Origin of the sequence: Escherichia sp. E4742, assembly GCF_005843885.1 — a bacterium.
In the GTDB taxonomy this organism is placed as follows: domain Bacteria; phylum Pseudomonadota; class Gammaproteobacteria; order Enterobacterales; family Enterobacteriaceae; genus Escherichia.
Map to the genome: position 1 here is coordinate 4,719,078 of NZ_CP040443.1, position 229,507 is coordinate 4,948,584.

Sequence of the window (229,507 nt, forward strand, 5' to 3'; positions counted from 1 at the left end):
TATTGCCATCTCCCTCGCCTTTCCGGTGTTTATCTGGATGCGTCCGCACTGGAAAGACATGTTAAAACTGGAAGCGGCGGCGCAACGATTCGGCGATGGGCATCTCAATGAACGTATTCACTTTGATGATGGTTCAAGCTTTGAGCGACTTGGCGTGGCGTTTAACCAGATGGCGGACAATATCAACGCGTTGATTGCCAGTAAAAAGCAGCTTATCGATGGCATTGCCCATGAACTGCGAACGCCATTAGTGCGTCTGCGTTATCGGCTGGAGATGAGCGACAACCTGAACGCCATAGAGTCCCAGGCCTTGAATCGCGATATCAGTCAACTGGAAGCCTTAATTGAAGAACTGCTGACTTATGCCCGGCTCGATCGCCCACAAAATGAATTGCATCTTAGCGAACCAGACCTGCCGTTGTGGCTGTCAACACATCTGCAAGATATTCAGGCACTAACTCCCGATAAAACGGTACGGATAAAAACCATCATGCAAGGTCATTACGCGGCGCTGGATATGCGCTTAATGGAGCGCGTGCTGGATAACTTACTCAACAACGCCCTGCGCTACTGCCATTCAACCGTTGAAACCAGCCTGCTACTGGCAGGAAACAGAGCAACATTGATTGTTGAAGATGATGGTCCGGGAATTGCGGCAGAAAATCGCGAGCATATCTTTGAACCCTTTGTTCGCCTCGATCCTAGTCGGGACCGCGCAACTGGCGGCTGTGGGCTGGGACTGGCGATAGTCCACTCTATCGCTCTGGCTATGGGCGGCACAGTCAATTGTGACACCAGTGACCTGGGGGGCGCCCGTTTCGCGTTCAGCTGGCCACTGTGGCACAACATCCCCCAATTTACTTCTGCCTGACGCCAAACGCACGGTGGTTAAGTTGTCGTCAATATGCTATAAATAAAGTATGTTGTAACTAAAGTGGTAATTTTATGGCCCCTTACGATCTTGTTGACCGACTCAATACGATCTTTCGCCAGATGGAACAAGAACTGGCAGCGTTTGCCGCTGAACTTGAACAGCACAAGTTGCTGGTTGCCCGCGTGTTCTCGTTACCGGAGGTCAAAAAGGAGGATGAGCATAATCCGCTTAATCGCATTGAGGTTAAGCAACATCTCGGGAAAGAAGCGCAGGCGCTGGCACTGCGTCATTTCCGCCATTTGTTTATTCAACAACAGTCCGAAAATCGCAGCAGCAAGGCGGCTGTTCGTCTGCCTGGAGTGTTGTGCTATCAGGTCGATAACCTTTCACAAACGGCGCTGGCAAGTCATATACAGCGCATCAACCAACTTAAAACCACTTTCGAGCATATCGTTACGGTTGAGTCAGAACTGCCTACGGCAGCGCGTTTTGAATGGGTACATCGTCATTTGCCGGGGCTGATTACCCTTAACGCTTATCGCACGCTCACCGTTCTGCACGACCCCGCTACTTTACGTTTTGGCTGGGCGAATAAACATATTATTAAAAATTTGCATCGTGATGAGGTGCTGGCGCAGTTGGAAAAGAGCCTGAAATCGCCACGTAGCGTTGCACCGTGGACGCGCGAGGAGTGGCAGGGAAAACTGGAACGCGAGTATCAGGATATTGCCGCCCTGCCACAGGACGCGAAGTTAAAAATCAAACGTCCGGTGAAGGTTCAGCCAATTGCCCGTGTCTGGTACAAGGGGGATCAAAAACAAGTTCAGCACGCCTGCCCGACACCGCTTATCGCGCTGATTAATCGGGATAACGGCGCAGGCATGCCGGACGTTGGCGAGCTGTTAAATTACGATGCCGACAATGTGCAACATCGTTTTAAACCCCAGCCGCAGCCGCTTCGTTTGATCATTCCCCGACTGCACCTGTATGTTGCAGATTAACGCCCTGCTTTCATACTGCCGACCATCTGTTCTGGTCGTACCCAGCTATCAAACTCAGCTTCGCTAAGATAGCCCAGCGCAAGGGCGGCAGCTTTTAAGGTCAGCCCTTCTTTGTGCGCTTTTTTGGCGATCTCCGCAGCTTTGTCATAGCCAATATGGGTGTTTAGCGCGGTCACCAGCATCAGCGATTCATTGAGTAATTGGTTGATACGCTCGCGATTTGGCTCTATTCCCACCGCGCAGTGTTTGTTAAAACTTTCCATGCCATCTGCCAGCAAGCGCACCGATTGCAGGAAATTGTGGATAACCATCGGACGGAAGACGTTCAGTTCGAAGTTACCAGAAGCGCCGCCGATGTTGATTGCCACGTCATTCCCCATCACCTGGCAGCAAAGCATGGTTAATGCTTCACACTGCGTTGGGTTCACTTTTCCCGGCATGATTGAACTGCCCGGCTCGTTTTCCGGGATTGAGATTTCACCAATTCCACAGCGAGGACCGGAGGCCAGCCAACGGACGTCATTGGCAATTTTCATCAGTGACGCAGCCAGCCCTTTCAATGCGCCGTGTGCCTGAACCAGCGCATCACAGGTCGCCAGAGCTTCAAATTTATTCGGTGCGGTAACAAACGGCGCACAGGTAATGACCGAAAGCTCGTCCGCCACGCGACGGGCATACTCCGGATGGGTGTTCAGCCCCGTCCCTACAGCAGTCCCCCCCAGCGCCAGTTCCGCCACGTGCGGCAGGCTGTATTCAATATGTTTGAGATTATGCTCCAGCATCGCTACCCAGCCAGAAATCTCCTGCCCCAGAGTCAGCGGCGTAGCATCCTGCAAATGGGTACGACCAATTTTGACAATATCGGCAAACGCACGGGATTTCTCATTCAGAGTTTGTGTCAGGGTTTTAAGTTGTGGAATGAGTTGCTTGCGTAGCGCCAGCAGCGCCGCAACGTGCATTGCCGTTGGAAAGACATCATTAGAACTCTGGCTCTTGTTCACGTCATCGTTAGGGTGAACTTTACGTTCCATCCCGCGCACACCACCGAGCAGTTCACTCGCCCGATTGGCCAGTACTTCGTTCATGTTCATGTTGCTTTGTGTGCCAGAACCGGTCTGCCAGATTGCCAGCGGGAATTCGTCGTCATGCTGTCCCGCCAACACTTCATCCGCCGCCTGACGAATGGCACTCGCTTTCTCTTCGGACAACAAGCCTAAATCTTCGTTAACTTTTGCCGCTGCACGCTTGGTCAGCGCCAGCGCATGAATCAGTGAGGTTGGCATTTTCTCCGTGGAAATGCGGAAATGCTCCAGCGAGCGTTGAGTTTGTGCGCCCCACAGCTTATCTGCCGGGACATCGATCGCACCCATCGAATCTTTTTCGCTGCGTACTGTATTCATGGCCTGCTCCTCACCTGATTAATTTTTTTCTTCTTTGCTTACGTTAAGCAACTTTTAGCTCACTCATTATTTACTATTTGATAACAAATGTTTGGTATTTCGTGCCATGTAAAAAAGCCGCCCCGAAGGGCGGCTCTGCTTATTTCACGCAGCGGCTACACTGCGTGAGTTGTATCTGCTGGAAGAAGTCATTTCCTTTATCATCCACCAGGATAAACGCCGGGAAATCTTCCACTTCGATTTTCCAGATGGCTTCCATTCCCAGTTCCGGATATTCAACACATTCCAGACTCTTAATACTCCCCTGCGCCAGCACTGCCGCAGGACCGCCGATACTGCCGAGATAGAAACCGCCATGTTTTTTACAGGCATCCGTCACCTGCTGGCTGCGGTTACCTTTCGCCAGCATGATCATGCTGCCGCCCTGCGCTTGCAGTTGATCGACGTAAGAATCCATACGTCCGGCAGTCGTTGGGCCAAGAGAACCGGAGGCATAACCTTCCGGCGTTTTGGCCGGACCCGCGTAGTAAATGGGATGATCTTTAATGTACTGCGGCAGCCCTTCACCGTTATCCATCCGCTCTTTCAGTTTGGCATGAGCGATATCACGACCGACGATGATAGTACCGTTAAGCGACAAACGAGTAGAAACAGGATATTGCGACAACTGTGCAAGGATCTCTTTCATTGGACGGTTAAGGTCAACGCGTACCGCTTCGCCTTCTCCCGCTTTACGCAGTTCTTCAGGGATGTATTTGCCAGGATTATGTTCCAGTTTTTCGATCCAGATCCCCTGACGGTTTATCTTCGCTTTGATATTACGGTCAGCAGAACAGGAGACGCCCATACCGATCGGGCAGGATGCGCCGTGGCGTGGCAGGCGAATCACGCGAATGTCATGGGCGAAATATTTCCCGCCAAACTGCGCACCCAGACCGAGATTTTGCGCTTCAATCAGCAATTCGTTTTCCAGTTCCACATCGCGGAACGCCTGACCGTGCTCGTTCCCTTCCGTTGGCAGTTCGTCATAGTATTTAGCGGAAGCCAGTTTCACCGTTTTAAGGTTAGTTTCCGCAGAAGTTCCGCCAATAACGAACGCAATATGATACGGAGGACACGCCGCCGTACCCAGTGTGCGCATTTTCTCAACCAGATAATTTTTCAGTTTCCCCGGCGTCAGTAACGCTTTGGTTTCCTGATAGAGATACGTCTTGTTTGCCGAACCGCCACCTTTGGCGATACAGAGGAATTTGTACTCGTCGCCATCAACGGCATAAAGATCGATCTGCGCTGGTAGGTTGGTGCCGGTATTCACCTCTTTATACATATCCAGCGGCGCGTTTTGCGAGTAGCGCAGGTTATCTTCGATGTAAGTGTTATAGACACCGCTCGCCAGCGCCGCTTCATCGCCACCACCGGTCCATACTCGCTGCCCTTTTTTACCAACGATAATCGCGGTGCCGGTGTCCTGGCAGGTTGGCAGAACGCCTTTTGCGGCGATATCGGAGTTTCGCAGGAATTGCAGTGCCACATACTTGTCGTTTTCGCTGGCTTCCGGGTCACGCAAAATATCGGCTACCTGTTGTTGGTGAGCGGGACGCAGCATAAATGACGCATCATGAAACGCCTGACGCGCCAACAAAGTTAACGCTTCGGGCGCGACTTTCAAAATCTCCTGCCCTTCAAATTCAGATACGCTAACGTGTTCGCTGGTTAGCAGGTAATACTCAGTATCATCTTTTTTGAGTGGAAAAGGAGCCTGATAATGAAAGGGTTTGTTTGACATTGTTCTCTCACTTACTGCCTGGTTTGGTTATGCTCTGGGCGGGTGTTCCATTGCCCTGTTAAAAGCGAGTAACAATATCCTACACACTTTTTTAACAAAAACTGAGACTAGTACGACTTTTTGCGGCTCCAGGTTACTTCCCGTAGGATTCTTGCTTTAATAGCGAGATTAATTTCCACATCTAAACAGGGATTGATCATGCAAAAACTCATTAACTCAGTGCAAAACTATGCCTGGGGCAGCAAAACGGCGTTGACTGAACTTTATGGCATGGAAAATCCGTCCAGCCAGCCGATGGCCGAGTTGTGGATGGGCGCGCATCCAAAGAGCAGTTCACGTGTGCAAGATGCCGCAGGAGATATCGTTTCACTGCGTGATGTGATTGAGAGTGATAAAGCGACTCTTTTGGGAGATGCCGTAGCCAAACGCTTTGGCGAGTTGCCTTTCCTGTTCAAAGTATTATGCGCAGCCCAGCCGCTCTCCATTCAGGTGCATCCGAACAAACGCAATTCTGAAATCGGTTTTGCCAAAGAAAATGCGGCCGGTATTCCGATGGATGCAGCCGAGCGTAACTATAAAGATCCTAACCACAAGCCGGAGCTGGTTTTTGCGCTGACACCATTCCTCGCAATGAACGCGTTTCGTGAGTTTTCCGACATTGTCTCCCTGCTTCAGCCAGTCGCTGGCGCACATCCGGCCATTGCTCACTTTTTGCAGCAGCCCAATGCCGAACGTTTAAGCGAACTGTTTGCCAGCCTGTTAAATATGCAGGGTGAAGAGAAATCCCGCGCGCTGGTGATTTTGAAATCGGCGCTCGACAGTCAGCAGGGCGAACCGTGGCAAACGATTCGTTTAATTTCTGAATTTTACCCGGATGACAGCGGTCTGTTCTCCCCGCTGTTGCTGAATGTCGTGAAATTGAATCCTGGCGAAGCGATGTTCCTGTTCGCTGAAACACCGCACGCTTACCTGCAAGGCGTGGCACTAGAAGTGATGGCGAACTCCGATAACGTGCTGCGTGCGGGTCTGACGCCTAAATACATTGATATTCCAGAGCTGGTTGCCAACGTGAAGTTTGAAGCCAAACCGGCCAACCAGTTGTTGACCCAGCCGGTGAAACAAGGCTCAGAGCTGGACTTCCCGATTCCGGTTGATGATTTTGCCTTCTCGCTGCATGACCTTAGCGATGAAGAAACCACCATCAGCCAGCAAAGTGCCGCGATTTTGTTCTGCGTCGAGGGTGATGCAACGTTGTGTAAAGGTTCTCAGCAGTTACAGCTTAAACCGGGTGAATCAGCGTTTATTGCCGCCAACGAGTCACCGGTGACGGTCAAAGGCCACGGCCGTTTAGCGCGGGTTTACAACAAGCTGTAATAGCTTACTGAAAAAATTAACATCTCTTGCTAAGCTTATTAAAGGCTTATAACACCTTCAGGCGGCCAGTCCGCCTGATTTTATTTTATGGATAATCATTATGAATAAATCGCTGGTAGCGGTAGGCGTCATTGTTGCGCTCGGCGTAGTCTGGACAGGCGGCGCATGGTACACAGGCAAGAAGATTGAAACCCATCTCGAAGACATGGTCGCGCAGGCGAACGCGCAACTCAAACTGACAGCTCCTGAATCCAACCTGGAAGTGAGTTATCAAAACTATCATCGCGGCGTATTCAGCAGCCAGTTGCAACTGGTGGTGAAACCCATTGCCGGGAAAGAAAATCCGTGGATTAAAAGCGGTCAGAGCGTCATCTTCAACGAATCGGTTGATCATGGTCCCTTCCCCCTTGCCCAGCTTAAAAAACTGAACCTGATTCCGTCGATGGCATCAATTCAAACCACGCTGGTCAATAACGAAGTAAGCAAACCACTGTTTGATATGGCAAAAGGTGAAACGCCTTTTGAGATTAACTCCCGCATTGGTTACAGCGGTGATTCCAGTTCCAATATTTCGCTCAAGCCACTGAATTACGAGCAAAAGGATGAAAAGGTCGCCTTTAGCGGCGGCGAGTTCCAGTTAAATGCTGACAGAGACGGCAAAGCCATCTCCCTGTCAGGGGAAGCACAAAGCGGTCGGGTGGACGCGGTTAATGAATATAACCAGAAAGTACAGTTGACCTTTAATAATCTGAAAACTGACGGTTCCAGCACGCTGGCAAGTTTTGGTGAGCGCGTAGGTAACCAAAAACTGTCGCTGGAAAAAATGACCATTTCAGTGGAAGGCAAAGAACTGGCACTGCTGGAAGGCATGGAGATCAGCGGTAAATCGGATCTGGTCAATGACGGTAAAACGATCAATAGCCAACTGGATTACTCGCTAAACAGCCTGAAGGTTCAGAATCAGGATCTGGGCAGTGGCAAGCTGACCTTAAAAGTCGGCCAGATCGACGGTGAAGCCTGGCATCAATTCAGCCAGCAATATAACGCGCAAACTCAGTCGCTGCTGGCACAGCCAGAGATTGCCAATAATCCCGAACTTTATCAGGAGAAAGTGACGGAAGCCTTCTTTAGCGCCCTGCCACTGATGTTGAAAGGCGATCCGGTGATAACTGTCGCTCCGTTAAGCTGGAAAAACAGTCAGGGTGAAAGTGCGCTGAATCTGTCGCTGTTCCTGAAAGATCCAGCAACGACTAAAGAAGCGCCGCAAACGCTGGCACAGGAAGTGGACCGCTCGGTCAAATCTCTGGAGGCGAAACTGACCATTCCGGTGGATATGGCAACTGAGCTGATGACTCAGGTAGCGAAGCTGGAGGGATATCAGGAAGATCAAGCGAAAAAACTGGCGAAACAGCAAGTTGAAGGTGCGTCAGCAATGGGGCAGATGTTCCGTCTGACCACCTTGCAGGACAACACCATCACCACCAGCCTGCAATATGCTAACGGTCAGATCACGTTAAATGGACAGAAAATGTCGTTAGAAGATTTTGTTGGCATGTTTGCGATGCCAGCTCTTAACGTTCCGGCTGTACCGGCAATTCCGCAGCAGTAATTCACAGCCAAAACGCCGGAGAATCTTCACTCCGGCGTATTCGTCTGATTACAAACCAGAGATTGCCTGATGCGCTACGCTTATCAGGCCTACCTTTTCCTGCAACATCCTGAATTTATGAGCTTTTGTAGGCTGGATAAGGCGTTTACGCCGCATCCGGCATAAAAAACGCGCACTTTGTCAACAATCTGAAACGCCGGAGAATTTTCACTCCGGCGTTTTTTCTCACTTCAGCATAAAGTCATACTGAATGCTCATTTTCACATCCCAGTAATTCAGGCGATCGCCCAACGCGCTGCCGTCACGCTTTTCCCGCCCTTTATCGGCGGCAAGAAAGAAATTCATCCCTTGTAGCGGCCCTTCACTAACCCGATAGTTCACGCCACCTAAGAGGCCCGCGCCTTCAATCCGCACGTCTCGTTTACTGGATTCATAGCCGCGGGTCACAATCGGTGCAAATGTCAGCGTAAATTGCGGGGTTAAACGATAATTGACGCCCAATTGCCAGGACTGCATTCCTTCGCGGTTACGATCAAGACTTAATGAAAAGGGATAGCCAATGTCGGTATCCACCACGGCACCATTCATTGCATGGCGCAAATAACCACCACTGCCAAATACGCTTCCCCACGGCGCGCTCCAGGTCAATTGTCCACTAACCAACGCCGTTTCATTGGGCTGGCTGGTATTACGACTTAGGCCTTCGAGTTGCGCATAAAAGCCGAGCAACTCCCCTTTCAACGTATAATTCGGGTCGAGCGGTATGCTTTTCTCGAGAATACTTTGTATCTGGTTGGAAACATCTTTCTGTACCGATGCTCCCAGAGAATAGCGACTGGTATCATCATGCCAACTGGCGGCTAAAAAAGAACGTGCGCGATGTTTATCGTATTTTCCCGTCTGGCTGTTATAAACCCCTTCATCACGAATACCGCTTGTTGAATCGGTCCATAAAAATACTCGTGAACGCCACATTCCCCACAATTCAATATTTGGCGTTAAAGCCCAATAACCTAATGCTCCTTCAGAAACAGTCGGTAATGTGCGTTGCGAACTGCCAGCAATTAACGGAATACGATAAGGTAAGCTGCCATAACTATAATCTGTTCCGAAGCGACCTAATTTAAGCAGGCTATTTTCACTGGGTTTTATTTTTACTGCCCCCAGGGCAAAGCCAAAACTTTTATCACCATCAAGATACCACCGGGTACTCATATCAGCACGAGCACCTAATTTATAAACATAATACGCGCCGCCTTCGACACCAATAATATTAGAATAATAGCCACTATTAAAATCGAGCAATCCTCCCTGAACCCATGCGTAAATGTCTCTTCCCGCGCCAGCACTAGGCTTGTCAGCCCTGCGTAATTCATTTTTCAGTCTGATGCGTAGTCCCGCTTCATCGTCAACCAGTTGTGCAGCGTAAGCGGTGGTAAGGCCAGAGGCAGCCGTCAGGGAAATAACGGCCATGGCCACTATTTTTCTCATAGTTGCACCTTTGATGTTCTGATTATTTTTATGGGATATTAATTAGTGATATCGCTGATTAATTGCTGCTGCATTTGTTTGCGATTATCAATTTCAACTACGATTTCTTTGAATTTTTTATCCGTGAGCGGATAAAACCAGATTATTATAAATGCCAGTAGCATAAACCCGCAGGGTACTAAGGCAATTGATGTGCGGATCCCCATAATAACTTCCGGTGTTTGCACCTGATTGGCAATATATCCGCTTAATCCCAAAATAAAGGCGGGAATTGACCCTCCTATTGCCTGGCCGCATTTGCGCGTAAATGAGAATAGCGAATAGGTAAGTCCTTCAATCCGCACACCGGTCAGGTATTCACCATATTCTACGGTATCGGCTTCCAGCGCCCACATCACCGTCATGGTAACGCCCTGACCAATTGAGGCAATGGCTAACGCAACCAGTGCCACCGGCAGAGACCAGACGGATACCCAGAAGAACAGCAGGTAACCACAAGTCCCCAGCAGCGCGCCAATCAGGAAGGTATTCTTTTTACCGATCCTGGCGACCATCCCCGGCACCATCGGTGCCGACGCCACTGTACCGACCAGGTTCTGTACCAGCACTAACACCGTGAACAATCCTGCATCATTCAGAACGTAGCGTACATAAAATAACGATGAGGCACTGACCGCGAAGGTCGAGATCAGCACACACAGCGCCCCAATGCACAGCATAAACAGCGGGCGATTTCGTTTCAGCGTTTGCAGACTGATCTTCAACGAAGGCTGCGCCACAATACGCACCACATTTTCACGCGTCGATTTGAAGCAGATGAAGTAAAGCAGCATTCCGGCAATCGCCAGCACAATCGTCCAGAAATGGTATACCGACACCATCTCCTCCGGGCTGGAGTTCTTAATGCTCGGTCCTATCAGAAATGCCAGGCAGACAAAGGTCAATGAAGCGGCAATCCCGCGAGCCGCGCCCAGACGGGCGCGGGATTGTGGTTGTTGGGTCATCGCGGTAGCAAGTGAACCATAAGGAATATTCACCAGGCTGTAGCAAAGCCCGAGGCCCATGTAGGTCAAATATGCATACACCACTTTGCTGCTATGGCTCCAGTCGGTAGGCACCCAGAATACCAGCACGCTGAAGATCATTAACGGCGCAGTACCGAAGAGTAAAAACGGGCGGAATTTTCCCCAGCGGGTATTCACACTGTCCACCACTCGTCCGGCGAGGACGTCGGCGAAGGCATCAAATACCCGCACCAGTAACAGCATGGTGCCCGCCGCAGCGGCACCGACGCCTGCGACGTCGGTGTAGTAACTCAACAAGAAGAGCGCCCCCATTGCGAAGGCGAAGTTATTGGCGACGTCACCGAGGCTGTAGCCGACGATGGTGCGCCAGGAGAGTTGTTGATTCATTGTTTGCCTCCCTGCTGCGGTTTTTCACCGAAATTCATGCCAGTCCAGCGTTTTTGCAGCAGGAAAGCCGCCGATTTCGGTTTGCGGTCGCGAGTGAAGATCCCTTTCTTGTTGCCACCAACGCGCATAATGCCCTGCGAGGTCGCAAAATCAGCGAAGTTCCATACCTGTTCACCGACGACGGCGCTGACGCGATCAAAGACGCGGTGATACATATCCAGCCAGGCGCACTGATACTCTTCACTCCACATGTCGGTGTACATCGAGTGCAGACCCGCTAACGTATCCACGCCGTATTCGGTGATGATAATCGGCTGATGCAGTTTCTCTTGCCAGGCCAGCAATTCTTTTTCCAGTACCTTCTCTGCCGTTTCCAAATCGCCGCTTTGGACATACCAACCGTAATAACGATTCAGGCACAGCACATCAAAGAGATCGCTGATGGTATCGGTGTGAGCGTCGCAGAACATTACATTGACGCAGGTGATCGGTCGCGTCGGGTCGAGTTTACGCGTTGCCTCCGCCAGTGGTGCGAAATATTCCCGTGCACCTTGTGGGCGAGTATCCGGTTCGTTGGCGATGCTCCACATCACCACGCTGGGGTGGTTTTTGTCACGCGCAATCAGCTCTTTAATCGCCTGTAAGTGCGCCTGCTGAGTTTCCCCGTTGACTGCCTCTTCGCTGTAGAGTTCTTTTGGCTTGTTACCCGCTTCAAATCCAATGCCTAAAGAGAGGTTAAAGCCGACGGCAGCAGTTTCATCAATCACCACAATGCCATTTTCATCAGCCCAGTCGAGCATCTCTTCAGCGTAAGGGTAATGCGAGGTACGGTAAGAGTTGGCCCCAATCCAGTCCATCAATGCGTGATCGTGCACCATCAGCACGTTATCGAATCCTTTGCCCCGCAAGTCCGCATCTTCATGACGACCAAAACCAGTGAAGTAGAACGGTTTGTGGTTGATCAGGAACTGTTCGCCCTTCACTGCCACTGACCGGATGCCGACGCGCAGCGGGTAGATATCACACTCTGTCTGGCTTTTGGCTGTGACGCACAGTTCATAGAGATAACCTTCACCCGGTTGCCAGAGGTGCGGATTCACCACTTGCAAAGTCCCGCTGTTGCCTTGTCCAGTCGCAACCACCTGTTGATCCGCATCACGCAGTTCAACGCTGACATCACCATTTGCCACCACCTGCCAGTCAATAGACGCGTGGTTACAGTCTTGCGCTACATGCGTCACCACTGTGATATCGCCCACCCAGGTGTTCGGTGTGCTGTAGAGCATTACGCTGCGATGGATCCCGGCGTAGTTAAAGAAATCATGGAAGTAAGACTGCTTTTTCTTGCCGTTTTCGTCGGTAATCACCATTCCCGGCGGGATAGTCTGCCAGTTCAGTTCGTTGTTCACACAAACGGTAATACGTACACTTTTCCCGGCAATAACATACGGCGTGACATCGGCTTCAAAGGGCGTATAGCCGCCCTGATGCTCCATCACTTCCTGATTATTTACCCACACTTTGCCGTAATGAGTGACCGCATCGAAACGCAGGACGATACGCTGGCCCGTCCAACCTTTAGGTATAAAGACTTCGCGTTGATACCAGACGTTGCCCACATAATTACGAATATCTGCATCGGCGAACTGATCGTTAAAACTGCCCGGCACAGCAATTGCCCGGCTTTCTTGTAACGCGCTTTCCCACCAACGCTGAGAGATTCCACAGTTATCCCGATCCAGGCTGAATGCCCACAGGCCGTCGAGTTTTTTGATTTCACGAGTTGGGGTTTCTACAGGACGTAACATAAGGGACTCCTCATTAAGATAAAAATACTGGTCAACCTTTAATCTGATTAGTTAACCAATTCTGTGTTGAACACAGTTATCTGTGAGAAACCCATGGAAGAGAAATGGAAATAAAAAGAACTGACACCGCGATCAAAAAACCAGAAACTGCAATACCCACAGCGTGATATGGATCGCATTAATCTTTAAAACAGCGTTGACAGAAGACATAAAATAAGCAATCGAGCGTTCGTTCGATTGCTTATAAAGCGATAAATTCCCATGAAATATGGTTTCGACGAATGTTTTAGTGGGATTTTTCGACCAGGGGAGAACGTTTTTTGTTCAGCAGTGTTGAGACATTGAACGCGGGCACTCTCTTCACCGGCCCGCGGAAAGTGAGGATCAGGATGCGGTCAAGATACCGCCAATCATCGCGCGCAGCCCCTGGGCAAATAACGCTTCTCGCGCCAGGTCTTCCGCTTCGATATCGGCCAGCACGCCATAGGTCAGATCCAGCAGTAAACGAGAGGTCATTGCCGTGTTAATGTCAGGGCTTATCTCGCCTTTTTGCTGGGCATCCCTCATGCGCTGGGCAATAAATTCCGTGATGGTCAGATGTTTATTCTTAAGCATGGTGGCAACCTGTGGATTGCGCATCCCTTCTGCCATAATTTCGACCACCAGCGCTCGTTGTCCAAAGGCTTCATGGGTGAGAGAGACTATCGACTCGACCATATAGTCAACGAAATGGATCCCTTCAATCGGTTCCCGGAAACGGGCCAACGCCCTCTCCTGGTCCTGGAGAATAATCGCCTGAATCAAGGCTTCTTTCGAAATGAAGTGGTGATAAAGCGTCCCGGGACTGATAGCGCAGGATTTACAGATGGCTTTCATTGAAGCACTGTGAAATCCATTTTCTGAAAAAATCTCTCTGGCAGCATTGAGGATCCGGGTCCGTGTCGGTTGTGCTTCAGTTTGCATGTTATCCATCGTTAAACCAATATAGTTAGCATGAATAACTAGTTTACCGCGTTGTCCGGTGAGCGCCTATCATTGCAGTTGAATTGTGCGAAGGTACACCCGTTTCGTTTACTATTTGCACGACAATTGGTCAACCAGCAAGCGGAATTTGGCTACCAGTTGTCTGGCAGAGGTTTTTCCCTACTCTACAAGCGGTGCCGGTAAACAACACTCACTCGGTTGTTTACCGGCCTGTTAGCGTATTAATTAAGTTCCTGTACCCCACCGCCGGAGACGGTGAGTATTTGCCCGCTTATCCAGCTGGCAGCTGGTGAACAGAGGAATAGCGCCGCGTTGGCAATATCTTGCGGTTGGCCCAGACGCCTGATTGGCGTGTGCTGCAACATTTTCTGTTCAATTTCTGGTGTAATAACGGATTTCAGGGCATCAGTTAATATTGCCCCAGGCGCGATGCCATTCACCCGAATATTTTTTTCCCCCAGGTCAAACGCCATATTCCTGACCAGATGGCTGGCCGCAGCTTTAGATGACGCATAGGAGGTCATGTTTTTATTTTTATTTTCTGCCGCCATAGATGTGATGGTCAAAATAACGCCTCCGCCATTTTTCTCCATTTCAGGCGCTATGAGTTGTGACAGATGAAAAAAAGAAAACACATTCAGTTCATATGCGCGGCGGAAATCCGCCATTGGCATATCAAACGGTTTAGGACCACCACCACCAGCATTGTTAACCAGAATATCAACTTTGCCCAGCTTACTGATGGCAAAGCCTGCCAGAGCAGATAACTCCTGTTCGGAAGTAATATCACAACGCCAGGCAAATGCCTGCCCACCCAGTTGTTGAATTTCATCTACAACATGATTAGCTGCATCGGCGTTAATATCACTGACCACCACAGATGCGCCAGCTGTCGCGAATGTAATGGCGATTTCTTTACCAATACCTGCACCCGCACCTGTGATGATGGCGCATTTTCCGTCGAGTCTCAGGTTGTCAGAATTAAACACATAAACCTCCTGTGAACTTCAGTAAAAATAAAAGGCACCGCCTGTGTGCCACATTTTTTATCATTAACTTTGAGTAAAGGACACTACCAGGTATAGCAGATAAAGAGAGGATTATTTCGCCACAATGAGCCGGGCAGGAATAATAAGATTGCGTGAATGCGTCTCTTCATGGGTGATTTTTTGCATCATGCGATCCGCAAGTGTCGTACCAAGTTCCCGCGCAGGCGTGCTGGCCCAGGTAACGGGTATATCATCAAGTACAGTTGGCGTCGCATCGGTAAATGCCGCCAGTGAAACCTGTTGTTCAAAGTAACGATCGACGCCACTTTCGCCACTTTGTCGTCCAGCTTTCAGCAAGCCAAACCATGCCCCCATTGCTATGGTTTCGTTGTAACAAACCACGGCGCTGATGGTCGGGTTATGGCGCAAAAGCGCCGTAATGGCTTCCGCAGCTTGCTTCTGACTCGAGGCACACTCCAGTACCCAATCACTGTGAAACGGCAGGCTGAATTTTAATAGTGTCGCGCAATAGCCACCCACTCGTTCCGCACGGGTTAAAGAGGAACTTTGCCCTCCCAGCCAGGCAATACGCTGGTGTCCATTGCGAATGAGATGCTCCGTCAATAACTGCGCTGCCTGCATGTTATCCGGGCGAACAGTATCAACATCATCAAGATAGCTGGCGCGGGAAGCGAAAATCACCGGGATACCTTTTTCTTCTGCCATGCGCCGCAGGTCATCACTGCTCCCTGCCGCACCGGCAATGACGACACCATCGACGCCCTGGTTCAGTAGCAGTGAAAAGCGCTGGGTCAGTTGCTCGCCGTCTTTACCGCCGTGGAGCAAAAAAACCATTCGCCCCTGCGCTTCCAGTGCCTCCGTCAGCCCGGCTGTTAATTCAGCGTAAAACGGCGCCGATAAGTCACGCACAATTAAGCCAACCACACCACTCTGCCCGCCGCGTAGTGCCGACGCCTGGCGATTGCGCACAAACCCCAGTTCTTCAATGGCGGCGTTAACACGTTCTCCTGTGGCGGTAGAGATTCGCCCTTTGCCACTAAGCACCAGCGAAACGGTACTGACCGACACGCCCGCAGCGAGCGCAACATCATGAATGGTGATTTTTTTGGCGGTAGCCATGCAGATGACCTACTCCCTGATTATGTGACAGATAAAACGTTTTACCTTTTATTTATCTTATACCCGCTATTATCGTTGCGTAATGTGATTTATGCCTCACTAAAATTTGATAAAACGTTTTATCTTCTCGCGCAATTTATTGAAACCAGATTGTTCTCTACGAGGAGTCGTTTTATGACGGCGAAAGCAGCACCGAAAGTCACGCTGTGGGAATTCTTCCAGCAGTTAGGCAAAACCTTTATGTTACCTGTCGCATTACTGTCGTTCTGCGGCATTATGTTGGGGATTGGCAGTTCCCTTAGTAGCCACGATGTCATCACACTGATCCCGGCATTGGGTAACCCTGTGCTGCAGGCCATCTTTACCTGGATGAGTAAGGTTGGTTCGTTCGCGTTTAGTTTCCTGCCAGTGATGTTCTGTATCGCCATCCCGCTGGGTCTGGCGCGCGAAAACAAAGGTGTCGCGGCGTTCGCTGGTTTTGTTGGTTACGCAGTGATGAACCTGGCGGTGAACTTCTGGTTGACCAATAAAGGCATTCTGCCGACCACCGATGCTGCCGTGCTGAAAGCCAATAACATTCAAAGCATTCTTGGGATCCAGTCGATCGACACCGGGATCCTCGGTGCGGTGATCGCCGGTATTATCGTCTGGATGCTACATGAACGTTTCCATAATATCCGCCTGCCAGATGCGCTGGCGTTTTTCGGCGGTACGCGCTTCGTACCAATAATCTCCTCGCTGGTGATGGGCCTTGTCGGTCTGGTGATTCCATTGGTCTGGCCGATCTTCGCTATGGGCATTAGTGGATTAGGCCATATGATTAACAGCGCGGGTGATTTCGGACCTATGCTGTTTGGCACGGGTGAGCGTCTGCTGTTACCATTTGGTCTGCATCACATTCTGGTGGCATTAATTCGCTTTACCGACGCAGGTGGCACGCAGGAAGTCTGCGGTCAAACCGTCAGCGGCGCACTAACCATCTTCCAGGCGCAATTGAGTTGCCCGACCACTCACGGTTTCTCTGAAAGCGCCACGCGTTTCCTCTCGCAGGGCAAAATGCCTGCATTCCTCGGCGGTCTGCCAGGTGCAGCGTTAGCTATGTATCACTGTGCGCGCCCGGAAAATCGCCATAAAATTAAAGGCCTGCTGATTTCTGGCCTGATCGCCTGTGTCGTTGGCGGCACTACCGAACCGCTGGAATTCCTGTTCCTGTTCGTAGCGCCAGTTCTGTACGTCATCCACGCGCTATTAACCGGCCTCGGCTTCACCGTCATGTCTGTGCTCGGTGTCACCATCGGTAATACCGACGGCAATATCATCGACTTTGTGGTGTTCGGTATTCTGCATGGCCTGTCAACCAAGTGGTACATGGTGCCAGTGGTGGCGGCAATCTGGTTTGTTGTTTACTACGTCATCTTCCGTTTCGCTATCACCCGCTTCAATTTGAAAACCCCTGGCCGCGATAGCGAAATTGCCAGCTCAATCGAAAAAGCCGTTGCCGGTACGCCGGGTAAATCAGGTTACAACGTTCCGGCAATCCTCGAAGCCTTAGGCGGTGCCGACAATATTGTCAGCCTCGATAACTGCATTACTCGTCTGCGTTTGTCAGTGAAAGATATGTCCCTTGTTAATGTGCAGGCACTGAAGGACAATCGGGCAATTGGCGTAGTACAACTTAATCAACATAACCTGCAGGTTGTTATCGGGCCGCAAGTTCAGTCAGTCAAAGATGAAATGGCCGGTCTGATGCGTACTGTTCAGGCATAAGGATAAGATATGTTCGATTTTTCGAAGGTCGTGGATCGTCATGGCACATGGTGCACACAGTGGGATTATGTCGCTGACCGTTTCGGCACTGCTGACCTGTTACCGTTCACGATTTCAGACATGGATTTTGCCACGGCTCCCTGCATTATCGAGGCGCTGAACCAGCGCCTGATGCACGGCGTGTTTGGATACAGTCGCTGGAAAAACGATGAATTTCTCGCGGCTATCGCCCACTGGTTTTCCACACAGCATTACACCGCCATTGAAACGCAGTCGGTGGTATATGGCCCTTCCGTTATCTATATGGTGTCGGAACTGATTCGTCAGTGGTCCGCTGTCGGTGAAGGTGTGGTGATCCATACCCCGGCCTACGACGCATTTTACAAAGCCATCGAAGGTAATCAGCGCACCGTGATGCCCGTTGCTTTAGAGAAGCGGGTTGATGGCTGGTTTTGTGATATGGGCAAACTGGAAGCCGTGTTGGCGAAACCGGAGTGTAAAATTATGCTCCTGTGTAGCCCTCAGAATCCTACCGGTAAAGTCTGGACTTGCGATGAACTGGAAACAATGGCTGACCTGTGCGAACGCTATGGTGTGCGCGTTATCTCCGATGAAATCCATATGGATATGGTATGGGGAGAGCAACCGCATATTCCCTGGAGCAATGTAGCTCGCGGCGACTGGGCGCTACTGACTTCTGGTTCGAAAAGTTTCAATATTCCGGCTCTGACCGGGGCTTACGGGATTATTGAAAATAACGACAGCCGTGAAGCGTATTTATCGGCCCTGAAAAGCCGTGATGGGCTTTCCTCCCCTGCGGTACTGGCGTTAACCGCCCATATCGCCGCCTATCAGCAAGGCGCGCCATGGCTTGATGCCTTACGCGTCTATCTGAAAGATAACCTGACGTATATCGCAGAGACGATGAACGCCGCGTTCCCTGAACTCAACTGGCAGATTCCCCAATCCACTTATCTCGCATGGCTTGATTTACGTCCGTTGAACATTGATGACAACGCGTTGCAAAAAGCCCTGATTGAACAAGAAAAAGTCGCAATTATGCCGGGATATACCTACGGTGAAGAAGGCCGTGGCTTTGTTCGGCTCAATGCCGGATGCCCACGTTCTAAACTGGAAAAAGGTGTCGCTGGATTAATTAACGCCATCCGAGCTGTACGCTAATTGTGATTGCGCAACGCAAATAATCGTTGCGCAATCGTAGATTTTTACCCTGCTTTGTTTTTATAATGGTGCGCACTTTTATATCCAGAAAAAGAGTGCGACCATGATTGATACCACCCTGCCATTAACTGATATCCATCGCCACCTTGATGGCAACATTCGTCCCCAGACCATCCTTGAACTTGGCCGCCAGTATAATATCTCGCTACCTGCACAATCCCTGGAAACGCTAATTCCACACGTTCAGGTCATTGCTAACGAACCCGATCTGGTGAGTTTTCTGACTAAACTTGACTGGGGCGTTAAAGTTCTCGCCTCGCTCGACGCATGCCGTCGCGTGGCGTTTGAAAATATTGAAGATGCTGCCCGAAACGGTCTGCACTATGTCGAACTGCGTTTTTCGCCAGGTTATATGGCAATGACGCATCAGTTGCCTGTTGCGGGCGTTGTCGAAGCCGTTATTGACGGCGTACGTGAAGGTTGCCGCACCTTTGGTGTGCAGGCGAAACTTATCGGCATTATGAGCCGGACCTTTGGTGAAGCAGCCTGCCAGCAAGAGCTGGAGGCATTTTTGGCCCACCGTGATCAGATTACCGCACTGGATTTAGCCGGTGATGAACTTGGTTTTCCGGGGAGTTTGTTCCTCTCTCACTTCAACCACGCGCGTGATGCAGGCTGGCATATTACCGTCCATGCAGGCGAAGCTGCCGGGGCAGAAAGTATCTGGCAAGCCATTCGTGAGCTGGGAGCTGAACGCATTGGGCATGGCGTAAAAGCCATTGAAGATCGGGCGCTGATGGATTTCCTCGCCGAGCAACAAATTGGCATAGAATCCTGCCTGACCTCCAATATTCAGACCAGTACCGTGGCATCTCTGGCGGCACATCCGCTGAAAACGTTCCTTGAACATGGTATCTGCGCCAGTATTAACACCGATGACCCGGGTGTTCAGGGCGTCGATATCATTCACGAATATACCGTTGCCGCGCCCGCTGCTGGTTTATCTCGCGAGCAAATCCGCCAGGCGCAGATTAATGGTCTGGAAATGGCTTTCCTCAGCGCAGAGGAAAAACGCGCACTGCGAGAAAAAGTCGCAGCGAAGTAACAAAAATGGATGGTGCTAATTGCACCATCCCCTTTTCAAGCAAGGCACAAAGTCGAGCGATGTTTGGCGGATTCGATACCCAGCTCAATCAACTCCATTACCTGAATGGCCTGACTTGCTGGCACCGGGTTTTCACCGTCGCCATTCAACGCATCACGAACGGCAGCATAGTAAGCCGGATAATTCCCCGGCACGGTCAACAGCGTTTCTTCAACACGTTCCTCGCCTTCAACGCGGGTTAGTACACCGTCACGCATATCGTAGCCCCAGTCTTCCTGCGGCAGACGCTCACCATTTTTCAACCGCTCTTCCTGCGGATCGAGGCCGTATTTAACATAGCTGCCACGGGAACCATGCACGATATAACGTGCTGACTCAGCTGCTGCCAACATGGTGCCATGTAAAATGACCCGCCGCTGTGGGTAGGACAAAATGGCGTGGAAATAATCAGTCGACTGCGCCCCCGGGCGCAACTGTGCTAAATCCACCGTCATACTGACGGGTAAGCCAAAAAGCGTAATAGCTTGATCGAGCAAATGCGGTGCCAAATCGTACCAGATACCGCTGCCAGGGCCGCCCTGTTCACGCCAGCGATCGCGCACCTGCGGCCGGAAGCGGTCAAAATGAGACTCAAAGTACGCAACTTCACCCAGCGAGCCTTCCGCGAGCAAACCTTTTAGTGTCAAAAAATCACTATCCCAGCGACGATTATGAAACACCGACAATACGCGACCCAGACTTTTTGCCAACGCATCCAGTTCTCGAGCTTGTGACAGTGTCACGGTAAAAGGCTTGTCGACGACCACATGTTTACCCGCTTCAAGCGCCGCTTTGGCTAACGGGAAATGGGTATCATTTGGTGTGGGAATGACAATCAAGTCTATGTTGGGATCATTAAAAAGATGCTTTGGTTCAGAGACAACCGTCACTGTTGGCCAGTCGGCTTTTACTTTTGTTTCGTCACTGCTGGAAATTACTGCCAGTTCTAGTCCGGGCGTGCCCGCTATCAGGGGCGCATGGAAGGTTTTGCTCGCATAACCATACCCAATCAACCCAACACGGATGTTGTCGCTCATGTCATTGCCTCTCAGAGAAGTACAATCGCTATTTGACACTATCCTTTACCCTCTCTCAACAGTTTAATAACCTGTCCGCAATAAGGGATGTTATTTAACTTAAGTCAAAGAAATGGCGAATTTTCTAATGATAAAAGCTAAATATCGCAAAAACCTCAGCAAAAATCTTGCTGGGGCAATTATTGCTAAGTAACATTTACCCCCTGAAGTTAATGGATCACTCAACATAGATGTGGGCAGTAATGAATCGTCTTATTGAATTAACAGGTTGGATCGTTCTTGTCGTTTCTGTCATTCTCCTTGGCGTGGCGAGTCACATTGACAACTACCAGCCGCCAGAACAGAGTACACCAGTACAACATAAGTAATACCTGCACTTGCAGACCAGCATGCAGCCCGTCCGGATGCATGTTTTAACTTGTCGGGTATTAAACCAGGAATTTATTATCTTGTGGTGTGTTGTCGGCGATTGGCAGGGATAGTAAAGCGCGTTACTCTTTTCATGACAGTATTTCATCCCTGAATATTTACCATCAGCACATTCTTATTATTGTTATTACATAAGCGTTCACTTTTGGTGAAGTTTTATCATTACATATAATACCTACCACTTTGGTATTAATTATTTTATGGGCCTTTTATGACTGTTCAGGACTACTTATTAAAATTTCGCAAAATCAGTTCACTCGAAAGCCTGGAAAAACTCTACGATCATCTTAATTACACACTGACGGACGATCAGGACCTTATCAACATGTATCGCGCCGCCGATCACCGCCGCGCAGAGCTGGTGTCTGGCGGGCGTTTGTTTGACCTAGGCCAGGTGCCGAAGTCCGTCTGGCATTATGTCCAATAAAGAAAGTAGCGATTGATAATAAAAACCTTATAATAACGCCCCTAAAATTAGATTTGCCTGTTTGCTGTCGCTATTCTGGAGAACCTATGACCACCACAACGCCACAACGTATTGGAGGCTGGTTGCTTGGCCCTTTGGCCTGGCTGTTAGTCGCTCTATTGAGTACGACGCTGACGCTGTTACTGTATACCGCAGCGTTATCTTCTCCTCAAACATATAAAACGATCGGCGAACAAGCACTGACAACGCAAATCTTATGGGGCGTTTCTTTTATTACCGCCATCGCCATGTGGTATTACACTTTGTGGTTGACCATCGCTTTCTTTAAACGTCGGCGTTGTGTTCCTAAACACTATATTATCTGGCTACTGATCTCCGTATTACTGGCTGTTAAAACCTTCGCTTTTTCGCCAGTTGCAGATGGCGTAGCCGTGCGCCAGTTGTTGTTCACTTTGCTGGCAACCGCATTGATAGTCCCCTATTTCAAACGCTCGTTGCGGGTCAAAGCGACGTTTGTGAATCCGTAATAACCTTACAGTTAACCTGTTGTCGCCTGCTCTGGATTAACGGATAATAGGCGGCTTTTTTATTTCAGGCCGAAAAATGACTGACTATCTGTTACTGTTTGTCGGAACTGTACTGGTCAATAACTTTGTACTGGTTAAGTTTCTGGGCCTCTGTCCGTTTATGGGCGTTTCCAAAAAGCTGGAAACTGCAATGGGGATGGGGCTGGCAACAACATTTGTGATGACGCTGGCGTCAATTTGCGCCTGGCTTATCGACACGTGGATCTTGATTCCACTCAATCTGATTTACCTGCGCACGCTAGCGTTTATTTTAGTGATCGCTGTTGTCGTGCAGTTCACCGAGATGGTCGTGCGTAAAACCAGCCCGGTGCTTTATCGTCTGCTGGGGATTTTTCTGCCGCTTATTACCACCAACTGTGCGGTGCTTGGTGTCGCGTTGCTGAATATTAATCTCGGTCATAATTTCTTGCAGTCGGCGCTGTACGGTTTTTCAGCAGCTGTCGGCTTCTCGTTGGTGATGGTGCTTTTCGCAGCCATCCGCGAGCGCCTGGCTGTGGCTGATGTCCCGGCACCTTTTCGTGGTAATGCCATTGCGCTGATTACCGCAGGTCTTATGTCTCTGGCCTTTATGGGCTTTAGTGGTTTGGTGAAGTTGTAATGAATGCTATCTGGATTGCCGTTGCCGCCATAAGCCTGCTGGGCCTGGCGTTTGGCGCCATTCTGGGTTATGCCTCCCGCCGTTTTGCGGTGGAAGACGATCCGGTCGTTGAGAAAATTGACGAAATTTTACCGCAGAGCCAGTGTGGTCAATGCGGTTATCCTGGCTGTCGCCCGTATGCGGAGGCTATCAGTTGCAACGGTGAAAAAATCAACCGCTGCGCCCCTGGTGGCGAAGCTGTAATGCTGAAAATTGCCGAGTTGCTCAACGTCGAACCACAGCCGCTGGATGGCGAAGCGCAGGAGTTGACGCCTGCGCGTATGGTAGCGGTTATCGATGAAAATAACTGTATTGGCTGCACTAAGTGTATTCAGGCGTGTCCGGTGGACGCCATTGTCGGCGCTACCCGAGCAATGCATACCGTCATGAGCGATCTGTGCACAGGTTGTAATCTGTGTGTAGACCCATGCCCAACGCATTGCATCTCCTTACAACCGGTTGCAGAAACGCCAGACAGCTGGAAATGGGATCTGAACACCATTCCCGTGCGCATCATTCCCGTGGAACACCATGCTTAAGTTATTCTCTGCTTTCAAAAAAAATAAAATCTGGGACTTCGATGGCGGCATTCATCCACCGGAGATGAAAACTCAGTCCAACGGTACTCCCCTGCGCCAGGTTCCGCTGGCGCAGCGATTTGTTATTCCACTGAAACAGCATATTGGTGCTGAAGGCGAGCTGTGCGTTAACGTTGGTGATAAGGTACTGCGCGGACAGCCACTCACCCGTGGACGCGGCAAAATGCTACCGGTTCACGCACCAACGTCTGGCACCGTTACGGCTATTGCGCCCCACTCTACTGCCCATCCATCAGCATTGGCTGAATTAAGCGTGATTATTGACGCCGATGGGGAAGATTGCTGGATCCCACGTGACGGTTGGACCGATTACCGCTCACGCACTCGGGAAGAATTAATCGAACGCATTCATCAATTTGGCGTCGCCGGACTGGGTGGTGCTGGCTTCCCTACTGGCGTTAAATTGCAGGGCGGCGGCGATAAAATCGAAACGTTGATCATTAATGCCGCAGAATGCGAGCCGTATATTACCGCCGATGACCGCCTGATGCAGGATTGCGCCGCCCAGGTCGTAGAAGGTATTCGCATTCTTGGGCATATTCTACAGCCACGCGAAATTCTGATCGGCATTGAAGATAACAAACCGCAGGCAATTTCCATGCTTCGTGCGGTGTTGGCGGATTCTCACGATATTTCTCTGCGAGTTATTCCGACCAAATATCCCTCTGGCGGCGCCAAACAGTTAACCTACATCCTGACGGGAAAGCAGGTTCCACACGGCGGTCGTTCATCAGATATCGGCGTGTTAATGCAAAACGTCGGCACGGCTTACGCTGTGAAACGAGCCGTTATTGATGGCGAGCCGATTACCGAGCGTGTCGTGACGCTGACTGGCGAAGCAATTGCACGCCCCGGCAACGTCTGGGCACGACTGGGTACGCCGGTCCGTCATTTATTGGACGATGCAGGATTCTGCCCTTCTGCCGATCAAATGGTGATTATGGGTGGCCCGCTAATGGGCTTTACCTTGCCGTGGCTGGATGTTCCGGTCGTAAAAATAACCAACTGTTTACTGGCACCATCTGCCAATGAACTTGGCGAACCACAGGAAGAACAAAGCTGCATCCGTTGTAGCGCCTGTGCTGATGCCTGCCCTGCAGATCTCCTGCCGCAACAGTTGTACTGGTTCAGCAAAGGCCAGCAGCACGATAAAGCCACTACACATAACATTGCCGATTGTATTGAATGCGGGGCCTGTGCGTGGGTTTGCCCAAGCAATATCCCTCTTGTGCAATATTTCCGTCAGGAAAAAGCCGAGATTGCCGCCATTCGTCAGGAAGAAAAACGCGCAGCCGAAGCAAAAGCACGCTTTGAAGCTCGTCAGGCACGTCTGGAACGTGAAAAAGCCGCTCGTCTTGAACGACACAAGAACGCGGCGGTTCAACCAGCGGCCAAAGACAAAGATGCGATTGCTGCCGCACTGGCTCGCGTAAAAGAAAAACAGGCCCAGGCCACACAACCTATTGTGATCAAAACTGGCGAACGCCCGGATAACAGCGCGATTATTGCGGCACGGGAAGCGCGTAAAGCGCAAGCCAGAGCGAAACAGGCTGAATTGCAACAGACTAACGAAGCCGCAACCGTTGCCGATCCGCGTAAAGCGGCAGTGGAAGCCGCAATTGCTCGCGCCAAAGCACGCAAGCAGGAGCAACAGCCTGCTAACGAAGAGCCGCAGGAACAGGTTGATCCGCGTAAAGCTGCCGTCGAAGCCGCTATCGCCCGTGCTAAAGCGCGCAAGCTGGAACAGCAGCCAGCTAACGAAGAACCGCAGGAACAGGTTGACCCGCATAAAGCTGCCGTCGAAGCCGCTATCGCCCGTGCTAAAGCGCGCAAGCTGGAACAGCAGCCAGCTAACGAAGAACCGCAGGAACAGGTTGACCCGCGTAAAGCTGCCGTCGAAGCCGCTATCGCCCGTGCTAAAGCGCGCAAGCTGGAACAGCAGCCAGCTAACGAAGAACCGCAGGAACAGGTTGACCCGCGTAAAGCTGCCGTCGAAGCCGCTATCGCCCGTGCTAAAGCGCGCAAGCAGGGACAGCAGCAGGCCAACGTAGAGCCAGAAGAACAGATTGACCCGCGTAAAGCTGCCGTTGAAGCCGCTATCGCCCGTGCTAAAGCGCGCAAGCTGGAGCAGCAGCAGGCCAACGTAGAGCAGGAAGAACAGGTTGATCCCCGCAAAGCTGCAGTTGCCGCGGCTATCGCCCGGGTTCAGGCAAAAAAAGCCGCTCAGCAAAAGGTTGTAAACGAGGACTAAATGGTATTCAGAATAGCTAGCTCCCCTTATACCCATAACCAGCGCCAGACATCGCGCATCATGCTGCTGGTGCTGGTCGCAACCGTCCCAGGTATCGCTGCGCAACTGTGGTTTTTTGGCTGGGGTACTCTCGTTCAAATCCTGTTGGCCTCGGTCAGTGCACTCTTAGCCGAAGCCCTCGTACTCAAACTGCGCAAGCAATCTGTAACTGCAACCTTAAAAGATAACTCAGCATTGCTAACGGGCTTATTACTGGCGGTAAGTATTCCGCCTCTTGCGCCGTGGTGGATGGTGGTACTCGGCACTGTGTTTGCCGTAATCATCGCTAAACAGTTGTATGGCGGTCTGGGGCAAAATCCGTTTAACCCGGCAATGATTGGTTATGTGGTATTACTGATCTCCTTCCCGGTACAGATGACCAGCTGGTTGCCGCCGCATGAGATTGCGGTCAACATCCCTGGATTCATTGACGCTGTACAGATTATCTTCAGCGGTCATACCGCCAGTGGTGGTGATATGAACACACTTCGCTTAGGTATCGATGGCATTAGCCAGGCGACACCGCTGGATACGTTCAAAACATCTGTACGCGCCGGTCATTCGGTTGAACAGATTATGCAGTATCCAATCTACAGCGGTGTTCTCGCGGGCGCTGGCTGGCAATGGGTAAACCTCGCCTGGCTGGTTGGTGGCGTGTGGCTGCTATGGCAGAAAGCGATTCGTTGGCATATTCCCGTCAGTTTCTTAGTGACACTGGCCCTGTGCGCAACGCTGGGTTGGTTGTTCGCCCCCGAAACACTAGCTTCACCGCAGATTCATTTGCTGTCTGGCGCGACCATGCTCGGTGCATTCTTTATTCTGACCGATCCAGTAACCGCGTCTACCACCAATCGTGGTCGTCTGATTTTCGGTGCGCTGGCGGGATTATTAGTCTGGCTGATCCGCAGTTTTGGTGGCTATCCTGACGGCGTTGCCTTTGCTGTCCTGCTGGCGAACATCACGGTTCCTCTGATCGATTACTACACGCGTCCACGCGTATACGGCCATCGCTAAGGATAAACCATGCTGAAGACTATCCGAAAACACGGTATTACGCTGGCGCTGTTCGCCGCAGGGTCAACAGGTTTAACGGCTGCCATCAACCAGATGACCAAAGCCACGATCGCTGAACAGGCTAGCCTGCAACAAAAAGCGTTATTTGATCAGGTGTTACCAGCCGATCGCTATAACAACGAGCTGGCCCAAAGTTGCTATATAGTGACTGCGCCAGCGTTAGGAAAAGGTGAACATCGGATTTACATCGCAAAACAGGATGATAAACCGGTAGCTGCCGTTCTGGAGGCCACCGCGCCGGATGGTTATTCCGGTGCGATTCAGTTGTTGGTTGGGGCCGATTTTAACGGCACGGTACTTGGCACCCGCGTGACAGAACATCACGAAACGCCGGGACTTGGCGACAAAATCGAACTGCGCCTTTCTGACTGGATCACCCATTTTGCGGGTAAACAAATCAGCGGCGCGGATGACGCTCACTGGGCGGTGAAGAAAGATGGTGGTGATTTCGACCAGTTCACCGGGGCGACCATTACGCCTCGCGCGGTGGTGAATGCGGTAAAACGCGCCGGATTGTATGCCCAAACGTTGCCAGCACAACTTTCTCAACTTCCGGCCTGTGGAGAATAAACCGTGAGCGAAATTAAAGACGTTATTGTTCAGGGGTTATGGAAGAACAACTCCGCGCTGGTCCAGTTACTTGGCCTCTGTCCGCTGCTGGCGGTCACTTCCACTGCCACCAACGCACTGGGTTTAGGGCTTGCGACAACGCTGGTGTTGACTCTCACCAACCTGACCATCTCGACGCTGCGTCACTGGACGCCAGCCGAAATCCGAATCCCGATTTACGTGATGATCATCGCCTCGGTGGTCAGCGCCGTACAAATGCTGATTAACGCATACGCCTTTGGCCTGTATCAATCGTTAGGGATTTTTATTCCTCTGATTGTCACTAACTGTATCGTTGTTGGCCGTGCGGAAGCCTTCGCCGCTAAAAAAGGTCCGGCGCTCTCCGCACTTGATGGTTTTTCGATAGGCATGGGCGCAACCTGCGCCATGTTCGTACTGGGTTCACTACGCGAAATCATCGGCAACGGAACATTGTTTGACGGTGCCGATGCGCTGTTGGGTAGCTGGGCCAAAGTACTGCGGGTAGAGATCTTCCATACCGATTCTCCCTTCCTGTTAGCAATGTTACCGCCAGGCGCATTCATTGGTCTGGGGCTGATGCTGGCGGGAAAATATCTGATTGATGAAAGAATGAAAAAGCGCCGTGCTGAAGCAGCTGCTACACGCGAGTTGCCAAACGGTGAAACAGGGAATGTCTGATGAACAAAGCAAAACGATTGGAGATCCTCACTCGCCTGCGTGAGAACAACCCTCATCCTACAACCGAACTTAATTTCAGTTCGCCTTTTGAATTGTTGATTGCTGTACTGCTTTCCGCCCAGGCGACCGATGTTAGCGTCAATAAGGCGACGGCAAAGCTTTACCCGGTGGCCAATACACCTGCCGCAATGCTCGAACTGGGCGTTGATGGGGTTAAAACGTATATCAAAACCATTGGGCTATATAACAGCAAAGCAGAAAATATCATCAAAACCTGCCGTATTTTGCTCGAACAGCATAATGGCGAAGTTCCGGAAGATCGCGCTGCGCTGGAAGCCCTGCCCGGTGTAGGGCGTAAAACAGCAAACGTGGTATTGAATACCGCCTTCGGTTGGCCGACCATTGCTGTAGATACGCACATTTTCCGCGTCTGTAATCGCACCCAATTTGCACCGGGGAAAAATGTCGAACAGGTTGAAGAAAAACTGCTTAAAGTGGTTCCAGCAGAATTCAAAGTCGATTGCCACCACTGGCTAATCCTCCACGGGCGTTACACCTGTATTGCCCGCAAGCCTCGCTGTGGCTCCTGCATTATTGAAGATCTTTGTGAATACAAAGAGAAAGTTGACATCTGACGAAAAGGTGTAACATCGTTATCCCATTCATAACTATTTCTCATCCTCTTACAAAACATCTTGTTAACGTCAATGATGCCGCCTCGCGGCATCATTATCAGGCAATCCGTTTGTGAATAACCAAAAATGCAGGTTAATTGTTTTTTTAATAGCGAAATTTTCTATCTATTCGTGATCAAGATCACATTGATGTCATAATGTAAAACTATTGCTCTGTTTAAGTTAAATTTGACAAGGCATTGATTCAACCAGGGCATAAACCTACAAAACATTACACTGTCTATTTTTCAGATAATGGACTATCTCACTACATAAAACACCTTACAGTAGAACATATCGCCAAATATCAGTATCCCCCCTCTTCTGGTAGTGAAAAAATCTGCCGTTACGTTTTTTGAAAAATTTAACGCTGGATAACATTTCAATGGGCCGATGATTTCTCCACACCAGTTATATGTAACAGATTATTACAAAGGACTTGTCTGAAAGTGCAAGATAGTGAACATTACCTGCCGTTTCCCCTCCCACTATAACAATTGCGCGTATGTTTATTAGACATCACGCGAGAAAGCACCCCCGTTAATATGGGATGTAAAAAAAGAGGTAAAAGTGTCCACTGCAAACCAAAAACCAACAGAAAGCGTTAGTTTAAACGCTTTCAAACAACCGAAGGCGTTCTATCTCATCTTCTCGATCGAGTTATGGGAACGTTTTGGTTATTACGGCCTACAAGGAATTATGGCTGTCTACCTGGTTAAACAACTGGGTATGTCTGAAGCGGATTCAATCACACTTTTCTCTTCCTTTAGCGCCCTGGTTTATGGTCTTGTCGCTATTGGTGGTTGGTTAGGCGATAAGGTACTGGGTACAAAACGCGTCATTATGCTTGGTGCTATTGTGCTGGCTATTGGTTATGCGCTGGTTGCCTGGTCTGGTCACGATGCCGGTATCGTCTATATGGGTATGGCGGCGATTGCGGTCGGTAACGGCCTGTTTAAAGCCAACCCGTCCTCACTGCTGTCAACTTGCTACGAGAAAAACGATCCACGTCTGGACGGTGCATTTACCATGTACTACATGTCCGTCAACATCGGTTCGTTCTTCTCTATGATTGCAACGCCGTGGTTAGCAGCCAAGTATGGCTGGAGCGTCGCGTTCGCCCTTAGCGTAGTCGGTCTGTTGATCACCATCGTTAACTTCGCCTTCTGCCAACGCTGGGTTAAGCAGTACGGTTCAAAACCTGACTTTGAACCAGTCAACTACCGTAATCTGCTGTTAACCATTATTGGTGTTGTCGCGCTGATTGCGATTGCCACCTGGCTGCTGCATAACCAGGAAGTAGCACGTATGGCGCTGGGCGTTGTTGCCTTGGGTATCGTGGTTATCTTCGGTAAAGAAGCCTTTGCAATGAAAGGTGCTGCACGTCGTAAAATGATCGTTGCTTTCATCCTGATGCTTGAAGCAATCATCTTCTTCGTGCTGTACAGCCAGATGCCGACGTCTCTGAACTTCTTTGCAATCCGTAACGTTGAGCACACCATTCTGGGTCTGGCTGTAGAACCTGAACAGTATCAGGCACTGAACCCGTTCTGGATCATCATTGGTAGCCCGATTCTCGCCGCTATCTATAACAAGATGGGCGATACCCTGCCGATGCCGACTAAGTTTGCAATCGGTATGGTGATGTGCTCTGGTGCGTTCCTGATCCTGCCGCTGGGTGCGAAATTCGCGTCCGACGCTGGTATCGTTTCTGTAAGCTGGCTGGTAGCAAGCTACGGCCTGCAGAGTATCGGTGAACTGATGATCTCTGGTCTGGGTCTGGCGATGGTTGCACAGCTCGTTCCGCAGCGCCTGATGGGCTTCATTATGGGTAGCTGGTTCCTGACCACTGCCGGTGCGAACCTGATTGGTGGTTATGTTGCGGGTATGATGGCAGTACCGGATAACGTAACCGATCCGCTGATGTCGCTGGAAGTGTATGGTCGCGTCTTCTTGCAGATTGGTGTCGCGACTGCCGTTATCGCAGTGCTGATGCTGCTGACCGCGCCGAAACTGCATCGTATGACTCAGGACGATGCTGCTGATAAAGCGGCGAAAGCTGCCGTAGCGTAAATTTCAGGGAAACTCTTTTACAAGCCGCTAACTTTTCGTTAGCGGCTTTTTTTTTGTTCAGCAACGCACTACCATACTTTAAACCACAGCCAAAAGGAGTTACCGATGAAACTGTTCTACAAACCGGGCGCCTGCTCTCTTGCTTCCCATATCATCCTGCGTGAGAGCGGAAAGGACTTTACGCTCACCAGTGTGGATTTAATGAAAAAACGTCTGGAAAACGGCGATGATTACTTTGCGATTAATCCTAAAGGGCAGGTTCCTGCTCTGCTGCTGGACGATGGCACTCTGCTCACGGAAGGCGTGGCCATTATGCAGTATCTTGCCGACAGCGTCCCCGACCGCCAGTTACTGGCTCCGGTAAACAGTATTTCTCGCTATAAAACCATCGAATGGCTGAACTATATCGCCACTGAGTTGCATAAAGGCTTTACTCCGCTGTTTCACCCGGCTACACCGGAAGAGTTCAAACCGACTGCACGCGCACAGCTGGAGAAAAAACTGCAGTACGTTAACGATGCGCTGAAAGAGGATCACTGGATTTGCGGGCAACGTTTTACTATTGCTGACGCCTATCTGTTTACTGTACTGCGCTGGGCATATGGGGTGAAATTGAATCTGGAAGGTTTAGAGCATATTGCCGCCTATATGCAGCGTATGGCTGAACGTCCGACGGTAAAAGCCGCGCTAACAGCAGAAGGCTTGCAGTAATGGTTTATCGGCCCGCAGGATACTGTGGGCCGACAAGACACTTTTCAGAGCTTCGTCGCACTGAAGTAGTGCTCTGGTTTAGCAATACGATCCTGGGCCGCTACAACTTGCAGCTCATATTCCTGCATTGCTTTGGTGGTTACCATAATTTCGTATACCGCCGCGGTCACATGCTCCAGCGCCTGCTGCAACGTTGCGCCCTGTAGTAGTTTCACCAGCAGTAATCCGCTCGTCACATCACCAACGCCTACTGGCTGACGCATGCCAAAATCAACCAGAGGCCGGTCGATATGCCATGCTTCATCGGCAGTGACCAGCAGCATTTCAAAACGATCTGTGCTGTAACCGGCACGCGCCAGATGTTTCACCAGTACGATTTCAGGCCCCTGAGCAATAAGTTCGCGCGCAGCTTTAACCGCATCTTCGACGTTATGTACCGGATGCTCGCAGAGGATTTCCAGCTCAACCAGATTTGGCGCGATGATATCGCTGGCAGGAAGACCGTGACGCACGTGGAACTCCGCCACACCTGGCGCAACGATACAGCCTTTTTCGGGGTGTCCCATTACCGGATCGCAAAAATATTTCGCCTGCGGATTCGCCGCTTTCACCTGACGGACAATACCGAGGATATGCTCGCCCTGCTCCGCCGACCCCAGATAGCCGCTTAATACGGCATCACAAGTGTGCAACTTATCGATGGCAGCAATGCCTTGCACAATTTCGGTTAAATGGCTGGGCGGCATAACACAGCCGGTCCATTTGCCGTATTGGGTGTGATTAGAAAATTGAACGGTGTTGAGCGGCCAGACATTCGCGCCCAGGCGGCGCATTGGAAACTCTGCCGCGCTGTTACCCGCATGACCATAGACAACGTGAGACTGGATAGCGAGAATATTTTTCATCGTGTTCCCTGTATAAAAATCAGGGGGAGTGATTTCTCACCCCCCCTTTCCACTTAATGCATTACTTCCAGCAAATCAGACAGTAATTCTTTTTGCCGCGACGAAGTAAGGTATAACGACCAAACAGACGATCTTCTTCTTTAAAGAAGTATTCTGGATCGGACTGTTTTTCACCATTAATAGTGATGGCATTAGAGGCGATAGTTTTACGTGCCTGACCACGGGAAGGTTGCAGTTCAGAATCAACCAACGCCTGCATCAGATCAGCGCCTTTTTCCATCTCAACCATCGGTACGCCGTCCTGCGCCAGTTGTTCGAAGTCCGCTTCACTCAGCGCACTCAGAGAACCGCTGAACAGGCACTCGGTAATACGTTTCGCAGCTTGCAAACCTTCTTCACCGTGAACCAGACGCGTCACCTGCTCCGCCAGCACATACTGAGCGCGTGGCGCTTTACCGCTGTTTTTGTCTTCTTCTTCGAGGGCATTGATCTCTTCAATGCTCATAAAGGTAAAGAACTTCAGGAAGCGGTAAACGTCAGCATCAGCAGTATTGATCCAGAACTGGTAGAACTTGTACGGACTGGTTTTCTTCGGATCCAGCCATACTGCGCCACCTTCAGTTTTACCGAACTTAGTGCCGTCTGCTTTGGTGATAAGAGGAACGGTCAGGCCAAACACCTGGTTCTGATGCAGACGGCGGGTCAGATCGATACCAGAGGTGATGTTACCCCACTGGTCAGAACCGCCGATTTGCAGCACCACACCGTACTGTTTGTTCAGGCAGGCAAAGTCATAGCCCTGCAACAGGTTGTAGGAAAACTCGGTAAACGAAATCCCCTGATCTTCACGGTTGAGACGCTGTTTAACCGCTTCTTTGTTGATCATCTGGTTAACGGAGAAATGTTTGCCGATATCACGCAGGAAGGTCAGCACATTCATATTGCCGAACCAGTCATAGTTGTTCGCTGCGATAGCAGAGTTTTCTCCGCAGTCGAAATCGAGGAACGGGGCAACCTGCTTGCGGATTTTGTCCACCCACTCCTGAACAGTTTCTTCAGTGTTCAGCTTACGCTCGGCAGCTTTGAAGCTCGGGTCGCCAATCAGACCCGTGGCGCCGCCTACCAGCGCAACCGGCTTGTGGCCCGCCTGCTGGAAGCGTTTCAGGCATAACAATGGAACAAGATGCCCCAAATGCAAGCTGTCAGCGGTAGGATCGAAGCCGCAATAGAGCGCGATCGGGCCTTGCGCCAGTCGCTCTGCTAACGCTTCTTCGTCCGTCACCTGGGCCACAAGCCCCCGCTCTTGCAATTGTTTAATCAAGTTACTGCTTGCCATCAAAATCTCCATGTATATAACGACTGCACCTTTGCCGGTACACGACTTTTCGCCAGATGCGAAAGAGACATAGAATAAAGTGCCGGAATCAGGAGTACCAGCGATTAAAGCAAGATTTTTGCATCTTTTCAGGGTGCGAGGCGATCGATTTTCCACGCCTCGTTTTCACGCTGGTACAAAAAGCGGTCATGCAGTCGATGCTCACCGCCCTGCCAGAACTCAACCTGTTCAAGGCTGACGCGAAAACCGCCCCAAAAACTCGGTAACGGCACTTCGCCCTGCTGAAACTTCTGCTTCAATTCCAGGAATTTGCTTTCAAGGATCCCACGCGCAGAAATACGGCTGGACTGCTTCGATACCCACGCGCCAATCTGGCTATCACGCGGGCGGCTATGAAAATATTTCATCACTTCGAGTGTCGAAAGACGTTCCGCTTTACCGGTAACCATCACCTGGCGTTCCAGGGTATGCCACGGAAAAAGCAGGCTAACGCGTGGGTTATTTTCGATTTGGTGTGCTTTACGGCTACCAAGGTTGGTGTAAAACACCATGCCTTTTTCATCGTAATGTTTAAGTAAAACAATGCGCTGATAGGGTTGGCCATGTTCATCAACGGTGGCGACGACCATCGCAGTAGGATCGGCCAGTTTGGCTTCACAGGCCTGAGAAAGCCAGCGTTCAAAGAGGGTTAAAGGATCGGCGGGAAGATCGCGGCGGCGTAAACCGCCTTTAGTGTATTCGCGGCGCAGATGCGCGATTTGCTGCAATTCGTCGTTATCAGCCATGGTTTTCTTTACAGATTGTCAGTGGGTGACGCTATTGTGCGCCGCCCCTGGAAAAATCTCAACGCTGTGGATTTTGTAACTGACAGTTATTCAAGACGATGCGGTCACGTTTATAGACCGTCGCCTCATCACCTTTTGACCAGAAAACGTAGATACCGTCGGTATAACGTGCGCCAGACGCTGAAATACCCTGTTTAAGGTGCAGCAGTTGATTATCGTAAACAAAATTAACTTCCTGACGCGGATTATTCAGTTTGACCGTCAACGGTTTTTCATCACACTGGTATTCCAGCGTATCAGTTTGCATGCGCTCAACCAGTTGATTAAACGCGCCACAGCCGGTAAGAAATACCGGCAGACAAAGTAGTAACAGTTTTTTCATAAACATATCCCGAAGACTTTCCTGGTCCGGAGGGCAAAACGCCCTCCTCAACTTCCAAGTGTAACGGCAGACGCAGTAAGAAAAATTCAGTTAACTCTGATATCGCGGGTTGGCAGGGAAAATAGCGCCCAGCACCGTCTCCTCGCTTGCGCCGGTAACGGAAGGTAGATTGCCGGGCAGCCCAGCCAGCGTTCGCCAGGCAAGCCATGCGAAGGCTAACGCTTCCATGTCATCACCGCTAATACCAACGGCATCGGTGGTGGTCACTTCAGTCCCTGGCAGTAATGCAGCCATACGCGCCATGAGCAGCGGATTGCGACTTCCTCCACCACATACCATCAATCGATCGCAGCCACCGCTCAACAAGACTTGTTCAGAAATAGTCACGGCGGTGAGTTCCGCCAGTGTTGCCTGAACATCTCGCGCATCCAGGCCAGGGAAATCGCGTAGATGACGCTCCAACCAGGCATAGTTAAAGTATTCGCGCCCGGTGCTTTTGGGTGCTGGCTGGGAAAAATAGGGATCGCTAAGCATTTTTTGCAGCAGCGGCAGAATAACCTTGCCCGCCCGCGCCCACTCAGCGTCTTTATCGTAAGGTTTACCGACCTGACGCCAGATCCATGCGTCCATTAGCATGTTGCCCGGTCCGGTATCGTAGCCACCTACCGGCATTCCTGGAATGAGTAGTGACAGATTGGCAATTCCACCAATATTAAGCACCATTCGCCGCTCAGTTGGATGGGCCAGCAATGCGTGATGAAAAGCAGGTACCAGCGGTGCGCCCTGGCCACCTAAGGCGATATCGCGACGGCGAAAATCCCCGACGACAGTAATTCCAGTCCGCGCAACAATTTGATTGTTATCACCTATCTGTAGCGTATGTGGCGCGACGCCCGTGGGTTCGTGCCAGACGGTCTGGCCATGACAACCGATAGCTACGATATCTTTCGGCTGTAAATTTTCTGCTTTTAATAGTGCATTAACGGCATCCGCAAACAAGCAGCCAAGTCGGGTATCCAGTTGACCAAACTGGGAGAGCGTAAGCTGTTGCCCCTGGCAAATATCCAGCACCGCCTGTTTGAGTGATGGAGGAATCGGCCAGCTCAAACTAGCCAGCTGCGCCACCCGGTGTTCATCGATCGTCGCCAACACAACATCGACACCATCCAGGCTAGTACCTGACATAACACCAATAAAGCGGCCTGATTTCATAGTTCATCCTTTTTCAACCTGATGTTTGCGTTCCACTCAAACACAAACCTTTCGCGAATTCCATGCATAAGGGCCGATTTTTATTGTTGGTAGTAAAAGATTATATTCACATCAATAACTAATATGAATGTTTTGTTTATACTTGGTTAACCCTACTCTAATTATGATTTAATCATGTTTTAGTGGAACATGTAATCATGGTTATACTAATGCGAATAACTTTGACCATTAGGGATGCTCGTGAGGCGTTTCATGGTAATCAGGAGATTTTTCAATGATTAAACGCGTACTGGTTGTATCAATGGTAGGTCTTTCTCTTGTTGGTTGTGTTAACAACGATACCCTATCTGGTGATGTTTATACTGCCTCTGAAGCGAAGCAAGTGCAGAATGTCAGCTACGGCACAATCGTTAACGTACGACAGGTACAAATTCAGGGCGGTGATGATTCCAACGTCATCGGCGCAATTGGCGGTGCAGTTCTCGGTGGTTTTCTTGGTAATACCGTTGGTGGTGGTACGGGACGCTCTTTGGCTACCGCAGCAGGTGCCGTCGCGGGTGGCGTAGCCGGTCAGGGCGTACAGAGCGCAATGAACAAAACACAGGGTGTGGAGCTGGAAATTCGTAAAGATGATGGCAACACCATCATGGTGGTACAGAAACAGGGCAATACCCATTTCTCTCCGGGACAACGTGTAGTTCTGGCCAGCAACGGCAGCCAGGTGACGGTTTCCCCGCGCTAAACAAGTTGACGTGTGGTCAGGTACCTGGCCACACGCCCCCTTTATTTCACCCTTTGGCCTGTAACTCAGTAATATTATGCTCAAGTTTTGCAATGAGCCTAATCAGTTGTTCCAGTTCCTCTGCTGAAATCCCATCCAAAATTTCCGCCCGGGTCTTGTTAATAACAGCTTCCATTTCGCTAATCAGCGGCTCCGCCTTTTCCGTCAGTTTAATACGTTTGGCCCGCCGATCGCTGGGACAAGTTTGACGCGAAATTAACCCTTTTTCTTCCAGTTGGTCCAACGTACGAACCAGTGATGGCTGCTCAATGCCGATCGCTTTTGCCAGTTGAATTTGCGACTGGTCTGGAGGTAACTGATGTATATTGTGCAACGTCACCCAATGGGTTTGCGTTAACTCCAGGGGTTTCAGGCGATGGTCTATCAGAGCACGCCATATGCGCACCAACCGTGCCAGATCAGAACCTAGTGGCGATTCCAATTTCATCTCCTTATAATTAGCTTGCTAAGATATTATACGGCTTTTAGAATAGTGTGCAGCAATTGTATTGCTAAAACAAATGGATTGCTGCATTTGCTTACCGTCAGACATGCTTTTCAGAAATAGCGAGTAATTTTCTCTCACATAAACAATATTTATTAATCTAAAGCAATAAACTCAGCCTCAAAGGAATCTATTTTGTGAAGTTTATGCATAGTGCAACAGGATTGCCCCTACAAGATCTGGTGTTCGGTGCATCCGTCTACTTTCCTCCGTTTTTCAAAGCCTTCGCGCTTGGATTCGTCGTCTGGCTTGTCCTGCACCGCCTGCTTCGCGACTGGATCTACGCGGGCGACATCTGGCATCCCTTGTTAATGGATTTGTCGCTGTTTGCGATCTGCGTATGCTCCGCCCTGGCAATATTGATTGCGTGGTAACTATGTCAATTAAAACCATTAAGTATTTCTCAACAATAATTGTAGCAGTAGTTGCCGTTCTCGCCGGATGGTGGCTCTGGAACTATTACATGCAGTCACCGTGGACGCGGGATGGCAAAATACGCGCGGAACAGGTCGCTATCACCCCACAAGTGTCCGGACGTATTGTTGAGATGAATATAAAAGACAACCAGTTGGTTAACGCTGGCGATATTCTGTTCACTATCGATAAAACCCCCTTCCAGATTGCCGAACTGAATGCCCAGGCCCAACTGGCGAAAGCGCAATCTGATCTTGCCAGAGCCAATAATGAGGCCAACCGCCGCCGTCATCTCTCGCAAAATTTTATCTCTGCCGAAGAACTGGATACGGCAAACCTCAATGTTAAAGCGATGCAGGCCAGTGTCGATGCCGCACAAGCAACGCTGAAACAGGCACAATGGCAACTGGCACAAACGGAAATTCGCGCCCCGGTCAGCGGATGGGTCACCAACCTCACTACCCGCATCGGCGACTACGCCGACACAGGAAAACCGCTGTTTGCCCTGGTGGACAGCCACTCGTTTTACGTCATTGGTTATTTTGAAGAAACCAAATTGCGGCATATCCGCGACGGTGCGCCAGCACACATTACGCTCTATAGCGACAACAAAACGTTACAGGGTCACGTCTCCAGTATCGGTCGGGCAATTTATGATCAGAGTGTGGAAAACGATTCCAGCCTGATTCCAGACGTTAAACCTAACGTTCCCTGGGTTCGTCTCGCCCAGCGCGTCCCGGTTCGCTTTGCCCTTGATAATGTTCCCAGCGATGTCACGCTGGTATCCGGCACAACCTGTAGTATCGCAGTAGGTCAGTAATGAACGCCTGGTCATGGTCTCTGCGCAATCTGCCCTGGTTTAAGGCCACGCTGGCACAATGGCGCTATGCGTTGCGCAATACCCTTGCCATGTGTCTGGCTCTGACTGTTGCTTATTATTTAAATCTGGACGAGCCCTATTGGGCGATGACGTCAGCCGCGGTAGTGAGCTTTCCGACAGTTGGCGGTGTCATCAGCAAAAGCCTGGGGCGCATCGCTGGCAGTTTGCTGGGGGCTATCGCGGCGCTAATCCTTGCCGGGCATACTCTCAACGAGCCGTGGTTCTTCCTGTTGAGCATGTCGGCATGGCTTGGTTTTTGTACCTGGGCCTGCGCGCATTTCTCGAATAACGTGGCCTATGCGTTTCAACTGGCGGGTTACACAGCAGCGATTATCGCCTTCCCGATGGTCAATATCACTGAAGCAAGCCAGTTGTGGGACATCGCCCAGGCGCGCGTTTGCGAAGTGATCGTCGGTATTCTCTGCGGTGGGATGATGATGATGATTCTGCCGAGCACTTCCGATGCCACTGCCCTTTTAACCGCATTGAAAAACATGCACGCCCGTTTACTGGAACATGCCAGTTTACTCTGGCAGCCTGAAACAACCGATGCCATTCGTACCGCACATGAAGGGGTGATTGGGCAGATACTGACCATGAATTTGCTGCGTATCCAGGCTTTCTGGAGCCACTATCGCTTCCGCCAGCAAAACGCGCGCCTCAATGCGTTACTCCACCAGCAATTACGCATGACCAGCGTAATTTCGAGCTTGCGGCGTATGTTGCTCAACTGGCCATCACCCCCTGGGGCTATACGGGAAATTCTTGAACAGTTGCTAACTGCCCTCGCCAGCGGGCAAACGGATTTTTACACCGTCGCACGCATTATTGCCCCGCTACGCCCGACGAACTCGGCTGACTACCGGCACGTCGCCTTCTGGCATCGACTACGTTATTTTTGCCGCCTTTATCTGCAAAGTAGTCAGGAATTACATCGTCTGCAAAGCGGCGTAGATGATCAAACCAGACTCCCTCGCGCGTCCGGGCTGGCACGTCATACCGATAATGCAGAAGCCATGTGGAGCGGGCTGCGGACATTTTGTACGTTGATGATGATTGGTGCGTGGAGTATTGCCTCGCAATGGGATGCCGGAGCCAATGCATTAACCCTGGCTGCGATTAGCTGCGTCCTTTACTCCGCCGTCGCAGCGCCGTTTAAGTCATTGTCGCTGCTGATGCGCACGCTGGTGTTACTTTCGTTCTTTAGCTTTGTGGTTAAATTTGGCCTGATGGTCCAAATTAGCGAGCTGTGGCAATTTTTGCTGTTTCTTTTCCCCCTGCTGGCAACGATGCAGCTACTCAAAATACAATTGCCAAAACAAGCTGCATTATGGGGGCAACTGATTGTTTTTATGGGCTCGTTTATCGCCGTCACCAACCCGCCGGTGTATGATTTTGCTGATTTTCTCAATGATAATCTGGCGAAAATCGTTGGCGTGGCGTTGGCGTGGTTAGCGTTTGCCATTCTGCGACCTGGGTCGGATGCCCGCAAAAGCCGTCGCCATATTCACGCCCTGCGCCGAGATTTTGTCGATCAACTAAGCCGCCATCCAACACTGAGTGAAAGCGAATTTGAATCGCTCACTTATCATCACGTCAGTCAGTTGAGCAACAGCCAGGATGCGCTGGCGCGCCGCTGGTTATTACGTTGGGGGGTGGTGCTACTGAACTGTTCGCATGTTGTCTGGCAATTACGCGAGTGGGAGTCGCGTTCTGATCCGTTATCACAAGTGCGGGATAACTGTATTTCGCTGTTGCGGGGAGTGATGAGTGAGCGTGGCGTTCAGCAAAAATCGCTGGCAGCCACACTTGAAGAATTACAGCGGATTTGCGACAGCCTTGCCCGGCATCATCAGCCTGCCGCCCGTGAGCTGGCAGCGATTGTCTGGCGACTATACTGCTCGCTTTCGCAACTTGAGCAAGCACCGCCGCAAGGTACGCTGGCCTCTTAACTACTTAATAACACCACAGGCATAGCGTTCACCGCCACCGCCCAGCGGTTTAGGTTGATCGGACATATTATCGCTGCCAACGTGGATCATCAGCGCCTTGTCTTTGATTTCATCGAGTGATTTCAGACGAGGCGCAATAACGGCATCGGTCGCCTTGCCGTCATTATTGACCACCAGCGCAGGCAGATCGCCTAAATGTCCCGCACCTTCCGGCCCTTCATGCTTGTTGGTTTTTTGTGGATCAAGATGTCCGCCTGCGGATTCTGCGGCGCTGGCTTTGCCATCTTTCGTTGCTGGCTGGCAGCTTCCTTTAGCATGAATATGGAAGCCATGCTCACCGGGTGGTAATGCTTTCAGATCGGGCGAAAACTCCAGACCTTTATCGGTTTCAGTAATAGTTACGCTACCTATTGACTGCCCAACCCCTTGCGACGTAACGAGGTTCATCTCGACTTTTTCACTGGCAGCTTGTGCGCCGGTCGCAACAACCAGCGCCAGAATGGCCAGACTAAAACGTTTCATAGGACCTCCGTTCAATGTGCATACCCGTTAAGTGTAAACCAGTGACACATATTTGAACGGCGGCTATTCCTAAAAGTGTTTATGGTACGTCGTAACCCAGTGCCGCTTTACGGATACGGAACCATTGTTGGCGGGTCATTTTCAATGCTTCCGCTTCGACAGCTGCCCGCACGCGCTCAATTTTACCGGAGCCGATAATCGGCAGCGGCTGCGATGGCAGACGCAATATCCAGGCATAAACCACCTGCTCGATAGAGCCCGCGTTTAATTCTTCCGCCACCACAGCAAGTTCATCTCGTAGCGGCCTGAAATAATCATCATTAAACAGACGACCACCGCCAAGACAAGACCAGGCCATCGGGCGAATACGCAGTTGTTGTAGCTGATCGAGCGTACCATCCAGCAGCAACGGCTGATGCACCGGGGATATTTCCACCTGGTTAGTGGCAAGGGTAAACGGCAGGCGTGATTGCAACAGGGCAAATTGCGCAGGCGTGAAGTTGGATACGCCAAAATGGCGCACTTTGCCGCTCTGATGCAGATGTTTAAACGCATCCGCCACTTCATCGGCATCCATCAACGGGTCGGGACGGTGGATTAACAGCAGATCCAGATGATCGGTCGCAAGATTAATCAGCGACTGTTCGGCGCTTTTAATAATATGGTCGCGGTCAGTGATGTAATGACCAATAACGTTTTCTTCACGTGCAGTTGTTGCGATGCCACATTTGCTGACGATTTCCATCCGTTCACGCAGATGAGGCGCCAGTTTCAACGCCTCGCCAAACGCTGCTTCGCACTGATAGCCGCCATAAATATCAGCATGGTCCACGGTGGTAATGCCGAGATCCAGATGCTCCTCAATAAAGCTAACCAACTGACGGGCAGACATATTCCAGTCCATCAGTCGCCAGTAGCCCATCACAAAACGGGAAAACTCCGGGCCTTGCGGCGCAATAGTAATACGCTGAACCATAATCGCTTCCTCTTATCAGATATGAGAGGAGTATACGCAAGATTATGCTCAAAAGAGTGATGGTTGCTCCGGTTCATCTGATGACGTTGGCTTATTCGCGCGTAATTTACGCATCAGCCGCTGGCGACAAAGGCGCAGCACCTCTTGTTTTTCGCCATCGCTCATATTATTCCAGTTAAAACGCTCATCCCGGCTACGAAAACAGCCGCGACAAAATCCGCGCTCATCAGACTGGCAAATTCCCCGGCACGGGCTCTGGACGGGAAAGAACTCTAGTTGCTCCGCCACTTCGCCCTCCTGAAATGAGATTATTACCACTATTGAAGCTCTTAATGCCCAAAGTAGCAACTTTGCTTGCACTAGACCGACTGGTCTACTACACTCGAGCGCATGAACAAACACACCGAACATGATACTCGCGAACATCTCCTGGCGACGGGTGAGCAACTTTGCCTGCAACGTGGATTCACCGGGATGGGATTAAGCGAATTACTGAAGACCGCTGAAGTGCCGAAAGGATCCTTCTATCACTACTTTCGTTCTAAAGAAGCGTTTGGCGTTGCCATGCTTGAACGTCATTACGCAGCATACCACCAGCGACTAACAGAGTTACTGCAATCCGGCGAAGGTAATTACCGCGATCGCATACTGGCTTATTACCAGCAGACGCTGAACCAGTTTTGCCAACACGGAACCATCAGTGGTTGCCTGACAGTAAAACTCTCTGCCGAAGTGTGCGATCTGTCAGAAGATATGCGCAGCGCGATGGATAAAGGCGCTAGTGGCGTGATCGCCCTGCTCTCGCAGGCACTGGAAAATGGTCGTGCCAGCCACTGTTTAACCTTTTGTGGCGAACCGCTGCAACAGGCGCAAGTGCTTTACGCACTATGGCTGGGTGCGAATCTGCAGGCCAAAATTTCGCGCAATTCCGAGCCACTGGAAAACGCGCTAGCACATGTAAAAACCATTATTGCGACGCCTGCCGTTTAGTAGGCTTTTTTATCACCAGACGACCGGGAGCCTTTATGTCATCTGAAAAACTGTATTCCCCACTGAAAGTGGGCGCGATCACGGCGGCAAACCGTATTTTTATGGCACCACTAACGCGTCTGCGCAGCATTGAACCGGGTGATATCCCTACTCCGTTGATGGCGGAATACTATCGCCAACGTGCCAGTGCCGGTTTGATTATTAGCGAAGCCACGCAAATTTCTGCCCAGGCAAAAGGATATGCAGGCGCGCCTGGCATCCATAGTCCGGAACAAATTGCCGCATGGAAAAAAATCACCGCTGGCGTTCATGCTGAAAATGGTCATATGGCCGTACAGCTGTGGCACACCGGACGCATTTCTCACGCCAGCCTGCAACCTGGCGGCCAGGCTCCGGTAGCGCCTTCGGCACTTAGTGCGGGAACGCGTACTTCTCTGCGCGATGAAAATGGTCAGGCGACCCGCGTCGAAACATCCATGCCGCGGGCACTGGAACTGGAAGAAATTCCGGGTATCGTCAACGATTTCCGTCAGGCCATCGCTAACGCCCGTGAAGCCGGGTTTGATCTGGTGGAGCTCCACTCTGCTCACGGTTATTTGCTGCATCAGTTCCTTTCCCCTTCTTCAAACCATCGTACCGATCAGTACGGCGGCAGCGTGGAAAATCGCGCACGTCTGGTGCTGGAAGTCGTTGATGCCGGGATTGAAGAATGGGGAGCCGATCGCATTGGCATTCGGGTTTCGCCAATCGGTACGTTCCAGAATACGGATAACGGCCCAAATGAAGAAGCCGATGCGCTGTATCTGATTGAACAACTGGGCAAACGCGGCATTGCTTACCTGCATATGTCAGAACCAGACTGGGCAGGCGGCAAACCATATACCGAGGCGTTTCGCGAAAAAGTACGCGCCCGTTTCCACGGCCCGATTATCGGGGCTGGCGCATATTCTGTAGAAAAAGCGGAGACGCTGATCGGCAAAGGGTTAATTGATGCTGTGGCGTTTGGCCGTGACTGGATTGCGAATCCAGATCTGGTCGCTCGCTTGCAGCGCAAAGCTGAGCTTAACCCACAGCGTGCTGAAAGTTTCTATGGTGGCGGTGCGGAAGGCTATACCGATTACCCGACGCTGTAATCCAACATTGCGAGCGGCGTAAAGCCGCCGCTATACTAAAACAACATTTTGAATCTGTTAGCCATTTTGAGGATATAAAGATGCGTCTTCTTCATACCATGCTGCGCGTTGGCGATCTGCAACGCTCCATCGATTTTTATACCAAAGTACTGGGCATGAAACTGCTGCGTACCAGCGAAAACCCGGAATACAAATACTCCCTGGCGTTTGTTGGCTACGGCCCGGAAACCGAAGAAGCGGTGATTGAACTGACCTACAACTGGGGCGTGGATAAATACGAACTCGGCACTGCTTATGGTCACATCGCGCTTAGCGTTGATAACGCCGCTGAAGCGTGCGAAAAAATCCGTCAGAACGGGGGTAACGTCACCCGTGAAGCGGGTCCGGTAAAAGGCGGTACTACGGTTATCGCGTTTGTGGAAGATCCGGACGGTTACAAAATTGAATTAATCGAAGAGAAAGACGCCGGTCGCGGTCTGGGCAACTAATCTCCTGCCGGGCGCGAACTCATCGCGCCCGCATCTTTACTGCATCGACAACTAATATTTGTCATAATGCGCGCTGCAATTTATCCGTATTAAGAGAATCAGATGTCCGATAACGCTCAACTTACCGGTCTGTGCGACCGTTTTCGTGGTTTTTATCCTGTTGTGATCGATGTTGAAACAGCCGGATTTAACGCCAATACCGATGCGCTGCTTGAGATTGCCGCCATCACCCTGAAAATGGATGAACAAGGCTGGCTGATGCCGGACACCACATTACATTTCCACGTCGAACCATTTGTCGGCGCAAATTTGCAGCCAGAGGCCCTCGCCTTCAACGGCATTGACCCGAATGATCCCGATCGCGGCGCGGTCAGCGAATACGAGGCGCTGCACGAAATTTTTAAAGTTGTACGTAAAGGCATTAAAGCGAGCGGCTGTAACCGCGCCATTATGGTGGCGCACAACGCCAATTTTGATCACAGCTTTATGATGGCCGCCGCAGAACGCGCCTCACTGAAACGTAACCCATTCCACCCTTTCGCCACTTTTGACACCGCGGCACTGGCCGGGCTGGCACTCGGACAAACCGTATTATCAAAAGCCTGCCAGACCGCGGGTATGGACTTCGACAGCACCCAGGCGCACTCCGCGCTGTACGACACCGAACGCACTGCTGTGCTGTTTTGTGAAATCGTCAATCGCTGGAAACGTCTGGGAGGCTGGCCGCTGCCTGCCGCCGAAGAGGTGTAATCGAGTCGGTGCCTGATGACATGCAATGATTCAGGCATCTATAGTGAGGCTATTCCACGCATTATGCATGATATTCACGGGGAATAGCGTTAATGGCAGATAACTCAAATCTTTCATCGTCGCTGCCGGACGTTTTTTCACCAGCGACCCGCGACTGGTTTCTCCGCGCCTTTAAACAGCCGACCGCTGTCCAGTCGCAAACCTGGAGCGTGACGGCACGCGGTGAACATGCGCTGGTGATTGCACCGACCGGTTCCGGGAAAACGCTGGCCGCTTTTCTCTATGCCCTCGATCAGCTCTTCCGCGAAGGCGGAGACAACGCCAGCGAGGCGCATAAGCGTAAAACCTCGCGCATCCTCTATATTTCACCGATTAAAGCCTTAGGCACCGACGTTCAGCGCAATTTGCAGATCCCGTTACAAGGCATTGCAGAGGAACGGCGTCGGCGCGGCGAAATGGAAGTCAACCTCCGCGTGGGCATCCGGACTGGCGATACGCCCGCGCAGGAACGCAGCAAACTGACCCGCAATCCGCCGGATATTCTGATAACCACGCCCGAATCACTCTATCTGATGCTGACCTCCCGCGCACGCGAGACGCTGCGCGGCGTCGAAACGGTGATTATTGATGAAGTCCACGCGGTCGCGGGAAGCAAACGCGGTGCGCATCTGGCGTTAAGCCTGGAACGGCTCGATGCGCTGCTACACACCTCAGCACAGCGAATTGGCCTTTCCGCGACTGTACGCTCAGCCAGCGATGTGGCAGCATTTCTTGGTGGCGATCGCCCGGTTACGGTGGTCAACCCGCCCGCAATGCGCCATCCGCAAATCCGTATTGTCGTTCCTGTCGCCAACATGGATGATGTATCATCGGTCGCCAGCGGCACCGGCGAAGACAGCCATGCGGGCAGAGAAGGCTCAATCTGGCCGTATATTGAAACGGGTATCCTTGATGAAGTGTTGCGCCATCGCTCGACCATTGTCTTCACCAATTCTCGCGGGCTGGCGGAAAAACTGACGGCACGGCTGAATGAGCTTTACGCCGCACGATTACAGCGCTCCCCGGCCATTGCCATAGACGCCGCTCATTTCGAGTCTACCTCCGGCGCAACCTCTAACCGCATACAAAGTAGCGACGTTTTCATTGCCCGCTCGCACCACGGTTCCGTATCTAAAGAACAACGGGCGATAACCGAACAAGCACTGAAATCAGGCGAATTGCGCTGTGTGGTCGCGACTTCCAGTCTCGAACTGGGGATTGATATGGGCTCGGTGGATCTGGTGATTCAGGTGGCGACGCCGCTTTCTGTCGCCAGCGGGCTACAGCGCATTGGTCGCGCCGGACATCAGGTTGGCGGTGTATCTAAAGGGCTGTTTTTCCCCCGTACCCGGCGTGATTTAGTCGATTCCGCCGTCATTGTCGAGTGTATGTTTGCAGGCAGGCTGGAAAACCTGACGCCACCGCATAATCCACTCGACGTCCTTGCGCAGCAAACCGTTGCCGCCGCGGCGATGGATGCATTACAAGTAGACGAATGGTACTCCCGCGTACGCCGTGCTGCACCGTGGAAAGATCTGCCAAGACGAGTTTTTGACGCCACGCTGGATATGCTTTCCGGGCGCTATCCCTCAGGCGATTTTTCTGCTTTTCGACCAAAACTGGTCTGGAACAGGGAGACGGGGATATTGACCGCCCGCCCTGGCGCTCAGCTGTTGGCTGTTACCAGCGGTGGCACCATTCCGGATCGTGGCATGTACAGTGTGCTATTACCCGAAGGTGAAGAACAGTCCAGTTCGCGGCGGGTGGGCGAACTTGATGAAGAGATGGTGTATGAATCGCGAGTGAATGACATCATCACTCTCGGCGCTACCTCATGGCGGATCCAACAAATCACCCGCGATCAGGTCATTGTGACACCTGCACCAGGTCGCTCTGCCCGACTTCCCTTCTGGCGTGGCGAAGGTAATGGACGCCCCGCTGAATTGGGGGAAATGATCGGCGATTTTCTCCATCTGCTGGCGGATGGCGCGTTCTTTTCCGGAAATATCCCGCCGTGGCTGGCAGAAGAAAATACACTCGCCAATATTCAGGGGCTGATTGACGAACAGCGTAACGCTACGGGCGTTGTCCCTGGAAGCCGCCACCTGGTTCTCGAACGCTGCCGTGATGAGATTGGCGACTGGCGCATTATTTTACACTCTCCCTATGGAAGACGAGTGCATGAACCGTGGGCGCTGGCGATTGCCGGACGACTGCATGCGCTATGGGGCGCTGATGCCTCGGTAGTCGCCAGCGATGACGGTATTGTTGCGCGCATTCCTGACACCGACGGCAAATTGCCTGACGCCGCGGTTTTTTTGTTTGAACCGGAAAAATTGCTACAAATTGTCCGCGAGGCAGTGGGCAACTCAGCACTTTTCGCCGCCCGTTTTCGCGAATGCGCCGCGCGGGCATTATTAATGCCGGGCCGCACGCCGGGCCATCGAACCCCGCTCTGGCAACAACGGCTGCGTGCCAGCCAGTTACTGGAAATCGCCCAGGGTTATCCGGATTTTCCAGTCATTCTCGAAACCCTACGCGAATGTCTGCAAGATGTTTATGATCTTCCCGCGCTGGAACGTTTGATGCGTCGCCTGAACAGTGGCGAAATTCAAGTTTCCGATGTCACCACCGCGACGCCCTCACCTTTTGCCGCCAGTTTATTGTTCGGTTATGTGGCGGAATTTATGTACCAGAGCGATGCCCCGCTGGCAGAACGCCGGGCATCCGTACTGTCGCTGGACAGCGAGTTACTGCGCAATCTACTCGGTCAGGTTGATCCGGGGGAATTACTCGACCCGCAGATCATTCGTCAGGTGGAAGAAGAGTTACAGCGGCTGGCCCCCGGCAGAAGAGCGAAAGGTGACGAAGGTCTTTTCGACCTACTGCGCGAACTGGGGCCAATGACCGTTGATGAGCTGGCGCAACGGCATACAGGCAGCAGTGAAGAGATTGCGTCGTATCTGGAAAATCTTCTCTCAGTAAAACGAATCTTCCCGACGATGATTAGCGGACAGGAGCGTCTGGCCTGTATGGATGATGCCGCCAGGCTGCGCGATGCTCTCGGAGTGCAACTGCCGGACTCGCTGCCTGATATTTACTTGCACCGTGTCAATTACCCGCTTCGCGATCTCTTTCTGCGCTATCTCCGGACACATGCTCTGGTCACGGCTGAACAACTAGCTCATGAGTTTAGCCTCGGTATTGCCATTGTCGAAGAGCAACTTCATCAATTGCGCGAACAGGGGCTGGTGATGAATTTGCAACAAGACATCTGGGTGAGCGATGAAGTTTTTCGTCGTTTGCGTTTACGTTCCCTGCAGGCTGCCAGAGAAGCTACGCGTCCGGTACCTGCCATTGCCTATGCACGATTGCTGCTGGAACGTCAGGGCGTGCTCCCCGCCACCGATGGTAGCCCGGCGCTCTTTGCCTCAACATCGCCTGGCGTTTATGAAGGCGTGGATGGCGTCATGCGGGTTATCGAACAGCTTGCTGGTGTCGGTTTACCCGCCTCGCTGTGGGAAAGCCAGATCCTGCCCGCCCGCGTACGCGATTACTCGCCAGAAATGCTCGATGAACTGCTGGCAACAGGTACGGTTATCTGGTCGGGGCAAAAAAAACTCGGCGAGGATGACGGGCTGGTGGCACTGCATTTACAGGAATATGCTGCCGAATCGTACATTCCTGCAGAAAATGATCACGCGAAACGTTCAGCGCTTCAGCAGGCAATTATCGAGGTTCTGACTGACGGGGGCGCCTGGTTTGCGCAACAAATCAGCCAGCGAACAGGCGAGAAAATCGGCGAGCCCGTAGATCCTTCAGCCCTGCAAGAGGCGCTTTGGGAACTGGTCTGGCAGGGCGTCATCACCTGTGATATTTGGGCACCGTTGCGCGCCCTTACCCGCAGTACTACCAGCGCACGCCCTTCAACTCGCCGCAGTAGTCGGGCTCGTCGTGGACGTCCGGTTTATGCACTGCCAGCTATGCCGTTGGTATCTTACAACACACCAAAGCTGGCTGGACGCTGGTCGTTATTGCAGGTGGAGCCACTAAACGATACCGAAAGGATGCTGGCGCTGGCGGAAAATATGCTCGACCGCTACGGAATCATCAGCCGTCAGGCGGTGATTGCTGAAAATATTCCTGGCGGATTTCCGTCGATGCAAACGCTTTGCCGCAGTATGGAAGATTCCGGGCGAATTATGCGGGGTCGATTTGTTGAAGGTTTGGGTGGTGCACAATTTGCTGATCGCCAGACCATTGACCGTCTGCGCGACCTGGCGCCCCATGCCACGCAGACGCGACAATATGTGCCCGTGGCCCTTAGTGCCAACGATCCGGCCAATTTGTGGGGGAATCTGTTACCCTGGCCTGCACATCCGGCGGCGCTGGTTCCGACTCGTCGGGCAGGCGCGCTGGTGGTCATTTCTGGCGGCAAATTATTGATTTATCTGGCGCAAGGTGGCAAAAAAATGCTGGTCTGGCAGGAAAAAGATGAATTATTACCACCGGAGGTTTTCCTGGCGCTAACTACCGCGTTGCGACGAGAACCACGGCTACGGTTTACGTTGACAGAAGTGAATGACCAACCGGTCCGGCAAACGCCGATGTTTACGCTGCTGCGTGAGGCGGGATTTTCAAGTTCACCACAAGGACTGGATTGGGGATAAAACGCACTGACGGATGCCGGTTAGCATCCGTCAGTATTGCGGGACGGATTATTCAGCATCCGGCTCTTCAGACTTGTATTTAGCAGCAGTTTCTTTGATCAGCTGCTGCAGTTCGCCACGCTGATACATTTCGATCACGATATCACAGCCGCCTACCAGTTCGCCGTCAACCCACAGTTGCGGGAAAGTCGGCCAGTTAGCGTATTTCGGCAGTTCCGCACGAATGTCCGGATTCTGCAGGATATCAACATAGGCAAAACGTTCGCCACATGCGGCAAGCGCCTGGACTGCCTGGGCAGAGAAACCGCAGCTCGGCAGTTTCGGTGAACCTTTCATGTACAGCAGGATCGGGTTTTCAGCAATCTGGCGTTGGATTTTTTCGATAGTGGTGCTCATTGTCTTGCTTCCTCAAACTTCTTTACGGCAGTAATCTGACATTGTAGCGGGTCAGTGCGGCATCGGAAAATAACATTTTCATCACGCTTTTGCTATTTTATCCCTTTGCTCTAAATGTTGCATTTCAAATATTCGTTTCTTCTCTATTGCGCTGCAAACTGGCGTATTTATGACCATTTTTAGTTTTCACTGCTGCATCTTTTTGCGCTCACCGACGAAATATATTTTTTAACAATAAAAGCTATTAACTTTCCCTTCTTCTATGCATTAGAATCATCAAGTTTTGTAAATCAGACGCAGGCATGATAGACCTGCCTTAACAGAGGGACGCTCAGTGGCGCGGATAAACCGTATTTCGATCACGCTCTGTGCTTTACTTTTTACCACCCTGCCTTTAATGCCTATGGCCTATGCTTCCAAGCAAGCCAGGGAGAGTTCTGCTACCACTCACATCACCAAAAAAGCAGATAAAAAGAAAAGCACGGCAACCACCAAAAAGACCAATAATAAAGCCAGTCTGAAAACCGCCAAAAAAGTCGCCAGTAAAAGTACGACCAAAAGTAAAACCGCTTCTTCCGTTAAAAAATCCTCCATTACCGCTTCTAAAAACGCTAAAACTCGCAGCAAAAATGTTGTCACTAAAACGGCGTCTGCCAGCTTTACGGAAAAGTGCACCAAACGAAAGGGCAATAAGTCGCATTGCGTGAAAGTCAAAAATGCCGCCCCTGGCACTATTGCCGACGCGCACAAAGCCAAAGTTCAGAAAGCCACTAAAGTGGCGATGAATAAACTGATGCAGCAAATTGGCAAGCCATATCGTTGGGGCGGCAGCTCACCGCGTACCGGTTTTGATTGCAGTGGGCTGGTTTATTACGCTTATAAAGACCTGGTTAAGATCCGTATTCCGCGCACGGCAAACGAAATGTATCACCTGCGCGATGCGGCACCCATCGATCGCAGTGAACTGAAAAACGGCGACCTGGTCTTTTTCCGCACGCAAGGACGTGGGACTGCCGATCACGTAGGCGTGTACGTTGGCAATGGTAAATTTATTCAGTCACCACGCAGTGGCCAGGAAATTCAAATCACGTCGTTAAGTGAAGATTACTGGCAACGTCACTATGTTGGCGCTCGTCGGGTAATGACCCCAAAAACACTTCGCTAAATCTTTTACCCTGTTGTTAAGGCAACAGGGTAAGTTCATCTTTTGTATCACCTTTTAATTTGCTACCCTATCCGTACTCACAATAAGGCTATTGTGCGTATACCAATGAATAATAAAGGAGAGTAGCAATGTCATTCGAATTACCTGCACTACCATATGCTAAAGACGCTCTGGTTCCACACATTTCTGCGGAAACCATTGAGTATCACTACGGCAAACATCATCAGACTTACGTCACTAACCTGAACAACCTGATTAAAGGCACCGAGTTTGAAGGTAAATCACTGGAAGAGATTATTCGCAGCTCTGAAGGTGGCGTATTCAACAACGCAGCTCAGGTCTGGAACCACACTTTCTACTGGAACTGCCTGGCACCGAACGCCGGTGGCGAACCGACTGGCGAAGTCGCTGAAGCTATCGCCGCATCTTTCGGTAGCTTTGCCGATTTCAAAGCACAATTTACTGACGCTGCAATCAAAAACTTTGGTTCTGGCTGGACCTGGCTGGTGAAAAACAGCGATGGCAAACTGGCTATCGTTTCTACCTCTAATGCTGGTACTCCGCTGACCACCGATGCGACCCCGCTGCTGACCGTTGATGTCTGGGAACACGCTTATTACATCGACTATCGCAATGCGCGTCCTGGCTATCTGGAGCACTTCTGGGCGCTGGTGAACTGGGAATTCGTAGCGAAAAATCTCGCTGCATAATAACTGATGGCAAATGCAACATTGCCTGACGCGCTACGCTTATCTGGCCTACGCGGATCACCAATGTAGGTCGGTTAAGGCGCTTGCGGCAAGATAAAACGTAATTTGCCTGCAAACTGTAACGCAGAAGGTATCCCCTTCTGCGTTTTGTTTTATTAGCTGTTGGCAACGCAAACTGCTTCAGGTTGTTTTCTGGCTGACATAAACACCAGCAACAATGCCAGTCCTGCGACAATCGCCCCCATCACCGGCACAAAACTGTACCCCAGACCACCCGAAATCACTGCGCCACCTGCCGCGGCACCCAGAGCATTGCCCAGGTTAAAGGCACCAATATTCACTGAGGAAGACAGCCCCGGCGCTTCGCTGGCAACTCGCATCACACGCATCTGTAACGGTGGTACAACCGCAAAAGTTGCTGCGCCCCACACCACCATGCTGATAGCCGCACCAAACTCATTACGCGCCAGGAACGGAATCGCCAGCATAATCACCATCAGCAGCAACAAAAAGCCTTTCAGCGTGCCGTTGACCGAACGATCTGCCAGTTTACCGCCTAAATAGTTACCGATAGAAAACCCGACGCCAATCAGCACCAGCATGGCTGTTACGAACACCGGCGTTGCGTGGGTGATACTTTGCAGTACTGGTGAAATATAGGTGTAGAGGGTAAACATTGCGCCAGCCCCCAGTACCGTCGTCAGCAAGGCTGATAACACCTGCGGACGCATCAATACAGCCAGCTCTTTTTTCACTTCCGGTCGAGCTCCTGCGCCGCCTTTCGGTAACGAGAAGAACAGGCTAATCATTGAAATTACGCCCAGCCCCGCCGTTGCCAGAAACGACATCCGCCAGCCAATAGTTTCGCCAAGCCAGGTCGCCGCAGGAACACCGCCAATATTTGCCAGAGTTAAGCCCATAAACATAGTGGCGACAGCGCTGGCCTGTTTGTGTTTAGGCACAACGCTTGCGGCCACGACTGAACCCAAACCAAAGAATGCCCCGTGATTCAGACTGGTCAGAATGCGTGAAAGCATCAGCGTCATATAATCCGGCGCGATGGCGGAAAGCACGTTGCCAAGAGTGAAAATGGCCATCAGGAAAATAAGCGCACTGCGCCTGGCGCGATGAGACAGCAGTAATGTCATCAGCGGCGCGCCAACCATCACGCCAACCGCATAGGCGCTGATTAACATGCCCGCAGCAGGAATCGAGACATCCACACCGCGCGCAATGACGGGTAAAAGGCCCATTGGCGAGAACTCCGTTGTCCCGATACCAAACGCGCCAACTGCCAGCGCCAACAACGGATAGTTAATTTTCATGTCTAATCTCCACCTCTTCGCGTCATTACACGATATTCATCAAAGTGGCGAAAGCATGACAGCAATCACAAAAAATTGAAAATAACAAAAAGAGAAAACACTTTTGCCATTTTGCTAACAAAAGGGAAGAGAGTGCGAGGGAGGATGCGCTCCCTCGAAGGGAAATCAGTGCAGCGCGGCAGTCAAACCTACGGCCACGATCAAACCGAGGACAATAATGGTTGTTACCAGTGAAAATTTAAGGTCGGTACTCATCAAGTTTTCTCCTTTTTTATTACCCTACAAAAAGTGATATTACGCATTTTTACACACTGTGAAGAAAAAATCTCCCGCCATTTATAATGATAAGTGTTTTTACCACTTCCCCTTTTCATCAAGATCGGCCAAAATTCCACGCTTACACTATTTGCGTACTGGCCATTGACCCCTTCCTGACGCTCTGTGTCGTTTTTCCGGCGTACCGCAACACTTTTGTTGCGCGTAAGGTGTGTAAAGGCAAACGTTTACCTTGCGATTTTGCAGGAGCTGAAGTTAGGGTCTGGAGTGAAATGGAATGGCAACAATAAAAGATGTAGCGAAGCGAGCAAACGTTTCCACTACAACTGTGTCACACGTTATAAACAAAACTCGTTTCGTCGCTGAAGAAACGCGCAACGCCGTGTGGGCAGCGATTAAAGAATTACACTACTCCCCTAGCGCGGTAGCGCGTAGCCTGAAGGTTAACCATACCAAGTCTATCGGCTTGCTGGCGACCAGCAGCGAAGCAGCCTATTTCGCGGAGATCATCGAAGCGGTTGAAAAAAATTGCTTCCAGAAAGGTTACACGCTGATCCTCGGCAACGCGTGGAACAATCTGGAGAAACAGAGAGCCTATCTGTCGATGATGGCGCAAAAACGCGTCGATGGCCTGCTGGTCATGTGTTCTGAGTATCCGGAACCGTTGCTGGCGATGCTGGAAGAGTATCGCCATATCCCGATGGTGGTAATGGACTGGGGCGAAGCAAAAGCCGACTTTACCGATGCGGTCATCGATAACGCGTTTGAAGGCGGCTACATGGCCGGACGCTATCTGATCGAACGCGGCCATCGCGAAATTGGTGTCATCCCTGGCCCTCTGGAACGTAATACCGGCGCGGGTCGTCTGGCAGGGTTTATGAAGGCGATGGAAGAAGCGATGATCAAGGTGCCAGAAAACTGGATTGTGCAGGGTGACTTTGAACCTGAATCGGGTTATCGCGCCATGCAACAAATCCTGTCGCAGCCACACCGCCCTACTGCGGTTTTCTGTGGTGGCGATATCATGGCAATGGGCGCACTTTGCGCTGCTGATGAAATGGGTCTGCGCGTACCACAGGATGTTTCGCTGATCGGTTATGATAACGTACGCAACGCCCGCTACTTTACCCCGGCGCTGACCACTATCCATCAGCCAAAAGATTCACTGGGCGAAACGGCGTTCAACATGCTGTTGGACCGTATCGTCAACAAACGCGAAGAACCGCAGTCTATCGAAGTTCATCCGCGGCTTATTGAACGCCGCTCCGTGGCTGACGGTCCGTTCCGCGACTATCGTCGTTAATCATCCGTTGCGGGAGTCTCTTCCGGCTCCCGCAGCCACTCCTTATTCAGCGTCTCACTATCGCCGAGATACTCCAGCAACCAGGTTAACGCTGGCGACATATCATTCTGCTGCCATGTCAGGCAACATGCCGAATCAGGGAATGGATTTTCCAGTTCTAACGCCACCCATTTTCCCTCATTAAGCCACGGTTTGGCGAAATGCGTAGGCACCATGCCAATGCATAAACCGGCCGAGATACAGGTTGCCGATGATTCCCAGTCAGGTACGACAAGCCTTTTTTGGTTATCCAGCAGCCAGGTAATTCGTTTGGGCAACGTCCGCGACGTGTCTTCGCGCACAAGCGACGGCCAGTTGCGCAACGTGTCATCGCTGAGCGGCCCATTCATCGACGCAAGCGGATGATGACTGGCAACAACGCAACTCCAGCTCAACATTCCCATATCCCGGAAGGCGTAACGGCCACCGACCGGAATCGCTCGTGTCGCGCCAATCGCCAGTTCCACGCGCCCGTCGGAAAGCGCATCCCAGACGCCGTTGAACACTTCCTGAAAAACCAGAAGTTCGACGTCATCAAAATGGCGATAGAAATCAACAATCATCTGCCGCGTGCGTTCTGGCCTGACAATATTATCTACCGCGATAGCTAATTGACCGCGCCAGCCGTTCGCTATCTGCTGACATTGTTGGCGGGTGATCTGCATTTTTTTGACAACAGAGCGCCCTTCTTTGAGAAACCACGCCCCGGCAGCGGTCAGTTCCACGTCACGATGACGCCGTTCAAACAGCGGCACCGCCAGCCACTCTTCCAGCTGACGCACGGTATAGCTGACCGCAGAAGGAACGCGATGCAACTCCTGGGCTGCAGCGCTAAAGCTGCCATTTCGCGCCACTGCATCAACCACTTCGAGAGAATATTCAGACCACATAGTTTGCCTGCAAAATTTTTGAAACCAGTCATCAAATATTACCGTTTCACAACAGGAATTTCACTCCCTACACTTTGCGACGGTGTTTAATTGAGGAATTTAGAGAATATACATGCAACCTGGGAAAAGATTTTTAGTCTGGCTGGCGGGTTTGAGCGTACTCGGTTTTCTGGCAACCGATATGTATCTGCCTGCTTTCGCCGCCATTCAGGCCGACCTGCAAACGCCTGCGTCTGCTGTCAGTGCCAGCCTTAGTCTGTTCCTTGCCGGTTTTGCCGCTGCCCAGCTCCTGTGGGGGCCGCTCTCCGATCGTTATGGTCGTAAACCTGTGTTATTGATCGGCCTGACAATTTTTGCGCTGGGTAGTCTGGGGATGTTATGGGTGGAAAACGCTGCCACGCTGCTGGTATTGCGTTTTGTACAGGCAGTGGGTGTCTGTGCCGCGGCCGTTATCTGGCAGGCATTGGTGACGGATTACTATCCTTCACAAAAAGTTAACCGTATTTTCGCGACCATTATGCCTTTAGTGGGGCTTTCTCCGGCGCTTGCTCCGCTGTTAGGTAGCTGGCTGCTGGTCCATTTTTCCTGGCAGGCGATTTTCGCCACTCTGTTTGCCATTGCCGTAGTGCTGATTCTGCCCATTTTCTGGCTTAAACCCACCACGAAAGCACGCAATAATAGTCAGGATGGACTGACCTTTACCGATCTGCTGCGTTCAAAAACCTATCGCGGGAATGTGCTGATTTATGCGGCCTGTTCAGCCAGTTTCTTTGCCTGGCTAACCGGTTCACCGTTTATCCTCAGCGAAATGGGCTACAGTCCGGCAGTAATCGGATTAAGTTATGTTCCGCAAACCATCGCGTTTCTTATTGGTGGTTACGGCTGTCGCGCCGCATTGCAGAAATGGCAGGGTAAGCAGTTGTTACCGTGGCTGCTGGCGCTGTTTGCCGTCAGCGTGGTAGCAACCTGGGCTGCGGGCTTCATTAGCCATGTGTCGCTGGCCGAAATTCTGATCCCATTCTGTGTGATGGCCATTGCCAACGGGGCAATCTACCCGATTGTGGTCGCCCAGGCGCTACGCCCCTTCCCGCATGCGACTGGCCGCGCTGCTGCATTGCAGAATACCCTGCAATTGGGTCTGTGCTTCCTCGCAAGCCTGGGGGTTTCCTGGCTCATCAGCGTCAGCACGCCGCTGTTCACCACCACCAGCGTAATGTTATCGACTGTGGTGCTGGTTGCCATCGGCTATAAGATGCAACATCAAACTGAATCTCACTGCCAGAATCATGGCGAGACGGAAGTCGCACATAGTGAATCACATTGATCTATAGCGATATCGTTATAATTAGGCTGCTAACAAAATTTTGTTGTATGATTGAGATTAGCAGCCTATACTGAGTTCCAGTTGTTAATATTACGATAAATATTATGTTTTTACGGGGACAGGAGCGTTCCCGGGTCACTATGGATGGTCATTTCGGCAAGGGTTCCTCCTTTCCTCTGTTCTACGTCGGATTATAGACTCGCGGTTTTCCTGCGAGATTTCTCACAAAGCCCAAAAAGCGTCTACGCTGTTTTAAGGTTCTGATCACCGACCAGTGATGGAGAAACTATGAGTTCATCGTGTATAGAAGAAGTCAGCGTACCGGATGACAACTGGTACCGTATCGCCAACGAATTACTTAGCCGTGCAGGCATCGCCATTAATGGCTCTGCCCCGGCAGATATTCGAGTTAAAAACCCCGATTTTTTTAAACGCGTTCTACAGGAAGGATCGTTGGGGTTAGGCGAAAGTTATATGGATGGCTGGTGGGAATGTGACCGACTGGATATGTTTTTTAGCAAAGTCTTACGCGCTGGGCTTGAAAACCAACTCCCCCATCATTTCAAAGACACACTACGCATTGCTGGAGCACGGCTCTTCAATCTGCAAAGTAAGAAGCGTGCCTGGATAGTAGGTAAAGAGCATTACGACCTTGGTAATGACCTTTTCAGCCGTATGCTGGATCCCTTCATGCAGTATTCCTGCGCTTACTGGAAAGATGCCTATAATCTGGAATCTGCCCAACAAGCGAAGCTCAAAATGATTTGTGAAAAATTGCAGTTAAAACCGGGCATGCGGGTTCTGGATATCGGCTGCGGTTGGGGCGGACTGGCGCATTACATGGCGTCTAATTATGACGTAAGTGTGGTTGGTGTCACGATTTCTGCAGAACAACAGAAAATGGCCCAGGAACGCTGCGCAGGTCTGGATGTCACCATTTTGCTACAGGATTACCGTGACCTGAACGACCAGTTTGACCGTATTGTTTCGGTTGGTATGTTCGAGCACGTCGGACCGAAAAATTACGATACCTATTTTGAGGTGGTGGATCGTAATCTGAAGCCAGAAGGCATTTTCCTGCTACATACTATCGGCTCGAAAAAAACCGATCTGAATGTTGACCCGTGGATTAACAAATATATTTTCCCGAATGGTTGCCTGCCTTCTGTACGCCAGATTGCGCAATCCAGTGAACGACACTTTGTGATGGAAGACTGGCATAACTTTGGCGCTGACTATGACACGACGTTGATGGCCTGGTATGAGCGATTCCTCGCCGCCTGGCCGGAAATTGCCGATAACTACAGTGAACGCTTTAAACGGATGTTTACGTATTATCTGAATGCTTGCGCTGGTGCCTTCCGCGCCCGTGATATCCAGCTCTGGCAAGTGGTGTTCTCACGTGGGGTCGAAAGCGGCCTTCGCGTTGCGCGTTAAGTGTTATTTCATCGCCCCCATTTTGGGGGCGATGTCATTTCAAATGCAGTCTTATTTCTTTTCCCGTGCCGCCAACACACGTTCTACAGTATCGACCACGGCCTGAGTTTGCGGATCGATTTCGATATTGACGCGTGCACCGAGTTTTTTCTTACCGAGAGTGGTACGTTCCAGCGTTTCCGGAATTAAATGCACACAAAAGCGGGTCGCTGTCACTTCACCAACCGTCAGGCTGATACCATCAATACCAATAAACCCTTTATACAGGATATATTTCATTAACTGCTCATCCTGTACTTTGAACCAGATCTGGTGGTTATTTTCTGATGTTATTATTTTCGATACTTCTGCGGTGGTCATAATATGACCTGACATTAAATGTCCGCCGATTTCATCGCTGAATTTAGCAGCTCGTTCTACGTTTACCCAATCCCCAACGTTTAAATCGCCAAGGTTTGTTATTCGTAACGTTTCTTTCATCAGATCAAAGCTGATACGGTTGCCGTTAATTTCCGTTACAGTCAGGCAGCAACCGTTATGCGCGACAGAAGCGCCTGTCTCCAGACCATCCAACATGTAATCAGGTAATTCCACTACATGGGTTCGAAAATTTGCTTTCTCGTCAATCGACACCAACTTCGCGGTGCCCTGCACTATCCCCGTAAACATACTTACAACTCCTGAAATCAGTTAGGACATTCTGTTCAGCACAATAGCAGGTGGGAAACGTCCTTACCAGTAAAGGGGGTTGAGTGGTTATTTTTTCACTGGAGAATTAATAAATCCTCGCTACAATAGACTGAATTTCCCCTGCTTCTTCTTTTTGCTGCCCATTCAGGCGGTTTTTTAGTCTCTCATATAACAACAATATAAAAGGTGTTCACGTGCAGAAATACATTAGTGAAGCGCGTCTGTTATTAGCATTAGCAATCCCGGTGATTCTCGCGCAAATCGCCCAAACAGCGATGGGTTTTGTCGATACCGTCATGGCGGGCGGCTATAGCGCCACCGACATGGCGGCAGTCGCCATTGGTACTTCTATCTGGCTCCCGGCGATTCTTTTCGGTCACGGACTGCTGCTGGCAATGACGCCAGTCATCGCGCAATTGAATGGTTCAGGTCGCCGTGAACGTATTGCGCATCAGGTGCGACAAGGTTTCTGGCTGGCCGGTTTCGTCTCCGTGCTTATTATGCTGGTGCTGTGGAATGCGGGTTATATCATCCGCTCCATGCAAAATATCGATCCGGCCCTCGCCGATAAAGCAGTGGGTTATCTGCGTGCACTATTGTGGGGGGCTCCGGGCTATCTGTTCTTCCAGGTCGCTCGTAACCAGTGTGAAGGTTTGGCAAAAACCAAGCCGGGCATGGTGATGGGCTTTATTGGCCTGCTGGTGAACATTCCGGTTAACTATATCTTTATTTATGGTCACTTCGGCATGCCTGAACTCGGTGGCGTCGGCTGTGGTGTGGCGACTGCGGCGGTGTACTGGGTAATGTTCTTTGCTATGGTTTCTTATATTAAACATGCCCGTTCTATGCGCGATATCCGCAACGAAAAAGGCACCGCGAAACCAGACCCGGCAGTAATGAAAAGACTTGTGCAACTTGGTTTACCTATCGCGCTGGCACTGTTCTTTGAAGTAACACTTTTTGCGGTGGTTGCGCTGTTGGTATCTCCGCTCGGTATTGTCGATGTGGCAGGCCACCAGATTGCCCTGAACTTTAGTTCGCTAATGTTCGTTCTTCCGATGTCACTGGCAGCGGCTGTGACTATCCGTGTGGGTTATCGTCTGGGTCAGGGTTCCACGCTGGATGCGCAAACTGCCGCACGAACCGGGCTTATGGTTGGCGTCTGTATGGCAACGATGACGGCAATTTTTACAATCTCACTGCGGGAGCAGATCGCTCTTCTGTATAACGATAATCCAGAAGTTGTGACACTGGCTGCACACCTGATGTTGCTGGCGGCGGTGTATCAGATTTCTGACTCGATACAGGTAATCGGTAGCGGGATTTTGCGTGGTTATAAAGATACGCGATCTATTTTTTATATTACCTTTATCGCGTATTGGGTGTTGGGTTTACCAAGTGGTTATATCCTGGCATTGACCAATCTGGTGGTTGAGCCGATGGGGCCGGCAGGTTTCTGGATAGGCTTTATTATCGGTCTGACTTCTGCTGCCATTATGATGATGCTACGTATGCGTTTCTTGCAACGTCTACCATCGGCTATCATTTTGCAACGTGCATCTCGATAAAAAAATGAGGCGCAATCCGCAAAGATTGCGCCTTAATTTTAGGCTGACTGGAGCGTTGCGCCAATGCCATCTTCGTCCGGCTGCAATTTAAGTGTGCTGCAAATAGGCTGCCGACTGGCATCCGTTATCTCAACGTGAATATCACCGCTGACTTCCCCTTTCACACTGATGAATTCTGGAGAAATTTCTTTCGCACTGGTTTGCAGGCAAATCGTTCCTTCTCCTCGCAGACGTTTCACCTTCAACTGCACAGACGTTGCTGTTGACGTTATCAGCCACACTTTTCCACCATCGAGATTCAGGTTGCCAACATAGAAAGTGACATCGTCACCTTTAACCGTGCTGCCATCGAGGATCAACACGCCTTCCTGCTGGACCGTAATCGTTGATTGTTTCAGATCAGCGCCATAGCCAACAATCATAGAAGCGCCGTCCTGTAAGGCAACGCTCCCCGTAAGTTCAACCGGAGCACAGTCTTCTTCTACGACGAATTTTTCATCCGCACTGGTGGGAGACATCACAATCACTGTCCCACTTTGTACCACTGCGTTTTCCAGCGTACCGGCATGCACTTCAGCCCGCCCACCGGTTTTAACTGTCAGGTTTTTAGTCTTACCAGAACTGTAGAGTTGCAGACCGTCTGTCCCCAGGCGATAAACGGCGCCATTCTCAACGATGGTATGAATGTCTTCGCCGCCGAGATTATTCATGGTGCCACCCGCAATCAGCGTATCACTGGCTTTACCTGCCAGCATAAAAACGCCGCCGTGGTTTATCTCACCATTGATGGCTTCTCCACCAGGGTAAACCAACAGTTCACCACCTTCATCTACAACAACTGCTGATGCGGTTCCGTTGACCAACAAACCACCATCCTGATCCAGAATGATTTTTTCCGCGCGATGGCCCTCGAGTACCCGCAGATTACCGCCATTCTCCAGCAATAAACCGCAGGCATAGCCCTGATCAACGCTAAATTCACCTTCGGGATGGCGGCCATTAACAGTCGCGAGCGTTGAAAGGCTAATCGCTCCACCGTCTGACTGAACAATGTCAGTGGCTATTGCGCCGTCACCGACTGATAACGTGCCATTGTTGCTGTACTGTGTACATTTGGCGATTCCACCAGTTTCAACTTTCAGCCAGCCAGCGTCTGTGACCACGGTATTTTCTGCTCTTCCGCCTGCCTCAACAATCAACTCGCCATCAGTAAGTTGAGTCGCGCCGATAACGTCTCCAGCATGAACAATTTGCACTTTCCCGTCGCTAATCAAGTTTTTTGCATCAGATCCCATGACTTATTCCTTTGCTGCATCTGTGTGCCTTTATCGCTACCTAAGTGTAAAGGCTACGAAGGATTTATCCACGATAGAATTGATATGGTGGCAAAGTCTCTGTTTTACATTGTGAGTCGAGGGATAATCGGCTGTATCAGATCTAAATATGATCTCTGGCCAAAAATCGCCCTTGCAAATCAACAAAATATCGCCAATTTGTTTAAAAGCTCTGCAAACGATAGAAATACCGCAGAAAATTACGATTTGCCTCTTGCCACCTTCACGCTCTGCCGCTAATATTCGTCCCCGTTGTCACCTACAACGTTGCGTTCATAGCTCAGTTGGTTAGAGCACCACCTTGACATGGTGGGGGTCGTTGGTTCGAGTCCAATTGAACGCACCATCCTGCGTCCGTAGCTCAGTTGGTTAGAGCACCACCTTGACATGGTGGGGGTCGGTGGTTCGAGTCCACTCGGACGCACCAGATTTTCTTAATCTGGTCTTCTCTTCCCTTTTGTTTCTCCTGCTTCTTCTCTGTATCCAATACGTTAAAAGATTTACACTATCCTCGTATGCGTTATCAGAAGGAGAATAGCTATGGCGACTTTATTACAACTTCATTTCGCTTTTAATGGCCCCTTTGGCGACGAAATGGCTGAGCAACTTAAACCGCTTGCCGAGTCGATTAATCAGGAACCCGGTTTTCTGTGGAAGGTGTGGACAGAAAGTGAAAAGAACCATGAAGCCGGTGGGATCTACCTTTTTATAGATGAAAAAAGCGCCCTGGATTATCTGGACAAACATACTGCCCGCCTGAAAAATCTTGGTGTCGCAGAAGTTATTGCCAAAGTTTTCGATGTCAATGAGTCACTGAGTCAAATCAATCAGGCAAAACTCGCCTGACAGAGATTAATGAAGGGCGATACGCGCCCTTTTCGTCCCTGTCTGAAATTTCTCCTTTTCTAAATATTTCCACCACACTTATCTGATAACACCAAATTCAAAAAAAAGCATACAGGTAAGTAACAATGAAAAAAATTGCCATTGTGGGTGCCGGACCAACAGGGATCTACACTTTCCGATCACTTTTGCAGCAGCAAACGCCACTCTCCATTTCTCTCTTCGAGCAAGCCGACGAGGCGGGTGTCGGTATGCCGTACAATGATGAAGAAAACTCTAAAATGATGCTGGCAAATATTGCCAGCATTGAAATACCGCCGATTTATTGTACTTATCTGGAATGGTTGCAAGAGCAAGAGGCCAGCCATCTGCAACGTTATGGCGTTAAAAAAGAAAGCTTGCACGATCGCCAGTTTTTGCCGAGGATTTTGTTAGGAGAATATTTCCGCGATCGCTTTTTACGGTTGGTAGAGCAAGCCCGGCAGCAGCAATTTGAAATCAACGTTTATGAATCTTGTCAGGTGACTGATCTGCAAGTCACAGACTCTGGCGTGCTTATCTTCACAGATCGGGATTTGCCAGTTGAGACGTTTGATTTAGCCTTAATAGCCACCGGTCACGTCTGGCCTGACGAAGAACAGGCAAGCCGAACATATTTCCCCAGCCCGTGGTCAGGGTTAATGGAAGCGAAAATTGAAGCCTGTAGCGTGGGCATTATGGGAACATCCTTGAGCGGACTGGATGCTGCAATGGCGGTTGCTATCCAGCATGGTTCCTTTATTGAAAAAGATAATCAACGCATTCTGTTTCAGCGCGATAGCGACAGTGAAAAACTCAGTATTACATTGATGTCACGCACAGGTATTTTGCCAGAAGCCGATTTCTATTGCCCAATTCCCTACGAACCTCTATGCATTGTCACTGAACAGACCCTGAACGCGGAAATTGAAAAAGGTGCACAGGGCCTTCTGGAACGGGTATTTAAACTTATAGTGCGAGAGATTATTTCGGCTGATCCTGACTGGAGCCGACATATTGCGATAGAGAGCCTGAATGTCGATACCTTCGCGCAAGCCTGGTTTGCTGACCGTAAACAGCATGATCCATTTGCCTGGGCAGAAAAAAACCTGGCAGAAGTCGAGCGAAATAAACGTGAAAAACATACCGTTCTCTGGCGTTATGTCATTCTTCGCCTGCATGAAGCCGTACAGGAAATTGTTCCGCATCTGAATGAGCACGACCATAAACGGTTCAGTAAAGGCCTTGCCAGAGTATTTATCGACAATTATGCAGCTATTCCTTCTGAATCTATAAAGCGATTACTGGCTTTGCGCGAGGCGGGAATTATCCATATTCTCGCTCTCGGTGAGGAATACGAGATGGAAATCGACAAAACGCACACAATGCTGAAAACAGCGGACAACAGCTACTCGTTTGACGTTTTTATTGATGCTCGTGGGCAACGCCCGCTCAAAGTGAAAGACATTCCTTTCCCTGGACTACGTGCACAGCTACAGAAAACAGGCGATGAAATCCCTGATGTCGGTGAAGATTATACGCTACAGCAACCGGAAGAGGTTCGTGGTCGCGTGGCGTTCGGCGCGTTGCCCTGGCTAATGCACGATCGGCCTTTCGTTCAGGGGCTTACGGCTTGTGCTGAAATTGGCGAGGCTATGGCGCAGGCCGTCGTGAAGCCAGCATCCCGCGCACGCCGACGTCTGTCGTTTGATTAAGGTAAAAGAGTCAGCATTCCACAAATTGATGCTGCTCATTCAGACGATAGCGAACTCCGGCGCGAATATTATTTTCACCTTCAACGGCTACGGCAAAGCGCACTCTTTCGCCGTCATGATAAGCCAGCGCGGCGCTGCCTCCTGGCCCGAGAATAATTGAATCCACCACGCCCGTACTCACTACCGTTGAATTTTCACCGCTGGCGATGATATGAACGTTATCGCCGCTGTTGGCAATCCTGGCGTTTGCGCCAAAGCTGGCGATTTGCACCAGATCGCCATTACTGGCGACATGACACCGTTCACCCAATGTACAAACGCGTACTCGCATTCCGGTATTCGCAATACGACTGCTGTCTCCGGCGCTGCTTATCCGCGAGGAATTACCGGTTACAGCAACACGAGCACGTTCACCTGAGCTACCGATATGGCTGTTAAAGCCGACACTGCCAATCCGCACGCTATAACCCATGCTGGCAATTTGCGCAGCATACCCCACGGTAGCGATTCTGGCGTTATCCTCACAACAGCCGACGCGTGCGTGATCGTCGGCCCGGGCGAACTGACTGCAAAAGGGTATCTCTACGGGGTCCCTGGCCAGTTTTTGCATTGAGGAAACTTCCTGACGGGCGAAATTTTCGTCTGCCAGCCATTTTTTCCAGGCGTACTCAACCAGACTTTCCGCCCAGTCAGTAAATCCTTCGCCAATCAGGGCGTGGTGAATATCGGCATAAATTCCACCTTGCGGAAAACGGCGCAGAAACCAGCGGTACATAACCGCTCCTACACGCCACTCTCGCAGGTCAGCTCGTGTAATGATCATTCGTTAATGCCGGTGATAGCCATCGACCATACATTTAAAGGTTTCGTGCGAAGTACGCCCCGTGGTGCAAAGATAGAGATGGCCGAAGATAAAAAAGAGGCTTATAGCTGCCAGAGCAAAATGCGCCTGCAATAACCAGTATCTTACGCCAGGGAACACGTCCCCCACGGTTTGCGGGTAAAGGCATAGCAGCCCCGTCAACAGTAACAGCGGCAGCAATCCATACATCACACCAACATAGGCTGCCTGCTGCAATGGATTGAATTTAGACTGTGTTGTTGCAGGAAATGGATGATCTTCCCCTTGCATAATTCCAAGCAGATAAAACCGCGTTTGTTTAGCCGCTCGCCCCAGCCAGCCCTGACGGCGGATAATGTAGTGATGACCATTACCCCCAACGGCATTAATGAGAATAAAGCCAAGCCAGCATGCCAGTAGCAGGAATCCACAAACTTCATGTAAGGCAACCAGACTTTTGACTGCAGCAACGCCCACCAGCGCAAAGTGATTGATTAGCCCACTTGCCAGCAACAAGACAAAGAGTAACGCATTCGACCAGTGCCATAATCTCACCGCCCTGCTGTAGAGATAAACCTTCTCGCCATGACCAGTGGAGGATTTCTTTTTACCACGAGCGCGAAGTAAGGCGTGAAGCCCCAACACTAACCACATCCCGACCAGCAGCAGCCCGGCAATGACCAACCACACAGGCCAAAATTCGGGAGAAAACTGCGGTACATAGTTTGCCAACTGGTTATGAAATTGTTCAGCATTTTGCGACGGGTTCATACATTTTCCTTTTTAATCAAATGTTGACCGAACCGGCGATACAGATGCGGTTTCCCGGCACCAGGCAGCTGATATTGATAGTATTTATTTTCCTGTAACCACGCCTGAATTTCTGGGCTATCTTCGCGACCAAAGATTAACGCATGTTCCGGACAGGCGCTAACGCAGATGGGCGGAAAACCTTTTGCCAGCCGAGACTCGGCACAGAAATCACATTTATCCGCCACTTTGGTCAGTGGATTAAGGTAACGAACCTGATACGGGCATGCGCCGATGCAGTAGCTACAGCCAATGCATTGTGGTTTTTCTACCCGCACGATCCCCTGTTCATCACGCCACGATGCCCCTGTGGGGCAAACGTCAATGCAAGGAGCATCTTCACAGTGCTGGCATGACTGGCGAAAAAAGTGATACAGCGTTTCGTTATTGTTATCGGTGACCGGGATATGCGCAATAGACAAACGACTTCCCTGTGCCGGTACATGGTTAGTTTTACGGCATGCTCTGGCGCAAATATTACAGCCATTGCACCGTGATTCATCGTGAATCATGGCATATCGAACTTCCTTTCCTTGTCTGCTGTTCGCCAACAAAGAAGGTGCTGAACCGGTAAAAAAGATTACCGTTCCCATCCCCAGAACAAATTTGCGTCGAGTGAAGGACATCTTATTATCCTCTAATGCTGTGGCTGCGACTGTCCACCCTATCCATGATATCTCCCTGAAACTTCAGGGATTCTGAAACTGCTCAACCTCGAACCATTCACATAAGCCATAAGCTTTGCCATAGCTCATAAAACGCTCGCTAAACAGGTACAACACAGCCGTTGATGACGTCACCTGGCGTATATCGGCATATTCAGGAGCGATATCCATCGCGGCGAGCGCAGCTTCAATCTGCGCTTCCTGGTAGTAATATGGCGCTTGCGTCAACATGGCGACCTTGTAAGGCCGGGGATACGTCTGGCATTCGAAGCGAACGGCGTGTGCAATGGCCCGACAGATGTCCTGCTCAACAACCTGCAAAGACATAGCGGCATAGTTTTCGCTCATGGTTTGCGTTGAGTAGTAATAATCATCTTTACTGCCCGTCATACAGGCGATATCTGCGAAATCTGAACTCTGCCGTATGCTTTCCAGCAATGCAGAAAGATCCTCTTCAGCAACCGAATATGGCGGCGACAGGAACACGGCGCGTGCAACCAGTTGACCCGCCGTCGAATGCTGGCGGATAAACTCCGCCAGAATTTCAGCCGGTTCAGGTCCTGTAACCGCATCGTTCGCAGTGTCATCGGGCTGACGCATACTGTGCAACCATTGACGCTTAGTCACGTCAATATCAGGTGCTTCCAGTTGTGTCATTTCCTCCTGCTGGCTCATTACGCCGGTTCCTTATGCTGGTAGCAGGTTATGTGTCGCCAGATCGGCGGCAATATCTTCCAGCCCGAGTCGATGAAGCGTTTCTCGCGTTGGACAACCAAGCTGTGGGTCCCAGCCCATTTCCTTGTAGAAAAGCGTGAGTGACTGGTGCATATCATCGCGGTCCATTTTGTCAGTACCTTCACTGAAGACCGGAATCTGCGGATCTTTATCAAATACCCAGGAACAGATCAGGTCATGCTCATTACGCATATCTTTGGTTTGCATCAGTTTTACCGTGTAGGCACGATGTAACGTAAAGATACGCTCAGCAGCTAAATCTAATTTTTCCTGCGTCATATCTTCGCCAGTGATTGCTTTAAAGAATTTGGCTTCTAGCGCAAGGTCGCCACGATAATTGCGGCTTTTAAGTGGCGAAACGGTCATTGGCCAGACCCAGTTGCACAGGGTGACGGCGTTATGCAAACAAACCCGCAACAGCGACCATTTGGCATATTTAATTTTTGCGTCATTGATCGGCGTGTAGTTTTTGGTTTCATCGTAAGCATCTTCAGAGCCAAAAAGTTCTTTTGCCACTTCACGCTGCAGTTTCAACGGCAAACCGGATCCGATAAAGTTGATGTGCGTATGCGTCATACAGTCACGGTTGAACATGCAGTTAACAATAGAACCGACCTGCGCCGACGCTTCATTGGCATGGTGAACCGGATAACCAAACGGCGACCAGAGTTTATTTTTTGCGTAGCCCCAGTACTCTTCACCCAAATTCCAGCGTTCAGCAATGGCATACGAGCCATCAGCCAGATGACTCAACTCACCCACGCGGTGCGCCAGACGGTAGTAAAAATCTTTAATGAAGTTAACGTCGCCCGCTTCCAGCTGATCCCAACGAATTTCCGCATACTCTTCAGCAGGCAGAACGCGCTTGAACACGCCTTTGCTGTAGCAATACGTAAAATCTCGATGCAGCTGCCCGTAGTTACACCACAGCCCGTAGTCATCGAACAGATTCAGACCAACCAGATTACCAATCACCCGTCCATCATCTTTATCTTCAAAATCTTTCGGCCCGTTCGGGAAGATGGTGGTATGGACAAAGTTAGCAACACAGGTGTTACCACCTGTACTGGGTACACCAAACTCTTTAACCCGAGGAATGTTCATCTGGGTCATACAACGAATTGGGCATGAGTGGCAGCCACTCATTTTGACGGTGTATTTTTCTGCTGCCGGACCTAAGTCAAAGACGGATTTATAGGTGCGGAAACCGACCGTGTTCTGATTGCCAGGCGGGATTTCTCCTGTTTCAATCGGGCCGCCTTCCGCTGCGCCCCAAAACAGCCCTTTACGTGCCGTCCAGCGTGATTTGGGATCAGAGTACTCTGCCCACGATTGCGGCGTACTTGGCACGACATGATTGTTATTAGCGCCAATAAGTTCGGTCATCATATAGTCATTGAGCCGTTTCATCTCCTGGCGATCGGCAATGTTGACTCCTTTTGTCCCTTCAACCGCAATCGCTTTCAGGTTTTTGGAGCCCATTATTGCGCCAGTTCCCGCGCCGCCACTGTGGTTACGACTATTCAGCATGCCAGAGAGAGGCACAAGATTTTCACCCGCCTGACCAATAGCCGCTACACAGGTTTCAGGGCAGGTTAAACGGCAAATTTCTTCCGTGGTTGCACGCGTCCCTTTCCCCCACAAGAAATCGGCTTTCTCCAGGCTAACCTTGTCATCTTTTATATTTAGCCAGACCGGTGATTTCGCTTTACCCTCGATAATAATGACGTCGTATCCGGCGAATTTCATTTGTGCAGCAAAAAAGCCGCCCATATGGGCATCGACGACTAAATTTCCTTTGGTAAATGTGGAAAGTGATGTGATATTTACGCGAGAACTACAGGGTGCACCAGACCCTGTCAACGGCCCCGTAGCAAAAACTAATTTATTTGCTTCATCGAAAGGTTTGGTGCCTGGAGGTACTTCGTCATACATAATTTTGTAGCCAAAGCCCATACCACCGACAAAATCTTTAAACTTACTGGAATCTTCGAGGGTAATATTTCCTGTCGTAAGATTGACTCTTAATATATTGCCAGTCCAACCGTTAGCCATGATTTTTTCCTTTGCAAGATTCACACAGTAATATCTTTCCACTCGATAATTTTTAACGCCCCTGTTGGGCAGGCGTTTGCGCATTCACCGCACAACACACATTTCGAGGATTTTTTAGTTTCAGTATTTACGGTGGCCATCATCCACGGACACGCAGTGGTACAGGCGCTACAACCAATGCAACGTTTATGATCGACGGTTATACATCCCTCTTCCTGCTGCCAGGTAATCGCGCCAATCGGGCAGACCTTCAGGCATTGAGGATCTTTACATTGGCGGCAGGTGTCGGCGGTATAATTCAGATCGCCGTATAAGCCGCCACCGGAACCTACGCCCTTGTCGCCAAAGAAATAATTACGATGGATTTTGATGCGGGAGAAAAAAGTACCAACGGCGCCATCGTTATAGTTGGTACAGGAGATTTCACAGCGGTGGCAGCCGGTGCAACGCGCACGCTGGGTAACTAACACTCCTTTGGGCGTGTTTATCAGCCCCACCGTGCCGCTATCGACATCTTCCTGTTTACAGCCCAAAAGCGACAATAACGCAGGGGCTATTGTTAAACCAGCAAGACCTTTTCCTGATATACGCAAGAACTCTAATCGCGTTAAGCCAATATCTAATAGTGGACGTTCAACCGGGTTCATTTATTTCGCATCCTCTTCGCAAACACAGTGCTGACAATTCAGCAGCCTGATATTAAGCATTCAACTAATACGCTGCTGACTATGCCTCCAACACCAGATATTTTTGCCCTAACCCGATAGCGTATGAGACATGATTTAACGCAAGCAAACTAATCCTTTATGGTTAGGAGAAAAAATAATGTGATTATTCTTAATCCTTAACATTGATCGTTATCAATTAATAACGGAAAGCAGAAGATTAAAAGCGGAGTGATATTTGTTATCATTTGAAATGAATTTCATTTACTCTACAATAATTTGTGACATACATTCCAGAATATAGAAATAGCTAATTCGCTATAAAATTAAATACACATCGCAATTAATAGGGCTGCCTTACATCCATTTATAAAAATAAACTTACATGTGACGATATAATAAAACAGAGGGGATAAGGCGTTACGCGCTATCCCCGTACAATTATTTCACCAGTGCATTAATGACTGTTTCCATCGCCTGCTTTTCTAATTCGCTGCGTTGGATGCGTTTATTTGCTAATGCTGTACGCAACACACCAGCGATGACGATGTGTTTTGGCTCCTGGCCCAGGTCACGCATCTCCAACACCACTTTCCCTACCACTCTGCACATTTCGCGATACAGCTCATCATCTTTTGTCCGGTTGCCCATTATTCACACCCATTTATCATGCCAGTTATCAGCATATATCAATCTCATTACTTAAACAAAAAACAAACAAAATCAAACAAATAAATCGATAAATTATTATAATTACATCTGTTGTGTAACGAGGGTATGCACTCTGTCTTTACTCCAGTCATCCTCCACCTTCCAGCCATCGCCTTCCCGTTGCGCAAACAGCGATCATTTTGCGTAATCTGCTATCGAGGACGTTAAATCTTTGATCACAGTTTATTGTGTATATGCATGAATGTTTTTGAAACGCTGTTTTTGTTTTCCTTTTTGATTAAATTCAGCGTATAATCCGCGCCAATTGACTCTTGAATGGTTTCAGCACTTTGGACTGTAGAACTCAACGACTCAAAAACAGACACTCACGTTGGGCTGAGACACAAGCACACATTCCTCTGCACGCTTTTTCGATGTCACCTATCCTTAGAGCGAGGCACCATCACTTTCGTAATACCGGATTCGCTTTCCGGCAGTGCGCCCAGAAAGCAAGTTTCTCCTATCCTTCTCAACTTAAAGACTAAGACTGTCATGAAAAAGACCAAAATTGTTTGCACCATCGGCCCAAAAACCGAATCTGAAGAGATGTTAGCTAAAATGCTGGACGCGGGCATGAACGTCATGCGTCTGAACTTCTCTCATGGTGACTATGCAGAACACGGTCAGCGCATTCAGAACCTGCGCAACGTGATGAGCAAAACCGGTAAAACTGCCGCTATCCTGCTCGATACCAAAGGTCCGGAAATCCGCACCATGAAACTGGAAGGCGGTAACGACGTTTCTCTGAAAGCAGGCCAGACCTTTACTTTCACCACTGACAAATCTGTTATCGGCAACAGCGAAATGGTTGCGGTAACTTATGAAGGTTTCACCACCGACCTGTCCGTCGGCAACACCGTACTGGTTGACGATGGTCTGATAGGTATGGAAGTTACCGCTATCGAAGGTAACAAAGTTATCTGTAAAGTACTGAACAACGGTGACCTGGGCGAGAACAAAGGTGTGAACCTGCCAGGCGTTTCCATCGCCCTGCCGGCACTGGCAGAAAAAGACAAACAGGACCTGATCTTCGGTTGCGAACAAGGCGTAGACTTTGTTGCTGCTTCCTTTATCCGTAAACGCTCTGACGTTGTCGAAATCCGTGAGCACCTGAAAGCGCACGGCGGCGAAAACATCCAAATCATCTCCAAAATCGAAAACCAGGAAGGCCTCAATAACTTCGACGAAATCCTCGAAGCATCTGACGGCATCATGGTTGCACGTGGCGACCTGGGTGTAGAAATTCCGGTTGAAGAAGTTATCTTCGCCCAGAAGATGATGATCGAAAAATGTATCCGTGCACGTAAAGTCGTTATCACTGCGACCCAGATGCTGGATTCCATGATCAAAAACCCACGTCCGACTCGCGCAGAAGCCGGTGACGTAGCCAACGCCATCCTCGACGGCACCGACGCAGTAATGCTGTCTGGTGAATCCGCAAAAGGTAAATATCCGCTGGAAGCTGTTTCTATCATGGCGACCATCTGCGAACGTACCGACCGCGTGATGAACAGCCGTCTCGAGTTCAACAACGACAACCGTAAACTGCGTATCACCGAAGCGGTTTGCCGTGGCGCCGTTGAAACTGCTGAAAAACTGGATGCTCCGCTGATCGTCGTAGCGACCCAGGGCGGTAAATCTGCTCGTGCAGTACGTAAATACTTCCCGGATGCAACCATTCTGGCGCTGACCACCAACGAAAAAACGGCTCATCAGCTGGTACTGAGCAAAGGCGTTGTACCGCAGCTAGTTAAAGAAATTACCTCTACTGATGATTTCTACCGTCTGGGTAAAGAACTGGCGCTGCAGAGCGGTCTGGCGCACAAAGGCGACGTCGTAGTCATGGTTTCTGGCGCGCTAGTACCGAGCGGTACGACTAACACCGCATCTGTTCACGTCCTGTAATATTGCTTTTGTGAATTAATTTGTATATCGAAGCGCCCTGATGGGCGCTTTTTTTATTTAATCGATAACCAGAAGCAATAAAAAATCAAATCGGATTTCACTATATAATCTCACTTTATCTAAGATGAATCCGATGGAACCATCCTGTTTTCTCTCAATTTTTTTATCTAAAACCAAGCGTTCGATGTTTCTTTGAGCGAACGATCAAAAATAAGTGCCTTCCCATCAAAAAAATATTCTCAACATAAAAAACTTTGTGTAATACTTGTAACGCTACATGGAGATTAACTCAATCTAGAGGGTATTAATAATGAAAGCTACTAAACTGGTACTGGGCGCGGTAATCCTGGGTTCTACTCTGCTGGCAGGTTGCTCCAGCAACGCTAAAATCGATCAGCTGTCTTCTGACGTTCAGACTCTGAACGCTAAAGTTGACCAGCTGAGCAACGACGTGAACGCAATGCGTTCCGACGTTCAGGCTGCTAAAGATGACGCAGCTCGTGCTAACCAGCGTCTGGACAACATGGCTACTAAATACCGCAAGTAATAGTACCTGTGAAGTGAAAAATGGCGCACATTGTGCGCCATTTTTTTGCCTGCTAATTACGCCTATTGCGTCGCTCGTAACATATTTCCTTGCTCTGGTTCACCATTCTGCGCTGACTCTACTGCAGGCGCATTGCTGGCTGCGGGTGTCGCTCCGCTGCTTACCGCTACCGGATACCCTGCCCGACGATACAATGCTTTATCGACTAACTTCTGATCTACAGCCTTATTGTCTTTAAATTGCGTGAAGCCTGCAGGCAGTGCGTACGGCATTGTCTGAACGTTCTGCTGTTCTTCTGCCGATAACGGTCGATGCACTTCAACATAACGCATCCCGTTCGGTTCTACAGAGTATTTTACCGGTTCGTTGATCACTCTTACCGGCGTTCCCGTTCTCACACTGGAGAACAGTGCTTTAATGTCCGCCGCGTTCATACGCATACAGCCTGAACTGACGCGCAAACCAACGCTGTCCGGCGCACTGGTGCCATGAATGAGGTATTCGCCGTTGCCGTGCGCCAGGCGCAGTGCGTAGCGTCCCAGAGGGTTATTCGGCCCGGCTGGAACAACAGGCGGTAATTTGATGCCTCGCTCCAGTGAACGCTGACGAATACCCGCCGTGGGCGTCCAGGTAGGATTGGGGATTTTCTGCCCTACCCGTGTTTCCATCACCGGCGTTTCCAGCCCCTGTAAGCCAATGCCTATCGGGTAGACCTGCACGATATTTTCTCCCGGCGGATAATAATAAAGACGCAGTTCCGCAAGGTTCACAATTATCCCCTGGCGCGGTGCATCAGGTAATAACAGTTGCGAAGGAATGGTTATTGTCGTGCCTGGTTTTGGCACCGGAGCAATTGTGTTATTGGCTTCAAGGATCAACATTGCCGCAGTATCAAAACGGCGGGCAATAGCCTGAAGGTTTTTATCCCCCTCTTGCACCGTATAGGTTTGATTTTGCCCAACCAGTCGGCTTCCGGTTGGTGGGAGCGGGTAATCTACCGCCCAGGCTGTCTGAATGGCGCTGAAAGCGCCGATAAGAGTCAGTGTTAGTAAAGACGCGCGTTTCATTGTAAACCTCCTGTATTTGCCGGTGGCTCACGCTGAAACGACGGATGGCGCTTATGTTTACCTGAAACCGAAACACTCCTGTGCAGGCCAGTGTAAACATCGACCACCCGGCAAAGTGAGCCTACCGGATGAAAGCTGTTCCTTTAGTTTAGCTAAGTGCAGCGGCTTTGGCGCGAATTGCGCGAATCATCGCTTCCAGACCTTGTGAGCGTGATGGGGTGAGATGTTGGGTGAGCGCCATTTTTTCAAACCACGGGCGCACATCGAAATTGACAATATCCTGCGGCGTCATTTGATCGTAGAGAATAAAAACGACCGCAATAAGCCCTTTCACAATGGCCGCATCGCTGTCGCCCTGCAATTCAATAATTCCCTGCGCATTCTGGCGCATTACAATCCATACCTGACTCTGGCATCCCTGAATACTATTTTGCGGGCTTCTGTCTTCGTCGCGTAATTCTGGCAGACGCTGTCCCAGTTCAATAATGTAGAGATATTTCTCTTCCCAGTTGGTGCAGCGTAAAAAGTTACGCAGCAATTTTTCTTTATCCGGCAATACAGCCATAGAGCCTCCCTTTTACCCCAGTAGACGATGAATACGTTGCAATCCAGTTACCAGACGATCCACTTCTTCATGGGTGTTGTACATTGCCAGCGACGCCCGACACATCGCGGGGACATTGTAATAGGCCATTAATGGCATTGCACAGTGATGTCCGGTACGCACAGCAATACCGTAGTTATCAAGAAAACTGCCGACGTCATAGGCGTGGTGTTTACCGAGATTAAAGGCAATAACGCCAAGTCTGTCCGGCGGACCATAGAGCGTAAGATCCGGCACCGCTGCCAACTGCGACAATGCGTAATGCATCAGATTCTGTTCATACTCGGCTATGTTATTAAGCCCAAGCGCCGAAACATACTCCAGCGCCGCGCCAAGGCCAATAATACCTCCGGTATTGGGCGTACCGGCTTCAAACCGCCATGGCGCTTTAGTCCAGGTAGTGCCTTCACTCAGGCTGACGGTGGCGATCATAGAACCGCCACCTTCCCACGGCGGCATCTCCTGCAACAAGGCTTCTTTGACATAAAGAATGCCAATCCCGGTGGGGCCATACAGTTTATGCCCGGAAAACACGTAAAAATCGCAATCCAGTGCCTGAACATCCACCGGATGATGCATCACTGCCTGAGCGCCATCCACCAGCACTTTTGCGCCATGCTGGTGCGCAAGCGTGATCATTTCCGGCAGCGGATTTTCCGTCCCCAGCACATTAGACACGTGAGTAATTGCCAGCAGTCGGGTTTTCTCGTCGAACAGATTGGGCAGTGTATCCAGTTGCAGCGTGCCATCCGGGTTAAGCGGGATCACCCGTAGCTCTGCACCAACGCGTGCGCAAAGCATCTGCCAGGGAACAATGTTAGCGTGGTGCTCCATCTGACTGATGATGATGTTATCGCCTGCCCGCACGTTGCTGTTGCCCCAGCTATTGGCGACCAGATTGATCCCTTCCGTCGTGCCGCGGACGAACACCAGCTCTTCCGCCGAACGGGCATTGATAAACAACGATGCCCGCTTGCGCACGTTCTCCATTTTCTCGGTCGCCTGGGCGCTTAACGTATGAATACCGCGATGCACCGCGGCGTAGCCGTGACGATAAAACTCAGCCTCGGCGTCAATTACCTGGCTCGGTTTCTGCGCACTGGCGGCGCTGTCGAGATAAGCCAGTGGCAGACCGTTCACCTCACGCGAAAGCACCGGAAAGTCGGCCCGCACTTTGTCGACGGAAAAAGTCATCTTGTACCTCCCGGCAGTCGTTGGCCGATTCGAGCCAGCACCTGCTGTTTAAGACCATCATCGCGCAAGGCTTCCGTCAGTTCGGCAGCAAAGGCGTAGATGATCATCTGCTGGGCATCCTGCTGATTGATCCCACGCGAACGCAGATAGAACATTTGCTCATCATCAATACGCCCCACCGTCGCGCCGTGGCTGCATTTCACATCATCGGCATAGATTTCCAGCTGCGGTTTGGTATCCACTTCCGCCAGCTTGCCCATCAGCAGATTATTATTGGTCATCTGGCCGTCAGTCTTGATGGCATGCTGCGCGACGTTAATCAAACCGTTAAATACCGCGCGGCCTTTGTCGCTGACGATAGTTTTGTGCAACTGGCGGCTATTACAAAAACCTTTATTGTGTTCAAGCCAGGTGCGGGTATCGCATACTTCATTTTTCACCGGCATCGCCAGGCTATTGATCCGCAGCGTGCTGTTTTCGCCATTGAGTTGCGTACTGGTGTTGTGCCGTAACACGGTGCCACCAAGCAGGAAACTGTGGCTAAATGCGGTGGCATCGTCCGCCAGCAGTAAATCGTTATGGGCAAAGTGGTGGCTGACCGGGTTTTCAAACGCCAGCTTGATATGCTGCAAGTGGGCGTTTGCTGCGACGTTGATAGTGAAGCGCGCGCCGGTAAAATGGCGCGCATCATTAAGGCTGACAAAATGTTCAATCACCGTCGCTTCGGCACCTTCCGCCAGATCCAGATGATGGCGGTAATGAGCGGTGTTCACCCCTTCACCTGCCACGCCCTGGGTAATATGCATTAACAGCAATGGCTTTGCAGGCCGTTGACCGCGCTTCACGGCAATATGCGTAACGCTTTGTGCCAGGCTTTCCGTCAAATGCAAAAAGACTTCTGGCTGAATGGCATCGGGCAGCCCCTGACGGTTGTCGTTAACGCTTACATCATACCCGCTGCCTTCACTTGCATCGCTAAGCGCTGGCATGTAACGTCCATCGACAAACACCAGCCGCACGGCGTCTAACGTTAACGCTAAGGCATCGCGTTGTTGCGGGGATATATCACCCGCAATGCTGACAAACTGGCTATTGGTCAGCCCTTCCAGCGGCGTATATTTCCAGTGCTCATGTTTACGTGTCGGCAGACCGGTACGCAGCAATTGCTGTAAATGCTGCTGAGCTTGCGGGGAGCGTTTTGCCCCTTCAGCCTCAAACAAGTGATGCCACTGTTGCAGCGCGTTACTGCTGTTCGCTAAGCCAGCCATAACCCTGCTCCTCCAGTTGTTTGACCAACGTGAAATCACCGGATTTCACAATTCGCCCCTGATATAGCACGTGGACGTAATCAGGCTTGATATAGTCAAGAATGCGTTGGTAGTGCGTCACGATAATGAACGAACGCTTGCCATCACGCAGCGAGTTCACGCCATCGGCAACCACTTTTAATGCATCGATATCCAGCCCGGAGTCCGACTCATCAAGAATGCATAACTCCGGTTCCAGCACCGCCATTTGCAAAATATCGTTGCGCTTTTTCTCACCACCGGAAAAACCAACGTTGACCGAACGCGTTAATAAATCTTCCGGCATCTTCAGGAGAGCGATTTTTTCTTCCATCAAATCCTGAAAATCGAAGCGGTCGAGCGTTTCCTGACCGCGATAACTACGCACCGCATTGAGCGCCGTTTGCAGGAAAAACTGGTTACTGACGCCAGGGATCTCCACCGGATACTGGAAGGCCATAAAGATGCCTTCGCCTGCGCGATCTTCCGGCGACAACGCAAGCAAATCTTTGCCTTTAAACTCAACTGTGCCGTCCGTCACTTCATAATCTTCGCGCCCGGCAAGCGTTGCCGATAAGGTACTTTTACCCGAACCGTTTGGTCCCATAATGGCGTGAACTTCGCCGGGACGAACGTCGAGGCTTAATCCGCGCAGGATAGCTTTATCTTCCACGCTGACGTGTAAATCTTTAATACTTAACATATTTATTCCTTATCCGACGCTATGCTCAAGACTGATGGCGAGGAGTTTTTGTGCTTCAACGGCAAATTCCAGTGGCAGTTCCGAGAACACATCTTTGCAGAAACCATTAACAATCATCGAGATGGCGTCTTCTTCGCTGATCCCGCGCTGCAGGCAGTAAAACAGTTGATCTTCGCCAATGCGCGATGTGGTTGCCTCGTGCTCCAGTTGCGCACTGTTGTTACGACACTCGACATACGGGAAGGTATGCGCCCCGCAGTTGGCGCCAATCAGCATTGAGTCGCATTGAGTGAAGTTGCGTGCATTGGTTGCCGTCGGCATGATTTTCACTAATCCACGATAACTGTTCTGGCTGTGTCCGGCGGAGATCCCTTTCGAGATAATGGTTGATTTAGTGTTTTTACCGATGTGGATCATCTTGGTGCCGGTATCCGCTTGCTGATGACCGCTGGTCAGTGCCACTGAGTAAAACTCACCAATGGAGTTATCGCCGCGCAGAATGCAGCTGGGATATTTCCACGTAATGGCTGACCCGGTTTCTGATTGCGTCCATGACATTTTGCTGTTTTCGCCTTCGCACAAAGCACGCTTGGTGACGAAATTGAGAATACCGCCGGTGTTGTTATCGCCAGGGAACCAGTTTTGTACCGTGGAGTATTTCACCTCAGCGTTTTTATGGATGATGACTTCCACCACCGCCGCGTGTAACTGATAGCTGTCACGCACCGGAGCGGAACAGCCTTCAATGTAGCTGACGTAGCTGTCTTCATCGGCCACCAGAATGGTGCGCTCAAACTGCCCGGTTTTTTCCGCGTTAATGCGGAAATAGGTGGAGAGCTCCATCGGGCAGCGCACGCCTTTAGGCACATAAATAAACGTACCGTCAGAGGCCACCGCCGCATTAAGCGCGGCAAAGAAGTTGTCATTCCCGGGTACCACGGTGCCGAGATATTTCTTCACCAGTTCCGGGTGATCGTGAATCGCCTCGCCAAAGGAACAGAAGATAATTCCCTGCTCCGCCAGTTTTTCGCGATAAGTGGTGGCAACCGAAACAGAGTCGAAAATGGCATCCACCGCCACCTCTTTGCCTTCCCGCACGGGAACGCCCAACTGCTCAAACGCCGCCTCCACCTCTTTACTTAAAAAGGCGTTCGCGCCAGTTTGCTGCACCGCGCCGGGTTCAGACGCGCAGTTGTCGTCACAATTACCGCACGATGGTGCCGAGTAGTAGCTGTAATCCTGATAATTCAGCTTGTCGTAGTGCGCTTTCAGCCAGTGCGGCTCTTCCATCTCCAGCCATGCGCGATAGGCGCTGAGACGAAACTCCAGCATCCACTCCGGCTCATTACGCTTCGCCGAAATTGCGCGCACCACCTCTTCGTTTATGCCCTTAGCCAGCTCATCAGTCGCTAATTGGGTGAAGAATCCTTCTTTATAATTCAGCGGGCCGCCGGTCCATGTTTTGACATCGTCAGTTGCTTCAGTATTACGAGACATAGTACCGCCTATACCCCAAAGCTTTCGCCACAGCCACATTCATTCTGGGCTTTCGGGTTGTGAAATTTGAATATCTGATTGAGTCCTTCGCGAACGAAATCGACTTCCGTGCCATCAATAAACGGCATCGCTTGTAGCGGGACGTACAGCTTCGCGCCGTCACGTTCAAACAGCAGATCATCTTTCTCTGGCTCGCTGACGCTGTCGAGCACATAGCCAAAGCCCGCGCAGCCTGTTTGTTTGACGCCCAAACGCACGCCAACCATACCCGACTGCTTCGCGACTAAATCACGTATATGCGCCGCGGCTGCGGGTGTTAACGTTAAGCCTTGCCAGGCGAAATCCTGTGGATTAAACGTTCCTGAATGCATGTCCATCGATTTACCTCACTTCATCGCTTTCAGCGGATAACAGCATGTTAGTGATAATGATTATCAGTTCAACCCAGCAAACGCAGGGGCTTTAGCGTAAAACATGCTTTTTGCCTGTATTTAATAAGCATAGACCCTGATGAGAGGGTTAACAGGCATGCTAAGAATTAGGTATCTCATTGTTAGATAATGATTATTATCGAACTGGCGTTAAGACTGTGATGGAAAAGAAAAAGTTGTATCGAAAATGACTATTTAAGAGATAGGTAAAAAAGTGGTGAGTTCAGAAATAAGAAAACCCTTAAGTCTGTTCAACACAGACTTAAGGGTTTCTACCCCATCCGGCGCTTATCTCCGGCACTCACAGTGGCTTAGCTCTTGAAGGGGCGATAAGAATAATCTCATAAAGCTAAGCCGGCGTTTTAACACAAACTGCGATTAGTATTCTTCTTAAACAAGATCAAGCGGGTAAAAATGGGGGAAGTCAGAAGAAAGTCGTCAGACCTGGACTGGAGTTAATCCAGGTCGATGGGCGTTCAGACTATGTTCAGTAGGGATTAATGCACGCCCAGACGCCAGGCGAAGTAGATTTCTTCTTTCAGTTCCGTAGACGAAAGAGTAAGCAGATCAGCAAATTCAAGCTCTAGTTGTTTCAGACGCTTGAGATATTGAGCGGGTGAAAGATTGCTTTGGTCACGGCGTAAAAATTCAATGGCCAGCTGGGTGGGATCAAGTTGAGTAGACATAGCATCCTCGCTTTAGACAAGACCTGCACAGTATACCACCGTTTACTGCGCAGATAATAACCAAAAGCAATATGCATCACACTTTTCTGGTGACAACGTCACAAAATGGCGGTCGTCAATCGTGATGAACAACACAAACGCTCGTTTTCATCGAATATTTCGATCTGCCAGACCTGATGCCGCGAACCGAGATGCAACGGTTTGCATACGCCGCGTACCCGCCCTTCTCGTGCCGAGCGGACGTGGTTAGCATTGATTTCCAGACCAACCACTTTTTGCTCACCTTCGGTACATAAATACCCGGCAACTGAACCGATACTTTCGGCCAGTACCACGGAGGCACCTCCATGCAGCAACCCGAAAGGCTGCTTTGTCCGCGAGTCTACTGGCATTGTCGCTTCAAGGGTGTCATCACCAATATGTTCAAAGCGAATATCCAACAACCCCACCATGTTTCCATCACCCATGGCATTCAGTGCTTCAAGGGTGATTTTACGTTTCCATATCATTTAATAATCTCCAGTAATGCCTGCACGGGATGGCGTACCCCCGTGCCTTCAACCCGTTTTACCTGGCTGCGGCAGGAATATCCGGTCGCCAGACAGCGGTTACGCGGCAGTCGCTGCATAGCCTGATGCCAGGATAACTCATAGATCCCGAGCGAATTTTTATGGTTTTTCGCTTCATGTCCGTAAGTCCCTGCCATGCCGCAGCAACCCACGCTGACATTTTCCAGTTTCGCGCCAAAACGGGCAAATATCGCGGCCCATTGTGCTGGTGCACCCGGCAAGGCGGTAACTTCGGTACAGTGACCAAAGAAATACCATGATTCACCGCTGACTGCTGTCACTGGCTGTGACTGAAGCGCGCTTGCCAGCCATTCATTCGCCAGTAAGACGTTAAACTCGCCACGCGCCTCGCCCAGAGCCAGTTTATATTCATCGCGATAACAGAGCACCAGAGCCGGATCGACACCCACCATTGGCATCCCCAGCTTCGCCATACGGTTGAGGAAATCCGCCGTCTTTTTCGCCGTCTTCGCAAAACGATTAAGAAAACCTTTGATATGCTGGGCTTTGCCATTTGGCGAAAATGGCAGTAACACAGGCTGGAAACCTAATTTTTCGACCAGACGGACAAAATCCGCCACCACTTGCGCATCGTAATAGCTGGTAAAGGGGTCCTGCACCACCAGCACCGTGCGCGCTTTCTGCTCTGTACTGAGCGCTTCAAGCTGTTCCAGCGTCATGTTTGCCGAGCGATGCCCCACCATTTGTTGTTGCAGCGACGGCACTGAAAGCAGCGGCAAATCGACCATACCGATGTGTTTTTCCGAGAGTTTGCGCACCAGCGGCTGGTTAATGAAGAAGTTAAAAGTCTTTGGCGCACGCGCCATCAGCGGTGCGTAACTTTCGACCGTTGCCACCAGATGATCGCGCAATGGGCGTAGATAACGTGTGTGATAGAGTTGCAGGAAACGAGAGCGGAACTCCGGTACGTCAATTTTGATCGGACACTGAGTCGAACAGGCTTTACAGGCCAGGCAGCCCGACATTGCCTCTTTCACTTCGTGCGAGAAGTCATATTCGCCTTTATTTGCATGCCAGCTATTGCGCATACGGGCAATTAACGTGCGCAAGCTGACGCCAGACTCTGGTAGCTCTTGCTCCAGTTTCAGAGGATCAACGCCGCGATCCGCCAGCAAACGTAACCATTCACGCACCAGCGTTGCACGCCCTTTCGGTGAATGAATGCGGTTCTGAGTAATCTTCATTGACGGACACATCGGGCTGCGGGCATCAAAGTTGAAGCACAAACCGTTGCCATTACATTCCATTGCCCCGCGCCACTGCTGGCGTACCGCGATGGGGATCTGCCGGTCAAATGTACCACGCTTCACCGCGTCCACTTTCATCATTGGCGCGTCAATACCTTCTGGAGGGCAGATTTTCCCTGGATTTAGTCGGTTATGCGGATCAAACGCCGCTTTAACCTTACGCAGTTCTGCGAAAAGCTCCTCACCGAAAAACGCCGGACTGTATTCGGCACGAAAACCTTTACCGTGCTCGCCCCACAACAAGCCACCGTATTTTGCAGTCAGCGCCACCACGTCATCAGAGATTTGCTTCATCAAGATCTCTTGTTGCGGATCGCACATATCCAGCGCCGGACGGACGTGCAATACCCCCGCATCAACATGACCGAACATGCCATAACTCAAGCCGTGGCTGTCGAGCAGTGCGCGAAATTCAGCAATATAATCTGCCAGATGTTCCGGCGGCACGCAGGTATCTTCGGCAAATGGAATCGGTTTGGCTGCTCCTTTGGCATTGCCGAGCAAGCCGACGGCTTTTTTGCGCATTGCATAAATACGCTCAACACCTGCCAGCTCACTGCACACCTGCCAGCCGATCACCCCTGCCTGCTGGCTGGCAATCAGTTCATCCAGCCGCGCACAGAGTGAATTTACCCGCTCGTCAATCAGCGCCTCATCATCTCCGGCAAATTCAACAATGTTCAGCCCGAGCATCTCTTTGTCTGGCACATTGGTAATCAGTTCGCTGACGGAATGCCAGACAATATCTTCCCGCGCCAGATTCAGCACTTTTGAGTCTACCGTCTCTACCGAAAGCGCACGCGCCTCAACCATAAACGGCGCATTACGCAGCGCGGAGTCAAAAGAGTCATATTTGACGTTCACCAGACGGCGCACTTTAGGCAAGCGCGTAATATCCAGCCGCGCTTCGGTAATAAAGGCCAGCGTCCCTTCTGAGCCGGTCAGAATGCGTGTCAAATCGAACTCGGTCATTTCATCGTTAAAGACATGACGTAGATCGTAACCGGTAAGAAAGCGGTTAAGTTTGGGGAATTTGTCGATGATTAACTGGCGTTGCTGGCGGCAGCGTTGATAAACAGTGTTGTAGATCCGCCCGATAGCGGTATTGGTTTTACCCAACGTTTCAGCAAGTTCGACGGGTAAAGGTTGCGTATCGAGAATATCCCCCCCCAACAACACCGCCCGCACGCCCAACACGTGATCTGACGTTTTCCCATAGACCAGCGATCCCTGGCCGGAAGCATCAGTATTAATCATCCCGCCGAGTGTTGCCCGGTTGCTGGTCGAAAGTTCTGGCGCAAAAAAGTAGCCAAATGGTTTCAGGTACTGATTCAGTTGGTCTTTTATCACCCCGGCCTCAACGCGCACCCAGCCCTCTTCAGGGTTAATTTCGATGATGCGGTTCATATGGCGGGACATATCAACAATAATCCCCTGGTTGAGCGCCTGACCGTTAGTGCCAGTACCGCCGCCACGCGGGGTGAAGATCAGCGATGTATAGCGTTCCTGCGCGGCCAGACGGGCAATTAACGCCACATCTGCGGTTGAACGCGGAAATACCACCGCATCGGGGAGAAGTTGGTAAATACTGTTGTCGGTCGACATTGTCAGACGATCGGCATAGCTTGTTGCCGTATCGCCAGTAAAACCCTGTTGCTCCAGCTCTTGCAAAAAATTAAGCACCAGTTGAACGACGCCGGGTGCCTGGGAAATCTGTGGAATCATTATATTGACCCTTTCCTGCGGTCTGTGATGTAGGTCGATACACTGTTCTTTCAGGCTGCTGCAATAGCGCACTGAAAGGTGATGTTTGTTTACTCTATGGATTTCGAGTTGCAGGAAGGCGGCAAGCGAGTGAACTCCAGGAGCTTACAAAAGTAAGTGACTGGGGTGAACGAACGTAGCCGCAGCACATGCCACTTGAAATACGACGAGTAAATCGTTTGCGTGTTGCCTGAGTTGTTGTACCACATTTTTTTCTAACACGCCCATCAGAATTAAGGGCAGAATCGGCCTGTTAAAAACCGCTGAAATTGCTCATCATTATGCAGGTGAGTTTCGCGTGTTCACGTCGCGTCGACGATTTGACGCACAAAAAAGGTGAAAAGTAGTTATGGTAAATGTTCGTCAGCCCAGGGATGTCGCACAAATTCTGCTTTCGGTGCTGTTTTTAGCCATCATGATTGTGGCATGTCTGTGGATCGTTCAACCCTTTGTTCTCGGCTTTGCATGGGCTGGTACGGTGGTTATCGCCACCTGGCCGGTATTGTTACGTTTGCAAAAGATCATGTTTGGCCGCCGCTCTCTCGCCGTTCTGGTAATGACGTTGCTCCTGGTGATGGTGTTTATCATCCCTATCGCCTTACTGGTTAACAGTATCGTCGACGGCAGTGGCCCGTTAATTAAGGCCATCTCCAGTGGAGATATGACATTACCGGATTTAGCGTGGCTTAATACCATTCCGGTGATTGGCGCGAAGCTGTACGCAGGCTGGCACAATTTGCTGGATATGGGCGGCACGGCGATCATGGCGAAAGTCCGTCCTTATATTGGCACCACTACCACCTGGTTCGTCGGGCAAGCCGCGCATATCGGGCGCTTTATGGTGCATTGTGCCTTGATGCTGCTCTTCAGCGCACTGCTGTACTGGCGCGGTGAACAGGTGGCGCAAGGCATTCGCCATTTTGCGACTCGTCTGGCGGGCGTTCGTGGTGATGCGGCAGTTCTGCTGGCGGCACAAGCTATCCGTGCGGTGGCGCTGGGCGTGGTGGTAACTGCGTTAGTGCAGGCAGTGCTTGGCGGTATCGGTCTGGCCGTTTCCGGTGTGCCTTACGCCACGCTGCTAACGGTATTAATGATCCTCTCCTGCCTTGTCCAGCTTGGCCCGCTACCGGTGTTGATTCCGGCGATTATCTGGCTCTACTGGACCGGTGATACTACCTGGGGCACGGTATTGCTGGTGTGGAGTGGTGTGGTTGGCACTCTGGATAACGTCATCCGCCCAATGTTAATTCGCATGGGCGCAGATTTACCGCTGATTCTGATCCTCTCCGGGGTTATTGGTGGTTTGATTGCTTTCGGTATGATCGGTCTGTTTATTGGTCCGGTACTACTGGCTGTTTCCTGGCGTCTGTTTGCTGCGTGGGTTGAAGAAGTCCCGCCGCCGACTGACCAACCAGAGGAAATTCTCGAAGAGCTGGGCGAAATCGAGAAACCGAATAAGTAATTTCTCATCAGGCGGCTCTGCCGCCTGATTGTTAATCACTGCTAATTGATATTTCATTCCTCCAGTCCGTATTTTCCTGCTTACTGCCATTCAGCTGGTAGTACCTGTCGCAAATCCTTTACAGTTTTTAAACTAATGAGACGAATCTGATCGACGCAAAAAGTCCGTATGCCTACTATTAGCTCACGGTTATAAATCAACATATTGATTTATAAGCATGGAAATCCCCTGAGTGAAACAACGAATTGCTGTGTGTAGTCTTTGCCCATCTCCCACGATGGGCTTTTTTTTAACATTTTTTGCTTCATTACCCCGTCTCTCGTTCTTTCCAATAATGTTGCACAAGATACTGTGACTCTCTTCAAGCCGTAAGCAGGCTGATAATGTTATTTATATTTTATTCTTTTTTTCATGCAGCCAATACACGATGAACGCTTATGAACTCCAGGCACTACGCCATATTTTTGCCATGACTATTGATGAATGCGCGACCTGGATTGCCCAGTCCGGTGACAGTGAAAGCTGGCGTCAGTGGGAAAATGGCAAATGCGCCATTCCTGATCGTGTGGTCGAGCAACTGTTGGCTATGCGTCAGCAAAGAAAAAAACATCTTCATGCCATCATAGAGAAAATAAATAACCGCATCGGCAACAACACCATGCGTTTTTTCCCCGACTTAACCGCGTTTCAACAAGTCTACCCTGACGGCAATTTTATTGACTGGAAGATTTACCAGTCTGTCGCAGCTGAATTATATGCTCACGATCTGGAACGCCTGTGTTGATATTTTAACGGGATACAACGGACGTCATGACAAAAATAATAAACGGATGCTGACATAATAACAGCAACTTTTTAAGCAATATTGCTAAGTAGATCTTATGAAAAATCCCTATCTCCCTACCGCACTGGGGCTGTATTTCAATTACCTGGTGCATGGTATGGGCGTCATTTTGATGAGCCTGAATATGGCCTCGCTTGAGACGCTGTGGCAGACCAATGCCGCGGGCGTTTCGATTGTTATTTCATCATTAGGTATAGGACGATTGAGTGTCTTGCTTTTTGCAGGATTATTATCCGATCGTTTTGGTCGCCGTCCTTTTATTATTCTGGGTATGTGCTGCTATATGGCCTTCTTTTTTGGCATCCTGCACACCAATAACATCATTATTGCTTATGCTTTTGGTTTTCTGGCGGGCATGGCGAACAGTTTTCTCGATGCTGGTACCTATCCCAGTTTGATGGAAGCCTTTCCTCATTCACCGGGTACTGCCAATATTTTAATTAAAGCCTTTGTCTCCAGCGGGCAATTTTTATTGCCACTAATCATCAGCCTGTTAGTGTGGGCTGAACTGTGGTTCGGTTGGTCTTTTATGATTGCCGCAGCAATTATGATCGTTAACGGTCTGTTTTTATATCGCTGTACCTTTCCACCACATCCGGGCCGTCGCTTGCCTGTGGTAAAGAAAGCGACCACTTCCGCGGGGCATCGCTGCTCAATTATTGATTTAGCCAGTTACACCCTCTATGGCTATATTTCAATGGCAACCTTTTATCTGGTTAGCCAGTGGCTGGCACAATACGGGCAATTTGTCGCAGGCATGTCATACACCATGTCGATCAAATTACTCAGTATCTATACCGTGGGTTCGCTGCTGTGTGTATTTATTACTGCTCCACTCATTCGTAAAACCATTCACTCAACAACATTGTTGATGCTGTACACTTTTATTTCATTTATCGCTCTGCTCACCGTCTGCCTGCATCCCACATTTTATGTGGTGATAATATTTGCTTTCGTCATCGGTTTTACCTCCGCAGGTGGTGTTGTACAAATTGGCCTGACGTTAATGGCGGAACGTTTTCCCCATGCCAAAGGAAAAGCAACGGGGATCTATTACAGTGCGGGCAGCATTGCAACATTTACTATTCCGTTGATTACGGCTCATCTTTCGCAAAGAAGTATTGCCGATATTATGTGGTTCGATGCCGCCATCGCTGCTATCGGCTTTTTACTGGCGCTGTTTATTGGCGTACGCAGTCGAAAAGAAGCACAACATCCATCATTAAAGGAGAATGTTGCTACGGGCGGGTAATGCAATATTCTTTTCAGGTCATGCAAGATCTTACGGATAAATTACTCTTTCTGCGCTAATTAAGGAAAATCTCGATCAAAAACAAACTATCACATGCAATATTCCTGGAAATATAAACTTTATGTCATGTACCCAGAGAAAATCATCTTCAGTATAGTGGTTATGAAAACCGGCGGAGAACAACACGTACGGTAACAAAATTATCTTTCAGCAAGGAGCTGTGAAAATGTCTCAAAATAAGGCTTTCAGCACGCCATTTATCCTGGCTGTTCTTTGTATTTACTTCAGTTATTTCCTACACGGCATTAGTGTTATTACTCTTGCACAAAATATGTCATCTCTGGCAGAAAAATTTTCGACCGATAACGCCGGTATCGCCTATTTAATTTCTGGTATCGGTCTGGGCCGTCTGATAAGTATTTTATTCTTCGGTGTAATCTCCGATAAATTTGGTCGGCGAGCAGTAATATTCATGGCCGTTGCCATGTATATGCTGTTTTTCTTTGGTATTCCGGCCTGCCCAAGTTTAGCTCTCGCTTACGGTCTGGCAGTGTGCGTTGGTATCGCCAACTCAGCCCTGGATACCGGTGGATATCCGGCGTTGATGGAATGCTTTCCGAAAGCCTCGGGTTCAGCCGTAATATTGGTTAAGGCAATGATATCGTTCGGGCAAATGCTCTATCCGATGCTAGTGAGTTATATGCTGTTGAATAACATCTGGTACGGTTATGGGCTGATTATTCCAGGCATCGTGTTTGTGCTGATCACGCTGATGCTATTGAAAAGTAAATTCCCAGGTCAGTTGGTGGATGCAAGCGTAGCTGGTGAACTACCGCAAATGAACAGTAAGCCGTTAGTCTGGCTGGAAGGTGTTTCATCAGTACTGTTCGGTGTTGCTGCGTTCTCGACCTTTTATGTAATTGTCGTGTGGATGCCCAAATATGCGATGGCATTTGCCGGTATGTCGGAATCCGAGGCATTAAAAACTATCTCTTATTACAGTATGGGTTCGCTGGTCTGTGTCTTTATTTTTGCCGCACTATTGAAAAAAATGGTACGTCCCATCTGGGCTAACGTATTTAACTCTGCACTGGCAACGGTAACCGCTGCTATCATTTATCTGTACCCTTCTCCACTGGTCTGTAATGCTGGGGCTTTTGTTATCGGTTTTTCTGCTGCTGGCGGTATTTTACAGCTTGGCGTTTCAGTCATGTCCGAGTTTTTTCCAAAAAGCAAAGCCAAAGTCACCAGTATTTATATGATGATGGGTGGTCTGGCCAATTTTGTTATTCCGCTGATTACCGGTTATCTGTCGAATATAGGTCTGCAATACATCATCGTTCTCGATTTTACTTTCGCGCTGCTGGCCCTGATTACCGCAATTATTGTTTTCATCCGCTATTACCGCGTCTTTATTATTCCTGAAAATGATGTCCGGTTTGGCGAACGCAATCTTAGCACCCCTGTTAAACACAATTAAGCAAAAAAATTAGAGGAGTTAATTATGGATGTTACCGCTAAATACGAATTGATTGGCCTGATGGCCTATCCTATTCGCCACAGTTTATCGCCTGAAATGCAAAACAAAGCCTTAGAAAAAGCGGGATTGCCATTTACCTATATGGCCTTTGAAGTGGATAACGATAGCTTTGCCGGTGCAATTGAAGGATTAAAAGCCTTAAAAATGCGCGGAACCGGTGTGTCGATGCCAAACAAACAACTGGCTTGCGAATATGTCGATGAATTAACACCTGCGGCAAAACTGGTTGGCGCCATCAATACCATTGTTAATGATGACGGCTACCTGCGTGGCTATAACACCGACGGCACGGGCCATATTCGCGCCATTAAAGAGAGCGGTTTTGATATCAAAGGCAAAACGATGGTGCTGTTAGGTGCCGGTGGTGCCTCAACGGCGATTGGCGCGCAGGGCGCGATTGAAGGGTTAAAAGAGATTAAAATCTTCAACCGTCGGGATGAATTCTTCGATAAAGCCCTCGCCTTCGCGCAACGGGTCAACGAAAACACCGATTGCGTCGTCACAGTTACCGATCTCGCCGATCAGCAGGCCTTTGCCGAGGCGCTGGCTTCTGCTGAAATTTTAACCAACGGCACCAAAGTGGGTATGAAACCCCTTGAGAATGAATCATTGGTTAATGATATCAGTCTGTTACATCCAGGACTGCTGGTCACTGAATGCGTGTATAACCCGCATATGACGAAGTTATTGCAGCAGGCGCAACAAGCAGGTTGCAAAACGATTGATGGATACGGCATGTTGTTGTGGCAAGGGGCTGAACAGTTCACGTTATGGACTGGCAAAGATTTCCCTCTGGAATACGTTAAACAGGTCATGGGGTTCGGCGCCTGACTGGCTGACCGCGTGCAGAAAGGGTAAAAAATGAAAACCGTAACTGTAAAAGATCTCGTCATTGGTACGGGCGCACCAAAAATCATCGTCTCGCTGATGGCGAAAGATATCGCCAGCGTGAAATCTGAAGCTCTCGCCTATCGTGAAGCAGACTTTGATATTCTGGAGTGGCGCGTGGATCACTTTGCCGACCTCTCCTGCGTAGAGTCGGTCATGGCAGCAGCAAAAGCTATCCGTGAGGTAATGCCAGAAAAACCACTGCTGTTTACCTTCCGTAGCGCTAAAGAAGGCGGCGAGCAGGCGATTTCCACTGAGGCTTATATTGCACTCAATCGCGCAGCCATCGACAGCGGTCTGGTCGATATGATCGATCTGGAGTTATTTACCGGCGATGATCAGGTTAAAGAAACCGTCGCCTACGCCCATGCGCATGATGTGAAAGTTGTCATGTCCAACCATGACTTCCATAAAACACCGGAGGCCGAAGAGATTGTTGCCCGTCTGCGCAAAATGCAGTCCTTCGACGCCGATATTCCCAAAATTGCGCTGATGCCACAAAGCACCAGCGATGTGCTGACGTTACTTGCCGCGACTCTGGAGATGCAGGAACAGTATGCCGATCGTCCAATCATTACGATGTCGATGGCAAAAACTGGCGTAATTTCCCGTTTGGCTGGTGAAGTTTTCGGTTCGGCGGCAACCTTTGGCGCAGTAAAAAAAGCCTCTGCCCCTGGGCAAATATCGGTGAATGATTTACGCACAGTATTAACTATTTTGCATCAGGCGTAATAAATAACATTCCGGCGGGAACACTCTCACCCGCCGAAATAAAATAAGTGTTTTAAGAGTATTTAATAAAAATATTCCGTGAATATCTGCGCGCTATTTTTCTGGCTGGCGCAGGGAAATTCACACCTGAATCAGGAAAAAATAATGAAACCTGTAAAACCACCTCGTATTAATGGACGAGTGCCGGTCCTGTCGGCACAGGAAGCGGTAAGTTATATTCCCGACGAAGCAACGCTTTGTGTATTAGGTGCTGGTGGCGGTATTCTGGAAGCCACCACATTAATTACCGCTCTTGCTGACAAATATAAACAAACCCAGACACCGCGTAATTTATCAATTATTAGCCCTACAGGGCTTGGCGATCGCGCCGATCGAGGTATTAGTCCGCTGGCGCAAGAAGGCCTGGTGAAATGGGCATTATGCGGCCATTGGGGACAATCACCGCGTATTTCTGAACTCGCAGAACAAAATAAAATAGTTGCCTATAACTATCCACAAGGTGTGCTCACTCAAACATTGCGCGCTGCTGCTGCCCACCAGCCAGGAATTATTAGCGATATTGGTATCGGAACGTTTATCGACCCTCGCCAACAAGGCGGTAAACTGAATGAAGTGACTAAAGAAGATCTGATTAAACTGGTCGAGTTTGATAATAAAGAATATCTCTATTACAAAGCGATTGCGCCGGATATCGCCTTTATTCGCGCCACTACCTGCGACAGCGAAGGCTATGCCACCTTTGAAGATGAAGTGATGTATCTCGACGCGCTGGTCATTGCTCAGGCGGTGCACAATAACGGCGGTATCGTAATGATGCAGGTGCAGAAAATGGTTAAGAAAGCCACGCTGCATCCGAAGGCAGTACGCATTCCGGGCTATCTGGTGGATATTGTCGTTGTCGATCCGGATCAAACCCAGTTGTATGGCGGCGCACCGGTTAATCGTTTTATTTCTGGCGACTTCACCCTTGATGACAGTGCCAAACTTAGTCTGCCGCTTAATCAACGCAAACTGGTCGCGCGGCGCGCATTATTTGAAATGCGCAAAGGTGCGGTGGGGAATGTCGGCGTCGGTATTGCCGACGGTATTGGCCTGGTCGCCCGGGAAGAAGGATGTGCTGATGACTTTATTCTGACGGTGGAAACGGGTCCGATTGGCGGTATTACTTCGCAAGGTATCGCCTTTGGCGCGAACGTGAATACCCGCGCCATTCTGGATATGACTTCCCAGTTCGATTTTTACCACGGCGGTGGTCTGGATGTTTGTTATTTGAGTTTTGCCGAAGTCGACCAGCACGGTAACGTCGGCGTGCATAAATTCAATGGCAAAATTATGGGCACCGGTGGGTTTATTGATATCAGCGCCACCTCGAAGAAAATTATTTTCTGCGGCACGTTAACTGCGGGAAGTTTAAAAACAGAAATTGCCGATGGTAAATTAAATATCGTCCAGGAAGGGCGGGTAAATAAATTCATCCGTGAATTGCCGGAAATTACTTTTAGCGGGAAAATCGCTCTCGAACGGGGACTGGATGTTCGTTATATCACTGAACGCGCTGTATTCACCCTGAAAGAAGATGGCCTGCATTTAATCGAAATTGCCCCTGGCGTCGATTTGCAAAAAGATATTCTCGACAAAATGGATTTCACCCCAGTTATTTCGCCAGAACTGAGAATGATGGACAAAAGATTATTTATCGATGCGGCGATGGGTTTTGTCCTGCCTGAAGCGGCTCATTAACAGGAGTATTACGATGGATTTTTCTTTAACTGAAGAACAAGAACTACTGCTGGCCAGTATTCGCGAACTGATTACGACTAACTTTCCGGAAGAGTATTTCCGCACCTGCGATCAAAATGGTACATATCCGCGTGAGTTTATGCGGGCGCTGGCGGATAACGGCATTTCTATGCTTGGCGTGCCGGAAGAGTTCGGCGGCATCCCTGCGGATTACGTCACTCAGATGCTGGCGCTGATGGAAGTGTCAAAATGCGGTGCTCCGGCGTTTTTGATTACCAACGGTCAGTGTATTCACAGCATGCGCCGTTTCGGTTCTGAGGAGCAGCTACGTAAAACGGCAGAAAGTACCCTGGAAACCGGCGACCCCGCCTATGCCCTGGCGTTGACGGAACCAGGCGCTGGCTCAGATAACAACAGCGCCACCACCACTTACACGCGTAAAAATGGCAAGGTTTACATCAACGGACAGAAAACCTTTATTACCGGTGCGAAAGAGTACCCGTATATGCTGGTGTTGGCGCGCGATCCAGAACCGAAAGATCCGAAAAAAGCCTTCACCCTGTGGTGGGTTGAGTCCAGTAAGCCCGGCATTAAGATCAATCCGCTACATAAAATCGGCTGGCATATGCTTAGCACCTGCGAAGTTTATCTCGACAACGTGGAAGTTGAAGAGAGCGACATGGTAGGCGAAGAAGGAATGGGTTTCCTCAATGTGATGTACAACTTCGAGATGGAGCGCCTGATCAACGCCGCGCGCAGCACCGGCTTTGCCGAATGCGCCTTCGAAGATGCAGCCCGCTATGCCAACCAGCGTATCGCTTTTGGTAAGCCAATTGGTCATAACCAGATGATCCAGGAAAAACTGGCACTGATGGCGATTAAGATCGACAACATGCGCAATATGGTGCTGAAAGTGGCGTGGCAAGCTGATCAGCATCAGTCACTGCGCACCAGCGCGGCGCTGGCAAAACTGTACTGCGCGCGTACTGCGATGGAAGTCATTGACGATGCGATTCAAATCATGGGCGGTCTGGGCTACACCGATGAGGCACGCGTCTCCCGCTTCTGGCGTGATGTCCGCTGTGAACGGATTGGCGGTGGTACTGACGAAATTATGATTTACGTTGCAGGTCGGCAGATCCTGAAAGATTACCAGAATAAATAATCTTCAGGCGGCGCAGCTTCTGACAAAAACTGCGCCGCCAGATTTATCCGGCAAGACTTACAGGTTCAGAAAATTCAGATAAGATTTCTTGTTCAGCAAAACAATTCTTAAATTGTTTGCGGTAATCACTGGGAGAACAGCCAACATGGCGCAAAAACAGTTTGGCAAAGTGATCGACATTTTCATAACCCACGCGCCATGAGATTTCTGCCTGCGACAAATCGGTATTGGTCAGCAGCCATTTCGCTTCCGTCATACGCCGTTGAATCACATAGTTAATGGGGGAAATACGATACTCTTTAGTAAATTCATGACAAATATAACTGACGCTGGCACGAAATTTTTTCGATAACTGTTCTAAGGTGATTTTTTCGCGGTAATTATTATTAAGATAAAAAAGAATGTCTTTTATCAGAACATCTTTTTTTATATACCCCTGCTCCGAACGATACGCATTTTTAAAATTTTCGTAATAGAGAATCGCTAACGTATAGGAAAATGCATCCCACACTGAAGATGTGTTGCCATTTTTACTTTGCGGTAAAATCACACTTAATTCATTAAAAAGCGTTTTGATGACCTCTTTTCCCTGCCCTGCGGCAATTACCGGACAGGAATGCGGTTGCAGTAACTGATTTTCTTCTGCGCCCTGAAACTGAAAACCGTATAGCGCACAGGTACAGGTCGTTGCCGGGTCGTTAGCATCTGAAGCCACCGCGTGCAGTCTGCCACGTTCTATCACCACAATATCATCGGCATGAGCCACATAGAGCGAAGAGTCAATGGTAAACCTTGCCACCCCTTTCTTAACATAAATCAGCTCGGTTTCATTATCATGAACGTGATGTCCCGACTCCCATTTAGGATCGTCACTAAACGCAAAGCGCGAGAGTCGTGGCGTTTTACCGGCGACAAACAGCGTTTCGCTGGCATTATCAAAACAGCGTTGATACATGACAACCTCCCTATTCCATGATCAAGCAAAAACAATATATGCCGGATAAAATACGGCGCGTATTGCGGTTATACAACCGCGTTTAGCGAGAGCTGAACAAGATTATTTACACTGAATGCAAGATAGTACGTCCACGACGGCATAATATTGCCGCTTATTGTGCTTTTGTTTTAACGATCTCATTTTTTTTGCAAGATTGTTTGCAAGGAAAACAGATTGCTCCGTCGAAAACCCCTTCCTGCTATCGCACACTATTTTCAGGCAATTTTTACCTTCCATCGGAGATGGTTCCGTATGCGACCCACAGGAGAAATCATGAAAATAATAACCTGCTTTAAGCTGGTGCCTGAAGAACAGGACATTGTTGTCACTCCCGAGTACACCCTCAATTTCGACAATGCCGACGCCAAAATTAGCCAGTTCGATCTCAATGCCATTGAAGCCGCAAGCCAGCTTGCAACGGATGATGATGAGATAGCCGCGCTGACCGTTGGCGGTTCATTGTTGCAGAACTCAAAAGTGCGTAAAGACGTGTTATCCCGCGGACCGCACAGCCTGTATTTGGTGCAGGATGCCCAGCTTGAGCACGCGCTGCCTCTCGATACCGCAAAGGCTCTGGCGGCAGCAGCAGAAAAGATCGGCTTCGATTTACTGATCTTCGGTGAAGGTTCTGGCGATCTCTATGCCCAACAGGTTGGCCTGCTGGTGGGAGAAATGTTGCAACTTCCGGTGATCAACGCGGTGAGTGCCATTCAACGTCAGGGCGACAGCCTGATTATCGAACGCGCTCTGGAAGAGGAAGTTGAAGTCGTTGAGCTTTCACTGCCAGCCGTGCTGTGCGTCACGTCAGATATTAACGTGCCACGTATTCCATCGATGAAAGCCATTCTCGGCGCGGGCAAAAAAACGGTACATCAGTGGCAGGCGAGTGATATCGGCTGGAACCAGGCCACGCCGCTTGCTGAACTGATCGGCGTTCGCGTACCGCCGCAAACAGAACGCAAACACATCATTCTCGATAACGATTCGCCGGAAGCCATTGCCGAGCTGGCGGAACATCTGAAGAAAGCCCTGAACTAAAGCCTACGGAGAAGAAACGATGAGTCAATTAAACAGCGTCTGGGTCTTTAGCGATAATCCTGAACGTTATGCCGAACTGTTTAGCGGTGCGCCGCAATGGGGCCAACAGGTGTATGCCATTGTACAAAATACCGACCAGGCACAGGCTGTTATGCCTTACGGTCCAAAATGTATTTATGTTCTTGAGCAAAACGATGCACTGCAACGCACTGAAAATTACGCTGAAAGCATTGCAGCCCTGCTAAAAGATCAAAAGTCATCAATGTTGCTGCTGGCCGCGACAAAACGCGGTAAAGCTCTTGCTGCACGGTTAAGTGTGCAACTGAATGCGGCGCTGGTGAACGATGCCACTGCGGTTGATGTGGTCGATGGTCTCGTTTACGCCGAGCACCGTATGTATGGCGGGCTAGCGTTCGCCCAGGAAAAGATCAATAGCCCGCTGGCGATCATTACCCTTGCGCCCGGTGTTCAGGAACCTTGCACCAGTGACGCCTCGCATCAGTGTCCGATTCAAACGGTGCCTTACGTTGCTCCGCGTCATGAAATTCTTAGTCGCGAACGCCGTGCGAAAGCGGCAAGCAGTGTGGATCTGAGTAAAGCAAAACGCGTGGTCGGCGTCGGGCGTGGCCTGGCGGCGCAGGCTGACCTGAAAATGGTTCACGAACTGGCGGCGGCACTCAATGCTGAAGTCGGCTGCTCACGCCCGATTGCTGAAGGCGAGAACTGGATGGAGCGCGAACGTTATATCGGCGTCTCCGGCGTGTTGCTGAAATCCGACCTCTACCTGACGCTGGGGATCTCCGGGCAGATCCAACATATGGTTGGCGGCAATGGCGCAAAAGTGATTGTCGCCATCAATAAAGATAAAAACGCGCCAATCTTCAACTATGCCGACTACGGTCTGGTGGGCGATATCTACAAAGTTGTCCCTGCCCTGATTAGCCAGTTGAGTCGCTAATTCCCTTTCAAACACTTCTCCCGCTGTAAACGCAGCGGGAAGGGAGCATAACGCATGTCGGATGACAAATTTGATGCCATTGTGGTCGGTGCGGGCGTTGCCGGTAGCGTTGCCGCATTGGTCATGGCGCGAGCCGGACTGGATGTCCTGGTGATAGAACGCGGCGACAGTGCCGGATGTAAAAATATGACCGGCGGGCGTCTTTATGCCCACACGCTTGAAGCGATCATTCCAGGCTTTGCTGCATCAGCGCCGGTAGAACGCAAAGTCACACGCGAGAAAATCTCCTTCTTAACCGAAGAGAGCGCCGTTACCCTCGATTTTCACCGCGAGCAGCCAGATGTTCCACAACACGCTTCTTATACCGTATTGCGCAATCGTCTCGACCCGTGGTTGATGGAGCAAGCCGAACAGGCGGGTGCGCAGTTTATCCCGGGCGTTCGCGTCGATGCGCTGGTTCGTGAAGGTAACAAGGTCACTGGCGTCCAGGCCGGGGATGATATTCTCGAAGCCAATGTGGTGATTCTGGCTGATGGCGTTAATTCAATGCTTGGCCGTTCGCTGGGAATGGTTCCCGCCTCCGATCCGCATCATTACGCTGTTGGCGTTAAAGAAGTCATTGGCCTCACGCCGGAGCAAATCAACGATCGCTTTAACGTCACTGACGACGAAGGTGCCGCCTGGCTGTTTGCCGGTTCCCCTTCTGACGGCCTGATGGGCGGCGGATTCATCTATACCAACAAGGATTCCGTATCGTTGGGTCTGGTTTGTGGATTGGGTGATATCGCCCATGCGCAAAAAAGCGTGCCGCAAATGCTGGAGGATTTTAAACAGCACCCCGCCATTCGCCCACTGATTAGCGATGGCAAACTGCTTGAATATTCCGCGCATATGGTGCCGGAAGGCGGTCTGGCAATGGTACCGCAACTGGTCAACGATGGTGTGATGATCGTCGGTGACGCAGCAGGCTTCTGCCTCAATCTGGGCTTTACGGTTCGCGGAATGGATTTAGCCATCGCATCGGCCCTGGCGGCTGCCACAACGGTGATTGCCGCCAAAGAACGCGCGGATTTCTCCACCAGCAGTCTGGCGCAATACAAGCACGAGCTGGAACAAAGCTGTGTCATGCGTGATATGCAGCATTTTCGCAAGATCCCGGCGCTGATGGAAAACCCGCGCCTGTTTAGTCAGTATCCGCGCATGGTCGCCGATATCATGAACGATATGTTCACTATTGACGGCAAACCAAACCAGCCGTTACGAAAAATGATTCTCGGACATGCGAAAAAAATCGGACTGATTAATCTGCTGAAAGATGGCATTAAGGGGGCAACCGCGCTATGAGCCAGAACGCTACGATCAACGTTGACGTCAAATTAGGCGTCAACAAATTCCATGTGGATGAGGGCCACCCGCATATCATTCTGGCGGCAAATCCCGACATCAATGAATTTCAAAAATTAATGAAAGCCTGCCCTGCCGGACTGTATAAGCAGGATGACGCGGGAAACATTCATTTTGATTCCGCCGGTTGTCTGGAGTGCGGCACCTGTCGGGTGCTGTGTGGCAACACTATTCTCGAACAATGGCAATACCCCGCAGGCACCTTCGGTATTGATTTCCGTTACGGCTAATTACGCTTCCCACAGGCCCGCACCTCGGGCCTGACGTTCTGTTTCGTGAGTTCAAAATGAAAGTGACATTAACGTTTAACGCGCAGCGTCGTGCAGCCTATCGACAACAAGGATTGTGGGGCGATGCTTCGCTGGCCGACTACTGGCGGCAGACTGCATGCGCGATGCCAGACAAAATAGCCGTTGTCGATAATCATGGCGAATCGTACACCTATGGTGCACTCGATCACACTGCGAACTGTCTGGCAAGCTGGTTACTGGCTAACGGTATTGAATCGGGCGATCGTATCGCTTTTCAATTGCCGGGCTGGTGTGAATTTACTGTTATCTATCTTGCCTGCCTGAAAACCGGTGCAGTTTCCGTGCCGTTGTTGCCTTCCTGGCGAGAAGCCGAACTGGTGTGGGTGCTCAATAAGTGTCAGGCAAAAATGTTTTTTGCACCGACATTGTTTAAACAAACGCGTCCGGTAGATTTAATCCTGCCACTGCAAAATCAGCTTCCACAACTACAACAGATCGTCGGCGTGGATAAGCTGGCTCCCGCCACCTCGTCTCTCTCGTTAAGTCAGATTATTGCCGACAATCCCCCGCTGGTCGCCGCAACATCGGTCCACGGCGATGAATTAGCGGCGGTGCTATTTACCTCCGGAACTGAGGGCATGCCAAAGGGCGTGATGCTAACGCATAACAATATTCTCGCCAGTGAGCGGGCTTATTGCGCACGGCTGAATCTGACCTGGCTGGATGTCTTTATGATGCCTGCGCCACTTGGTCACGCAACGGGCTTTCTGCATGGCGTAACAGCGCCGTTTTTACTTGGCGCCCGCAGCGTGTTGTTAGATATTTTTACCCCGGAAGCCTGTCTCTCGCTGCTTGAGCAACAACGTTGCACCTGTATGCTCGGAGCAACGCCGTTTGTTTATGACCTTTTGAATCTACTTGAGAAACAGCCTGCCGACCTTTCTGCGCTGCGTTTCTTTCTTTGCGGCGGCACCACGATCCCCAAAAAAGTGGCGCGTGAATGCCAGCAGCGCGGCATTAAATTATTAAGCGTTTATGGTTCCACAGAAAGCTCGCCACATGCAGTGGTGAATCTCGACGATCCTTTGTCGCGCTTTATGCATACCGATGGTTACGCTGCCGCAGGCGTGGAAATTAAAGTGGTCGATGATGCACGCAAGATCTTACCGCCAGGTTGCGAAGGTGAAGAGGCCTCGCGCGGCCCTAATGTGTTTATGGGTTATTTTGATGAACCTGAATTAACCGCTCGCGCGCTGGATGAAGAGGGCTGGTATTACAGTGGCGATCTCTGCCGCATGGATGAAGCTGGCTATATAAAAATAACCGGACGCAAGAAAGATATTATTGTCCGCGGCGGCGAAAATATTAGCAGCCGTGAAGTGGAAGATATTCTATTGCAGCATCCTAAAATTCACGATGCTTGTGTGGTTGCAATGCCCGATGAACGCTTAGGTGAACGTTCATGCGCCTATGTAGTGCTGAAAGCACCGCATCATTCATTATCGCTGGAAGATGTAGTGGCATTTTTTAGCCGTAAACGGGTCGCGAAATATAAATACCCTGAACATATCGTGGTGATCGAAAAATTACCGCGGACTGCATCAGGTAAAATACAAAAGTTTTTGTTAAGGAAAGATATTATGCGGCGATTAACTCAGGATGTCTGCGAAGTGATTGAATAAGCTTCATCTTCAGGGATCACGTTAACCCGGCGACAACACGCCGCCGGGTATTTATTTTATTTCTTCAGTTCAGCCAGGCTTAACCATGTTTGCACCACGGTGTCCGGGTTCAGAGACAGGCTATCAATCCCCTCTTCCATCAACCATGCGGCAAAGTCTTCGTGGTCGGACGGACCCTGACCGCAAATCCCGACATATTTGCCCTGTTTCTTCGCAGCACGGATAGCCATCGACAGCAGTGCTTTCACGGCGTCGTTGCGCTCATCGAACAGTTCAGACACCACGCCGGAGTCGCGGTCCAGACCGAGCGCCAGCTGTGTCATGTCGTTTGAGCCGATAGAGAAACCGTCGAAATATTCGAGGAACTGTTCAGCCAGCAAGGCGTTGGACGGAATTTCGCACATCATGATGATTTTCAGCCCGTTCTCGCCACGTTTCAGCCCCTGACGCGCCAGTTCTTCAACCACTGCTTTCGCCTGGTCTACGGTACGCACGAACGGGATCATGATCTCTACGTTGGTCAGTCCCATGTCGTTGCGCACACGTTTCACCGCTTCACACTCCAGTGCGAAGCAGTCGCGGAAGCTGTCAGAAACGTAGCGGCCCGCGCCACGGAAGCCCAGCATCGGGTTCTCTTCATGCGGCTCGTAACGCTCACCACCCACCAGATTGGCGTATTCGTTGGATTTAAAATCAGAAAGACGGACAATCACGCGTTTCGGATAAAACGCGGCGCCCAGCGTCGCGATCCCTTCGGTCAGACGGCCAACGTAAAATTCGCGCGGAGAATCAAAGCCTTTCATCATCTCGCGGATTTCGTTTTGCAACTGCGGTTCCTGGTCGTCAAACTCAAGCAGTGCGCGGGGGTGGACGCCAATCATACGGTTGATGATAAATTCCAGACGCGCAAGGCCCACGCCTTCGTTCGGCAGGCAGGCAAAGTCAAACGCACGGTCAGGGTTACCGACGTTCATCATCACTTTCAGCGGCAGGTCCGGCATCGTTTCCACACTGGAGCTTTTCACGCTAAATTCCAGCAACTCAGCATAGACGTAACCGGTATCGCCTTCGGCACAAGAAACGGTGACGTTCTCACCCTCTTTCATCCGTTCGGTCGCATCACCACAGCCCACTACCGCCGGAATACCTAGTTCACGGGCGATAATTGCCGCGTGACAGGTACGCCCGCCACGGTTGGTGACGATAGCAGACGCTTTCTTCATGATCGGTTCCCAGTCCGGGTCGGTCATGTCAGTGACCAGCACGTCGCCAGGTTCAATGCGGTTCATTTCGCTGATGTCATGAATGACTTTCACCGGACCCGCGCCGATGCGATGACCGATAGCGCGGCCTTCGGCGATAATCTTGCCCTGTGAATGCAGCGTATAACGTTCCATCACCTGACCGCGAGAACGCACAGTTTCTGGACGCGCCTGCACGATAAACAATTTACCGGTGTGGCCATCTTTCGCCCACTCAATATCCATCGGACGACCGTAGTGTTTCTCAATTTGTACGGCCTGTTTTGCCAGCTCCTGCACTTCTTCGTTGGTCAGCGAGAAGATGTCACGCTGTTGCTGCGGTACATCTTCAATTTTAACCTGCTTGCCGTGCTCCTGGGTCGGCGCGTAGACCATGCGGATTTTTTTCGACCCCATGGTGCGGCGCACGATAGCCGGGCGATTCGCCGCCAGCGTCGGTTTATGCACGTAAAACTCATCCGGGTTGACCGCCCCCTGTACCACCATTTCACCCAGGCCCCATGCGGAAGTGATAAACACCACCTGGTCAAAGCCGGATTCGGTATCAATGGAGAACATCACCCCAGAAGATGCGAGGTCGGAGCGCACCATCCGCTGAACACCGGCGGAGAGTGCCACGCCACGGTGATCGTAACCCTGGTGTACACGATAAGAGATGGCGCGATCGTTAAACAGAGAAGCAAAGACATGTTTCACTGCCACGAGAACGGCATCAAAACCCTGAACGTTGAGGAAGGTTTCCTGCTGACCGGCAAAAGAGGCGTCCGGCATATCTTCTGCGGTGGCGGAGGAACGCACCGCAAAAGAGGCATTTTCGTCATCGGCGGAAAGCTGTGCATAGGCTTCGCGGATGGCGTTTTCCAGCTCAGGCTGGAAGGGAGTGTCGATAATCCACTGGCGGATTTGCGCCCCCGCTTTCGCAAGCTGGGTAACATCGTCAATATCCGTTTTATCCAGCAGTTCATAGATGCGCTGGTTTACGCCGCTTTGGTCCAGAAACTGGTTAAACGCGTCGGCGGTTGTGGCGAAACCATTCGGAACGGAAACGCCCATTCCGGAAAGGTTAGTAATCATTTCACCCAGGGAGGCATTTTTGCCCCCAACCCTGTCTACATCATTCATGCCGAGTTGGTTATACCAAAGCACCAGCGGTGACGAGCCATTGTTGGACATCGAACAATCCTTTTGTGATAAATGAACGGTTTGAGAAACACATTTCTGCGCATTTATCTTTGCATATTTAACCGGATGAAAAAAACGGTGAATCGTTCAAGCAAATATATTTTTTTACTTTTTAAGACTGATCCCAGCGTTGCGCAAATCCGCTTATCTTCAGTAATTTCCACATAAACCATCGGTATAAACGAAAGCGTAAAAATGAAATACTGTTTTCATAAAATATAAAATTAAAGGTTCATTTTATAAACCAGGCATAACCTTCTACGCTTCTGTACGTTTTTAATTTATGCTTTCATAGAATTATGTCTGCATTACGGGAAGAACAAAATGGATAATGCTGTTGATCGCCACGTTTTTTATATTTCTGATGGTACGGCAATAACTGCGGAGGTATTAGGACACGCAGTGATGTCACAATTTCCCGTTACTATCAGCAGCATTACGCTGCCGTTTGTCGAAAATGAAAGCCGTGCACGGGCAGTGAAGGATCAGATTGACGCAATTTATCACCAGACAGGTGTGCGCCCGCTGGTCTTCTACTCCATCGTGTTGCCGGAGATTCGCGCCATCATCTTGCAAAGTGAAGGCTTTTGCCAGGATATCGTTCAGGCGCTGGTTGCCCCGTTACAACAAGAGATGAAACTGGATCCAACGCCGATTGCTCATCGTACCCACGGCCTGAACCCTAATAATCTCAATAAATATGATGCGCGTATTGCGGCGATTGATTACACCCTCGCACACGATGACGGCATTTCGTTGCGCAATCTGGACCAGGCTCAGGTGATCCTGCTCGGTGTTTCTCGTTGTGGTAAAACCCCCACCAGCCTGTATCTGGCGATGCAGTTTGGTATCCGCGCGGCAAACTACCCCTTTATTGCCGATGACATGGATAATCTGGTGCTACCCGCGTCGCTCAAGCCGCTTCAGCATAAACTGTTCGGGCTGACCATCGACCCAGAGCGTCTGGCGGCGATTCGCGAAGAGCGTCGGGAAAACAGTCGCTATGCCTCGCTTCGCCAGTGCCGGATGGAGGTTGCGGAAGTGGAAGCGTTGTACCGTAAAAATCAGATCCCGTGGATTAACAGTACCAATTATTCGGTAGAAGAGATTGCCACCAAGATCCTCGATATCATGGGCCTTAGCCGTCGAATGTACTAGAGAACTAGTGCATTAGCTTGTTTTTTTGTTATCATGCTAACCACCCGGCGAGGTGTGACACACCTCGCACTTGAAATCAGCTGCGATTGGTTTATCGTGATGCGCATCACTTCCCGGTAGTCCTGCCGTTGAAGCAACAAATTTCTGAGACTTGTAATGAACAGAACTGACGAACTCCGTACTGCGCGTATCGAGAGTCTGGTAACGCCCGCCGAACTCGCGCTACGGTATCCCGTAACGCCTGGCGTCGCCACCCATGTCACCGACTCCCGCCGCAGAATTGAAAAAATACTGAATGGTGAAGACAAGCGACTGTTGGTCATTATTGGCCCCTGCTCGATCCACGATCTCACCGCTGCAATGGAGTACGCCACTCGTCTGCAGTCGCTGCGCAACCAGTACCAGTCACGACTGGAAATTGTAATGCGCACCTATTTTGAAAAACCGCGTACCGTTGTCGGCTGGAAAGGACTCATCTCCGATCCGGATTTAAACGGCAGCTATCGCGTTAATCACGGCCTTGAAATGGCACGTAAGTTGCTGTTGCAGGTAAATGAGCTGGGCGTTCCCACCGCGACCGAGTTTCTCGATATGGTGACCGGTCAGTTTATTGCTGACTTAATTAGCTGGGGCGCGATTGGCGCACGCACTACCGAAAGCCAGATCCACCGCGAAATGGCTTCCGCGCTCTCATGCCCGGTAGGCTTTAAAAATGGTACTGATGGCAACACGCGTATTGCCGTGGATGCGATTCGCGCGGCGCGCGCCAGCCATATGTTCCTCTCGCCAGACAAAAACGGTCAGATGACCATCTATCAGACCAGCGGCAACCCATACGGCCATATTATTATGCGTGGCGGCAAAAAACCGAACTACCATGCCGATGATATCGCCGCAGCCTGCGATACGCTGCACGAGTTTGATTTACCTGAACATCTGGTGGTGGATTTCAGCCACGGTAACTGCCAGAAGCAGCATCGTCGCCAGTTAGAAGTCTGCGAGGATATTTGTCAGCAAATCCGCAATGGCTCTACGGCGATTGCCGGAATTATGGCAGAAAGTTTCCTGCGCGAAGGTACACAAAAAATCGTCAGCAGTCAGCCGCTCACCTACGGTCAGTCAATTACCGATCCTTGTTTAGGTTGGGAAGATACCGAACGCCTGGTCGAAAAACTCGCCTCTGCGGTAGATACCCGCTTCTGAATGCGTGCCCATTCCGTCGGGAATGGGCATTTCTGCTCAACCTGTTGTCTTCTCAACGAATTATTACTTGCCCTGACGCAATATTATATTGATAATAAGAATCATTGTTATATCAATTATTATTAATTTTTATGCGTTATACGGATAGCAGAAAACTCACGCCTGAAACGGATGCCAATCACAAGACCGCTTCCCCGCAGCCCATTCGGCGAATTGCCAGCCAGACACTGTTAGGTCCGGATGGCAAACTGATCATTGATCATGACGGGCAAGAATATCTGCTCCGTAAAACCCAGGCTGGTAAACTGCTGCTGACCAAGTAGCGTTTAACTCGAGCAGCTGACTTCCAGCCGTTTGCCCCAGTCCGGTGGACGGCTAACATAATCATCATCCCTGTCGCTGAAAGGATTTCGCAACGCTTCATGCAGACGTTGTAATTCTGTCATATCGCCCTTTTCTGCCGCCTCAATGGCGCGTTGTGCCAGCCAGTTTCGCAATACCAACGCAGGGTTAACGCTCTGCATCAGTTGCTGACGTTCGCTATCGGCAACTCCGTCTTGTTGCAAGCGCGCCCGATAACGCGTAAACCAGTCATCAAACGCCGCGAGGTCAATAAACTCATCGCGCAGTGGTGAAGCCGCACTGTGCTGCTCGGTCAGACTTAACATGCGGAATGTGCGAGTATAATCACTGCGCTCTTGCGCCATCAGACTGAACAATTCATTCAGTAGCGCATTATCCTCTTTTTGCTCCGTCATAAAGCCCAGTTTCTGCCGCATACGTTTTCCATAATGCGTCAACAAAACCTGTTGATAGCTATCCAGCGCCGCATTGAGCGCATCTACAGAAATAAATGGCGATAATGTCTGTGCCAGACGCTGTAAATTCCACAACGCAACGGCAGGTTGATTATCAAAGCTGTAACGACCCTGATGATCAGAGTGATTACAGATAAAGCCAGGCTCGTAATCATCGAGGAAGCCGAACGGCCCGTAATCAAGCGTCAGCCCGAGAATCGACATGTTGTCAGTGTTCATAACACCATGAGCAAAACCGACCGTCTGCCAGCTGGCGATTAACGAAGCCGTACGTGCGACAATATCGGTAAACCAGAGGCGGTATTTATCCTCTTCATCCTGAAGATGCGGCCAGTAATAGCGAATGGCGAAGTCAGCCAGCTGGCGAACCTTTTCCGGCTCGCGGCGATAATAAAAGTGTTCGAAGTGACCAAATCGCAAATGACTCTGCGCTACGCGCATCAGCATCGCTCCTGATTCGACCGTCTCCCGGTAAACCGGCGTATCGCTGGTAACAATGCTTAAGGCGCGTGTCGTCAGAATGCCAAGGTGATGCATTGCCTCACTGGCAAGACTTTCGCGAATTGTTGAACGTAAAACCGCACGTCCATCGCCCATTCGCGAATAAGGCGTCAGCCCCGCACCTTTCAGATGCCAGTCCATGGTGGTGCCGTCGGCAAGCTGTTGCTCGCCGAGTAAAATACCGCGCCCGTCGCCAAGCTGCCCCGCCCAGACACCAAACTGGTGGCCACTGTAGACCTGGGCAAGTGGCGACATGCCTGGCAGTAAAGTTTCGCCGCCCCAGACACCCGCGCCACTTTCAAACAGCGACGATGGAACACCCAGCGTATTAGCCAGTTCGGCGTTATACCAAATCAATCGGGCATTATTTAAAGGCGTAGGGGAAAGCGATGTATATGTTGCCGGCAATTCATCACGCCAGCGGGTAATAAAAGACAGGGTCATAGATCCTCCTGTTTGATAGTGTAGACGGTTACTCTCGTCTTAAACACCAGCAAACAAGAGGGTTATCGCTGGACCAGCGTTGTTATCTGGCTTACGGGAACTGCGGGCCACAAGCATCCCTGAAAAGCATGGAAACCAAACGGCACCATCTGCGCCAACATCTCCGGTGTATTAATACCAGCAGCAATAATACAATTGCAACAAGGTGAAATTTGCGCATGGAGCGCACGAATAAAAGGAGCGAAAGATTTATGGACTATTTGTTGCTGAATAAAACCTTTATCCAGCATGACGCGAGTGAAAAGCCCATCAAAAACAGCCTTCATTGTACTGTTGCCCGCACCCAAATTTCCCAAAACCAATGGAAAAATTTGCGACAAGTGAAAAAGTTCGTAATTATCTTTTCCCTCATTAAGATGCGGATAATTTTCGTTAATCATCAATTCAGCAAAGGGAATTTTTAATAGTTTGCTTGCGTAATTATCCCTATCTAATAATAATTTTGCTACTTGTGGCGTTAAATTAATCCAGGCAAAAAGTTTGTGTTGAATAAAAAAATGTTGGCATGATTTTAGTAATTCCAACTTTTCGGCAAATAATTGCCAATGCTGCTCCTCTGAAAGTTGTGCAATAACCCGTGTCGTCGGGATGCGAACCGTACCGTCGTCACTGGAGAAATGGGTTATTAACTCAACCCCAACAAGATTTTGTTGGCTGTCTCTTATCGATAGAAAATAGTAATCAGAATGATAAAGATTCTCCAGTAAGACCTTCATGGTAACAGCCCCTCTCTACGGATTTTTTTCAACATCCAGATAAAAAGTTTGAGGCCATAAGGCATAACAAATACAGAAGAAATAACTTTCATTTGTTCCATGTTAACCACTTTTTCAGGGGTCCTTTTTTTAGATTATCCTGAGTATAAACGAATATTCCATTTGCGGTATTTTTGTCTGCAAAATACTACTGTATTCAGGAGTTAACAGACGGTGCGGTATCATCACCGTCCATTTATTGAGATACTAGATTCGTCTCGCCTGCCAGAAATTTTTCTGCCAGTAGACATTATCAAGGGAAGAACGCATCACCCCCTTGCTGGTAGAGGCGTGAATGAATTGATTGTTGGTATCGTAAATACCCACGTGTAAACCATTTTGCCCGGAACCTGTTTTGAAAAAGACCAGATCGCCTGGCAGCAATTCTTCTTTATCAATTTGGGTACCGATAGCGGCCTGTTGTTTTGTTTCGCGTGGCAACTGTAAGTCGAAACGGTCGCGCATCGTCACAACCACGAAACCCGAACAGTCCACTCCACGTCGAGTCATGCCGCCATAACGATACGGCGTACCATGCCAGCTCTGTAGTTGATCGTTCAAACCGGCAATGACAGTAATGGAGTCAGAAAGCCTGGCGTTTGGCGGCGGCGCTTTATGATGGCTACACCCGGCCAGAAACAGTGCTGTAATTAAAATTAGGCAGAAACGCATTCCGTACGAATCCTCTGTTTTTTATTCTTGCATTAATTTAGCGTCGAAATTACCCGTTTTTCAAGATGCTAATGAAATCAGGTGGTCGAAATCAGCATTCGGTGACCTTCAATGTCCAGACGACGGAAGCTCATCCCATAAGCCTGGGCCAGATTCGGCGGCGTTAGTACTTCATCTCTCCGCCCACTGGCAAGCAGTTTTCCTTGTTTAAGTAACCACGCCCGATGCGCGTGACGCAATGTGTGGTTAAGATCGTGACTGCTCATCACAATCGCCACGCCTTGCTGACATAGCGCGCTCAAAATTTTATCTAACGCGCTTTGCTGGGCAACATCAAGGCTGTTCATGGGTTCATCAAGGAGAAGCAATTGACCTGCCGGATTCGCTTGCGGCGTAATTTGTAGCACTACAGCAGCAAGACGGACGCGTTGCCATTCACCACCGGATAGTTGATTGGTGCTTCGACCGAGTTTGTCATCAAGGGCCAACGCCCCTGCGACATCATTTAGCAGATCGGTTCGCGTTTTATCGTGCTGGTGCATGGTCAGGTAATGCCAGACCGGCATAGCAAACGGTGGCGTCTGCTGCTGTGCAAGATAAGCGCGATGCAGGGCGAGTTTTGTTGCGGGCCAGGTATCCAGTGGTTTACCTGCAAACTGAATGCTTCCCTGACCACTGGTCATCCCCGCCATTCGGGCCAGCAAGGTGCTCTTGCCCGCGCCGTTCGGCCCCACCAGATGCAGGATCTCCCCTGCCCGGACCTCGCCAGAAAGCGGCCCCAGGCGGGTTGATTCCGCTACATCCTGTAACTGCATCACAATAGACATTATTTTGCCAACGCCAGTTTAATGCTTTCCATTACAATAGGATCTTCCGGCGTCATATCCGGGGAAAAACGCTGGATGACCTTTCCGTCTCTACCCACCAGAAACTTTTCAAAATTCCACAAAATATCATCAGGGTACAGTGGCGCACGGCCTTTACTGGCCATTCGCGCATAGAAACCGCTCTCTTCCGGTGCCACCGCCGTCGGCGCTGCGGCAATCAATTTTTGATATAGCGGATGACGCCCTTCGCCATTGACCTCAATCTTACTGAACATTGGGAACGTCACGCCCCAGGTGGTGGTGCAATAAGTTTTAATTTCTTCATCACTACCTGGTTCTTGTTCAAGGAACTGGTTGCACGGAAATCCCAGCACAACAAAACCACGATCGGCCCAGGCTTTCTGGATGTTCTCCAACTGTTCATATTGCGGCGTTAAGCCACACTTTGAAGCGACATTGACAATCAGCAGCACATTACCGGCATATTTCTCCAGCGTGGTCACTTCCCCGTCAATCGTCTTCACTACGGTGGTCAGAATGGGATCTTGCATCGTGTCTCCTGGATAAGGTCAGTAAAAATCTTAGCTTTTAATCATAGACCGTCTTTATGCGGCTAACGTCCTGCTTTTAACAATAACCAGATAAACACCGGCGCGCCCAAGGTGGCGGTGACCACACCAATCGGTAACTCTGCGGAAGCCAGCGCCAGTCGAGCAACAATATCGGCAAGCAGCAACGCAGTAGCACCTGCCAGCGCGCAGCCGGGAAGTAATACCCGGTGATCGGTTAATCCGCACAGCCGCAGAATATGCGGGATAACCAGGCCAATAAACCCAATAGCGCCAGCCAACGCAACACTGACACCGACCATCCAACCGGTAGCCGCGACCAGCACATTGCGCCAGAGCCACAGTGGTAATCCCAGTTGTCGCGCCGAAATTTCACCCAGCGCTAACATATTCATTGGGCGGGACTGACAGCAAATCCACAACAACACCGGAATCAAGGCCACCATCAGCCAACTTTGCCGCCAGTCTACACCACCAAAGCCGCCCATCATCCAGTACATTAGTTGGCGTAAATCAACAGACGTGGAAAAGTAGATGGCCCACGTCATTAACGCGCTACAAATGATACCCAGCGCAACACCAGCCAGCAGTAATCGGCTGGTTGAAAGATGACGGCGGGCAAAACGCAAGAGAATTAAGGTGATAATAAGCGCGCCAGCAATCGCACACAGCCCCAGCGCCCAGTCCGGTAACTGCCCTTGCCCGAGCAATACAGCGGCGATAAGCCCCACTCCAGCACCGTTAGAGACGCCAAGCAGCCCCGGTTCCGCAAGAGGGTTTTCAAACAGCGACTGCATGACCGCGCCTGATAACGCCAGCGCCGCGCCAACCAGCAATACAGCCAGGGTACGTGGCAGGCGAATTTGCCAGACGAACAGTTCGCCACGAGGAGTGAACCAGTTGGCAGGTGAAATCCATTGTTCACCAGCGCAAAGACTTAAGAGAAGCGCCAGCAGCATCAAAACTGACAGGCATAATAACCAGCGAATATTTTGTCGCTGTTGGTGGCGGGCAAGTGTCAGCATGGTATCCGTTCTGCTGAAGTGTCATTCCGTTGATTTTACGGTGACTCTTCGACAGTGAAAAGAAAAAAGGCCGCAGAGCGGCCTTTTTAGTTAGATCAGATTACTCGTCTTTGGGTGTGGCGTTTTCGACCCGGCTTTTTAACTTCTGTCCGGGTCTGAAGGTCACCACGCGCCGTGCTGTAATGGGAATATCCTCGCCCGTTTTCGGGTTACGTCCCGGGCGTTGATTCTTATCACGCAGATCGAAGTTACCAAAACCAGAGAGTTTCACCTGCTCGCCGTTTTCCAGAGCGCGACGGATCTCTTCGAAAAACAGTTCAACCAGTTCTTTGGCATCCCGCTTGCTAAGCCCAAGCTTATCAAACAGATATTCTGACATTTCAGCTTTTGTAAGCGCCATAGGTTCAATCCCTCAATGATGCCTGGAATCGCTCTTTTAATGCCTCTACACATTTGGCGACGGTAGCGGCAATCTCCTCTTCTTCGAGTGTACGGCTGGTATCTTGCAGGATCAGGCTTATGGCGAGGCTCTTATACCCCTCCGCAACACCCTTACCGCGGTACACGTCAAATAAGTTTACGCCAACTACCTGATTTACGCCAACTTTCTTACATTCGGATAAAATATCCGCTGCGGGAACGTTTTCTGCAACCACAACCGCGATGTCTCGACGGTTTGCCGGGAAGCGCGAAATCTCGCGCGCTTGAGGCACCACGCGGTCTGCGAGCTTGTTCCACTCCAGTTCAAACACCAGAGTGCGACCGTTAAGATCCAGTTTACGTTCCAGTTCAGGATGAACAACCCCAACAAAACCAATACGTTCACCTTTCAGATAAATCGCTGCGGATTGCCCCGGATGCAGTGCCGGATTCGCTTCTGCACGGAACTCAACCTCATTCAGTTTACCGGTCAGGTCGAGAACGGATTCAAGATCGCCTTTCAAATCATAGAAATCAACGGTCTCTTTTGCCAGGTTCCAGTGCTCTTCGTAACGGTTACCGCAAATCACACCGGCTAACATCATATCCTGACGAATGCCCAATGGCGCCTGGGTATCTGGCACAAAACGCAGACCGCTTTCAAAAATGCGCACACGGTTTTGCTGACGGTTCTGGTTGTACACTACAGTTGCCAGCAGACCTGTCCACAGAGAAAGACGCATTGCCGACATTTCAACGGAAATCGGGCTTGGCAGCAGTAAGGCTTCAACGCCCGGATGAATCATCTGCTGCACTTTCGGATCAACGAAGCTATAGGTGATCACTTCCTGATAGCCTTTGTCGTTGAGCAGCGTTTTCACGCGCTTGAGCGACAGATCGGCTTCACGGTGAGTCCCCATAATCAGGCTCGCCTGTACTGGTTCATCCGGGATGTTGTTGTAGCCGTAAACACGCGCCACTTCTTCGACCAGATCTTCTTCAATCTCCATGTCGAAACGCCAACTCGGTGCAACAGCCTGCCACTCGTCCTTGCCTTCGGTAACTTCACAGCCGAGACGACGCAGAATGTCCGTTACCTGCTCATCAGCAATATGATGGCCGATCAGACGATCCAGTTTGCTACGACGCAGAGTAATGGTCGCACGCTTCGGCAGCGTTGCTTCGTTAGTGATATCGATAACCGGGCCAGCTTCACCGCCGCAGATATCGATCAGCAGACGGGTCGCACGTTCCATTGCTTTGTGCTGCAGTGCCGGATCAACACCACGCTCGTAGCGGTGAGACGCATCGGTATGCAGGCCATGACGACGAGCACGACCGGTGATAGATAGCGGGCTGAAGAAAGCACATTCCAACAGAACGTTTTGTGTTTCGTCATTCACGCCAGAGTGTTCGCCACCAAAAATGCCGCCCATCGCCAGCGCCTTGTTGTGGTCGGCGATGACCAGGGTGTCAGCATTCAACTTCGCTTCGGTACCGTCGAGCAGTACGAGCGTTTCGCCCTCTTTCGCCATCCGCACCACAATGCCGCCTTCAATGCGATCTTTGTCGAAAGCGTGCATCGGCTGACCCAGTTCGAGCAGCACATAGTTGGTGACGTCAACGACTGCATCGATAGAACGAATCCCGCAACGACGCAGTTTTTCTTTCATCCACAGCGGAGTTGGCGCTTTAACGTTAATGCCTTTTACTACGCGGCCAAGATAACGCGGGCAGGCTTCCGGTGCTTCTACCGCAATCGGCAGCGTGTCATCGATGGTTGCACCAACCGGGACAATTTCCGGTTCAACCAGCGGAAGCTGGTTCAGCACGGCAACATCACGCGCTACGCCGATAATGCCTAAGCAGTCGGCACGGTTTGGCGTCACACTGATTTCGATGGTGTTGTCATCAAGTTTCAGGTATTCACGGATGTCGGTGCCAATGGGCGCATCGGCAGGCAGTTCGATAATACCGTTATGATCGTCAGAAATACCCAGCTCAGAGAAGGAGCACAGCATCCCTTCAGACGGTTCACCGCGCAGTTTCGCGGCTTTAATTTTGAAATCGCCCGGCAGTACAGCACCAATAGTTGCTACCGCCACACGCAGGCCCTGACGACAGTTTGGCGCGCCGCAGACGATATCCAGCAGGCGATCGCCACCGACGTTGACTTTGGTCACTCGCAGTTTGTCAGCATTTGGATGCTGCGCACATTCAACCACTTCACCAACGACAACGCCGTGGAAGCTACCGGCAACCGGTTCTACACCGTCAACTTCCAGGCCCGCCATCGTGATTTGATTCGCCAGCGCATCGCTATCAATCGCCGGGTTCACCCATTCGCGTAACCACAGTTCACTGAATTTCATAATCTATTCCTGCCTTATTTAAACTGTTTGAGGAAACGCAGATCGTTTTCGAAGAATGAACGCAGGTCGGTGACGCCGTAACGCAACATGGTCAGACGCTCCATCCCCATACCGAAGGCGAAACCGGAGTAAACTTCCGGATCGATGCCAACATTACGCAGCACGTTCGGATGCACCATCCCGCAGCCCAGTACTTCCAGCCATTTACCGTTTTTACCCATGACGTCGACTTCTGCAGACGGTTCGGTGAACGGGAAGTAGGAAGGACGGAAGCGAATCTGCAAATCTTCTTCAAAGAAGTTACGCAGGAAGTCGTGCAGCGTGCCTTTCAGGTTGGTAAAGCTGATGTTGGTATCAACAATCAGACCTTCCATCTGATGGAACATCGGTGTGTGAGTCTGGTCGTAGTCGTTACGGTAAACGCGGCCAGGCGCGATAATACGAATCGGCGGCTGCTGGGCTTTCATGGTGCGGATCTGTACGCCAGAGGTCTGGGTACGCAGCAGGCGGGTAGCGTCAAACCAGAAAGTGTCGTGGTCAGCGCGCGCCGGGTGGTGACCAGGAATGTTCAGAGCATCGAAGTTATGATAATCGTCTTCGATTTCCGGTCCGGTAGCCACGGTAAAGCCAAGCTCACCGAAGAAACTTTCGATACGGTCGATGGTACGTGTAACCGGATGCAGACCGCCGTTTTCGATACGACGACCTGGCAGGGAAACATCGATAGTTTCTGCAGCCAGACGCGCATTCAGCGCTGCGCTTTCCAGTTCAGCTTTACGCGCATTCAGCGCCTGCTGAACTTGCTCTTTCGCTTCGTTGATAACCGCACCAGCTGCCGGACGCTCTTCTGGCGGCAGCTCACGCAGGGTCGTCATCTGAAGGGTTAAGTGCCCTTTTTTACCCAAATATTCGACGCGCACATTGTCTAACGCGGCAACATCTGACGCCTGGCTAATGGCCGCCTTCGCACTGGCAACCAGTTCTGCGAGATGTGACATGGTTTTCCTCATTGTGTCAGTGGTGACACTGGTTCGTTGGACTTAGAGCCTATCCCATCAGGCTATTTTACTTGCCATTTTGTCCTGGGCAGTGCTCGAAATCCTCACGTACTTAAGTACGCACCGGTTTCTCCGCGCTGGCCGTGTCCAAACTGGCTGCGACAATTACGCCTGATGAGACAGGCTTTTTATTTTTCAAAACGCGCATACAAAAAAAGCCTCCACTGGGAGGCTTTCAGGCGCTGTTTTCCGTTTCTCTTCTCACGCGCTAGCCTCCTGGAGTCAGGTGCTAAAGTAAAAAAAGAAGCGGAAAATAGCAGCATTCATTGCTTGCGTTACCTTTTGGTACTTTTCAAAAGACCTTTATTGAAAAGGCTACGGCGATAAAAGTCAATGTTTTGATGGCGTTGAAACGAAAAGAGGGAGACTAGCTCCCTCTTTCAACTGGCTTATGCCAGAGCTGCTTTCGCTTTTTCAACCAGAGCGGTGAACGCTACTTTGTCGAATACTGCGATATCAGCCAGGATCTTACGGTCGATTTCAACAGAGGCTTTTTTCAGGCCATTGATGAATTTGCTGTAAGAAATACCGTTCTGACGTGCTGCTGCGTTGATACGCGCAATCCACAGTTGACGGAACTGACGCTTACGTTGACGACGGTCACGGTAAGCATACTGACCAGCTTTGATAACAGCCTGGAAGGCAACGCGGTATACGCGAGAACGCGCACCGTAGTAGCCTTTAGCTTGTTTCAAAATTTTCTTGTGACGTGCGCGTGCAATAACACCACGTTTTACGCGAGCCATATGTGCTCTCCTGTATCTATATTCTAATTAAAAAGTTAAAAAACGTTAACGGCTTATGCGTACGGCAGGCACGCGATTACCAGGCCCAGATCGCCTTTGGAAACCATGGCTTTCGGACGCAGGTGACGTTTACGTTTGGTCGCTTTTTTGGTCAGAATGTGACGCAGGTTAGCGTGCTTGTGCTTAAAACCACCTTTACCGGTTTTTTTGAAGCGCTTAGCAGCACCGCGTACGGTCTTAATTTTTGGCATTTTAATAACTTCCACTTCGCATTGTTGATAAACAGAAACAAAGGCGAATCACCCTGTGAGCCGAGGCCCACAGGAATGATTACTTGATGGCCTTACTGTTTCTTCTTAGGAGCGAGCACCATGATCATCTGGCGGCCTTCGATCTTCGTTGGGAAGGATTCGACCACTGCCAGTTCTTGCAAATCGTCTTTCACGCGATTAAGCACTTCCATACCGATTTGCTGGTGCGCCATCTCACGACCGCGGAAACGCAGCGTGATTTTGGCTTTATCACCCTCTTCGAGAAAGCGAATCAGGCTGCGGAGTTTTACCTGATAGTCGCCTTCATCTGTACCAGGACGGAATTTAATTTCCTTAACCTGGATAACTTTTTGCTTTTTCTTCTGTTCCTTAGAAGACTTGCTCTTTTCATAGAGGAATTTGCCGTAATCCATTATACGACAAACCGGCGGCTCGGCGTTAGGGCTGATCTCGACTAAGTCTACTCCGGCTTCTTCAGCTTTCTCCAGAGCTTCTCTCAGACTCACAATACCAAGCTGCTCGCCTTCCAAACCTGTTAAGCGAACTTCCTGGGCGCGAATTTCGCCATTGATACGGTTAGGACGCGCCGTTTGAACTCGTTTTCCGCCTTTAATACCTTATTCCTCCAATTGTTTAAGACTGCGGCTGCGAATCTCTTGTTGCAGCTTCTCGATCACTTCATTTACGTCCATGCTTCCCAGGTCTTTACCACGGCGGGTGCGAACGGCAACTTTGCCAGATTCCACCTCTTTATCACCACAGACCAGCATATATGGGACGCGACGCAAAGTGTGCTCGCGGATTTTAAAGCCAATCTTCTCATTTCTCAAGTCTGCTTTAACACGAATGCCCGCATTTGATAGTTTTTGCGTCAATTCGTTAACGTATTCAGACTGTGAATCCGTAATGTTCATGATAACAACCTGAACCGGCGCAAGCCAGGTCGGGAAGAAACCAGCGAACTCTTCGGTCAGGATACCGATGAAACGTTCCATCGACCCAAGAATTGCACGGTGAATCATTACCGGAACCTTACGCTCGTTGTCTTCGCCTACATAGGAAGCGCTCAGACGAGACGGTAAGGAGAAGTCCAGCTGTACTGTACCGCACTGCCATGCACGATCGAGGCAGTCATACAGGGTAAATTCAATTTTCGGACCGTAGAACGCGCCTTCACCCAGTTGATACTCAAACGGGATGTTGTTTTCTTCCAGCGCAACTGCCAGGTCCGCCTCAGCACGATCCCACATTTCGTCACTGCCAATACGTTTTTCAGGACGAGTGGAAAGCTTGACCACGATCTTCTCGAAGCCAAAAGTGCTGTACATATCATAGACTAAACGGATACATCCGTTAACTTCATCGCGAATTTGTTCTTCAGTACAGAAGATATGCGCGTCATCCTGAGTAAAACCACGCACACGCATCAGGCCGTGCAGGGATCCTGACGGCTCGTTACGGTGGCAGCTACCGAACTCGGCCATACGCAGCGGCAGATCGCGATACGACTTCAGCCCCTGGTTAAAGATTTGTACGTGACCCGGACAGTTCATCGGCTTAATGCAGTATTCACGGTTCTCAGAAGAGGTGGTGAACATTGCATCTTTATAGTTTTCCCAGTGACCGGTTTTTTCCCACAGGACGCGGTCCATCATAAACGGACCTTTAACTTCCTGATACTGGTACTCTTTCAGTTTAGAGCGAACGAACACTTCCAGTTCACGGAAGATGGTCCAGCCGTCATTGTGCCAGAACACCATACCCGGCGCTTCTTCCTGCATATGATACAGGTCGAGCTGTTTACCGATTTTACGGTGGTCGCGTTTAGCGGCTTCTTCCAGACGCTGCAGGTATGCATTGAGGGCTTTTTTATCTGCCCACGCAGTACCATAAATACGTTGCAACATTTTGTTGTTGCTGTCGCCGCGCCAGTAGGCCCCTGCCGTTTTCATCAGTTTGAAATGGTGGCAGAAACGCATATTCGGTACGTGCGGACCGCGGCACATATCGACATATTCTTCGTGGAAATAGAGGCCAGGCTGGTCATCATGGGCGATATTTTCGTCCAGGATAGAGACTTTATAGCTCTCGCCGCGTTTAACGAAAGTTTCACGCGCTTCGTGCCAGCTGACTTTCTTCTTAATGACGTCGTAGTTTTTCTCAGCAAGCTCATGCATCCGCTTCTCGAGTGCTTCGACATCTTCCTGGGTTAACGTGCGGTCAAGATCAACGTCGTAATAGAAACCATTGTCAATAACCGGGCCGATTGCCATTTTGGTATGCGGCCAAAGTTGTTTAATTGCGTGCCCTAACAGGTGCGCACAGGAGTGACGAATGATCTCCAGACCTTCTTCGTCTTTAGCGGTAATGATCGCCAGTTTAGCGTCGTTTTCAATCAAATCGCACGCATCTACCAGTTCGCCATTAACGCGCCCTGCGATACAGGCTTTCGCCAGACCTGGACCAATGTCCAGCGCAACATCCATGGGGCTTACAGCGTGGTCGTAATGGCGTTGGCTGCCATCAGGAAGAGTAATAACAGGCATGTTATATCCTTATTTGCAGTGGTGACCCACACGAAAGATCACATACAAAGATTCATATGAAATTTATCAAAAAGGTTTGGGCTGATTCCCGCTTCACTCTGCGAAATATGTCACAGCATGCTGATTGGCGATGCCAGACCTACACCCACTTTCTGATAATACCGCTTGGCAGTTTACACGGTAATTGTTGTCGGGCAAAGCGACAATCATCATGTTCGATATGATATAAATCAATACAGGCAACACCTGACCCTTTTGTTACACTCGATTATTGAAGACTGGAAATCCCCTGGAAAAACGCATGCCGACAAAACGTTTCAACAAAAAACACTGGAAGATGGTGGTAGTCCTGCTGTCTATTTGCGGCGCGATGCTGTTGCTACGCTGGGCAGCGATGATTTGGGGCTGAATGGTGATGCGCTATCAACAAACAATGCAGCCAGACCGCATAACACGGTCCAGCACATTATTACATCCTGTAGCCCAGCGATAACGTGGTGCGGCGATCGGTATGTTCCGGCGCAGACTCAGGCGGTTCAGAGTTCCATGTAACGTTGTAGGCCACCTTCAGACCAAAATGTTCATTGATGGCAACATTTAATGCGCTTTCCGAGTTCAGCGTAGTGTCTTCAGCACCAAAAACGGATACCCCTTGGGTAAATTTAGCGTTGTCGGTCAACTGCCATGCATAAGCTCCGGAGGCATACCCCAGCGGCTGCGTTTTACTGGCATTATCGGTATATTTGTCGTAACGCACGCCAGGGCCGAATTCAAAACGGAAACTGTGTACCGGGCCATTTAAAAACTGGCGACCATAACCCGCAGTCAATACATCTCGTTCCCGATAACCGTTATAACGGTCTGTCAGCCAACTTGCCTGACCAAACAGATAATCATAATCAGTTAAATTAAAACGGCTACGACCACCTACTGCATATTTTTCAGAAGAACGCTCATCATTAGAAGAAGTATTGCTGGCATTCCCCCACAGCGACCAGGCTGTGGTATGCCCATACCACGTCATGGTGGTATCAGCCGTTAGTGAGGAACTTTTCGTGTTGCCTGATTGTGCAAGGTAACCTGCATTCAGATTACCTTCGAAAGGTTTTTTTGCGCTGGCAGGATCGTCCATGACAGTAAAAACGGAATCATCGGCAGTTGCAGTCAGAGACGCAAGCATACCCCCCGCCAACATAACGATGGCAGGAACTGTCTTCAAAAGCTTCATTTATTAAAAGTCCGTACAACAAAAAAAGAGACCATCGCGGTCCCGGAAACTTTCTTAAGGATCAAAGAGTAGCGTCCCTGGAAAGGTGACAAATTATAAAAAGGAGTGAAAAACTTAGCAATGACTTCTTATTTCATTTTTTGAATAAGCGCGTTGCGAAAACAGATATTTATTTATATATCTTTACCTTATTAATTTTATATAAATATCTAATAAATCATATTGTTAATTCCTTCACTTTCCACTGATTCAGTGCCAGACTGAAATCAGCCTATAGGAGGAAATGATGGTACGTATCTATACGTTGACACTTGCGCCCTCTCTCGATAGCGCAACAATTACCCCGCAAATTTACCCCGAAGGAAAACTGCGCTGTACTGCCCCCGTGTTTGAACCTGGTGGCGGCGGTATTAATGTCGCTCGCGCTATTGCTCATCTGGGCGGGAGCGCGACGGCTATATTCCCGGCCGGTGGCGCGACCGGGGAACATCTCGTCGCTCTGCTGGCCGATGAAAATGTCCCTGTTGCCACTGTCGAAGCGAAGGACTGGACCCGCCAGAATCTGCATGTACATGTGGAATCCAGCGGGGAGCAGTATCGCTTTGTCATGCCCGGAGCAGCTTTAAGCGAAGATGAATTTCGTCAACTTGAAGAACAAGTTCTGGAAATCGAGTCAGGGGCTATTCTGGTTATTAGTGGAAGCCTGCCACCAGGCGTGAAACTGGAAAAGTTAACGCAGCTTATTTCTGCTGCGCAAAAACAAGGAATACGCTGCATCGTCGACAGTTCCGGCGAAGCCTTAAGCGCAGCACTGGCGATTGGCAATATCGAGTTAGTTAAACCTAACCAAAAAGAACTCAGCGCACTGGTAGGTCGCGAACTCACTCAACCCGATGATGTGCGTAAAGCCGCGCAGGAAATTGTTAATAGTGGTAAGGCCAAACGGGTCGTCGTTTCCCTTGGTCCACAAGGAGCGTTGGGGGTAGATAGCGAAAACTGCATTCAGGTTGTACCACCACCGCTAAAAAGCCAAAGTACCGTCGGTGCTGGCGACAGTATGGTAGGGGCTATGACGCTGAAGCTGGCAGAAAATGCCTCGCTTGATGAAATGGTTCGTTTTGGCGTCGCTGCCGGTAGTGCCGCAACACTCAATCAGGGAACACGCCTGTGCTCCCATGACGATACACAAAAAATTTACGCTTACCTTTCCCGCTAATCGAGACATTCCCCCATCGGTTGGGGGAATCACCACAAACCTGTCGGCAACGCGTTTCTGCGACTATGCTAAAAAATCACGTGATAACAAAGAGGTGAATTATGGCCGGTGGCGATCTTGTCCGTTATGTCATTACCGTCATGTTGCATGAAGATACATTAACTGAAATTAATGAGTTAAATAACTTTCTGACACGCGATGGCTTTTCACTGACCATGACTGACGATGATGGGAATATCCATGAACTAGGGACGAATACCTTTGGACTTATCAGTACGCAAAACGAAGATGAGATAAGAGAACTCGTTGCCGGGCTCGCCCAGAGCGCTACAGGCAAAGACCCCGAGATAAGGATCACCACCTGGGAGGAATGGAATAGCAACAAATAAAGATTTTTTGGGCAATAATCAGTCTGTGGTGTGCGTTAGCTCGTGTTTTTACACCTTATTCTTGCGCTAACCTTATGATCTGGCAGACAGCATGGGAGAGACATCATGTGGCAGGTAATCAGTCGTCTTTTGAGCGAGCAGTTAGGTGAAGGCGAAATCGAACTGCGTAATGAACTGCCTGGCGGGGAAGTCCATGCCGCATGGCATTTGCGCTATGCAGGACGCGACTTTTTCGTCAAATGTGATGAAAGAGAATTGCTTCCCGGTTTTACCGCCGAAGCCGACCAACTGGAGTTATTGTCTCGCAGTAAAACCGTCACCGTACCCCGGGTGTGGGCAGTTGGCGCTGACCGTGACTACAGTTTTCTGGTGATGGATTATCTCCCTCCTCGGCCGTTGGATGCACATAACGCCTTTATTTTAGGGCAGCAAATTGCGCATCTACATCAATGGAGCGACCAGCCACAATTTGGCCTCGATTTCGACAACGCCCTTTCTACTACCCCTCAACCCAATACCTGGCAACGCCGCTGGTCAACGTTTTTTGCTGAACAACGGATTGGCTGGCAACTGGAGCTGGCAGCAGAAAAAGGGATCGCCTTCGGCAATATCGACGCCATCGTCGAGCATATCCAGCAGCGCCTGGCCTCACATCAGCCGCAACCATCACTGTTACACGGCGATCTATGGTCAGGGAATTGTGCGCTAGGTCCGAATGGTCCGTATATTTTCGACCCTGCTTGTTACTGGGGCGACAGAGAGTGCGATCTGGCGATGTTGCCGCTACATACCGAACAGCCTCCGCAAATCTATGATGGTTATCAATCAGTTTCACCGCTACCGATCGATTTCCTCGAACGCCAACCGATTTACCAGCTTTACACTTTGCTAAACCGTGCAAGGTTGTTTGGTGGTCAACATCTGGTTATTGCCCAACAATCATTGGATAGATTGTTAGCCGCGTAACGGGAGTCGATGATAATGGCCGCACCGCGCGGCCTTTGTATTAAATGAAACCGAGCAGAGAAAAGAACACGTATCCCGCAGCAATACAAATGACCGGCAGGATATAGAGTGAAAAAAACTGCGTGAAGATAGTATGGCGTGGAACGACAATGCGCGACTCGATCTGTTCACGCGTTAACCCCTCTTCCCCTTTAGCCTTCTCCAGAATGAGTTGATCTTCAACGCCTTCGCGCAAGAAGCGCGCCTGACGACTCATGCGTGCTCCAGAGTCTTGCAACGCCAGCCCGATAAAAATCAGAATGAAAATCACCCAGAACATAACGTTTACACCACCATTAAAATTGGGCGTCGGTGAGTTATACCAGAACAGATTCAAAAAAGGCGTATTCGCCTGCATCATATCAATCATGACATGGGCAAAGTCGAGCATTACCGCATTAATGCCTTCCTGGGTTTCTTGCCGGGTATTCATAAACTTCAGCAAGGAAATCAACGTGGAAACAAGTGTTGGTATAAAAATCACCCAACCGAAAATCCTTTTCAAAATAGCAATGCGTCCAGCTTGTTGATACGTCATGAGTTCTCCTTGATTAAGACGCGTCGATTCACTTAGTTTACCTGTAGATATCTGTTTTCGCCCATTCTTTAAAGGCGATATGATAGGCGCTTAATCATAAGCACTGCTTAATACCTTACACATAATGCTCTAAAGGAGAGGTTGTAATGTCAACCCCACGACAGATTCTTGCTGCAATTTTTGATATGGATGGATTACTTATCGATTCCGAACCATTATGGGATCGGGCCGAACTGGATGTGATGGCAAGCCTGGGGGTGGACATCTCCCGTCGTAATGAGCTACCGGACACCTTAGGTTTACGCATCGATATGGTGGTTGATCTGTGGTATGCCCGGCAACCGTGGAATGGACCGAGTCGTCAGGAAGTTGTAGATCGGGTAATTGCCCGGGCCATTTCGCTGATTGAAGAGACGCGTCCATTACTGCCTGGCGTGCGTGAAGCCGTTGCTTTATGTAAAGAGCAGGGCTTATTGGTTGGCCTGGCTTCAGCGTCACCGCTGCATATGCTTGAAAAAGTGCTGGCCATGTTTGACCTACGTGACAGTTTCGATGCCCTCGCCTCCGCCGAAAAATTGCCTTATAGCAAGCCACATCCGCAGGTTTATCTCGACTGCGCAGCAAAACTGGGCGTTGACCCAATCGCCTGCGTGGCGCTGGAAGACTCTGTTAATGGCATGATCGCCTCGAAGGCAGCACGAATGCGCTCCATCGTCGTTCCAGCACCAGAAGCGCAAAATGATCCACGTTTTGTGTTGGCGAATGTAAAACTTTCATCCTTGACCGAACTCACCGCGAAAGACCTCCTCGGTTAATAAAAAGGGGCGTGGTGACACGGCCCCTGGTTGCTTATCTGAAATTACGTTCAACTGACGATTTTATCATCATATTATGATGAAGAGTTACACCGTCACCACTTCCGCGCACTGTATAAAAACCCTATACTGTACGTATCGACAGTTTAGTGAGTTTTATCATGACGGCGGAAGGTCACCTCCTCTTTTCTATTGCTTGTGCGGTGTTTGCTAAAAATGCCGAGCTTACACCCGTGCTGGCACAGGGTGACTGGTGGCATATTGTCCCTTCCGCAATATTAACTTGTCTTTTACCGGATATTGACCATCCAAAGTCGTTTCTTGGGCAGCGATTAAAGTGGATATCAAAACCCATTGCCCGCGCTTTTGGTCACCGTGGCTTTACCCACAGTCTGCTGGCGGTGTTTGCTCTACTGGCGACCTTTTATCTGAAAGTTCCGGAAAGCTGGTTTATTCCGGCTGATGCTCTGCAAGGTATGGTTCTCGGTTATTTGAGTCATATCCTTGCTGATATGCTGACCCCTGCTGGCGTTCCCCTACTCTGGCCATGCCGATGGCGTTTCCGTCTGCCAATTCTGGTTCCACAAAAAGGCAACCAGTTAGAACGTTTTCTCTGCATGGCGTTGTTTGTCTGGTCAGTGTGGATGCCCCATTCACTGCCCGAAAACAGTGCCGTGCGTTGGTCATCGCAAATGATTAATACCTTGCAGATCGAGTTTCATCGCCTTATTAAGCACCAGGTTGAATACTAAAAAGGCAAAAATCACCTTTCTGGAATAAGCAATTCCATTTGAATATAAGAGCCAGCTCACAGTTCTGTTAATCTTGCGCCAACACTATGACTGTTACACAGTGATAGAAATAATAAGATCAGGAGAACGGGGATGAACTTTCCATTAATTGCGAACATCGTGGTGTTCGTTGTTCTATTGTTTGTGCTGGCTCAGGCTCGCCACAAACAGTGGAGTCTGGCAAAAAAAGTGCTGGTAGGTCTGGTGATGGGCGTGGTGTTTGGCCTTGCTCTGCATACCATTTATGGTTCTGACAGCCAGGTACTTAAAGATTCTGTACAGTGGTTTAACATTGTCGGTAACGGCTATGTTCAGCTACTGCAAATGATCGTTATGCCGTTAGTATTCGCCTCAGTTCTGAGCGCGGTTGCCCGCCTGCATAACGCATCTCAGTTAGGCAAAATCAGTTTTCTGACCATCGGTACGCTGCTGTTTACCACGCTGATTGCGGCGCTGGTCGGTGTGCTGGTGACCAACCTGTTTGGTCTGACTGCTGAAGGTCTGGTTCAGGGGGGCGCAGAGACTGCTCGCCTGAACGCTATCGAAAGCAACTATGTCGGTAAAGTCTCTGACCTGAGCGTTCCGCAGCTTGTCTTGTCCTTTATCCCGAAAAACCCGTTTGCCGATCTGACCGGTGCCAATCCGACGTCAATTATCAGCGTGGTAATTTTTGCGGCTTTCCTGGGCGTTGCAGCGCTGAAACTGCTGAAAGATGATGCGCCGAAAGGTGAACGAGTCTTAACCGCTATCGACACACTGCAAAGCTGGGTGATGAAACTGGTTCGCCTGGTCATGCAACTGACCCCTTACGGCGTGCTTGCGCTGATGACCAAAGTCGTTGCTGGCTCCAACCTGCAAGACATCATTAAACTGGGTAGCTTCGTTGTCGCGTCCTACCTCGGTCTTATCATTATGTTTGCAGTGCATGGCATTCTGCTGGGTATTAATGGCGTAAGCCCGCTGAAATACTTCCGCAAAGTGTGGCCGGTGCTGACGTTTGCTTTCACCAGTCGCTCCAGTGCTGCGTCTATTCCGCTGAATGTAGAAGCACAAACGCGTCGTCTGGGTGTTCCTGAATCCATCGCCAGTTTCGCCGCCTCTTTCGGTGCGACCATTGGTCAGAACGGCTGTGCCGGGCTGTATCCGGCAATGCTGGCGGTGATGGTTGCGCCAACGGTGGGCATTAACCCGCTGGACCCAATGTGGATTGCGACACTCGTTGGTATCGTCACTGTGAGTTCAGCAGGTGTTGCAGGCGTTGGTGGCGGTGCAACATTCGCCGCACTGATTGTACTCCCTGCAATGGGCTTGCCGGTAACGCTGGTGGCATTGTTAATTTCCGTTGAACCACTTATCGATATGGGCCGTACGGCACTGAACGTCAGCGGTTCTATGACCGCAGGTACACTGACCAGCCAGTGGCTGAAGCAGACCGATAAATCCATTCTGGATAGCGAAGATGACGCCGAACTGGCTCACCGTTAACCCTGGCTTATAACGCAAAACGCCTGTCATCCCGACAGGCGTTTTTTTCACTCTTCGACCTCATTCTCTTGTCGAATCTGATTCGCCCAGCGCTGGGCCGCCTCCGGCACACTAAACGCCGGTGAGCGTAAGAATGATTCCCCCACCAGAACAAACGCCACATATTTGCTACGTAGTATCCAGACATCACGAAACGAATCCATTTTAATCGCATGCTCCGGCGGCGCAGGTTCCGTGCGCGGGACATAGCTAATAATCGGGCGGTTTTGCTGACGTAGCGGTTTCTTCATTACTGGCTTCACTAAACGCATATTAAAAATCAGAAAAATTGTAGTTTAGCTGATTTACCCCCCGTCCGTCCTGCTTTGCGTATATTCCCGAATACCTTCTCTGACACCGTTTCCAGAGTGAGATCCCCCTGATGGTCTATAGTTAGATGGTTTTTTGACCAAAACAGCGGCCCTTTTAGTAATAAATTAAGGAGACGAGTTCAATGTCGCAACATAACGAAAAGAACCCACATCAGCACCAGTCACCCCTGCACGATTCGAGCGAAGCGAAACCCGGAATGGACTCACTGGCACCTGAGGACGGTTCTCATCGTCCGGCGGCTGAACCGACACCGCCAGGCGCACAACCGACCGCACCAGGGAGCCTGAAAGCCCCTGATACACGTAACGAAAAACTCAATTCTCTGGAAGACGTACGCAAAGGTAGTGAAAATTATGCGCTGACCACCAATCAGGGCGTGCGCATCGCTGACGATCAAAACTCACTGCGTGCCGGTAGCCGTGGTCCAACGCTGCTGGAAGATTTTATTCTGCGCGAGAAAATCACCCACTTCGACCATGAACGTATCCCGGAACGTATCGTTCACGCGCGTGGCTCTGCCGCTCACGGTTATTTCCAGCCGTATAAAAACTTAAGCGATATTACCAAAGCCGACTTCCTGTCAGATCCGAACAAAATTACCCCGGTGTTCGTGCGTTTCTCTACCGTTCAGGGTGGCGCTGGTTCGGCAGATACTGTGCGTGATATCCGTGGTTTCGCCACCAAGTTCTATACCGAAGAAGGTATTTTTGATCTTGTGGGTAACAATACGCCTGTCTTCTTTATTCAGGATGCGCATAAATTCCCCGATTTTGTTCACGCGGTAAAACCAGAACCGCACTGGGCAATTCCGCAAGGGCAAAGCGCCCACGACACCTTCTGGGATTATGTTTCCCTGCAACCGGAAACGCTGCATAACGTGATATGGGCGATGTCAGATCGCGGGATCCCGCGCAGTTACCGTACGATGGAAGGTTTCGGCATTCACACTTTCCGCCTGATTAACGCCGAAGGGAAAGCGACGTTTGTGCGTTTCCACTGGAAACCACTGGCCGGTAAAGCCTCGCTGGTATGGGATGAAGCGCAGAAACTCACCGGACGTGACCCGGACTTCCACCGCCGCGAGCTGTGGGAAGCCATTGAAGCAGGCGATTTCCCGGAATACGAACTGGGCTTCCAGTTAATCCCGGAAGAAGACGAATTCAAGTTTGATTTCGACCTTCTCGATCCAACCAAACTTATTCCGGAAGAGCTGGTGCCAGTACAGCGCGTCGGCAAAATGGTGCTTAACCGCAACCCGGATAACTTCTTTGCCGAAAACGAACAGGTGGCTTTCCATCCAGGGCATATTGTCCCCGGTCTGGATTTCACTAACGACCCGCTATTGCAGGGGCGTTTGTTCTCTTATACCGATACACAAATCAGTCGTCTTGGTGGGCCGAATTTCCATGAAATTCCTATTAACCGCCCGACCTGCCCTTACCATAATTTCCAGCGTGACGGCATGCACCGCATGGGAATCGACACCAATCCGGCAAACTACGAACCAAACTCGATCAACGACAACTGGCCGCGCGAAACACCGCCGGGGCCGAAACGCGGCGGATTTGAATCATACCAGGAACGTGTAGAAGGCAACAAAGTCCGCGAGCGTAGCCCATCGTTTGGCGAATATTATTCCCATCCGCGCCTGTTCTGGCTAAGCCAGACGCCGTTTGAACAGCGCCACATTATCGACGCTTTCAGCTTTGAATTGAGCAAAGTTGCTCGTCCGTATATTCGTGAACGCGTCGTTGATCAGTTAGCGCATATCGATCTTAACCTGGCGCAGGCGGTAGCAAAAAATCTCGGTATCGAACTGATTGACGACCAGCTGAATATTACGCCGCCACCGGACGTAAACGGGCTGAAGAAAGATCCGGCGTTAAGCCTGTATGCCATTCCTGACGGTAATGTGAAAGGCCGTGTGGTAGCGATTTTGCTTAATGATGAAGTGAGATCGGCAGACCTGCTGGTCATTCTCAAGGCCCTGAAAGCCAAAGGCGTTCATGCCAAACTGCTTTATTCACGGATGGGCGAAGTGACCGCCGACGACGGCACGGTGTTGCCAATTGCTGCTACCTTTGCCGGAGCGCCTTCGCTGACGGTGGATGCGGTCATTGTCCCTTGCGGTAATATTGCGGATATCGCAGACAACGGCGATGCGAACTATTACCTGATGGAAGCCTACAAACACCTTAAACCGATTGCGCTGGCGGGAGACGCCCGCAAATTCAAAGCGACAATTAAGGTGGATGACAAAAGCGAAGAAGGAGTTGTGGAAGCCGACAGCGCCGACGGTAGTTTTATGGATGAACTGTTAACGCTAATGGCGGCGCATCGCGTGTGGTCACGTATGCCTAAGATTGACAAAATTCCGGCGTAAATATGAATAAAGTCACTCCCCCTGGGGAGTGACTTTACCAACTTCCTTACACATCCAGATAACTACCCAACCGATAACCACGCTCGGCAATGGCATACTTCAACGACGCCGACGTTAACACATCCAGTTCCGCTAACCGCGGGAAACAGTAAGCACTCTGGCGAATTGTATTATCGACAAACGCAGGATGGCACATCACTTCCAGCGAGCGTTCACCGCGATGACTGGAATCATCCAACACTTGCAGGAACAGTGATTCACTGATCCCTTCACCATAGAATGCACTACTGAAGCCCTGTGAACTGCGCAGATTTGCGGGTAAATCACCGTCGTTAAATACTGGCTGGCGATCAATACGCAACGCAATCCCCTCTTCAGCCGCAAACTTCGCCACAATCGGGAAAATCTGCGGGAACATATGCACATGATGATGACTATCAAGATGTGTTGGTTTGCGGCCAAACAATTCAATGAATCGCAGATACTGGCTGGCAAGTTCCCGGGAAATTTCTTCCAGTGGTAAGGCATCGTCTTCTGCCAGCTGCCAGATCCATTTACCCAGCACACCTTGCCGGGTCAGCCCAGGCATCTCAGTCAGCGGCTTACCCAGTGTCAGGACAAAGTGCATCCCAACAGCCAGACTCGGCTCATCACGACTTAACCGCACCGCATGGTCGATAGCTTCCCCATTCACCAGCGCCGTCGTTGAGGTGACAATACCATTACGACAGGCCTCGATAATGCCGTAGTTCTGGCCTTTACTTAAGCCAAAGTCATCGGCATTAACAATCAGTAAGCGTTCCATAATCAGCCTCAGTTAATGTGCTTTTTTGAGTTCTGCAATGCAGTCAGCAAAGTTTGGCAACCACTTCTCATGCGCCAGAATCATCTCTCTTGCCAGCAGTTCCGCGTCACGATCGGAATGCACCAGCGGGCTAAGGTTGAGCGCCAGTAACACATCATTAAATTCACCGCTAAGAGCTGCGTGGCTGGCGGCAATCTCAAAACCTTTGATGGTATGAATCAAGCCCATCACTTTGTCATCGAAGTGTGTAATACGTGAATGTGGCGTCGCGCCATCGCGCCCCAGTGTACAGGTCATTTCTACCGCCCAGTCTGCCGGAATATTATCAATATGCCCATGATGCGGGATATTAACGTAATGTTCTGCTTGCTTGTCGTTGTAGATAGCATTAATCACTTCACACGCTGCATCTGAGTAATATGCCCCGCCGCGCTGTTCCAGTTCTTTCGGCTTAACTTTCAGGTCTGGATTTTTATACAGGTCAAAGAGTTGTTTCTCGACTTTCTGTACCACCTGTGCACGTGCGCCGCCTTTATAATACTCACCCATTTCAATCGCCAGCATCTCTTTTTGCTTGAAGTAATAAAGCAGATACGAGCACGGCAACAGATTCAGTGAGCGAATTAAGCCTTCGCTAAACGGCAGATCGAAAATATTTTTTACGCCAGACGCTTTTAACTGCCCGGATGCCACACCATCAAGTAATTCGGCAAAGCGAGACTTGCCATTTACCAGCACATCTTTAATAAACACCATGTGGTTCAGCCCGAACAGATCGATAGATAAATCATCGTTCTCATTCAACGCTAAAACATCGCTGATAAACATCTTCATGCCAATCGGAATATTACACACGCCGATAAAGCGTTTAAATCCGGTATGACGATAAACGGCTTCGGTGACCATTCCCGCTGGGTTCGTAAAGTTAATCACCCAGGCATTGGGGCAGAGTTCTTCAACATCTTTGACTATGTCAAAAATCACCGGAATAGTACGCAGACCTTTAAACAGGCCACCTGCACCGTTGGTTTCCTGGCCGAGATAACCATGACTTAACGGAATACGTTCATCGAGTTCGCGTGCTGGTAATTGACCTACGCGCAACTGGGTGGTGACGAAATCGGCATCTTTCAATGCTTCGCGGCGATCGAGCGTTTTAAAAAGCTTCATTGGTACACCAGCGTTATCAATCATCCGCTGGCAGAGATCGAAAATAATATCCAGCTTCGCTTTACCCTCTTCGACGTCCACCAGCCATAATTCACTCACCGGCAATTCGTGATAACGTTTAATAAACCCTTCCAGTAATTCCGGGGTATAGCTGCTCCCGCCACCAATAGTGACGACTTTTAATTTCTGGCTCATAATTTCTCCCTTCATTAGGAAATACTGATATTCGTCGTGCCTGCCGCTAAGTCAGGAATAACCCGGAAACACCAGGTTATACAGAGCAAGCATGTAAATTTAGTGTTCTGATACAATGGCTACTGATTAAATTCAGTCAATTTTTTACGATAGCTATTGGGTGTAAACGAGGTCAGTTTCTTAAACGTTTTAATAAACAGACTGGGGCTACTATAACCAGCTTCAAATGCAATATCCGTTACCGAATAGTTGGTCATTTCCAGTTGTTTTTTGGCAAAATTAATACGAATTTCATTAATAATCTGCATTGGTGTTTTGCCATAATATCGCTGGGTCGCACGCGTCAAATATTCCTGCGATTTCGCCGACAGTATCACCATATTTTCCAGTGCATTTTCACTAAACTGCTCTTTATCATGCATCTTTTCAACCGTGCTTTTCAGCCACTGCGGCACATCATCAATTACCTGTTCTTCACGGTAATGACGTAAGCGGTTGATAACATAAAAAGTCACTGTCTCAACAAACTCTTCCAGCCCGGTTTCACGGAAATTCAGTGAAGAGATGACCGTTTCCACATAGGTGAGAAAAGCGTTATTGGTCCGGTATACCTGTGATGCGACGAAGCAATAAGGCAACAACGGCAGATAATGCTGCTCAAAAAAACGTTTGCTGATCCCAACATTTAATATACGCGTGGCGCCAAACTCATAAAAACTTTGATGGTGCGAGCCCAACGGAATAAAGACAAAATCGCCCCGCTCCAGCAACACGCGTTTACCGTTTATCTCCTGGTAATAACGACCTGTTAACACCAGAGTGAATTCATAATAGTCGTGTTGATGCAGCCCACTGATACTCTCAGTTTTGTTGTAGATAAACACATGGAAGTTTTTGCCATTAAACAGTTGTTGTTCACGGGCTGTGGCAATTTCCGGCGCATTAATCACTGGCTGCATCATCAACTCCTTATGCCTTCAATTTTTCATGAAGCTCAATTAATTCGCTAATTAGTTCACGTGCAAGCATTGAGGTCATTAAATGATCCTGGGCGTGGACCAGCACCAGACTCACTTTCATCTTACCTTCGCCCGCATCGCCTTCAATCAGTTTCGTCTGTACCAGATGCGCTTCATTCAACGCCATTCGAGACTGATCCATCATCGCTTTTGCTGCCGCAAAATCGCCCTGCTTTGCCTGTTTCAGCGCCGCATACGCCAGACTGCGCGCCTGCCCGGAATTGATGATAAGCCCCATCACCACTTCTTCCAGTTCTTCGGCTTCGGTTTGCGTATCCGGGATATTGTCGAGATCCATCATACTCAGTTCCTCACTTTCCTTACCCGGCACAGCGTTACCTGTGCCGATATCGATTAAAATTTCAGCGCGTTAGCAATATCTTCTTCACTCTCTTCTTTATCAATCACGTTTTGTGCTTTGTTAGCCACCACAACAAATGGCAGATAAATCAGCGTGGCGATACCGAGGTTGAAGAGTGCGACCAGTAAGGCGGCGACGCTACCGTTGGTGTTAAAGAAGGCTCCCAGACCGGTTGGCATGGTCCACGGCGCAATGTTGGTCACTGGTGGAATAATGCCCATGTAATATGCCGCCAGGGTGATTGCCGCCAGAATAGGTTGTACCAGCACAAACGGGATAAACATCACCGGGTTCATAATAATCGGCAGACCAAACAGAATCGGTTCGTTAATCTGGAAGATGCCGGACGGCAGCGCCAGTTTTGCCACTTGACGATAATCAGCACGGCGAGAAGCAATAAAGATAGCCAGAATCAGGCCCAGGGTCGCACCACTACCACCGAGGAAAATAAAGGAGTCCAGCATCGGCTTGGCCCAGATATGGAAGGTCTTACCGGCAGCTAATGCCGCTTCGACGGAACCATATTGCTGGTAGGTCGCGATGTTTTCCAACGCCCACGGCGTCATGATGCCGTTGTCCAGTGCAGTCAGCGCCAGCGCGCCGTGAATACCGAAGAACCAGAGCAGTGGAACAAAAATCACATACGCCCAGCCGACCACACTGCCCAACGATGCCAGCGGCGTCGAGATAGAATCCATAATGATCTGATGGAAGTTTGTGCCCCAGGTATTCAACGCCCAGGCAATAATCCCCATCACGGAAAGAATAATAAAGCCGGGAATTAATGCCGAGAAGGAACGCGATACCGACGCAGGTACGCTATCAGGCAGTCTAATTACCCAGTTGCGGCGGACAATAAAGGTAAACATTTCTGCCACCGCCAGGCCGATAATAATCCCGGAGATGATATTCGCGCCGCCTAACCAATTAGCGCCGACGGCATAGGCCTCGCCGACGCTATAAGGCGTGACGGTCATAAACGCCGCAACGGATAACAATCCCGCTGCCAGCGCATCGACTTTACGCTCTTCTGCCAGCGCCATGCCGATAAAGAACGGTGCCATTAAAGACATAATCCCCAATGTTCCGTTATAAACATTTCCGCCAATACCTTTCAGACCATTGAGTGTTTCAATGGTCGAGGCGTCGAGGCGAATACCTAAGGAATAAAAAAACGCCCCCTCCCCAAAGCTAAGGAAAACGTTATTAATTAATACAAACATAGCCCCTGCGAGGGTTAACGGCATTAAGCGAATAAAACCGTTTTTGATTGCATTAACGTGCGGTTGCTTTCCTATTTTAACAGCAAAAGGGAGGAGTACCTTTTCAAGCGATGCAATAACATTACTCATAGAAAAATACCCTTAAAAACCGCAATTCAAATATTGCGGTATAGATTTATGAAATAACTCTTTGACGGGAAAATTTAAAAATTAATTTGCTGCGGCTTTTTTAATTGCTGCAACTGCAGCCTTAAGCACGCCTAAACCATCGACTTTGCCATATAACAGCGAGTCAATTACTTCCACCGGTTTGTTGGGTAACAAACGCTGAATTTCGGGCAACATATAAGCAATCTGCGGCCCTAATAAAACGACATCGGCATTCAGCCCTTTTTCACCAGCCAGCGTTTCTGGAAATGCTTCAATAATGACCGGAACTTCATATTTTTCTGCCTGCGCGCGCATTTTTGATACCAATAAAGAGGTAGACATGCCCGCAGAACAAAACAGATAAATGTGTTTCTTCTCCATAAAACTGCCCTCATCAACGATTATCTGTCAGCCAGACACTCCGCAAGCCTTCACCTGCTTCCATGCTCTGGGTAACTTGCGAAACCAACATGACTTTTTTTGGTGGCTGAAAAGAGTATACGGTATTGACCTGAGCAATAGTATTTCTTTGACTATACAAATTGTCTCTCCTTGACCTACTGTTTTGACCACCTTCACATTTCGGTTAAATAATTCGCGTCAACAAATAAGCTTCCCCCATAAAAAAACCGGCACAATGGCCGGTTTTCGTTGTAACTCAAGCTTACAGATGAAGAAATTACTTCGCAGCCTGCGGATCAGTGTCGTATTCGGCACAGGTCTGATAGCCAGTGTTGATCACATGCCCGGTATCATCTAACGCGACAAAATAGGTTTCTGCTTTACCATCACGTTGACCCAGAATGTAGGTCTGGCAAGTACCACGAGCATGGATCATGCTCACTTCAGACGAAGGTTTACCCGCAATTTGTGCAACCTGCGCCCGGCTCATGCCTTTTTTGACGTCTTTCACCACAGGCTGTACAAACTGGTCTTTGGTACGATCATACGCCGTACAACCTGCCAGCATGGTTAATACCGCCGCTGCACCCAGAATTCCTGCCATATTCTTGTTCATATTCCGTCCTCTTGTTTATCAGCGTGTTAGATAAGCCTGGAATACATCGGGGGCTTTTTCAAGCCTGAGAGCGAAACGGTTTCGCTTTCAGAGGATTCCTGTATGACGTTTTAACCACCATTCAACCTGCTGTCGCTTGTCGTTTCTGTAGCAACGGGTTAGCTTTAAGGAAGTTTTATTTTTTTGTCTGGAGGGGTTCAATGACATTGCAGCAACAAATAATAAAGGCGCTGGGCGCAAAACCGCAGATTAATGCTGAAGAGGAAATTCGTCGCAGCGTCGATTTTCTGAAAAGCTATCTACAAACCTACCCGTTCATTAAATCACTGGTACTCGGCATTAGCGGTGGTCAGGACTCTACCCTTGCCGGTAAGCTGTGTCAGATGGCAATTAATGAACTGCGCCAGGAAACCGGTAATGAATCACTGCAATTTATCGCCGTGCGCCTTCCCTACGGTGTTCAGGCCGACGAACAAGATTGCCAGGACGCCATTGCCTTTATTCAGCCGGATCGCGTATTAACCGTCAATATCAAGGGCGCGGTACTCGCCAGTGAACAGGCATTGCGGGAAGCAGGTATCGAACTGAGCGATTTTGTGCGTGGCAATGAAAAAGCACGTGAGCGCATGAAAGCGCAATACAGCATTGCGGGTATGACTAATGGCGTCGTAGTTGGCACCGATCATGCGGCAGAAGCCATTACTGGATTCTTCACTAAATATGGTGATGGTGGCACAGACATTAACCCTCTGTATCGTCTGAACAAACGTCAGGGTAAACAGTTACTGGCGGCGTTAGGTTGCCCTGAGCATCTCTATAAGAAGGCACCAACAGCCGACCTGGAAGATGACCGCCCGTCACTGCCAGATGAAGTCGCGCTCGGTGTAACGTATGAAAATATCGATGACTATCTGGAAGGGAAAAATGTCCCGGAACAGGTCGCCAGAACGATTGAGAACTGGTATCTGAAAACCGAGCATAAACGTCGTCCACCAATTACGGTTTTCGATGATTTCTGGAAAAAATAAACAGTGCGGCCTCCCCGCCTGAGATTGTCGACACCAAACACTTTATTCATGCCGGATGTGGCGTAAACGTCTTATCCGGCCTGCAAAACTTTGCGAATTCAATACATTGCAGGAGTCGAGTAGGCCTGATAAGCGTAGCGCATCAGGCAGTGTTAGCTTTGTCATCGCCCCGCCTCTTTTTTAATCGTTTTCCGCCTGTTACACTGGATGGATAACCAGCATTCGGAGTAAACTGTGGTACGGCGTTTAACTTCCCCGCGGCTCGAATTTGAAGCGGCGGCAATTTACGAATATCCCGAACATTTACGTTCATTTCTTAATGACTTACCCACCCGACCCGGTGTGTATCTGTTTCATGGCGAAAGTAACACTATGCCGCTCTATATTGGCAAAAGCGTTAACATCCGCAGCCGCGTCCTTTCCCATTTACGTACCCCGGATGAAGCGGCCATGCTGCGACAATCCCGACGCATTAGCTGGATATGTACCGCGGGCGAAATCGGCGCCCTGCTCCTTGAAGCGCGTCTAATCAAAGAGCAACAGCCTTTGTTTAATAAACGGTTGCGCCGTAATCGTCAGCTCTGCGCCCTGCAACTGAATGAAAAACGCGTGGATGTGGTGTACGCCAAAGACGTGGATTTTTCTACTGCGCCAAACCTGTTTGGCCTGTTTGCCAATCGCCGCTCGGCATTACAGGCATTACAGACAATCGCCGATGAACAAAAGCTCTGTTATGGCCTGCTCGGGCTGGAACCGCTAAGCCGCGGTCGTGCTTGCTTTCGTTCAGCGCTAAAACGTTGCGCCGGAGCGTGCTGCGGAAAAGAGAGCCATGAAAATCATGCTCAACGTCTGCTCCAGTCGCTGGAACGTTTGCGGGTGATCTGCTGGCCGTGGCAAGGTGCGGTGGCGTTGAAAGAACAGCACCCGGAAATGACCCAATACCATATTATTCATAACTGGCTGTGGCTGGGGGCGGTTAATTCGCTGGAAGAGGCGGCAACGTTAATCCGTACGCCTGCCGGATTCGATCACGATGGTTATAAAATTCTTTGTAAACCACTACTTTCCGGTCGCTATGAAATTACTGAGCTTGATCCGGTGAATGGCCTGCAAGCCAGTTAATTTCACTGAACAGCAGTTTGCCTTGCGGTTGCAAAAGCCGCAGGGTGTGTTTGCCATCGTACCAGCACGCGCCCTGGTCGGTGGTTAACAATTTTTCGCCCAGTTGCCATGCCCCGCTAATCACAAACACCACCCCGCCGCGTGAGCCAAAAGTGGTGAACGTGCGATCGGCAATTCTGACTTTCGCCTTACAGGCATCCAGGCGCGTCATAATGTTGAAATCCATCGACATCTGCCCTTCCGTCAGTTTCGCTTTTACCACCTGGTCCGCCGCAAAAGCAAAAGGCTGTAACGGCTTTAAGGTATGGCTAAAACGGTCTGCGCTTTCAAGAAGCATCTCACCGCCTTCCAGCAGCGTCACACTTCTTTCCATCCCAGGAAATAAAGAAAATTCACCATTGGCCGCAATGGACGCAATGCTGGCACGCCAGTAAAAATCACGTTTCGCAGGGGGAAAACTACAGATCTCACGAGTTTCACCGGCAGCGTTTCGCCACAGATTCACCGACATTTTACGCATATCAAAGTATTCCATACTCGCTCCGGGCATGCTCTTTTCATTGTTATCGCTCAGGCAACCGTGGATTGTTATCGGCAACTCGTATGATTTACCTTAGCGTTTTTGCAAAAATGACAGGCACAGGCGCATAAAAGAAAACCGCCGATCCTGTCCACCGCCTTACTGCAAGGTAGTGGACAAGACCGGCGGTCTTAAGTTTTTTGGCTGAAAGATTATTCAGCAGTTGCAGGCATTTTACCTTTTCCCGCTGGGCGTTCTGTCAGACGCTTCTCAAAATTAGCATTAAATTGCTTTTTCTGCTCCGGCGTCAGGATGTTGTAAATCTTGTTCTGGGTTTCCATATGCGCCAGCATGTTAGCTTTGCGCTGTTCTTCCATTTTAGCAATCTGCGCTTCAGCTTTTGCTTTGTCGAAAGTATCGCTGGCGATGATGTCATGCATTGCGCGGCGTTCTTCCAGCGGCGGACGTTTCATCTGGTCACGCTGGCCTTTCATGATTTCACGAATCTGCTGTTTCTGCGCGTCGGTCAGGTTCAGGTCTTTGAACATCATGTCCTGATGCGGACCAAACTTGCCTTTATGGTGCATCATCGGCTTCGCGTCAGCCGGTGCTGCGGTAGTGGTGTCAGCGGCGTGGGCCAGGTTAGCCGCGCCAAGAGCCAGGGTAGAGGCAACAAACAGTGCAGTTAATTTACGCATATTCTATATCCTTCCTTTCAGTTATTTGTTACGGCTTTCTTTAGTAGCGTGCCGTGTTGACGAGATTAACTTTACTGAGTTTAGCGTCAATTAATCAGAGCAACGGTAAATCAATGAAAGTGTAAAAAACACTTTTTCGCCAATTATGGAGAAAAAAAGAAAATTTGAAGGAAAGTGATGAATAAATATTACAACACAATGATTTTGCAGAAATTATGAAGGACTATACCTGATAAATGGCGATAAATAAAGCAAACACCCAGGATTAATCCGTATTATTCCGAAAGAAGTTATTAAATACCCGCAGAAACCTTTCTGCGGGCAATTACCAGGTTATTTTTTCCAGCATTAATCCCGCGCGTAATCCCAACGCCACTAATGGATTGGGAAATAGCACATATTCAATATCATGAGTCACGGTAAAACGTTCCTCACCATCCTGCGCCAATAACGTTCCTTTCTTAAACGGCGTGAAATTCAGCGTCTCGCTCGCCATATGCAACTCGAAGGCAGCAGTGTGACGGGTAATCTGCGAAACCACCTGGTAACGCTGGGGCCGTTTTCTCTCTATACCGACACTTGCCCCTGCTAACAGCGTAGCAATTGCATTGGTAGTTGGCGCAAACTGACGAAGCTCGTTTTGCCCAAACGGCAGTGCTTTGCCTAGCTCCAGCGTACACGCCAGTGCGCCAAAATGTTTGCAGCTGAAATGGGTAAACGTGCCGCCTGGCGCCTGATGAAACACCAACGCCTCTAGCCCTGCCGCGCCCAGCCATGTCAGAAAACTTTCGTCCCAGGGAATTTCTCGTTGCGGTAAAACACCAAACCGCTGGTGATACGAACCGCGGATGGCTGTATGCAGATCAAGATGCCAGCGAACAGACTCTTTCCCCTGCTGATAAAAATCTTCCAGGCACTGTTCCAGCTCGCGGGCGCGGCAGGTTTCGCCGCTTTCGGCAAATTGCTGCCAGCGTCCGCCAAACATCCGGTTCATATCGCTATGGCAATAGCGCTTTCCTTGCTTGAGCGCAGGGGGATTTCCGAGGATTGCCAACAAGCGCCAGCGTAACTTAATTTCACCGTGATAAATTGCGCCAAGCAATGCATCAAGCATTTCCACAGGTGCCGTCTCATTACCGTGGATCCCCGCCGAAATTGCCAACGCGCCTTGCGGTGGCGTTAATGGCGTCAGTTCCAGCACACCATCGCCCAGCCAGCGCCAGCGAACGCCGTTGATTTCTCGCTCGGTGATAACCGGTTTTTTACCCGTTAAGGTCAGAGCAAGAAAATTATCCATTGCCCCCTCCCTCGCGCTGGAACGGATAAACCGAACCGAGATTCAGTAATTGGCTCAATACATCCAGTGCTTCCCGCCCTTCGCGCAGCAATTGCGGGTCGGCCAGATCGGCAGCAGTAAGACGATCGCGGTAGTAACGATCCACCCAGTCATTGAGCGCATTAAACAGCGTATCGTTCATCATCACCGCCGGATTCACCGCCTGACGTTCTTCATCCGTCAACACCACGCGCAAGCGCAGGCACGCAGGGCCTCCGCCGTTCGCCATACTTTCGCGCAAATCAAAAACTTTTAGTGAGCTTATCGGGTTGTCAGCAGTAAGGAGTTCATTGAGATAACGCCATACTCCAGCGTGCTCACGGCACTCCTGCGGCAGCACCAACATCATCGAACCATCATCGCGACTCAACAACTGGCTGTTAAACAGATAAGTAGACACCGCATCAGACACAGAAACCTGCGACGCCGGAACTTCTATCGCCATAAAACCATTGACCCGCGCACGCAGGTTTGCCAGCAATTGCGCCTGGCGAGCAAATGCCTGCTGATGGCAAAACAGTACCTGGCGGTTGCTCACGGCAATCACATCATTATGAAAGACTCCCTGGTCGATAACGTCCGGGTTTTGCTGGGCGAAAATCACCTGCTGCGGATTAACCTGATTCAGCCTGGTTACCGCCTCGCTGGCTTCGCGGGTCTGCCGCGCCGGATAGCGGGAAGGCCGCGTACCATTACCCTCTTCTCGCCCGTAAACAAAAATCTGCATGCCCGGTTCGCCATAATGACCGCCGAGGCGATTGTGGTTTGCCGCCCCCTCATCACCGAACAATGCCACCTGCGGCAACGCCGAATGGATGGTGAATTTCGCTTTATCGTTAAAAATGGCGTTTAACAGCGATTCGGTGACGGGGGCTTCCAGCGAACGGTGAAATTTATTGTTCAGGTTGGCGACCGTGAAATGCACTTTGCCATCCAGCGTATCGGCGGATGGCGCGACCGTGGCCGCATTAGCTACCCACATTGGCGAAGCGGAACTGACGCAGGAAAGCCAGTGTGGTGCCTGGCGGGCAACCTTTTCCAGTACCTGCTCATCGCTGCCGCTGAATCCCAACTGACGCAGCACCGGAATAAACGGACGCTCGTGCGGCGGGATCACCGCCTGGGGAAATCCCGCATCGGCAAGGGCTTTCATTTTCAGTAAGCCCTGCTTCGCCGCTAGTCGTGGATTCGATACCTGAAAACGGTGACTGGTGGAGGCTTCATTACCAAACGACAGGCCAGCGTAATGGTGCGTCAGCCCCACCAATCCATCGAAATTGACTTCCCAGGCATTCATCGCACCACCTCATCGGAAAAATCCAGCCCGGGGTTAAGCGTTGCGGGCAACGTTAACGAGTCTGACTCCAGGCTTGCCATCGGCCATGCACAATAATCTGCGGCATACCAGGCGCTGGGGCGATGGTTGCCGGAAGCGCCAATGCCACCGAATGGTGCGGTACTGGCGGCTCCGGTAAGCGGTTTGTTCCAGTTAACAATCCCTGCCCGCGCTTCCAGTAACAGTTGCTCGAACTTTTCCCGTTTTGGGGAAACCAGCCCACAAGAGAGGCCAAAGCGGGTGTTATTCGCCATCTTTATCGCCCCATCAAAAGTGTCATAACGCCATACGCGAAGTAGTGGCCCAAACACTTCTTCATCCGGCACGCCTGAAACGCCCGTCATTTCAACGATCCCCGGCGTCAGCAGCGATGTTCCTGCTTGTGGCAAACGTGGCGCAAGCAGCGTTTGCCCGCCCAATGCTTCCAGTTCCTGCCAGGCAGTAATAACCTGCTGTGCGGCCTGTTCAGAAATCAGCCCACCAATAAACGGCTGCGGTTCGTCATCCCATTTCCCCGGCGTTAACCGCTGGCTGACGGCAACAAGGCGAGCAAGAAACGCATCGCCCTGTGCCCCGCTTTTCACCAATAAACGGCGGGCGCAGGTACAGCGTTGCCCGGCAGTGACAAATGCCGACTGAATGGTCAGATGGACAGCGGCGTCGATATCCACCACGTCATCAATAATCAGCGGGTTATTGCCGCCCATTTCGAGAGCAAGAATTTTTTCCGGCTGACCGGAAAGCTGGCGATGTAACTGGTAGCCGGTATTGGCGCTGCCGGTAAACAGCAAGCCGTCGAGATCCTCCAGCGCACTGAGTGCCTGACCGGTTTCGCGCCCACCTTGCACCAGGTTCAGCACGCCCGACGGCAAACCTGCCTGCTGCCATAAACGCATTACTGCCTCGCCGCTCCAGGGGGTTAGTTCGCTGGGTTTAAAGATTATTGTGTTACCTGCCAGCAGCGCCGGAACGATATGTCCGTTAGGCAGATGTCCGGGGAAATTGTACGGTCCAAACACCGCCAGCACGCCGTGTGGACGATGGCGCAAGCTCGCCGCTCCATCCGGCATTTCACTGCGCTGCTCTCCCGTACGAGCGTGATACGCCTTGATTGATATCGCGATCTTATTGATCATCGCCGTCACTTCGGTTGCCGCTTCCCAACGCGGTTTGCCGGTTTCTCTGGCAATAATCGCGGTTAATTCGGCTTTGTTGCTTTCCAGCAGTGCGGCAAATCGTTCAACTCTTACCTGACGATCGCCAAAGGAGAGCCGCGCCCAACGAGGAAACGCTGCACGAGCAGCCCGACAAGCCTGCTCAACCTGAGCAGCATCGGCATCATTGCCCTGCCATAACACCTCGCCCGATACCGGATTACGCTTCACGCGCAGTGCGCCCTGGCCCGTCACCCAGTCACCGTTGATCCATAAAGTCATGCTGTTTTCTCCTCTGCACACAGGCGCACCAGACGAACGCGATCCCCGGCATGGCATTTGAGGGCATCCAGTTGTGCGGCGGTTAAAATCAAACGTTCGGTCGCCGGATCGGCTCGCACCAGCAACACGCGGAAATGGTGATAATTTTCATTGGCGACCAGGCAAGCCGGAAAATCGCCCTGTGCAGGTTGTCCTTCCGCTACTTCCACCAGCCGACTTTTGCGGATAGCGCGAACGCGGTCAATGTCACACTCCAGCGTCGGCCCGCCGTCGAAAATGTCGATATAGTTACGGTAGCGAAAACCTTCTTTCTCCAGCACTGCGCGGGCAGGCGCGGTTTGCGGATGCACCTGGCCGATAACGTCCTGCGCTTCCTGGGATAAAAAGTCCGTATAGATCGGATGTTTTGGCATCAGTTCAGCGATAAACGCCTTTTGACCAGTACCGCAGAGAAAATCAGCGCGGCTAAAATCCATCGAAAAGAAGCGTTTACCGAGGCTTTGCCAGAACGGCGAATAGCCGTGTTCGTCAATCACCCCGCGCATTTCGGCGACCACTTTGTCGTTAAACTTGTCGCGAAAAGCCGCCATAAACATAAAGCGCGATTTTGACAGCAAATAGCCGTTGCCCTCTTTGCGCCAGTCCGGGTCGAGAAACAGCGTGCACAGCTCGCTGCTGCCGGTGTGATCGTTACTGAGAAACAGCGTCGGCAACGCGTTATAGACATTCAGCTCTTTTGAGGCGTGAACCAGCGTGCCGACGCGATAGTTGTACCAGGGATCGTTCAGCCCAACCGCCACCTCAATGGCGCAAATCCCCGCCACAGTGCCTGTCTCGCTATCTTCCAGTACAAACACATAACCCTGCTCACTTTTGGGCAGTTCGCCTTGCCAGGTTTTGATTGCCCTTTCGATACGCGCCGAAAGCGTGGCTTCATTGGCGGGAAGCGACGTCAGGCCGCCGCCCGTTTTGCTGGCAAGCTGCATTAACGCAGCGACATCTGAGCGCTCGACGGGACGGATGACCATCATGATGAACCTCGGCTCACAAAGTGTTCACAGGCCGCAGCAAAACGATCCAGGCCGGTCGTCACCTCTTCTTCGCTGACATTCAGTGCCGGAGCAAAACGCACCACATTGCCGCCAGCAATCAGCACCATCACGCCCGCTTTCGCCGCTTCCTGAGAAATTTGTTTCGCTTGCCCGGCATAATCCGCATTCAGCACACAGCCAATCAGCAGACCTAAGCCGCGAATTTCACTGAACAAACCGCAGCGGTGATTAATGGTATGAAGACGCTCAATAAACCAGTCGTGACGCTGTTTAACGCCATTAAGCATTTCTGGCGTGTTGATGAGATCCAGCACTTTGCCTGCCACCGCCGAGGCCAGCGGATTGCCGCCATAGGTGGTGCCATGAGTGCCAACGGTCATCACGCTGGCGCATTCTTCGGTTGCCAACAGAGCGCCAACGGGGAAACCGCCGCCCAGCGCTTTGGCAGTAGTTAACAGATCAGGCGTCACACCGTAGTGCATATAGGCATACAGTTCCCCGGTGCGCCCGACGCCCGTTTGTACTTCATCAAAAATCAGCAAAGCATTGTGGCGGTCACACAATTCACGCAGACCTTGTAAAAACGCGTTGCTGGCTGGTACCACACCGCCTTCCCCCTGGATGGGCTCGACAATCACCGCACAGGTGGAATCATCAATCAGCGCGCTGGCAGAGTTAATATCGTTATAAGCAGCATGACGGATATCCGGCGGCAGTGGCGCAAAATCCTGTGAATAGGCTGGCTGCCCGCCTGCGCTGACGGTAAACAGCGTGCGCCCGTGAAACGCATTTTTGAACGCCACGATGCCGCTCTTATGGCTGCCGTAGCGGTCGTGAGCGAATTTACGCGCCAGTTTTAGCGCCGCTTCGTTGGCTTCCGCACCGGAGTTACAAAAGAAAATGCGATCGGCAAAAGTGGCGTCGATCAATTTTTTCGCCAGTCGCAGTACCGGTTCGTTGGTGTAACCGTTGCCGGTATGCCAGAACTTACTCGCCTGTTCGTTCAGCGCCTCGCGCAGTTCCGGATGCGCATGACCCAATGCGTTTACCGCAATGCCACCCGCGAAGTCGATATACTCTTTCCCCTGCTGATCCCACAAGCGCGAACCTTCGCCACGTACCGGTATAAACGGTGCCGGAGCGTAAACAGGTATCATCCATTCATCAAAGTTTTCACGCGTAATTGGCTGAGACATAGCGACCTCTACAGTAAATAATTCGTTATTTATATGTTAATAATAAGTGATGTTTGCGCTGTAAATGTAGATTGCAGGGTTCGTGCCAGCCAGTGAAAAATTGCATAAACGGCGGCAGTTAACTGGAAATCAAGACGTTACAACCCAGCGATATGCACCTGAAGTGCATATAAAGTGAATACGTTTGCGATACAGATGAATAAAAAGAATAAAAAACGAAATGTTATGCAGCAGTAAAATATAATTCTGGAATTGTGATCATTGACGAAATTTACTGGAAATTGCTGCGCCATTCTGACGCAACTCGCACCAAAAGCGGGCATTTTCTGCGCCATCGTTGACATCATTAACAACCATCGATCAAATCACTTAACAACAGGCAGTAAGTCAGACGAATTTCTGCTAACATCCACGCACTCATTATCAGAATAAATGGCAGCGACTATGAAATTTGTCTCTTTTAATATCAACGGCCTGCGCGCCAGACCACACCAGCTTGAAGCTATCGTCGACAAGCACCAGCCTGATGTGATTGGCCTGCAGGAGACAAAAGTTCATGATGATATGTTTCCGCTCGAAGATGTGGCAAAGCTCGGCTACAACGTGTTTTATCACGGGCAGAAAGGCCATTACGGCGTGGCGCTGTTGACCAAAGAGACGCCGATTGCCGTGCGTCGTGGCTTCCCAGGCGACGGCGAAGAGGCACAACGGCGGATTATTATGGCGGAAATCCCCTCACCGCTGGGCAATGTCACCGTGATCAACGGCTACTTCCCGCAGGGCGAAAGCCGCGACCACCCCATAAAATTCCCGGCAAAGGCGCAGTTTTACCAGAACCTGCAAAACTACCTGGAAACCGAACTCAAACGTGATAATCCGGTGCTGATTATGGGCGATATGAATATCAGCCCCACCGATCTGGATATCGGCATTGGCGAAGAGAACCGCAAACGCTGGCTACGTACTGGCAAATGTTCTTTCCTGCCGGAAGAACGCGAATGGATGGACAGGCTGATAAGTTGGGGGCTGGTCGATACCTTCCGCCATGCGAATCCGCAAACAGCAGATCGTTTCTCGTGGTTTGATTACCGCTCAAAAGGTTTTGACGATAACCGTGGTCTGCGTATCGACCTGCTGCTTGCCAGCCAGCCACTGGCCGAATGCTGCGTAGAAACCGGTATCGACTATGAAATCCGCAGTATGGAAAAACCGTCAGATCACGCACCTGTCTGGGCCACCTTCCGCCGCTAATTTCTCCGTTCTCCTGGCTCGCACTGGGTCAGGAGAATTAACCTTGAGAAAAATCAACAAACTGTCAGTAATGATTTGTTGCCCGCCGTCCTTTGTTATACCGTCACTGCGTTTTTTAGTTGTCTGACCACTTCTCTATTATCAAGTTTGATATAGGAAACTCCACGATGAACGCTGAGCGTAAATTCCTTTTTGCCTGTCTGCTTTTTGCGCTGATAATTTACGCTATCCACACTTTCGGTTTATTCGATCTGCTCACCGATTTACCCCACTTACAGATACTCATTCGCCAGAGCGGCTTTTTCGGTTATAGCCTCTATATTCTGTTATTCATCATCGCCACCCTCTTTCTGCTACCAGGCAGCATACTGGTGATCGCCGGTGGAATAGTTTTTGGTCCGCTAACAGGAACGCTACTTTCGTTAATTGCCGCCACGCTGGCCTCGTCGTGCTCATTCCTGTTGGCGCGCTTTCTGGGGCGTGATTTACTGTTGAAATACGTCGGTCATTGCCACACTTTTCAGGCTATTGAAAAAGGCATTACGCGTAACGGTATCGATTTTCTTATTCTGACCCGCTTAATCCCGCTATTTCCATACAATATTCAAAATTACGCTTACGGATTAACCGCCATCGCCTTCTGGCCTTATACCCTTATTTCGGCATTAACCACTCTGCCTGGAATAGTGATTTATACCGTGATGGCAAGCGATCTTGCCAGTGAAGGCATTACGCTGCGCTTTATTTTACAACTCTGTCTGGCTGGCCTGGCGCTGTTTATTCTCGTCCAGCTCGCCAAACTCTACGCTCGTCACAAACACGTGGATCTGTCTGCTTCGCGCCACAGCCCACTTACTCACCCTAAAAATGAAGGATAGAACGATGTTGCAACATTATTCAGTGTCATGGAAAAAAGGACTGGCTGCACTGTGTTTACTGGCAGCCGCAGGGCTTAGTGGCTGCGATCAAAAAGAGAACACCGGGGCAAAAGTGGAATACGACGGGCTTTCGGACAACCAGCCACTGCGTGTCGATGCCAATAATCATACGGTAACCATGCTGGTGCAAATTAATGGGCGTTTCCTCACCGACGATACCCGCCACGGCATTGTGTTTAAAGATGGCTCCAACGGGCATAAATCACTGTTTATGGGTTATGCCACGCCGAAAGCATTTTATGAAGCCCTGAAGCAGGCCGGTGGTACGCCGGGCGAAAACATGACGATGGATAATAAAGAAACGACTCACGTCGCAGGCAGCAAACTGGATATTTCGGTTAACTGGCAAGGAGCGGCAAATGCGTATTCCTTCGATGACGTGATTGTCGATAGTAACGGTAAAAAACTGGACATGCGCTTTGGTGGTAACTTAGCGGCGGCGGAAGAGAAAAAAACAGGATGCCTGGTATGTCTGGATAGCTGCCCGGTCGGTATCGTCAGCAATGCGACATACACTTATGGTGCGGTGGAAAAACGCAGCGAAGTGAAATTCAAAGGCAATGCCTCGGTTCTCCCGGCTGATAACACGCTGGCAACGGTTACCTTTAAAATCGCCGAATAAAACCAGGATAAAGGATGATGAAAATGCAATCGCGTAAAATCTGGTACTACCGCATAACCCTCATCATCCTGTTGTTCGCTATGCTGCTGGCATGGGCGCTGCTTCCCGGCGTCCATGAGTTTATCAATCGCAGCGTTGCGGCGTTTGCCGCCGTGGACCAACAGGGTATAGAACGCTTTATTCAGTCTTACGGTGCACTGGCGGCAGTTGTCTCGTTCTTGTTGATGATTTTACAGGCCATTGCTGCACCGCTACCTGCGTTTTTGATCACCTTTGCCAATGCGTCGCTGTTTGGCGCATTCTGGGGCGGTTTGCTGTCGTGGACCAGTTCGATGGCAGGCGCGGCACTGTGCTTTTTTATCGCCAGAGTGATGGGCCGCGAAGTGGTAGAAAAGTTAACCGGTAAAACCGTGCTTGACAGTATGGACGGCTTTTTCACTCGCTACGGCAAACACACCATTCTGGTCTGTCGGTTATTGCCTTTTGTCCCTTTCGATCCAATCAGCTATGCTGCCGGTTTGACTTCCATACGTTTTCGCTCGTTTTTTATCGCCACCGGGCTTGGCCAGCTACCCGCAACCATCGTCTATTCCTGGGCGGGCAGTATGTTAACGGGCGGTACATTCTGGTTTGTCACCGGACTGTTTATTCTGTTTGCCCTGACCGTGGTGATTTTTATGGCGAAGAAAATATGGCTTGAGCGCCAGAAGAGGAATGCCTGATGGGTTTACCGCCGCTTAACAAAATTCCTTTCATTTTACGTCCGCAGGCGTGGCTGCATCGTCGCCATTACGGCGAGGTGCTAAGCCCCATTCGCTGGTGGGGGCGGATCCCCTTTATCTTTTATCTGGTGTCGATGTTTGTAGGCTGGCTGGAGCGCAAACGCTCACCGCTCGATCCAGTGGTGCGATCGCTTGTCAGCGCGCGTATCGCGCAAATGTGTCTGTGTGAGTTTTGCGTGGATATCACCAGTATGAAAGTCGCCGAGCGTACCGGCAGCACTGATAAACTGCTGGCGGTAGCTGACTGGCGACAAAGCCCGCTCTTCAGCGACGAAGAGCGGCTGGCGCTGGAGTACGCCGAAGCCGCAAGCGTAACGCCGCCAACGGTCGATGATGCCCTGCGCACCCGACTGACTACGCATTTTGACGCCCAGGCGCTCACCGAGCTGACGGCATTGATCGGCTTGCAAAATCTGTCAGCCCGTTTTAATTCTGCCATGGACATTCCCGCTCAGGGGCTGTGCCGTATTCCTGACAAACGTTCTTAAGGAGAGATGATGCGCCATTGTGTATGGTTGCTGGGATTGTTATCGCTGTTTTCTTTGGCAACACATGCCAGTGACTGGCAGGAAATTAAAAATGAGGCCAAAGGGCAAACCGTCTGGTTTAACGCCTGGGGCGGCGATACCGCAATTAACCGCTATCTCGACTGGGTTAGCGGCGAGATGAAAACCCATTACGCTATAAACCTGAAGATTGTTCGTCTGGCGGATGCCGCAGACGCGGTGAAGCGCATTCAGACCGAAGCTGCTGCTGGACGTAAAATGGACGGCTCGGTGGATCTGCTCTGGGTGAACGGCGAAAACTTCCGCAGCTTAAAAGAGGCAAATTTATTACAAACGGGCTGGGCGGAGACTCTGCCCAACTGGCGCTATGTCGACACGCAACTGCCTGTGAGGGAAGATTTTTCTGTGCCGACACAAGGTGCGGAATCGCCCTGGGGCGGCGCGCAATTGACGTTTATCGCCCGACGCGATCAGACACCACAGCCACCGAAAACGCCACAATCCTTGCTGGAATTTGCCAAAGCCAACCCTGGTACGGTTACCTATCCGCGCCCACCGGACTTTACCGGCACCGCGTTTCTTGAACAGCTGCTGATTATGCTGACGCCCGATCCCGCTGCATTAAAAAAAGCGCCAGACGATGCCACTTTCGCCCGCGTCACTGCGCCCTTGTGGCAATATCTTGATGCACTGCATCCGTATTTGTGGCGAGAAGGAAAGGATTTCCCGCCTTCGCCCGCGCGGATGGATGCTCTGCTGAAAGCCGGCACATTCCGCCTGTCGCTGACTTTTAATCCTGCTCATGCGCAGCAAAAAATCGCCAGCGGCGATTTACCCACCAGCAGTTACAGCTTTGGTTTTAGCGAGGGAATGATTGGCAACGTGCATTTCGTCACCATTCCAGCCAACGCAACTGCCAGTGCTGCGGCAAAAGTCGTCGCCAACTTCCTGTTGTCACCTGAAGCACAACTGCGTAAAGCGGATCCCACTGTCTGGGGCGATCCTTCGGTTCTCGATCCGCAAAAACTACCTGCCGGGCAGCGTGAAACATTGCAATCAAGAATGCCGCAGGATCTGCCGCCGGTACTGGCGGAACCGCATGCTGGTTGGGTAAATGCGCTGGAACAAGAATGGCTACGCCGTTACGGTACGCATTAATTTCTTTGCTGTGGATGGTGATGGCGGTGATTTACGCACCGCTGGTACCGTCGGCTTTCACGCTGATAACACCTGCCATGTCGCTGACGCACTGGCAGATGTTATTTGCCGATCCGCAGCTACCACAGGCATTACTGGCAACGCTGGTGTCGACAACCATCGCGGCGGTCGGCGCTTTGTTTATTGCCCTGCTGGTGATAGTAGCGCTATGGCCTGGGCCGAAATGGCAGCGTATGTGCGCCCGTCTGCCGTGGCTACTCGCCATCCCCCACGTGGCTTTTGCCACCAGCGCCCTGCTGCTCTTTGCTGACGGAGGGTTGCTTTATGACTATTTCCCGTATTTCACTCCGCCAATGGACAAATGGGGTATTGGGCTGGGTTTCACTCTGGCGGTAAAAGAAAGCGCATTTCTGCTGTGGATCTTGTCAGCCGTGCTAAGTGAAAAACGGCTGCTACAGCAAGTTATTGTACTGGACTCGCTGGGCTACAGCCGCTGGCAATGCCTGAACTGGTTGTTATTGCCCTCCGTCGCTCCTGCGCTGGCAATGGCGATGCTGGCGATTGTCGCCTGGTCGCTTTCGGTCGTGGATGTAGCGATTATTCTTGGGCCAGGTAATCCACCGACGCTTGCGGTAATTAGCTGGCAGTGGTTAACCCAGGGCGACATTGACCAACAAACAAAAGGCGCGCTTGCCAGCCTGCTGTTGATGCTGTTACTCGCCGCCTACGTTTTGCTTGGTTATCTATTATGGCGTAGCTGGCGACGTACTATTCCCCGCGTAGATGGCGTTCGCAAGCCTGCCACGCCTTTATTGCCAGGCAATACGCTGGCGAGTTTTTTACCCTTGACCGGAGTGCTGTGTGTTGTTCTGCTGGCGATCCTCGCGGATCAATCAACGATCAATCACGAGGCGCTGCTCAATAGCCTGACGATGGGACTGGTGGCGACATTCATCGCTTTGGTTCTGTTGCTGCAGTGGCTGGAATGGGGGCCAAAGCGTCGCCAGTTGTGGCTATGGTTGCCCATATTATTACCCGCCTTGCCGCTGGTGGCGGGCCAGTACACGCTGGCGCTATGGTTGAATCTGGATGGTCGCTGGACTGCGGTTGTGTGGGGGCATCTGCTGTGGGTGATGCCGTGGATGCTGTTCATCCTGCAACCGGCCTGGCGGCGTATCGACTCGCGGTTAATTTTGATTGCACAAACGCTGGGTTGGTCACGGGCCAAAATCTTCTTTTACGTGAAATGTCCGCTAATGCTGCGCCCTGCGCTGATTGCCTTCGCTGTCGGATTTTCAGTGAGTATTGCGCAGTATATGCCAACGCTGTGGCTGGGAGCCGGACGTTTCTCGACGCTCACCACCGAAGCGGTAGCGTTAAGTAGCGGCGGTAGTAACAGCATCCTCGCCACCCAGGCTTTATGGCAACTGCTATTACCGCTTATTATTTTTGCCCTGACCGCCCTGCTTGCAAAATGGTTAGGTTATGTCAGACAAGGACTCCGCTAATGCTCTGCGTGAAAGATGTTTCGCTGCGTTTGCCTGAAACCTGTTTACTGGAAGACGTTAACTTTACAGTCAACAAAGGTGACATTGTCACGTTAATGGGGCCCTCAGGCTGCGGTAAATCCACGCTGTTTTCATGGATGATTGGTGCGCTGGCCGGGCAATTTTCTTGTACAGGCGAGCTATGGCTCAATGATCAACGTATCGATACCCAGCCCACCGCCCGGCGTCAGATGGGTATTCTTTTCCAGGATGCACTGTTATTTGACCAGTTCAGCGTCGGACAAAATTTACTGCTGGCGCTACCGTCGACGCTCAAGGGGACTGCACGGCGCAATGCCGTGAAAGACGCGCTTGAGCGAGCGGGACTGGCTGAAACTTATCACCAGGACCCTGCGACATTATCAGGCGGTCAGCGGGCACGCGTGGCCCTGCTGCGCGCCCTTCTCGCCCAGCCAAAGGCATTATTGCTTGATGAACCGTTCAGCCGTCTTGACGTGGCTCTGCGCGATAATTTTCGTCAGTGGGTATTCAATGAAGTTCGCGAGCTGGCGATCCCCGTCGTTCAGGTAACCCACGATCTTCAGGATGTTCCTGCCGATAGTCCCGTTATGGATATGACGCAGTGGTCAGAAAATTGCAACAAACTGCGATAACGCAAAGTTTTTCCCGATGTGTCAGTTCAGAATGGCGCACTCAAAACTACAATGTCGGGATTTTCGATGAAACGTGTTTCTCAAATGACCGCGCTGGCAATGGCTTTAGGGCTGGCTTGCGCTTCTTCGTGGGCCGCTGAACTGGCGAAGCCTCTTACACTTGACCAGCTTCAACAACAAAATGGCAAAGCGATAGATACTCGCCCCAGTGCGTTTTATAACGGCTGGCCACAAACCTTAAATGGCCCTTCCGGTCATGAACCTGCCGCCTTAAACCTTTCTGCTAGCTGGCTCGACAAAATGAGCGCCGAACAGTTCAACGAGTGGATCAAGCAACATAACCTGAAAACGGATGCGCCAGTGGCGCTGTACGGTAATGACAAAGATGTCAACGCCGTCAAAACGCGACTACAAAAAGCAGGCTTTACGCACATCTCTATCTTGAGTGATGCGCTAAGCGAACCTTCCCGACTGCAAAAACTGCCTCACTTTGAACAGCTGGTATATCCGCAGTGGCTGCATGACCTGCAACAGGGAAAAGACGTTACAGCGAAACCTGCGGGTGACTGGAAAGTCATTGAAGCAGCCTGGGGCGCACCAAAGTTTTACCTTATCAGCCATATTCCCGGCGCTGACTACATCGATACCAACGAAGTGGAAAGCGAACCGCTGTGGAATAAAGTTTCTGATGAACAACTAAAAGCGATGCTGGCAAAACACGGCATTCGTCATGACACCACGGTCATTCTGTACGGGCGTGACGTATACGCGGCAGCGCGCGTGGCGCAAATTATGCTCTACGCTGGCGTGAAAGATGTGCGACTGTTGGATGGCGGCTGGCAAACCTGGTCCGATGCGGGTCTGCCCGTTGAGCGCGGTACGCCACCGAAAGTAAAACCGGAACCTGACTTCGGCGTGAAGATCCCGGCGCAACCGCAACTGATGCTCGATATGGAGCAGGCACGTGGGCTGCTGCATCGCCAGGATGCCTCACTGGTCAGCGTACGTTCCTGGGCGGAATTTATTGGCACCACCAGCGGCTATGACTACATCAAGCCAAAAGGTGACATCCCGGGCGCACGTTGGGGGCATGCGGGCAGCGACTCAACGCATATGGAGGATTTCCATAACCCGGACGGCACCATGCGTACTGCGGATGACGTCGCGGCAATGTGGAAAGAATGGAATATCCTGCCAGATCAACAAGTCTCGTTCTACTGCGGCACCGGCTGGCGCGCCTCAGAAACCTTTATGTATGCGCGCGCAATGGGCTGGAACAACGTCTCCGTATATGACGGTGGTTGGTACGAATGGAGTAGCGACCCGAAAAACCCCATAGCAACAGGTGATCGCGGCCCGGACAGTAGCAAATAACGGTGCCATTACTGACGCTGAAGCGACTTCAGCGTCAGATATCCACTCCACACTCGCGTAAATGTTGTCATCCAGCACAGCGCGCCAAATATCCACGCAAACCACGGGAAATACGCCGGAAAGAGGCAACTCAGGACAAACAGTAAAATCGTCTCGCTTCCTTCGGTTAATCCCCCCAGATAGTAAAACGACTTATGTGCATAGCCGGGGTTATCAATCTGATGTTTCGCAGCCAACGCAGCAAATGCGAGAAAACTGCTGCCCGTGCCGATAAACGCAAACAGCAGCCAGCCGCCCGCCAGCGCATTTTGTTCCGGTGCGGCGAGAATAAACCCGAACGGCACCAGCGCGTAAAAAAGGAAATCCAACGAAATATCGAGAAAGCCACCTGCGTCGGTTAACCCTCTGCGCCGCGCCAGCGCGCCGTCCAGACCATCAAGCAACCTGTTCAGTAAAATGGCAATCAGCGCCGCCAGATACCAGCCCAACGCCAGAAACGGCAGTGCCAGCACGCCGATAGCAAATCCCACTAACGTTAAACCATCTGGCGTGATGCCAGGTTTATCCAGAACCCGCACGCACTGATGCAGCAAAGGTTTAATTCGGGGATGAAGATGGCGGTCTAACACGGGTACTCCTTAAGAAATAAAACCCTTCAGCTCGGGCAACACTGCGGATATTATGGCATTTTTCCTGTATTCGACCGTGTGTAATTTATGAAAATGATTGATGTTGTTGCCGCCATTATCGAACGGGATGGCAAAATTTTAATCGCGCAACGCCCTGCGCATAGCGATCAAGCGGGATTATGGGAGTTTGCCGGTGGCAAAGTCGAGGCGGATGAAAGTCAGCCACAGGCGCTGGTACGGGAATTGCGCGAAGAACTGGGCATTGACGCAACGGTTGGTGAATATGTTGCCAGCCATCAGCGGGAAGTGTCTGGCCGGATTATCCATCTTCATGCCTGGCACGTACCGGATTTCCACGGTACGTTACAGGCACACGAACATCAGGCGCTGGTCTGGTGTCTGCCAGAGGAAGCATTGCAATATCCGCTGGCTCCTGCTGATATTCCACTACTTCATGCGTTTATGGCTTTACGCGCCGCCAGACCAGCGGATTGGTGCTAATGGTTTTGTCATCCCTCTGGCATTGCAACAGTATTCCCTCCGCTTTAATCACTGCCCCTTCGGAATAGTTTTGATCCTGATAAACGCAGCACTGGCTACAAGGCTGCGCCGACTGTCCGCCAGAATTAAACACTTCCGGCGGCACATTCACTTCCACATCCGGACGATAATGCTGATTAGCCAGCGCAAAAAACGGGAATACCAACGCTACGGCGAACAATGCTCGACTCACTGGAAACTCCTTATTTTTCGTTGTCTCTGCTACTGATAACGGTAACCAGTTGGAAAAACTTTAGCGTCTGGTTGCCGGATGCGGCGTGAACGCCTTATCCAGCCTACGGATCACTCTTGAAAATGCGCCCGGTTTTTCAGGTCGGATAAGATGCACCAGACATTAGGTGGCGTTTATAAATTCCACACATTATTAATTTGCTTTCCTGCGTCATTTTTTTCTTGCTTACCGTCACATTCTTGATGGTATAGTCGAAAACTGCAAAAACACCTAACACAAACAACATACGCACAATCGTCTTAATATATAAGGGTTTTATATCTATGGATCAGACATATTCTCTGGAGTCATTCCTCAACCATGTACAAAAGCGCGACCCGAATCAAACCGAGTTCGCGCAAGCCGTTCGTGAAGTAATGACCACACTCTGGCCTTTTCTTGAACAAAATCCCCAATATCGCCAGATGTCATTACTGGAGCGTCTGGTTGAACCGGAGCGCGTGATCCAGTTTCGCGTGGTATGGGTTGACGATCGCAACCAGGTGCAGGTCAACCGCGCATGGCGCGTCCAGTTCAGCTCCGCCATCGGCCCGTATAAAGGTGGTATGCGCTTCCACCCTTCAGTAAACCTCTCCATTCTTAAATTCCTCGGCTTCGAACAAACCTTCAAAAATGCCCTGACTACCCTGCCGATGGGCGGTGGTAAAGGCGGCAGCGATTTCGACCCGAAAGGGAAAAGCGAAGGCGAAGTGATGCGTTTCTGCCAGGCACTAATGACTGAACTGTATCGCCACTTGGGCGCGGATACCGACGTTCCGGCGGGCGATATCGGCGTTGGTGGTCGTGAAGTCGGCTTTATGGCGGGGATGATGAAAAAGCTCTCCAACAATACCGCCTGCGTCTTCACCGGTAAGGGTCTTTCTTTTGGCGGCAGTCTTATTCGCCCGGAAGCTACCGGCTACGGCCTGGTTTATTTCACAGAAGCGATGCTGAAACGCCACGGTATGGGTTTTGAAGGCATGCGTGTTTCCGTTTCTGGCTCCGGCAACGTCGCCCAGTACGCTATCGAAAAAGCGATGGAATTTGGTGCTCGCGTGGTTACAGCATCAGACTCCAGCGGCACTGTAGTTGATGAAAGCGGATTCACGAAAGAGAAACTGGCTCGTCTTATCGAAATCAAAGCCAGCCGCGATGGTCGTGTTGCGGATTACGCCAAAGAATTTGGTCTGGTCTATCTCGAAGGCCAACAGCCGTGGTCTGTGCCGGTTGATATCGCCCTGCCGTGCGCAACTCAGAACGAACTGGATGTAGACGCTGCACATCAGCTTATCGCCAATGGTGTTAAAGCGGTGGCGGAAGGGGCAAATATGCCAACCACCATCGAAGCGACTGAGCTGTTCCAGCAGGCAGGCGTACTGTTTGCTCCGGGTAAAGCGGCTAATGCTGGCGGTGTAGCAACATCGGGCCTGGAAATGGCGCAAAACGCTGCGCGTCTGGGCTGGAAAGCCGAGAAGGTTGATGCGCGTTTACACCACATTATGCTGGATATCCACCATGCCTGTGTTGAACACGGCGGCGAAGGCGAACAAACCAACTACGTGCAGGGCGCGAACATTGCGGGCTTTGTGAAGGTTGCGGATGCGATGCTGGCGCAAGGGGTAATTTAAGTCATTAGCGTCGCATCAGGCATCTGCCGGATGCGGCGTGAACGCCTTATCCGGCCTATGAAAACCCTCTGAATCAGACCGTTATGTTATCGATCCACTGCCCGCGTCTTCTGATGGCGGGCTTTTTTTCACCGCTCGCTTGCGTGGTGAAGCCTTTTTCTTCTCTTCTCCACTACCCGGTGCCACTATGCCGCGAAACTGCCGCACCGGCGTACGCTTCGCCTGATCAATCAATTGGTAAAGCGTTCCCACCAGCGGCTGCATAAAGTCCTGGTAGCGACACTGCTTTTCGCTGATTTGCGTCAGCACCGATTCCCAGTGTGCGGTCATGTCCGGTCGCGTAGCCATTTCTGGCAGCGAATGGAATAACGCTTTTCCGGCATCGGTGGAGTGGATGTAGCGCCCTTTTTTGGTCAGGAAGCCACGCTTGAACAGCAGTTCAATAATCCCGGCTCGGGTTGCTTCTGTCCCCAGACCATCGGTCGCACGGAGGATCTTTTTCAGATTTTTGTCCTGCACAAAGCGCGCGATCCCGGTCATCGCCGAAAGCAGTGTTGCATCGGTAAAATGGCGTGGCGGCTGGGTTTGTCGTTCGACCACCTCACCTTTTTCACACAGCAACTCATCGCCTTTCGCCACCACAGGCAGTGGTGTACCGTCGTTTTCTTCATCACGCTCTTTGCTGCCTAACAGCGTACGCCAGCCTGCTTCGGCAAGAAAACGGGCTTTAGCGACAAATTTGCCTTTGGCTATTTCCAGTTCGATAACACACTTGCGGAACACCGCATCCGGGCAGAACTGCATCAAATACTGACGAGCAATCAGGTTATAGACCTTCGCTTCGTTCTCCGTCAGGTTGATGGCAGAACTCCGCGCGGTCGGGATGATAGCGTGGTGTGCATCGACCTTTTTGTCATCCCAGCAGCGGTTGCGTAAATTCGGGTCGACCACCGGCTGCGGCAGGAGATCCGGTGCATGGACGCTGATGGCATTCATCACCGCCTGACGTCCGGCAAAATGTTCTTCCGGCAAATAACGACAATCGGAACGCGGATAAGTGATCAGTTTGTGCGTTTCGTACAGCTTCTGGCAGATATCAAGCACGTTCTGCGCGCTCAGACCAAAGCGTTTTGCCGCTTCAATCTGCAACGCCGAAAGCGAAAACGGCAGCGGCGCGGATTCTGATTCCCGTTTATCGTTATAGCTGGTGACGATCGCCGGTTGACCACTGATGCGGTTAACCACATGCTCCGCCAGCGGGCGATGCAATAAACGCCCTTCTTCATCCTGGTACGGCTCGCACGCTTCACTCGGTTGCCAGATAGCGGTAAACCGCTCATCGGCAGGTGTCACGATATGCGCTTTGACCTCAAAGAAATCTTTCGCCACGAAGTTTTCAATTTCTTCGTCGCGGCGCACTACCAGCCCGAGCACAGGCGTCTGCACGCGTCCAACGGAAAGTACGCCCTGATAGCCAGCATTGCGACCGAGAATGGTATACGCACGGGTCATATTGATGCCGTACAGCCAGTCGGCACGCGCTCGCGCCAGTGCGGAAACGCATAGCGGTACAAACTCGCTGTTGGAGCGGAGACGCTCAATCGCCCGTTCAACCGCCTGCGGGTTCAGGTCGTTGATCAGGCAACGTTGAACTTGCTGGCGCTTTTCCGGTGCCAGTTGCAGGTAGTCCAGCACTTCATCCACCAGCAATTGCCCTTCACGATCCGGGTCACCGGCATGAACAATTTCGCTGGCTTCATGCAGAAAGCGTTTGATGACGTTAAGTTGTTTGGTTACAGAGGGGCGTGGTTGCAGTTGCCACTTTTCCGGGACAATCGGCAAATCCGCCAGATTCCAGCGCGCATAGCGGCTGTCGTAGACGTCTGGCTGCGCCTGCTCAAGCAGGTGACCGATACACCAGGTCACCATCTGACCATTGCCGCACTCGATAAAGCCATCGCCTTTACGATGCGGTTTGGGCAGGACATCAGCAATAGCGCGTGCCAGACTCGGTTTTTCGGCTATAAACAACCGCATTGAATTAATGGATCTCAACCATGGCACGACCGCCACGCGCAGGCACCAGTTCGCCAATCGCCGTCAGCTCAATGCCAAACTCGGCTGCGGTAGCTTTGACTTCATTTTCTGCTTCCGGCATAACCGCCAGCAGCAGACCACCAGAAGTTTGCGGATCACACAACAGATCGCGTACTTCGCGCGGCATTTCGCCCATCAAATGGCCGTAGCTGGCAAAGTTGCGTTCGGTGCCACCCGGCACAGCGCCCAGTTTAATGTACTCTTCCACGCCCGGCAGTTTCGGGATCGCGTCATAATCGACGCGAGCCTGCACGCCTGCCCCCTGGCACATTTCGCTTAAATGGCCCAGCAGACCAAAACCGGTGACGTCGGTCATCGCTTTTACGCCTTCAATGTTGGCAAATGACGCACCTGCGATATTCATCCGACACATCACTTCCGTCGCCAGCCCCTGATGTTCCGGTTTCAGCAGTGATTTTTTCTCAGCTGTGGTAAGAACGCCAATCCCCAGCGGTTTAGTCAGGAACAGTTTACATCCGGCTTGTGCGGTACTGTTTTTCTTCACCCGCTCAGTTGGAACGATCCCCGTCACCGCCAGACCAAAAATGGGTTCCGGCGCGTCGATGGAGTGACCGCCTGCCAGCGCAATCCCTGCCTGACGACATGCATAGCGGCCACCTTCGGTCACTTCGCGGGCAATTTCCGGGGAAAGTTTGTTAATTGGCCAGCCAAGGATCGCAATGGCCATAATCGGTTTGCCGCCCATCGCGAAGATATCGCTGATGGCGTTAGTCGCCGCAATGCGGCCAAAATCGAAAGGATTATCAACGATCGGCATAAAGAAATCGGTGGTGCTGATGACACTGGTGCCATTACCAAGATCGTATACTGCCGCATCGTCGCGGGTTTCGTTACCCACGAGCAAATTCGGATCAACAAACTTCGCCTGCTCGCTGTGCAGAATGGTTTCCAACACTTTTGGGGAAATTTTACAGCCGCAACCTGCTCCGTGGCTGTATTGGGTCAAACGAATCGAGTTCTCGCTCATGGACATCTCCTGTCAATGCAATCCGGGTATGGTAACCTTCATTCCGTGAAGTGATAAGTGAGAGTGTCTGAATTCCTGCGCCTTTGCTCATAATCCAGACAGTTTTGCGAAAATTATCAAAAATAAGTAACAAACGGCGTCGGATCCGGAACGTTAATCGACGTTGACGCTTTCAATTGCGGCGTGCCGAGATAGAGAAAGCCGACAATTTTATCCTGCTCCCGACAACCGAACGCCTCACGCACCACCGGACTTTCGGTTAACCCACCACTACGCCAAATGCCGCCAAAGCCCTGGGCAACCGCCGCCATTTGCATCGCCATAACCGCGCAACCCGCAGACATCTCCTGCTCCCAACACGGGACTTTATGATTTTCTTCACATTTCGCCACCACGGTGATGATGAGCGGCGCACGGAACGGGGCATTACGGGCTTTGTCGATAGCTTTATCATCACTACCCGCAGCAATTGCACCCTGTTGCAGCACGGTACTGAAACGTTCGCGGCCTTCCCCTTCAATCACAAAAAAATGCCACGGTTGCATGGACTTATGGTCCGGTGCACGCATTCCGGCACGCAGGATATTTTGCAGTTGTTCGCCAGTTGGAGCAGGTTCAGCCAGACGTGAGGCGCTGCGGCGGTTGATCAATAGTTCGAGTGCATCCATTTGATTAACTCCTGTCATGATGTTTATTCACAAAATTAACACGAGAGTGGATTTTGTTACAGCACAGTCCGCGATTCCTGCTGACAAGTGCCGGTTGGGTCATTACGATAACCACATCTATTGCACCTGCAACAGGTGTGACCTTTAGTCTGGGAGAATACATGCGAACCCTTTGGCGATTTATTGCCGGATTTTTTAAATGGACGTGGCGTCTGCTCAATTTTGTCCGTGAAATGGTACTTAACCTGTTCTTTATTTTCCTCGTGCTGGTTGGCGTGGGGATCTGGATGCAGGTCAGTAGTAGCGATACTAAAGAAACCGCGGGTCGTGGCGCATTACTGCTCGATATTTCAGGCGTGATCGTCGATAAGCCCGACAGTTCGCAGCGGTTTAGTAAGTTAAGCCGCCAGCTGCTTGGCGCCAGTTCCGATCGTCTGCAGGAAAATTCGCTTTTTGATATCGTGAACACGATTCGCCAGGCTAAAGATGACCGGAATATCACCGGTATCGTGATGGATTTGAAAGATTTTGCGGGCGGCGACCAACCGTCTATGCAGTACATCGGCAAAGCCCTGAAAGAGTTTCGTGACAGCGGTAAACCGGTTTATGCCATTGGCGAGAACTACAGCCAGGGGCAATATTATCTCGCCAGTTTCGCCAACAAAATTTGGCTGTCCCCGCAAGGCGTGGTTGATCTGCACGGTTTTGCCACCAACGGTCTGTACTACAAATCGTTGCTGGATAAGCTGAAAGTTTCCACCCATGTGTTCCGCGTGGGTACGTATAAATCTGCCGTTGAACCGTTTATTCGAGATGATATGTCACCAGCAGCCCGCGAAGCCGATAGCCGTTGGATTGGCGAACTGTGGCAAAACTATCTCAACACCGTTGCCGCTAACCGCCAGATCCCTGCCCAGCAGGTATTCCCTGGGGCACAAGGGCTACTTGCTGGCTTAACCAAAACGGGCGGCGATACTGCGAAGTACGCGCTGGACAACAAACTGGTCGACGTGCTGGCAACGAATGCCGAAATTGAAAAAGCCCTGACCAAAGAGTTTGGCTGGAGCAAGGCCGATAAAAATTATCGCGCCATCAGTTATTACGATTACGCACTGAAAACTCCGGCAGATACCGGCGACAGCATCGGTGTCGTCTTCGCTAATGGCGCGATTATGGATGGCGAAGAAACTCAGGGGAATGTTGGCGGCGATACGACTGCGGCACAAATCCGTGACGCTCGCCTTGATCCGAAAGTGAAAGCGATCGTTCTGCGCGTAAACAGCCCTGGCGGAAGCGTAACGGCTTCTGAAGTGATTCGCTCTGAACTGGCAGCCGCCAGAGCCGCAGGCAAGCCTGTGGTTGTGTCAATGGGCGGTATGGCGGCATCCGGTGGTTACTGGATCTCCACGCCGGCCAATTACATTGTGGCTAACCCGAGCACCCTGACCGGTTCTATCGGTATCTTCGGCGTGATCACCACTGTAGAAAACAGCCTGGATTCGATTGGTGTACATACCGATGGCGTGTCTACATCACCATTGGCAGATGTTTCCATCACTAAATCACTGCCGCCAGAAGTACAGCAGATGATGCAATTGAGCATTGAGAACGGCTATAAACGCTTTATCACGCTGGTTGCTGATTCACGTAATTCGACGCCAGAGCAGATTGATAAAATCGCCCAGGGCCATGTCTGGACCGGTCAGGATGCAAAAGCGAATGGGCTGGTCGATAGTCTCGGTGATTTCGATGATGCGGTCGCTAAAGCGGCAGAACTGGCAAAACTGAAGCAGTGGCATCTGGAATATTACGTCGATGAACCGACCTTCTTCGATAAGGTCATGGACAACATGTCAGGTTCAGTACGGGCGATGCTGCCAGATACGCTCCAGGCCATGTTACCCACCCCGCTGGCCTCGGTCGCCTCTACCGTGAAAAGCGAAAGCGACAAGCTGGCTGCCTTTAACGATCCGCAAAACCGTTATGCGTTTTGCCTGACCTGCGCCAACGTGCGTTAATTCCTGTAAATATGTGGCCGATATGCTGTCGGCCACACTCCTGAACCGGACTGTCTTTCACTCCCACCCTCCATTACATTGCCTTGCTCATTTAGCATCTGATAAGGAGTCATCAGTGGATAAGGCACCCTCTTTAATTGCCGCTATTGTCCTCGGACTGGGGATCAGCGCCTGTGGTTATTTCGTCGGCGATGGTGTTAAACATTTAAAAACCAACAACCGTTATGTGAACGTACGAGGGCTTTCGGAAAAAGAAGTTCGCGCAGATACGGCTGAATTAACAATTGCGATTAACTTTAAAGGTAATGTTCCCGGCGAGCTTTTCCCAAAACTGGAAGACGCACAGAAAAAATTGTTGCCGAACTCAACGCTCAGGGGATTAACGACAAAGAGATAAACGTGGGTCAATGGACCAGTAAACGAACGGATTCCTTTTATCTCAAAGATGATCCCACAATGCCACACTATAACGCCGACGGGTCAGTGACGATAAAAACCCATAACGTTGCTGCTGTCGAAAAAGTTGTCGCTAAATTAAACGAACTACAAGTCGCTACGGATGGAGCTATCGCCGAGAGCAAAGTCGCCTATCGTTTCAACGGCATTGGCGCACTGCGCGCTGAGATGATTGCTGCCGCGACAAAAGACGCACGCAACGCAGCATTACAGTTTGCGACGGATTCAGGTAGTCAGGTGGGGTCAATCAGCGATGCTTCGCAAGGGGTGTTCCAGATCTTCGCCAGTGGCAGTGACGAAGATGATCCCACTGCGATTAATAAGACGGTGCGCGTAGTCACGACCGTAACCTATGCGTTGCAGGATTAATCTCTTTCCTCCAGCGGAACGCCAGTTCCTCTGTTCCGCTGTACTTTTCTCATATCCACAGAGTATCCAGGTGCGCTCGCTGCCCCTCACGTATATACTTTTGCTCTTTTCTACATCATTCATATCAATATCATGCAAAAGAAATCTATCTACGTTGCCTACACGGGCGGAACCATCGGGATGCAGCGTTCCGAGCAGGGTTATATTCCGGTGTCAGGTCATCTACAACGCCAGCTGGCGCTGATGCCGGAGTTCCATCGCCCGGAGATGCCAGATTTCACTATTCATGAATACACACCGTTGATGGATTCTTCCGATATGACGCCGGAAGACTGGCAGCATATTGCTGAAGATATTAAAGCGCGCTATGACGAATACGATGGTTTTGTCATTCTGCACGGCACCGATACGATGGCGTATACCGCCTCTGCGCTGTCGTTCATGCTGGAGAACCTTGGTAAACCGGTTATTGTGACAGGGTCACAAATCCCATTAGCCGAATTACGCTCTGACGGACAAATCAATCTGTTGAATGCGTTATACGTTGCGGCGAATTATCCCATCAATGAAGTGACGCTCTTTTTTAATAACCGTCTGTATCGCGGTAACCGCACCACCAAAGCCCATGCCGATGGTTTTGATGCCTTCGCTTCCCCGAATCTTCCTCCATTGCTGGAAGCCGGTATTCACATCCGTCGTTTAAATACGCCACCAGCACCGCACGGTGAAGGTGAACTGATCGTTCATCCGATCACCCCACAACCGATCGGTGTGGTAACAATTTATCCGGGGATTTCTGCTGACGTCGTGCGTAATTTCCTCCGTCAACCGGTGAAAGCGTTGATTTTGCGCTCATATGGCGTGGGTAATGCGCCGCAAAACAAAGCATTCCTGCAAGAATTACAAGAAGCCAGCGATCGCGGAATTGTGGTGGTTAACCTGACACAATGCATGTCCGGGAAAGTGAATATGGGCGGTTATGCCACCGGTAACGCCCTCGCCCATGCCGGTGTTATTGGCGGTGCGGATATGACCGTAGAAGCCACGCTAACCAAACTGCACTACCTGCTCAGCCAGGGACTGGATACCGAAACCATTCGCAAGGCCATGAGCCAAAACCTGCGCGGCGAACTGACGCCGGATGATTAAGGAGACTGTAATGCCCCAACGCGCTCTGTTACTGGTCGATTTACAAAATGATTTCTGTGCTGGTGGCGCGCTCGCCGTACCAGAAGGTGACAGCACTGTGGATGTTGCTAACCGCCTGATTGACTGGTGCCAGTCGCGCGGAGAAGCAGTTATTGCCAGTCAGGACTGGCACCCGGCTAATCATGGCAGTTTTGCCAGCCAGCACGGTGTAGAGCCTTATACGCAGGGGCAACTCGACGGCCTGCCGCAAACATTCTGGCCTGAACACTGTGTGCAGAACAGTGAAGGCGCACAATTACATCCGTTACTGAATCAAAAAGCGATTGCTGCTGTGTTCCATAAAGGCGAAAACCCTTTAGTTGACAGTTACAGTGCTTTTTTTGATAACGGTCGTCGGCAGAAAACCGCGCTCGATGACTGGTTGCGCAAACATAAAATCAATGAGTTGATCGTTATGGGTCTGGCTACTGACTATTGCGTGAAGTTTACCGTGCTGGACGCGTTGCAGGCAGGTTATAGCGTGAACGTGATTACTGATGGTTGTCGTGGCGTGAATATCCAGCCACAAGACAGTGCGCACGCATTTATGGAGATGTCAGCCGCTGGGGCAACGCTATATACGCTGGCGGACTGGGAAGAGACGCAGGGATAATTTTACGCTGGCCTACAATTCTGTACTGACGTTGTAGGCCAGATAAAGTGCGTCAGCGGTGCATCTGATATGCGTTGTTAAACATAGAATCAACGCATAGCCCCCTCCCTTCATAACCACTCTACAAAGGGGACTATTCATTTACTTAAACATGGCAATTGGTTTTGCCGTGATACCAAAATCTTCTTTCAACTGCTGTTTGCTCTTCATGACCATCTGACCGTTCGTATCGATAGTCATATGCTGCGCGTCGGTATTGTTTCGCGCTTGCCACAGCATCACCAGTTGCAGACAGTTCTCTTTTTGTTCTTCGCTCAAGGCAACACCATCTGGCCATTTACCCAGTTCAACGGCTGTCGATAAACGCTGGTAAACCTCAGGCGTCATGCTGTTGATCATTTCATCAAGATTCATGATTTTTCCGCTCCTGTGGAATAAGTTGCTGAATCGTTTTTTCAACCGTTGATTTCTTCGCCATTTTCACCATCAGTGAAACGTAAAGAGGCTGAGTTAACACAATAACGTTCGCCTGTGGGCTGCGGCCCATCAGGAAAGACATGTCCAAGATGGGCATCACAGTTACCGCAACGAATCTCGATGCGCTGCATTCCATGAGACAAGTCTTTGATATAACGGATTGAATCTTCACTCACCGGTTCATAAAAGCTCGGCCAGCCACAACCTGAATCATATTTAGACTGGGAGTGAAACAGAGGGGCATCGCAGATCAAACAGTGGTAAACGCCGTCACGCTTATTGTGCAGTAAACGGCCAGTAAATGGTGGCTCCGTCCCGTGATTCTGTGTCACGTAAAACTGCATCTCGGACAATTTGTTTTTCAGTTCGTCTGCCGAAGGTTTGTTAGCCATTTGCTCACATCTCACTTTAATCACGCTCACATTACGCGACCAATTCTAACAAAACATTAACACCAACTGGCAAAAATTTGTCCTAAACTTGATCTCAGCGAAATGGCAGCGCCTAAATCGTGATGAAAATCACATTTTTATCATAATTGCCCTTTAAAATTCTCGGCGCCGCCCTCATGTGGTTTCAGGCACAAAGGAAGAGTGAGGCAAGTCAGTCGCGTAATGCTTAGGCAGAGGATTGATTTGTCGCAATGATTGACACGATTCCGCTTGACGCTGCGTAAGGTTTTTGTAATTTTACAGGCAACCTTTTATTCACTAACAAATAGCTGGTGGAATATATGACTATCAAAGTAGGTATCAACGGTTTTGGCCGTATCGGTCGCATTGTTTTCCGTGCTGCTCAGAAACGTTCTGACATCGAGATCGTTGCAATCAACGACCTGTTAGACGCTGATTACATGGCATACATGCTGAAATATGACTCCACTCACGGCCGTTTCGACGGTACCGTTGAAGTGAAAGACGGTCATCTGATCGTTAACGGTAAAAAAATCCGTGTTACCGCTGAACGTGATCCGGCTAACCTGAAATGGGACGAAGTTGGTGTTGACGTTGTCGCTGAAGCAACTGGTCTGTTCCTGACTGACGAAACTGCTCGTAAACACATCACCGCTGGTGCGAAAAAAGTGGTTATGACTGGTCCGTCTAAAGACAACACTCCGATGTTCGTTAAAGGCGCTAACTTCGACAAATATGCTGGCCAGGACATCGTTTCCAACGCTTCCTGCACCACCAACTGCCTGGCTCCGCTGGCTAAAGTTATCAACGATAACTTCGGTATCATCGAAGGTCTGATGACCACCGTTCACGCTACCACCGCTACTCAGAAAACCGTTGACGGCCCGTCTCACAAAGACTGGCGCGGCGGTCGTGGCGCTTCCCAGAACATCATCCCGTCCTCTACCGGTGCTGCTAAAGCTGTAGGTAAAGTACTGCCAGAACTGAATGGCAAACTGACTGGTATGGCGTTCCGCGTTCCGACCCCGAACGTATCCGTAGTTGACCTGACCGTTCGTCTGGAAAAAGCTGCAACTTACGAGCAGATCAAAGCTGCCGTTAAAGCTGCTGCTGAAGGCGAAATGAAAGGCGTTCTGGGCTACACCGAAGATGACGTAGTATCTACCGATTTCAACGGCGAAGTTTGCACTTCCGTGTTCGATGCTAAAGCTGGTATCGCTCTGAACGACAACTTCGTGAAACTGGTATCCTGGTACGACAACGAAACCGGTTACTCCAACAAAGTTCTGGACCTGATCGCTCACATCTCCAAATAAGTTGAGATGATACTGTGATCTATAAAGAGCGACTTCGGTCGCTCTTTTTTTTACCTGATGAAATGAAGTTAAAGGACTGCGTCATGATTAAGAAAATTTTTGCCCTTCCGGTCATCGAACAAATTTCCCCTGTCCTCTCCCGTCGTAAACTGGATGAACTGGACCTTATTGTGGTCGATCATCCCCAGGTAAAAGCCTCTTTTGCATTACAGGGCGCTCATCTTCTCTCGTGGAAACCTGCGGGTGAGGAAGAAGTTCTGTGGTTGAGCAACAATACCCCGTTTAAAAATGGTGTCGCCATTCGCGGTGGCGTACCGGTTTGCTGGCCGTGGTTTGGTCCGGCTGCACAACAAGGTCTGCCTGCGCACGGTTTTGCCCGTAACCTGCCGTGGACGCTGAAATCACATAGTGAAGATGCCGATGGCGTGGCGCTGACTTTCGAATTGACACAAAGCGAAGAGACGAAAAAATTCTGGCGCGCACGACTTTACGCTGTTAGCGCATTTCCGCGTGGGTAAAACCTGTGAAATCGATCTTGAATCACATGGCGAATTTGAAACCACCTCTGCCCTGCATACCTACTTTAACGTGGGTGATATTGCTAAGGTAAGCGTCAGCGGACTGGGCGATCGCTTCATTGATAAAGTAAATGACGCGAAAGAAGATGTACTGACCGACGGTATTCAGACCTTCCCTGACCGTACCGATCGCGTGTATCTGAATGCGCAGGATTGCAGTGTGATTAATGACGAGGCGTTGAATCGTATTGTCACCGTAAGCCACCAGCATCATCTGAACGTCGTTGGCTGGAACCCAGGACCGGCGCTTTCAGTCAGCATGGGCGATATGCCGGATGATGGTTACAAAACCTTTGTCTGCGTAGAAACCGCTTACGCCTCAGAGACTCAAAAAGTCACCAAAGAGAAACCTTCACATCTGGCGCAATCCATTCGCGTTGCCAAACGTTAATTTGCGTGAGTTACTGTGCCGGATGCATGCATCCGGCCTTGCAGCAAATCACACCATATCCAGCGCAGTTTTTCCTTTTGGTGCCGGGTACGCTTTTTCCAGCATCGTCAGTTCTTCCCCTGAAAGCGTCAATTCCAACACTGCCGCATTTTGTTGGACAAGTGCGACAGTTGCCGCTTTCGGAATCGCCATCACGCCCTGATGGCTGATCACCCACGCCAGCAAAACTTGCGCGGCAGTGGCATTGTGAGCATGAGCTATTTCGTTGACCACTGCGTTTTTTAGCAAGCCATTACGTAAGCGCCCGGCCTGCGCCAACGGACTGTATGCCATCACTGGCATATGTTGTTGCTGACACCAGGGTAGCAGATCATATTCAATACCGCGCGAACCGAGATGATAAAGCACCTGATTGGTAGCGCACTGATTTCCCCCTGGCACCTGCCAGAGTTCCTGCATGTCGGCATAATCAAGATTAGAAACGCCCCAGCGGCGAATTTTGCCCTGGGCGATCAGTTTTTCCATTGCCGCAACAGTCTCTTCAAAAGCGAAACTGCCAGACCAGTGCAATAAGTAGAGATCGAGATAATCGGTATTGAGACGACGTAAACTGGCTTCGCAAGCGTTAATGGCTTTTTGCCCGCCGGCATTCCACGGATAGACTTTGGAGACGAGGAAAACCTTATCACGCAGGCCGGATAATGCTTCACCAACCACCTTTTCGGCACCGCCATCGGCATACATTTCGGCGGTATCAATGAGAGTTAAACCAAGATCAATGCCCGCACGCAGTGCATCAACTTCGGTTTTACGCTGGCTGACCTCTTCGCCCATATACCATGTTCCCTGCCCTATGGCTGGCAGTGAGACATCGCCACTAAATTGAATCGTTTTCTGTTGCATCGCTTCCTCCCAGTTTTTGCACCACCGTAATGCAAAACAGGGCATTACGCCCTGTTTTTATGCACAAAATGCCCTGGAAAGATGCATTATCAGAATTTGTAGGTGATCCCGGTAGAAATCAGGCCAGTCCAGGATTTATCCACCATCGGGCTGTCAGTAACTTCGTCAGACAGGCGGGTATAGCGCGCGGAGCCATAAACGTTCCAGTCGCCGAGGAAGTTGTAGCTGGCGCTCAGCTCCAGATACGGGCTCCAGCTGTCATTCGGGTTATAGCCACGCAGACCGCTGCGAGCGGACTCTTTACGCGATACGCCATAGTAGTACTCGTTCTGGTTTTCGCTGTTCCACTGCACACCGATCCCCGGGGTCACGGTCAGGCCGCCGTTGGTGTAACGATACAACCAGGCCATATCCCAGACAATGCCGTTGCTGTTATCCAGGGTATCGCCAGCCAGGGTGGTACGCAGGTAACCATACTGGGTAAAGTGAGCGTAAGACAGACCAGCCATCATGGTGCTCTTACGGTCATCCAGGTGACGCATTTGGTGATCGCCACTGTCTTTGGCTTTGAAGTAGAGCGGCGACCAGTAAGCGGTAATTGAGAGTTTATCCGTTGCATCATTCCACAGGTAGTAACCACCACCTAAGCCACGGAACCAGAAGTTATCGCCTTCGTAGTTGATTACCGGTACTGGGTAAACATCGGTATCGTAATCTTTATAAGGGTGTTCAACGACACCTACGCCTGCGCCCAGGGAAAAATTACCTTCAGCGTGTGCTACGCCTGCAGACGTTGCGATAAGCACTCCAAGTGCCAGAAGTTTGAGTTTGGTCACAATTAATTATTCCTTAAACAAATGTTTAGCGGGCGACAAAGTTTACCCGTCAATACAACGAAACCCAAACTTTTTACGTTTTCATTTCCAAAGGTAACTGTTTAATTTTCCTGACGCAGATGACGCAGTGCTTACAGCTGAATGAATTCTGCGTTTCTGGCGGCATTATTCTTTACATTAGTTATGCAATTTTATGGATGAGTTGTTGATATGCCATTGAAATTCAGAAAGCCGTGCAGGCAAGTTTCTCAATTGCCATCTACGCTTAATTTTGAAGGTGTATCACCGGGCACGTTGTTCTCATGGTCGGCAGGATGGCATGAGAGTTGCTGTGTTTTAGCAAGAGACGTCGTTCAGTTTACCTCTTCCGGGAGCCTCTACTATTCATATGAACGGCTCTTAACCTGTGCTAAAAAACGAAAGGACGGCATACCATGAATATATTCGATCACTATCGCCAGCGATATGAAGCTGCCAAGGACGAAGAGTTCACACTGCAGGAGTTTCTTACCATTTGTCGGCAAGATCGCAGTGCTTATGCCAACGCGGCAGAGCGGCTATTGATGGCTATTGGTGAGCCTGTCATGGTCGATACAGCCCAGGAGCCCAGACTTTCTCGACTCTTTTCTAACCGGGTCATCGCACGTTATCCGGCATTTGAAGAGTTTTACGGCATGGAAGACGCGATTGAACAGATTGTCTCTTATCTGAAACACGCGGCTCAGGGGCTGGAAGAGAAGAAACAAATCCTGTATCTGCTGGGGCCTGTGGGTGGGGGTAAGTCGTCACTTGCTGAACGACTGAAATCATTAATGCAACGCGTGCCTATTTATGTATTGAGCGCCAACGGTGAGCGAAGCCCGGTTAACGATCATCCGTTCTGTCTGTTCAATCCACAGGAAGATGCGCAGATCCTTGAAAAAGAGTACGGCATTCCACGCCGCTACCTTGGCACCATTATGTCGCCGTGGGCGGCAAAACGCCTGCACGAATTTGGTGGCGACATCACTAAATTCCGCGTGGTCAAAGTGTGGCCGTCTATTCTGCAACAGATTGCCATTGCCAAAACGGAACCGGGCGATGAGAACAACCAGGATATTTCCGCGCTGGTGGGGAAAGTGGATATTCGTAAACTCGAACACCACGCCCAGAACGATCCGGATGCCTACGGCTATTCCGGGGCGCTGTGCCGCGCCAACCAGGGGATCATGGAATTTGTTGAGATGTTCAAAGCACCGATTAAAGTGCTGCATCCCCTGTTAACCGCACTCAGGAAGGTAACTACAACGGGACGGAAGGTATCCTCCGCCCTGCCGTTCAACACGGGATTATTCTCGCCCACTCGAACGAATCTGAATGGGTGACTTTCCGTAATAATAAAAACAACGAAGCCTTCCTCGACCGTGTCTATATCGTGAAGGTGCCGTATTGCTTGCGTATTTCGAAGAGATCAAAATCTACGAGAAATTACTTAATCATAGTGAATTGACTCACGCGCCATGCGCGCCAGGCACGCTGGAAACATTGTCACGTTTTTCCATTCTTTCGCGCCTGAAAGAGCCAGAAAACTCCAGCATTTATTCGAAGATGCGCGTTTATGATGGCGAAAGCCTGAAAGATACCGATCCGAAAGCCAAGTCATATCAGGAATATCGTGACTACGCGGGCGTCGATGAAGGGATGAACGGTCTGTCTACGCGTTTCGCATTTAAGATCCTCTCCCGTGTGTTCAACTTCGATCACGTGGAAGTGGCGGCTAACCCGGTTCATCTGTTCTACGTTCTTGAACAGCAGATTGAACGCGAGCAGTTCCCGCAAGAACAGGCCGAACGCTATCTGGAGTTCCTGAAAGGTTATCTGATCCCGAATGCCGAGTTTATCGGCAAAGAGATCCAGACGGCCTACCTTGAATCCTATTCTGAATATGGGCAGAACATTTTCGACCGTTATGTCACCTATGCGGATTTCTGGATTCAGGACCAGGAGTATCGCGATCCGGATACTGGTCAATTGTTTGATCGCGAGTCGCTGAACGCCGAGCTGGAGAAAATCGAAAAACCGGCGGGGATCAGCAATCCGAAAGATTTCCGTAACGAGATCGTCAACTTTGTACTGCGTGCCAGAGCGAATAACAGCGGACGCAATCCGAACTGGACCAGTTACGAAAAACTGCGCACGGTCATTGAGAAGAAAATGTTCTCCAATACCGAAGAGTTGTTACCGGTCATTTCGTTTAACGCCAAAACCTCAACCGACGAGCAGAAGAAACACGACGATTTGTCGACCGTATGATGGAAAAAGGCTACACCCGTAAACAGGTGCGTTTACTGTGCGAATGGTATTTGCGCGTACGTAAATCGTCTTAACAACAACGGCCCGGTGCGCATGCGCCGGGCCTACAACGACAGCGAACCGTGGGCCAGACAGGCGGCAACACAGGCGTAGCATACAGTTGGCAAATGCAGTACGGGGGGCATATGACCTGGTTTATTGACCGGCGTCTGAACGGCAAAAATAAAAGCATGGTGAATCGCCAGCGTTTTTACGCCGTTATAAAGCGCAAATTAAACAGTCGATCTCCGAGGCCATTAATAAGCGTTCGGTGACCGATGTCGACAGCGGCGAGTCCGTTTCCATTCCAACGGAAGATATCAGCGAACCAATGTTTCATCAGGGGCGTGGCGGCTTGCGCCATCGCGTTCATCCGGGCAACGACCATTTCGTACAGAACGACCGTATTGAGCGGCCTCAAGGCGGCGGCGGTGGTTCTGGTAGCGGTCAGGGCCAGGCCAGCCAGGACGGTGAAGGTCAGGATGAATTCGTCTTTCAGATTTCGAAAGATGAGTATCTCGATCTGCTGTTTGAAGATTTGGCCTTACCAAATCTGAAACAAAACCAGCAACGCCAGTTGACCGAATTTAAAACGCATCGTGCGGGTTATACCGCAAATGGCGTTCCGGCCAACATTAGCGTGGTACGTTCATTGCAAAATTCACTGGCACGACGTACCGCGATGACCGCGGGCAAGCGGCGGGAACTGCACGCGCTGGAAGAAGATTTAGCGATAATCAGCAATACTGAGCCTGCGCAACTGCTGGAAGAGGAACGCTTGCGCAAAGAAATTGCCGAACTGCGAGCTAAAATTGAACGTGTTCCTTTCATCGACACTTTCGATTTACGCTACAAAAATTACGAGAAACGGCCCGATCCCTCCAGCCAGGCAGTAATGTTCTGCCTGATGGACGTTTCTGGCTCGATGGATCAATCCACCAAAGATATGGCCAAACGTTTTTATATACTTCTGTATCTGTTCCTGAGCAGAACATACAAGAACGTGGAAGTCGTTTACATTCGCCATCATACCCAGGCAAAAGAAGTTGATGAACATGAGTTTTTCTACTCACAGGAAACGGGCGGCACCATTGTTTCCAGCGCACTGAAACTGATGGATGATGTGGTAAAAGATCGTTATAACCCGGCGCAGTGGAATATCTATGCTGCACAAGCATCGGACGGCGACAACTGGGCTGATGATTCTCCGCTGTGCCATGAGATTCTGGCGAAGAAATTACTGCCAGTTGTTCGTTATTACAGCTATATCGAAATTACCCGTCGTGCTCATCAGACATTGTGGCGAGAATATGAGCACCTGCAATCTACTTTCGAAAACTTTTGCGGCATATCCGCGATCAGGATGATATTTATCCGGTATTCCGTGAACTGTTTCATAAGCAAAACGCAACTGCTAAAGACTAGTACCATCAGCCAGGTCATTATTACCTGGCTGATTTTTAGCTTACTGTAAATTATTTAATTTATTACATACGTTAGCTTACAATTGCTTTAAATATAACACAGCACAACCTTTACACAATTTAGTTCCAGAAAACAATCATTCGGAAAAATGATTTGATTAACACGTATTTTCCCGGGGTTATTCTTTAATTATTTTTTAGCAATACCGAAAATTGATCATGATCAAAACCACATATCTCGACCATCAATAAAATCAGCACTCACACTGCTCTCCTTTTTATGATTTCTATGTGTACACAAAAGCTAAAAGCACAAAGCTTTTTTATTTTCAGTTTGCTACTGACATTGATTTTATTTTGCATCACCACCTTATATAACGAAAACACCAATGTAAAACTCATCCCGCAGATGAATTATCTGATGGTTGTTGTGGCTTTGTTTTTCCTTAACGCTGTCATTTTTCTATTCATGCTAATGAAATATTTCACTAACCGTGAAATTTTTCCAACACTCATTTTAAGCCTTGCTTTTTTAAGTGGTATTTTCTATTTAACTGAAACCATTGTCATTATTCATAAACCTATCAGTGACAGCACACTTATTCAGGCTAAATCAAATGATGTTTCCATATTATATCTGTTTCGCCAGCTAAGTTTCATTTGCTTAACAGCGTTAGCTCTCTTCTGTTATGACAGAAACAGTATTCTAACGAACAACAAGAAAAAAACCTGCATCCTGTTGTTGGCGCTGATACCTTTCATGTTGTTTCCCTTACTGGCACACAACCTGAGCAGTTATAATCCTGACTATTCCTTATACGTCGTAGATTACTGTCCGGATAACAATTCTGCGAGCTGGGGAATTAACTACACAAAAATTTTGGTTTGCCTGTGGGCATGTTTGCTGTTCTTTATTATCATGCGCACACGACTAGCAAGCGAACTTTGGCCGTCAATAGCGTTATTATGTCTGGCATCGCTCTGCTGTAACTTACTTCTGCTGACTCTGGATGAATATAACTACACCATCTGGTACATCAGTCGTGGCATTGAAGTTTCCAGCAAACTGTTTGTTGTAGCTTTTCTGATTTATAACATTTTTCAGGAGCTGCAACTCTCCAGCAAACTGGCGGTTCATGATGTGTTGACCAATATTTATAATCGCCGTTACTTTTTCAACAGCGTAGAATCATTATTGACGCAACCTGTTGTGAAGGATTTTTGTATCATGCTGGTAGATATTAACCAGTTCAAACGCATCAATGACCTATGGGGACATCATGTGGGTGATAAAGTGCTGGTTTCAATTGTCGATATTATCCAGCAAAGTATCCGCCCCGATGACATTTTAGCCCGTCTTGAGGGGGAAGTATTTGGTCTGCTATTTACCGAACTCAATGCTGCCCAGGCAAAAATCATTGCTGAACGCATACGTAAAAATGTCGAACTCCTGACCGGCTTTAGTAACAGGTATAATGTTCCTGAACCAATGACCATCAGTATTGGCAGTGTTTTTTCCACTGGCGATACGCGTAATATTTCGCTTGTCATGACAGAAGCAGATAAAGCCTTACGTGAAGCGAAAAGCGAGAGGGGCAACAAAGTGATTATTCATCGTCTTTAAGTGCAAAAATATTCACAGCCATGCATTTTGCGTGGCTTTTGCATACAATTAATTCCTGATACCACTAAATTTCTTCTCCCCAACGGCACAGAGATGAGTATAATTAGCGCCCCTGTGCCAGGCCGCAATCGAACTTTAACTGGTTTTCTCATTTCACTAACCGAAGGAGTGCCATTTATCATGAAATTGCACCATAGAATGCTCCGGCATTTTATCGCCGCAAGTGTCATTGTGCTGACATCTTCCTTCCTTATTTTTGAACTTGTCGCCAGCGACAGAGCGATGAGCGCCTACTTGCGCTATATCGTCCAGAAAGCGGATTCCTCCTTTCTCTATGATAAGTATCAAAATCAGAGTATTGCCGCACATGTCATGCGCGCACTTGCTGCTGAGCAGTCAGAGGTGTCGCCAGAACAGCGACGTGCTATCTGCGAGGCTTTTGAATCGGCCAATAATACTTATGGATTAAACCTGACGGCCCATACTTATTCTGGCTTACGCGGGACATTACAGAGCGCATCCGATGACTGTGACACAATTGTGGAAGCAGCGGCGCTATTACCCGCATTTGATCAAGCGGTGGAAGGTAACCGCCATCAAGATGATTATGGTTCCGGTCTTGGGATGGCCGAAGAGAAATTTCACTATTATCTCGATCTCAATGACCGCTATGTCTATTTTTATGAGCCGGTCAATGTTGAATACTTCGCCATGAATAACTGGTCGTTTTTGCAATCAGGAAGCATTGGCATTAACCGTAAAGATATTGAAAAGGTGTTTACCGGTCGCACCGTGTTATCGAGCATTTACCAGGATCAGCGTACCAAACAGAATGTGATGAGCTTGCTGACGCCGGTTTATCTCGCGGGTCAACTTAAAGGGATTGTGCTGCTGGATATCAATAAAAACAATCTGCGGAATATCTTTTACACTCATGACCGCCCTCTCCTCTGGCGTTTTCTCAATGTTACGCTTACCGATGTAGATTCGGGCCGAGAAATTATTATCAACCAGAGTGAAGACAATCTGTTTCAGTATGTCAGTTATGTCCATGACTTGCCTGGCGGAATTCGCGTCACATTATCCATTGATATTCTTTACTTTATTACATCTTCATGGAAAAGCGTTGTCTTCTGGCTGCTGACGGCACTGATATTACTGAATATGGTACGCATGCACTTCCGCTTGTACCAAAACGTGACTCGCGAAAATATTAGTGATGCGATGACCGGATTGTATAACCGCAAAATATTGACTCCTGAGTTGCAGCAACGCTTGCAACGCCTGGTTCAGGCAGGTTCTGCAGTCATGTTCATTGCTATTGACATGGACAAGTTAAAACAAATTAACGACACACTGGGTCATCAGGAAGGTGATTTAGCGATTACTTTATTAGCACAGGCGATTAAACAGTCGATTCGTAAAAGTGATTATGCTATCCGTCTCGGTGGTGATGAATTTTGCATCATCCTGGTCGATTCGACGCCACAAATTGCTGCGCAATTGCCTGAACGTATTGAAAAACGCCTGCAACACATCGCACCGCAGAAAGAGATCGGCTTCTCTTCCGGTATTTACGCGATGAAAGAAACCGATACGATCCATGATGCTTATAAAGCTTCCGATGAACGTCTGTATGTCAATAAACAGAACAAAAACAGCAGTTCATGATAATCTTCTGTGGTTGTTTAGTTATAAATCCAGGAGCGTGAAATGACTGAAGTGGCTAAAGGAAGCGTGACGCATCAGCGCTTAATCGCTTTATTATCACAAGAAGGCGCTAACTTCCGCATCGTCACCCACGAAGCTGTGGGCAAATGTGAAGCGGTGTCAGAAATTCGCGGCACCGCTTTGGGCCAGGGCGCCAAGGCGCTGGTGTGTAAAGTCAAAGGTAATGGCGTTAATCAACATGTATTAGCGATACTTCCTGCCGATCAACAGGCCGATCTGAGCCAACTCGCCAGTCACATTGGCGGGTTACGCGCCTCGCTTGCCAGCCCGGCAGAGGTCGATGAACTCACGGGCTGCGTTTTTGGCGCTATCCCGCCTTTCAGCTTTCACCCCAAACTCAAACTGGTCGCCGACCCTCTACTCTTCGAGCGATTCGATGAAATTGCCTTCAATGCGGGCATGCTGGATAAATCAGTTATTCTTAACACCGCAGATTATTTACGTATTGCGCAACCAGAGCTGGTCCATTTCCGCCGTACTGTATAACTAGCTGGTCCGTTCAAGTAGCAAAACTGACAGTACCAGCACAACCGCAATGGTAAAAAACGATGACGTGATAATCAGTGTCTCAATGAACATTTGATCGTTCATGGTTTTACCCCTGGAGATAACTGTTTTCACGTTATTGTTAGCGTACGTAAATGGCAGTTTGATGACAATTCTCCCTATTTTTTATGTAAAAAGGGTAATTAATGTCTGATTCCTGCCCTCAGCAAGCGTAAAGTACAGGGAGTAATTATTTTTTGGCAAGGAAACCACGATGTTTGATGTCACTTTGTTAATCCTCCTCGGATTAGCTGCGCTGGGCTTCATCAGCCACAACACCACTGTCGCCGTTTCAATTCTGGTGTTGATCATTGTCCGCGTCACACCGTTGAGCACCTTTTTCCCCTGGATTGAAAAACAAGGGTTGAGCATCGGGATAATTATTCTCACCATCGGTGTTATGGCCCCGATCGCCAGTGGGACGCTGCCCCCGTCAACACTTGTTCACTCGTTTCTGAACTGGAAATCATTAGTCGCGATTGCCGTAGGCGTCATTGTTTCCTGGCTTGGCGGACGCGGCGTCACGTTAATGGGTAGTCAACCACAACTGGTAGCCGGATTGCTGATGGGTACGGTTTTGGGCGTAGCGCTTTTTCGCGGTGTGCCCGTCGGCCCGCTTATTGCTGCTGGCCTGGTTTCGCTGATTATTGGTAAGCAGTAATTTTTGCCGCAGCCGCCATAAGCATAAAAACAAAGTGCTATAGTGGCGTGGCAATGTTGCGTGAAAGGGAGAACAAACACGATGAATATTCAGTGTAAACGCGTCTATGATGCGGCTGAACAAGGCGATGGTTATCGCGTACTGGTCGATCGTCTCTGGCCGCGTGGTATCAAGAAAACAGATTTAGCACTTGATGAATGGGACAAAACCATCACGCCTTCAACAGAACTACGTAAAGCCTTTCACGGCGAAGTGATCGATTTTGAAACCTTTCGCGAACAATATCTTGCAGAACTGGCGCAGCATGAGCAAGAAGGGAAACGACTGGCGGATATTGCCCGCCAGCAGACACTAACCCTACTCTATTCGGCAAAAAATACCACGCAAAACCATGCACTGGTGCTGGCCGATTGGCTACGCAGTTTGTGATTCCAGCCCGGCATCCGGTTGTTATTTTCTATCAGCCGGATGATCCCTCCGCCATAATGCCCATTCATCAATCGTTTCACCGCCCGGTAGTTTGCAATTGTTGCTAACCCCTTGCGCTGTTTGTACCGGAATGAGCGCACCTCCCTTTTGCTGGCAGTAGACCGATGCAGGATTAGCCATTCCAACATGTGGCGGTTTAGGCGCATCGGGTTGAGAGGCGGTTGAACACCCCGCCAGGACTAGCAGGCAAGGCAGAGCAAAACGGATAATTTTCATATAGTGATCTCACTCGTTTATCTACACTTTAGAGTATCGCGGTATCGTTATGTTTTGCAGCACTATTTCTTTTACATTCATTCAAAATACATTACGTCTGGTTTCATCTTCGTTGATGATGTTTTATCATGCCTGCAAAGATTAAATAATCAGCATTTACCCGCCGTATCCTGGAGTTGTTTCGTGTCAGATCAGATTATCGCCCGCGTCTCGCAATCCCTTGCCAAAGAACAGTCACTGGAAAGTCTGGTCCGACAACTTCTGGAGATGCTAGAAATGGTTACCGACATGGAGTCGACGTATCTGACAAAAGTGGATATTGACGCGCGCCTGCAACACATTTTGTATGCCCGTAATAGCCAGAAAATGCACATCCCGGAGAATTTTACCGTTTCCTGGGATCACTCATTGTGCAAACGCGCAATTGATGAGAACTGTTTTTTCAGCGATGAAGTCCCTGACCGTTGGGGCGACTGCATTGCGGCACGCAATCTTGGGATCACGACATTTCTGAGCACGCCGATTCACTTACCGGATGGCTCATTCTACGGCACGCTTTGCGCCGCCAGCAGCGAGAAACGCCCGTGGAGCGAACGCGCAGAGCAAGTTTTGCAGTTATTCGCCGGGCTTATTACACAATACATCCAAAAAGAGGCGCTGGTTGAGCAATTGCGTGAAGCTAATGCGGCGTTGATTGCGCAATCCTATACTGACTCTTTGACGGGACTGCCGAACCGAAGGGCAATTTTTGATAATCTGACGACACTTTTTTCTCTCGCGCGGCATCTGAAGCGTAAAGCAATTATTGCCTTTATCGATCTGGATAACTTCAAATTAATCAATGACCGTTTTGGTCATAATAGTGGCGATCTGTTTCTCATTCAGGTTGGCCAGCGCCTTAATACACTACATCAGAATAGCGAGATTATTGGTCGTCTCGGCGGTGATGAATTTTTGGTCGCTTCGCTGGCCAATGAAAATGCCGATATCCCGTCATTGCGTGAGCGTATTCAGCAGCAAATACGCGGTGAATATCACTTAGGTGATGTTGACTTGTTTTATCCTGGCGCCAGCCTTGGCATTATTGAAGTGGATCCTGAAACAACCGATGCCGACAGCGCCCTGCATGCCGCCGATATTGCAATGTACCAGGAGAAAAAACACAAAGAGAAAAAACCTTTTGTCGCGCATTCAGCTCTGGATTCCTGAGGCGTATTCACATCCTTTTGATTGGTGATAACATGCGAATCGGTATTATTTTCCCTGTCGTAATCTTTATTACGGCAGTCGTATTTTTAGCGTGGTTTTTTATTGGCGGCTATGCTGCCCCGGGAGCATAAAGATGAAAAAAACAACGATTATTATGATGGGTGTTGCGATTATTGTCGTCCTCGGTACCGAGCTAGGGTGGTGGTAACACCACCTGTAAAAATAGCAAAGGCTGCGAAAAAGCAGCCTTTGTTTTATTTCAGCGTTAGCTTTTGACTTTTCTGTAGATAAACAGCACGACAAGCGCACCGATCACCGCAACCACGAAGCTGCCAAAGTTGAAGCCATCGACTTTACCAAAACCAAACAGTGTACTGATCCATCCGCCGACCACGGCGCCGACAATCCCCAACAGGATAGTCATGAAGAATCCACCACCATCTTTACCTGGCATAATCCACTTAGCCAGAATACCAGCAATAAGCCCAAAAATAATCCATGACAGAATGCCCATTTTATCCTTCCTTATCTGTTTTGTATTAGCGAGTTGGTCGCTAATAAAAAGCATAGCACAACATCAAAGAAGTAAAAATTGTGATGAGCATCACGCATATTTTTTTTGCGATGGCGCATAAAATGGCGAATTTTTCTATCAGGTAAAATTACCAGCCACAAACATCATGTTCGTTTTCTGTGTCATAAGAGCGCACCGTGTTAACAAGATCTTTTAACACTTCCGCCGCAACTTCTGGCACCAGCAATGTCATCGGTGTCTCTGTTTCGTAATCAACAGAGACACCATTACTGTTATTAGTGACGGTTACGGTATACGTTGCTTTGCCCATAATTCATCTCCCGGTATGAATGACTTTCCGTTGTTTTGCGCCTTCCATCAGGACTTCAGGGGCAACGAAGAAGTCGATGTTGAAATAAGTATCGTCAGTCATGGCTTCAATGTTGTGCCATTTTTCCGGCGGGAACACCGCAAATTGCCCCGCTTCGATAAGGATCACCTGATCAGGTTCTGCGCTGTGTTCATCAGCATAGCCGAGATATTTGACCGCCCCATGCATAACGGACAATCGAGGGTAAACCCCGGGACGAGTTCCTTTATCAAGATGACGTTCGAATATTCCGGCAGGTGCGGTTTGTTTATTCCAGAAAGGTGTTGAGCGTGTATGAATGTAATTCTGTGGGATTTGTAGCATCCTTCTCCCTCCTTCGGTAAATGCGCTGAAAACCGTTTATTCCAGCCGTTTCAGGGTACGCCTGATAATTTGCATTTTAAATACCATTTATTGGTTACTTTTTAGCACTGTGCCAACGTCCAGGCGCGGTAGCGTTCAGGAGGGAAGCCCGCGGCATCGCGGGCGGAAAGCATTAAGATTGCAGCGTCGCCAGTCGCGCGGCAAAACCGACAAACATCAAACCAATCAGAGAGTTGCCTAGTTTTGCCAGTTTCTTTTTAGTGCGAATGTACTGCGTGACAAAGGCGCCGGAAATAATCAGGAAGCTCAAATAACAGAAGCTGACTATCTCAAGTGTCATCGCCAGAATAAAGAACGAAATACCCGTATGTGGCGCATTAACGTCGATAAATTGCACGAAAAATGACACGTAGAATAAAATAGCTTTCGGGTTCGTCAGGCTCAATATTAAGGCGCGCTTGAAAATAGCGCCATATTGCGGTTCATCCGATTTGGCCTCGCTATTGCTGCCCTTCAGGGTGGCGTAAAGAATTTTACCCCCAAGATAGAGCAAATAAAACGCGCCAAGATAACGTACGATGTTGAATAATATCGGTGTGGTCTTAATCAACGTTGCCACACCTGCCCACGCCAGAAACATTAATACCGCATCACCAATAAATACGCCGCATGCTGCAAGATAACCACCTTTCACTCCACTGCTGACGCTATTTTTAAGCACAAACAAAGTATTCGGCCCAGGCACCAGCACGATAAAAATGGCCCCAACCAGATAGGTCCAGTAATTCAGAACCCCATATTCAGCGAACACGTTAACCTCTTTAATTTTCTTTGGGAAATGCGCGATTAAAGGTGAATATGCTAACCAATCTGTAGTGGCTTAGAAAGGAGAAAATCAGGTTTTAACCTGATAATGACCCGATGATTGAATCATTAATCAGGCGTGGTCCAGTGAAAAATTCGGGTAGTGCTCGGCAAAATACTGGCGTAAAAACTCTACCGTTATCCGCACCTTCGCTGATGTTGCCAGCCTGGATACATACACCGCCCAGACATTCGCGGGCTGATAATACTCCGGTAGTACCTGCACCAAATGGCCACTGGCAATATTTTCGCTGACATCCCACCAGGAGCGCAGCGCAATACCCTGACCATCGAGACACCATTGATGCACTATTTCTCCATGATTAGACGATAGCGGGCCGGTGACTTTAATGGCGTGGTTTCCTTCTTTATTGCGCAATTGCCAGACGCCAAATGGATGATCGCGCTCTTTTATAACCAGACAAGGTAACGCTGAAAGGTCCGTGAAATGTTTCGGCGCACCATGTTGTGCAATAAATTCCGGCGACGCGCAGAGGATACGGTAATTGGTCGCCAGTTTGCGGGCGATTAAGTTAGGTGCGATGTCATCACCAATACGAATATCGAGATCGACGCCTTCATTAACCAGGTCGACCAGTCTGTCTTCCACGTCAAAGCGTAATTCCAGTTGCGGATAAGCCTTTGCCAGCGCCGATAATGCCGGAGCAACAACTCGCCGTCCAAACCCAAAACTACTGATAACACGCAACATCCCTTGTGGCACGAGGCGCACGTCGGAGAGTTCATCCATCATCTGCCCGACATCCTGCAATATGCGCTGCGCCCACTCATAAATCCGCTCACCTTCTTCGGTGATCGTCACGCGACGCGTGGTGCGGTGTAATAACACCACGTTCAGCGTTTGTTCCAGTAAGGCGATACGCTTGCTAACGAAAGCCGGAGAAACACCCATTTCTTCTGCTACAGCAGCAAAACCAGCCCGGCGAGCCACCAGCATAAAGACGCGCAAATCGTTCAGCAGCGGTAAATTATTCATGATTCGTGTTTTATGTTTCACCAGTTGCGGGGATTAATTCCTTTTCAGTCAATTATAGGATGAGGGTATTGTCAATTTTGATGGTCAGGAAGTGAGAACCCAATGATGAAAACGTTTCGGATCGCTGCAATACCCGGGGATGGAATCGGCAAAGAAGTCCTTCCTGAAGGGATTCGTGTGTTACAGGCTGCCGCTGAACGCTGGGGCTTCGCCTTAAGCTTTGAGCAGATGGAGTGGGCAAGTTGCGAATATTACAGCCATCACGGCAAAATGATGCCGGACGATTGGCATGAACAACTCAGCAGTTTCGACGCTATCTACTTTGGTGCTGTCGGCTGGCCGGATACCGTTCCGGACCATATTTCGTTATGGGGATCGCTGCTGAAATTTCGCCGTGAATTTGACCAATACGTTAACCTGCGTCCGGTCCGCCTCTTTCCTGGCGTACCTTGCCCACTGGCGGGGAAACAACCTGGCGATATCGATTTTTACGTAGTGCGCGAGAACACGGAAGGCGAATACTCGTCTCTGGGTGGACGGCTAAACGAAGGAACGGAGCATGAGGTTGTCATCCAGGAATCGGTATTTACCCGCCGTGGCGTCGACCGCATTTTGCGTTATGCTTTTGAGCTGGCACAAAGCCGCCCACGTAAGACGCTAACTTCTGCCACCAAATCTAACGGTTTAGCTATCAGCATGCCGTACTGGGACGAACGCGTGGAAGCAATGGCAGAAAATTACCCGGCGATCCACTGGGACAAGCAGCATATTGATATTCTCTGCGCGCGCTTTGTGATGCAACCAGAACGTTTTGACGTGGTGGTGGCATCCAATTTGTTTGGCGATATCCTTTCCGATCTTGGCCCGGCCTGCACCGGCACCATTGGCATTGCCCCATCCGCCAACCTGAATCCGGAACGTACTTTTCCGTCGCTCTTCGAGCCTGTCCACGGTTCCGCGCCGGATATCTACGGGAAAAATATTGCTAACCCTATCGCCACGATTTGGGCCGGTGCAATGATGCTCGATTTCCTCGGCAATGGCGATGAGCGTTTCCAGCAAGCGCATAACGGTATTCTGGCAGCGATTGAAGAAGTGATTGCTCACGGGCCGAAAACACCCGATATGAAAGGCAATGCCACCACACCACAGGTTGCCGACGCGATTTGCAAAATTATTTTGCGTTAAGGTCAAACCAGTTTATTTGAACCGCGTCACTGACGCGGTTTTTTTATTCATTCTCTTCAGTAAATAACCTGCGTCATTTCACCTTTTATTGTTTCCGTTTCGTGTTTTATGGCTTTCCGTATTCTTAATTGTTTAATTTATGTAACATGCAAATAATCAATTTGTTAAACACAACATGCAATTCATTACCCTGCACATAATTACAACTGGCAAAAGCCAGAGACGGGCTTTTATGCCCAGGAGATGACTCATGATGAGCAATGTTAAGAAAAAAGACGTGCCGCTGATAAGCATCAGCCTGGTGGCCATTCTTTTCATCGCAGCTGCATTAAGCCTTTTTCCACAACAATCGGCCGACGCGGCCAACGCCATATACACTTTTGTCACGCGTACGTTAGGTTCCGCCGTACAGGTATTGGTTTTGCTGGCAATGGGACTGGTGATTTATTTAGCCACCAGTAAATACGGCAATATTCGTCTTGGCGAAGGAAAACCGGAATACAGCACGCTCTCCTGGCTGTTTATGTTTATTTGTGCCGGTTTAGGTTCTTCTACGCTTTATTGGGGGATTGCTGAGTGGGCCTATTATTATCAAACGCCTGGTTTAAATATCGCGCCGCGTTCACAACAGGCACTCGAATTTAGCGTTCCCTACTCCTTCTTCCATTGGGGCATCAGCGCCTGGGCAACTTATACGCTGGCCTCATTAATCATGGCTTACCACTTCCATGTGCGGAAAAATAAGGGGCTGAGTCTTTCCGGCATTATTGCCGCCATTACCGGCGTTCGCCCGCAAGGTCCGTGGGGAAAGCTGGTTGATTTGATGTTCCTGATCGCCACTGTCGGTGCACTGACTATTTCCCTGGTCGTCACCGCCGCAACTTTTACTCGTGGTCTTTCCGCGCTGACTGGTTTACCGGATAACTTCACCGTACAGGCTTTTGTTATCCTGCTTTCCGGCGGCATTTTTTGCCTTAGCTCGTGGATTGGTATCAACAACGGTTTGCAACGTCTGAGCAAAATGGTCGGCTGGGGCGCCTTCCTGCTGCCATTGCTGGTTCTGATTGTCGGCCCAACCGAATTTATTACCAACAGCATCATCAATGCCATCGGCCTGACCACGCAAAACTTCCTGCAAATGAGCTTATTTACCGATCCGCTTGGCGATGGTTCATTTACCCGCAACTGGACCGTTTTCTACTGGCTGTGGTGGATCTCATACACGCCCGGCGTGGCAATGTTTGTCACCCGCGTATCGCGCGGTCGTAAGATTAAAGAAGTTATCTGGGGACTGATCCTCGGCAGCACCGTTGGTTGCTGGTTCTTCTTCGGTGTAATGGAAAGCTATGCCATTCATCAGTTTATCAATGGCGTAATCAACGTCCCACAGGTGCTGGAAACACTGGGCGGTGAAACTGCCGTTCAACAAGTTCTGATGTCCTTGCCAGCAGGTAAATTGTTCCTCGCCGCATACCTGGGCGTGATGATTATTTTCCTTGCCTCGCATATGGATGCGGTGGCCTACACCATGGCGGCGACCAGTACGCGAAATCTCCAGGAAGGTGACGATCCTGACCGTGGGCTGCGTCTTTTCTGGTGCGTGGTGATCACACTGATCCCGCTTTCAATTCTGTTCACCGGCGCGTCGCTGGAAACGATGAAAACCACCGTCGTGCTCACAGCCCTTCCCTTCCTCGTCATTTTACTGGTGAAAGTCGGCGGATTTCTTCGCTGGCTGAAACAGGATTACGCCGACATTCCGGCTCATCAAGTTGAACATTATCTCCCGCAGACACCGGTTGAAGCCCCGGAAAAAACGCCAGTGCTCTCTGCGGGAACCGTATTCAAAGGCGACAACTGAGCGCCATCATCCTAACGATAAAGGTATCCCTATGAGCAATCTGAGCCCTGACTTTGTACTACCCGAAAATTTTTGCGCTAACCCGCAAGAGGCGTGGACCATTCCTGCCCGTTTTTATACCGATCAGAGCGCCTTTGAACACGAAAAAGAGAACGTCTTCGCTAAAAGCTGGATTTGCGTCGCCCACAGTAGCGAACTGGCGAATGCTAATGATTACGTGACGCGTGAGATCATTGGCGAAAGCATCGTGCTGGTACGCGGTCGTGATAAGGTTTTGCGCGCGTTCTATAACGTTTGTCCGCACCGTGGTCATCAGTTGTTGAGCGGTGAAGGAAAAGCAAAAAATGTGATTACCTGCCCGTATCACGCATGGGCATTTAAACTCGATGGCAACCTGGCCCATGCGCGTAACTGCGAAAACGTCGCCAATTTCGACAGCGACAAAGCGCAACTGGTCCCGGTGCGTCTGGAAGAGTATGCCGGATTCGTCTTCATCAACATGGACCCCAACGCCACCAGCGTTGAAGATCAGTTACCCGGTCTGGGAGAGAAAGTACTGGAAGCCTGCCCGGAAGTCCACGACCTGAAACTGGCGGCCCGCTTTACCACCCGCACGCCTGCCAACTGGAAGAACATTGTCGATAACTATCTCGAGTGCTATCACTGTGGTCCGGCGCATCCAGGTTTCTCCGACTCCGTTCAGGTTGATCGTTACTGGCACACCATGCACGGTAACTGGACGCTGCAATACGGTTTCGCCAAACCGTCTGAACAGTCGTTTAAATTTGAAGAAGGTACGGATGCGGCATTCCACGGTTTCTGGCTGTGGCCGTGCACTATGCTGAACGTCACGCCGATCAAAGGGATGATGACGGTCATTTATGAATTCCCGGTGGATTCTGAAACTACCTTGCAAAACTACGATATTTACTTCACCAATGAAGAGTTAACCGACGAACAAAAATCGCTGATTGAGTGGTATCGCGATGTGTTCCGTCCGGAGGATTTACGTCTGGTTGAAAGCGTACAGAAAGGGCTGAAATCGCGTGGCTATCGTGGTCAGGGGCGCATCATGGCCGACAGTAGTGGTAGCGGAATTTCCGAACACGGTATCGCCCATTTCCATAATCTGCTGGCGCAGGTGTTTAAGGACTAATGACATCGGCGGCGGTATTTTCCGCCGCCGGGCTGATTTTTGATGGAGTACAGCAATGTCAGACTATCAAATGTTTGAAGTACAGGTGAGCCAAGTTGAACCGCTTACCGAACAGGTGAAACGCTTCACGCTGGTGTCAACCGATGGCAAACCGCTGCCTGCGTTTACTGGCGGAAGTCACGTCATTGTGCAGATGTGCGATGTTGATAACCAGTACAGCAATGCGTATTCACTGCTGAGTTCGCCGCTCGATACAACTCATTATCAGATTGCCGTTCGACTGGAAGAAAACTCGCGCGGTGGTTCGCGCTTTTTGCATCAGCAGGTGAAAGCAGGCGATCGATTGACCATTTCGACGCCTAATAATCTGTTTGCGCTAATTCCCTCGGCCAGAAAGCATCTGTTTATCGCGGGCGGTATTGGTATCACCCCTTTCCTGTCGCACATGGCAGAGTTGCAACACAGCGACGTCGACTGGCAGCTACATTACTGCTCGCGAAATCCAGAAAGCTGCGCATTTCGTGATGAGCTAGTCCAACATCCGCAGGCTGAGAAAATCCATTTTCATCACTCATCGACCGGAACGCGACTTGAATTAGCGCGATTATTGGCGGATATCGAACCTGGCACACACGTTTATACCTGTGGCCCCGAGGCGCTAAATGAAGCGGTAAGAAGTGAAGCTGCACGTCTGGACATCGCCGCCGATACGCTGCACTTTGAGCAGTTTGCTATTGAAGACAAAACCGGCGATGCGTTTACACTGGTGCTCGCCCGTTCCGGTAAAGAGTTTGTGGTGCCGGAAGAGATGACTATTTTGCAGGTTATTGAAAATAATAAAGCAGCGAAAGTGGAATGTTTATGTCGTGAAGGGGTATGCGGGACCTGCGAAACGGCGATTCTGGAAGGTGAAGCTGACCATCGGGACCAGTATTTTAGCGATGAAGAACGCGCCAGCCAGCAAAGTATGTTGATCTGTTGTTCACGCGCGAAGAGTAAACGCCTGGTGTTGGATTTGTAGTTTGTCTGAAGCCGGACGCACCCTGTCCGGCTCAGGAAGGTTTTACTGCGGATATTTCTGCAATAAATTGTGCAATGCTTCTGCCATCAGCTCACCGCGCCAGCCGGAAATCAGCTCGGGCAAATTGTTCTGCGGCTTCAGTTTCCAGTGCCAGTTCAGCAGTTGGTTGATTTGCCGACGCGATGCCAGCAATTCGGCGCTGATCTTGTGCGTTTCGCTCACGTCAGTAATCAGCGACTTAATCGCTTTAAACGCCTTGCGATAACCGGGCATGTCCATCAGGTTTGACATTGGCTGCGGTAACGCCTCTTCCGGTATTGCCTGCGCTTTCTCCACCAGCGCAAGCAGCGTTTTTCCGTGGAAGCGGATTTCGCTACCGGATAAACCCAGACTGTCCAGCTCGCCCAGACTCCCCGGCATATAACGCGCAACCGACCACAAATGCTCTTCACGCACGACAAAGTTCACCGCCAGATCGCGCTCCCGCGCCTTGCGCAGGCGCCAGTCGGCTAACAGTTGCAGACAGGCCAGTTGGCGTGTACGTAATTGCCAGGCATTGGTGATATCACGCCATGCATCTTCCGGCGCAACGACTTCCTGACGACGCATTTGCATCAGGCGGCATTCATCCAGCGCCGCAGGTAACCAGCCAGAGGCTTCCGTTTCTACCATTAGCTTTGCGGTGATCGGTAACAAATACCAGACGTCCGCTGCCGCGTATTCGCATTGACGTTCGGTTAGCGGTCTTGCCAACCAGTCGGTGCGCGATTCGCTCTTGTCGAGCGTAACGCCGGTGTACTCTTCCACCATGGAAGCAAATCCCCACGACATCGGGCGTCCGCAGAAAGCAGCGAGGATTTGCGTGTCAATCAGGGGTTGGGGTAACTCGCCAAAGACATTGAGGAACACTTCCAGATCCTCACTGCCCGCATGGAGAAACTTGGTGATGGACGGATCGCGCAGGATCGCTTTCAGCGGTGACCAGTCGGTGATCCCGAGTGGATCGATTAGCGCCAGATGCTCGCCATCAAAAAGTTGAATCAGCCCCAGTTGCGGGTAATAGGTGCGCGTACGAACAAATTCAGTATCCAGGGCTATTGCCGGAAAGGCACGGACGGCTTCACACAAAGAAGCCAGCGCATCGTCCGTGGTAATCATTTGGTAATTCAAATTGTATTCTCTTTAGTGGGCGTCAAAAAAAACGCCGGATTAACCGGCGTCTGACGACTGACGACTGACTTAACGCTCAGGCTTTATTGTCCACTTTGCCGCGCGCTTCGTCACGTAATTCTCGTCGCAAAATTTTTCCGACGTTAGATTTCGGTAACTCATCACGAAACTCCACCAGCTTCGGTACTTTGTAGCCCGTGAGCTGACGGCGACAAAAGGTCACCAGTGACTCTTCGGTAAGCGATGGATCTTTTTTCACTACGAAGATTTTCACCGCTTCACCACTGGAGCCGGAAGGTACGCCAACAGCCGCGACTTCCTGTACGCCAGGGTGCTGCATGACGACATCTTCAATCTCGTTAGGATAAACGTTAAAACCGGAAACCAGAATCATGTCTTTTTTGCGGTCGACAATACGCAGGAATCCTTCTTCATCCATCACCGCGATGTCGCCAGTGTGTAACCAGCCATTTTTGATGATCTCATCGGTAGCATCCGGACGTTGCCAGTACCCCAGCATCACCTGCGGCCCTTTGACACAAAGCTCCCCCGGTTGACCCGGTGGCACTTCGTTATCGTCGTCATCCACCAGTTTGGCTTCCGTCGATGGCACCGGCAAACCAATGCTACCGCTGTGATAATCAATATCATACGGGTTAACGCTCACCAGTGGCGCACACTCGGTTAAGCCATAACCTTCCAGCAGATATTGTCCGGTCAGTTTCACCCAACGTTCTGCCACCACTTGCTGAACGGGCATTCCGCCGCCTGCGGACAGATGCAAACTGGAGAAATCCAGCTGCTGGAACTCTTTATTGTTCAGCAACGCATTGAACAAGGTGTTTACGCCGGTGATAGCGGTAAACGGATATTTCGCCAGCTCTTTCACCAGCCCCGGAATATCACGTGGGTTAGTAATAAGCAGGTTCTGCCCGCCGAGTTCAATAAACAGCAGGCAGTTAATGGTTAGTGCAAAAATGTGATACAGCGGCAGCGCCGTCACCACTAGCTCTTTACCCGGATGCAGCAGCGGCCCATAGGTGGCGTTAACCTGTTCCAGATTCGCCAGCATATTGCGGTGAGTGAGCATAGCGCCTTTCGCCACACCAGTGGTGCCGCCAGTGTATTGCAGGAAGGCTAAATCTTCCGGCACCAGTTCAGGTTTGACGTACTGCATCCGGTAGCCATTATGCAGGGCGCTGCGAAATGAAATGGCATCTGGCAGATGGTATTTCGGCACCAGACGTTTGATGTATTTAACAACGAAGTTGACTACCGTGCCTTTTGCCGTGGAAAGCTGATCGCCCATACGGGTCAGGATAACGTGCTGAACTGCAGTTTTATCGACCACCTTTTCCAGGGTGTGAGCAAAGTTGGACACAATGACAATCGCCGATGCGCCGCTGTCATTGAGCTGATGCTCAAGCTCGCGCGGGGTATACAACGGGTTGACGTTTACGACAATCATCCCGGCGCGCAAAATGCCGAACAGCGCCACTGGATATTGCAATAAGTTAGGCATCATCAGCGCAACGCGATCGCCCTTTTTAAGCCCCAGCCCTTGTTGCAAATAAGCGGCAAACGCGCGACTGCGTTCTTCCAGCTTGCGGAAGGTCATTACCTCCCCCATATTCATAAACGCGGGCTGATCGGCGTAGCGCGTGACCGACTGCTCAAACATATCTACCAGAGATTGATAACGGTCAGGGTTGATCTCCGTCGGAACGTCCGCGGGATAACGGTTAAGCCAAACCTTCTTCAATTCTTCACCTCTAAAATGCGTGTTCGTCGTCATCGCAACCCCAAGTGATAAACATGCTGTTAACATAATATTAACTCATCTTACCAGCTTGATAATTACCCAACGAAAAGGTTGCGAAGCGCGTCACTATTTATTTTTATCTTTACTGTAAGAATGCAGAAACAGCGGACCAGCCGCTGTTTCTTTTTCTTTAAAAACAAGCAATTATTCAGTTACAACTGTTTGTACTCTCGCGGGACCAGGATTATACCAGCCCCATCCGCCGTAGCCATAGGGCCAGCCTCGCCCACCATAAAACCAGGGATCAATCGGCTGTGGCGGCATAATCACCTGCTGGGTTAAATGCCAACGTTTGTAACCCGTTGCCTGCATTACCATAAATTTATATGGCGTGTTGCCGATTTTACCGTCAACCGTACCGGTGATTGGCCCGACAACTGTCACCAGCTGGCCTCGGAAATCGACCGGATCAAGAAAACCATTCACATCGGCATAAATGCGCCCACGCGACGGTTCTCCCAGCGTCGGCCTTGCTCCGCTGTCGAGTGGTACAGTGGCAATTTCCAGGCGGGTTTTCCCTTGCTGGTTTTGCACCGCAACCACTTTACCGCCAAATCGCGCTTCCTGACCAACGTACAGCTGCGGCGCATTCATCACCCGAACTAAATCTTGTTGCGGCGTTGGGCTACTGCCTTTAATGGCGTCCGGCACAGTGACACAACCGCTCAGTATTAGCGCAAACGTACCTGCCAGTATGCCTTTGATAACATTGTTTTGAACCGCCATGATGCGACTCCTTTTTTCTCAGGGCATACTCTTAAGATTCATTCTTTGCCCGGAAGTTTCTTCCACGCGACGTTGTTACGCAAATAAACCGGCTCGGCATGTTCCACCGCCACCGTTTTACCCTCGGCAAACATCTGACAAGCAATGGGCAGCATATCTTCTGCAGCGGGCAGTAACACTTCGCCATCGCGCAAAACCAGCCCGCTTTCTTTACCGAGATCCGGCCAGGCTTGCCAGCCTGTACCCACGGTCGCCCATTCACCGGAAAGCTGTTGCATCCGTTCATGAACGCGTTCTGGTTTGAGTACGGCTTCGGTTTCTTCACCGTGCCAGACACCGTTTTCATCACGCTGATATTCGGCCCAGTAAACTTCGCCCATTCGCGCGTCAATGGCTGCCAGTACGCGAGTTGCGCCGTTTTTGCGCCACGCCCCTTGCGCCATTGTCATTAGCGTGGAGACGCCAATCATCGGGAGCTCCGCACCAAGTGCCAGTCCTTGCGCGATGCCAATACCGATGCGCACGCCGGTGAAACTACCGGGGCCGCGCCCGTAAGCCAGAGCGTTAATGTCAGTCAGGGAGGTTCCGCTGGCGGTCAGGATATCCTGCACCATCGGTAAGATTCGTTGAGTATGTTCACGAGGGCAAAGCTCGAAATGAGCATTGACAGTACCGTCGTTCCACAGGGCGACAGAGCAGGCCTCTGTCGCGGTATCGATAGCCAGAATTCGCATGGGTCTTCGTGCTTAGATCAATAAAAAGGCGCGCATCATACCATACTCCATCACAAATTACCTGGAGGATGGTATCGCAAGGAAACGAACCGCTCGGGCAATATCACGGGTACGCGGCGCGGGCGGCAGGCTGGCAAGGAAAGTGGCGCCATAAGGGCGCATCACCAGCCGATTGTCGCAAATCACCAGCACGCCGCGATCGTCTGCGTCGCGAATCAGTCGCCCTACTCCCTGTTTGAGAGTAATGACGGCATCTGGTAGTTGCACTTCATCGAACGGGTCGCCACCGCGCAAACGGCAATCTTCCATGCGCGCTTTTAACAGCGGGTCATCCGGCGAGGTAAACGGCAACTTGTCGATAATCACCAATGACAATGTATCGCCACGCACGTCCACCCCTTCCCAGAAACTACTGGTTGCCACAAGAAGCGCGTTACCGGCACTGACAAATTGCTGCAACAGTTGCCCTTTGCTGGTTTCCCCCTGCAACAATACGGGAAGCGTCATGGTAGCGCGGAACTGCTCAGCCAGATCGCGCATCATGGCGTGCGAGGTACAAAGCATAAAGCAACGACCGTTGTTAGCTTCGATGATCGGTCGCAGCATTGCCGCTAACTGGCGAGCAGAACCTGGCTGGTTGGTTTGCGGCAGATTGCGCGGCACACAGAGTAACGCCTGGCGGCTGTAATCAAAGGGGCTGGGCAACAGCAACGATTCAGCCTGTTCGATACCAAGCCGCGAAGTGAAATGATGCAGATCGTCATTCACCGACAGCGTTGCCGAGGTAAAGATCCAGCTTCCGGGCTTTTGCTCCATTAACTCTTTGAATTTATCCGCCACGCTTAACGGCGTCAGCGCCAGGGTAAAATGGCGTGATGTACATTCGTACCAGTAGCTATAGCCCGGCTGATTGATCTCTTTTAGCCGTTTCAGTCGTGTGCGATATAACGTGGCGCGTTCAAATGCCGCATCCAGCAAGGCGGAGCGTCCCAGCGACAGTTTCGCCACGTCATAACAAAGTTCAAGGGTGTCATCGAGCAGTAAAAACGCTCGCTGAATTTGCGGATTGGCTAACAGTTCGCGCAGGTTGCCACGATAGCCCGGCTCGCCGAGTTGCAGGCGAAAATCCTGCGCGCTCTGGGCAAGACGGTCAGCGCACTTTTGTAACTGTTGGGTATCTTTTAATTCGGTGCGGTAGGCAATGGTAATATCTTTCGCTAAATCAAGTAATTGTCGACTGGAAAGCGACTGACCGAAGTACTGGCTGGCAATATCCGGCAATTGGTGGGCTTCGTCGAAGATCATGACGTCTGCTTCCGGGATCAGTTCGCCAAATCCGCTCTCTTTCACCACCATATCTGCCAGAAACAGATGATGGTTTACCACCACCACATCGGCGTCCATCGCTTTTTTGCGCGCTTTGACCACAAAGCAATCTTTATACATCGGGCAGTCGCTGCCGAGACAATTATCGTTGGTGCTGGTGACCAACGGCCACGCCTGCGAATCTTCCGCCACGCTAACGCAGGTGCTGATATCGCCATCTACCGTCTGATTTGACCAGGAACGCAGCAGGATCACATCGCTTAAGGTTTGTACTGGCAAATCTCCACCCGCCAGCGCCTGCTGTTCAAGTCGTTCGAGGCAGAGGTAGTTTGAGCGCCCTTTCAGCAACGCCATGTTGCCCGTGTATTTCAACGCCTTTGCCACCGTCGGCAAATCGCGGCTGTAGAGCTGATCCTGCAACGCTTTTGAGCCCGTCGAGATAATGACTTTCTTTTTCGCCCGCAGCGCAGGGGCAAGGTAAGCATAGGTTTTGCCTGTACCGGTTCCCGCTTCCACCACCAGCGGCTGGCTTTTTTCTATCGCCTGGGTCACAGCGACTGCCATCTGTCGCTGTGGTTCACGCGGCTTAAAACCAGGTATCGCTTTCGCCAGTTGACCGTCTGGTGCAAAATCGTCCGTCACACTACCCCCTGTTGATTTGAACAGGGATTATGTCAGGCCAGGCTGGTTTTCGCCAGTTGAAGTGGTGACGGCAGCCTCACATTGTGGCAGTCTTTGCAGCACAAAAATGGAAAGTTAATGAGGACATAATGATGACTATCGTTCGTATCGACGCTGAAGCCCGCTGGTCTGATGTGGTGATCCACAACAACACGCTCTACTACACTGGCGTACCAGAAAACCTTGATGCTGATGCTTTTGAACAAACCGCCAACACGCTGGCGCAAATTGACGCCGTGCTGGAAAAACAAGGCAGCAATAAATCGAGCATTCTGGATGCCACCATTTTCCTTGCCGATAAAAACGACTTTGCGGCAATGAATAAAGCATGGGATGCCTGGGTTGTAGCGGGTCACGCGCCGGTGCGCTGCACGGTGCAGGCGGGGCTGATGAATCCGCAGTACAAGGTTGAAATTAAGATTATCGCTGCGGTTTAATTCCAGAAAAAGAATTCTATCACGGCAAAAGCCACACAATAATTTATCGAAAACACTGGCCGATTTTGAATTAAATGGCCAGTGTTTAAGCGCTGATTTTAGATGGGTAATGCCCCTTCAGGTTATTTATTCTTTATTTTTATTGATTCATCGTTATTTATTCACAACTGATATTAATCAGCAAAATCAAATCATTATGCTAACTCTCTGAATTAACCTACTCTGGTTTTCTTCCTGCTACCTTTCTTGCCTGAAAACCCTGGCTGAAGCGATTCGATTTACAGTTAATTTGCGGTACATCACTACATAAACGGCCATGACCTGCTACCTTTAAAATACCTGAATGTCAATAGGTTAACTAATGAGATATCATTATAATCCCTTTGATATTGGACGCAATTTAAGGTCATATATAGCCTTATTGTTCACATGGTTAATTTTAAGGAAAAGAATATGCCTGCAGTAATAGATAAAGCTCTGGATTTTATTGGTGCCATGGATGTATCAGCATCAACGCCAAGTTCTATGAATGAAAGTACGGCGAAGGGAATATTTAAATATTTGCATGATCTGGGTGTACCCGCGAGTGTCGCCGATATTACTGCACGAGCCGACCAGGAAGGTTGGAATCCTGGATTCACGGAAAAAATGGTGGGATGGGCAAAAAAAATGGAGTCTGGTGAACGTATTGTGATTAAAAACCCAGAATACTTTTCGTCATACATGCAAGAAGAACTCAAAGCACTGGTATGAGTTAATTCTCTATCAGCAAAAATTGATCAGGACGCTTTTGTTGACCACATAAAAGCGTCTTTTTCTTGCCATCATAAACTCCGCCGAATTCACTCAACCAACACAGCTCCGTAAATCTTTGGATCAAATTCTGCAGGCCAGACGGTTCGTTTGTCATAATGCGCCCCGTTAAAACAGACATTCTGAAGATCTGTCCCTGCGAAATTAGCGCCTCTTAAATCGGCAGCGGTAAAATCTGCCCCACAAAGTCGTGCGTGGCTAAAATCAGCAGCAATAGGTCGTGACTGAGCAAAATTACAATTCGTCAGATCGGCGTGGTTTAACCAGGCACACATCAGGGCAGATCTCGAAAGGTTCCCCCCAATAAGGGAAGTTTTGATAAAACTGATATTACGCAGATGCGCATCATTAAACCGTGCACCATCCATGCACATGCCGTCGAAAACGGCACGATGTAAATTCATGCCAGAAAAATCCCAGCCGATGAGGCTATCCGTATCAAGATACAGGACGTCATCCGTGACGAAATCGATACGGATCATTTTGTGTTACTCGTCTTCATCCTCAAAACGCGCCACTATTTGCTCGCCGGTATGGTTGGCGCGCAGCTCTTCTGCCACCAGCGCGATTGCCTGACCGCTGCTCATCCCCTGTGCCATCAGTTCCTGAATACGCTCAACGGCTTTTTGCTGCTGTTCATGGGTGAGTGAAGGTAAACCTGCAAACATTGTTAACTCCTGCTAAATTGTTGGCGCTAATTATTTCATGCTACCCGGCACATAGCCAGTAGAGTCAGGACTGATGAAGACGTTATCTCCCGCTGTGATTACTTTACCCTGGCGTCAGGACGCCGCTGAATTTTATTTTGCCCGCTTAAGCCACCTGCCATGGGCGATGTTGTTGCACTCCGGCTACGCCGACCATCCGCATAGTCGCTTTGATATTGTGGTGGCTGACCCCGTTTGCACTTTAACCACTCACGATAATGAAACCCGGGTATGTGAAGGAGAAATCCGCACAACGACCACTGACGATCCGCTCAAAGTGCTCCAACAGGCACTGGACCGTGCAAACATTCACCCGTCGCATAGCAATAATTTGCCATTTCAGGGCGGTGCGCTTGGGCTGTTTGGCTACGATCTGGGACGTCGGTTTGAGTCGCTGCCAGAAATTGCGCAACGAGATCTCGACTTGCCTGACATGGCGGTTGGTATCTACGACTGGGCGCTAATCGTCGACCACCAGCATCAGCGTATTTCGCTACTCAGCCATGGTGATGTCAATGCTCGTCTGGCGTGGCTGGACAGCCAGCAAATAGCACCACAGCAAGATTTCAAGTTAACATCCGCCTGGCAATCCAATATGAACCGCGAGCAGTATGGCGAGAAATTTCGCCAGGTGCAGGAATATCTGCACAGCGGCGATTGCTATCAGGTGAATCTCGCCCAGCGTTTTCACGCGACCTATTCTGGCGATGAATGGCAGGCGTTCGTTCAGCTTAATCAGGCAAACCGCGCACCGTTCAGTGCCTTCCTGCGTCTGGAACAAGGTGTGATTTTAAGCCTTTCACCAGAACGGTTTATTCTTTGTGATGGTGGTGAGATCCAGACCCGCCCGATTAAAGGCACGCTCCCACGCTTGTCCGATCCTCAGGAAGATAGCAAACAAGCTGAAAAACTGGCGAACTCACCGAAAGATCGCGCCGAAAACCTGATGATTGTCGATTTAATGCGCAATGACATCGGCCGAGTTGCCGTACCAGGTTCAGTAAAAGTGCCTGAACTGTTTGTGGTAGAGCCCTTCCCTGCCGTGCATCATCTGGTCAGCACCATAACGGCACGCTTGCCAGAGCAGTTGCATGCCAGCGATCTGCTGCGCGCTGCTTTTCCTGGTGGTTCAATCACCGGCGCGCCGAAAGTGCGGGCAATGGAGATTATTGATGAACTGGAACCGCAGCGACGCAATGCCTGGTGCGGCAGCATTGGCTATTTAAGCTTCTGCGGCAATATGGATACCAGCATCACCATCCGCACGCTGACGGCGGTTAACGGGCAGATTTACTGTTCAGCTGGTGGCGGCATCGTTGCTGATAGCCAGGAAGAAGCGGAATATCAGGAAACTTTTGATAAAGTTAATCGTATCCTGAAGCAACTGGAGAAGTAAGACGTGGAATACCGTGGCCTGACGCTTGATGATTTTTTATCGCGATTTCAACTATTGCGTCCGCAAATTAACCGGGAAACCTTAAATCATCGTCAGGCTGCCGTGTTAATCCCCATTGTCCGCCGACCGCAGCCGGGCTTGCTGCTGACTCAGCGTTCCATTCATCTGCGCAAACATGCTGGACAAGTCGCATTCCCTGGAGGTGCGGTCGATGACACGGACGCGTCAGTTATCGCCGCTGCGCTGCGTGAAGCCGAAGAAGAGGTCGCCATACCGCCTTCAGCCGTTGAGGTTATCGGCGTGTTACCCCCTGTCGATAGCGTAACGGGCTACCAGGTCACTCCCGTGGTCGGCATTATCCCACCTGATTTACCGTATCGCGCCAGTGAAGATGAAGTCTCCGCAGTATTTGAAATGCCGCTTGCCCAGGCGTTACATTTGGGCCGTTATCATCCTTTGGATATCTACCGTCGTGGCGATTCGCATCGGGTATGGCTTTCCTGGTACGAACAGTATTTTGTATGGGGAATGACCGCAGGCATAATTCGTGAACTGGCGCTACAAATTGGTGTGAAACCCTGACTATACTTATCTTTACATCTACAAAACACTACTTGAGACAATCATCGCAATATTAGTTAAATCGCGGTTTTTGATTAGTTTAATTCATGTGAATAGTTAAGCCTGTCGCCGCGTTCCCTCTTACACTATGCGCTGTTATTAGTTCGTTACTGGAAGTCCAGTCACCTTGTCAGGAGTATTATCGTGATTAGTCTATTCGACATGTTTAAGGTGGGGATTGGTCCCTCATCTTCCCATACTGTAGGGCCTATGAAGGCGGGTAAACAGTTCGTCGATGATCTGGTCGAAAAAGGCTTACTGGATAGCGTTACCCGCGTTGCCGTGGACGTTTATGGTTCACTGTCGCTGACGGGTAAAGGCCACCACACCGATATCGCCATTATTATGGGTCTTGCAGGTAACGAACCTGCCACCGTGGATATCGACAGTATTCCCGGTTTTATTCGCGACGTAGAAGAGCGCGAACGTCTGCTGCTGGCACAGGGACGGCATGAAGTGGATTTCCCACGCGACAACGGGATGCGTTTTCATAACGGTAACCTGCCGCTGCATGAAAACGGGATGCAAATCCACGCCTATAACGGCGATACAGTTGTTTACAGCAAAACTTATTATTCCATCGGCGGCGGTTTTATCGTCGATGAAGAACATTTTGGGCACGATGCCGCCAACGAAGTCAGTGTGCCGTATCCGTTCAAATCCGCCACCGAGCTGCTGGCGTACTGTAATGAAACCGGTTATTCCCTTTCCGGTCTGGCAATGCAGAACGAACTGGCGTTGCACAGTAAGAAAGAAATCGACGAGTATTTCGCTCATGTCTGGCAAACCATGCAGGCATGTATCGATCGCGGCATGAATACCGAAGGCGTATTGCCTGGCCCGCTGCGTGTTCCGCGCCGTGCGTCTGCCCTGCGCCGGATGCTGGTTTCCAGCGATAAACTGTCTAACGATCCGATGAATGTCATCGACTGGGTAAACATGTTTGCGCTGGCGGTAAACGAAGAAAACGCCGCCGGTGGTCGTGTGGTAACTGCGCCAACTAACGGTGCCTGCGGCATCGTTCCGGCAGTGCTGGCATACTATGACCACTTTATTGAATCGGTCAGCCCTGATATTTATACCCGCTACTTTATGGCGGCCGGAGCGATTGGCGCACTGTACAAAATGAACGCGTCTATTTCCGGTGCGGAAGTCGGTTGCCAGGGCGAAGTGGGCGTTGCCTGTTCAATGGCTGCGGCGGGTCTTGCAGAACTGTTGGGCGGTAGCCCTGAACAGGTTTGCGTGGCGGCGGAAATTGGCATGGAGCACAACCTTGGTCTGACTTGCGACCCGGTTGCGGGTCAGGTTCAGGTTCCGTGCATTGAACGTAACGCTATTGCATCAGTGAAGGCGATTAACGCCGCGCGGATGGCTCTGCGTCGTACTAGTGCACCACGAGTTTCACTGGATAAAGTCATCGAAACGATGTACGAAACAGGAAAGGATATGAACGCTAAATATCGCGAAACCTCACGCGGTGGTCTGGCGATTAAAGTCCAGTGTGACTAATACTTTATCCTCGCCCATCTGCAACGGATGGGCGAATTTATCTTCGCTTTCTCGTCTGCTGTAATTTTCCCCACTACACTTCCACTGTTGCGTCAGGCGTTTGTCGCCATACGCTTACAGGGCGGCCCGCATGCAAAAAGCACAACGGATCATTAAAACCTATCGCCGTAATCGAATGATTGTTTGTACAATTTGCGCACTCTTTACGCTTGTGGCGACACTAAGCGTGCGATTTATTTCACAGCGTAATTTAAATCAACAGCGGGTGATCCTCTTCGCCAATCACGCGGTTGAAGAGCTGGATAAAGTCTTGCAGCCCCTTCAGGCGGGACGCGAGCTTTTACTTCCGTTGATTGGCCTCCCCTGCTCAGTCACTCATTTGCCTCTACGCAAGCAGGCCGCCAAACTGCAAACCGTGCGTTCTATTGGCCTGGTTCAAAACGGTACGCTCTATTGCTCCAGTATCTTTGGCTATCGAAATGTCCCTGTTCATGATATTCAAGCCGATTTGCCTGCCCCACGGCCTCTTCTGCGTCTTACCACCGATCGCGTGTTGCTTAAAGGTAGCCCAGTACTGATCCAGTGGTATCCCTCGTCATCACATAGCGGTGATGGCGTTCTGGAGATGATCAACATTGGACTATTGACGACGATGTTACTGGAACCGCAGTTGCCGCAAATCAGAGACGCCAGCCTGACGGTAGCCAATCGCCATTTACTCTATGATGATGGTCTGGTTGATTCTTTACCTCCGCTTAATGGCAATGAACGTTACCAGGTTTCATCGCAGAATTTTCCTTTTACCATCAGCGTTAGCGGACCAGGTGCGACGGAGCTGGCGTTGCACCATCTTCCCAGCCAGTTCCCGCTGGCGGTACTGTTGAGTTTACTGGTGGGTTATGTTGCATGGCTGGCAACCGCACACAGAATGAGTTTTTCGCGCGAAATTAATCTTGGCCTCGCGCAACATGAGTTCGAGCTATTCTGTCAACCTTTACTAAACGCACGCAGTCAGCAATGTATTGGCGTAGAGATATTGCTGCGCTGGAATAACCCACGTCAGGGTTGGATCTCGCCGGATGTGTTTATCCCTATTGCGGAAGAACATCACCTGATAGTGCCGCTTACCCGTTATGTGATGATGGAAACCATCCGTCAACTCCACGTTTTTCCAATAAGCAGCCAGTTTCATATTGGGATTAACGTCGCCCCCAGCCATTTTCGCCGTGGCGTGCTGTTGAAAGATCTCAATCAGTACTGGTTCAGTGCTCACCCGATTCAGCAACTCATCCTTGAAATAACCGAGCGCGATGCGCTGGTAGATGTCGATTATCGGATTGCCCGCGAACTGCATCGTAAAAACGTCAAGCTGGCGATTGATGACTTCGGCACCGGCAACAGTTCGTTTTCCTGGCTTGAAACGTTACGTCCTGACGTGCTGAAAATTGATAAGTCTTTCACTGCGGCGATTGGTTCAGATGCAGTTAACTCGACGGTGACAGATATCATTATTGCGCTGGGGCAAAGACTGAATATTGAACTGGTGGCGGAAGGCGTTGAAACGCAAGAACAAGCGAAGTATTTGCGCCGTCATGGCGTACATATTTTACAAGGGTATTTGTACGCGCAGCCCATGCCGCTGCGTGATTTCCCGAAATGGCTGGCGGGCAGCCAACCGCCGCCCACCAGGCATAACCGACACGTTACGCCCGTTATGCCATTGCGTTAGTGCTATTCGTCTTCATCGTGCTGCGGTTGCTCTTTAACAATGCGAACCAGATCAACACGATAATCATTGGCTTCTACGATGGTGATATGCAGCGGTCCAACATCGATCACGTCGCCTGCGCGAGGAATGTGACCATTTGCCGAAATTACCAGACCTGCAACCGTCGCAATATCATCATCATCGGTAAGGTGCTCAACATCAAGCGCCTGCTGTAAGGCATGTAAGTCTGTACCACCTTTTACCAGCCAACCGTCGCCATCGATAACAATTTCCGGCGTTTCATCTGCATCCGGGAACTCACCAGCAATGGCTTCCAGTACATCCAGCGGCGTAACCAGACCTTGCACCACACCAAACTCGTTGGTGACGATAACAAAACTACCGCGAGCACGACGCAACACTCCCAGCAGGTTGATCGGGTCGAGGGTTTCCGGAACGATTATCGCCGGAGAAGCAGAAGCAATTGCCGTCACGTCGACACCGACTTCCAGTGCCACCAGCAGTTCTTTGGCACGCACGATACCGATGATTTCATCCAGTTCACCACGACACACCGGAAACAGGCTGTGCGGTGAAGAAAGCAGTTGCTGGCGGATTTCATCAACGCCAAGGTTAGCATCTACCCAACTGATCTCACCGCGTGGCGTCATAATGCCGCGCAGAGAGCGTGACGCCAAAGTCAGTACGCCGTTAATCATATAACGCTCTTCTTCAGCAAAGGCACCTTCTGGAACCGGAATTGGCACCGGGCTATCGGCATCGTGTTGAATATTTGCCTGACGTTTACCCCCCATCAAACGCAGAATGGCATCGGCGGTACGCGCACGCAGCGGTAAAGTCGACTGATGGCGAATAAAGTTACGGCGCGCAATCTGGTTAAACACTTCGATGATGATCGAGAAACCAATTGCTGCATACAGGTAGCCTTTTGGAATATGGAAACCAAAACCTTCAGCTACGAGGCTCAGACCAATCATCAACAGGAAGCTCAAACAGAGCACTACAACTGTTGGATGCTGGTTAACGAATCGCGTCAGCGGTTTCGATGCCAGCAACATAACTGCCATCGCAATCACTACCGCAGCCATCATTACCGGTAGATGGTTGACCATCCCTACGGCAGTAATCACTGCATCCAGCGAGAAAACAGCGTCAAGGATGACAATCTGTGTGACGACCACCCAAAAACTGGCATAACCTTTACCGTGACCAGAGTCATGATCGCGGTTTTCCAGCCGCTCATGCAACTCGGTTGTCGCTTTGAACAGCAAGAATATCCCCCCGAACAGCATAATCAGATCGCGCCCGGAGAAAGAAAAATCCATTACGGTAAATAGCGGTTTGGTCAGCGTGACCATCCATGAAATAAGCGATAACAGCCCCAGGCGCATAATCAACGCCAGTGACAGCCCCAACAAACGCGCTTTATCACGTTGTTTCGGCGGCAGTTTATCGGCAAGGATGGCGATAAAAACGAGGTTATCGATACCCAGCACGATTTCAAGGACGACAAGCGTGAGCAGCCCCGCCCAAATCGAGGGATCCATTAAGAATTCCATGACAAGCTCCTGCTTAAGGAATAGCTAATCGGCGCCAGAAATAATGCAGGCGAAACGAGAAAATACAAACAAAAGGTGCGGCAAAAAATGCCAGTAAGGCAGGCGCTATATGGCCTGATGCTGAAGTGACGTCGGTGACGATCCATACTGCGGGCTGCAGCCCTATACTCCTTGGTTGTTAAACGGGAGTTAAACATATCAGAGAGATCTCTGATTTGGCAAAGATTTACCTTCCTTTGCAAATGAATGTGAAAACATTTTTTACTCTTTCGGAATTTTGTCAATTCAAAGTTAATTTACGGATCTTCATCACATAAAATATTTTTTTCGATATCTAAAATAAATCGCGAGGCACAGGGGGTTTCTGGTTGTAGCCCTTATCTGAATCGATTCGATTGTGGACGACGATTCAAAAATACATCTGGCACGTTGAGATGTTAACAATAATAAGGAGGTAGCAAGTGACCATTGCTATTGTTATAGGCACACATGGTTGGGCTGCAGAGCAGTTGCTTAAAACGGCAGAGATGCTGTTAGGCGAGCAGGAAAACGTTGGCTGGATCGATTTTGTTCCTGGCGAAAATGCCGAAACGCTAATCGAAAAGTACAACGCTCAGTTGGCAAAACTCGACACCACTAAAGGCGTGCTGTTTCTCGTTGATACATGGGGAGGCAGTCCGTTCAATGCTGCCAGCCGCATTGTCGTCGACAAAGAGCATTATGAAGTGATCGCAGGCGTTAACATTCCAATGTTAGTGGAAACGTTAATGGCTCGTGATGATGACCCAAGCTTTGACGAACTGGTAGCACTGGCCGTAGAAACAGGCCGCGAAGGTGTGAAAGCACTGAAAGCGAAACCAGTTGAAAAAGCAGCGCCCGCCCCCGCCGCAGCGGCACCGAAAGCGGCTCCTGCTCCGGCAAAACCGATGGGACCAAACGACTACATGGTAATTGGCCTCGCGCGTATCGACGATCGTTTGATTCACGGTCAGGTTGCTACCCGCTGGACCAAAGAAACTAATGTCTCCCGTATCATCGTAGTTAGTGACGAAGTGGCTGCGGATACCGTTCGTAAGACACTGCTCACCCAGGTTGCACCTCCCGGCGTAACAGCGCATGTAGTTGATGTCGCCAAAATGATTCGCGTCTACAACAACCCGAAATATGCGGGCGAACGCGTGATGCTGTTATTTACCAACCCGACAGATGTTGAGCGTCTCGTTGAAGGCGGCGTGAAAATCACCTCAGTCAACGTCGGTGGTATGGCATTCCGTCAGGGCAAAACTCAGGTGAATAACGCGGTTTCGGTTGATGAAAAAGATATCGAAGCATTCAAGAAACTGAATGCGCGCGGCATCGAGCTGGAAGTCCGTAAGGTTTCCACCGACCAGAAACTGAAAATGATGGATCTGATCAGCAAAATCGATAAGTAACGTATTGTGTTGATTATCACTCAGTTTTCACACTTAAGTCTTACGTAAACAGGAGAAGTACAATGGAGATTACCACTCTTCAAATTGTGCTGGTATTTATCGTAGCCTGTATCGCAGGTATGGGATCAATCCTCGATGAATTTCAGTTTCACCGTCCGCTAATCGCGTGTACCCTGGTGGGTATCGTTCTTGGGGATATGAAAACCGGTATTATTATCGGTGGTACCCTGGAAATGATCGCGCTGGGCTGGATGAACATCGGTGCCGCTGTTGCACCTGACGCCGCCCTGGCTTCTATTATTTCTACCATTCTGGTTATTGCTGGTCATCAGAGCATCGGTGCCGGTATCGCGCTGGCAATTCCGCTGGCAGCAGCAGGCCAGGTGCTGACCATTATCGTTCGTACTATTACCGTTGCTTTCCAGCACGCTGCGGATAAGGCGGCTGATAACGGCAACCTGACGGCGATTTCCTGGATCCATGTTTCCTCTCTGTTCCTGCAGGCAATGCGTGTGGCTATTCCGGCCGTTATCGTTGCGCTTTCTGTTGGTACCAGCGAAGTTCAAAACATGCTGAACGCCATTCCGGAAGTGGTGACCAATGGTCTGAACATTGCCGGTGGCATGATCGTGGTTGTTGGTTATGCGATGGTTATCAACATGATGCGTGCTGGCTACCTGATGCCGTTCTTCTACCTCGGCTTCGTAACCGCAGCATTCACCAACTTTAACCTGGTTGCTCTGGGTGTCATCGGTACCGTTATGGCGGTGCTCTACATTCAGCTGAGCCCGAAATATAACCGTGTCGCCGGTGCGCCAGTTCAGGCTGCTGGTAACAACGATCTCGACAACGAACTGGACTAACAGGTGAGCGAAATGGTTGATACAACTCAAACTACCACTGAGAAAAAACTCACTAAGAGTGATATTCGTGGCGTCTTCCTGCGTTCTAACCTCTTCCAGGGTTCATGGAACTTCGAGCGTATGCAGGCGCTGGGCTTCTGCTTCTCTATGGTGCCGGCGATTCGTCGCCTCTACCCAGAAAACAACGATGCCCGTAAACAGGCGATTAAACGTCACCTCGAATTCTTTAACACCCAACCGTTCGTGGCGGCGCCAATTCTGGGCGTAACCCTGGCGCTGGAAGAACAGCGTGCTAACGGTGCAGAGATCGACGATGGCGCAATCAACGGTATCAAAGTAGGTCTGATGGGTCCGCTGGCAGGTGTAGGCGACCCAATCTTCTGGGGTACGGTACGTCCGGTATTCGCAGCGCTGGGCGCCGGTATCGCGATGAGCGGCAGCCTGTTAGGTCCGTTGCTGTTCTTTATCCTGTTTAACCTGGTACGTCTGGCAACGCGTTACTACGGCGTAGCATATGGTTACTCCAAGGGCATCGATATCGTTAAAGATATGGGCGGCGGCTTCCTGCAAAAACTGACGGAAGGGGCGTCTATTCTCGGCCTGTTTGTCATGGGGGCATTGGTTAACAAGTGGACGCATGTCAACATCCCGCTGGTGGTTTCGACCATTACCGGGCAGGATGGACAGACCCGTGTCACCACAGTGCAAACCATTCTTGACCAGTTAATGCCAGGCCTGGTACCACTGCTGCTGACCTTTGCTTGTATGTGGCTGCTGCGCAAAAAAGTGAACCCGCTGTGGATCATCGTTGGCTTCTTCGTCATTGGTATCGCTGGTTACGCTTGCGGCCTGCTGGGACTGTAAGACTGTTGTACACTACCGGGGCCTTTTGGCCCCGTTTTTTTATCTGGAGGATTAATGACAATCACGGACCTGGTACTGATTCTTTTCATCGCCGCACTCCTGGCCTTCGCGATCTACGATCAGTTCATCATGCCCCGCCGCAACGGCCCCACCCTGCTGGCAATTCCTTTGCTCCGGCGTGGTCGCATCGATAGCGTTATCTTCGTCGGATTGATTGTCATTCTTATCTATAACAACGTCACGAATCATGGCGCGCTAATAACGACATGGTTATTAAGTGCACTGGCTCTGATGGGTTTTTATATATTCTGGATCCGCGTTCCGAAGATCATCTTTAAACAGAAAGGTTTTTTCTTCGCCAATGTCTGGATTGAATATAGCCGAATCAAAGCGATGAACTTATCGGAAGATGGTGTCCTGGTTATGCAATTAGAACAGCGTCGGTTGTTAATCCGCGTTCGAAATATCGACGATCTGGAAAAAATTTATAAACTTCTTGTTTCGACTCAATAGGTTATATCTTTAGCCAAAGCTATGTTAAGTGTATTTTTAATAACCAGACATAGCTTAGGCTATATTATTTCTTCGATCATTTGTTATTTATTTTAACGTTTCATTTATATATAAATCTAAATGAAAATCGTTATCAATGAAGTAATGAAATAATATATTCCAACAGTTGTTTTATATTCTCAAAATATGTTAAGGTTGCGCCCTCATTTGGGGAGTAGCCGATTTCCAGACTCCGGAAATGTACGTGTCAACATACTCGTTGCAAAACGTGGCACGTACGGACTGAACATTTTCAGTCAGGCGAGACCATATGCACATCAATCGCTATGCCTGCATGGGCGCGTCTTGTCGTTCATGTGTGCATGTTTGCGGGGGGCGAAGATGTGTTTTATGGATACCCCGGTCAGGACGTTGTCATGAATATCACTGCTACTGTTCTTCTTGCGTTTGGTATGTCGATGGATGCATTTGCTGCATCAATCGGTAAAGGCGCCACCCTCCATAAACCGAAATTTTCTGAAGCGTTGCGAACCGGCCTTATTTTTGGTGCCGTCGAAACCCTGACGCCGCTGATCGGCTGGGGTATGGGCATGTTAGCCAGCCGCTTTGTCCTCGAATGGAACCACTGGATTGCGTTTGTGCTGCTGATATTCCTCGGCGGTCGAATGATTATTGAGGGTTTTCGTGGCGCAGATGATGAAGATGAAGAACCGCGCCGTCGACACGGTTTCTGGCTACTGGTAACCACCGCGATTGCCACCAGCCTGGATGCCATGGCTGTGGGTGTTGGTCTTGCCTTCCTGCAGGTCAACATTATCGCGACCGCATTGGCCATTGGTTGTGCAACCTTGATTATGTCGACATTAGGGATGATGGTTGGTCGCTTTATCGGCTCAATTATTGGGAAAAAAGCGGAAATTCTCGGCGGGCTGGTACTGATCGGCATCGGCGTCCAGATCCTCTGGACGCACTACCACGGTTAATTTGTTCGCTGCCAGAGGTGAATATTAAAATCCGTCTGGCAGTCGAATACTTCTTTTGCCGCCAACGTTTGCCAGACATCAGGCTTCGCACGCCAGGCAAACGGCGTCATCTGCAACAATGCAACAGCTTCATCGCCGCGAAGACGCATCGGATACCGCAGTTCATCGCTCTGCTGTAATGCAAAACCTTCCAGTTGTTCAGTATGGGGGGCATGCAGAAGTACTTCGTCGTAAATCAGCCCTTTCAACTCCATTAAATGTCGTGGCCCTGGAGTAACGGTAATTACCCACCCTCCCGGTTTGACGACACGCGCTAACTCTTCTGCTTTGCATGGCGCGTAGATGCGAATAATGGCATCCATACTGGCATCGGCAAAAGGCAGACGGTGGCTGGAAGCGACACAAAAGGTAACCTGCTTATAGCGTTTCGCCGCAGCTTTAATTGCGACCTTAGAGACATCAAGACCAAAGGTTGTCACTACTGGCAAGGCATCGGCAAAAGCATGAGTGTAATACCCTTCCCCACAGCCAATATCCAGTACCGCTGTTGCGTGCTCATTAAGACATCCACGCAATTGAGCGACTATCGCATCACGAAGCGGCTGGTAATGACCGGCATCTAAAAACGCACGTCGCGCCTGCATCATTTCCGCGCTGTCTCCCGGATCGCGGGATCGCTTATATTGAACGGGCAGCAGATTGATATATCCCTCTTTCGCCATATCAAATTGATGCCGCTGCGGACAGATATAGCTATTTTTTTCAAGAGATAGAGGCTGGTGGCAAAGTGGACAGGAAAACGACATGAAAACTCCGGCGGGACACTAAATGCCGCAAGTGTAACGCGAATCGCGCTACGGGCAAATATTCGAAGGTCGTAAGCGAGCATTAAACAAAGTAAAAAGCCTCGGTTTTCGACGAGGCTTTATAGCGAGATTGAAGTGCGTTAACACTTCAGATCAGTGAATTCGATCAGATAGCGGTTACGTTAACAGCTGCCGGACCTTTCTGGCCGTCCTGAATTTCGAACTCAACGTTCTGGCCTTCGGCCAGAGTTTTGAAGCCATTACCCTGGATAGCGGAGAAGTGTACGAACACATCTTTGCTACCATCAGCCGGAGTAATGAAGCCAAAACCTTTAGACTCGTTGAACCACTTAACCTGACCTTTAATCTTTGCCATTTGAAAAATTCCTTAGATTGTTTTCTTCGCCCGCAGGCATTACAGAGATAAAACTGACACATTACTGCTTGAGGCACTAATATAAGATTCGGCAGAGAAGCGGTATTCAACGACAACGTGTTTACTCAGGACTTCTTTACTGAAAATGCCACACATAAACAGAACTGTACCTCGTTTAACCCAAAGCTGTTATCACATACAACGTTAATTATGGCAAGCCATTTTTAAACATGTCTCGATCAGCTGCACAAATCTCGATGCGCCTTCCACTTTTTTTGCACATTTATGCAACGGAATGCGTGTCGATATATCGAGACACTTAAGCATACCAGTACAAACAGATGCCTGAACTGATATGGTTTCTAACATAGTTCAATAAGTTCTAATCTTCCAGTTAAGAAATACAATTTAATTACACAATGTGTGTGATATCACTTTTTATACTATGTAATGATAAAGTGTTATATAACTTTATCTCATAAAACAGTCAGTTAACAACATACACAGATGCAATGCCGATGCCATATTCAAAGCATGTTAATAATGTAAAATAAGAAAAAATGATGAATGATAAAAAAATGAGAAGAGAAACGTTTCGCTTATAAACAATGATGTAATTAATCAATATTCCGATGCAAACATCCCAATCAGCAAGTACAAAAAATAACTTTTTCTGATATCAAAATAAATGAATAAATAACAGAGAAAATAATCAAAATCCAATAAAGGATTAATTTTAATCAATTGCATCATTATAGTGCATGTAAGAATGATGAGATGAGTAACCCATCAACACAGGGTTACTCAAATTGCAGGAAGGATTACCGTTCTGCTACCAGACGAATAATATCTTCATCTTCACTCGTTTTTTGGTTCTCAGTAACCTTTTCATTGGCTTTTTCAGGTTCGTTAGCTTCGCACAAGCGGCGTAACAGTACATTCTGCCGTTTTTGCTGATCCAGCAATGCCTCAAGCAGTTCAATCTGTTCGTTAGTCCGGGAACTGGCACGGTTGATGAAAAACCACAAGATGAGCCCAATAATAAGAACTACTACCGATACGACCAAAGACGCAATGTTCATCACGCCTGAATTTACAACTTCGTTCATTTAACCACCTCTAAGTAGAGGCGCCATTTTACCACTGCTACGCAGGAAGGAAATCTACTGATGAAAAAATGATATCACCATGGGATGAACTGATTGATGGCACAAATTCCGCTGAAAAATTGCACATCCTGATCGCACATTATGTTGAATACCTGCATCCATAACAGCAAGAAAGCCAGCATAGCGGCAACCAGAACGACCCATCGAAACTTTTTCACTCCAATCTCCGTTTAACCTATCTTCTGCCTTTAAACTATCATGCGTTAGTTAAACAACGTCTAACCATGTCGATATTCGTGCTTTTTCGGAATGATACGCTTGCTTCAGTCCATATTGCCGCTACGATTAAGCAAACAAAAAGAGAAGAGGTCGTAATGCGATTCATCATTCGCACAATTATCTTGATAGCACTGGTATGGACAGGATTATTACTCAGCGGATATGGCGTTCTGATTGGAAGCAAGGAAAATGCTGCCGGATTAGGGCTGCAATGCACATATCTCACCGCCCGAAGCACAAGCACGGTGCAATATCTACATACTAAAAGTGGATTTTTGGGGATTACAGATTGCCCGCTGCTACGTAAAAGCAATATCGTCGTCGATAATGATTGATAGATAACGGTACAAATATCCACATCAAAACTAATGGATATAAAGTATTTTCATCTTCTGCTCGAACGATATCACTATTAACATTATTTAATCCACGCTGAATGAAGAACCTGTCTGAATCTTATGCAGACAGGTTCTTATTTTAATCAGAATGGATAGTCGTGATACCCCATTTGTGCGGATATTTTGCGCGCTGCCGTATGCAACATAGCCACATACTCCTGCAAACGTTCTTCAGAAAAACGCAGCGTCGGGAAGGAAATACTCAAGCCGGCAATCACGACACCAAAGCGGTCAAACACCGGAACGGCGATGCAACGCAGCCCTTCTTCCTGTTCTTCGTTATCTTCGCCGTATCCCTGCTCACGGACCTGATCTAACACGGGTAATAACGCCTCTGTGCTGGTGATGGTCCGATCGGTGCTGCGTTTATATTCCACGCCCTCAAGAATTTGCTTCACTTCATCGCGATCGCGCCATGCCAGCAGTACCTTACCAATCGCGGTGCTGTACAGCGGATTACGACGCCCAATCCGTGAATACATGCGCAAATTGTACATAGAGTCAATTTTGTGGATGTAAACGATACTGTCTTCATCCAGTGCGCCAAGATGAATGGTTTCTTTGGTCAAACGGGAGATCTCACGCATCTGGATATCTGCACTGCGAATAAGATCGACGTTTTGTAACGCACGAGCGCCCAGCTCAAATAATTTCAGGGTCAGAGAGTATTTCTCCGACTCTCCTTCCTGTGCGACATAGCCCAGGGTTTTCATGGTCTGTAAAAAGCGATAAACGGTGCTTTTTGACATCATGACACGCTGTGACAGCTCGGTTATCCCTATTTCGCGCTCTTCGCCCAGCGCCTGCAGAATGCCAAAAACCTTCAGTACGGAAGATACAGAATCAGGTTGTTTATCCAGATCTGCGTTAGCCATTTATCACCTCATTGCGAGTGTTTTATAAAAATCAGAACTGTTTTTTATTATAATTTCGCGCCAGGGTGGTCGCAATCCATCTTTTGCCGGTTAGTTACAATTCTGCGACATTCGCCGTGAATATCAGTGCTAAAATCATACCCCTGTTGATTATTACCAAAAGATATAAAATTCCTATGCCAAAAGTTCAGGCCGATGGCCTGCCGTTGCCTCAGCGGTACGGCGCAATTTTAACCATTATTATTGGTATTTCGATGGCGGTTCTCGACGGCGCTATCGCTAATGTCGCCTTGCCAACCATTGCAACCGATCTCCACGCCACACCAGCCAGTTCCATCTGGGTGGTGAATGCCTACCAAATCGCGATTGTTATCTCCTTACTCTCGTTCTCTTTTTTGGGCGATATGTTTGGCTATCGACGAATTTATAAATTCGGTCTGGTGGTTTTTCTGCTCTCATCGTTGTTCTGCGCTCTTTCTGATTCACTGCAAATGCTAACCCTGGCGCGTGTAATACAAGGTTTTGGCGGCGCGGCGTTAATGAGCGTCAATACTGCACTCATCCGCTTAATCTACCCACAACGTTTTCTGGGGCGAGGGATGGGAATTAACTCTTTTATCGTCGCCGTCTCCTCCGCTGCCGGGCCGACGATCGCCGCCGCAATCCTTTCAATTGCGTCCTGGAAGTGGTTATTTTTAATTAACGTACCGTTGGGTATTATCGCCCTACTCCTGGCAATGCGTTTTCTGCCGCCAAATGGTTCTCGTGCCAGTAAGCCGCGGTTTGACCTGCCCAGCGCCGTGATGAATGCGCTGACATTTGGCCTGCTTATTACCGCGTTGAGTGGTTTTGCTCAGGGGCAATCACTGACGCTGATCGGTGCTGAACTGGCGGTAATGATTATTGTTGGTATTTTCTTTATTCGCCGCCAGCTTTCCCTTCCTGTTCCACTGCTACCGGTGGATTTACTGCGTATTCCGCTGTTTACACTATCAATTTGTACCTCCATTTGTTCTTTCTGTGCGCAAATGCTGGCGATGGTTTCCCTGCCTTTTTATCTGCAAACCGTACTTGGGCGTAGTGAAGTTGAGACAGGTTTGCTCCTGACCCCGTGGCCGTTGGCAACGATGGTCATGGCTCCGCTGGCAGGTTATTTGATAGAGCGCGTCCATGCAGGATTGCTTGGTGCTTTAGGGCTGTTCATCATGGCGGCGGGACTTTTTTCACTGGTCCTGTTGCCAGCTTCACCTGCCGATATCAATATCATCTGGCCGATGATCTTATGCGGTGCAGGCTTTGGGTTATTCCAGTCCCCCAATAATCACACCATTATTACCTCCGCCCCGCGTGAGCGTAGCGGTGGTGCCAGTGGAATGTTGGGTACAGCGCGTCTGCTTGGTCAGAGTAGCGGTGCAGCTCTGGTGGCGCTGATGTTGAATCAGTTTGGTGATAATGGTACGCACGTCTCGCTGACGGCTGCGGCTATTCTGGCAGTGATCGCCGCCTGTGTCAGTGGTTTACGCATTACCCAACCGCGCGCACAAGGCTAAAAAAAAGCGCGTCAACCAGGACGCGCTTTTTTATAATTTACTGCAAATTACTTCAGGTATTCACCGGTACGCAGGGCTTCAATACGTTTATCCAGCGGCGGGTGAGTCATGAACAGCTCACTCAGCGATTTGGACTTACCATTGATACAAAAAGCCATCATGCTGGTTGCTTCCTGCGGCTCATAGCTGGTTTTCAGACGCTGCAGCGCAGCAATCATTTTCTCACGACCAACCAGTTTGGCTGAACCTGCATCGGCATGGAATTCACGGTGACGCGAGAACCACATGGTGATAATGCTCGCCAGAATACCAAATACCAGCTCCAGCACCGTCGCAACCGCAAAGTAGATCAGCGGGTTGCCGTTGCTCTCTTCACCTTCATCACGGTTACCGCCCATAAAGCCCGCGGCAAGCTGCGCCAGAATACGTGAAATAAAGATAACGAAGGTGTTTACCACGCCCTGAATCAGCGTCATGGTAACCATGTCACCATTCGCAATGTGGCTAATTTCGTGGGCAATTACCGCCTCGGCTTCATCCGGGCTCATGTTCTGCAGCAAACCAGTGCTGACAGCAACCAGAGAGGCATCACGACGAGCACCTGTCGCAAAGGCGTTGATATCCGGCGCATGGTAGATAGCTACTTGCGGCATAGCAATCCCCGCCTGACGGGCCTGGTTTGCTACAGTATTGACCAGCCAACGTTCCCTTTCGTTACGCGGTTGCTCGATCACTTCCCCGCCAACAGATCGTAATGCCATCCATTTGGACATCAGAAGCGAAACGAAGGAACCACCAAAACCGAACAGCAAGGCCATAATCATCAGCCCCTGAACGCTGCTCGACTGTATCCCTGTCAGGCTCAGTACCAGCCCGAAAACGACCATGACGGCCAGGTTCGTTAGCAGGAAGAGCGCGATTCGCATCATAATTTTCTTTTTACCTCAGTTTAACAAAACGCAATATGCGATACCCACATCGTATGGGTTACGCGACTATTTTCAAGTCTGGATAGAGCGTAAGTCACCAGAAAGACACAACTTTACATTTTGTAGCATCTGATTTACGGCATCTTGCCACTGTTAAAAAATCAGGCACAATTTCTTGTGCCTGATAGATGTTACTTGACGGGAGCGGGCTGTTCCGCTGGTCTGGATTTTTCCAGCTTCGCCAGATCGAGTGCGATATTCACTGTCTCGTCCAGATACGGATCTGGCTCCTTGTAATCTTTTGGCAAATCATCCAGTTTCTTCAACTCCGGTTTGCCTTCGCGTTTAAAGCGATCGTTCAAGCGCGCCAGACGCATCGCATCATCTTCATTGTTCTCTTTCTCACGCACAGCGTAATTCAGAGAAACAATATTGCGTTTGTCCTTCATGGCATTGAAACGAGCAATATCCTTCATGATGTTCTGGAATTCAGGATCCTTCGCGATGCGCGCATTATGTTCCTTCAGCAATTCCGGCTCAAACGCCGATAAATCGCCTGATTTCACATAGGTTGCAGCATCAATGCTATCCCACGGCAGCGCGTTATCTTCGAATTTCTCTCCCGTTTCCGTCTCTTCATTGCCCGTCGGCATGATGATATCCGGCGTGACGCCCTTACGTTGGGTACTGCCGCCGTTAACGCGATAGAATTTCTGGATTGTATACTGCACTGACCCCAGCGCCGGCCATTCAGGACGTAACATCTGATCGTAGATACGATTCAGAGAACGATACTGCTGGACGGTGCCTTTGCCGAATGTTGGTTCACCCACAACCAGCGCGCGACCGTAATCCTGCATCGCGGCGGCAAAGATTTCTGAAGCCGAAGCGCTGAATCGGTCAACCAATACCACCAGTGGGCCTTTATAGAACACCTGGCCGTCGGTATCACTGTCCTCGCGGACTTTACCATTGTTATCACGGACCTGAACAATTGGACCGGAAGGAATGAACAAACCAGAGAGCGATACTGCCTCGGTCAGCGCCCCGCCGCCATTGCTACGCAGGTCGATGACGACGCTGCTGACATTCTGTTTTTCCAGCTTCTGCAACTGAACTTTGACATCGTCTGTCAAGCCAACATAGAAACCGGGAATATCCAGTACGCCCACTTTTTCTTTGCCGACGGTCTTCACGGACATTTTAACTGCGCGGTCTTCCAGACGAATGCGTTCACGCGTCAGTGTTACCGTACGGGTTTTAGTCCCTTTACCGGCAGGTAAAATTTCTAAACGAACTTTACTGCCTTTCGGCCCTTTGATTAAGGCAACGACATCATCAAGACGCCAGCCAATCACGTCAACCATCGGCTTGCCTGTTTGACCAACACCGACAATTTTGTCTCCAACGCTGATAGCTTTACTCTTCGCTGCCGGACCACCTGCCACCATCGAATTGATAACGGTGTAGTCATCATCCATTTGCAGCACCGCACCAATACCTTCCAACGACAAGCTCATTTCAGTATTGAACTGTTCGGTATTACGCGGGGAAAGGTAGTTGGTATGCGGATCAATTTCGCGCGCAAACGCCGTCATTGCCAGCGAGAACACATCTTCGCTGTTAGTTTGCGCCAGACGGCGAATGGCAAATTTGTAGCGACGAGTCAGGGTTTCACGAATTTCTTTATCCGTTTTTCCTGTCAGCTTCAGACTTAACTCGTCGAATTTGACTTTGCTGTCCCACAGCGCGTTCAACTCGGCCTCGTTTTTCGGCCAGGGCGCTTTGCTGCGGTCCAGGTTATAAGTGTCGTTGCCGGTAAAATCCATCGGTTTTTCCAGTACCGATAAAGCGTACTGGTAACGTTCAAAACGGCGTTTTTGCGCCAGATTGTAAAGATCGTAGAAAACGTCAAGTTTACCGGAGCGCAGTTCATCGCCCAGCTCATTTTTCTTTTTCGCGAACTGTTCAACATCGCTTGCCAGCAGCACATTGTGGCTGTAATCAAGCAGGTTCAGGTAGCGGTCAAAGATTTTGGCCGAGAATGCCTGATCGAGGTCGAACTGGCGATAATGGGAGCGGGTAAAGCGCGACGTTACGCGCTCACTCACCGTCGCATGCTGCGTCTCTTCCTTTAATACCGGAATCTGATCAGCACGCGTAATATCTTCTACTGCGAAGGTCTGGCCTGCTATTGCAAGCAGGCCAGCTAACGCGGTAAGCCTAAAAAACATGTTCATGCCTGGCCCGGCCTCCGTTTCAGAACACCAGGTGTTCTGCGCGCACAATCAAAGACATACCCGAATTCAGCTGGACGCGGACGCCGTCTTTGGTGATTTCTAATACGGTGGCATCCATCGCATTTTGACCAGCCTTCACCTTCAGGGCTTGTCCGACAGTCAGAGCTGAAATGTCAGAAACTGGGGTGTGCTGTTCTTCGCGAGGTGCTTTTACTGTTTTTGGCGCTTTCTCAGCCGGTTTCTGCGCGCGAGGTTTGCGCTCGGCGCCTTCTTTACGGCGTTGCGCGGCAGGACGTGGCTTGCGTTCGCGGCGTGGTGCATCTTCTTTCTCACCTGCAGCTGCGGCAGCTTCGCGTTTTATCGCCTGCTGTTCGGCACGCTGCGCCTGGACGCGCGCTTTCGCTTCTTCAAGCTGCTTGCGAGCATGTTCTACATGCTGCTCGTCCAGCTCACCGCATGGGTTGCCATCGAGATCGACACGCGTCGCGCCTGGTTTAACGCCATACAGATAGCGCCAGCTCGAAGTGTAGAGACGTAAAGCGGATCGCAGTTGCGTTTTGCTAAGGTTCATTTCCCCAGCAACGCGATCGACCAAATCCTGAAAAATACCGATTTTCAGCGGACGCGCTTCACCTTCCGCACTGAAACAGTGGGGAAAACGTTCGGCCAGAAACGCGATTACTTCTTTACTGCTATTCAACTTAGGTTGATTTTCCATGAAATTTCCTGATTACAACGGACGTAGCCAACAAGCGCAGGCATGAACAGGCGTCATTATAATGACGTCATCAGTAAATGCTACGTTATCCGTTGATTATCCTGCGACGCTCGCAAAGAATTTTTTGTAATCCGTCGTTGCAAGCACCTTTTCAAGCTGTGCCACAAGCTGACGTAAGCCTTGCTCGTCCTCGTCTGAAAAGCGACCGAAGACAGTACTGTCGATATCGAGAACGCCAATAATCTGATTTTTCACCACCAACGGTAGAACGATTTCAGAATTACTCGCCGCATCACAGGCGATATGCCCATCAAAGGCGTGAACATCCTCGATTCGCTGTACTTCATTGCGGGCAACTGCAGTGCCACACACGCCACGCCCTACCGGGATCCGTACGCAGGCAATTTTGCCCTGAAACGGCCCGAGAACCAGCGTATCGTCCTCAAGTAAATAAAACCCAGCCCAGTTTACGTCCGTCAGACGCTCGTATAACAAAGCACTGGTATTCGCCAGCGTTGCCAGAAAGCTGGTTTCTCCCGCCATCAACGCATTAAAGTCGCGGTTTAAGTCCGCGTAAAATTCTGTTTTGTTCATTATATAATCACTTAGTTGTCTTACCTGGAACTGCCAACCTATTAAAATAAGCATTAAATGCGTTAATGCTCAAGATCATTCCCATCATGGGTTAAGATAAATGTTAATTCTTATTACATTTGGCATGTCATGGCTCTTAACACCCCACAAATTACGCCGACAAAAAAGATAACAGTGAGCGCAATTGGCGAGCAACTACCGCGTGGTGATTATCAACGTTGCCCGCAATGTGACATGCTGTTTAGCCTGCCCGAGATAAATTCTCACCAAAGTGCCTATTGCCCGCGCTGTCAGGCGAAAATTCGCGATGGCCGCGACTGGTCGCTCACAAGGCTGGCAGCTATGGCTTTTACTATGTTGTTGCTTATGCCGTTTGCCTGGGGCGAACCTCTATTACATATCTGGCTGTTAGGTATCCGTATCGACGCCAATGTAATGCAAGGTATCTGGCAGATGACCAAACAGGGCGATGCGATAACCGGCGCAATGGTGTTCTTCTGCGTTATAGGTGCACCTCTCATACTGGTGACCTCTATTGCTTATTTGTGGTTTGGCAATCGGCTGGGAATGAATTTACGCCCGGTGTTGCTGATGCTGGAGCGACTAAAAGAGTGGGTAATGCTGGATATCTATCTGGTCGGCATTGGCGTTGCTTCTATAAAGGTACAGGATTACGCCCATATCCAGGCGGGCGTCGGCCTATTCTCTTTTTTCGCGCTGGTGATTTTAACAACGGTGACGTTGTCACATCTTAATGTTGAACAACTGTGGGAGCGATTTTATCCGCAGCGCCCTGCCACGCGTAGGGACGAGAAATTACGCGTTTGCCTGGGTTGTCACTTTACCGGCTATCCCGATCCGCGCGGTCGTTGTCCCCGTTGCCATATCCCACTTCGCTTGCGTCGCCATCATAGTATTCAAAAATGCTGGGCGGCGCTTTTGGCTTCAATTGTCTTATTGTTACCTGCCAACCTGCTGCCTATTTCGATCATCTACCTGAACGGTGGACGACAAGAAGATACTATTCTTTCCGGAATTATGTCGCTGGCGAACAGCAATATTGCAGTTGCCGGCATTGTTTTTATCGCCAGTATCCTGGTGCCGTTCACCAAAGTGATCGTCATGTTTACTTTACTGGTAAGCATTCATTTTAAATGCCAGCAAGGCTTACGCACGCGGATTTTGCTATTGCGGATGGTGACCTGGATTGGCCGCTGGTCGATGCTCGATCTGTTTGTCATTTCATTAACCATGTCGCTGATTAATCGCGATCAGATCCTCGCTTTTACTATGGGACCCGCTGCGTTTTATTTCGGCGCAGCGGTTATTTTGACTATTCTTGCTGTGGAATGGCTGGACAGCCGCTTACTTTGGGATGCACATGAGTCAGGAAACGCCCGCTTCGACGACTGAAGCGCAAATTAAAACTAAACGCCGTATCTCACCTTTCTGGCTGTTGCCGTTCATCGCGCTAATGATTGCCGGTTGGCTGATTTGGGGTAGTTATCAGGATAGAGGCAATACCGTCACCATCGACTTTATGTCGGCAGATGGCATTGTTCCAGGTCGCACGCCGGTTCGTTACCAGGGCGTTGAGGTCGGCACGGTGCAGGATGTCAGCCTCAGCGACGATCTACGTAAGATTGAAGTGAAGGTCAGCATCAAGTCCGATATGAAAGATGCCCTGCGCGAAGAGACACAGTTCTGGCTGGTGACGCCGAAAGCCTCACTGGCAGGTGTTTCCGGGCTGGATGCGCTGGTCGGCGGTAACTATATCGGCATGATGCCGGGTAAAGGTAAAGAGCAGGATCACTTTGTGGCGCTCGATACCCAGCCAAAGTATCGGCTGGATAATGGTGATCTGATGATCCACCTGCAATCCCCCGATCTCGGTTCATTGAACAGCGGTTCGCTGGTCTATTTCCGCAAAATTCCGGTGGGACGCGTCTATGACTATGCGATCAATCCCAATAAGCAAGGCGTGGTGATTGATGTCCTTATTGAGCGGCGTTTCACCGATTTGGTGAAAAAAGGCAGCCGCTTCTGGAACGTTTCTGGTGTTGATGCCAATGTCAGTATCAGTGGCGCGAAGGTGAAACTGGAAAGTCTGGCTGCGCTGGTTAACGGTGCGATTGCCTTCGATTCACCAGAAGAGTCGAAACCTGCCGATCCGGAAGATACCTTTGGTCTGTATGAGGATCTCGCCCACAGCCAGCGCGGGGTGATCATAAAGCTGGATCTACCAGGTGGGGCCGGATTAAACGCCGATTCAACGCCGCTCATGTACCAGGGGCTGGAAGTCGGGCAACTGACCAAACTGAATTTAAACCCAGGTGGCAAAGTCACCGGGGAAATGACCGTTGATCCCAGCGTCGTCACCCTGCTTCGTGAAAACACCCGCATCGAATTACGTAACCCGAAGTTATCTCTCAACGACGCCAATCTCAGCGCCTTGTTGACCGGCAAAACGTTCGAACTGGTACCGGGTGATGGCGAGCCACGCAAAGAGTTTGTCGTTGTGCCTGGCGAGAAAGCTTTACTGCATGAACCCGATGTTCTGACGCTTACCCTGACTGCACCAGAAAGCTATGGAATTGATGCCGGTCAGCCGCTCATTCTTCACGGCGTACAGGTAGGTCAGGTTATCGACCGTAAACTCACCAGCAAAGGCGTGACATTTACCATCGCTATCGAACCCCAGCATCGCGAACTGGTAAAAGGCGACAGCAAATTTGTCGTTAATAGTCGTGTCGACGTAAAAGTGGGTCTGGATGGTGTCGAGTTTCTCGGTGCCAGCGCCTCAGAATGGCTCAACGGCGGGATCCGTATTCTGCCTGGCGACAAAGGTGAGATGAAAGCCAGTTACCCACTGTATGCCAATCTGGAAAAAGCCCTCGAAAATAGTCTTAGTGATTTACCTACCACTACCGTGAGTTTAAGTGCGGAGACACTGCCGGATGTGCAGGCAGGGTCGGTAGTGCTGTACCGTAAATTTGAGGTCGGTGAAGTGATTACCGTACGTCCACGGGCCAATGCGTTCGATATCGATTTGCATATTAAACCGGAATATCGCAACCTGCTGACCAGCAACAGCGTGTTCTGGGCTGAAGGTGGCGCGAAAGTTCAACTTAACGGCAGCGGCCTGACCGTTCAGGCGTCACCGCTTTCGCGGGCGTTAAAGGGAGCCATCAGCTTCGATAATCTCAGCGGTGCCAGCGCCAGCCAACGTAAAGGCGATAAGCGGATTCTGTATGCTTCCGAAACAGCAGCTCGTGCGGTTGGCGGGCAGATTACGCTCCACGCTTTCGATGCCGGAAAACTGGCGGTCGGTATGCCAATTCGCTATCTCGGTATTGATATCGGGCAAATCCAGACTCTGGATCTGATCACCGCGCGCAATGAAGTACAGGCAAAGGCGGTGCTCTATCCGGAATATGTCCAGACCTTTGCGCGCGGTGGTACACGCTTCTCAGTGGTCACACCGCAAATTTCAGCGGCAGGCGTTGAGCATCTTGATACGATCCTCCAGCCGTATATCAACGTCGAACCTGGTCGGGGTAATCCTCGCCGTGACTTTGAATTGCAAGAAGCCACCATTACTGACTCGCGTTACCTTGATGGCTTAAGCATTATTGTTGAAGCGCCAGAAGCAGGTTCGTTAGGTGTTGGTACGCCAGTACTGTTCCGTGGTCTGGAAGTAGGTACAGTCACCGGAATGACGCTGGGTACATTGTCAGATCGCGTGATGATTGCGATGCGCATCAGTAAACGTTACCAGCACCTGGTGCGTAACAATTCCGTCTTCTGGCTGGCTTCGGGCTACAGCCTGGACTTCGGTCTGACGGGCGGCGTGGTGAAAACCGGTACCTTTAACCAGTTTATCCGTGGCGGCATCGCCTTCGCCACGCCTCCGGGTACGCCGCTGGCGCCGAAAGCCCAGGAAGGCAAGCACTTCCTGTTGCAGGAAAGTGAACCGAAAGAGTGGCGTGAATGGGGAACTGCGCTTCCCAAATAATGCCCACTGCTCCGGCGTGCCTGCGCCGGAGCGTTTATGCTAAACTGCGCGCCTGTTTTTTTGCCTGTGGTACATGCTCGTGGCCCAACACACCGTTTATTTCCCGGACGCCTTTCTGACACAAATGCGCGAAGCCATGCCTTCGACGCTCTCTTTTGATGATTTTCTCGCCGCTTGTCAGCGCCCGTTGCGCCGCAGCATTCGCGTAAATACCCTGAAAATCTCCGTTGCTGATTTCCTGCAATTAACCGCCCCTTACGGCTGGACGCTTACACCTATTCCGTGGTGTGAAGAAGGTTTCTGGATTGAACGCGACGATGAAGAGGCATTGCCGTTGGGCAGTACCGCCGAGCATTTAAGCGGCCTGTTTTATATTCAGGAAGCCAGCTCAATGTTGCCCGTTGCCGCCTTGTTTGCCGACGGTAATGCCCCACAGCGGGTGATGGATGTCGCCGCCGCGCCTGGTTCAAAAACCACACAAATTGCCGCTCGCATGAATAACGAAGGGGCGATTCTTGCCAATGAGTTTTCCGCCAGCCGGGTAAAAGTGTTACATGCCAATATCAGTCGCTGCGGTATCCGTAACGTGTCTCTGACTCATTTTGATGGCCGCGTCTTTGGTGCGGCGTTACCAGAAATGTTCGATGCCATTTTACTGGACGCCCCCTGTTCTGGCGAAGGCGTGGTGCGTAAAGATCCCGACGCACTGAAAAACTGGTCACCAGAAAGCAATCAGGAAATTGCTGCCACCCAACGGGAACTGATCGACAGTGCCTTTCATGCATTACGCCCTGGCGGTACGCTGGTTTACTCGACCTGTACCTTAAACCGGGAAGAAAACGAAGCCGTTTGCCTGTGGCTGAAAGAGACTTACCCCGACGCAGTAGAGTTTTTACCGCTTGGCGATCTCTTTCCTGGCGCGGACAAGGCGCTCACCGAAGAAGGCTTTTTGCACGTTTTTCCACAAATTTACGACTGCGAAGGCTTCTTCGTTGCCCGGCTACGCAAAACACAGTCGATTCCCGCCTTACCCGCACCGAAATACAAAGTGGGTAATTTCCCGTTTAGCCCAATCAAAGATCGCGAAGCCGCACAAATTCGCCAGGCGGCGACTGCCGTTGGCTTACATTGGGATGAAAATCTGCGCCTCTGGCAGCGCGATAAAGAACTCTGGCTGTTCCCGGCAGGCATTGAAGCCCTGATCGGTAAAGTCCGATTTTCCCGTCTGGGAATTAAGCTGGCCGAAACGCACAACAAAGGTTATCGCTGGCAACATGAAGCGGTTATTGCCCTGGCCTCCCCCAACCATACGAACGCTTTCGAACTGACGCCTCAGGAAGCGGAAGAGTGGTATCGCGGGCGCGATGTTTACCCGCAAACCGTGCCAACTACGGATGATGTGCTGGTAACCTTCCAGCATCAGCCAATAGGTTTAGCCAAACGTATTGGCTCGCGACTGAAAAACAGTTACCCGCGTGAACTGGTGCGCGATGGGAAACTTTTTACCGGTAACGCCTGATAGCGCACAAAAAAAGCGCACTTTTTGACTGGCACATTCGCCCGCCTCAACTACGCTGAAAAATGGTGCGATCGGACTGGTCGTACCACAACCGGCAGATAAATGGAGAGCACGAAGATGAAAACCAGTGTGCGCATAGGCGCTTTTGAAATCGATGACGGCGAGTTACACGGCGAATCGCCAGGTGATCGAACATTAACAATTCCTTGTAAATCTGACCCCGATTTATGTATGCAACTGGATGCCTGGGACGCCGAAACCAGCATTCCAGCTCTACTAAACGGCGAACACTCTGTCCTGTACCGTACCCGCTACGATCAAAAGTCTGATGCCTGGATTATGCGTCTTGCATGATCCAAAAAGAACCCGTCGGCATGGCGGGTTATTTATTCTGGTTATTTCCCCGAAGTAAAATCCTCTCCTAAACTTAACGGTACGGCACCACACTTCGAGGATGAAATGTTCGCGCTGGTACTTTTTGTTTGCTATCTGGACGCTGGCTGTGAAGATATTGTTGTTGATGTTTACGACACGGAACAACAGTGCGTCTACTCAATGGACGATCAACGGATCCGCCACGGCGGCTGCTTTCCTGTTGAGGATTTTATTGATGGGTTCTGGCGGCCCGCGCAAGAGTACAGTGACTTTTAATTACTGGAGTTGTTCCACTGTGAGTGTCCCTCCGAAGACGGCGCCGGTGTCTATATAATGCAAGTTTCCAATATCCACGCGATGAGGTAACGGCGTATGACCAAACCAGAAATGGTCAGCACCGATAATTCCCTGCCCTTTTTGGCCTTCACGTAATCGCGAACGACTCCACAATACCTGGTGCAAATCGACATCCTTTTGCCATTGATAAACATCGTCAGGATAATCAGCATGGGCAATAACGTGTTTGCCAGTGCGACTGTTTAATTCAAGAATAAAAGGCAAATGCTGGCATTTGCTGAGCGCCCTTTCTGCTTGCTTCTGTTGCTTATCTGCCAGCGCAGCAAACCAGTCGCCACCGTTCATATACCATAAAGCCATCTGCTGCGCGGCCAGCGCATCTATCGCCATCTGCTCATGATTGCCTCTTACCGCTCTGACCCAGCGTTGCTCCAGTAGTTGAAGACAACGCAAACTCTCCGGACCACGATCAATAACATCACCTACCGAGATCAATAAGTCTTGCCACGGGTCAAAACGGCAGTGCCATAATTTGATACGCAGTAGCCCAAGGCAGCCATGAATATCCCCCACCAACCAGATATGTCGCCAATGGCTGCCATCAATTTTCTGATAGGTGCGGCCTGCCTCTTTCATCAATTTTTTACTCCCGCGCAGAAGGTCACATTATTTTAACATAAATGTTAAAAAAGGCTGGACTGAAGCAGTAGAGTGTGTGTTATGGTTGATTGTGAAGTCAGCACAGGGAAAACAGTGATGTATTCATCCGCTGGCTTAATAGATAAAAAGAGACCGAATACGATTCCTGTATTCGGTCCAGGGAAATGGCTCTTGGGAGAGAGCCGTGCGCTAAAAGTTGGCATTAATGCAGGCTTAGTTGCCTTGCCCTTTAAGAATAGATGACGACGCCAGGTTTTCCAGTCCACACGAAAAGTGGTCAGAAAAAAGCGTCTTTATCATCGTTTTAAAAGTAAAAAAAACGCCCGATCTGATAAAAGATCCTGGGCGTTTTTTTGGGCAAATCAAAAAGCTAACTCAGGTAACTAGCAGAGTTTTTCAGCTCGTTCTATAAATGGCATCAGGCTCATTTTTTCACCGGGTTTGTTGGGATCTTCAATCTGGATCACCGAAATAGGCTGGGCCTTAGTCTTCCCACTGGAAACTTCTTTTTGCGCAACATCGTTCAAAGGGTATTGCACCAGGGTGCTGGGGTTAATGACATACAGCGCATTACCCGGTCGGCATGTCAACATCACTTCTTCGCGATTAAACGCCCATTTGTCTTTGCCAATTTCAAAACGGCTGACGGTAATCACCTGAGGAGCCGCCAGCGCCGCAGTGGAACTGGTGAGCAACAAAAACGCCAATATACTTTTTTTCATCATTTATCGTAATCCATCAAAACGGTTCCAGAGTCGCTAGCAGGCTGATAATCACCAGTACCACCGCGCCTATCGCCCATTCGAGTTGAGTCATCCATACAAACCAGGGAACAGCCCGGACTTCATCATGCCGCATTCTCGGGACCAGAACATAACGATTTGCCAGCGCGATAACCACCATAATCATAACCAGTATGACTTTGAGCAATAAGAGCTGGCCCCAGTAAGAGGCAAGCGTGGGGGGAAATCCCGTGATGAGTAATGCATTGAGCACACCACTCACTAGCACGCCAATGACAGCAAAATGTCCGCACCAGGAAAAACGCATCAACGCATGAATGGCCGGGCGTCTCCAGCGCCCTTTCACCAGCCGCATACACCAGACAACCGGCAGTAGTCCTCCAAACCATGCTGCAGCACAGATAAGATGTACGGCATGATTGGTCTGATGAATTTTTGCGGTTAATCCTTCATTTAATGTCGCGTGTCCCATACCCGCCATCAGGATAAATTGCGCGGTAGTCAGCATAAAAAGTAACCGCATCATATTCCGTGGTTGCATCAGAACGACGGTCAACGTAACGAGAGCGAGAACGATTTGCCAGATCCAGACGCCTCCGAAGTGCGTTTGTAACACCGACTGCCAGATGCTCAGCGAAACTACATCTGGCCATCCCGCACCCATCAACCCACCCTGAACGGTGAACATCGCGACGGCACTAATCAAACTCCATGCGGCTGCGTGCTGTTGTAAACGCAAAAAACGCTTCGTCAATAATCGACGAATCGTCACTGGTGCCAACCATGCCCCGTACATCGCGAAGCCAAAAACCAGCATCAGAGAGATAAAATGGATAAATCGCAGTGTGACCCAGGTAAGCGCTAGCATGCTTTATTTCACCGTAAAGGTGTACTGCCCTTTGGTTTTATGTCCGTCCACCGAAACAACATGCCAGTCAACGGTATAACTTCCGGGATTCAGGGCGTCGGCAAGCGGAACGATCAATTGCTTTTTGTCTTGTTCATTACGCTTCGCGGGTAATGTTTTAACATTTTCATTCTTCGGGCCGATGATTTTGGCCCCACTGAATCCAGGTTCAATATCTTCAGAGAAATTTAAAGTAACGGCCTGTGGGGCAGCGGTGACCGCCGCATTCGCCGCAGGATACTGGTGAGTCAGGTGCGCATGAGCCCAGACGGAAGGGGCCGCCAGCGAACCGGCAATGATTGCCAGCGTATAACGAAGAGAACGCGCAGTTGAAACCATATTATCTATTCCTTTTTGTAATGAGTTTTTTACAGAGCATAACCTTGTCTAATGAGAGAGTCGAGGATCATCAATTCAGGCTTGCCATCCCGGCTGACTCTTAGTAACTTTTGCCCGCAATTAACGAGGAGACACCGTATGCTGAAGAATCTGGCCAAACTGGATCAAACTGAAATGGATAAAGTAAATGTCGATCTGGCCGCTGCCGGAGTGGCATTTAAAGAACGGTACAATATGCCGGTTATTGCTGAAGCGGTTGAACGTGAACAACCGGAACACTTGCGTGGCTGGTTTCGTGAGCGCCTTATCGCCCACCGTCTCGCCTCTGTAAATCTGTCACGTTTACCTTACGAGCCCAAACTTAAATAAACCTTATATTAAGTTACACTTTCTTACATGGTGCCTGCTAAATTATAAGTATTTTCTCATACACACCACTATTCGCAGACACTATGAAAAGGAAGTCATCATGTCGTACTGGAAAGTTGCAGCAGCACAATATGAGCCTCGTAATGCTTCACTCACTGAACAGGTAGCCCATCATCTGGAGTTCGTGAGGGCTGCCGCCAGACACCAGTGCGAACTTTTAGTTTTTCCTTCACTTTCTCTACTGGGATGTGATTACAAACGACGAGCGCTTCCGTCTCCGCCCGATCTCTCGCTTTTAGACCCGCTTTGTTATGCAGCAACAACCTCGCGAATGACCATTATTGCTGGCCTTCCCGTTGAATATAATGAGCGTTTTATTCGCGGTATTGCAGTATTCGCCCCCTGGATGAAAACGCCAGGAATTTATCATCAAAGTCATGGTGCATGCCTGGGTCAACTTTCTAAAACCATCACTGTAGTGGATGGACAACCGGAAGGTATTGATATGGACCCGACTTGTTCACTCTTTACAACCGGGCAATGCATCGGTGAACCTGACCTGTTGGCATCGACCCGACGCTTAGAGTTTTTCTCACATCAATACTCCATCGCCGTACTAATGGCGAACGCCCGCGGGAACAGCGCGTTGTGGGATGAACATGGCCGCCTTATTGTCCGCGCCGATCGCGGTTCGCTTTTGTTGGTTGGCCAGCGCTCTTCGCAGGGTTGGCAAGGCGATATCATTCCATTACGCTAGGCGTTTTCTTCCTGGAGCATGACCATGTTGCGCATTATCGATACAGAAACCTGCGGTTTGCAGGGAGGGATCGTTGAAATTGCCTCTGTTGATGTTGTTAACGGGAAAATCGTCAACCCTATGAGCCACCTGGTGCGTCCCGACCGTCCCATCAGTCCACAAGCCATGGCGATTCACCGTATCACAGAGTCCATGGTTGCCGACAAACCGTGGATTGAAGAAGTTATCCCGCACTATTACGGTAGCGAATGGTATGTCGCCCACAATGCCAGTTTTGACCGCCGGGTATTGCCAGAAATGCCCGGTGAGTGGATTTGCACCATGAAACTGGCTCGTCGTTTGTGGCCAGGAATCAAGTACAGCAATATGGCACTGTATAAATCGCGCAAGCTGAATGTCCAGACACCATCGGGTCTGCATCACCACCGCGCGCTGTATGATTGCTATATTACCGCAGCCCTGCTTATCGATATTATGAACACATCAGGCTGGACGGCGGAGCAGATGGCGGATATCACCGGGCGACCGTCGTTGTTGACGACGTTCACGTTTGGCAAGTATCGCGGTAAAGCCGTATCAGACGTTGCAAAGCGCGATCCGGGCTACCTGCGCTGGTTGTTTAACAACCTTGACAGTATGAGCCCGGAGTTACGTTTAACCTTGAAGCATTATCTGGAGAGTGTTTAACCCGCTGATTGGCCTGGTAATGTCCCCTGCGCCAGGGCTATCAGAAAAGCATATTCCATCGCCACACCTTCGTAGGATTTAAAACGTCCGGATTTACCGCCATGTCCTGAATCCATGTCGGTACAAAGCAATAAAAGATGGTTATCAGTTTTAAGCTCGCGCAGCTT

227 protein-coding genes, 2 tRNA genes, 1 other RNA gene, 5 pseudogenes and 1 other annotated feature (2 of these 236 only partly in view) are annotated in these 229,507 nt (G+C 50.2%); of the genes and pseudogenes, 121 read left to right on the forward strand and 114 right to left on the reverse strand.

From position 1 onward, the window contains the following. Both rstB and tus read left to right on the forward strand, forming a co-directional pair. Positions 1 to 871, forward strand: the 3' portion of a protein-coding gene (rstB, locus tag FEM44_RS22970) for a two-component system sensor histidine kinase RstB (protein WP_138159202.1). It extends 431 nt beyond the left edge of the window; the window shows 871 of its 1,302 coding nt (coding positions 432–1,302); its start codon lies off the left edge, out of view; it ends in the stop codon at positions 869 to 871. A 74-nt stretch (positions 872 to 945) separates the two neighbouring features. After that, positions 946 to 1,875 carry a DNA replication terminus site-binding protein gene (gene tus / locus FEM44_RS22975; protein ID WP_135522387.1) on the forward strand — a complete coding sequence of 310 codons (930 nt, stop codon included), beginning with the start codon at positions 946 to 948 and terminating at the stop codon, positions 1,873 to 1,875. On the opposite strand, the gene fumC is transcribed toward tus, so the two are convergent. Then, complete coding sequence (gene fumC / locus FEM44_RS22980) at positions 1,872 to 3,275, reverse strand: class II fumarate hydratase (RefSeq protein WP_062882940.1); 1,404 nt, start codon at positions 3,273 to 3,275, stop codon at positions 1,872 to 1,874. The genes tus and fumC overlap by 4 nt on opposite strands. 139 nt (positions 3,276 to 3,414) lie before the next feature. Beyond that, positions 3,415 to 5,061 carry a class I fumarate hydratase gene (fumB, locus tag FEM44_RS22985; protein ID WP_135522386.1) on the reverse strand — a complete coding sequence of 549 codons (1,647 nt, stop codon included), beginning with the start codon at positions 5,059 to 5,061 and terminating at the stop codon, positions 3,415 to 3,417. A 198-nt stretch (positions 5,062 to 5,259) separates the two neighbouring features. On the opposite strand from fumB, the gene manA reads away from it, so the two are divergent. Together manA and FEM44_RS22995 are read left to right on the forward strand one after the other, a co-directional pair. Beyond that, a complete protein-coding gene (gene manA, locus FEM44_RS22990) occupies positions 5,260 to 6,435 on the forward strand; it encodes a mannose-6-phosphate isomerase (protein ID WP_135522385.1) in 1,176 nt (391 codons plus the stop codon). Between the two features lie 100 nt (positions 6,436 to 6,535). Continuing rightward, a complete protein-coding gene (locus FEM44_RS22995; protein WP_135522384.1) occupies positions 6,536 to 8,044 on the forward strand; it encodes a YdgA family protein in 1,509 nt (502 codons plus the stop codon). Positions 8,045 to 8,269: 225 nt separating this feature from the next. Here FEM44_RS22995 and uidC read toward each other — a convergent pair whose 3' ends face one another. From uidC to malI, 6 genes are all read right to left on the reverse strand, one after another. Next, positions 8,270 to 9,535, reverse strand: a complete 1,266-nt coding sequence (gene uidC, locus FEM44_RS23000; protein ID WP_138159204.1) for a glucuronide uptake porin UidC — start codon at positions 9,533 to 9,535, stop codon at positions 8,270 to 8,272. A 38-nt stretch (positions 9,536 to 9,573) separates the two neighbouring features. Beyond that, the gene (uidB, locus tag FEM44_RS23005; RefSeq protein ID WP_135522383.1) at positions 9,574 to 10,947 is read right to left on the reverse strand and encodes a glucuronide transporter; all 1,374 of its coding nucleotides are present in this window, start codon (positions 10,945 to 10,947) and stop codon (positions 9,574 to 9,576) included. Then, complete coding sequence (uidA, locus tag FEM44_RS23010; RefSeq protein WP_135522382.1) at positions 10,944 to 12,755, reverse strand: beta-glucuronidase; 1,812 nt, start codon at positions 12,753 to 12,755, stop codon at positions 10,944 to 10,946. The genes uidB and uidA overlap by 4 nt, the downstream gene beginning before the upstream one ends. Positions 12,756 to 13,139: 384 nt before the next feature. Beyond that, positions 13,140 to 13,727, reverse strand: coding sequence for a DNA-binding transcriptional regulator UidR (gene uidR / locus FEM44_RS23015; protein WP_075332258.1), 588 nt, complete (start codon positions 13,725 to 13,727; stop codon positions 13,140 to 13,142). Between the two features lie 233 nt (positions 13,728 to 13,960). Then, on the reverse strand, positions 13,961 to 14,728 hold the full coding sequence (gene hdhA, locus FEM44_RS23020; RefSeq protein WP_130219035.1) for a 7-alpha-hydroxysteroid dehydrogenase: 768 nt from the start codon (positions 14,726 to 14,728) through the stop codon (positions 13,961 to 13,963). A gap of 111 nt (positions 14,729 to 14,839) precedes the next feature. Continuing rightward, the gene (malI, locus tag FEM44_RS23025) at positions 14,840 to 15,868 is read right to left on the reverse strand and encodes a mal regulon transcriptional regulator MalI (RefSeq protein ID WP_135522381.1); all 1,029 of its coding nucleotides are present in this window, start codon (positions 15,866 to 15,868) and stop codon (positions 14,840 to 14,842) included. Positions 15,869 to 16,042: 174 nt separating this feature from the next. Here malI and malX point away from each other — a divergent pair, with 174 nt between their 5' ends. The 3 genes from malX to add all read left to right on the forward strand — a co-directional run bounded on the left by malX (position 16,043) and on the right by add (position 19,922). Beyond that, positions 16,043 to 17,635, forward strand: coding sequence for a PTS maltose transporter subunit IICB (gene malX / locus FEM44_RS23030; RefSeq protein ID WP_130258952.1), 1,593 nt, complete (start codon positions 16,043 to 16,045; stop codon positions 17,633 to 17,635). 9 nt (positions 17,636 to 17,644) lie between these two features. Beyond that, on the forward strand, positions 17,645 to 18,817 hold the full coding sequence (malY, locus tag FEM44_RS23035; RefSeq protein ID WP_130258951.1) for a bifunctional maltose regulon transcriptional repressor/cystathionine beta-lyase MalY: 1,173 nt from the start codon (positions 17,645 to 17,647) through the stop codon (positions 18,815 to 18,817). Between the two features lie 103 nt (positions 18,818 to 18,920). Then, positions 18,921 to 19,922, forward strand: a complete 1,002-nt coding sequence (gene add / locus FEM44_RS23040; RefSeq protein ID WP_135522380.1) for an adenosine deaminase — start codon at positions 18,921 to 18,923, stop codon at positions 19,920 to 19,922. Between the two features lie 35 nt (positions 19,923 to 19,957). Here the strand turns inward: add and FEM44_RS23045 are convergent, their stop codons facing one another. Continuing rightward, entirely contained in the window at positions 19,958 to 20,998 is a 1,041-nt protein-coding gene (locus FEM44_RS23045; RefSeq protein ID WP_135522379.1) for an oxidoreductase, read from the reverse strand. A gap of 242 nt (positions 20,999 to 21,240) precedes the next feature. Between FEM44_RS23045 and blr the strand changes: the two genes are divergently transcribed. The 12 genes from blr (at position 21,241) to gstA (ending at position 31,768) form a co-directional block, all read left to right on the forward strand. Beyond that, positions 21,241 to 21,366, forward strand: coding sequence for a division septum protein Blr (gene blr / locus FEM44_RS23050; protein WP_032147885.1), 126 nt, complete (start codon positions 21,241 to 21,243; stop codon positions 21,364 to 21,366). 272 nt (positions 21,367 to 21,638) lie between these two features. After that, entirely contained in the window at positions 21,639 to 21,854 is a 216-nt protein-coding gene (gene ydgT / locus FEM44_RS23055; RefSeq protein WP_064530017.1) for a transcription modulator YdgT, read from the forward strand. An 86-nt stretch (positions 21,855 to 21,940) separates the two neighbouring features. Continuing rightward, on the forward strand, positions 21,941 to 22,381 hold the full coding sequence (locus FEM44_RS23060) for a DUF2569 domain-containing protein (protein ID WP_130209359.1): 441 nt from the start codon (positions 21,941 to 21,943) through the stop codon (positions 22,379 to 22,381). A gap of 76 nt (positions 22,382 to 22,457) precedes the next feature. Next, positions 22,458 to 23,039 (forward strand): electron transport complex subunit RsxA, encoded by a 582-nt coding sequence (gene rsxA, locus FEM44_RS23065; RefSeq protein WP_000133193.1) that lies wholly within the window; start codon positions 22,458 to 22,460, stop codon positions 23,037 to 23,039. After that, positions 23,039 to 23,617, forward strand: a complete 579-nt coding sequence (gene rsxB / locus FEM44_RS23070; protein WP_130209361.1) for an electron transport complex subunit RsxB — start codon at positions 23,039 to 23,041, stop codon at positions 23,615 to 23,617. The genes rsxA and rsxB overlap by 1 nt, the downstream gene beginning before the upstream one ends. Next, a complete protein-coding gene (gene rsxC / locus FEM44_RS23075) occupies positions 23,610 to 25,928 on the forward strand; it encodes an electron transport complex subunit RsxC (RefSeq protein ID WP_138159206.1) in 2,319 nt (772 codons plus the stop codon). The genes rsxB and rsxC overlap by 8 nt, the downstream gene beginning before the upstream one ends. Beyond that, a complete protein-coding gene (rsxD, locus tag FEM44_RS23080; RefSeq protein ID WP_138159208.1) occupies positions 25,929 to 26,981 on the forward strand; it encodes an electron transport complex subunit RsxD in 1,053 nt (350 codons plus the stop codon). A gap of 9 nt (positions 26,982 to 26,990) precedes the next feature. After that, the gene (rsxG, locus tag FEM44_RS23085) at positions 26,991 to 27,611 is read left to right on the forward strand and encodes an electron transport complex subunit RsxG (RefSeq protein WP_135522377.1); all 621 of its coding nucleotides are present in this window, start codon (positions 26,991 to 26,993) and stop codon (positions 27,609 to 27,611) included. 3 nt (positions 27,612 to 27,614) lie between these two features. After that, positions 27,615 to 28,310, forward strand: a complete 696-nt coding sequence (gene rsxE, locus FEM44_RS23090) for an electron transport complex subunit RsxE (protein ID WP_064530022.1) — start codon at positions 27,615 to 27,617, stop codon at positions 28,308 to 28,310. Continuing rightward, complete coding sequence (gene nth, locus FEM44_RS23095; RefSeq protein ID WP_001030332.1) at positions 28,310 to 28,945, forward strand: endonuclease III; 636 nt, start codon at positions 28,310 to 28,312, stop codon at positions 28,943 to 28,945. Before rsxE ends, nth begins: the two co-directional genes overlap by 1 nt. Before the next feature lie 609 nt (positions 28,946 to 29,554). Further along, positions 29,555 to 31,057 (forward strand): dipeptide/tripeptide permease DtpA, encoded by a 1,503-nt coding sequence (gene dtpA / locus FEM44_RS23100; RefSeq protein WP_135522376.1) that lies wholly within the window; start codon positions 29,555 to 29,557, stop codon positions 31,055 to 31,057. 105 nt (positions 31,058 to 31,162) lie between these two features. Further along, a complete protein-coding gene (gstA, locus tag FEM44_RS23105) occupies positions 31,163 to 31,768 on the forward strand; it encodes a glutathione transferase GstA (protein ID WP_130208170.1) in 606 nt (201 codons plus the stop codon). 44 nt (positions 31,769 to 31,812) lie between these two features. Here gstA and pdxY read toward each other — a convergent pair whose 3' ends face one another. The 5 genes from pdxY to anmK all read right to left on the reverse strand — a co-directional run bounded on the left by pdxY (position 31,813) and on the right by anmK (position 36,388). Continuing rightward, positions 31,813 to 32,673: a pyridoxal kinase PdxY gene (gene pdxY, locus FEM44_RS23110; RefSeq protein ID WP_135522375.1), complete on the reverse strand. Its 861-nt coding sequence runs from the start codon at positions 32,671 to 32,673 to the stop codon at positions 31,813 to 31,815. Between the two features lie 61 nt (positions 32,674 to 32,734). After that, a complete protein-coding gene (gene tyrS / locus FEM44_RS23115) occupies positions 32,735 to 34,009 on the reverse strand; it encodes a tyrosine--tRNA ligase (protein ID WP_053264059.1) in 1,275 nt (424 codons plus the stop codon). A 128-nt stretch (positions 34,010 to 34,137) separates the two neighbouring features. Then, complete coding sequence (gene pdxH / locus FEM44_RS23120) at positions 34,138 to 34,794, reverse strand: pyridoxamine 5'-phosphate oxidase (RefSeq protein ID WP_135522374.1); 657 nt, start codon at positions 34,792 to 34,794, stop codon at positions 34,138 to 34,140. 58 nt (positions 34,795 to 34,852) lie between these two features. Next, positions 34,853 to 35,182 (reverse strand): C-type lysozyme inhibitor, encoded by a 330-nt coding sequence (gene mliC, locus FEM44_RS23125; protein WP_135522373.1) that lies wholly within the window; start codon positions 35,180 to 35,182, stop codon positions 34,853 to 34,855. An 84-nt stretch (positions 35,183 to 35,266) separates the two neighbouring features. After that, the gene (gene anmK / locus FEM44_RS23130) at positions 35,267 to 36,388 is read right to left on the reverse strand and encodes an anhydro-N-acetylmuramic acid kinase (RefSeq protein WP_135522372.1); all 1,122 of its coding nucleotides are present in this window, start codon (positions 36,386 to 36,388) and stop codon (positions 35,267 to 35,269) included. Between the two features lie 274 nt (positions 36,389 to 36,662). Between anmK and slyB the strand changes: the two genes are divergently transcribed. Then, positions 36,663 to 37,130: an outer membrane lipoprotein SlyB gene (gene slyB, locus FEM44_RS23135; protein ID WP_064530029.1), complete on the forward strand. Its 468-nt coding sequence runs from the start codon at positions 36,663 to 36,665 to the stop codon at positions 37,128 to 37,130. Between the two features lie 46 nt (positions 37,131 to 37,176). Here the strand turns inward: slyB and slyA are convergent, their stop codons facing one another. After that, a complete protein-coding gene (gene slyA, locus FEM44_RS23140; RefSeq protein ID WP_064530079.1) occupies positions 37,177 to 37,611 on the reverse strand; it encodes a transcriptional regulator SlyA in 435 nt (144 codons plus the stop codon). 200 nt (positions 37,612 to 37,811) lie between these two features. Between slyA and FEM44_RS23145 the strand changes: the two genes are divergently transcribed. From FEM44_RS23145 to FEM44_RS23155, 3 genes are read left to right on the forward strand one after another with little or no spacing between them, the layout of a single operon-like run. Beyond that, positions 37,812 to 38,048 carry a DUF1656 domain-containing protein gene (locus FEM44_RS23145; protein WP_130208178.1) on the forward strand — a complete coding sequence of 79 codons (237 nt, stop codon included), beginning with the start codon at positions 37,812 to 37,814 and terminating at the stop codon, positions 38,046 to 38,048. A gap of 2 nt (positions 38,049 to 38,050) precedes the next feature. Further along, on the forward strand, positions 38,051 to 38,908 hold the full coding sequence (locus FEM44_RS23150; protein ID WP_135409980.1) for an efflux RND transporter periplasmic adaptor subunit: 858 nt from the start codon (positions 38,051 to 38,053) through the stop codon (positions 38,906 to 38,908). Continuing rightward, positions 38,908 to 40,920 carry an FUSC family protein gene (locus FEM44_RS23155; protein ID WP_135522371.1) on the forward strand — a complete coding sequence of 671 codons (2,013 nt, stop codon included), beginning with the start codon at positions 38,908 to 38,910 and terminating at the stop codon, positions 40,918 to 40,920. The genes FEM44_RS23150 and FEM44_RS23155 overlap by 1 nt, the downstream gene beginning before the upstream one ends. Here FEM44_RS23155 and sodC read toward each other — a convergent pair whose 3' ends face one another. The 3 genes from sodC to FEM44_RS23170 all read right to left on the reverse strand — a co-directional run bounded on the left by sodC (position 40,921) and on the right by FEM44_RS23170 (position 42,706). Next, a complete protein-coding gene (gene sodC, locus FEM44_RS23160; protein WP_135522370.1) occupies positions 40,921 to 41,442 on the reverse strand; it encodes a superoxide dismutase [Cu-Zn] SodC in 522 nt (173 codons plus the stop codon). It lies immediately after the preceding gene. Between the two features lie 79 nt (positions 41,443 to 41,521). Beyond that, positions 41,522 to 42,418, reverse strand: coding sequence for an aldo/keto reductase (locus FEM44_RS23165; RefSeq protein ID WP_135522369.1), 897 nt, complete (start codon positions 42,416 to 42,418; stop codon positions 41,522 to 41,524). Positions 42,419 to 42,466: 48 nt separating this feature from the next. Further along, positions 42,467 to 42,706, reverse strand: a complete 240-nt coding sequence (locus FEM44_RS23170) for a DUF1289 domain-containing protein (protein WP_024258169.1) — start codon at positions 42,704 to 42,706, stop codon at positions 42,467 to 42,469. A gap of 102 nt (positions 42,707 to 42,808) precedes the next feature. On the opposite strand from FEM44_RS23170, the gene nemR reads away from it, so the two are divergent. The 5 genes from nemR (at position 42,809) to FEM44_RS23195 (ending at position 50,488) form a co-directional block, all read left to right on the forward strand. Beyond that, positions 42,809 to 43,408 carry a DNA-binding transcriptional regulator NemR gene (gene nemR, locus FEM44_RS23175; protein WP_135522368.1) on the forward strand — a complete coding sequence of 200 codons (600 nt, stop codon included), beginning with the start codon at positions 42,809 to 42,811 and terminating at the stop codon, positions 43,406 to 43,408. 35 nt (positions 43,409 to 43,443) lie between these two features. Beyond that, a complete protein-coding gene (gene nemA, locus FEM44_RS23180; RefSeq protein ID WP_135522367.1) occupies positions 43,444 to 44,541 on the forward strand; it encodes an N-ethylmaleimide reductase in 1,098 nt (365 codons plus the stop codon). An 80-nt stretch (positions 44,542 to 44,621) separates the two neighbouring features. Beyond that, a complete protein-coding gene (gene gloA, locus FEM44_RS23185; RefSeq protein WP_001237796.1) occupies positions 44,622 to 45,029 on the forward strand; it encodes a lactoylglutathione lyase in 408 nt (135 codons plus the stop codon). A gap of 102 nt (positions 45,030 to 45,131) precedes the next feature. Then, on the forward strand, positions 45,132 to 45,779 hold the full coding sequence (gene rnt / locus FEM44_RS23190; protein WP_135522366.1) for a ribonuclease T: 648 nt from the start codon (positions 45,132 to 45,134) through the stop codon (positions 45,777 to 45,779). 92 nt (positions 45,780 to 45,871) lie between these two features. Beyond that, on the forward strand, positions 45,872 to 50,488 hold the full coding sequence (locus FEM44_RS23195; RefSeq protein WP_135522365.1) for an ATP-dependent helicase: 4,617 nt from the start codon (positions 45,872 to 45,874) through the stop codon (positions 50,486 to 50,488). 48 nt (positions 50,489 to 50,536) lie between these two features. Here the strand turns inward: FEM44_RS23195 and grxD are convergent, their stop codons facing one another. After that, positions 50,537 to 50,884, reverse strand: a complete 348-nt coding sequence (grxD, locus tag FEM44_RS23200) for a monothiol glutaredoxin 4 (protein WP_000108172.1) — start codon at positions 50,882 to 50,884, stop codon at positions 50,537 to 50,539. Positions 50,885 to 51,218: 334 nt separating this feature from the next. On the opposite strand from grxD, the gene FEM44_RS23205 reads away from it, so the two are divergent. Then, a complete protein-coding gene (locus FEM44_RS23205) occupies positions 51,219 to 52,049 on the forward strand; it encodes a C40 family peptidase (RefSeq protein WP_138159210.1) in 831 nt (276 codons plus the stop codon). Positions 52,050 to 52,177: 128 nt separating this feature from the next. Then, positions 52,178 to 52,759 (forward strand): superoxide dismutase [Fe], encoded by a 582-nt coding sequence (gene sodB, locus FEM44_RS23210; RefSeq protein WP_130237140.1) that lies wholly within the window; start codon positions 52,178 to 52,180, stop codon positions 52,757 to 52,759. Positions 52,760 to 52,914: 155 nt separating this feature from the next. On the opposite strand, the gene FEM44_RS23215 is transcribed toward sodB, so the two are convergent. Together FEM44_RS23215 and cydH are read right to left on the reverse strand one after the other, a co-directional pair. Further along, positions 52,915 to 54,084 carry an MFS transporter gene (locus FEM44_RS23215; RefSeq protein ID WP_135522364.1) on the reverse strand — a complete coding sequence of 390 codons (1,170 nt, stop codon included), beginning with the start codon at positions 54,082 to 54,084 and terminating at the stop codon, positions 52,915 to 52,917. A 165-nt stretch (positions 54,085 to 54,249) separates the two neighbouring features. Continuing rightward, complete coding sequence (gene cydH / locus FEM44_RS23220) at positions 54,250 to 54,339, reverse strand: cytochrome bd-I accessory subunit CydH (protein WP_000102278.1); 90 nt, start codon at positions 54,337 to 54,339, stop codon at positions 54,250 to 54,252. Between the two features lie 298 nt (positions 54,340 to 54,637). On the opposite strand from cydH, the gene purR reads away from it, so the two are divergent. Then, complete coding sequence (purR, locus tag FEM44_RS23225) at positions 54,638 to 55,663, forward strand: HTH-type transcriptional repressor PurR (protein ID WP_000190978.1); 1,026 nt, start codon at positions 54,638 to 54,640, stop codon at positions 55,661 to 55,663. Here purR and punR read toward each other — a convergent pair. Then, positions 55,660 to 56,592 carry a DNA-binding transcriptional activator PunR gene (punR, locus tag FEM44_RS23230; protein ID WP_135522363.1) on the reverse strand — a complete coding sequence of 311 codons (933 nt, stop codon included), beginning with the start codon at positions 56,590 to 56,592 and terminating at the stop codon, positions 55,660 to 55,662. The genes purR and punR overlap by 4 nt on opposite strands. A 112-nt stretch (positions 56,593 to 56,704) precedes the next feature. On the opposite strand from punR, the gene punC reads away from it, so the two are divergent. Continuing rightward, positions 56,705 to 57,916, forward strand: a complete 1,212-nt coding sequence (gene punC / locus FEM44_RS23235) for a purine nucleoside transporter PunC (RefSeq protein ID WP_135522362.1) — start codon at positions 56,705 to 56,707, stop codon at positions 57,914 to 57,916. A gap of 288 nt (positions 57,917 to 58,204) precedes the next feature. Beyond that, positions 58,205 to 59,353: a cyclopropane fatty acyl phospholipid synthase gene (gene cfa, locus FEM44_RS23240; RefSeq protein ID WP_130257790.1), complete on the forward strand. Its 1,149-nt coding sequence runs from the start codon at positions 58,205 to 58,207 to the stop codon at positions 59,351 to 59,353. A 51-nt stretch (positions 59,354 to 59,404) separates the two neighbouring features. On the opposite strand, the gene FEM44_RS23245 is transcribed toward cfa, so the two are convergent. Further along, on the reverse strand, positions 59,405 to 60,022 hold the full coding sequence (locus FEM44_RS23245; protein WP_064530047.1) for a riboflavin synthase: 618 nt from the start codon (positions 60,020 to 60,022) through the stop codon (positions 59,405 to 59,407). Between the two features lie 215 nt (positions 60,023 to 60,237). On the opposite strand from FEM44_RS23245, the gene mdtK reads away from it, so the two are divergent. Then, positions 60,238 to 61,611, forward strand: coding sequence for a multidrug efflux MATE transporter MdtK (gene mdtK, locus FEM44_RS23250; protein WP_130218963.1), 1,374 nt, complete (start codon positions 60,238 to 60,240; stop codon positions 61,609 to 61,611). A 38-nt stretch (positions 61,612 to 61,649) separates the two neighbouring features. Here mdtK and FEM44_RS23255 read toward each other — a convergent pair whose 3' ends face one another. Then, entirely contained in the window at positions 61,650 to 62,906 is a 1,257-nt protein-coding gene (locus FEM44_RS23255) for an AIDA repeat-containing protein (RefSeq protein ID WP_135522361.1), read from the reverse strand. Positions 62,907 to 63,214: 308 nt separating this feature from the next. Between FEM44_RS23255 and FEM44_RS23260 the strand changes: the two genes are divergently transcribed. The 4 genes from FEM44_RS23260 to FEM44_RS23275 all read left to right on the forward strand — a co-directional run bounded on the left by FEM44_RS23260 (position 63,215) and on the right by FEM44_RS23275 (position 65,521). Next, a tRNA-Val gene (locus tag FEM44_RS23260) sits at positions 63,215 to 63,291 on the forward strand. Between the two features lie 4 nt (positions 63,292 to 63,295). Next, positions 63,296 to 63,372: transfer RNA gene (locus tag FEM44_RS23265), tRNA-Val, on the forward strand. Between the two features lie 113 nt (positions 63,373 to 63,485). Beyond that, a complete protein-coding gene (locus tag FEM44_RS23270) occupies positions 63,486 to 63,791 on the forward strand; it encodes a monooxygenase (RefSeq protein ID WP_135522360.1) in 306 nt (101 codons plus the stop codon). A 125-nt stretch (positions 63,792 to 63,916) separates the two neighbouring features. Beyond that, entirely contained in the window at positions 63,917 to 65,521 is a 1,605-nt protein-coding gene (locus FEM44_RS23275; RefSeq protein WP_135522359.1) for an FAD-NAD(P)-binding protein, read from the forward strand. Between the two features lie 10 nt (positions 65,522 to 65,531). Here the strand turns inward: FEM44_RS23275 and ydhT are convergent, their stop codons facing one another. From ydhT to fumD, 7 genes are all read right to left on the reverse strand, one after another. Continuing rightward, the gene (ydhT, locus tag FEM44_RS23280; protein WP_135522358.1) at positions 65,532 to 66,344 is read right to left on the reverse strand and encodes a protein YdhT; all 813 of its coding nucleotides are present in this window, start codon (positions 66,342 to 66,344) and stop codon (positions 65,532 to 65,534) included. 3 nt (positions 66,345 to 66,347) lie between these two features. Continuing rightward, positions 66,348 to 67,133: a thiosulfate reductase cytochrome B subunit gene (gene phsC, locus FEM44_RS23285; protein ID WP_135522357.1), complete on the reverse strand. Its 786-nt coding sequence runs from the start codon at positions 67,131 to 67,133 to the stop codon at positions 66,348 to 66,350. Continuing rightward, positions 67,130 to 67,798 carry a 4Fe-4S dicluster domain-containing protein gene (locus tag FEM44_RS23290; RefSeq protein WP_135522356.1) on the reverse strand — a complete coding sequence of 223 codons (669 nt, stop codon included), beginning with the start codon at positions 67,796 to 67,798 and terminating at the stop codon, positions 67,130 to 67,132. The genes phsC and FEM44_RS23290 overlap by 4 nt, the downstream gene beginning before the upstream one ends. A 63-nt stretch (positions 67,799 to 67,861) precedes the next feature. Next, positions 67,862 to 68,512 (reverse strand): YdhW family putative oxidoreductase system protein, encoded by a 651-nt coding sequence (locus tag FEM44_RS23295; protein WP_130218951.1) that lies wholly within the window; start codon positions 68,510 to 68,512, stop codon positions 67,862 to 67,864. Between the two features lie 12 nt (positions 68,513 to 68,524). Then, complete coding sequence (locus FEM44_RS23300; protein WP_135522355.1) at positions 68,525 to 70,627, reverse strand: aldehyde ferredoxin oxidoreductase; 2,103 nt, start codon at positions 70,625 to 70,627, stop codon at positions 68,525 to 68,527. A gap of 20 nt (positions 70,628 to 70,647) precedes the next feature. Then, positions 70,648 to 71,274 (reverse strand): ferredoxin-like protein, encoded by a 627-nt coding sequence (locus tag FEM44_RS23305; protein WP_130208224.1) that lies wholly within the window; start codon positions 71,272 to 71,274, stop codon positions 70,648 to 70,650. Between the two features lie 459 nt (positions 71,275 to 71,733). Then, entirely contained in the window at positions 71,734 to 71,943 is a 210-nt protein-coding gene (gene fumD, locus FEM44_RS23310; protein ID WP_000528337.1) for a fumarate hydratase FumD, read from the reverse strand. A 350-nt stretch (positions 71,944 to 72,293) separates the two neighbouring features. Between fumD and ynhH the strand changes: the two genes are divergently transcribed. The 3 genes from ynhH to lpp all read left to right on the forward strand — a co-directional run bounded on the left by ynhH (position 72,294) and on the right by lpp (position 74,455). After that, positions 72,294 to 72,488: a protein YnhH gene (gene ynhH / locus FEM44_RS25685; RefSeq protein ID WP_242664678.1), complete on the forward strand. Its 195-nt coding sequence runs from the start codon at positions 72,294 to 72,296 to the stop codon at positions 72,486 to 72,488. Positions 72,489 to 72,495: 7 nt separating this feature from the next. Beyond that, on the forward strand, positions 72,496 to 73,908 hold the full coding sequence (gene pykF, locus FEM44_RS23315; protein ID WP_064530058.1) for a pyruvate kinase PykF: 1,413 nt from the start codon (positions 72,496 to 72,498) through the stop codon (positions 73,906 to 73,908). A 310-nt stretch (positions 73,909 to 74,218) separates the two neighbouring features. After that, positions 74,219 to 74,455, forward strand: a complete 237-nt coding sequence (gene lpp, locus FEM44_RS23320; protein WP_000648420.1) for a murein lipoprotein Lpp — start codon at positions 74,219 to 74,221, stop codon at positions 74,453 to 74,455. Positions 74,456 to 74,517: 62 nt separating this feature from the next. Here lpp and ldtE read toward each other — a convergent pair whose 3' ends face one another. The 10 genes from ldtE to ydiJ all read right to left on the reverse strand — a co-directional run bounded on the left by ldtE (position 74,518) and on the right by ydiJ (position 85,485). Then, positions 74,518 to 75,522, reverse strand: a complete 1,005-nt coding sequence (ldtE, locus tag FEM44_RS23325) for a L,D-transpeptidase LdtE (RefSeq protein ID WP_135522354.1) — start codon at positions 75,520 to 75,522, stop codon at positions 74,518 to 74,520. 148 nt (positions 75,523 to 75,670) lie between these two features. Beyond that, positions 75,671 to 76,087, reverse strand: coding sequence for a cysteine desulfuration protein SufE (gene sufE, locus FEM44_RS23330; protein WP_000279741.1), 417 nt, complete (start codon positions 76,085 to 76,087; stop codon positions 75,671 to 75,673). A gap of 12 nt (positions 76,088 to 76,099) precedes the next feature. Then, a complete protein-coding gene (gene sufS, locus FEM44_RS23335; RefSeq protein ID WP_135522353.1) occupies positions 76,100 to 77,320 on the reverse strand; it encodes a cysteine desulfurase SufS in 1,221 nt (406 codons plus the stop codon). Next, positions 77,317 to 78,588: a Fe-S cluster assembly protein SufD gene (gene sufD, locus FEM44_RS23340; protein WP_135522352.1), complete on the reverse strand. Its 1,272-nt coding sequence runs from the start codon at positions 78,586 to 78,588 to the stop codon at positions 77,317 to 77,319. Before sufD ends, sufS begins: the two co-directional genes overlap by 4 nt. Next, positions 78,563 to 79,309, reverse strand: coding sequence for a Fe-S cluster assembly ATPase SufC (gene sufC / locus FEM44_RS23345; protein WP_135522351.1), 747 nt, complete (start codon positions 79,307 to 79,309; stop codon positions 78,563 to 78,565). Before sufC ends, sufD begins: the two co-directional genes overlap by 26 nt. 9 nt (positions 79,310 to 79,318) lie before the next feature. Continuing rightward, positions 79,319 to 80,806 carry a Fe-S cluster assembly protein SufB gene (sufB, locus tag FEM44_RS23350; RefSeq protein ID WP_135522350.1) on the reverse strand — a complete coding sequence of 496 codons (1,488 nt, stop codon included), beginning with the start codon at positions 80,804 to 80,806 and terminating at the stop codon, positions 79,319 to 79,321. An 8-nt stretch (positions 80,807 to 80,814) separates the two neighbouring features. Then, positions 80,815 to 81,183, reverse strand: coding sequence for a Fe-S cluster assembly scaffold SufA (gene sufA, locus FEM44_RS23355; RefSeq protein WP_135522349.1), 369 nt, complete (start codon positions 81,181 to 81,183; stop codon positions 80,815 to 80,817). A 551-nt stretch (positions 81,184 to 81,734) separates the two neighbouring features. Beyond that, a complete protein-coding gene (locus FEM44_RS23360; RefSeq protein WP_005136461.1) occupies positions 81,735 to 81,923 on the reverse strand; it encodes a YdiH family protein in 189 nt (62 codons plus the stop codon). A 98-nt stretch (positions 81,924 to 82,021) separates the two neighbouring features. Further along, positions 82,022 to 82,432, reverse strand: a complete 411-nt coding sequence (gene menI, locus FEM44_RS23365) for a 1,4-dihydroxy-2-naphthoyl-CoA hydrolase (RefSeq protein WP_135522348.1) — start codon at positions 82,430 to 82,432, stop codon at positions 82,022 to 82,024. After that, on the reverse strand, positions 82,429 to 85,485 hold the full coding sequence (ydiJ, locus tag FEM44_RS23370) for a D-2-hydroxyglutarate dehydrogenase YdiJ (RefSeq protein ID WP_135522347.1): 3,057 nt from the start codon (positions 85,483 to 85,485) through the stop codon (positions 82,429 to 82,431). The genes menI and ydiJ overlap by 4 nt, the downstream gene beginning before the upstream one ends. Before the next feature lie 388 nt (positions 85,486 to 85,873). On the opposite strand from ydiJ, the gene ydiK reads away from it, so the two are divergent. The 9 genes and pseudogenes from ydiK (at position 85,874) to FEM44_RS23415 (ending at position 95,147) form a co-directional block, all read left to right on the forward strand. Then, on the forward strand, positions 85,874 to 86,986 hold the full coding sequence (ydiK, locus tag FEM44_RS23375; RefSeq protein ID WP_000248654.1) for an AI-2E family transporter YdiK: 1,113 nt from the start codon (positions 85,874 to 85,876) through the stop codon (positions 86,984 to 86,986). Between the two features lie 185 nt (positions 86,987 to 87,171). Further along, an RNA gene (gene rprA / locus FEM44_RS23380) (antisense sRNA RprA) lies at positions 87,172 to 87,279 on the forward strand. A 134-nt stretch (positions 87,280 to 87,413) separates the two neighbouring features. After that, on the forward strand, positions 87,414 to 87,770 hold the full coding sequence (locus tag FEM44_RS23385) for a YdiL family protein (protein WP_135522346.1): 357 nt from the start codon (positions 87,414 to 87,416) through the stop codon (positions 87,768 to 87,770). A 97-nt stretch (positions 87,771 to 87,867) separates the two neighbouring features. Continuing rightward, complete coding sequence (locus FEM44_RS23390; protein ID WP_135522345.1) at positions 87,868 to 89,082, forward strand: MFS transporter; 1,215 nt, start codon at positions 87,868 to 87,870, stop codon at positions 89,080 to 89,082. 226 nt (positions 89,083 to 89,308) lie between these two features. Next, positions 89,309 to 90,575: pseudogene (locus FEM44_RS23395) on the forward strand (MFS transporter). Between the two features lie 11 nt (positions 90,576 to 90,586). Further along, positions 90,587 to 91,453 (forward strand): quinate/shikimate dehydrogenase, encoded by an 867-nt coding sequence (ydiB, locus tag FEM44_RS23400; RefSeq protein WP_135522343.1) that lies wholly within the window; start codon positions 90,587 to 90,589, stop codon positions 91,451 to 91,453. A gap of 30 nt (positions 91,454 to 91,483) precedes the next feature. Next, the gene (gene aroD, locus FEM44_RS23405) at positions 91,484 to 92,242 is read left to right on the forward strand and encodes a type I 3-dehydroquinate dehydratase (RefSeq protein ID WP_135522342.1); all 759 of its coding nucleotides are present in this window, start codon (positions 91,484 to 91,486) and stop codon (positions 92,240 to 92,242) included. Between the two features lie 144 nt (positions 92,243 to 92,386). Continuing rightward, on the forward strand, positions 92,387 to 93,982 hold the full coding sequence (locus FEM44_RS23410) for an acyl CoA:acetate/3-ketoacid CoA transferase (protein WP_135522341.1): 1,596 nt from the start codon (positions 92,387 to 92,389) through the stop codon (positions 93,980 to 93,982). A 13-nt stretch (positions 93,983 to 93,995) separates the two neighbouring features. Beyond that, positions 93,996 to 95,147 (forward strand): acyl-CoA dehydrogenase, encoded by a 1,152-nt coding sequence (locus tag FEM44_RS23415; RefSeq protein WP_000347861.1) that lies wholly within the window; start codon positions 93,996 to 93,998, stop codon positions 95,145 to 95,147. A gap of 43 nt (positions 95,148 to 95,190) precedes the next feature. Here the strand turns inward: FEM44_RS23415 and FEM44_RS23420 are convergent, their stop codons facing one another. Beyond that, positions 95,191 to 96,102 (reverse strand): AraC family transcriptional regulator, encoded by a 912-nt coding sequence (locus FEM44_RS23420; protein ID WP_130208252.1) that lies wholly within the window; start codon positions 96,100 to 96,102, stop codon positions 95,191 to 95,193. A gap of 315 nt (positions 96,103 to 96,417) precedes the next feature. On the opposite strand from FEM44_RS23420, the gene FEM44_RS23425 reads away from it, so the two are divergent. The 5 genes from FEM44_RS23425 to fadK are packed head-to-tail and all read left to right on the forward strand — an operon-like array spanning position 96,418 to position 101,477. Then, positions 96,418 to 97,182, forward strand: a complete 765-nt coding sequence (locus tag FEM44_RS23425) for an electron transfer flavoprotein (RefSeq protein ID WP_135522340.1) — start codon at positions 96,418 to 96,420, stop codon at positions 97,180 to 97,182. A 19-nt stretch (positions 97,183 to 97,201) separates the two neighbouring features. After that, positions 97,202 to 98,140, forward strand: a complete 939-nt coding sequence (locus FEM44_RS23430; protein ID WP_135522339.1) for an electron transfer flavoprotein subunit alpha — start codon at positions 97,202 to 97,204, stop codon at positions 98,138 to 98,140. A gap of 54 nt (positions 98,141 to 98,194) precedes the next feature. Beyond that, the gene (locus FEM44_RS23435) at positions 98,195 to 99,484 is read left to right on the forward strand and encodes an FAD-dependent oxidoreductase (RefSeq protein WP_135522338.1); all 1,290 of its coding nucleotides are present in this window, start codon (positions 98,195 to 98,197) and stop codon (positions 99,482 to 99,484) included. Further along, positions 99,481 to 99,774, forward strand: coding sequence for a ferredoxin family protein (locus FEM44_RS23440; protein WP_135522337.1), 294 nt, complete (start codon positions 99,481 to 99,483; stop codon positions 99,772 to 99,774). The genes FEM44_RS23435 and FEM44_RS23440 overlap by 4 nt, the downstream gene beginning before the upstream one ends. A gap of 56 nt (positions 99,775 to 99,830) precedes the next feature. Continuing rightward, positions 99,831 to 101,477 carry a medium-chain fatty-acid--CoA ligase gene (fadK, locus tag FEM44_RS23445; protein WP_135522336.1) on the forward strand — a complete coding sequence of 549 codons (1,647 nt, stop codon included), beginning with the start codon at positions 99,831 to 99,833 and terminating at the stop codon, positions 101,475 to 101,477. A 56-nt stretch (positions 101,478 to 101,533) separates the two neighbouring features. On the opposite strand, the gene ppsA is transcribed toward fadK, so the two are convergent. Then, positions 101,534 to 103,912, reverse strand: coding sequence for a phosphoenolpyruvate synthase (ppsA, locus tag FEM44_RS23450; RefSeq protein ID WP_135522335.1), 2,379 nt, complete (start codon positions 103,910 to 103,912; stop codon positions 101,534 to 101,536). A 333-nt stretch (positions 103,913 to 104,245) separates the two neighbouring features. On the opposite strand from ppsA, the gene ppsR reads away from it, so the two are divergent. The 3 genes from ppsR to hemP all read left to right on the forward strand — a co-directional run bounded on the left by ppsR (position 104,246) and on the right by hemP (position 106,605). Then, the gene (ppsR, locus tag FEM44_RS23455; RefSeq protein WP_000368046.1) at positions 104,246 to 105,079 is read left to right on the forward strand and encodes a posphoenolpyruvate synthetase regulatory kinase/phosphorylase PpsR; all 834 of its coding nucleotides are present in this window, start codon (positions 104,246 to 104,248) and stop codon (positions 105,077 to 105,079) included. A 156-nt stretch (positions 105,080 to 105,235) separates the two neighbouring features. After that, positions 105,236 to 106,282, forward strand: coding sequence for a 3-deoxy-7-phosphoheptulonate synthase AroH (aroH, locus tag FEM44_RS23460; protein WP_135522334.1), 1,047 nt, complete (start codon positions 105,236 to 105,238; stop codon positions 106,280 to 106,282). Positions 106,283 to 106,413: 131 nt separating this feature from the next. Then, positions 106,414 to 106,605 carry a hemin uptake protein HemP gene (gene hemP / locus FEM44_RS23465; RefSeq protein ID WP_096261127.1) on the forward strand — a complete coding sequence of 64 codons (192 nt, stop codon included), beginning with the start codon at positions 106,414 to 106,416 and terminating at the stop codon, positions 106,603 to 106,605. Between the two features lie 3 nt (positions 106,606 to 106,608). Here the strand turns inward: hemP and selO are convergent, their stop codons facing one another. The 14 genes from selO to thrS form a co-directional block, all read right to left on the reverse strand. After that, positions 106,609 to 108,045: a protein adenylyltransferase SelO gene (selO, locus tag FEM44_RS23470; RefSeq protein WP_135522333.1), complete on the reverse strand. Its 1,437-nt coding sequence runs from the start codon at positions 108,043 to 108,045 to the stop codon at positions 106,609 to 106,611. A 62-nt stretch (positions 108,046 to 108,107) separates the two neighbouring features. After that, entirely contained in the window at positions 108,108 to 108,821 is a 714-nt protein-coding gene (locus FEM44_RS23475) for an EAL domain-containing protein (protein WP_138159212.1), read from the reverse strand. Between the two features lie 246 nt (positions 108,822 to 109,067). Continuing rightward, positions 109,068 to 109,532: a C40 family peptidase gene (locus tag FEM44_RS23480; protein WP_130208276.1), complete on the reverse strand. Its 465-nt coding sequence runs from the start codon at positions 109,530 to 109,532 to the stop codon at positions 109,068 to 109,070. A gap of 77 nt (positions 109,533 to 109,609) precedes the next feature. Next, the gene (btuD, locus tag FEM44_RS23485) at positions 109,610 to 110,359 is read right to left on the reverse strand and encodes a vitamin B12 ABC transporter ATP-binding protein BtuD (RefSeq protein ID WP_130208278.1); all 750 of its coding nucleotides are present in this window, start codon (positions 110,357 to 110,359) and stop codon (positions 109,610 to 109,612) included. Continuing rightward, on the reverse strand, positions 110,359 to 110,910 hold the full coding sequence (btuE, locus tag FEM44_RS23490) for a bifunctional thioredoxin/glutathione peroxidase (RefSeq protein WP_130208280.1): 552 nt from the start codon (positions 110,908 to 110,910) through the stop codon (positions 110,359 to 110,361). The genes btuD and btuE overlap by 1 nt, the downstream gene beginning before the upstream one ends. A 62-nt stretch (positions 110,911 to 110,972) precedes the next feature. Continuing rightward, a complete protein-coding gene (btuC, locus tag FEM44_RS23495) occupies positions 110,973 to 111,953 on the reverse strand; it encodes a vitamin B12 ABC transporter permease BtuC (protein ID WP_135522332.1) in 981 nt (326 codons plus the stop codon). Between the two features lie 100 nt (positions 111,954 to 112,053). After that, complete coding sequence (ihfA, locus tag FEM44_RS23500) at positions 112,054 to 112,353, reverse strand: integration host factor subunit alpha (RefSeq protein ID WP_002440155.1); 300 nt, start codon at positions 112,351 to 112,353, stop codon at positions 112,054 to 112,056. A gap of 4 nt (positions 112,354 to 112,357) precedes the next feature. Then, the gene (pheT, locus tag FEM44_RS23505) at positions 112,358 to 114,745 is read right to left on the reverse strand and encodes a phenylalanine--tRNA ligase subunit beta (RefSeq protein WP_135522331.1); all 2,388 of its coding nucleotides are present in this window, start codon (positions 114,743 to 114,745) and stop codon (positions 112,358 to 112,360) included. Positions 114,746 to 114,759: 14 nt separating this feature from the next. Continuing rightward, complete coding sequence (gene pheS / locus FEM44_RS23510; protein WP_000018588.1) at positions 114,760 to 115,743, reverse strand: phenylalanine--tRNA ligase subunit alpha; 984 nt, start codon at positions 115,741 to 115,743, stop codon at positions 114,760 to 114,762. A 208-nt stretch (positions 115,744 to 115,951) separates the two neighbouring features. Then, positions 115,952 to 116,076: a sequence feature (Phe leader region), on the reverse strand. Then, positions 116,026 to 116,070, reverse strand: coding sequence for a pheST operon leader peptide PheM (pheM, locus tag FEM44_RS23515; RefSeq protein WP_001386830.1), 45 nt, complete (start codon positions 116,068 to 116,070; stop codon positions 116,026 to 116,028). (Overlaps the previous feature by 45 nt.) Positions 116,077 to 116,192: 116 nt before the next feature. Further along, positions 116,193 to 116,549, reverse strand: a complete 357-nt coding sequence (rplT, locus tag FEM44_RS23520) for a 50S ribosomal protein L20 (protein ID WP_000124850.1) — start codon at positions 116,547 to 116,549, stop codon at positions 116,193 to 116,195. Positions 116,550 to 116,602: 53 nt separating this feature from the next. Beyond that, positions 116,603 to 116,800, reverse strand: coding sequence for a 50S ribosomal protein L35 (rpmI, locus tag FEM44_RS23525; protein WP_001124225.1), 198 nt, complete (start codon positions 116,798 to 116,800; stop codon positions 116,603 to 116,605). A 92-nt stretch (positions 116,801 to 116,892) separates the two neighbouring features. Beyond that, on the reverse strand, positions 116,893 to 117,435 hold the full coding sequence (gene infC / locus FEM44_RS23530; protein WP_001700733.1) for a translation initiation factor IF-3: 543 nt from the start codon (positions 117,433 to 117,435) through the stop codon (positions 116,893 to 116,895). Positions 117,436 to 117,438: 3 nt separating this feature from the next. Continuing rightward, positions 117,439 to 119,367 carry a threonine--tRNA ligase gene (gene thrS / locus FEM44_RS23535; RefSeq protein ID WP_130208286.1) on the reverse strand — a complete coding sequence of 643 codons (1,929 nt, stop codon included), beginning with the start codon at positions 119,365 to 119,367 and terminating at the stop codon, positions 117,439 to 117,441. A 301-nt stretch (positions 119,368 to 119,668) separates the two neighbouring features. Here thrS and yniD point away from each other — a divergent pair, with 301 nt between their 5' ends. After that, the gene (gene yniD / locus FEM44_RS23540) at positions 119,669 to 119,776 is read left to right on the forward strand and encodes a small membrane protein YniD (protein WP_064529152.1); all 108 of its coding nucleotides are present in this window, start codon (positions 119,669 to 119,671) and stop codon (positions 119,774 to 119,776) included. Positions 119,777 to 119,836: 60 nt separating this feature from the next. On the opposite strand, the gene FEM44_RS23545 is transcribed toward yniD, so the two are convergent. Then, the gene (locus FEM44_RS23545; RefSeq protein ID WP_135522330.1) at positions 119,837 to 120,595 is read right to left on the reverse strand and encodes a DUF481 domain-containing protein; all 759 of its coding nucleotides are present in this window, start codon (positions 120,593 to 120,595) and stop codon (positions 119,837 to 119,839) included. 286 nt (positions 120,596 to 120,881) lie between these two features. On the opposite strand from FEM44_RS23545, the gene pfkB reads away from it, so the two are divergent. The 3 genes from pfkB to FEM44_RS23560 all read left to right on the forward strand — a co-directional run bounded on the left by pfkB (position 120,882) and on the right by FEM44_RS23560 (position 123,166). Continuing rightward, on the forward strand, positions 120,882 to 121,811 hold the full coding sequence (gene pfkB, locus FEM44_RS23550) for a 6-phosphofructokinase II (protein ID WP_130208719.1): 930 nt from the start codon (positions 120,882 to 120,884) through the stop codon (positions 121,809 to 121,811). 101 nt (positions 121,812 to 121,912) lie between these two features. Further along, positions 121,913 to 122,200, forward strand: coding sequence for a type V toxin-antitoxin system endoribonuclease antitoxin GhoS (ghoS, locus tag FEM44_RS23555; RefSeq protein WP_130218889.1), 288 nt, complete (start codon positions 121,913 to 121,915; stop codon positions 122,198 to 122,200). Positions 122,201 to 122,305: 105 nt separating this feature from the next. Then, positions 122,306 to 123,166: a fructosamine kinase family protein gene (locus FEM44_RS23560; protein ID WP_130257723.1), complete on the forward strand. Its 861-nt coding sequence runs from the start codon at positions 122,306 to 122,308 to the stop codon at positions 123,164 to 123,166. Positions 123,167 to 123,206: 40 nt separating this feature from the next. Here the strand turns inward: FEM44_RS23560 and FEM44_RS23565 are convergent, their stop codons facing one another. Then, complete coding sequence (locus tag FEM44_RS23565; protein WP_135522329.1) at positions 123,207 to 123,743, reverse strand: YniB family protein; 537 nt, start codon at positions 123,741 to 123,743, stop codon at positions 123,207 to 123,209. Between the two features lie 146 nt (positions 123,744 to 123,889). Between FEM44_RS23565 and hxpB the strand changes: the two genes are divergently transcribed. From hxpB to tcyP, 3 genes are all read left to right on the forward strand, one after another. Continuing rightward, positions 123,890 to 124,558: a hexitol phosphatase HxpB gene (gene hxpB / locus FEM44_RS23570; protein WP_135522328.1), complete on the forward strand. Its 669-nt coding sequence runs from the start codon at positions 123,890 to 123,892 to the stop codon at positions 124,556 to 124,558. Positions 124,559 to 124,719: 161 nt separating this feature from the next. Continuing rightward, entirely contained in the window at positions 124,720 to 125,310 is a 591-nt protein-coding gene (locus tag FEM44_RS23575) for a metal-dependent hydrolase (protein WP_064529159.1), read from the forward strand. Between the two features lie 132 nt (positions 125,311 to 125,442). Continuing rightward, entirely contained in the window at positions 125,443 to 126,834 is a 1,392-nt protein-coding gene (tcyP, locus tag FEM44_RS23580) for a cystine/sulfocysteine:cation symporter (protein ID WP_138159215.1), read from the forward strand. Positions 126,835 to 126,881: 47 nt separating this feature from the next. On the opposite strand, the gene cedA is transcribed toward tcyP, so the two are convergent. Further along, complete coding sequence (gene cedA, locus FEM44_RS23585; RefSeq protein ID WP_130236587.1) at positions 126,882 to 127,145, reverse strand: cell division activator CedA; 264 nt, start codon at positions 127,143 to 127,145, stop codon at positions 126,882 to 126,884. A gap of 182 nt (positions 127,146 to 127,327) precedes the next feature. On the opposite strand from cedA, the gene katE reads away from it, so the two are divergent. Continuing rightward, positions 127,328 to 129,589 (forward strand): catalase HPII, encoded by a 2,262-nt coding sequence (gene katE, locus FEM44_RS23590; protein ID WP_135522327.1) that lies wholly within the window; start codon positions 127,328 to 127,330, stop codon positions 129,587 to 129,589. 46 nt (positions 129,590 to 129,635) lie between these two features. Here katE and chbG read toward each other — a convergent pair whose 3' ends face one another. From chbG to osmE, 7 genes are all read right to left on the reverse strand, one after another. Further along, positions 129,636 to 130,394 carry a chitin disaccharide deacetylase gene (chbG, locus tag FEM44_RS23595; protein WP_135522326.1) on the reverse strand — a complete coding sequence of 253 codons (759 nt, stop codon included), beginning with the start codon at positions 130,392 to 130,394 and terminating at the stop codon, positions 129,636 to 129,638. A 12-nt stretch (positions 130,395 to 130,406) separates the two neighbouring features. Beyond that, positions 130,407 to 131,759, reverse strand: a complete 1,353-nt coding sequence (gene celF, locus FEM44_RS23600) for a 6-phospho-beta-glucosidase (RefSeq protein ID WP_135522325.1) — start codon at positions 131,757 to 131,759, stop codon at positions 130,407 to 130,409. 119 nt (positions 131,760 to 131,878) lie between these two features. After that, complete coding sequence (gene chbR / locus FEM44_RS23605) at positions 131,879 to 132,721, reverse strand: transcriptional regulator ChbR (protein WP_171022612.1); 843 nt, start codon at positions 132,719 to 132,721, stop codon at positions 131,879 to 131,881. Positions 132,722 to 132,728: 7 nt separating this feature from the next. Further along, positions 132,729 to 133,079 (reverse strand): PTS N,N'-diacetylchitobiose transporter subunit IIA, encoded by a 351-nt coding sequence (chbA, locus tag FEM44_RS23610; RefSeq protein ID WP_064529165.1) that lies wholly within the window; start codon positions 133,077 to 133,079, stop codon positions 132,729 to 132,731. 53 nt (positions 133,080 to 133,132) lie between these two features. After that, a complete protein-coding gene (gene chbC / locus FEM44_RS23615; RefSeq protein ID WP_138159217.1) occupies positions 133,133 to 134,491 on the reverse strand; it encodes a PTS N,N'-diacetylchitobiose transporter subunit IIC in 1,359 nt (452 codons plus the stop codon). An 81-nt stretch (positions 134,492 to 134,572) separates the two neighbouring features. Continuing rightward, entirely contained in the window at positions 134,573 to 134,893 is a 321-nt protein-coding gene (gene chbB / locus FEM44_RS23620; protein ID WP_000412160.1) for a PTS N,N'-diacetylchitobiose transporter subunit IIB, read from the reverse strand. Positions 134,894 to 135,191: 298 nt separating this feature from the next. After that, positions 135,192 to 135,530: an osmotically-inducible lipoprotein OsmE gene (osmE, locus tag FEM44_RS23625; protein ID WP_064529167.1), complete on the reverse strand. Its 339-nt coding sequence runs from the start codon at positions 135,528 to 135,530 to the stop codon at positions 135,192 to 135,194. Positions 135,531 to 135,730: 200 nt separating this feature from the next. On the opposite strand from osmE, the gene nadE reads away from it, so the two are divergent. Both nadE and cho read left to right on the forward strand, forming a co-directional pair. Continuing rightward, positions 135,731 to 136,558 (forward strand): ammonia-dependent NAD(+) synthetase, encoded by an 828-nt coding sequence (gene nadE, locus FEM44_RS23630; protein WP_064529168.1) that lies wholly within the window; start codon positions 135,731 to 135,733, stop codon positions 136,556 to 136,558. Between the two features lie 234 nt (positions 136,559 to 136,792). Beyond that, entirely contained in the window at positions 136,793 to 137,680 is an 888-nt protein-coding gene (gene cho, locus FEM44_RS23635; RefSeq protein WP_135522324.1) for an excinuclease Cho, read from the forward strand. Here the strand turns inward: cho and ves are convergent. The 7 genes from ves to astC form a co-directional block, all read right to left on the reverse strand. Beyond that, the gene (gene ves, locus FEM44_RS23640) at positions 137,640 to 138,215 is read right to left on the reverse strand and encodes an environmental stress-induced protein Ves (RefSeq protein WP_135522323.1); all 576 of its coding nucleotides are present in this window, start codon (positions 138,213 to 138,215) and stop codon (positions 137,640 to 137,642) included. The two genes, cho and ves, sit on opposite strands and share 41 nt — an antisense overlap. 197 nt (positions 138,216 to 138,412) lie before the next feature. Further along, a complete protein-coding gene (gene spy / locus FEM44_RS23645) occupies positions 138,413 to 138,898 on the reverse strand; it encodes an ATP-independent periplasmic protein-refolding chaperone Spy (protein ID WP_130208314.1) in 486 nt (161 codons plus the stop codon). A 325-nt stretch (positions 138,899 to 139,223) separates the two neighbouring features. After that, positions 139,224 to 140,195, reverse strand: a complete 972-nt coding sequence (gene astE / locus FEM44_RS23650) for a succinylglutamate desuccinylase (protein ID WP_135522322.1) — start codon at positions 140,193 to 140,195, stop codon at positions 139,224 to 139,226. After that, on the reverse strand, positions 140,188 to 141,531 hold the full coding sequence (astB, locus tag FEM44_RS23655; RefSeq protein WP_135522321.1) for an N-succinylarginine dihydrolase: 1,344 nt from the start codon (positions 141,529 to 141,531) through the stop codon (positions 140,188 to 140,190). Before astB ends, astE begins: the two co-directional genes overlap by 8 nt. Next, positions 141,528 to 143,006 (reverse strand): succinylglutamate-semialdehyde dehydrogenase, encoded by a 1,479-nt coding sequence (gene astD / locus FEM44_RS23660; RefSeq protein ID WP_135522320.1) that lies wholly within the window; start codon positions 143,004 to 143,006, stop codon positions 141,528 to 141,530. The genes astB and astD overlap by 4 nt, the downstream gene beginning before the upstream one ends. Next, positions 143,003 to 144,037: an arginine N-succinyltransferase gene (gene astA / locus FEM44_RS23665; RefSeq protein WP_135522319.1), complete on the reverse strand. Its 1,035-nt coding sequence runs from the start codon at positions 144,035 to 144,037 to the stop codon at positions 143,003 to 143,005. Before astA ends, astD begins: the two co-directional genes overlap by 4 nt. Further along, positions 144,034 to 145,254, reverse strand: a complete 1,221-nt coding sequence (gene astC, locus FEM44_RS23670) for a succinylornithine/acetylornithine transaminase (protein WP_135522318.1) — start codon at positions 145,252 to 145,254, stop codon at positions 144,034 to 144,036. The genes astA and astC overlap by 4 nt, the downstream gene beginning before the upstream one ends. A 444-nt stretch (positions 145,255 to 145,698) precedes the next feature. Between astC and xthA the strand changes: the two genes are divergently transcribed. The 9 genes from xthA (at position 145,699) to ynjE (ending at position 154,046) form a co-directional block, all read left to right on the forward strand. Then, positions 145,699 to 146,505 (forward strand): exodeoxyribonuclease III, encoded by an 807-nt coding sequence (gene xthA, locus FEM44_RS23675; RefSeq protein ID WP_130218853.1) that lies wholly within the window; start codon positions 145,699 to 145,701, stop codon positions 146,503 to 146,505. Between the two features lie 167 nt (positions 146,506 to 146,672). Next, positions 146,673 to 147,383, forward strand: coding sequence for a TVP38/TMEM64 family protein (locus FEM44_RS23680; protein WP_135522317.1), 711 nt, complete (start codon positions 146,673 to 146,675; stop codon positions 147,381 to 147,383). 4 nt (positions 147,384 to 147,387) lie between these two features. Further along, positions 147,388 to 148,065, forward strand: a complete 678-nt coding sequence (gene ydjY, locus FEM44_RS23685) for a lipoprotein YdjY (protein ID WP_135522316.1) — start codon at positions 147,388 to 147,390, stop codon at positions 148,063 to 148,065. A gap of 14 nt (positions 148,066 to 148,079) precedes the next feature. Further along, positions 148,080 to 148,787 (forward strand): TVP38/TMEM64 family protein, encoded by a 708-nt coding sequence (locus FEM44_RS23690; RefSeq protein WP_000977128.1) that lies wholly within the window; start codon positions 148,080 to 148,082, stop codon positions 148,785 to 148,787. Continuing rightward, entirely contained in the window at positions 148,787 to 149,335 is a 549-nt protein-coding gene (locus FEM44_RS23695) for a carboxymuconolactone decarboxylase family protein (RefSeq protein ID WP_135522315.1), read from the forward strand. The genes FEM44_RS23690 and FEM44_RS23695 overlap by 1 nt, the downstream gene beginning before the upstream one ends. Positions 149,336 to 149,344: 9 nt before the next feature. Next, complete coding sequence (locus tag FEM44_RS23700) at positions 149,345 to 150,511, forward strand: ABC transporter substrate-binding protein (RefSeq protein WP_135522606.1); 1,167 nt, start codon at positions 149,345 to 149,347, stop codon at positions 150,509 to 150,511. Next, complete coding sequence (locus FEM44_RS23705; protein ID WP_135522314.1) at positions 150,484 to 152,019, forward strand: thiamine ABC transporter permease; 1,536 nt, start codon at positions 150,484 to 150,486, stop codon at positions 152,017 to 152,019. The genes FEM44_RS23700 and FEM44_RS23705 overlap by 28 nt, the downstream gene beginning before the upstream one ends. After that, positions 152,019 to 152,672, forward strand: a complete 654-nt coding sequence (locus tag FEM44_RS23710; protein ID WP_135522313.1) for an ATP-binding cassette domain-containing protein — start codon at positions 152,019 to 152,021, stop codon at positions 152,670 to 152,672. The genes FEM44_RS23705 and FEM44_RS23710 overlap by 1 nt, the downstream gene beginning before the upstream one ends. A gap of 66 nt (positions 152,673 to 152,738) precedes the next feature. Then, positions 152,739 to 154,046 carry a thiosulfate sulfurtransferase YnjE gene (ynjE, locus tag FEM44_RS23715; protein WP_135522312.1) on the forward strand — a complete coding sequence of 436 codons (1,308 nt, stop codon included), beginning with the start codon at positions 152,739 to 152,741 and terminating at the stop codon, positions 154,044 to 154,046. A gap of 8 nt (positions 154,047 to 154,054) precedes the next feature. Here the strand turns inward: ynjE and FEM44_RS23720 are convergent, their stop codons facing one another. Continuing rightward, positions 154,055 to 154,675, reverse strand: coding sequence for a CDP-alcohol phosphatidyltransferase family protein (locus FEM44_RS23720; RefSeq protein WP_135522311.1), 621 nt, complete (start codon positions 154,673 to 154,675; stop codon positions 154,055 to 154,057). An 87-nt stretch (positions 154,676 to 154,762) separates the two neighbouring features. Here FEM44_RS23720 and nudG point away from each other — a divergent pair, with 87 nt between their 5' ends. Further along, complete coding sequence (nudG, locus tag FEM44_RS23725) at positions 154,763 to 155,176, forward strand: CTP pyrophosphohydrolase (protein ID WP_135522310.1); 414 nt, start codon at positions 154,763 to 154,765, stop codon at positions 155,174 to 155,176. Here nudG and FEM44_RS23730 read toward each other — a convergent pair. Next, positions 155,136 to 155,408, reverse strand: coding sequence for a YnjH family protein (locus FEM44_RS23730; RefSeq protein ID WP_130218835.1), 273 nt, complete (start codon positions 155,406 to 155,408; stop codon positions 155,136 to 155,138). The genes nudG and FEM44_RS23730 overlap by 41 nt on opposite strands. Positions 155,409 to 155,731: 323 nt before the next feature. Here FEM44_RS23730 and gdhA point away from each other — a divergent pair, with 323 nt between their 5' ends. Then, a complete protein-coding gene (gdhA, locus tag FEM44_RS23735) occupies positions 155,732 to 157,075 on the forward strand; it encodes an NADP-specific glutamate dehydrogenase (RefSeq protein ID WP_130259869.1) in 1,344 nt (447 codons plus the stop codon). An 81-nt stretch (positions 157,076 to 157,156) separates the two neighbouring features. On the opposite strand, the gene topB is transcribed toward gdhA, so the two are convergent. The 3 genes from topB to FEM44_RS23750 form a co-directional block, all read right to left on the reverse strand. Then, positions 157,157 to 159,112, reverse strand: coding sequence for a DNA topoisomerase III (topB, locus tag FEM44_RS23740; RefSeq protein WP_135522309.1), 1,956 nt, complete (start codon positions 159,110 to 159,112; stop codon positions 157,157 to 157,159). 4 nt (positions 159,113 to 159,116) lie between these two features. Next, positions 159,117 to 160,160 carry a selenide, water dikinase SelD gene (gene selD, locus FEM44_RS23745; protein WP_135522308.1) on the reverse strand — a complete coding sequence of 348 codons (1,044 nt, stop codon included), beginning with the start codon at positions 160,158 to 160,160 and terminating at the stop codon, positions 159,117 to 159,119. 116 nt (positions 160,161 to 160,276) lie between these two features. Further along, positions 160,277 to 160,828, reverse strand: coding sequence for an NAD(P)H nitroreductase (locus FEM44_RS23750; protein WP_135522307.1), 552 nt, complete (start codon positions 160,826 to 160,828; stop codon positions 160,277 to 160,279). 161 nt (positions 160,829 to 160,989) lie between these two features. Between FEM44_RS23750 and sppA the strand changes: the two genes are divergently transcribed. The 4 genes and pseudogenes from sppA (at position 160,990) to pncA (ending at position 165,472) form a co-directional block, all read left to right on the forward strand. After that, on the forward strand, positions 160,990 to 162,846 hold the full coding sequence (gene sppA / locus FEM44_RS23755) for a signal peptide peptidase SppA (RefSeq protein WP_135522306.1): 1,857 nt from the start codon (positions 160,990 to 160,992) through the stop codon (positions 162,844 to 162,846). A 115-nt stretch (positions 162,847 to 162,961) separates the two neighbouring features. Next, positions 162,962 to 163,671 (forward strand): annotated as a pseudogene (locus tag FEM44_RS23760) (SIMPL domain-containing protein). 132 nt (positions 163,672 to 163,803) lie between these two features. Next, complete coding sequence (ansA, locus tag FEM44_RS23765) at positions 163,804 to 164,820, forward strand: asparaginase (RefSeq protein WP_135522305.1); 1,017 nt, start codon at positions 163,804 to 163,806, stop codon at positions 164,818 to 164,820. 10 nt (positions 164,821 to 164,830) lie between these two features. After that, positions 164,831 to 165,472 (forward strand): bifunctional nicotinamidase/pyrazinamidase, encoded by a 642-nt coding sequence (gene pncA, locus FEM44_RS23770; protein ID WP_135522304.1) that lies wholly within the window; start codon positions 164,831 to 164,833, stop codon positions 165,470 to 165,472. A gap of 141 nt (positions 165,473 to 165,613) precedes the next feature. Here the strand turns inward: pncA and FEM44_RS23775 are convergent, their stop codons facing one another. Further along, complete coding sequence (locus tag FEM44_RS23775; RefSeq protein WP_135522303.1) at positions 165,614 to 165,886, reverse strand: YeaC family protein; 273 nt, start codon at positions 165,884 to 165,886, stop codon at positions 165,614 to 165,616. A 41-nt stretch (positions 165,887 to 165,927) separates the two neighbouring features. Beyond that, positions 165,928 to 166,341, reverse strand: coding sequence for a peptide-methionine (R)-S-oxide reductase MsrB (gene msrB / locus FEM44_RS23780; RefSeq protein ID WP_130218799.1), 414 nt, complete (start codon positions 166,339 to 166,341; stop codon positions 165,928 to 165,930). A gap of 341 nt (positions 166,342 to 166,682) precedes the next feature. On the opposite strand from msrB, the gene gapA reads away from it, so the two are divergent. Both gapA and FEM44_RS23790 read left to right on the forward strand, forming a co-directional pair. Then, positions 166,683 to 167,678 (forward strand): glyceraldehyde-3-phosphate dehydrogenase, encoded by a 996-nt coding sequence (gapA, locus tag FEM44_RS23785; protein WP_000153502.1) that lies wholly within the window; start codon positions 166,683 to 166,685, stop codon positions 167,676 to 167,678. An 83-nt stretch (positions 167,679 to 167,761) separates the two neighbouring features. Further along, positions 167,762 to 168,647, forward strand: a pseudogene (locus FEM44_RS23790) (D-hexose-6-phosphate mutarotase). A gap of 48 nt (positions 168,648 to 168,695) precedes the next feature. Here FEM44_RS23790 and FEM44_RS23795 read toward each other — a convergent pair. Then, on the reverse strand, positions 168,696 to 169,550 hold the full coding sequence (locus FEM44_RS23795) for an aldo/keto reductase (protein ID WP_135522301.1): 855 nt from the start codon (positions 169,548 to 169,550) through the stop codon (positions 168,696 to 168,698). 89 nt (positions 169,551 to 169,639) lie between these two features. Then, entirely contained in the window at positions 169,640 to 170,386 is a 747-nt protein-coding gene (gene mipA / locus FEM44_RS23800) for a scaffolding protein MipA (RefSeq protein ID WP_130223469.1), read from the reverse strand. A gap of 434 nt (positions 170,387 to 170,820) precedes the next feature. On the opposite strand from mipA, the pseudogene FEM44_RS26125 reads away from it, so the two are divergent. From FEM44_RS26125 to yeaK, 6 genes and pseudogenes are all read left to right on the forward strand, one after another. Next, positions 170,821 to 171,901 (forward strand): annotated as a pseudogene (locus tag FEM44_RS26125) (PrkA family serine protein kinase); the annotation flags it as partial. A gap of 72 nt (positions 171,902 to 171,973) precedes the next feature. Next, on the forward strand, positions 171,974 to 172,678 hold the full coding sequence (locus tag FEM44_RS26130; protein ID WP_441316623.1) for a hypothetical protein: 705 nt from the start codon (positions 171,974 to 171,976) through the stop codon (positions 172,676 to 172,678). Between the two features lie 185 nt (positions 172,679 to 172,863). Further along, a pseudogene (locus FEM44_RS23810) lies at positions 172,864 to 174,142 on the forward strand (YeaH/YhbH family protein). Positions 174,143 to 174,421: 279 nt separating this feature from the next. Then, a complete protein-coding gene (locus FEM44_RS23815) occupies positions 174,422 to 175,765 on the forward strand; it encodes a sensor domain-containing diguanylate cyclase (protein WP_138159219.1) in 1,344 nt (447 codons plus the stop codon). Between the two features lie 180 nt (positions 175,766 to 175,945). Then, positions 175,946 to 177,436 (forward strand): diguanylate cyclase DgcJ, encoded by a 1,491-nt coding sequence (dgcJ, locus tag FEM44_RS23820; RefSeq protein ID WP_135522605.1) that lies wholly within the window; start codon positions 175,946 to 175,948, stop codon positions 177,434 to 177,436. Positions 177,437 to 177,478: 42 nt separating this feature from the next. After that, complete coding sequence (gene yeaK / locus FEM44_RS23825; RefSeq protein ID WP_130218791.1) at positions 177,479 to 177,982, forward strand: mischarged aminoacyl-tRNA deacylase; 504 nt, start codon at positions 177,479 to 177,481, stop codon at positions 177,980 to 177,982. Here the strand turns inward: yeaK and yoaI are convergent, their stop codons facing one another. Then, a complete protein-coding gene (yoaI, locus tag FEM44_RS23830) occupies positions 177,983 to 178,087 on the reverse strand; it encodes a small membrane protein YoaI (RefSeq protein WP_135522300.1) in 105 nt (34 codons plus the stop codon). It abuts the gene before it with no gap. Between the two features lie 169 nt (positions 178,088 to 178,256). Between yoaI and FEM44_RS23835 the strand changes: the two genes are divergently transcribed. Then, entirely contained in the window at positions 178,257 to 178,703 is a 447-nt protein-coding gene (locus tag FEM44_RS23835; RefSeq protein ID WP_130223473.1) for a DUF441 domain-containing protein, read from the forward strand. Positions 178,704 to 178,784: 81 nt separating this feature from the next. Continuing rightward, positions 178,785 to 179,132 carry a DUF488 domain-containing protein gene (locus FEM44_RS23840; RefSeq protein ID WP_130257685.1) on the forward strand — a complete coding sequence of 116 codons (348 nt, stop codon included), beginning with the start codon at positions 178,785 to 178,787 and terminating at the stop codon, positions 179,130 to 179,132. 21 nt (positions 179,133 to 179,153) lie between these two features. Here FEM44_RS23840 and FEM44_RS23845 read toward each other — a convergent pair whose 3' ends face one another. Next, positions 179,154 to 179,408: a putative hemolysin gene (locus tag FEM44_RS23845; protein ID WP_130223477.1), complete on the reverse strand. Its 255-nt coding sequence runs from the start codon at positions 179,406 to 179,408 to the stop codon at positions 179,154 to 179,156. Between the two features lie 183 nt (positions 179,409 to 179,591). Between FEM44_RS23845 and FEM44_RS23850 the strand changes: the two genes are divergently transcribed. The 3 genes from FEM44_RS23850 to yoaJ are packed head-to-tail and all read left to right on the forward strand — an operon-like array spanning position 179,592 to position 180,825. Continuing rightward, positions 179,592 to 180,617 (forward strand): sensor domain-containing diguanylate cyclase, encoded by a 1,026-nt coding sequence (locus FEM44_RS23850; protein ID WP_138159221.1) that lies wholly within the window; start codon positions 179,592 to 179,594, stop codon positions 180,615 to 180,617. A gap of 32 nt (positions 180,618 to 180,649) precedes the next feature. Then, entirely contained in the window at positions 180,650 to 180,748 is a 99-nt protein-coding gene (locus FEM44_RS23855) for a YoaK family small membrane protein (protein ID WP_001219350.1), read from the forward strand. A gap of 2 nt (positions 180,749 to 180,750) precedes the next feature. Further along, a complete protein-coding gene (gene yoaJ / locus FEM44_RS23860; protein WP_001386836.1) occupies positions 180,751 to 180,825 on the forward strand; it encodes a protein YoaJ in 75 nt (24 codons plus the stop codon). 57 nt (positions 180,826 to 180,882) lie between these two features. On the opposite strand, the gene FEM44_RS23865 is transcribed toward yoaJ, so the two are convergent. The 5 genes from FEM44_RS23865 to dmlR form a co-directional block, all read right to left on the reverse strand. Further along, positions 180,883 to 181,131: a GlsB/YeaQ/YmgE family stress response membrane protein gene (locus FEM44_RS23865; protein WP_064529219.1), complete on the reverse strand. Its 249-nt coding sequence runs from the start codon at positions 181,129 to 181,131 to the stop codon at positions 180,883 to 180,885. A gap of 148 nt (positions 181,132 to 181,279) precedes the next feature. Next, positions 181,280 to 181,462, reverse strand: coding sequence for a DUF1869 domain-containing protein (locus FEM44_RS23870; RefSeq protein WP_064529220.1), 183 nt, complete (start codon positions 181,460 to 181,462; stop codon positions 181,280 to 181,282). 3 nt (positions 181,463 to 181,465) lie between these two features. Further along, entirely contained in the window at positions 181,466 to 181,816 is a 351-nt protein-coding gene (gene yeaR / locus FEM44_RS23875; RefSeq protein WP_240726816.1) for a DUF1971 domain-containing protein YeaR, read from the reverse strand. Between the two features lie 181 nt (positions 181,817 to 181,997). After that, entirely contained in the window at positions 181,998 to 182,636 is a 639-nt protein-coding gene (gene leuE / locus FEM44_RS23880) for a leucine efflux protein LeuE (RefSeq protein ID WP_135522298.1), read from the reverse strand. A 126-nt stretch (positions 182,637 to 182,762) separates the two neighbouring features. Further along, positions 182,763 to 183,686 (reverse strand): DNA-binding transcriptional regulator DmlR, encoded by a 924-nt coding sequence (dmlR, locus tag FEM44_RS23885; RefSeq protein ID WP_130257682.1) that lies wholly within the window; start codon positions 183,684 to 183,686, stop codon positions 182,763 to 182,765. Between the two features lie 102 nt (positions 183,687 to 183,788). On the opposite strand from dmlR, the gene dmlA reads away from it, so the two are divergent. The 4 genes from dmlA to yeaX all read left to right on the forward strand — a co-directional run bounded on the left by dmlA (position 183,789) and on the right by yeaX (position 188,912). Beyond that, positions 183,789 to 184,874, forward strand: coding sequence for a multifunctional D-malate/3-isopropylmalate/tartarate dehydrogenase (gene dmlA / locus FEM44_RS23890; RefSeq protein ID WP_135522297.1), 1,086 nt, complete (start codon positions 183,789 to 183,791; stop codon positions 184,872 to 184,874). Between the two features lie 250 nt (positions 184,875 to 185,124). Beyond that, a complete protein-coding gene (gene yeaV / locus FEM44_RS23895; RefSeq protein ID WP_135522296.1) occupies positions 185,125 to 186,735 on the forward strand; it encodes a BCCT family transporter YeaV in 1,611 nt (536 codons plus the stop codon). Between the two features lie 31 nt (positions 186,736 to 186,766). After that, a complete protein-coding gene (gene yeaW, locus FEM44_RS23900) occupies positions 186,767 to 187,891 on the forward strand; it encodes a carnitine monooxygenase, oxygenase subunit YeaW (RefSeq protein WP_135522295.1) in 1,125 nt (374 codons plus the stop codon). Positions 187,892 to 187,946: 55 nt separating this feature from the next. Next, positions 187,947 to 188,912 carry a carnitine monooxygenase reductase subunit YeaX gene (yeaX, locus tag FEM44_RS23905; RefSeq protein ID WP_135522294.1) on the forward strand — a complete coding sequence of 322 codons (966 nt, stop codon included), beginning with the start codon at positions 187,947 to 187,949 and terminating at the stop codon, positions 188,910 to 188,912. Between the two features lie 42 nt (positions 188,913 to 188,954). On the opposite strand, the gene rnd is transcribed toward yeaX, so the two are convergent. The 5 genes from rnd to FEM44_RS23930 form a co-directional block, all read right to left on the reverse strand. Next, a complete protein-coding gene (gene rnd, locus FEM44_RS23910; RefSeq protein ID WP_135522604.1) occupies positions 188,955 to 190,070 on the reverse strand; it encodes a ribonuclease D in 1,116 nt (371 codons plus the stop codon). A gap of 88 nt (positions 190,071 to 190,158) precedes the next feature. Then, positions 190,159 to 191,844, reverse strand: a complete 1,686-nt coding sequence (gene fadD, locus FEM44_RS23915) for a long-chain-fatty-acid--CoA ligase FadD (RefSeq protein WP_130259889.1) — start codon at positions 191,842 to 191,844, stop codon at positions 190,159 to 190,161. A gap of 204 nt (positions 191,845 to 192,048) precedes the next feature. Then, a complete protein-coding gene (gene yeaY, locus FEM44_RS23920) occupies positions 192,049 to 192,630 on the reverse strand; it encodes a Slp family lipoprotein YeaY (RefSeq protein ID WP_130218769.1) in 582 nt (193 codons plus the stop codon). Between the two features lie 38 nt (positions 192,631 to 192,668). Continuing rightward, a complete protein-coding gene (tsaB, locus tag FEM44_RS23925; protein WP_135522293.1) occupies positions 192,669 to 193,364 on the reverse strand; it encodes a tRNA (adenosine(37)-N6)-threonylcarbamoyltransferase complex dimerization subunit type 1 TsaB in 696 nt (231 codons plus the stop codon). 57 nt (positions 193,365 to 193,421) lie between these two features. Beyond that, a complete protein-coding gene (locus FEM44_RS23930; RefSeq protein ID WP_135522292.1) occupies positions 193,422 to 195,332 on the reverse strand; it encodes an ATP-dependent DNA helicase in 1,911 nt (636 codons plus the stop codon). A gap of 131 nt (positions 195,333 to 195,463) precedes the next feature. Between FEM44_RS23930 and FEM44_RS23935 the strand changes: the two genes are divergently transcribed. Together FEM44_RS23935 and FEM44_RS23940 are read left to right on the forward strand one after the other, a co-directional pair. Further along, the gene (locus tag FEM44_RS23935) at positions 195,464 to 195,808 is read left to right on the forward strand and encodes a RidA family protein (protein WP_010376144.1); all 345 of its coding nucleotides are present in this window, start codon (positions 195,464 to 195,466) and stop codon (positions 195,806 to 195,808) included. Between the two features lie 453 nt (positions 195,809 to 196,261). Beyond that, on the forward strand, positions 196,262 to 196,561 hold the full coding sequence (locus FEM44_RS23940) for a DUF1889 family protein (protein ID WP_064529232.1): 300 nt from the start codon (positions 196,262 to 196,264) through the stop codon (positions 196,559 to 196,561). Between the two features lie 89 nt (positions 196,562 to 196,650). Here FEM44_RS23940 and FEM44_RS23945 read toward each other — a convergent pair whose 3' ends face one another. Next, the gene (locus tag FEM44_RS23945; RefSeq protein WP_135522291.1) at positions 196,651 to 197,103 is read right to left on the reverse strand and encodes a pentapeptide repeat-containing protein; all 453 of its coding nucleotides are present in this window, start codon (positions 197,101 to 197,103) and stop codon (positions 196,651 to 196,653) included. A gap of 6 nt (positions 197,104 to 197,109) precedes the next feature. Next, entirely contained in the window at positions 197,110 to 197,289 is a 180-nt protein-coding gene (locus FEM44_RS23950; RefSeq protein ID WP_130218763.1) for a YoaH family protein, read from the reverse strand. A gap of 73 nt (positions 197,290 to 197,362) precedes the next feature. Here FEM44_RS23950 and pabB point away from each other — a divergent pair, with 73 nt between their 5' ends. The 4 genes from pabB (at position 197,363) to FEM44_RS23970 (ending at position 202,583) form a co-directional block, all read left to right on the forward strand. Continuing rightward, positions 197,363 to 198,724: an aminodeoxychorismate synthase component 1 gene (gene pabB / locus FEM44_RS23955; protein ID WP_135522290.1), complete on the forward strand. Its 1,362-nt coding sequence runs from the start codon at positions 197,363 to 197,365 to the stop codon at positions 198,722 to 198,724. 3 nt (positions 198,725 to 198,727) lie between these two features. Continuing rightward, positions 198,728 to 199,306 carry a CoA pyrophosphatase gene (locus FEM44_RS23960; protein ID WP_064529235.1) on the forward strand — a complete coding sequence of 193 codons (579 nt, stop codon included), beginning with the start codon at positions 198,728 to 198,730 and terminating at the stop codon, positions 199,304 to 199,306. 183 nt (positions 199,307 to 199,489) lie between these two features. Beyond that, entirely contained in the window at positions 199,490 to 200,854 is a 1,365-nt protein-coding gene (gene sdaA, locus FEM44_RS23965) for an L-serine ammonia-lyase (protein WP_130208430.1), read from the forward strand. A gap of 130 nt (positions 200,855 to 200,984) precedes the next feature. Continuing rightward, a complete protein-coding gene (locus FEM44_RS23970; RefSeq protein ID WP_135522289.1) occupies positions 200,985 to 202,583 on the forward strand; it encodes an EAL domain-containing protein in 1,599 nt (532 codons plus the stop codon). Between the two features lie 2 nt (positions 202,584 to 202,585). On the opposite strand, the gene yoaE is transcribed toward FEM44_RS23970, so the two are convergent. Both yoaE and FEM44_RS25815 read right to left on the reverse strand, forming a co-directional pair. Next, positions 202,586 to 204,142, reverse strand: coding sequence for a CNNM family cation transport protein YoaE (gene yoaE / locus FEM44_RS23975; RefSeq protein ID WP_135522288.1), 1,557 nt, complete (start codon positions 204,140 to 204,142; stop codon positions 202,586 to 202,588). Continuing rightward, positions 204,130 to 204,288, reverse strand: a complete 159-nt coding sequence (locus FEM44_RS25815; protein WP_276319693.1) for a protein YoaL — start codon at positions 204,286 to 204,288, stop codon at positions 204,130 to 204,132. Before FEM44_RS25815 ends, yoaE begins: the two co-directional genes overlap by 13 nt. A gap of 315 nt (positions 204,289 to 204,603) precedes the next feature. Between FEM44_RS25815 and manX the strand changes: the two genes are divergently transcribed. From manX to mntP, 5 genes are all read left to right on the forward strand, one after another. Beyond that, the gene (gene manX, locus FEM44_RS23980) at positions 204,604 to 205,575 is read left to right on the forward strand and encodes a PTS mannose transporter subunit IIAB (RefSeq protein ID WP_130223509.1); all 972 of its coding nucleotides are present in this window, start codon (positions 204,604 to 204,606) and stop codon (positions 205,573 to 205,575) included. A 62-nt stretch (positions 205,576 to 205,637) separates the two neighbouring features. Then, the gene (gene manY / locus FEM44_RS23985) at positions 205,638 to 206,438 is read left to right on the forward strand and encodes a PTS mannose transporter subunit IIC (RefSeq protein WP_000406930.1); all 801 of its coding nucleotides are present in this window, start codon (positions 205,638 to 205,640) and stop codon (positions 206,436 to 206,438) included. 12 nt (positions 206,439 to 206,450) lie between these two features. Beyond that, positions 206,451 to 207,302, forward strand: a complete 852-nt coding sequence (gene manZ, locus FEM44_RS23990; protein WP_130218749.1) for a PTS mannose transporter subunit IID — start codon at positions 206,451 to 206,453, stop codon at positions 207,300 to 207,302. 54 nt (positions 207,303 to 207,356) lie between these two features. Then, positions 207,357 to 207,815 (forward strand): DUF986 family protein, encoded by a 459-nt coding sequence (locus FEM44_RS23995; protein WP_000156255.1) that lies wholly within the window; start codon positions 207,357 to 207,359, stop codon positions 207,813 to 207,815. Positions 207,816 to 208,231: 416 nt separating this feature from the next. Beyond that, on the forward strand, positions 208,232 to 208,798 hold the full coding sequence (mntP, locus tag FEM44_RS24000; protein WP_001353153.1) for a manganese efflux pump MntP: 567 nt from the start codon (positions 208,232 to 208,234) through the stop codon (positions 208,796 to 208,798). Here the strand turns inward: mntP and rlmA are convergent. The 5 genes from rlmA to mgrB all read right to left on the reverse strand — a co-directional run bounded on the left by rlmA (position 208,795) and on the right by mgrB (position 211,307). After that, entirely contained in the window at positions 208,795 to 209,604 is an 810-nt protein-coding gene (gene rlmA / locus FEM44_RS24005) for a 23S rRNA (guanine(745)-N(1))-methyltransferase (RefSeq protein ID WP_135522287.1), read from the reverse strand. The two genes, mntP and rlmA, sit on opposite strands and share 4 nt — an antisense overlap. A 166-nt stretch (positions 209,605 to 209,770) precedes the next feature. Further along, positions 209,771 to 209,980 carry a transcription antiterminator/RNA stability regulator CspE gene (cspE, locus tag FEM44_RS24010; protein WP_001062678.1) on the reverse strand — a complete coding sequence of 70 codons (210 nt, stop codon included), beginning with the start codon at positions 209,978 to 209,980 and terminating at the stop codon, positions 209,771 to 209,773. A 39-nt stretch (positions 209,981 to 210,019) separates the two neighbouring features. Continuing rightward, entirely contained in the window at positions 210,020 to 210,136 is a 117-nt protein-coding gene (locus tag FEM44_RS24015) for a DUF2627 domain-containing protein (RefSeq protein WP_135522286.1), read from the reverse strand. Positions 210,137 to 210,801: 665 nt separating this feature from the next. Further along, positions 210,802 to 211,089 carry a YebO family protein gene (locus tag FEM44_RS24020; RefSeq protein WP_130257669.1) on the reverse strand — a complete coding sequence of 96 codons (288 nt, stop codon included), beginning with the start codon at positions 211,087 to 211,089 and terminating at the stop codon, positions 210,802 to 210,804. Positions 211,090 to 211,163: 74 nt separating this feature from the next. Continuing rightward, positions 211,164 to 211,307: a PhoP/PhoQ regulator MgrB gene (mgrB, locus tag FEM44_RS24025; RefSeq protein ID WP_135522285.1), complete on the reverse strand. Its 144-nt coding sequence runs from the start codon at positions 211,305 to 211,307 to the stop codon at positions 211,164 to 211,166. Positions 211,308 to 211,463: 156 nt separating this feature from the next. Here mgrB and FEM44_RS24030 point away from each other — a divergent pair, with 156 nt between their 5' ends. After that, a complete protein-coding gene (locus FEM44_RS24030) occupies positions 211,464 to 211,703 on the forward strand; it encodes a YobH family protein (protein ID WP_130208729.1) in 240 nt (79 codons plus the stop codon). 146 nt (positions 211,704 to 211,849) lie between these two features. Here the strand turns inward: FEM44_RS24030 and kdgR are convergent, their stop codons facing one another. Next, the gene (gene kdgR / locus FEM44_RS24035; RefSeq protein WP_096849880.1) at positions 211,850 to 212,641 is read right to left on the reverse strand and encodes a DNA-binding transcriptional regulator KdgR; all 792 of its coding nucleotides are present in this window, start codon (positions 212,639 to 212,641) and stop codon (positions 211,850 to 211,852) included. Between the two features lie 176 nt (positions 212,642 to 212,817). Between kdgR and FEM44_RS24040 the strand changes: the two genes are divergently transcribed. Then, positions 212,818 to 214,191 (forward strand): MFS transporter, encoded by a 1,374-nt coding sequence (locus FEM44_RS24040; RefSeq protein ID WP_130208451.1) that lies wholly within the window; start codon positions 212,818 to 212,820, stop codon positions 214,189 to 214,191. A gap of 47 nt (positions 214,192 to 214,238) precedes the next feature. On the opposite strand, the gene htpX is transcribed toward FEM44_RS24040, so the two are convergent. From htpX to msrC, 4 genes are all read right to left on the reverse strand, one after another. Beyond that, the gene (gene htpX, locus FEM44_RS24045) at positions 214,239 to 215,120 is read right to left on the reverse strand and encodes a protease HtpX (protein WP_135522192.1); all 882 of its coding nucleotides are present in this window, start codon (positions 215,118 to 215,120) and stop codon (positions 214,239 to 214,241) included. Positions 215,121 to 215,311: 191 nt separating this feature from the next. Further along, positions 215,312 to 217,360, reverse strand: a complete 2,049-nt coding sequence (gene prc, locus FEM44_RS24050) for a carboxy terminal-processing peptidase (protein ID WP_130208453.1) — start codon at positions 217,358 to 217,360, stop codon at positions 215,312 to 215,314. Positions 217,361 to 217,379: 19 nt separating this feature from the next. Beyond that, positions 217,380 to 218,078 (reverse strand): RNA chaperone ProQ, encoded by a 699-nt coding sequence (gene proQ / locus FEM44_RS24055; protein WP_135522191.1) that lies wholly within the window; start codon positions 218,076 to 218,078, stop codon positions 217,380 to 217,382. 96 nt (positions 218,079 to 218,174) lie between these two features. Further along, positions 218,175 to 218,672, reverse strand: coding sequence for an L-methionine (R)-S-oxide reductase (gene msrC, locus FEM44_RS24060; protein ID WP_135522190.1), 498 nt, complete (start codon positions 218,670 to 218,672; stop codon positions 218,175 to 218,177). Between the two features lie 129 nt (positions 218,673 to 218,801). Here msrC and yebS point away from each other — a divergent pair, with 129 nt between their 5' ends. From yebS to FEM44_RS24085, 5 genes are all read left to right on the forward strand, one after another. Further along, positions 218,802 to 220,085 (forward strand): membrane integrity lipid transport subunit YebS, encoded by a 1,284-nt coding sequence (gene yebS / locus FEM44_RS24065; protein ID WP_135522189.1) that lies wholly within the window; start codon positions 218,802 to 218,804, stop codon positions 220,083 to 220,085. After that, positions 220,054 to 222,687, forward strand: coding sequence for a lipid-binding membrane homeostasis protein YebT (gene yebT / locus FEM44_RS24070; protein WP_135522188.1), 2,634 nt, complete (start codon positions 220,054 to 220,056; stop codon positions 222,685 to 222,687). Before yebS ends, yebT begins: the two co-directional genes overlap by 32 nt. Before the next feature lie 79 nt (positions 222,688 to 222,766). After that, the gene (gene rsmF, locus FEM44_RS24075) at positions 222,767 to 224,206 is read left to right on the forward strand and encodes a 16S rRNA (cytosine(1407)-C(5))-methyltransferase RsmF (RefSeq protein ID WP_135522187.1); all 1,440 of its coding nucleotides are present in this window, start codon (positions 222,767 to 222,769) and stop codon (positions 224,204 to 224,206) included. Positions 224,207 to 224,323: 117 nt separating this feature from the next. Then, entirely contained in the window at positions 224,324 to 224,560 is a 237-nt protein-coding gene (locus FEM44_RS24080; RefSeq protein ID WP_002431586.1) for a YebV family protein, read from the forward strand. A 105-nt stretch (positions 224,561 to 224,665) separates the two neighbouring features. After that, positions 224,666 to 224,857, forward strand: a complete 192-nt coding sequence (locus tag FEM44_RS24085) for a YebW family protein (protein WP_135522186.1) — start codon at positions 224,666 to 224,668, stop codon at positions 224,855 to 224,857. Here FEM44_RS24085 and pphA read toward each other — a convergent pair whose 3' ends face one another. The 4 genes from pphA to yobA all read right to left on the reverse strand — a co-directional run bounded on the left by pphA (position 224,858) and on the right by yobA (position 227,527). Beyond that, the gene (gene pphA, locus FEM44_RS24090) at positions 224,858 to 225,514 is read right to left on the reverse strand and encodes a protein-serine/threonine phosphatase (RefSeq protein ID WP_135522185.1); all 657 of its coding nucleotides are present in this window, start codon (positions 225,512 to 225,514) and stop codon (positions 224,858 to 224,860) included. It lies immediately after the preceding gene. 407 nt (positions 225,515 to 225,921) lie between these two features. Continuing rightward, the gene (locus FEM44_RS24100) at positions 225,922 to 226,263 is read right to left on the reverse strand and encodes a YebY family protein (protein ID WP_130208467.1); all 342 of its coding nucleotides are present in this window, start codon (positions 226,261 to 226,263) and stop codon (positions 225,922 to 225,924) included. 13 nt (positions 226,264 to 226,276) lie between these two features. Beyond that, positions 226,277 to 227,149: a copper homeostasis membrane protein CopD gene (gene copD, locus FEM44_RS24105; RefSeq protein ID WP_138159223.1), complete on the reverse strand. Its 873-nt coding sequence runs from the start codon at positions 227,147 to 227,149 to the stop codon at positions 226,277 to 226,279. Between the two features lie 3 nt (positions 227,150 to 227,152). After that, complete coding sequence (gene yobA, locus FEM44_RS24110; RefSeq protein ID WP_135522184.1) at positions 227,153 to 227,527, reverse strand: CopC domain-containing protein YobA; 375 nt, start codon at positions 227,525 to 227,527, stop codon at positions 227,153 to 227,155. 138 nt (positions 227,528 to 227,665) lie between these two features. On the opposite strand from yobA, the gene holE reads away from it, so the two are divergent. The 3 genes from holE (at position 227,666) to exoX (ending at position 229,340) form a co-directional block, all read left to right on the forward strand. Then, positions 227,666 to 227,896: a DNA polymerase III subunit theta gene (holE, locus tag FEM44_RS24115; protein ID WP_000916758.1), complete on the forward strand. Its 231-nt coding sequence runs from the start codon at positions 227,666 to 227,668 to the stop codon at positions 227,894 to 227,896. Positions 227,897 to 227,996: 100 nt separating this feature from the next. Beyond that, positions 227,997 to 228,653, forward strand: a complete 657-nt coding sequence (gene yobB, locus FEM44_RS24120) for a carbon-nitrogen hydrolase family protein YobB (RefSeq protein ID WP_135522183.1) — start codon at positions 227,997 to 227,999, stop codon at positions 228,651 to 228,653. A gap of 24 nt (positions 228,654 to 228,677) precedes the next feature. Further along, positions 228,678 to 229,340 (forward strand): exodeoxyribonuclease X, encoded by a 663-nt coding sequence (exoX, locus tag FEM44_RS24125; RefSeq protein WP_130208475.1) that lies wholly within the window; start codon positions 228,678 to 228,680, stop codon positions 229,338 to 229,340. On the opposite strand, the gene ptrB is transcribed toward exoX, so the two are convergent. Further along, a protein-coding gene (gene ptrB / locus FEM44_RS24130) for an oligopeptidase B (protein WP_135522182.1) crosses the window boundary here: on the reverse strand, positions 229,337 to 229,507 show its final stretch. Its footprint extends 1,890 nt past the window's final position; the window shows 171 of its 2,061 coding nt (coding positions 1,891–2,061); its start codon lies beyond the right edge, outside the window — the gene reads right to left on this strand; its stop codon occupies positions 229,337 to 229,339. The genes exoX and ptrB overlap by 4 nt on opposite strands.

Excerpts from the sequence above, each read along its gene's own strand:
- fumC (WP_062882940.1), bottom strand. The coding sequence starts at position 3,275 with ATGAATACAGTACGCAGCGAAAAAGATTCGATGGGTGCGATCGATGTC.
- katE (WP_135522327.1), top strand. The coding sequence starts at position 127,328 with ATGTCGCAACATAACGAAAAGAACCCACATCAGCACCAGTCACCCCTG.
- FEM44_RS23545 (WP_135522330.1), bottom strand. The coding sequence starts at position 120,595 with ATGAAGCTTTTGAAGACAGTTCCTGCCATCGTTATGTTGGCGGGGGGT.
- mntP (WP_001353153.1), top strand. The coding sequence starts at position 208,232 with ATGAATATCACTGCTACTGTTCTTCTTGCGTTTGGTATGTCGATGGAT.
- menI (WP_135522348.1), bottom strand. The coding sequence starts at position 82,432 with ATGATATGGAAACGTAAAATCACCCTTGAAGCACTGAATGCCATGGGT.
- rlmA (WP_135522287.1), bottom strand. The coding sequence starts at position 209,604 with ATGTCGTTTTCCTGTCCACTTTGCCACCAGCCTCTATCTCTTGAAAAA.
- aroD (WP_135522342.1), top strand. The coding sequence starts at position 91,484 with ATGAAAACCGTAACTGTAAAAGATCTCGTCATTGGTACGGGCGCACCA.
- pabB (WP_135522290.1), top strand. The coding sequence starts at position 197,363 with ATGAAGACGTTATCTCCCGCTGTGATTACTTTACCCTGGCGTCAGGAC.
- msrC (WP_135522190.1), bottom strand. The coding sequence starts at position 218,672 with ATGAACAAAACAGAATTTTACGCGGACTTAAACCGCGACTTTAATGCG.
- tsaB (WP_135522293.1), bottom strand. The coding sequence starts at position 193,364 with ATGCGAATTCTGGCTATCGATACCGCGACAGAGGCCTGCTCTGTCGCC.
- uidA (WP_135522382.1), bottom strand. The coding sequence starts at position 12,755 with ATGTTACGTCCTGTAGAAACCCCAACTCGTGAAATCAAAAAACTCGAC.
- FEM44_RS23680 (WP_135522317.1), top strand. The coding sequence starts at position 146,673 with ATGAACGCTGAGCGTAAATTCCTTTTTGCCTGTCTGCTTTTTGCGCTG.
- astE (WP_135522322.1), bottom strand. The coding sequence starts at position 140,195 with ATGGATAATTTTCTTGCTCTGACCTTAACGGGTAAAAAACCGGTTATC.
- FEM44_RS23950 (WP_130218763.1), bottom strand. The coding sequence starts at position 197,289 with ATGTTTGCAGGTTTACCTTCACTCACCCATGAACAGCAGCAAAAAGCC.
- FEM44_RS23150 (WP_135409980.1), top strand. The coding sequence starts at position 38,051 with ATGTCAATTAAAACCATTAAGTATTTCTCAACAATAATTGTAGCAGTA.
- malI (WP_135522381.1), bottom strand. The coding sequence starts at position 15,868 with ATGGCTACCGCCAAAAAAATCACCATTCATGATGTTGCGCTCGCTGCG.
- pphA (WP_135522185.1), bottom strand. The coding sequence starts at position 225,514 with ATGAAAGAGGCAGGCCGCACCTATCAGAAAATTGATGGCAGCCATTGG.
- FEM44_RS23695 (WP_135522315.1), top strand. The coding sequence starts at position 148,787 with ATGGGTTTACCGCCGCTTAACAAAATTCCTTTCATTTTACGTCCGCAG.
- astA (WP_135522319.1), bottom strand. The coding sequence starts at position 144,037 with ATGATGGTCATCCGTCCCGTCGAGCGCTCAGATGTCGCTGCGTTAATG.
- FEM44_RS22995 (WP_135522384.1), top strand. The coding sequence starts at position 6,536 with ATGAATAAATCGCTGGTAGCGGTAGGCGTCATTGTTGCGCTCGGCGTA.
- fumB (WP_135522386.1), bottom strand. The coding sequence starts at position 5,061 with ATGTCAAACAAACCCTTTCATTATCAGGCTCCTTTTCCACTCAAAAAA.
- sufD (WP_135522352.1), bottom strand. The coding sequence starts at position 78,588 with ATGGCTGGCTTAGCGAACAGCAGTAACGCGCTGCAACAGTGGCATCAC.
- FEM44_RS23295 (WP_130218951.1), bottom strand. The coding sequence starts at position 68,512 with ATGAGCCAGCAGGAGGAAATGACACAACTGGAAGCACCTGATATTGAC.
- fumD (WP_000528337.1), bottom strand. The coding sequence starts at position 71,943 with ATGGGCAACCGGACAAAAGATGATGAGCTGTATCGCGAAATGTGCAGA.
- aroH (WP_135522334.1), top strand. The coding sequence starts at position 105,236 with ATGAACAGAACTGACGAACTCCGTACTGCGCGTATCGAGAGTCTGGTA.
- nadE (WP_064529168.1), top strand. The coding sequence starts at position 135,731 with ATGACATTGCAGCAACAAATAATAAAGGCGCTGGGCGCAAAACCGCAG.
- pfkB (WP_130208719.1), top strand. The coding sequence starts at position 120,882 with ATGGTACGTATCTATACGTTGACACTTGCGCCCTCTCTCGATAGCGCA.
- yeaV (WP_135522296.1), top strand. The coding sequence starts at position 185,125 with ATGATGAGCAATGTTAAGAAAAAAGACGTGCCGCTGATAAGCATCAGC.
- FEM44_RS23415 (WP_000347861.1), top strand. The coding sequence starts at position 93,996 with ATGGATTTTTCTTTAACTGAAGAACAAGAACTACTGCTGGCCAGTATT.
- nudG (WP_135522310.1), top strand. The coding sequence starts at position 154,763 with ATGAAAATGATTGATGTTGTTGCCGCCATTATCGAACGGGATGGCAAA.
- FEM44_RS24020 (WP_130257669.1), bottom strand. The coding sequence starts at position 211,089 with ATGAACGAAGTTGTAAATTCAGGCGTGATGAACATTGCGTCTTTGGTC.
- FEM44_RS23940 (WP_064529232.1), top strand. The coding sequence starts at position 196,262 with ATGCCTGCAGTAATAGATAAAGCTCTGGATTTTATTGGTGCCATGGAT.
- purR (WP_000190978.1), top strand. The coding sequence starts at position 54,638 with ATGGCAACAATAAAAGATGTAGCGAAGCGAGCAAACGTTTCCACTACA.
- FEM44_RS23575 (WP_064529159.1), top strand. The coding sequence starts at position 124,720 with ATGACGGCGGAAGGTCACCTCCTCTTTTCTATTGCTTGTGCGGTGTTT.
- astD (WP_135522320.1), bottom strand. The coding sequence starts at position 143,006 with ATGACTTTATGGATCAACGGTGACTGGGTGACGGGCCAGGGCGCACTG.
- FEM44_RS23815 (WP_138159219.1), top strand. The coding sequence starts at position 174,422 with ATGATTTCTATGTGTACACAAAAGCTAAAAGCACAAAGCTTTTTTATT.
- tus (WP_135522387.1), top strand. The coding sequence starts at position 946 with ATGGCCCCTTACGATCTTGTTGACCGACTCAATACGATCTTTCGCCAG.
- FEM44_RS23245 (WP_064530047.1), bottom strand. The coding sequence starts at position 60,022 with ATGTTTACGGGGATAGTGCAGGGCACCGCGAAGTTGGTGTCGATTGAC.
- FEM44_RS23840 (WP_130257685.1), top strand. The coding sequence starts at position 178,785 with ATGAATATTCAGTGTAAACGCGTCTATGATGCGGCTGAACAAGGCGAT.
- ydiK (WP_000248654.1), top strand. The coding sequence starts at position 85,874 with ATGGTAAATGTTCGTCAGCCCAGGGATGTCGCACAAATTCTGCTTTCG.
- yniD (WP_064529152.1), top strand. The coding sequence starts at position 119,669 with ATGCCGACAAAACGTTTCAACAAAAAACACTGGAAGATGGTGGTAGTC.
- FEM44_RS23060 (WP_130209359.1), top strand. The coding sequence starts at position 21,941 with ATGACCACCACAACGCCACAACGTATTGGAGGCTGGTTGCTTGGCCCT.
- FEM44_RS23290 (WP_135522356.1), bottom strand. The coding sequence starts at position 67,798 with ATGTCCTTCACTCGACGCAAATTTGTTCTGGGGATGGGAACGGTAATC.
- proQ (WP_135522191.1), bottom strand. The coding sequence starts at position 218,078 with ATGGAAAATCAACCTAAGTTGAATAGCAGTAAAGAAGTAATCGCGTTT.
- malX (WP_130258952.1), top strand. The coding sequence starts at position 16,043 with ATGACGGCGAAAGCAGCACCGAAAGTCACGCTGTGGGAATTCTTCCAG.
- FEM44_RS23270 (WP_135522360.1), top strand. The coding sequence starts at position 63,486 with ATGGCGACTTTATTACAACTTCATTTCGCTTTTAATGGCCCCTTTGGC.
- uidC (WP_138159204.1), bottom strand. The coding sequence starts at position 9,535 with ATGAGAAAAATAGTGGCCATGGCCGTTATTTCCCTGACGGCTGCCTCT.
- rsxD (WP_138159208.1), top strand. The coding sequence starts at position 25,929 with ATGGTATTCAGAATAGCTAGCTCCCCTTATACCCATAACCAGCGCCAG.
- yeaX (WP_135522294.1), top strand. The coding sequence starts at position 187,947 with ATGTCAGACTATCAAATGTTTGAAGTACAGGTGAGCCAAGTTGAACCG.
- yobB (WP_135522183.1), top strand. The coding sequence starts at position 227,997 with ATGTCGTACTGGAAAGTTGCAGCAGCACAATATGAGCCTCGTAATGCT.
- sufE (WP_000279741.1), bottom strand. The coding sequence starts at position 76,087 with ATGGCTGTATTGCCGGATAAAGAAAAATTGCTGCGTAACTTTTTACGC.
- selO (WP_135522333.1), bottom strand. The coding sequence starts at position 108,045 with ATGACCCTGTCTTTTATTACCCGCTGGCGTGATGAATTGCCGGCAACA.
- FEM44_RS24100 (WP_130208467.1), bottom strand. The coding sequence starts at position 226,263 with ATGATGAAAAAAAGTATATTGGCGTTTTTGTTGCTCACCAGTTCCACT.
- FEM44_RS23995 (WP_000156255.1), top strand. The coding sequence starts at position 207,357 with ATGACAATCACGGACCTGGTACTGATTCTTTTCATCGCCGCACTCCTG.
- ppsR (WP_000368046.1), top strand. The coding sequence starts at position 104,246 with ATGGATAATGCTGTTGATCGCCACGTTTTTTATATTTCTGATGGTACG.
- FEM44_RS23420 (WP_130208252.1), bottom strand. The coding sequence starts at position 96,102 with ATGTATCAACGCTGTTTTGATAATGCCAGCGAAACGCTGTTTGTCGCC.
- anmK (WP_135522372.1), bottom strand. The coding sequence starts at position 36,388 with ATGAAATCAGGCCGCTTTATTGGTGTTATGTCAGGTACTAGCCTGGAT.
- mliC (WP_135522373.1), bottom strand. The coding sequence starts at position 35,182 with ATGTTTATGAAAAAACTGTTACTACTTTGTCTGCCGGTATTTCTTACC.
- FEM44_RS23155 (WP_135522371.1), top strand. The coding sequence starts at position 38,908 with ATGAACGCCTGGTCATGGTCTCTGCGCAATCTGCCCTGGTTTAAGGCC.
- btuE (WP_130208280.1), bottom strand. The coding sequence starts at position 110,910 with ATGCAAGATCCCATTCTGACCACCGTAGTGAAGACGATTGACGGGGAA.
- cfa (WP_130257790.1), top strand. The coding sequence starts at position 58,205 with ATGAGTTCATCGTGTATAGAAGAAGTCAGCGTACCGGATGACAACTGG.
- FEM44_RS23560 (WP_130257723.1), top strand. The coding sequence starts at position 122,306 with ATGTGGCAGGTAATCAGTCGTCTTTTGAGCGAGCAGTTAGGTGAAGGC.
- btuC (WP_135522332.1), bottom strand. The coding sequence starts at position 111,953 with ATGCTGACACTTGCCCGCCACCAACAGCGACAAAATATTCGCTGGTTA.
- FEM44_RS23750 (WP_135522307.1), bottom strand. The coding sequence starts at position 160,828 with ATGGATGCACTCGAACTATTGATCAACCGCCGCAGCGCCTCACGTCTG.
- astC (WP_135522318.1), bottom strand. The coding sequence starts at position 145,254 with ATGTCTCAGCCAATTACGCGTGAAAACTTTGATGAATGGATGATACCT.
- pheS (WP_000018588.1), bottom strand. The coding sequence starts at position 115,743 with ATGTCACATCTCGCAGAACTGGTTGCCAGTGCGAAGGCGGCCATTAGC.
- thrS (WP_130208286.1), bottom strand. The coding sequence starts at position 119,367 with ATGCCTGTTATTACTCTTCCTGATGGCAGCCAACGCCATTACGACCAC.
- copD (WP_138159223.1), bottom strand. The coding sequence starts at position 227,149 with ATGCTAGCGCTTACCTGGGTCACACTGCGATTTATCCATTTTATCTCT.
- rnt (WP_135522366.1), top strand. The coding sequence starts at position 45,132 with ATGTCCGATAACGCTCAACTTACCGGTCTGTGCGACCGTTTTCGTGGT.
- dmlA (WP_135522297.1), top strand. The coding sequence starts at position 183,789 with ATGATGAAAACGTTTCGGATCGCTGCAATACCCGGGGATGGAATCGGC.
- dmlR (WP_130257682.1), bottom strand. The coding sequence starts at position 183,686 with ATGAATAATTTACCGCTGCTGAACGATTTGCGCGTCTTTATGCTGGTG.
- ynjE (WP_135522312.1), top strand. The coding sequence starts at position 152,739 with ATGAAACGTGTTTCTCAAATGACCGCGCTGGCAATGGCTTTAGGGCTG.
- pdxH (WP_135522374.1), bottom strand. The coding sequence starts at position 34,794 with ATGGCTGATAACGACGAATTGCAGCAAATCGCGCATCTGCGCCGCGAA.
- ghoS (WP_130218889.1), top strand. The coding sequence starts at position 121,913 with ATGGCCGGTGGCGATCTTGTCCGTTATGTCATTACCGTCATGTTGCAT.
- FEM44_RS23435 (WP_135522338.1), top strand. The coding sequence starts at position 98,195 with ATGTCGGATGACAAATTTGATGCCATTGTGGTCGGTGCGGGCGTTGCC.
- nemR (WP_135522368.1), top strand. The coding sequence starts at position 42,809 with ATGAACAAACACACCGAACATGATACTCGCGAACATCTCCTGGCGACG.
- FEM44_RS23215 (WP_135522364.1), bottom strand. The coding sequence starts at position 54,084 with ATGAAAATTAACTATCCGTTGTTGGCGCTGGCAGTTGGCGCGTTTGGT.
- FEM44_RS23475 (WP_138159212.1), bottom strand. The coding sequence starts at position 108,821 with ATGAAGGTCTTACTGGAGAATCTTTATCATTCTGATTACTATTTTCTA.
- uidB (WP_135522383.1), bottom strand. The coding sequence starts at position 10,947 with ATGAATCAACAACTCTCCTGGCGCACCATCGTCGGCTACAGCCTCGGT.
- rsxG (WP_135522377.1), top strand. The coding sequence starts at position 26,991 with ATGCTGAAGACTATCCGAAAACACGGTATTACGCTGGCGCTGTTCGCC.
- sppA (WP_135522306.1), top strand. The coding sequence starts at position 160,990 with ATGCGAACCCTTTGGCGATTTATTGCCGGATTTTTTAAATGGACGTGG.
- phsC (WP_135522357.1), bottom strand. The coding sequence starts at position 67,133 with ATGAACCCGTCGCAAAATGCTGAACAATTTCATAACCAGTTGGCAAAC.
- FEM44_RS23945 (WP_135522291.1), bottom strand. The coding sequence starts at position 197,103 with ATGATCCGTATCGATTTCGTCACGGATGACGTCCTGTATCTTGATACG.
- topB (WP_135522309.1), bottom strand. The coding sequence starts at position 159,112 with ATGCGGTTGTTTATAGCCGAAAAACCGAGTCTGGCACGCGCTATTGCT.
- FEM44_RS23935 (WP_010376144.1), top strand. The coding sequence starts at position 195,464 with ATGACTATCGTTCGTATCGACGCTGAAGCCCGCTGGTCTGATGTGGTG.
- FEM44_RS23360 (WP_005136461.1), bottom strand. The coding sequence starts at position 81,923 with ATGTCTACTCAACTTGATCCCACCCAGCTGGCCATTGAATTTTTACGC.
- chbG (WP_135522326.1), bottom strand. The coding sequence starts at position 130,394 with ATGGAACGCTTACTGATTGTTAATGCCGATGACTTTGGCTTAAGTAAA.
- prc (WP_130208453.1), bottom strand. The coding sequence starts at position 217,360 with ATGAACATGTTTTTTAGGCTTACCGCGTTAGCTGGCCTGCTTGCAATA.
- chbC (WP_138159217.1), bottom strand. The coding sequence starts at position 134,491 with ATGAGTAATGTTATTGCATCGCTTGAAAAGGTACTCCTCCCTTTTGCT.
- manZ (WP_130218749.1), top strand. The coding sequence starts at position 206,451 with ATGGTTGATACAACTCAAACTACCACTGAGAAAAAACTCACTAAGAGT.
- uidR (WP_075332258.1), bottom strand. The coding sequence starts at position 13,727 with ATGGATAACATGCAAACTGAAGCACAACCGACACGGACCCGGATCCTC.
- tyrS (WP_053264059.1), bottom strand. The coding sequence starts at position 34,009 with ATGGCAAGCAGTAACTTGATTAAACAATTGCAAGAGCGGGGGCTTGTG.
- gapA (WP_000153502.1), top strand. The coding sequence starts at position 166,683 with ATGACTATCAAAGTAGGTATCAACGGTTTTGGCCGTATCGGTCGCATT.
- FEM44_RS23045 (WP_135522379.1), bottom strand. The coding sequence starts at position 20,998 with ATGAGCGACAACATCCGTGTTGGGTTGATTGGGTATGGTTATGCGAGC.
- rnd (WP_135522604.1), bottom strand. The coding sequence starts at position 190,070 with ATGATTACCACGGACGATGCGCTGGCTTCTTTGTGTGAAGCCGTCCGT.
- FEM44_RS23385 (WP_135522346.1), top strand. The coding sequence starts at position 87,414 with ATGAACGCTTATGAACTCCAGGCACTACGCCATATTTTTGCCATGACT.
- dgcJ (WP_135522605.1), top strand. The coding sequence starts at position 175,946 with ATGAAATTGCACCATAGAATGCTCCGGCATTTTATCGCCGCAAGTGTC.
- manA (WP_135522385.1), top strand. The coding sequence starts at position 5,260 with ATGCAAAAACTCATTAACTCAGTGCAAAACTATGCCTGGGGCAGCAAA.
- cedA (WP_130236587.1), bottom strand. The coding sequence starts at position 127,145 with ATGCGTTTAGTGAAGCCAGTAATGAAGAAACCGCTACGTCAGCAAAAC.
- FEM44_RS24030 (WP_130208729.1), top strand. The coding sequence starts at position 211,464 with ATGCGATTCATCATTCGCACAATTATCTTGATAGCACTGGTATGGACA.
- FEM44_RS23835 (WP_130223473.1), top strand. The coding sequence starts at position 178,257 with ATGTTTGATGTCACTTTGTTAATCCTCCTCGGATTAGCTGCGCTGGGC.
- FEM44_RS23410 (WP_135522341.1), top strand. The coding sequence starts at position 92,387 with ATGAAACCTGTAAAACCACCTCGTATTAATGGACGAGTGCCGGTCCTG.
- yeaY (WP_130218769.1), bottom strand. The coding sequence starts at position 192,630 with ATGGCGGTTCAAAACAATGTTATCAAAGGCATACTGGCAGGTACGTTT.
- FEM44_RS23305 (WP_130208224.1), bottom strand. The coding sequence starts at position 71,274 with ATGAACCCGGTTGAACGTCCACTATTAGATATTGGCTTAACGCGATTA.
- gdhA (WP_130259869.1), top strand. The coding sequence starts at position 155,732 with ATGGATCAGACATATTCTCTGGAGTCATTCCTCAACCATGTACAAAAG.
- hemP (WP_096261127.1), top strand. The coding sequence starts at position 106,414 with ATGCGTTATACGGATAGCAGAAAACTCACGCCTGAAACGGATGCCAAT.
- ansA (WP_135522305.1), top strand. The coding sequence starts at position 163,804 with ATGCAAAAGAAATCTATCTACGTTGCCTACACGGGCGGAACCATCGGG.
- chbA (WP_064529165.1), bottom strand. The coding sequence starts at position 133,079 with ATGATGGATCTCGACAATATCCCGGATACGCAAACCGAAGCCGAAGAA.
- FEM44_RS23690 (WP_000977128.1), top strand. The coding sequence starts at position 148,080 with ATGATGAAAATGCAATCGCGTAAAATCTGGTACTACCGCATAACCCTC.
- grxD (WP_000108172.1), bottom strand. The coding sequence starts at position 50,884 with ATGAGCACCACTATCGAAAAAATCCAACGCCAGATTGCTGAAAACCCG.
- ydhT (WP_135522358.1), bottom strand. The coding sequence starts at position 66,344 with ATGATCATTACACGAGCTGACCTGCGAGAGTGGCGTGTAGGAGCGGTT.
- yebS (WP_135522189.1), top strand. The coding sequence starts at position 218,802 with ATGGCTCTTAACACCCCACAAATTACGCCGACAAAAAAGATAACAGTG.
- xthA (WP_130218853.1), top strand. The coding sequence starts at position 145,699 with ATGAAATTTGTCTCTTTTAATATCAACGGCCTGCGCGCCAGACCACAC.
- btuD (WP_130208278.1), bottom strand. The coding sequence starts at position 110,359 with ATGTCTATTGTGATGCAGTTACAGGATGTAGCGGAATCAACCCGCCTG.
- FEM44_RS23795 (WP_135522301.1), bottom strand. The coding sequence starts at position 169,550 with ATGCAACAGAAAACGATTCAATTTAGTGGCGATGTCTCACTGCCAGCC.
- ldtE (WP_135522354.1), bottom strand. The coding sequence starts at position 75,522 with ATGAAACGCGCGTCTTTACTAACACTGACTCTTATCGGCGCTTTCAGC.
- FEM44_RS23300 (WP_135522355.1), bottom strand. The coding sequence starts at position 70,627 with ATGGCTAACGGTTGGACTGGCAATATATTAAGAGTCAATCTTACGACA.
- ydgT (WP_064530017.1), top strand. The coding sequence starts at position 21,639 with ATGACTGTTCAGGACTACTTATTAAAATTTCGCAAAATCAGTTCACTC.
- osmE (WP_064529167.1), bottom strand. The coding sequence starts at position 135,530 with ATGAACAAGAATATGGCAGGAATTCTGGGTGCAGCGGCGGTATTAACC.
- punC (WP_135522362.1), top strand. The coding sequence starts at position 56,705 with ATGCAACCTGGGAAAAGATTTTTAGTCTGGCTGGCGGGTTTGAGCGTA.
- FEM44_RS23865 (WP_064529219.1), bottom strand. The coding sequence starts at position 181,131 with ATGGGCATTCTGTCATGGATTATTTTTGGGCTTATTGCTGGTATTCTG.
- tcyP (WP_138159215.1), top strand. The coding sequence starts at position 125,443 with ATGAACTTTCCATTAATTGCGAACATCGTGGTGTTCGTTGTTCTATTG.
- lpp (WP_000648420.1), top strand. The coding sequence starts at position 74,219 with ATGAAAGCTACTAAACTGGTACTGGGCGCGGTAATCCTGGGTTCTACT.
- fadK (WP_135522336.1), top strand. The coding sequence starts at position 99,831 with ATGAAAGTGACATTAACGTTTAACGCGCAGCGTCGTGCAGCCTATCGA.
- pheT (WP_135522331.1), bottom strand. The coding sequence starts at position 114,745 with ATGAAATTCAGTGAACTGTGGTTACGCGAATGGGTGAACCCGGCGATT.
- FEM44_RS23970 (WP_135522289.1), top strand. The coding sequence starts at position 200,985 with ATGCAAAAAGCACAACGGATCATTAAAACCTATCGCCGTAATCGAATG.
- msrB (WP_130218799.1), bottom strand. The coding sequence starts at position 166,341 with ATGGCTAACAAACCTTCGGCAGACGAACTGAAAAACAAATTGTCCGAG.
- exoX (WP_130208475.1), top strand. The coding sequence starts at position 228,678 with ATGTTGCGCATTATCGATACAGAAACCTGCGGTTTGCAGGGAGGGATC.
- yoaE (WP_135522288.1), bottom strand. The coding sequence starts at position 204,142 with ATGGAATTCTTAATGGATCCCTCGATTTGGGCGGGGCTGCTCACGCTT.
- kdgR (WP_096849880.1), bottom strand. The coding sequence starts at position 212,641 with ATGGCTAACGCAGATCTGGATAAACAACCTGATTCTGTATCTTCCGTA.
- sufB (WP_135522350.1), bottom strand. The coding sequence starts at position 80,806 with ATGTCTCGTAATACTGAAGCAACTGACGATGTCAAAACATGGACCGGC.
- FEM44_RS24080 (WP_002431586.1), top strand. The coding sequence starts at position 224,324 with ATGAAAACCAGTGTGCGCATAGGCGCTTTTGAAATCGATGACGGCGAG.
- htpX (WP_135522192.1), bottom strand. The coding sequence starts at position 215,120 with ATGATGCGAATCGCGCTCTTCCTGCTAACGAACCTGGCCGTCATGGTC.
- FEM44_RS23390 (WP_135522345.1), top strand. The coding sequence starts at position 87,868 with ATGAAAAATCCCTATCTCCCTACCGCACTGGGGCTGTATTTCAATTAC.
- FEM44_RS25815 (WP_276319693.1), bottom strand. The coding sequence starts at position 204,288 with ATGGATCGTCACCGACGTCACTTCAGCATCAGGCCATATAGCGCCTGC.
- punR (WP_135522363.1), bottom strand. The coding sequence starts at position 56,592 with ATGTGGTCTGAATATTCTCTCGAAGTGGTTGATGCAGTGGCGCGAAAT.
- cydH (WP_000102278.1), bottom strand. The coding sequence starts at position 54,339 with ATGAGTACCGACCTTAAATTTTCACTGGTAACAACCATTATTGTCCTC.
- spy (WP_130208314.1), bottom strand. The coding sequence starts at position 138,898 with ATGCGTAAATTAACTGCACTGTTTGTTGCCTCTACCCTGGCTCTTGGC.
- rsxA (WP_000133193.1), top strand. The coding sequence starts at position 22,458 with ATGACTGACTATCTGTTACTGTTTGTCGGAACTGTACTGGTCAATAAC.
- sodB (WP_130237140.1), top strand. The coding sequence starts at position 52,178 with ATGTCATTCGAATTACCTGCACTACCATATGCTAAAGACGCTCTGGTT.
- add (WP_135522380.1), top strand. The coding sequence starts at position 18,921 with ATGATTGATACCACCCTGCCATTAACTGATATCCATCGCCACCTTGAT.
- astB (WP_135522321.1), bottom strand. The coding sequence starts at position 141,531 with ATGAATGCCTGGGAAGTCAATTTCGATGGATTGGTGGGGCTGACGCAC.
- ihfA (WP_002440155.1), bottom strand. The coding sequence starts at position 112,353 with ATGGCGCTTACAAAAGCTGAAATGTCAGAATATCTGTTTGATAAGCTT.
- slyB (WP_064530029.1), top strand. The coding sequence starts at position 36,663 with ATGATTAAACGCGTACTGGTTGTATCAATGGTAGGTCTTTCTCTTGTT.
- rpmI (WP_001124225.1), bottom strand. The coding sequence starts at position 116,800 with ATGCCAAAAATTAAGACCGTACGCGGTGCTGCTAAGCGCTTCAAAAAA.
- FEM44_RS24040 (WP_130208451.1), top strand. The coding sequence starts at position 212,818 with ATGCCAAAAGTTCAGGCCGATGGCCTGCCGTTGCCTCAGCGGTACGGC.
- manY (WP_000406930.1), top strand. The coding sequence starts at position 205,638 with ATGGAGATTACCACTCTTCAAATTGTGCTGGTATTTATCGTAGCCTGT.
- malY (WP_130258951.1), top strand. The coding sequence starts at position 17,645 with ATGTTCGATTTTTCGAAGGTCGTGGATCGTCATGGCACATGGTGCACA.
- chbB (WP_000412160.1), bottom strand. The coding sequence starts at position 134,893 with ATGGAGAAGAAACACATTTATCTGTTTTGTTCTGCGGGCATGTCTACC.
- sufC (WP_135522351.1), bottom strand. The coding sequence starts at position 79,309 with ATGTTAAGTATTAAAGATTTACACGTCAGCGTGGAAGATAAAGCTATC.
- yebT (WP_135522188.1), top strand. The coding sequence starts at position 220,054 with ATGAGTCAGGAAACGCCCGCTTCGACGACTGAAGCGCAAATTAAAACT.
- FEM44_RS24015 (WP_135522286.1), bottom strand. The coding sequence starts at position 210,136 with ATGTGTGGCATTTTCAGTAAAGAAGTCCTGAGTAAACACGTTGTCGTT.
- FEM44_RS23700 (WP_135522606.1), top strand. The coding sequence starts at position 149,345 with ATGCGCCATTGTGTATGGTTGCTGGGATTGTTATCGCTGTTTTCTTTG.
- FEM44_RS23845 (WP_130223477.1), bottom strand. The coding sequence starts at position 179,408 with ATGAAAATTATCCGTTTTGCTCTGCCTTGCCTGCTAGTCCTGGCGGGG.
- ydjY (WP_135522316.1), top strand. The coding sequence starts at position 147,388 with ATGTTGCAACATTATTCAGTGTCATGGAAAAAAGGACTGGCTGCACTG.
- chbR (WP_171022612.1), bottom strand. The coding sequence starts at position 132,721 with ATGATGCAGCCAGTGATTAATGCGCCGGAAATTGCCACAGCCCGTGAA.
- gstA (WP_130208170.1), top strand. The coding sequence starts at position 31,163 with ATGAAACTGTTCTACAAACCGGGCGCCTGCTCTCTTGCTTCCCATATC.
- pncA (WP_135522304.1), top strand. The coding sequence starts at position 164,831 with ATGCCCCAACGCGCTCTGTTACTGGTCGATTTACAAAATGATTTCTGT.
- FEM44_RS24085 (WP_135522186.1), top strand. The coding sequence starts at position 224,666 with ATGTTCGCGCTGGTACTTTTTGTTTGCTATCTGGACGCTGGCTGTGAA.
- FEM44_RS23480 (WP_130208276.1), bottom strand. The coding sequence starts at position 109,532 with ATGCGTTTCTGCCTAATTTTAATTACAGCACTGTTTCTGGCCGGGTGT.
- rplT (WP_000124850.1), bottom strand. The coding sequence starts at position 116,549 with ATGGCTCGCGTAAAACGTGGTGTTATTGCACGCGCACGTCACAAGAAA.
- FEM44_RS23870 (WP_064529220.1), bottom strand. The coding sequence starts at position 181,462 with ATGGGCAAAGCAACGTATACCGTAACCGTCACTAATAACAGTAATGGT.
- pdxY (WP_135522375.1), bottom strand. The coding sequence starts at position 32,673 with ATGAAAAATATTCTCGCTATCCAGTCTCACGTTGTCTATGGTCATGCG.
- ppsA (WP_135522335.1), bottom strand. The coding sequence starts at position 103,912 with ATGTCCAACAATGGCTCGTCACCGCTGGTGCTTTGGTATAACCAACTC.
- rsxB (WP_130209361.1), top strand. The coding sequence starts at position 23,039 with ATGAATGCTATCTGGATTGCCGTTGCCGCCATAAGCCTGCTGGGCCTG.
- rsxC (WP_138159206.1), top strand. The coding sequence starts at position 23,610 with ATGCTTAAGTTATTCTCTGCTTTCAAAAAAAATAAAATCTGGGACTTC.
- ydiJ (WP_135522347.1), bottom strand. The coding sequence starts at position 85,485 with ATGATTCCACAGATTTCCCAGGCACCCGGCGTCGTTCAACTGGTGCTT.
- holE (WP_000916758.1), top strand. The coding sequence starts at position 227,666 with ATGCTGAAGAATCTGGCCAAACTGGATCAAACTGAAATGGATAAAGTA.
- sodC (WP_135522370.1), bottom strand. The coding sequence starts at position 41,442 with ATGAAACGTTTTAGTCTGGCCATTCTGGCGCTGGTTGTTGCGACCGGC.
- hxpB (WP_135522328.1), top strand. The coding sequence starts at position 123,890 with ATGTCAACCCCACGACAGATTCTTGCTGCAATTTTTGATATGGATGGA.
- FEM44_RS23275 (WP_135522359.1), top strand. The coding sequence starts at position 63,917 with ATGAAAAAAATTGCCATTGTGGGTGCCGGACCAACAGGGATCTACACT.
- FEM44_RS23710 (WP_135522313.1), top strand. The coding sequence starts at position 152,019 with ATGCTCTGCGTGAAAGATGTTTCGCTGCGTTTGCCTGAAACCTGTTTA.
- sufA (WP_135522349.1), bottom strand. The coding sequence starts at position 81,183 with ATGGACATGCATTCAGGAACGTTTAATCCACAGGATTTCGCCTGGCAA.
- cspE (WP_001062678.1), bottom strand. The coding sequence starts at position 209,980 with ATGGCAAAGATTAAAGGTCAGGTTAAGTGGTTCAACGAGTCTAAAGGT.
- yoaI (WP_135522300.1), bottom strand. The coding sequence starts at position 178,087 with ATGAACGATCAAATGTTCATTGAGACACTGATTATCACGTCATCGTTT.
- FEM44_RS23255 (WP_135522361.1), bottom strand. The coding sequence starts at position 62,906 with ATGGGATCTGATGCAAAAAACTTGATTAGCGACGGGAAAGTGCAAATT.
- selD (WP_135522308.1), bottom strand. The coding sequence starts at position 160,160 with ATGAGCGAGAACTCGATTCGTTTGACCCAATACAGCCACGGAGCAGGT.
- nemA (WP_135522367.1), top strand. The coding sequence starts at position 43,444 with ATGTCATCTGAAAAACTGTATTCCCCACTGAAAGTGGGCGCGATCACG.
- FEM44_RS23195 (WP_135522365.1), top strand. The coding sequence starts at position 45,872 with ATGGCAGATAACTCAAATCTTTCATCGTCGCTGCCGGACGTTTTTTCA.
- ydiB (WP_135522343.1), top strand. The coding sequence starts at position 90,587 with ATGGATGTTACCGCTAAATACGAATTGATTGGCCTGATGGCCTATCCT.
- nth (WP_001030332.1), top strand. The coding sequence starts at position 28,310 with ATGAACAAAGCAAAACGATTGGAGATCCTCACTCGCCTGCGTGAGAAC.
- FEM44_RS23440 (WP_135522337.1), top strand. The coding sequence starts at position 99,481 with ATGAGCCAGAACGCTACGATCAACGTTGACGTCAAATTAGGCGTCAAC.
- gloA (WP_001237796.1), top strand. The coding sequence starts at position 44,622 with ATGCGTCTTCTTCATACCATGCTGCGCGTTGGCGATCTGCAACGCTCC.
- ves (WP_135522323.1), bottom strand. The coding sequence starts at position 138,215 with ATGGAATACTTTGATATGCGTAAAATGTCGGTGAATCTGTGGCGAAAC.
- FEM44_RS23775 (WP_135522303.1), bottom strand. The coding sequence starts at position 165,886 with ATGAATCTTGATGAAATGATCAACAGCATGACGCCTGAGGTTTACCAG.
- yeaK (WP_130218791.1), top strand. The coding sequence starts at position 177,479 with ATGACTGAAGTGGCTAAAGGAAGCGTGACGCATCAGCGCTTAATCGCT.
- FEM44_RS23425 (WP_135522340.1), top strand. The coding sequence starts at position 96,418 with ATGAAAATAATAACCTGCTTTAAGCTGGTGCCTGAAGAACAGGACATT.
- blr (WP_032147885.1), top strand. The coding sequence starts at position 21,241 with ATGAATCGTCTTATTGAATTAACAGGTTGGATCGTTCTTGTCGTTTCT.
- sufS (WP_135522353.1), bottom strand. The coding sequence starts at position 77,320 with ATGACTTTTTCCGTCGACAAAGTGCGGGCCGACTTTCCGGTGCTTTCG.
- FEM44_RS23705 (WP_135522314.1), top strand. The coding sequence starts at position 150,484 with ATGGCTACGCCGTTACGGTACGCATTAATTTCTTTGCTGTGGATGGTG.
- FEM44_RS23855 (WP_001219350.1), top strand. The coding sequence starts at position 180,650 with ATGCGAATCGGTATTATTTTCCCTGTCGTAATCTTTATTACGGCAGTC.
- yeaW (WP_135522295.1), top strand. The coding sequence starts at position 186,767 with ATGAGCAATCTGAGCCCTGACTTTGTACTACCCGAAAATTTTTGCGCT.
- FEM44_RS23565 (WP_135522329.1), bottom strand. The coding sequence starts at position 123,743 with ATGACGTATCAACAAGCTGGACGCATTGCTATTTTGAAAAGGATTTTC.
- FEM44_RS26130 (WP_441316623.1), top strand. The coding sequence starts at position 171,974 with ATGCGCGTTTATGATGGCGAAAGCCTGAAAGATACCGATCCGAAAGCC.
- celF (WP_135522325.1), bottom strand. The coding sequence starts at position 131,759 with ATGAGCCAGAAATTAAAAGTCGTCACTATTGGTGGCGGGAGCAGCTAT.
- yobA (WP_135522184.1), bottom strand. The coding sequence starts at position 227,527 with ATGGTTTCAACTGCGCGTTCTCTTCGTTATACGCTGGCAATCATTGCC.
- pykF (WP_064530058.1), top strand. The coding sequence starts at position 72,496 with ATGAAAAAGACCAAAATTGTTTGCACCATCGGCCCAAAAACCGAATCT.
- FEM44_RS23430 (WP_135522339.1), top strand. The coding sequence starts at position 97,202 with ATGAGTCAATTAAACAGCGTCTGGGTCTTTAGCGATAATCCTGAACGT.
- FEM44_RS23165 (WP_135522369.1), bottom strand. The coding sequence starts at position 42,418 with ATGGTTCAGCGTATTACTATTGCGCCGCAAGGCCCGGAGTTTTCCCGT.